Below are 230,686 nucleotides of genomic sequence, written 5' to 3'. Positions count from 1 at the left end.
GGATCTTTACCCGGTGACAAATCATCGGTTTGATCGCTTTGTTAAGGCCGGGGGGTACGGGAAGAAGGATTTTTGGGATGATAAGGGCTGGCAGTGGCGGGAAACGAAACATATCGACCAGCCACAATACTGGGAGGATAAAGCGTATAATGATCCTGAACAGCCCGTGGTCGGGGTCTCCTGGTACGAGGCAGATGCCTATGCCCGGTGGATGACAAAATTCAGGGACGACGGGTACACCTGTAAGCTTCCAGATGAAGTTGAGTGGGAGCGGGCGGCCAGGGGGGATGGGGGCAATGTCTACCCTTGGGGCAATACCTTTGATCCAGACAAGTGCAACAGCGCCGAATCAAACATCGGGAAACCCAGCAGGGTGAGTGTCTATCCCAACGGGGTCAGCCCCTATGGCTGTTATGACATGGCTGGGAACGTCTGGGAGTGGACATCTTCTTTTTATGATAACAAAGAGAACCGCTTTTTCTTGCGCGGCGGGTCCTTCGACGGTGGCAGTGATTACTGTCGGTGTGCCGCCCGTAGCAACTACTACGACCCGGGCAACAGGAGCTTCTTTATCGGGTTTCGTTGCGTCAGGATTAAACGTTGAATTTTTACCCTTTTACCCTTTGGGAAGACATAGATGCAACGCTTTGTAGAGATGGGTGGATGACATAAAGGAGCGGAAAATGGAGAAAGGCTGTGTGCGGCAATTCAAGGTGTTTATCGCCTCCCCGTCGGACCTGGGCCAGGAACGGGAAGCGGTCCGGGCGGCTTGTGATGCCCTGAATAAACGTGTGCTGGTAAAAGAAAAGCAGGTGATGCTGGCGGCCGTGGGCTGGGAGGATGCAGTGCCCTCGGCAGGTCGGCCCCAGGAGACCATCAACCGCCTCCAGAAAGAATGCGACCTGTTTGTCTGCCTGCTCCACAAAAAATACGGGACCCCCACTGGCGCCTCGGGTTCCGGGACTGAAGAGGAGTTTTTGAACGCCTATGGGACCTGGAAGTCTTTGAAGTGCCCGAAGATTCTTTTCTATTTCAAGGAGGTGCGGATTTCCTCTGCAAAAGAGTTACAAGACCCCGGCCTTATCAAGGTGATGGACTTGAAAGAGAAAATCAAGGCAGACGAACTGTTGCTTTATGGAGAGTTTGACTCCTTGGACCGCTTTAAGACCCTCATTCGTGAAGATTTGGAGAAAGTGATTGCCGATCTTACCCGGCCCGAAGCACCTAACGTGGGCGCAACCCCAGGGCCGGAACGGGAAAGCGTTGCAGCAGTGGTTCCTGAAATCTATCGGTGCTGGCTGAACGAAAAGACCCAATGCATGGACATTGATTGCCTGAGCAAGGGAACAGAAGTGATTCGGGTGAATCTGCCCGAGATATTCCAGCCCCTTTTTTCACAGGACCCGGATGAAAAAGCCCCACCAGGGAATAGCAAAAATAAGGGGACAGCGCGTTCTGACCCATCCCAAAACAGTCCCGTGGAGATAGAGGTCCTGGCGGCTCGGGGAGAAACCCTTCTGGTGTCGGGCCAGGCAGGCTCGGGTAAGACCACCCTGGCCCGGCACATGGCAAGGTCCATTGTGAACGATGAGAGCCCTTACTTTCCCAAGGGACTTTTGCCGGTTCTCCTCTATTTCAAGGATTTCAAGGCGTTTGATGGCGCCAGGGGCCTGCCCAATGGGGACAGGGCCCGGCAGTTGCTGGACTGGTACTGCCGCAGCATTTTTTCTTCGTTTCTGACCTTTGAAACCATTGAGGCCTTTTGCCAAAAGGGCCGGGCCGTCTTTATCTTGGATGGCCTGGATGAGGCGGAAAAAGGGCTCCGGGAATTTATCGTTTCCTGTTTTGCCGATTTCAGGTTGGCATATAAAGGGGTCCGGATGGTTTTGCTGGGACGTCCCCATGGCGTGGGAGGGGTGGTGGCCGAACGCTTTGGGCAACGGAGGGCCTGGGTGGAAGACCTGACCCAGGTCCAGGTAGAGGCCTTTATTTCAAACTGGTTCGCCCATATCTACGATGACAGCCGTTATATCGGGCTGGAAACGGCTGACCGGATGAAAGGAGAGATCCGGGCCAGGGAGGGGATCGATGCCCTCAAGACCAACCCCCTGATGCTCACGGCCATGTGTATCCTCTACAATGACCTCAAGGTGCTGCCGGACCAGCGGGCAGACCTCTACGATCGATTTGTGGACCGGCTCTTTTCCAAATTCGGGGAGGAAAAGGTCCGGGTTAACCGTTTCATGATGGATCTGGCCCATTCCATGTTTAAGGAAGAGGACCGCTCCATTGACCATCATGAGGCCCTGGCCCTCATGAAAAACCATTTTTCCCTTGGAAAACTGGATGCCTCCTATGGTGCCCTGTTTGACAGGATCGAACCGGCCACGGGCCTGCTCCACCGGGAGAATGGCCGGTATAAATTTATCCACCTGACCTTCCAGGAATTTTTGACGGCCACCTATCTCCTGGACCATGTTGAGGATTCCTATTTCGACGCCATAGAACCCCATGTGGAAGATGAACGCTTTAATGAGGTCATTCCCCTTTTTATCGGGTTTTTGAGCATGAAAAGTTCCGGGGCGGCCAATAAGATTATTGAAAAGATCTTTAAACAGGCGCCACAGCCTGGGGGGGCCGGAAACCATCTTGTGGCAGCCCAGTCCCTCATGGATATCCACAGGGACAACCGCAAACCTGCAACCTGCAGCCTTGCCATTGACCGGATGCAGACCCTTGTCCGCTCAGGGGAAGCGCCCGGGGTGCGTTTCAGGGCCGGAAAATTCATGGGGCACCTGGGTTATGATGAGGGCTATCAGGCGTTTGTTCCCATTGATGGAGGGGTCTATTCTCTTGAGGGCCTGGGAAAAACCGAGATGCCAGCGTTTGAAATATCAAAATTTCCGGTGACCAATGCCTGGTTTAACCAGTTCATGGCTGGTGGCGGCTACGAAAATCGCAAGTTTTGGAGCAAGCAGGGGAGTATCTGGCTGGAAACTGCCAAGGTCAAAGAACCGAGATTATGGCGGGAAAGAAAATACAATTGCCCCAATGGGCCGGTGGTAGGGGTGAACTGGTATGAGGCCTCTGCCTTTTGTGCCTGGTTAGACGTTAAGGAGCCAGGCTTTTCACACTCTCTTCCAACAGAAGCCCAGTGGCAGGCGGCGGCCGCTGGTAAGGAAAAACGGGAATATCCCTGGGGCAAGGAGATCGAGCCCCAAATCTGTAACTATAATGAAACTGGCCTGGGAGGGCCCTCGCCTGTGGGTGTTTTTCTGGACGGCAAGACGCCGGAAGGGGTGCATGACCTGGGGGGCAACGTTTGGGAATGGACAAGGACCGGGTATCACCAGAAGGAAATTTTTGCGGATTTCCCCTATGATCCGGAAATTGAGAAATTGTTTGAAAATAGTGATATTGAGAAATATTTTAAATTGCTGAAGGATGAAAAAAAAGACTCCCTGTCTTGCGCGGCGGGTCCTTCGTCGATTTCGGTGGTGGTTGTCGGTGCGCCGCCCGCAGCTACGGCAGCCTCGGCCCGGGCACCAGGTTCAGCGATATCGGGTTTCGTTGCGCCAGGATTAAACTTTGAATTTTTACCCTTATACCCTTTGATGCGAAAAAGGAACTGTGATGAGAGGTCCCATAAAGGATGTCCATGGGCTGACAATTCTCTAGGACCTGCTGCTTTGGATCATACCCCTGTTGGGGAAATATCACCGCTCCCAGAAGTTTTTGCTGGCGGACCGGATCGAGTCTGAATTGCTGGATATTTTGGACCTTTTAACACGTTGAAAAGCAGGTACACTGCCATGGTCTGGACGATCTGAACCGGTGCAGGCGGCCGTTGGTTTGTCCTTGACTTCATTTTGACTATTGTGTAATTTTAGTCGATCGAATTAATTTAGTCGATTGTATAAATCGCCGTTTGCTTATAAAGGAGATCAAATGGCAACCTATTCTGCCGGGGAAAAGACCCGGGAACTGCTGGTCTCTGCCGCAGGAGAACTTGCCGCAATGCACGGATTTTCCAATGTGTCAACCCGGGCCATTGCGCAACGTTCCGGCCAGAACATCGGCTGCATCCATTACCATTTTAAATCTAAACTCGGGCTTTTTGAGGCGGTCTTCCGGGCTGCGACCAGGGAGATGAGGGAGTCTCCCTGCTCAAAAACCCTTGCCCCGTTTGAGAAGGATCTGGACCAGCCAGAGGTTCAATCCCGGGCGATCCGGGCCATTGTCAAACGGGCCATAGAGATAACCTTTAATCCAGATAAGCCCTGGTGGCATATCCGGGTGCTTTACCAGGTGATCCACAACCGGGACAGGATGATGAATCAGGTCTCCGACGAGGTCTTAGTGCCGGACCTTACCTGCCTTGGGCGGTTTTTTAAGCAGATTAAGCCGGAGCTTGACGATGATGCTGTTTTTCTCCACACCATGCTCATCAATGCGCCCATCATCTTCCATGCCCATAATATTGACAGTGTGCTCAGTTTTCTTAAGAAAAAAAAGTACAGCAAACGCTATTTAAAACAGATGGAGGACATGATCGTAGGCCAGACCCAAATGTTGCTGGGCTTGCCCATGGTCACCCTTGAGTCCTGCTCCCCTTGCCCACGGGCAGATCATTAAACAAGGAAAACAACAAATGAAACCCAGACGATTGATTGTGTTAACCGTGACGGTTCTCATTGTTTCGAGCTTTTTCATTGGGGCACACTGCCTTGCCCTGAACGCTGAAACAGTCCCGGATGCGTCAGATGCTGCTGATACCCGCGGCGTTGTCATAGAAAAGGTCGGCATTACTAATATCAACGCGGAAAAAAAATATCCTGGAACAGTCAAGGCTTCCAAAACCGCAAAGCTTGCCTTCAGGGTGGCAGGTCCCCTGATCCGGGTGAACATTAAACCCGGGGATGCCGTTAAACGAGGCCAGGTCCTCATGCAGATTGATCCCCAGGATTATGAGGACAGAATCAGGGTGCTTGAGGCCCAGAAGGCGGGGGTGGTCGCCCAGCTGGATACGGCAAACCTTGATTTTGCAAGGATCGAAACCCTTTTCAACAAAAAGGTGATTCCCGAGGTGGATCACGACCATGCTAAAAACAGTGTACGCACTCTTACCTCGTCCGTGACGGCCATTGATGCCCAGCTTTTGATTGCCCGGCATCAGCTGGCCTATACCTCACTTCGGGCACCCTATGACGCCATTATAACGGCCCAGTTGATTGAAAATAATGAGATGGTACAGCCGGGAAGGGTGGTTCTGGGCCTCCATGCCATTGATACCCTGGAAATTGAAATTAAAGTGCCGGAAAATGAGATCATCAGTCGAGGGCTCAGGAGGGGCTCAGAGGCCCTTGCCTCCTTTCCGGCCAGACCTGATAAGCGCTTTCAGGTGGTTCTATCAGAATGGAATACCGATGCCGATCCCGTTACCCGAACCTATGCCATGGTCTTTACCCTGCCGGCGCCCAAGGATTTCATGGTGCTGCCGGGCATGACGGCCGAGGTGATCTGGTCAACACCCCAGAACGAAGATTCCAGTATCACGATCCCGGCAAAGGCACTTGTCACTGACAGCAGTGGTGATTCCTCCGTGTGGGTTTTTGACGCAGCATCGTCCACGGCCCGGAAAACGAAAGTTGAGGTCGGCAGTTTAAACGGCGCTTCGCGCATCATTATCAAACAGGGTCTTGCCATTGGAGACCAGATTGTTGTCAAAGGTGTTGATTTTATACGTTCAGACATGACACTCAAAGACATTTCCATGGAAGGAAACCACGAATGAACCCGGCCCGATTTGCTCTTAACAGACGAACATTCCTGGCAATCTTGACCCTGCTTCTGATCGGGGGAGGTCTCCTGGCCTTTGAACATCTGGGACGACTTGAAGATCCCACCTTTACCATTAAAACAGCCCTTGTGATTACCCCCTATCCCGGTGCTACACCCCTGGAGGTGGAAGAGGAGATTACGGAGAAGGTTGAGGAGGCCATCAAATCCATGGGCCAGGTCAAGGAAATCTATTCGACCTCCCAGGAGGGCATCTCCTTTGTGTATGTGGAGATGAAGGATGCGTTCAACAAACGAGAGTTGCCCCAGATCTGGGATGAACTCAGAAGAAAGGTGGCTGATATCCAGGCGACCCTTCCCCCTGGAGCAGGGCCGTCCCAGGTTAACGATGATTTCGGTGATGTTTACGGGGTTTTCTTTGCCTTGACCGGTGATAATTACACCCTGGCCCAGCTAAAGGACCAGGCTGAATATCTTAAGAAAGAGCTGCTCCTGTGCAAGGATGTGGCAAAAATAGATTTCTGGGGAATCCAGCAGCAGGTCCTTTATATCGAGTTCGAGCCCAGTAAACTTGCCGGGCTGGGTATTTCTCCTGATTTGATCTACCAGACCCTTCACCTCCAGAACGTTGTGGAATCAAGCGGTAAGGTGGATGTCAATACCGAATACATGCGTATCTCCCCCACGGGCGAGTTCAAGAGTGAAACCATGATTGCTGATCTTTTGATCGGTGGGGCCGGTTCAATGGTCAGGCTTGGAGACATCGCCACAATCACGAGGGGATACTGGGAACCGCCCAGGAACATGATGCGATACAACGGTCGTCCCTGCATCGGCATTGGCGTTTCCACCGTGGATGGCGGCAATGTCATCACCATGGGAGATTCGGTGAGGGAAAAACTCCATGAACTTGAGGCCCGGCAGCCGCCGGGTATGGCCCTTAATACCATTTATTACCAGAGCCGTGTGGTGACTGAATCGGTGAACGCCTTTCTTATAAACCTGGCAGAGGCGGTGGTCATTGTGGTGGTGCTGCTCATGATTTTCATGGGATGGCAGAGCGGCATGCTCATCGGTATCATCCTTTTGCTGACCATCCTTGGAACTTTCATGGGCATGCTGCTCATGGGGATCGATCTTCAGAAAATTTCCCTTGGTGCCCTGATCCTTGCCCTGGGCATGCTGGTTGACAACGCAATCGTGGTGACGGACGGCATCCTTGTGCGGGTCACCCGGGGGGAAAGCCGGGAGAGTGCTGCCGTCCAGGTGGTCAGGGAAAACCAGTGGCCCCTGTTGGGAGCCACCTTTGTGGCCATCCTGGCATTTGCCGCCATTGGGTATGCCCCGGGAAATGTGGGTGAATTCTGCAGGTCCCTGTTCCAGGTCATGGCCCTTTCTCTGTTGCTCAGCTGGCTTTTTGCCGTAACCATTACTCCGCTTTTCTGCGTGTGGTTTCTCAAGACCCCGGAATCACAGGCGATGAAAGATCCCTATGGCTCAAGGATTTTTCGCATCTACCGGCGCATGCTCCATCTGGCCCTCAGGTGGCGCTATCTGACACTGGTGGTTGTCAGCCTGCTGATGTTGCTGTCGATCATCGGGTTTGGTTCCATCCCTTCTGCTTTTTTTCCTGACTCCACCCAGCGTTATTTTTACGTAAACTTCTGGAAGTCCCAGGGAACCCATATCAACCATACGGCCGACGATCTGGCAAAGATTGAACAATTTGTTCGGCAGATGGATGGGGTGAAAAATATCACCACCTTTGCAGGAGAAGGGGCCCTCAGGTTTCTTCTCTCCTATGATTACCAGATTCCCAATCCAAGTTACGGCCAGCTGCTGGTGGAGGTTGACGATTATCTCCAGATTAACGGGCTTGTCAAACAGGTCAACGCTTATCTTGCGGCAAATTTTCCCGATGCCGAGCCCTATGCACGAAAGATAGTTTCCGGGCCACCCGTCACCTTTCAGGTGGAGGCAAGATTTAGGGGACCTGATATCAAGGTTCTACAGGATCTTGCCGACCAGGCCGGAAAGATCATGGAGCAGACCCCGAACACCCGGGACGTAAGAACCGACTGGCGCCAGCAGGTACGGGTGATAAGACCTGAATTCTCCCAGAGTCAGGCCCGCAGGTCAGGAGTCACAAGGAGTGAGTTTTCCAGTGCGTTGAAGTGGCAGTTCACAGGCGTTGTGGCCGGGCTCTACAGGGAGGGGGACGAACTGATTCCCATCATTACCCGGCCGCCGGAAAAACAACGCAATTCAGTGGGCGACCTTGACAATGTCCAGATTTACAGCCATGCGAACCGTTTGTTTATTCCCATTAATCAAGTCATCACCGGGGTGAAAACCGTCTGGGAATGGCCCCTGATAGGTCACCGGGATCAGCAGCGGGCCGTGACGGTTCAGTGTAACCCCGCCAGGGGTCTTGCCGCTCCCCTTCGCCTTGCCATGGCCCAGAAGATTGAAGCCCTTGATCTTCCTCCGGGTTACAGCCTTGAGTGGGCCGGCGAGTTTGAAGCCTCAAACGATGCAAGGGAACCTTTGGGCAAAATATTTCCCCTTTGCGTGCTCGGGATGTTTGTCATTGTGGTCGGTCTGTTCAACTCCGTTCGAACGCCCCTGGTCATCTTTCTGACCGTGCCCCTTTCCATCATGGGGATTGCCGCCGGGCTTTTGATCATGGATCTGCCCTTTGGCTTCATGGCCATCCTGGGCTTTCTGGGGCTCAGCGGCATGCTGATCAAGAATGCCATTGTACTGATCGAACAGGTGGAAATTTTTTTGAAAGAGGATTACCCCCCCTACAAGGCTATTCTGGATAGCTCTGTCAGCCGCATGCGGCCCGTGATCATGGCTTCTGGAACCACCATTCTGGGCATGCTGCCCCTGGTCTTTGATCCCATGTTCGCGACCATGGCCGTCACCATCATGGGTGGTCTTTTTGTGGCAACTTTTTTAACCCTGATTGTTGTTCCGCTGCTCTATTGTCTATTTTACCGGATTAAGTCAGAGAAGCGGTATCTATGAGGAATCCAGCTATGAAATTTGTGATATTTATCTGTCTTTCAGTGGTTTGTGCCTGGACCACGGTATTTGCCAAAGCGGATCTGCCGGATATTCCCCAGGGCTCTTTAACCCTGGACCAGGCATTTAAAACAGCCCTAGCCAGGAATCCTGACATCCTTGAGGCAAAGGCGAGGATTGAATCTGCCCGGGCTGTGGTTAAACAGGCCCGGTCTGCCTATCTTCCCACAGTCTCTTTAACGGGTAATGTCAAGGCCATTGATGCGACCATTCAACCGGACTGGATGCCCACATACCGACTGAACGAGTCCTACAACGAAACCGGGGTCGGTCTTGGGCTGACCTGGCTGATTTTTGATGGGTTTGCCCGAGAGGCCAACGCCCTTGCGGCAAATTACGGTGTTGAACAGCGAAAACAGATGCTGGCCGAAACCCGGCGATTGCTGCTTAAGGCCGTTGCAACGGCCTTTTACCAGGCCCAGCTTGCCGTTGAAGGCATGGTGGTTGCAAGGGAGAACCAGCAGTTCAACCAGGTATTGGAACGGGACTCCAGGATTCGATGGGAGGTGGGAACCGTTCCCGAGGCTGAAATGCTCAACTTCTCAGTAAAGGCCCTCCAGGCAGAGAGTGATTTTCTGACGGCACAGCGGGATTTCAAGATCGTTAAAACGGTACTGGCCCAGCTCATGGGCCTGCCAGGGGCTCTACTGCCCCCAAATCTTTATCCCGTTCGGATATCCAAGGGGCAAAGACATCCCCCAGACAGCTTTGACGCTGATTATCAATTTGCCCTGGAGCATCGGCCGGATTTAAAGGCTCTGGATCAGGGGGCCTTGGCCCTGGACCAGCGCCTCAGGGCACAGAAGGGCGCAAATTCACCCACCATTGCCCTTGTTTCCGGGGCGGATTATCTCTTCCAGGATGATATCACCGTCATAGACCAGGAGGAGCATGACACCTATGTGGGCATTGTCGCCTCCTGGGATCTGTATACCGGTGGCCGGACAAGTGGGAAAATTGAGGCGGTAAACGCTCAAATACGCGCCCTTGATCACCAGCGCCAGGGCCTGCTGTTGTCCATATCCTCGGCAATCCACCAGAGCCGGGATCGGGCAGACACGGCCTTTGAAACCTATGAGCGCCAGAACAAAACCCTTGAATTAACCCGGCGGATAAGGGATCATGTGGAGACAGCCTACCGGGCCGGAACCCTTCCCCTGACCCGGCTCAACCAGGCCCAGACAGACCTTGTCCGAGCCTCAGGCGCCGTGGCCTTCACCTGGATTGATTATCAGATTGCCCTTGTCAACCTGATGGCTGAAACCGGCAGGCTCGACAACCTGGAATAATAGGCTAAAAAGGAGAGCCATGAAATACATCGGTGCCCATGTAAGTGCTGCGGGCGGTGTGGAAAATGCCCCGAAAAATGCAGGTCTCATCGGAGCAACCGCCTTTGCATTGTTCACCAAAAACCAGCGCCAGTGGAAGGCAAAAACCCTGACCGAAAAAAGTATTCTGGGATTTAAAGAGGCCTGCAGGACCCTTGGCTATGGTCCGGGCCAGATCCTTGCCCATGACAGCTACCTGATCAACCTGGGGCATCCGGACAGGGAGAGTCTGGAAAAATCAAGGGCCGCCTTTGTGGACGAGATGGAACGGTGCCAGCAGCTGGGCATTTCCCTGCTCAACTTCCATCCCGGAAGCCACCTGGGGCGGATTGACATTGACCCATGCCTTGCCACCATTGCCGCATCCATCAACCTTGCCCTTGAACAGACCCAGGATGTCACTGCTGTCATTGAAAACACGGCAGGCCAGGGAACCAATCTTGGATTTGATTTCTCCCAGATACGAACTATCATAGACCAGGTTGAGGACAAGACCCGGGTCGGGGTGTGCCTTGATACCTGCCACAGTTTTTCCGCAGGGTATGATCTCAAAAGCGAACATGGATTTCACCAGACCTTTGAGACCTTTGACCGGGTGATTGGATTTGATTATCTTAAGGGAATGCACCTCAACGATTCAACAAAAGCCATGGGGTCACGGGTGGACCGCCATGCGAGCCTGGGCCAGGGAACCCTTGGCATGGCACCCTTTGAACGAATCATGAAAGACACCCGGTTTGACAATATTCCCCTGATCCTTGAAACCCCTGACCCCTCCCTGTGGGCGAGCGAAATTCAGCAACTCAGGGCTTTTTTGTAACCCTGCACGATTAACCTTGTAACCCCCTTGGAAAAAAGGACAAAACAATCCATGACCGAAACCATCGATTTAGCCTCTCCCTTTAAACTGCCCTGCGGTGCAGTCATCCCCAACCGTTTCTTGAAATCGGCCATGAGCGAACAGCTTGGCACACGACACCACGATCCTGTACCCGGTCTTGCCCGGGTTTATGAACGCTGGGCCAAAGGTGGTGTTGGCCTGAACATGTCCGGTAATATCATGATTGACCGGACCGCCCTTGGCGAACCGAAAAATGTGGTGCTGGACGATCAAAGTGACCTTGCTGCCTTTCGTAACTGGACACGGGCGGCCACAACCTGCGGTTCACATTTCTGGGCACAGTTGAATCATCCAGGTAAACAGATTCCTTCGTTTCTGGCCAAAGAACCTGTGGCACCTTCGGCTGTTCCCCTGGGACGAGGGCTTGAAAAGGCGTTCAACACCCCCCGGGCACTTGAAGAATCTGAAATCCTGGAAATTATCCAGCGGTTTGCCGCTGCAGCTGCCCTGGCAAAGGAGGCTGGTTTTACCGGGGTTCAGATCCACGGGGCCCACGGCTACCTTGTCAGCCAGTTTCTTTCCCCCCGCCATAACCAGCGGGAGGATCAATGGGGCGGCTGCCTTGAAAACCGTATGCGATTTGTTCTGGAGATCTACAGGGCCATACGTGAACGGGTGGGGGCTGCCTTCCCCGTGGGCATTAAATTGAACTCTGCCGATTTTATGAAAGACGGTTTTTCTGAAACTGACTCCATGGCCGTGGTGGATCAGCTCGCCCAGGCCGGTATGGATTTGATCGAAATTTCAGGAGGCACCTATGAGAATCCTTCCATGATGGGGTCTTTAAAAAACCAGGTCAAGGAGAGTACCCGAAATCGGGAAGCGTATTTCATGGACTATGCGGAAAAGGTGCGCAGGGTGGCCACAGCTCCCCTGGCCGTTACTGGTGGTTTCAGAAGTGCCCGGGGGATGCAGGCAGCCCTTGATTCCGGAGCCACAGATTTTGTGGGCCTTGCCCGGCCCCTTGTCCTCGTGCCTGATTTGCCCCAGAGAGTCCTGGCTGACCCAGATTATACTCTTGATCTTGCTTCCCCGACCACCGGCATTAAAAATCTGGACAAAAGTCTGGGAATCGGCCTTGTCTGGTTTGAGCAGCAGATCCATCGCATGGCCCGGGGAAAGGATCCCAAAAAAAATCTTTCAGCCTGGAGAACCGTGTGGATGCAGTTGGCCGGCATGGGGGCGACTTCGTTTAAACGACGTCGGGCCTGAGAGTCCAGGGAGAAAAAGGATGAATGACAAAACAGAGCTTGTAAGGCGCCTTGATCAGGTCAACGGCAAGGGGTACAAGGCCTATCAAATCTTAAAGGGCAATTACCGGTTTGACGGATTTGAACTGTTCATCGATCATGTTCAGACAGACCCCTATGCCACCCCGAGCAGGATGCGGGTTCGGGTTGACCGGTCCGCAACAGGTTTTGGTCCTGGCCTGACATCAAACAAAAGCCGGAATATTGCCCTTTGTGACTTTCTGACCCGCAGTTTTTCTGACCATTGCCGGGACAAGGCAACCCAGGAACGGGGGACGGGAAAGAGCGGTCTGATCACCATTGATCGACCCGGGCAGGAGATCCTTGAGCATTCAGCCATGGTGGTGACCCCGGAGTATGTTGAGGCAAGGTTTTTCATGGGCCTTCCGGCGTCTGACCGCAGGATCGCCTCAAAGGATGCAACGGTCATGTTTATCCGTGTGCTGCCCGACATCGTTGCCGGTTCGCTTTTCATGGACAGAGCAGATTCCGGCAGGGTGCACCGGCATATTGAAGCGGTAGAGGATGCTGATTTTCTGAGGTCCAGGCTTGACGCCCTGGGACTTGTCGCTTTTGTGGCAAACGGTTCGCTGTTACCCCGGGCCAGTGGCATCGACGATGCTCCTTTGAAAAATGGGTCCATTGTTCCGTTTATCTCTCCTGAAGCTTTTGAGGTGAGGGTGGATTTTCCCAACCAGAAAGGGATCGTGGGCCTTGGCATTCCCAAGGGGGTGACCTTGATCGTGGGGGGTGGGTTCCACGGAAAATCCACCCTGTTAAAGGCCCTGGCCGCAGGCGTTTACAATCATGTCCCAGGAGATGGCCGGGAGCGGGTGGTGACCGGGGCAGGTGCCGTGAAGATCCGGGCCGCAGAGGGCAGAAATATCGAGAAAACCGATATCTCAGCATTTATCAACCACCTGCCGCAAGGAAAATCAACCACGATTTTTTCCACGGCCAATGCCAGCGGCAGTACCTCCCAGGCTGCGGCCATCTGCGAAGCCCTGGAGGCAGGGGCCTCAGCATTGCTCCTTGACGAGGACACCTGTGCGACAAATTTCATGGTCCGGGATATGTTGATGCAGCACCTTGTGGCAAAAGAGAACGAGCCCATCACCCCTTTTATCGACAGGGTCGAAGCCCTTTACCGGGAGAGGGGCGTGTCCACGGTGCTTGTGACGGGCGGTTCAGGTGACTACCTTGGCGTTGCCGACCATGTCATTCAGATGAAGGATTTCACCTGCCTGGATGTCACGGCCCGGGCCAGGGGCATTTTTGAACGCCACAGGTCAAAGAGAAAAAATGAGGCCCGGGGTAAACTGCCCGACCCAGGGGCGAGGATCCCCCTGAATACGAGCATCAATCCCCGGACAGCAGCGGGAAGAAAACGGATAAAGAGCCGGGGCCGGCGGGCCATACTTCTGGGTGATGACCTGGTCGATATGGGGGACGTGGAGCAGATCGTTCATCCTTCCCAGACCCGGGCCCTGGCCTGGGCCCTTGTCCATGCAGGGAGGTACATGGACGCAAATATGAGCCTCAAGCAGGTGATAACGGCAGTTGACGAAGCCCTTGAACACGAAGGGCTGGACATGCTCATGCCCTTTGTGGCAGGTGATCTTGCAAGGTTTAGATCCCTTGAACTCGCCGCTGCCATCAACCGCATGAGAACACTCAGCATTAAACACGAATTATTTGAAAGGTTGACCTAATCCATGACTTCAGACATTAAGCAGATCATCATACCCAGGGACAAGGCGGTATTCTGGATGGACAAAAACGGGGTGTGGCACAACGAACACGGTCGGTTTGAACATCCAAAGCTGATCGCCTACTTTAACGCCTCCATCCGCAAAGACGACATGGGTTACCATGTGTACCAGCTCACGGACGAGTTTGAGGAAAAGGTCTATTTCCGCCATGAAGACACGGCGCTTTTTGTGGTTGACATCAATGTCTCAAAGGGGAGCCTGGTTCTGAACAACGGGACAAAAATGACCCTCTGCCCGGAGCAGCTCTACACGGCAAACGATGCACTTTACCTTGAAACCGGAGAGCACACCATTAAATTTACAGACCGGGCCCTTGTAAAATTGTCAAAGTTCATGGACGAACGGGAGGGGCAGCTTTCCTTGACCCTGAACGACAAAACCTGGCCCATTGTTGAAAAGCCATGTTCCCAGGGTGAAAAGTGTGATTCATAGCAGGCTCTCCCATTCCCCCCACAAGGCGGACCCCGATTTCTCCTGCGGTGGACAGGGTCAAAAACAGGCCGGCATGGGCAATGCCCATGGTTTTGCTGAATCCGTCCAGAAAGAAGAAAACCAACGCATGGCCGCAGTACATGCAGAACATGGCTGACAGCAGGATCAGCACCCTGGCATCGGTGAGGTTCTGTATGATTTCCGCCCGGGTCAGGGCCTGGGTCTGGGCAATTCCTCCTTTTCCTGCATTTTCTCCGGGAACCAGGGGCAGCAAAAAAAAGACCAGGGCGGTGAACCCTGCAAATCCCAGAAGCACCCCGGGCAAGCCCTTGGCGAGCCCGGTGAGGACAGGCAGCAGGGGCGGGACCAAGGTATTGGGAATGAGGATCACAATGGAAAGGATACCAAAAAACCGGGCCGAGCCTTTGGGGGGCACATGGGCCATCATCAGGGCGGTCAGGGCCGAGCCCATGACTACAAAGGCCAGGCCGTGAAAGATCCGGACCCCCATCAGTCCCCAAAGTCCCTGGGTCGTGCTGTAGCCGGCCAGGGCCAGGATCACCATGACCGCGCCCAGGATCAAAAAACTCCGGGCATTGCCCGGCTGGAAAAAGGGGCTGACCAGGGGACGGACCACCAGGGAGACCGCGGCAAAGATCCCGATGATGGTGCCGAACCAGGCCGGATCAATGGGGCAGGTTTCCAGGTAGGCATAAAATTCAAAAAAGACCGAGATATTGGCATAGGTCAGGAAGGTGATGGCCAGCAGCACCACAAAGGGCCAGGTCCACAGTCGATCCGGCTTGGCATTGTCCATCAACTCGCTCCCTGGACAGCCTGGTCCATCCTCATCAACAGTCTGCCGGCCACATCCCGCCGATAGGCTTTAGTGGCCCGGACATCTGAGATAGGTGAAACCGCAACCCTTGCCAGCTCTGCAGCCATTTCCAATACTTCTGGCTCCAGGGGGCTGCCACATAAAAAGGCCTCGGTTTTCCGGCTTTGAACAATGCAGGGCCGGTCTATGGTGAATCTTTCAACACCCTTGACCTTGGTGAATGCGTCGGGTCTTAGTGTTGAAATTCCGATTTCAGGTGGTGGCTTTATATTCATTTTTAATCTTTATCGTAAGTTGCATCATGGAATTCATAGACAACAAATATGGTCATGGATTATGGATTATCCAGTTTAATTGTCAAGGAATTAATCGCCCGGAGAAAGGCCACCAGGGCGGGATCTTATCCTTTATCCGGTGGAAAAATTTTGTTTATGACCTGGGAAAAAATATGGCAGAAAGCTTCCATTACCGGTGCCTGGACCAGGGAGATGCGGATCCAGTTGGGGAAACGGAACCCTGTGTTTGCTGGGAGAATAGGGGGCAAAAGCCCAGCCGCTGAACAGTCCCAGGGCAGGGATACAGGCATCCCTGACCAGAAAAGAGTCTGGATTCGGATTAATGGAGAGTTGCCCTTTTCCCGCCAGAAAATTTCCTGGTTCCGGTTCAACAGACGGATATGCTAAATCCTGTCGCAGGGTCAGCCGGATGGTTCTCCCCTCCAGACGGATGGAAAACTGGTCTGTCATACGGGAGGCCAGTTTTAAGCTGTCTTCTTCGTTGCCTTAATGGGCACATATTTCAATATGCTCCATTAAAGCGCCTTGAATACGACTTAAAATCCTACGCCATGTTTTGGAAAATTTTATTCCGAGCATGGGCCTTATCCATGTCAGATGGATCTGTATGGGGAATTTATTCATATTTACAACAGGATTTTTCAATAATGACCTTCGCTTTTTTTCAGCTACCCACAAGTGGCATGATTGTCAGATTAAAACTATCAAGAAATAAGATTCGGTTTGAATCAAAAGAGTCATGAAATTTCGTGTCTTTTGATTATTCCCAGGACGTTGGTTCTTGTGGTTACTCAATTCATTGTTTTATAACCGGCACGGCCGGAGCGAGGTATGGCTCCGGCCTCAACGAATTTTGAAACACCTTCATTGACAATGCTTTGGCGAGTGTTTTATATAAAAATCAAACCAAATTTTAATCCATGTAATTTTAAGAGAGATATAACGTATTAAATATGAAAAACAGCAAAACGACAAAACAGCAGATTGATGATGTTTCAGACCCGGCAGTTCAGAGCTTGGGGGAAGAAATTGCAAACAGTATTACACATGGAATCGGCGCAGCATTGAGTATTGCAGCTCTTGCTATTTTGCTTGTTTCTGCTTCTGGGAATGGTGATACGTTGAGAGTCGTCAGCTATAGTGTATACGGAAGCTCCCTGATTATTCTGTATTTATCATCCACCTTGTATCATAGCTTTTCCCATGGACGAATAAAACAATTCTTCAAAGTAATGGATCACTCTTCAATTTATTTACTAATCGCTGGATCATATACCCCTATCGTTTTAGTTTCAATTCCTGGGGCGTGGGGATGGACTGTCTTCGGAATTGTCTGGGCAATGGCTGTGGCTGGTATTATTACAAAGATCTTCCTAACAGGGAAATACGATAAAATTTCTGTTTTATTTTATATTGCCATGGGTTGGCTCATTGTCATTGCTATAAAACCAATGTTGCAAACAGTCCCGTTGAAATTACTTGTCTGGCTTCTTATTGGCGGGTTGTCATACACCCTCGGGATTATATTTTATGCATGGGAAAAAATGCCATATAATCATGCGGTTTGGCATCTTTTTGTTCTGGGAGGGAGTATCACACATTTTTTCGGGATACTTTTTTATTTGACGGAAGAATAAAAAGTTCTCATTTATCTTTTTTTGTTTTTGGCTCTTTGCCATTTCATGTGGGTAGCGTCCCTTCATCCTGAAGGAAAACTCGCCCATACCCAGCTCCCAGAGCCGGAGTGATGCGTCGCGCTCCCGTCGCCGTCGCTGAATATCGAATAGCATATAAGCCAGTATTGTCAAGGCTGCGAGCTTGCGAGCACCTGAAGGATTTAGACTTTATAAGCCATTAGAATAATAACTCGAACCTAAACGTGCAACTCACATTCCGCACCATAGAGTATAAATCTCCACCATTTTTTTGGGGTATTGATTATCCGCCGGGAGTTGTGAATATTTGAGACTTCAGGCCCAACGCCTTTAAATATTCTAATTGCTTCGTGGATAAGGGTCTGTTCAGTCGTCTGTGATTCCCGATTTTTAAAATCATCAGATACTGAAAACTTATCATCAGCATAAACGAGGTGGGTTTGAAAGTTCTTCTTTTATTCCAGCCGGGAAGATCCTTGTTCTCTTTTTTCGCATATCGTCTCATGTTATATTCGATAAGACGCCAGATCAAAAGAGACAGGAGAAGAACAAGGGCCAGCACCTCTATACGTTCAGCTTTTTTTAGAAAAATCGAATTCACGATCGGTGTGTTCTTTATGAAACCAAAGTTTTGCTCGATCCCATATTGATCTTTGTACGTCCGGAGGATATCGTAGGAACTGTATCCTTTCTGGCCGTCCCTGTCCACATTGCACAACAGGACAAAACATCCAGTTTCTTTTTTGAGATTTTCCACAGCTTCGGTCTCGGCCAATTCACAAGAGATACTGTACATCATTTTGTCCAATGCCCGGGAGCCGTCTTTTTTGGGCCGTCCCCGTTTATATTTCGGGATTTCAACAACCTGGGTGACGGGTTTATAAAAAACATGTTTTGCTTCGCTCATCTCTATAGCCGCTTTCTCAGCATCCGCATGGCAGAAGAACTCCTGCTTTGACAAGATTTTGATTCTTTTCGAAAGTTCTGTATGCTCATTCTTCAGCTCTCGATCAATTCGATTTTGCCGTCTTTTATCGTGGGCGCTTGAATGAACCACAACCGCCCTGTATGATCGACCATACAAGATCGCTTCCGATTCACATGCTTTATACACAGCGGCCGGTCGGTTTTGGGTTTCCGTGGTATCAGACAATTTCCCAAGATCAGTCCAATTGTCCTCAACGATGCTTTTTTGGATCAGGCGGGAACACTCCTTGTAGGTTGCAGGCAGACGGCTGATAAACCTAATTTCATCTCCGATCTTTTCCATGTTTTTTCGGGTAACCATTGCAGAATCAGCAATGTAAATAAATCCTTCTTTCTTGATTCCATTTTCCGCCATGTATTTTGATATGGATGAAAGCACCTCATTGTTGATGGTTTTGTCTGATGCATTTCCATCTTCAGTTTGACCAAATACCGGAATGGTGCGATCAACACAGAGCATTTTAACCAAGAACTGCTTCAAATCAGGCCTGTGGTCCTTGCTGTGGCCGTAGGTGATCGTCATGGTTTTACTGTTATCGGCATCTTTGGAATACAAAGGGTAGTCCCCCTGGACAGTTACCGAGGTTGTATCAAAACTTACATGGCTACGGTCTATGTTGAAATAATCTAAGGCTCGTAGGGAAATCTCTGAGAAAACCTTCATTGCACCGTATTCGTATATCCTGTCCAATACACGTCCAACGGTATAATCAGAAAATTTTCGGGGGTCTGTCTTTTTTCCCAAAAGAAGCTCGGTGTCCTGATTTTTAAAAAATGTATTCAGTCTGTACAAGGGGCTTCTTCCGGTTAAGGTATCGAGTACCATTCCAAGAATAACTGTCCCGGCATCAATCCCCATTTCAGTGGGGACCAGGGTGTTTATTATATCAATTATCCCTATTTTACGGGCATATGAAGAAATGATTGGAAGATGTTGAACGGTAAACCCATCTATTTCTGGTAATTCTTTCATGCATTGCCTCAATGTATTGTTTTTCATTTTGGCAAATTATAATAAAACAAATTAGAAAAATCTAGGGTAAATTACATTCAGTAAATAAAAATTATTTATCTTAGGGCGATTTGAATAACTTACTTTTATCATGTAGAAAAACAGTCATCAAAAAATAGTCCTTTTTTTCTGTTGGGGGTGTCGAATGTGAGGTGCAAGCTGCAAAAAGCCCCTTGTCCGCACGTGTCATTTTGAGCCAGATGCCAATTGTTAGGCATGAAAATTAATGGGTGCAGCTCTTTTAAAGTCATAATTTAAATTGTCCAGGAAAAGGAAAGCTGGAAATATCCATCCGGCTGTCTGGGAGTTCAACCGATGGAGTGGACTTTAAACAACATTTTTTATATTTTTTACCGCTGCCGCAGGGGCAGGGATCGTTTCTGCCAGTCTTCAGCGCTTTGACGGGCTGTGGCGGCAAGTAATTTTTCCTGCGGTTGTTTAAATAGATTTTTTTCAATTTTTCATGGCGTGTTCTCAGCTGTTTGTAAAAGTCTGGGTGCTGTTGCTCAATGGCAAATCGAATCTCTTCCAGGGGTATGGGAGGAGGAAAATCTTCCATCCCGGTCCACTGCTTTTTTGCATACGTCAACCGAAATGAACACCAGGGATCAGCTGCCATTGCATCTTCCCCGACCGGTACAAGATCAAGGTTTGCGTCGGTGCATTTACATTTGGGCAACAGGCAGAACTGGTCCACAATAAGGTAGCTCTCTCCCCTTACATTGACCAGGATCTGGTCACCAAAAGGCAAAACACCGTTGTAAGCATACATCAACCCATCCCGTTCGACTTCCTCGTATTCAAAATAGCCCTCTATTTCATTGATATTCGCCGTTTCGGTGATCTTGTTTTTATAGGCAAAATGCTTCATTTCCAAAAATTGAAAATCGTCATCTCCCAACTGGGACAAAAGCAGGTCTCCAAAAGCCTTTTCCTCAGGCAGCAACTTTTTTGGGGGTGATGTGTACGTCTTTCTCCCGTTCAGATCGATTCCCACCCTGCGGCAAGGGATAGGCAGAGACCCATTGTCCTGACCCGGTAGGGGTGTCAGGTCAATGTCAATGGTCCGGCATGTGCAGGCCGGGTTTATACAAGCGGAAAAAGTGCATTCATAGTTTTGTTCACAGCCGTCTTTTACAAAGGAAAGAGATACTTTACCCGTATTTTCGTTCATAAAGAATAACATGTCTTGTCCTTTTTACCTGTTTTTTTTACTTTCACGAACATGACAACCCTATGATATCATATTCATCTGTGGAACGAGTGGTTTGGTAACAGTTTTATCTTGAACTCCTTCAGTGAGATCTGACTTTCCCATTGGGGCAACTTTTTTGTAGGGCCTTCAATCCCTATGAGAGGAGGATCACGGTCCGCTAACCCATTAATTTTTGTCCATAGTGTTGTATCACCCCAAAAGTGCGGTGGTATATCAGCAGTAGAAACTGACTGGAAAATTTTATCCGGTGTTTCACAACCGTTTTGAATTGCTTCGAGGGCAAGGCTTTCCAGTCTTCCCAAGCCAGTTATTGAATCCGGCTGTTCCTGTAGCCACCGTGTTACTGCGGCTGGGGTCCAAGGCAAAGGCGGGTTGACCATTTGTGATAATTTGGTGAGTAGAGCAGTGTCCTGGGTTGCGAATGCTTTATCAACAATGGCTGCAAACCTGAATTGTTCGTTTGCGATAGGTTGTCGTTTATTATAGAGGGATGCAAATTGCTCAGGTTGTAGTTGCCCCAGTCCATGAAATGGTTCTATTCCGGGAAATGAGTTGATACAAAGAAGTTCTGCTTTCTGAATTCCTTTGAGAGCTAAGCATGCAAGAAGATGGGAAAGCATGGACTGATCAAAAAGGCACGCATCAAACCACAACATTATTTTGCCATGGGATCCTGCTTCCGCTAATTTTTGATATTGATTATGCAGGGTCTTTAATATGTAATCCCTGTCCAGACCACCTGCAGTGAACTCCTCCAGAAACAGTGAACGGGCTTTTAAAATATTTTCACTCGGCCAACCTGGCTGCCGAGGTCCATCATAAAGAATGTCATGCCAGACGAAGATTTCACCCGGTAGACCAGCTTTTGCCAAATTTTCACCAGCGATGTCTCCGCTAGTAATGTGAAAGACCTTGCTCATCTATTGTTTATCTCCTGCCAGACGGGGAACTCAGTCGATCGGGGTCAGACTTGCCCGCGTCCACTGCAGTGCCCTGTTGTGCGCCTATAGCCGCCAAAGCTTCCCGAAATAAGAACGCTTTGTCAGTCCTGAATTGGAATTCAATTACACCCTGCCATCCATCGCGAAAGTTAGAAGACTCGAAGGAAATACACAGCTTCTGTTTTGTTGGGGTATCGACATACAGGCTCACTATCTTGGGGTCTTTAACAGAAATGTTGATCTGACGTTTCCCGTAGGTATAGCAGACCACCCTCGTCTTTGTGACCGCAAGGCATCCCGAAAACCCCTCGGTCCGATGACAATATCGCTTTCCAGGTCCATTAACGTGCTTTGCTACGAACCATCCTCCAATACCTTCATCAATAGCAACCACTCCCTCCCGATCAAGCACTGGCCGCAGTTTTTCAGGAACAGAACCAATTCCAAATAGTCGATATAGGATTGTCTTTTTCATTATGTTTTCATTGTCTCCCTACGGCGGGCATCAATGGCGCGGGCGGTAACCCGCGTCTGTCTGGATGCCTTTGGTCTGCTGCAACTGTGTCTGTACCGTTAAAGAGACCAGGTTCAACGTCACACATGGCAAGTTCTGAGTTCCGTGAGCCAGTATAAAAACGCGATGCCTCCAAACATGCCGCCCAGCCACGTGACTCCTGGCCATCCGCCAAACTCGAACACATAGCCCGATGACGCGGACCCGATGACACCCCCGAAGAAAAAACAGGTCATGTACGCTGTTGTGATTCGGCTTCGCGCCTCGCTGTTTAGTGTGTAAATGACGCTCTGGTTCAGGATGTGCGAGCCTTGCTGACCAATATCAAGCAGCACGACACCGACGATGATGGCGGTAAGGTGTGTACTGTAGACACCCATGATCACGAACGCGATCACAACCAGGGCCAGCAAGATCCCGGTGGCAGGCTGTGTGCCGCCACGATCATGGATTTGGCCTGCAAAGCTTGCGCTCAGGGCGCCGGCAGCTCCGATCAGTCCAAACAGACCGATAACTGAGTCGCTGTAGCCATAGGGTGGTCGAGCGAGGAGAAAGGCGAGTGAGGTCCAGAATACGCTGAACGCCGCAAAACCGCAGGTCCCGTAGACAATGCGTCGTCTGAGCAGCGGCTCCTCACGGAACAAAATAAATACCGAGCGAATCAGGGCTGGATAGCACAGACGAGTTTCGCCCCGGCTCTGTGGCAGCATCCGCCACAACACGGCAGATTGAACGAGCATGCAGGCGGTCGCCAGCCAGAAGACCGCGCGCCAGCCATAGGCGTCAGCAATGAATCCCGAAACCGTCCGAGCCAGCAGAATACCCAGCAGCAGGCCTGCCATGACTCGACCTATGACGGCACCGCGCTGCTCGTCCGCGGCGAGAGCTGCGGCAAAAGGTACCAGGACTTGTGCAACCACCGCAGTAAAGCCGATTACCAGGCATGCAAACAGGAACGATCCAATTCCTGGCGAGATGGCGGCTCCCGCCAGTGCCACTGCTGTTACCGAAGAGACGATCGTGATCAGTCGTCGTCGTTCGAGCAGGTCACCAAGGGGTACGATCAGCGTGAGGCCGATGACATAACCCAACTGCGTCATCGTGACAATGAGGCCGGTTGTGCCTTCGGAGGTGCCAAATCCCTGGGCCAGCGTGTGCAGCAGCGGTTGCGCGTAATAGAGATTAGCCACAGCCACCCCACAAGCGACAGCCATGACATAAACCAGTAAATTACCCGTTTTTAACGGGGGTATTTTCGGAAAAGATTGATCTTCACTGTCATGTTTTTGAATCGTCAATTTGGTTTAGTCTCCATGCGCAAAAATCATAAAAATAACATATGGTCGGGCGATTGTCCATCCCCACTCTCGCCCCAATCCACAATCTAAAAAAAGGAAAACCCCGTTGCGCTTGATGGTTCAAGCAGGTAGAGTCTTGGTGCCAACAAAAAACTATCATCAACGGGGTGGAACAAGTTATGATACAAGGCGTGCTCCCATTCATGTATGAACAAGAAAAAACTCAGACCGGCATGACCTCATTGGCTGGCCTGTCTGTCTATCTCGACTTGGCCAAAGTAATCGGGTTGTCCAAATCCATTCAAAAACATCTGAAAGTAAGAGAGAACTCCCAAGTCTGTCTGTTCCCATGGAAAACCGCAATAAATTGTGGCTCTGAAGTATCTCAAAATACAACGGCTTGTCTTCTGAAATAGTATGAGCCCATTGCTGTTGTCAGTGAGTCAGTGCTTTTGAAATGGTATGAAGAAGGTCAGAATTATCATGAACAAAAGATTGCAGGGTGGCGGTGCCGGTTGAAGTAAAAAGCCAGGTAAAGGCACCGCAATTCACCAGAACCGTTATCCAGAAGATGAAACGAAAGGGTTGCTTCCGGGATTTGTGGCGTAGTTTTTGTTGGGCCATGAGAGCACCGGGCCATCCGCCAATGAGTGATAGAAGGTGCAGCGTATTTTCCGAGGTTCGCCAGGCCCCTTTTCGGGCAGCTGATTTGTCCAACGCATATACGATGAAGGTGACCAGGCTGGCGCCCAGGTAAAGAGCCAGGACCAGGATGGGGATTTTGGCTGTAAAAACAGAGAAACAAACAACGCCAAGAAAGCATACGGCACCAATGACTGAAAGCCCTCTTTCCTTCTTTTTGATCTCCAGAGCGCAGTCATTATCGGGAAGAATGACTTTTACAGCGCATGGTCTCCCTTGTTTGTCAACGGACAAAGAATAGGTAATGGACTGATTGATCTCTGGTCTTAGATTATGGGGGCTGCAGGATTTAATATGGAAAAAAAGTTGCTTGCCACCAGCATTGGGTGTAATAAATCCAAAGCCCTTCCCATCGTTCCAGAATGTAATGGTTCCTCTTCTTAACATGATCTCTAACAGTTCTTAAGTAAAAATGTTAGTACTTTGGTGGTGTGGTCGTATACCGTCGCCCTTGAGTTGCGGATGACGGGGATGCTGTTTAATCGAGGGTTATACGCCTTTATCATCAATTATTGACTCTATATATTCTTTCAGAGCCACCGCATTGTTCAGTTTCTCTTCTTTCGAACTATAAAGAAACATATTCTTTACCATGGGGCTTTCCTAATCTTTCGCAGATCCCAACCCCTAAAGCATATATAATGTCAGATGCCAAATGTTCAGAAATGGTTTTATCGTATAGTATTTTCGATTCAGCGGGAAAATCCTCGTCACCGAGCCAATACAATACTGCCACTGGAATTCGGGGTGCAATCCAAAAACTATAGGCTGCATCTGCCATGTTAATTGGTTTGCCATTTAGTTGCTCACATCTTTTTTTGAATTCATCAATATTATTGCTAAATCGGATTGATATTAAATTTGTCGGGATTTCATGAGGTCCACGGAAGAATGCAGTACCACCCGGAATATCTTTCTCTGATATCCACTCGTTGGATATTTCAATTTCTTTTGATTTAAGAAGATAATGGATAATAAACAGATAAAAATAATCATGAAGCCCTTGAGTGTTATTACCCATACAGTCGATTTTTGATTGATTCGGACATATTCTGTATTCGTCACCCCATACAGACAATTTGTAAAGCTCGTTTATATCATCATATTTGCATGATGCCCGCCTGCAAACCTCCTTCGGATCTCGTTCGGATAAATCCTGAAAATGAATTTTGTCTATTAAATCTGTCATTTTTTCTCCATGGAATTTATCATAAGGGCTAACGTCCCGCTAAACGGCGAGCGATAGCGAGTCCGGTGAAGGCAGTGTTTTTTTGCAGTTGGAACGAATTTGAGCGGTTTTTTATGCCAGCCATAACGCCGCTAAGCAGCCGTACAGTTTACCCAAGTCCGGCAAGATGTACCTGTAGGCTGCTTCTTATTCAGAGTTGATAATCACCAGATCTTTCTGGCTGATAAATTATCTCCGTAATTCTGACTTTAAGATTTCCTCCTCCAGGTTTTGGCCACTCAATTTTATCGCCGATAGAAAGTCCAAGTAAAGCGCTCCCAACCGGGGCCAGAATCGAAATGGTTATTTCAGGTTTACTTTTCATTCTTTCCTCACCAGTTACACATAGGATATCTTTATTCAATATTAAAGAGCATCTGCTTGCGGCGGATAACTCGGGGAGTCTGACGTTTGGGTAACGGGCAGCAAGGGTTTCCAATAAAGTTGATTAAAAGCACATCTTTCAAAAGGTTTTTCAACTTTTAAAAAAAGGAGCCCTTTGCTGTTTGGTTTACCCGCCTGTTCAAGCGCTTTTACAACAAACCGATTCACGATATCACTGAAGAACAGCTACGTCAATACTGGCTTAGCTGCCAGAATGAGTTCGGCTGGAGCGCCGCAATACTGCGTATCAGATACTCTGGCATTCAGCATCTTTTTACCAAAACTCTGGTCCTATCCTGGAACATTTTTAACGACATTAGGGGCTCGGAAACTTTAAAAGATACCAATAGGGCGCTGGATTTTTGCTTGTCTTCAAGGCGCATCAATTGGAGCATATTGGAATATGTGCCAATTGATGCAACGAAGAAGACGAGTAAAAAGACAAGCCATATGGTATATTTTATTTTTTCCGAGTCCCTTAACTGTTTCATGATTTTGACGAGTATGAGTTAACACCAAATTACTTTGATACTTTTTTCCCAAATCTCCAGATGATATTTACTGCTCCACCCAAGTAATCTGTATTATTCTCAGGCCACTTCGCTGATCCACCATCAAAAGAATTCCAACCACTTCCGTCCCAATGCATCCTCCCGCCATAAATCAGGATACCGAAGGATAAAGCATCGGTGTAAGAGTACTCTGCGCCACATTTCAGCTCTAAGGTATATCCCTCTTTATCTGAAGCCTCAAAACCTGGTAGACTACTATTAGTAACCTCAACATCAATTGGAACAAAGTATTCTATCTGGTAATTCCATCTCCATCGAGGCGTGAAATTGCCGCTACCTCTGACACCAAGCAAGAAGCTCCACGACCTAACCGTTTCTCTTGAAGTACCAGTAAGAGTGGCGCCAGATAAAAGAAAGTCCATTCTCTCTTGCTTGCTTTCTGACCAACGCAAGCCACCATAAGGACTAAGAAAGAAGGTTGAGGGATAGCCTATGTAACCATCTATCCGCATCCATCCATATTCTAAGGAGTTAGTTTGTAACGTTGTACCTGAAGATGTCCACGCTTCCTCATCTTCTTCTCGTAACACCGGAATGATAGCCTTTATTCCACCAAATACAGATTCCCATCGTTTTAACCCTTCGATTCCTATTATTACATTACTTACCTTAGCATTAGAGTCTGAATCTCTATCTGGTTCATGTTCTTCATAGTCAAGCTGTTCCCAGCCCATGCCGATCGAAAGGTGGCTTTCTAACCCTTTGTCATCCTCGGCAAGTGCGAACGATTGGATAGATATGACAATTGCGGTGCTAAGAAAAAAATAGAAAAAAATTATTGAGTTTCTTAGCATGAGAATAGTCTCCTTTTGACGCCAGGTTAAAATGAAATATCTGATCAAATCATGCCAAATGATTCTGATCAAATCATTCAGGTCATTAAGATAGGATTGAAAACACTTACATTGTTCTGTGAAGAAGGGGAAATAGTATTCTAAGCCATTTCCCCTTCTGTTTTCGATTCTTTAGATCTTGCTTGTAGCCACAGGTTAAATGTCAGACCAATTCAAGTCCCCAGAATTCCAGTCATATGTACCATCACCATTTGTATCTGCCTCAATCTGATAGGTCGTTGAAGTAAGTACTGTTAGCCGAGCCATCGTACTACCGCCAGCAATGCCCGTCTCGCCTGTCACAACGATGACCCCACCGGATGGATAGTCATCATAGTAATAGATGCGGAGTGGCGTAGTGGTGCTGATAGATACATAGCCATAATCCGGATCGAAATATGTACCAGAGACTTCAACATCTTCATAGCTCGCCTCTTCGGTTAAAGTCATGGTGTAGTCCTTAACCTTGTATACTTTTTCCGTGTTATTATCCTGTAACAACATTGTCATAGTTATGGTAGGAGGAGAGACAATGTTATCAAATGAAATGTTGCCATTAAGAGTCATAGAATCATTGTCCATGGTACAAGTAACGTTATCAAAAGAAAAGTCGAATTCTATTAACTCTTCGGTGTTAACATCAAGTTGCCCAGAGATATCCATATCACCAGAGATGGTAACTCCATCTTCACAATAGTTGTTAAAGTTGATACTGCCAGAGAAATCTCCAGTTTGATCATCACCACTAATGGTAATAGAAGCACTGCCTCCGCAATCGCCATAAATCGTATCGCTCTCAGTGTCAACGGCACCAACGAATGTGCCAGCCGATATAGACATCAAGTCCACTTGGCGAAGTGAACCTTCTAAAACCTGTGATACCTTCAACATACGCGAATAACCAACAGGTCCACTCTCCCCAGCCTGAATGGCACCCAGGCTGCCAATTGCAGCACCTACCTGCCCACCTTGGTATGCTCCAGTGACGAGATCTTCGGCATTATTTTCATCAATTGTAGCTTGGGTTGTAAGTCCCGTATAAGAAATACCAGCCGTACTTCCGTCACCTCCGCCGCCGCCACCTCCACATGCCGGTAAAGATACTGCCAACAAAATCGCTAATACCAGATGTTTCATTCTTAAATTTTTCATAACACTTTCCTCCTTTCCCTTGAGAGACTTGCAAAAACACATGAAATGCACATTGCATACGCAGCCCGATATAAGAGTGACGTTTCCAAGTTTCCAGCAGGTTGTGTTAAAAAATCGCGCTGCAAGTCTGATAAAAACTGTTTGTCTATTTGTTTTTTAGTATCGGGCAGATTCATTTTTATTGTTTTATCAAGGTCGGTTAATCGCTGGGCATTAGAAAAAGAAAGCTTGCCCTCTCTGGCCAGGACGGCATAAATAACGCGAGTAGCTTCCTGTCGTTTCGATTTTGGGTCGTCGCTTATGATAGGTTCGGCAATAATGGTCTTGGTTCGTTGTTCCACCCTTGGCGGATTAGCGGTTTTCTGGGCCACTGCGACAGATAACGGTACTTGCGCAGAGACAATTTTCATTCCATGCGGATGGTCGTCAGACAGAACCGGGTTGTCTTTGCATGCCTGCTTCCAATATGTCATGGTGGCGTAGTGATTTACAGTTGCGGCAATAAATGCCCGTGAAAGAGCCCCGAACAGGTCAGACAGGGATAATGCCTGTGGCGGGGCGTCAGATTCTGGGCGCTTTGGTTTAGTGGTAGCCATAGGTTACAACGGCCTGTCGCACATCATAGGTGTTTGTCTTGTTGGCGAATAGACTAAGCTTCTTGTCCTTTGAAGGAGAGCCGACTTGCTCGATGAATGCAGCAATAGATAAGGCAGATGTGCGCTGTGCTTCAATCGCCGTATTGAACAGAGCACTGATCAAGAAGGATAGGGGAAGCTTTTTGAGTTCTTGTATCTCTTGTTTCATGACGTAAACCCCACTAATTGATAAAGTGAAGTAACGACCGCAGTATCGCGGTTGCTGCGTCTCAATTAATTATACGGTTCTGTGTATCGTGTGAATTTGAATGATGTCAGACCAGGTGAGATCAATAATCTGACGAAAATTATCAATCTCTCAAATGATTGTCAATATTTTTTCAAAAATAAACTTTAGAGAAGAATAAGCCTAATCCGATTCGAGTATTTCTCCGGCGGTGCAAATCGGTCAAAAGTGTGACAAGCCCTGGCGGGAAAAATATCTATTCCAGGGAAATTGAAATTGAAACACATCCCCATGTCTGTTCCTTGGCAGTCATAAGCGTTCCATGGCTTTAATGAACCGATTTTGACCAAAGTTTAAAAAAACTTGACAATCAAATCCAATATATAATACTTGTTGTATACAAGATGTTTTTGTCTGTTCCAGATTGTGTTCTTTGAAAATGAGAAAGATTAAATGCCGCTCCTCCCGGGAGCAGGCATCTTTTTTACTGATAATTTATTGACTTTTCGACTTCGTTTTTACTTATCTTTCCCAAACAATTAAATCCAAAAAAGCAATTCTCAGAGACTGTCTTTTCCTCAATGGAGACTTAAGGGACTCAGAAATAAATAATTCCTCAATCTTGCTTGTCTTTCAGCTCGTCTTCTGCGTTGCATCAAAGGGCACATATTTCAATATGCTCCCTTTGATACGCCTTGAATACGAGCTGAAACCCTGCACCATATTTGTGGAATTATTTACATCTGAGCCCCTAAGGCTCCTGATCAGAAGAAAAATCCCCCTATGGCTTATCTTTTAGGACGTATTCTTCGTTGGGCCACTGGGCTCATATTTTAATGCTCCCAGTAACGTGCCTTGAATACGACTTAAAATCCTAAACCATATTTTGGAAGATTTTAATCTGACCATGGGCTGAGGATGGCCTAATAGGGTTGTTTGATCAGCTTTTGGCGTTTGCCTGGTGGGGGTGCTGCCATCTCCTGATTTCAATTTGATACCCAAACAGGCAAAAGACAGAAGAGATCTTCAGGTGGAAGAATAAAATGGACAAATTAACCTTAAAAGAAAAAGTGTACAAAATCCTTAGAAATGACATTTTAACCGGGCAGATTTCCGGCGGAACCCACATAACCGAATCCATGATTTCCAAACGCCTTGATGTCAGCAGGACGCCTGTAAGGGAGGCGTTGCAGCGGCTCACCCAGGAAAAACTGGTGGTACCCCTGCCACGGGCGGGATATATGATCGAGGATATGTCCGATGATGATATCCAGGACCTTTTTTCGGCCCGCTTTGATATTGAGGTGCTTGCCGTTAAAAAAGCAGTGCAATATATCACCGTTGATGAACTCAGGAGCATGGAGGAGAATATTGAAAAGACAAGGACCCATATCCTGTCTGGCGAACTCCAGCGAGTGACGGAGCTGGATCTTGAATTCCATGGCATTATTTATAAGGCGTCTCGAAGTAAAACATTTTACAGGATATGCAAAAACCTGGGGGATCTCACAATGAAGTACCGCCATGGGTTGAACCTTGTGAAAGACCTGTGGGAAGAGGCCATTGAAAACCACACAGCGATTTATCTGGCAATTTGTGCAAAGGATGAAGAACGAGCAATCCGGGCCATTACCCGTCATGGGGAGCAGGCCAAGTACCAGTTGCTGGACATTATGAAAAAAGTGAGGTCAGATTCGTTTTTTAAGGATGAAATATAGGACACAAAGGCTGATCGGGCAATTTTGTTATCTTTTATTACGCAAGGGGTATTACGCAAGGGGAATTTATGATGAAAAAATGTATTGTTCTGCTGTTTACTGTGCTGTTTTTATCCATGGGGCAAACCTGCCTTGCCAATGGGGTGGCCGAGGGAATTCATGTTGGCAATGCCGGGTCGTTTACGGGTGATGCTGCAGCACCCTGTATGGAAATTTATAATTCATCCCAGCTTGCCGTGGATGAATGGAATGCCAGGGGGGGAATCCAGGGAGTTCAAATTGAGCATATCATGGGCGATGATGCCCTTGACCCGGCCCAGGGAATTCATGTGGCCAGAAAATTCACCTCTGATCCGTTAATGTATGGTGTGGTCGGGCCTCCGGTCAGCCATATTGCCCAGGCCTCATTGAAGATATACGGCCAGAACGACCTTGCCTGTATCACCACTGCGGCTTCAAAGCCAGAATTGACGGAATCGGGGTATAAACATTTTTTCAGGGTCAATGCCCGAAACGATGCCCATGGGTTAAATTGTGCGCTTTTTATCAAAAGAAATCTCAAGGCCAGGAAGATCGCCATTTTAAATGAAAAAGTTGCCTATTGTGAAAACCTGGCAAAACAGACCATCAAGAGTCTTAATGGTTTAGGCATTACCGAAATTATGAACGATACCATCGTGGCCGGCGCCAAGGATTATTCCGCTGTTCTCACAAAGGTAAAGGCCTATAAACCGGATGTCCTTTTTTTCATTGCCACAGCAGCCCCGGATCAAGCCATTGGTGTCCGCCAGGCAAAGGAGCTCGGAATAGACGCCATCTTCTTTGGAACAGAGGGCGCAAGGGATAAAAAGGATTTTATTGAGGCATCAGAAGGCGCGGCCCAGGGCGCCTATGTGTATCATTTCAGTCCTGATATCTATTCCATCGATGAAGCAGGGGAATACGTGAAAAAATATGAAGCAAAATACGGTAAGCTGAGCGGATTTGGTCCCCCGGCCTATGAAGCCATGAACATCCTTTTGACGGCCATTGATCTGGCAGCAAAGGACGGAAAGATAGATCGTGAGGAAGTCATTTTCCAGCTTGCTGCCATCAAGGCCTACAAGGGCATACTGGGATTTCCCATCAGCTTTGATGAAAAAGGCGATCTTCTGGGCAGTGCTACTTATTTTTTTAAGGTGAATGGCGCGGATTTTGAGCAGGTTGCCGTGCTGACCGGCAAATAGATGTATACTTTGAAATAAAGGGGTCAAATTCACAACAGGTACTTTGGGTTAAAGTACCTGTTTTGAATAAATACAAATGGAAGATATTTTCAGTCAGCTCGCCCAGCAGGCAATAAACGGTATTACCATCGGCGGTGTTTACGCATTGATTGCCATTGGTTATTCCATGGTTTACGGCGTTCTTTCCATGCTCAACTTTGCCCATGGGGAATTGTATATGATCGGTGGTTTTACCGGGTGGTGGGTGCTGGAATTGTTTTCAGTCGCCCATGTACCGGTTATGAATGCCGCCCTGTTAATCTCCCTGATGATTCTTCTGGCAATGGGGGTGTCGGCCCTGCTCGGACTTGTCATTGAGCGGGTCGCCTACCGGCCGCTTCGCAACGCGCCCCGGATGAACCTGCTGTTGAGCTCCCTCGGGGTTTCCATTTTTATCCAGAATTTCATTCTCTATTTCCAGGGTGCCAAGGTAAAGGTCTTTCACATCTCCCAATTGATACCTGAAGGCCTGAGAACCTTCCACATCGGCGGGGTTGTCATCTCTTTCATGCGGATTTTTGTCATGCTGGCCTGCTTTCTCCTGATGGTTCTATTAACCTTGATCATCAAACGAACCAATGTGGGAAAATCCATCCGTGCAACGGCCCAGGATATTGAAGCGGCTGCCTTCATGGGCATTGATACGGATAAAATTATTGTCATTGTCTTCTTGATCGGATCTGCCCTGGGCGGTGCCGCAGGTGTGCTTGTCAGCCTTTTGTTCACCCAGGTGGATTATTATGTGGGGTTTCAGGCCGGGTTAAAGGGGTTCACGGCGGCAGTCCTTGGTGGGATCGGGAGCATCCCCGGGGCCATGGTCGGCGGCCTTTTCCTGGGGCTTTGTGAAGCCATGGCCGTCACTTTTTTTCCGTCTGCCTATAAAGATGTTGTGGCATTCCTAATTCTGATAGCTGTACTTATTTTCAGACCCCAGGGACTGATGGGAGAAAAAATACGTGAAAAGGTTTAAGTCCTGGATCAAGACGGGACCCAATACCGTCACCATTATTTTCTTTGTCCTGGCCCTGGCTGTCATTCCTGTCATATTGCCCAACACATACTGGCAGAGCATCTTTTCCATGACCGGGATTTATGTGATGCTGGCACTGGGTTTGAACATTGTTGCCGGGTTTACCGGCCTGCTGGATCTTTCCTATGTCGCTTTTTTCGGGATCGGTGGTTACACCTTTGCCTTTTTGTGTTCGGATCATTTTGGCATTCATCTGCCTTTTCTCCTGGCCATACCTGTCTGCGCCATAACCGCCATGGTAGCGGGTTTTTTACTGGGACTTACCAGCATCCGCCTTAAAGGGGACTACCTTGCCATTGTGACGCTGGCCTTTGCCCAGATTTTTAAACTGCTCCTGTTGAACCTTGATGCCCCGGTGAATATTACAGGGGGGGTCAATGGCCTGTATGCTTTTGACATGATCTCGGTGTTTTCCATCAAGGTCACCACGCCTGAGCACTATTCAACATTGATCTGGACCTGCGCACTTCTTGTGTTTGTGGTGTCGGTCAGGCTGAAATCGTCCAGGATCGGAAGGGGATGGAACGCCATAAGAGAAGATGAACTGGCCGCCAATACCATCGGTATCAACACCACCAGAATGAAACTCTACTCATTTGCATCGGGTGCCTTGATCGCCGGCTTTTCAGGTGCGCTCTTTGCTTCTTTTCAAGATTCCGTGTTTCCCAACAGTTTTGGGTTCCAGCAACTGGTCATTGTTTATTGCATGGTCATCATTGGCGGACTTGGAAACGTTTATGGGGTCATTGCCGGTGCCGTCATCCTGAGTATTCTTCCTGAAATTTTAAGGGAATACGGCGGATTAAGAATGATGATTTACGGACTTGTTCTGGTCGGGATCATGGCCATTAGACCCCAGGGACTGTTCGCCAGCATTCCAGGATTTATCCGGAAACAAAAACGGCCGGATAAGGATGAAACAGGGGCGCTGCGGGCATCCACAGACCTCTATTATGCTCAAAAAAAAGAGGGGGCAGTACAGAACAAATTTATCAAACAACCCATGCCCCTGCTTAAAATCCAAAATCTGACCCTTCATTTTGGAGGATTAAGGGCCATTGATGGCCTTGATTTTAACCTGTATAAAAACGAGATACTCAGCATCATCGGCCCGAACGGGGCCGGTAAAAGTACCCTGTTTAACGTTATTTCAGGTATTTATAAAAGCGACCAGGGCCGAATAATTTACAAGGCACAGGATATTTCAACCCTGAAACCCCATATGGTTGCAAAGGCAGGGATCGCAAGAACCTTTCAGAATCTGAGACTTTTTAACGACCTCTCGGTCATTGAGAATATAAAAGTGAGCCGATTCTGCAGAACAAAGGCATTTTTTCCTGCTGTGATACTTAACTTGAAATCAAACCAGAGGGAAGAAAAAGAGACGGGGGAAAAGGTTCGAACAATTCTGGATATGTTCGGGAAACGGCTGACGGGGTACCGGTACAATCAGAAAGTGTCCCAACTCTCCTATGCCAACCGGCGGCGGGTTGAAATTGCAAGGGCAATGGCCACGGATCCGGAAATTTTGCTCCTTGATGAACCCTCTGCCGGCATGAATCCCCAGGAGACCGAAGAGATCACCGGGTTCATCAAAACCCTGCGGGATCAATTCGGGTATACCATCCTTGTGATTGAACATAAACTAAATTTAGTCAAGGCGGTTTCAGACAGGGTCATTGTCATGGACTATGGGAAGAAAATCTGTGAAGGGTCCTATGAAGATATTTCCAGGAACCCTTTGGTGATTGAGGCCTACCTGGGAAAAAAGGGCAAACGTGAAAAAAAAAATAATTCTTGAACTTAAAAATGTAAATGCCTGCTATGGTAAAATACAGGTGCTTTACAATATTAATATGACGATCCGGCAAGGGGAACTCATCTGTCTTCTAGGGGGCAATGCCTCGGGAAAATCCACAACCCTCAAGACCATTCTCGGCATTGTTCACCCAACCCAAGGCACTGTGTCGCTCAAGGGTGAAAATATCAATAAAAAGCCGACCAATTATATTATCCGCAACGGGGTATCCATTGTTCCGGAAAACCGGAGAATTTTTCCCGGGATGACGGTCCGGGAAAATCTGGAAATCGGTGCCATGCACAGGAAAGACACCGACCAGGTGAAACTGGATATGGCCGCCATGCTGGATCTTTTCCCCCGGCTGGGCGAGAGAATAAACCTGCTGGGAATGATGCTTTCCGGAGGCGAGCAACAGATGCTTGCCATGGCAAGGGCACTTTTATCCGATCCGGATATCCTTTTAATGGATGAGCCCTCCATGGGGCTTTCTCCTGCCCTTGTGGACCAGCAGTTTGAAATCATCGAAAATATCAATAAAAAGGGGACCACCATCCTCATGGTTGAGCAGAATGCAAACATGGCACTTTCCATTGCAGACCGGGGATATGTACTTCAAACCGGTGAGATTGTTCTGGATGACAGGGCTGAAAATCTTTTAAATGATCCAAGTATGCAGCGCGCATATCTGGGTGGTGAATTCTAGGGTGAAACCATGGTTAAATTAAAGGTCAGTGTTGAAAGAATCGACGGATATTGCAACCAGCCAATGCTTGTGGGAGATCATTTCTTTGTGGATGGTGGCAAGATAAAAATTCCCGACGGCAAGCACATCTGCATGTGGGCGCTTCAAAGCATGATGCCAATTTTCCCCCTGATGCAGCGTGACAGTTCTGGGGAGGGAGACTGGACCTCAAGGGCGTCCGGTCAGGTTTTTGTCTGCCCTGATCCAAAGGGTAGGGTGCATTACAGAATTGAAAGGATAAAAGACTGATGTTGTTAATCGATCCCGCCAAATGTTCCGGATGCAGAAGATGTGAAACCCATTGTTCTTTTTTTCATTCCGGTCGAACAGGGCACCTGGGTGCCAGAATAAAAGTTGAAAAGATTGAAATACTGGGGTTTGATTTTCCCGTGGTCTGCCACCAGTGCAAGGAACACTATTGCACAAAATGTCCCCAGAAGGCCATCTCCATAACAGAAAGGGGCAGTATCGAAGTCTCACCGACCCTCTGTAATCTTTGTGGTGCATGTGAACAATTATGTCCCATCGGCGCCATTGAAATCTACAATGAGATTCCCCACGTGTGTGACCTTTGCGGGGGGAACCCCAGGTGCGTTGAAGCCTGTAAGATGGATGCCATTACCTATGATCCCCAGATTAAACAGACCCTCTCCCTTGAAGGGTTTAAAAAGAAAACCAAAAAAATGACCCCTGCTGAAAAAAGATATGAATATGCCATGCAAAGCAGCCAGACCCTCAGGGACGACTGGTTAAAAAACAGGAGCAAATAATGCTGCACGGTTATGGAGGACATATATTACGGGTGGATCTTACGTCGGGTAAGATCCTGCGTGAAAAAACGGATCCTGGATACATGCTTGAAACCATTGGCGGCCGGGGCTTGAATTCCCGCAGGCTCTATGACGAGCTTGAAAGGGACATTGACCCGCTTTCAGAAGAGAACCTGCTGTTGATCGGGGTTGGACCGATCACGGGGTCTCTTTTTTCGACTTCCGCCTATATGACCATTTCCGGAAAATCCCCCATGACGGGAATTCTGGGAGATTCTGCGGCCGGTGGATTTTTCGGGCCTGAGATCAAATATGCCGGATATGACCAGCTGATTTTCACGGGCAAGGCTGCCACCCTCAGCTATGTTTATATCCATGATGACCATGTTGAGATCCGGGATGCCAGCCCCATGAAGGGCCAGGACATCTTTCAGACCACGGCCATGATCCGAAAAGAACTCAAGGATAACAACGTCCAGATCGCCGCCATTGGCCCTGCCGGTGAAAATCTTGTCAGATATTCTATCGTGGCCTGTAATAATTCCAGGGTTTGCGGAAGAACCGGCATGGGATGCCTGTTCGGTTCCAAAAATATCAAGGCGATTGTGGTCAAGGGAACGGGCATGGTTTCCCTGGCAGATCCTTTGAAATTCATGGAGCTGTGCAGGATTATCGACAAGAGAATTGAAACCCATCCCGAGTTCCAGGAACGCCATGAACTGGGTTCAACCCTTTTGATGAAGGCATTGAACGGGCTGGGAATATTGCCTGTAAATCATTTTCAAAAGGGGGTGGCACCCTATGTGGACCAGATCAGCGGACAGGCCCTGGCCAAACGATACAAGGTAAAGAACAAGGGCTGTTTTAACTGCAACATCAACTGCTCCAGGTACTACATGACCCGGGAGGTGGAGAGCGAGGGTCCTGAATATGAAACGCTCTGCAGTTTTTCTTCGCGCATCGGAAGCGATAACCTTGAATTTGCCCTTAAAATGAATCAGTACCTGAACCGCATGGGACTTGATTCCCTGAGTACGGGTGAAACCATTGGGTGGGCCATGGAGTGCGTTGAAAAAGGCATTTTTGACAAAAATGATTTTGATGGCCTGGACTTCACCTGGGGCAATATCAACACCGTTGAAAAGATACTGGATCTCATCATCCACCAGCAGGGAATTGGGGTTGATTTTGCAATGGGCACCCGCTACCTTGCCGACAAGATGGGACGGGGTTCACAAAAATATGCCCTCCATGTGAAAGGACTTGATGTTATCTGTGGTGATCCCCGGGGTATCAAGGCCTTTGGACTCACCTATGCCATTGCATCAAGGGGGGCTGACCATTTAAGGGCCGAACCCTTTTTTGAGTTGACCAACCGGTTTGACGAAGCAGAAAAAAGATTTGGAACCCGGGATGCTGCGGATCGACTTTCAAATAATGGCAAAGCTGCCCTGGTTGAATTCACCGAGCGGCAGGCGCTTTTGACCGATTGCCTGACCATGTGCAAGAATGTGGGCTTGAGCATGGATGTGCTCGATTTTGAACTTGCGGCAGATCTTTTAAGGGCTGGAACGGGCCTTAAATTTACCCAGGAGAATGTCAACAAAGCGTTGAGAACAACCATCACCAACGACAGGCTAATGAATATTGATTTTGGTATTACGGCCAAGGACGATACCCTGCCCCATCGATTCACCCATGAACCTTTGTCCGAGGGGGCGTCTAAAAACCAGGTCGTTCCAATCCATGACATGGTACGAGATTATTATAAGCTCAAAGGCTGGGATAAAAAGGGAGTACCGATAAAAAAATGATGGACACCGTCCCAGGGGGACATAATACCTATGGCCATGTGGTCGGAATTTTAATGAACGATTCAACCATTCCGAGAATCCCTGGTGATCCAGGCCATGCCGAAACCTTTGCCTTTCCTGTCATCTATGAAGTGCTCAAGGGATTTCCCTTTGAAGATCTTATCTCCTGCAAAAAAGATCACATGGATATCCTGATCGATAAGGCAAGGAAACTTGAAGCAAAGGGTGTCAGCCTCATTGCTACAGACTGCGGGCTTTTTGGCCCGTTTCATGCCGATTTAAAAAAGCACCTGAAGGTTTCATTTGTCGGATCTGCCCTTGATCTGGTACCCCTGCTGCAGCGGTTTCTACCGGCAAACCAGCGGGTGGGAGTCATTACCGGCCATACGGGAATGTTAAAACCTGGGCACCTTACAGCCGCTGGCATTGATCCCGCTTCGGTCTGCCTGGCCGGGATGGAAAACAGTTCAGAGTTCAATCGAGTGGTGATTGAAAAAACGCCATCCCTGAATATCGAAAAGATGCGTCAAGGTGTTGTGGATGCCGCCTTGGGTTTGTCCGGCAATAATATAGGGGCCATTGTCCTGGAATGCACCAACCTCATCTCGTTCCGGGCCGATATCCAGCAGGCATTGAGGATACCGGTTTTCGACCTTGTGACATTAATTGAAACATTTGTTTCCGGTTTTGGCGTCCGGAAATTTCACTCCCGATTCATAAGATAAAGGGACTATCCCCCATAGGGACGCCTTTCCGGTGGGTTTTATTGCCGGGGTGCTGCTGGGATGGATCCCATGATTTTGAATTCTTGCCGATTAAACATAACATTGCTAAAGTGGAATACACGATTGTCTGTATTTCCTTTTGTCTTGAAAAAACCCTTGGGAAGAGGGGGCCCGCAGCACCCATCATGGGGAAATCTTTAAGCCCGGCCTGGAATATGTGGTTGCGGCGGTTCAAGGGACAATGGGAAAGTAAGAAAAATCTTTTCTAAATATGTGCGCTGTGATGCAACGCAGTAAACGAGTTAAAATATAAGCAAGACGGAGGAATTATTTATTTCTGAGTCCCATACCCGGGGCAGCACTGTATCATTTACAGATTGGGATGAAAAATTGGGCAGGGTGCAGAGCAGGGGGGCTGCAGGATTTAATATGAAAAAAAAGTTGCTTGCCACCAGCATTGGGTGTAATAAATTCAAACCCCCTCCCATCGTTCCATAATGTATTGGTTCCTCTTCTTAACATGATCGCTAACCGTTCTTAAGTAAAATGTTAGTATCTTGGTGGTGTGGCCGTATACCGTCGCCCTTGAGTTGCGGATGACGGAGGGAGGCCGTCTAACCGAGGGTTATACGCCTTTATTCTAAATTATTGACTCTATATATTCCTTCAGAGCCACCGCGTTGTTCAGTTTCTCTTCTTTCGAACTATAAAGAAACGTCACGATGCCCACACGAACCTCCTCCAAAACATCCCTAACTTGGCTGTGTTTAGCTCGTAATTCTTCAGCATAGCGGCTTTTAAATTCGGTCCACTTGTTCGGATCATGTCCATACCAGCGCCGCAACTCTGTGGAAGGAGCGATCTCCTTTACCCAGACGTCTACCTTCGCTTTCTCCTTCGAAAGCCCACGCGCCCACAATCGGTCAACCAGAATTCGGCGTCCGTCCGCCTCATCTGGTTTTTCGTACACGCGCTTAATACGGATTGTGGTTTGCTTACTGTTCATTGATCAGCCGTAACGTTTGGGTAACGGGCAGCAAGGGTTTCCAAAAAAGTCGATTGAAAACACATCATTTCTTTCCATGCTATCGATTATATAGATAACGTGATTTTCTACAGATCCGGTTATTAAAACAATAAACAAATAAAATTATTCCACTTATGGTATTTTAAGTTTTATTTTTCTCCTTGATTGCGATAGAATCAACTTAAATATGGAAAGTCAATTGAAATTTCATCCCAATCCAAAATTAAAATTAATCGCTCAGGTTCGTGAGTTTTTGCGATACCATCACTACGCATATCGGACTGAACAGACCTATTGTCAATGGATATTGTGGTATATCCGATTTTTCGTGGTAACACCCATCCACGCGATCTCAAGGCCCACCGTGTGGAGCGCTTTTTGTCAGATTTGGTGGTTAGATGTGAAGCGTCTGCATCCATCCAGAGCCAGGCAATGAATGCCATCAATATCAGAAGGCTCCAGGAACTCATGGGGCATGCGGACGTCAAAACCACGGCGCAATACATCCATGTGATGGACGAAGACATCCCCCGCATCACAAGCCCCCTTGAAGGTTTAGATCTGTAAAGTAGTTTTTTAGAGGGGTGCATATGAAGGATGCCAAACAATATATAGAAAATCAACAGAAACCAGCCTGTCAGAAACGTGTTGAAAAATCTAATACGCTAACTGGCCGAAAACGAACTCCCTTGAGCCACCTCTCCAAGGGCTCGGGATTGAGCTCCGCCCTTTTTAAAAACAGGCATTTCATAGTGTGGGGGGCTTTATCCCTGGCCGTTTTTGCCACTCTTTTCATGGTGCGTCTGGGCCTGTTCCAGGGCGGAGCCACTGGGGAGGCTGGTCTGGGTGGTGGTGTGCCGGCAATCGTTGCCGGGGAAACCTATATGGCCATTTTTCAGAATGGGCGGCACATCGGCTTTTCCCACCGAATCCTGGATGAGACGGACAATGGATACCGAATCCATGAACAGACCGCCATGAAGGTCAACACCATGGGCATGGTCCAGGATGTTGACCTTCGCATGGACGGTGAGGCAGCGTCTGATTTGTCCCTTCGATCTTTTGACTTTGAAGTCATGTCCGGCAGGTTTCAATTCAAGGTGACAGGAACCGTGGACGACCTGGTCCTTGGGGTGACGACCATGGTCGGTACCCAGCCCCCTTCTCCCCGGGTTGAGATACGGCTGACCCGAAAACCCTACCTCAGCGCTCTCATTGCCCCTGCCATGGCAGGGATTGGCCGTTTAGATGGGATCGACGGTTCCGACAAGATTGATAGTTCCGATAAAATTGATGTTTCAACGGCCAGGGTCTTTTCCGTGTTCGACCCGGTTACCATGGGCGAAATGGCGGTAGAGGTCAGGGTGGTGGGAGAAGAGACAATGACGGTGATGGGTCGGGAAACGGCTGTCAGAAAGCTTGCCATCCAGGCCAAGGGCATGACCCAGTACGCCTTTGTAGATGCCACGGGCCGAGTGGTAAAAGAAGAGGGGCTTCTTGGCATCACCCTTGTTGCCGCCACACGGGCTGAGGCCATTGAAGGGGTTGTTCCAGGCGATGACCTCACCCTTGTTGCTTCGGTTAAACCTGTCTGGAACATTGAAAATCAGGGGGATGTTCCGGTTAATGATAAGCGTGTCCCATCCCGGAACGACCGCCTGAAAACCCTTTCAAGACTGACTGTTGTAATTTCCGGTATTGATCTTCAGGCCTTTGATCTTGACGGGGGGCGCCAGTCCCTGGACAACAACCGGCTCACCATCACACGGGAGCGGCCTGAACCCGGAAAATCAGGGGAAGTGTCTGCCTTGATTGTCGATCCTGAACCCTTTAATCCTGAACCCTTTCTTGCTGCTGACCCCTTGATTCAATCGGATCATCCTGATATTGTCACCCTTGCCCGCCAGATTGCCGGCAACCAGGACGATTCCATTGGAAAAATCCGTGCCGTTTTAACCTGGATGGGCAAACATATTGAAAAGCGGCCGGTGGTGTCACTGCCCAACGCCCTTTCAACCCTGAATGCCCGCATGGGCGACTGCAACGAGCATGCGGTTTTGTTTGCCGCCCTCTGCCGCAGTCTTGGCATTCCAACACGCATCGAGGCGGGCCTGGTTTTTTTGAACAACAGGTTCTACTACCATGCCTGGAATGGCGTGTTCCTGGACAATTGGACAAGCGTTGATGCTCTTTTTAACCAGTTCCCCGCCGATGCCACCCATATCAGACTGAGCATGGGCAAGGGTGGGGAAGGGTTTGACCTCATGGGCGTTATCGGCAGGATTAAAATTGAAATTGTGGGGGCCAAACCATGATCGAACTGGACCGGGTGACCAAAAAATACAACAGACTTGTTGCCGTGGATCAATTGAGTCTTTCCCTTTACCCGGGAGAAATCTTCGGTTTTATCGGACCCAACGGTGCCGGCAAGACCACCACCATCCAGATGATTGCCGGATTGACGGAACCAACCTCTGGGAATGTTACGGTGTGCGGCATTGACATGAAAAAACATCCCCAGCTTGCAAAACAGAAGATTGGATTCATCCCTGACAGGCCCTATCTCTACGAGAGGCTCACGGCCATGGAGTTCCTGAAATTCACGGCTGATCTGTTTGCCATGGACCCCGTGGGGTTTGAAAAAAAGGCACTGGCCCTTTTGGAGATGTTTTCCCTTGGGCGCTGGGCAGACGAGATGATTGAAGCCTTTTCCCACGGCATGAAGCAGCGGCTGATCATGGCGGCGGCCCTGATCCATGACCCTGAACTCCTTGTGGTGGATGAACCCATGGTGGGCCTTGATCCCTTGGCCATCAACCTGGTCAAGGGGCTTTTACGACAATTTGCCGCCGACAATAAAACCGTTTTCATGTCCACCCACACCCTGTCCATTGCAGGCGAACTCTGCGACAGGGTGGGCGTTATCAACAAGGGACGGCTTTTGGCCCTTGGAACGGTGGAGGAATTAAAGACCCTGACCCAATCCGACCATGCCGATCTGGAGGAGCTGTTCATGATCCTGACGGAAAATGGAGGGGGCAGGGAAGCAAACCCTTCCGGGGAAAAAAATCATGGAAACATCTGATCTTGTACCCGGTGGCAGGTCACCCGAAAATGCGATATTGACCCTGATGCGGCCACGGATTTTATCGTTTAAAAACAGCATGCGCCAGGGCCGGGGACTTAAAAACCGGTTGAGTCGGCTTTTTCTCTGGTCCATGGGGATCATATTCTGGCTCGCCATCTTCTGGGTCTCCCACCGGGTCCTGGTCTATTTTTCCAGCATTGAAGAGCTTGGCAGGATACTTGCCTTTAAACTCATGGCTCTTGTCTTTGTCACCTTTTTTTCCTTGTTGATTTTTTCAGGTATCCTTGTGGTCCTGTCAAAACTCTATCTGTCAAAGGACCTGCTCCTTGTGCTTGCCATGCCGGTTCCCGGGTACAAGATCTTTGCGGCAAGGTGGCTTGAGTGCCTGGTGGACAGCTCCTGGATGGTGATCGTCTTTGCCGTTCCCCTGTTTGCCGCCTATGGCATGATCTTTGACGGTTTATGGTTCTATTATCTGACCCTTGGAATGGTGCTTGTTCTGTTGTCCACAGGGGCGTGCACCATCAGTGCCATTGCCATGATGGCGGCTGTTGTGGTGCTTCCGGCAAACAGGATCCGGACGATTTTTGTGTTTGTGGGGCTTGCGCTCTTTATCGGGCTCTACGTGGGGGTGAGGGTGATTCGGCCAGAACGGCTGGTGGATCCCGAAGTGTTTACCTCCACCCTTGTTTATCTCCAGGCCATGCAGACCGCTCCGCTGCCGTTTCTGCCAAGCACCTGGGCCTATGATGCCCTGGTGGCGGCCCTGACAGGCCAGCGTCTTGCAGCTTTATTCCACCTGGGGCTTTTGGCAAGTTTTTCTGCAGTCATGGGCGTTGTCATGCTCCTTGTTGCGGATCTTATCTATTTTAAGGGGGTGTCCCGGGCCCAGAGCGCACCTGCCCGGTTGTTTCGACAACGGCGGCTCAAATTTTTCGGGCTGGGGTTTCTTTCCCTGCCCGTTGCTGCCCTTGTGTTTAAGGAGATTAAGAGTTTTTTCCGGGATCAGACCCAGTGGTCCCAGCTTTTTCTGATCTTTGCCCTGATCGGGATCTACGTGTACAACTTCAAGGTGCTGCCCCTTGAACGGTCACCCATGGGGACCGTGTTTCTGGGCAATGCGCTTGCCTTCTTAAACATGGGGCTTGCCCTGTTTGTCCTGACGGCCATTGCAGGCCGGTTTGTCTTTCCCTGTGTGAGCATGGAGGGGGAGGCGTTCTGGATCATCCGAACCAGCCCTGTCACCCTGGGGCAGTTTTTGTGGGTCAAGCATGTAATTTACCTTGTGCCGCTCTTTGTGCTTACCCTGGTGCTCATTGTTGCCACCAACCTTCTTCTCCGGGTGGACGTTTTCATGATGGTCCTCTCCCTTGTCAACGTCTGCCTCATGGTGCCGGGGGTGGTCAGCCTTGGCGTGGGCTGCGGGGCGATCTTTGCCGATTTTAAATCGGAGAACCCGGCCCAGACCCTTTCCAGCCAGGGCGGGCTTTTGTTCATGGTGTTTTCAGTTCTTTTTATCGGGGCTGTGATCATGATCGAGGCAGGCCCTGTGTACGCTATTTTCAAGGCTGGATTCCATGGAAGACCCCTGGGCACTGGCACCATTGTCTGGAGTATTGTTTCGTTTGTTCTGGCAGGGGGGCTGTGTGCAACCGCCGTGGTGCTGCCCATGCGCCTTGGTAAAAAACATCTTGAACAAAGGCTTTGCGCATGACGACGCCCCAACCGTTGAAGAAAAATATATCTCCCTTTGCCATTCCAGACGTCCGGCGCTTTATTGCCTTCCGGGTGCTGTTCAACTCACGGTTTTACTACCCCGTGTTTACCATCCTTTTCCTTGATTTCGGGCTGACCGTGGCCCAGTTTTCCATTCTAAATGCCGTGTGGGCTGCCACCATTGTTTTGCTGGAGGTGCCATCCGGAGCCCTTGCCGACGTGATCGGGCGAAAACGCCTGCTGGTATTTGCCTCGGCTGTGATGGTGGTTGAGGTGGGTATCATCAGCTTTATCCCGCTCCTGTCCCCCCGGGTGACCTTTATCGTTTTCCTGGTCAACCGCATTCTGAGCGGGTTTGCTGAGGCCGCAGCCAGCGGGGCCGATGAGGCCCTTGCCTATGATGCATTAACGGCCCGGGGCAATCCCCAGGAGTGGGGCAGGGTCCTGGATTACATGACCCGGTTCAAGGCCGTGGGATTTATCGTTGCCATGACCCTGGGGGCCGCGGTTTATGACCCCCGCCTTGTTCAACGACTCTGTGATTTTGCGGGGTTCGATCTGGTCGTCTCCCAGTCCGTCACCATGCGGTTTCCCCTTTATCTCACCTTTGTACTGGCGCTGGGTTGCCTTTGGGTGACCCTGGGCATGACCAATGATTCTGTTACTGACCAGACCCGGGAAACGCCGGATAATAACCCGGGGAGCAAGGATGTTTCTGCCACGGGTATCCAGTCGCTGGTGCAGGCCTTCAGGATTACCCTGGAAGGGGGAAGATGGATCATTGGAACCTGGTTTGTGCTCTGGGTGATGCTCTTTGGCATGCTCTTTGACGGTGTGATCCGCATGACCACCACCCTGTCCAGCCAGTATTACCGCCTGGTGAATATTCCTGAATCGCTCTTTGGTATTCTCGGTTCAACCGTTGCCATACTCGGGATCTTTATCCCGCGGCTGGCCTTAAAGATAGCCGAAACCCGTCCGCCAAGGGACGCCCTTGCCCTGACGGCCTTTCTGGCCCTTGTGGGGCTCTGGACCATGAATTTTTTCTGGTCCTACCTGGGCATCATCCCGGCCCTTATCACATCCAGCGCCATGTATTTTAACGGATTTTTTATAAGTTACTACCTGAACCGGGAGACCGCTTCAAAAAACAGAGCCACGGTCCTGAGTTTTAAGGGATTGATTTACAATGTTTCCTACGGAGTGTTGGGGGTGGCGTATGCCCTGGTTCTAAAGACCCATCGCGCGGCCCTTGAATCTGTTTCCATGGGGGTGGTGGATTCTGTTGCCATGGAAAACCAGGTATTCGTGGACGTGTTTGTCTGTTTTCCCCTGGTGTTCATGGCTGGGTTGACGGTCATGGTTCTTTTCTCTTTTCTGACTTTTAAAAAGAAATCTTCTTAAAACCGGCACGGCCGGGGCGAGGGATGGCATCCGGCCACAACGAATATTGAAACGCCGCCAATGGGAATGCTTCGGAACGAGTTTCTTATAAACGATCCCCTTATCAATCCCTTTCTTTCACGACGATTTCTTGACATAAATCATACCAAGTAGTATGTTTTTTTGAAATTATACGGGCCATGGAATTGTTGGTGGAAATAAAGGTAAACCGCCCATGAAAAAAATAGAGTTAAAGAAAAAGTTAAAGCTAAACAGCATCGTTAAAGCCGCACAAGCGTTGTTTCAATCCAATGGCTTCATCGGCACCAGTATGGATAAAATTGCCGATAAGGCCGGTGTCACCAAACAAACGGTATACCGGTATTTCGATTCGAAGGAGGCACTTTTCAAGGCGGCTCTGGATCTGCATCGCCTGGAAGCGACAAGCCCTGATTTCCTGGAGGCACTGAACCTGGAAGATCCAGAAAAGGCTTTGGAAGCCTTTGCAACTGGATTCATCGAAAGACATTTGTCCAAAGAGCATCTGGCAAACATCCGCTTGCTGGTATCCGAGGGCCCCATGGTGCCTGAAATAACACGTGTCTTTTATGCCATGGGTCCCCGGCGGATGAGAACCCGCCTTTCACAATTTTTAAAGGACAGATTTAACATAGAAGACGCCGAATACGAGATTGGCGTTTTTCTCGACATTCTTCTTTCCCTGCGCATGCCTGTACTTACCGGCCTGCATGCGCCTCCGTCCCGGGAAAGTCTCCGGCGGCATGCTGCCAAAGCCGTCAAGGTTCTCATGAAATTGCTCGATTTATAACGGTTGCAGACTGTCCCTGGTCTCCCACGGCCAGGGTTGGGTCCACATTAAATATGGAAATTTTGTCCTTAAGTTTATTCAAAAATTTCATACAAAATAAAGGGAGGTAACCATGATAACCCAAGAACAACCACTGAAATGTGAGGAATGTGGCGCAGTCATTCCTGAAAACGATGAAAGACAATTCAAAGGGCAGGTGATCTGCGAGGATTGCTACATGACCGTACTTTCTCCGTTGAAGGTATGTGATCCATGGGCTGCATACTGTGCCAAGTCCTTTTCTGAAAAACCTGGTTCCCAGCCGGATTTAACCCCGGTGCAGACACGGATCCTGCAGGTTTTAAAAGAAACAGGTGGCCTTGAACGCCAGGAACTTGCGGAACGGCTTAAGCTTTCCGAGGAGGATTTGAAACGAGATTTTGCAACACTCCGCCACATGGAAAAAGTAAGGGCTGAAAAGAGGGACGGATGTATAATACTCAGCCTATCGTAAACACTTTGAACAGGATCGATATGAATTTATTTCCATTGCAGAACCAAACGGTCTGGAAAGACCTGTGGCAGAAAGAGTTAAAGAATGATCCGGAAACAAAGAAAAGCCAGGATCATATTAAAAAATGGGACCAGCGTGCCCCGAGCTTTGACAAAAGAACCGTCAGCCCGGAGGCTGTTTTACGAAAAGAGCGCATCCTTTCCATGCTGGAAGACGCAGGTGCGCTTCAGGCCGGAAACCGCATCCTTGATATCGGGTCAGGACCGGGCAACTGGGCCATTCCCATGGTGGAAATGGGGGCGGAAGTGGTAGCTGTTGAACCTTCCGGCGGCATGGTGAAAATACTAAAGGAAAAAATGGCTGCCAAGGGCATTCATTCCGATCAACTCCGCATTGATCAGAGAGCATGGCAGGATGTGGATGTGGAAAAAGAGGGACTGTCCGGCCAGTTTGATCTGGTTTTTGCTTCCATGAGTCCGGGGGTTCGGGATCCGGAAACATTGAACAAGGCCATGAAGGCCTCCCGTAAATTCTGCTATTTAAGCACCTTTTCAGGTGGGGGGTGGCGGAGTTGTTACAATAATCTGTGGCAGAGCATTACCGGACAGGTGCTTGAATCATCCTCGTGGGATTTTATCTATCCCTTCAGCTATGTTTACGCCCTGGGGTACCGCCCCCAGATCGATTTCAATGTCTGGACCCATGACCGGGATGAAACCATTGATGAAGCAGTCGAAAACATCAGCTTTTTTGTCCAGGGGGCTGTGGATGTCACTCCGGAAATCCGAGAAAAGTTGAAGGCCCATGTCACGAGCCAGGCCGTGGATGGCATTTTCCATCAGAAACAGACCATTTGCCAGGGGGTAATGTTGTGGCAGATCGCCTAACCTTTGACCATGGCTGGTCCATCTGAAACAATCGCCTGGATTTTTGGCATTAAGGTTGGCTTTCAATGGTGAATAGGGGATGGACACCAGGGGTGTCTGTCCCTTGCGGTCCTTATCCATTCCCTTTAAGCGCTTCAGCCACAAAGGTTTCATACGCTTTTTTTTCCTCCAGAGTCACCTCTTCCAGAACCAGGGCCCTTCCCGGGCAGGTGGCCACGCATGGCGGATCCGTGCCTGCCAGGGTCTGGCCGGCACAGAGATCGCACTTTTGCATCACCTGATCCTCACCGAACTGGGGTACGCCAAAAGGACATGCTTCGGCGCAGGCCCCGCATCCAATGCAGAGGGTCGTATCCACCCGTACCCGGCCGTCCGCCGTCTGTTTTGAAATGGCCTCCACCGGGCAGACCTCTGCACAGGCCGGATCGCTGCAGTGCAGGCAGGAGAGGGAAAGGCCATGGCTTTTTACCCCGGGATAGCTGCCTTCCCATAGATTGATCACCCTGCGGTATTGGACACCATAGGGCAGACCACGCCACATTTTGCAGGCGGTTTCACACCCGTGGCACTGGATGCACCTTTCAGGATAAAATTTGATCATGTATTCCCGTGTCAAATCGTTCATTTCGGCCTCCTGCATTTTTCCACCTCAACCAGCGTCTGACTGGTCATGGCTGTCACCATGGGATCATAGGCTTTTTCAGGGTCTACACTGTACATGATATTGACGTTGGCGCCACCATCGGTCAGCGGATAATCTGCCATTTTAAGTTCCTGGCATCCCTGCCACCAGCCGTGGAGAAGCATCACCGTATCCGGACGGATGCCCGGGTACAATTGTGCCCTGACCCTGAGCCATCCGTGGGGCGAGGTGACTTTGATCCAGTCCCCGTCCTTGATGCCTCTGGTACCGGCAGTGTCCGGGTGGATGTGCAGCATAGGGTCTGGTTCGAGTTCGCGCAGGAAGGGAACGTTCCGCTGCCAGGATGCACTGAAGTTTTTGGATGTATGATAATCGGAAAGAATCAGCGGATAGGTCCGGGTAAGATCCGGCGTGGCCGTAATGCTTTCCGGCGGTTCCCGCCATTCGGGCATGGGCGGATAGCCGGCCTGCTCAAAGGTGGTGTTGTAGAGGGCCACCTTGCCCTGGGGTAAAAAGGGACCCTTATCCAGCCGGGTGCTGGGACGCTTGAATACCCGGTCGAATTTTTCGTATTCATGCCTGGCAGGAGAAAACGTCAGGCCGACTGGGTGTTGGCGCAGTCCTGCCATATCCACACCCAGGGGTGCCAGTTGCTCATCCATGCATGCCATGATGTCCCCCTGCCAGAAGTCGTCACCATAGTCCATGGCCTTTCCCAGATCCAGGAAAAATTCGAACATGGATTTGTACGGCCCCAAAGGGTTGATGACCCGATTGGTGGACATGAGCCAGCTAGGGCCATATTGAAAGGGATGGTCGGTTTCATATCCGGTGGCCACGGGCATAACAATGTCGGCCCAGGGAATTTCCGGGGTCCGGGCCACATCCAGCACCACAAAAAAATCGAGTCGTTCAAGTGCTGCCAGAACGTTACGGGTTCCCCGGGTGCTGGCCAGGGGCTGGGTCCCCGGAGCAATGATGCCCCGGACCGGGTAGGGGTTTTGGGTCAGGACACTTTCCCATATCCGGTAGTAGGCCGAAGTCGGACCCTCCAGAAAGGGCTGGAAATATTTGGGGAACTCCGGGGCAACCAACTTGTCCACAAGCTCTCCGGTAAACCTGTGCTTGAGGGTAATATCCCCTGGCGCCTTGGGGGGTGGCAGTTTCAACAGGTTGGTTCCGGGCCGGTCAAGGTGTCCTGTGACGGCCATGAGCATGGCGATGGCCCGGACGGCATCGCTGGCCGAAGGGGCGTGTTCCAGGCCGTTGCCCACATCGATGGCGGCCCTGGGACAGGTGGCATAGGCCCTGGCGACTTCTTCGATCTGGGCTGCGGGTACGCCCGTGATGATTTGCGCCCATTCAGGGGAATATTGCCGGACCTGCGCCTTTAAAGGCTCAAAGCCGTAGCACCAACGGGCAACAAAATCATGGTCGATCAGGTCCTCTTTGATCACCACATGCAGCATGGCCAGGGCCAGGGCCGCATCTGTGCCCGGCCTCACTGGCACCCAGGTATCGGCCATGCCTGCATCCGGTTCCACGGATGGCTTGATGGCAATGATGCGCGTCCCCCGTTGGGTGGCCTCCAGAAAAGCCCTTGCCGCAGAGGACACCGGGCCAGAGTAGATGGGCTGGCGCCCCCAGTAGATAATTAGGTCGCTGTTGGCGGTGTCCGGCAGGGGCCAGTCCGCCACCGTGTACATGAAGGCAAAGGCGCGTTGTAGCACGCAGATGCCGCTGTGCCCATAGTTGGGTGTTCCGTGAATGTAGATTCCTAAGCATTAATCTCTTAAAAATCCCAAGATTTGCTACAAAGAACTTTTTCATCAATAGGAAAGCCGGAAGGGGTTTCCTTCCGGCTTTTATCATGTAGACAGCAGTCTACCGCACTGAGCTATCCCTGGCGCTGGAGTCCCCTCACAGGCGCTTCCGTTTCACTCAGATTCGTTGAACCAGTCCGAGTTGTAAAGAATCTCGGCCGTTACGTTTTTCTCATTATGGTAATATGCTTCTTCCAGAGCGACGGTGGCGGTATTCATTACCCCTCTGCGATTTCCCCTGGTATAAGCGGCGATTAAATCAATAGCATCCTCCGTAAATAAATCTTCTGGAGCCTCAGCATTTTTCAGACGGCTGAGGATAAACAGCCGTGTTTCGTACTCATTCATTGTGTTGATCTTCATGATACCGGTAAGGCGGGACCGGATGGGAAGCATGACGTATAGTTCAAGCTGCCTGGCGAGATTTTCATCTCCCACCAAAACAAGCGATGCAGCGACTGTCTGTTTGGCTGTTCTGAACAAAAGTGAACACAAATCCCATAAGGAATCAGGTTCAACCCGTTGTGCATCATCAATGATCAAGACAGGATGGCGTGGATTTGTGCTGCCGGATAATGCTTCAATATGCTGCTGTATCCTTGTGATCAATGGTGTTCCCCGGCCTTTAATATCAACGCCCAGGGCCTGTGCAAGAACCTTTGTGAGGCCGTTTCTTGGATGGCCGGCATAGGGCAGCAGAACAGGCAAATAAACATTCTTGTCAAGATCTGATATTAATCCATGAATGAGGGTTGTCTTGCCGGAACCGGAAGGGCCATATAAAGCAGTGCTCTTTCCATGGTGAAGCAAGCGCCTGATGGTTTCCGATTTTCGCTTGTCATCATCAGACATCCACAGTTGACGTTGAATATAGGTATCTGCAAAGGGATGTCGTTTCCATCCAAAAAAATCGCCCATGGGCAAAGGTGTTGTGACGTCCATTGTTTTTGATAGCATGGCTACCTCCTTATTCTATTGGCATTTGAGATCGGGTCAACCGGTTTGGCCGGTTTCAGTTCAGGCCCGTACCAGACCATATCAAGGTTCCATGGCATGAACCACACGTCTACTCGCTGCCCGGGTAAAGCGTCGATAACCTCATAAATCCGCCTTTTAAGGCGGATGGTATTGTTCAGGTACACCTTGCAACGGCGTTTCATTCTGAACAGCGGCTCTATTTCTACTGTTTCCGGAAGCGCCTTGCAGGCACTTTGATGGCTGAGTCTTTTTTGGAGTGGAGATATGCCAAGAGAGCTGTGGATTCGCTTATGGTATGACGCCACCCATTCTCTAAATGCTTTGTTCAGGCCGTCAAGGGTTTTGGCCGGGGCTTTTTTCCCGTCAAGGAACTGATCCCGGACCGATCTAAAAAAACGTTCAACTTTACCTCGGCCCCTTGGTTTTCCAGGGGGAGTATGGATTAGGTGTATACCAAGATTGGCACAGACGAATTTAAGGTGCTTGCTGGCGTAGCAGGCCCCGTTATCCGTATAGAATCTGATAGGTTTACCATGGGTGCGGACTGAGGCCATAAGTTCAGCCATCATGACTTCAGTACTTTCAGCGGTAAAAAAACCGGCATGAACGATATACCGGGTGGCATCATCTATGATTGCATGCAGATACGTCTTACGTTTTTTGCCTTTCTCACGGATTTTAGGGCCATGTAGGAAATCTGCCATCCAAAGTTGACCAAAGAACGAATATGCAAAAGGCCGTGCAGGTACATGGGCTGCCAGATGGGGATCCCGCTTTAGATTAGCCGTTTGCGCAAACCGGTATAGGGTTGAACGGGCTGGAGATTTTTTATCCCACAGATTTTCCTGAACCAGTTGGTCCAGCATACGAGAAAGGGTCCATCTTGGATGTTCTTCTCTCAGCTTAAACAGCCGGTCTACAATTGTTTGGGGAATCGTTCCATGGGTCCCGATATCTTTCCTGGGGGAATTGTTCAGTGCCGGAAGCCCTCCATTACGGTAACGATAAAACCATTTTTTTAAAGTATCGGGAGAGTAGGACACAAAATGCCCGTCCAGCTTTCGATATTGTACAGATGAAAGCCGGATTAATGCTTCTTCAAGGGTTTCTTCATCTCCATTTCGGTGGAGAAGTCTGCTGATAATGCCGTATCTCCATACAGCAAGTTCAGCAAGATCAGGTGTCGCCATGGCCACCTCCTTAATTAAGGGTTAATCATGTGGCCATATCAACATAAACGACTGTAATTAAAAAATGTATGTTTTGTGTTGACGGCTATTTTACCCACCTGTCAGGGTAAAAACTTTGGGAAAAATCCCTGGTGAAATCCGGCCAGAAGCCAAGCGGATTCGTTCCCCAGTTCGTAATTGTTTTTTCTCGAACAAACCATGCCATAAATTTACGGCAAAAAAGCTTAAGCCGTTTTGCAATGCCTCTTTCAACACCCAGTTTCCTGGCAATCTCAGCCTGGGGCATACCTTTTTTAACCATGGCATGGCAGGATAACAGGGTCCCATACACATGGCGGATCACAGGCAAAACAAATTCCGGCAGGATCGAAAAACTTTGCCACGGGCATTCTGGGGTTTTGCACAGATACCGTTGGACTCTGATTTCAACATTATTTACGGGATGATTTCTGGGATATGTTCCATTGCGAACCACTAAAGTTCCAGAGCAATGGCAACAGCAAACTTGATTATTTTTCTTGGCAGATGCGTCATTTCTTACTATTATGTTTTCCATAAGCAGGGGGGTGGGGTTGTGGGTTTATATTATTTTGGCGAATTTTATTTATACCACAATCCCCCCCTCTTATCCCCCCCAAAAAGGGGGGGAGGAGGATCACAAGGCATGGGCGGATCCTGCTGTCTACCCCCTTCCTGTCATCAGACAAAAAACAGTCTCATTTTGAAGGACACTCATTTACTCATAATTTGTAAATGTATGTGGGATTTTTGGGTATTATAGGGGGATTGAAAAGGAAGAATCTACACCGTGAACAACGGCAAACCGTTGCAGGTATTCGCTGTAGGAGCGTTTGGCCGGGGAAAGGATGGCCAGGGACTCGGGACCGTATTCTCGCTTCTGGTGCAGCAGAACCTCGGCAATATGGGCGATGGCCTCATCCCAGCTGATTTTTTCAAATTTGCCCTCTCCTTTTTTGCCGATACGCCGCAGGGGATGGGTCAGGCGGTCCTGGGAATAGACCCACTGGGGTGCCGTATGGGCCTTGGCACAAAGAGCGCCCCTGTTGTTTGGGCATTCGTCCATGCCGGCCACACGGAGGAATTTTCCGTTTTTGCTGAAGGCGTAGATACCGCATCCACCACCCGGCCCGCCGGGACCGCACATGCCGCACACCGTGGGGACAACTTTTTCTCCCCTGGCTCTTGCCACTTCAATGGCCTGTTCGTAATTCATGGATCAAATTTCCCTTTATTTATGCTGTTGAACCCGGGGCGTTTTTACCATCTGCGCAAACAGCAGTGAAATAAGCGCCAATACTGCTGAAGCAAAAAACGGGATGCGCCAGTTGATGGTCCATAAAAAACCGCCCACTACCGGCAGGATAACAGCGGTCAGGTGGTTGATGGTAAAACCAACCGACATGGACGGAGCAATATCTTTTGGATCGGCCTGTTTCCTGAAAAAGGAATTGATGGCAATCACGAAACTGAAAAACAAGTTGTCTGCCAAGTACATCCCTGTGGCAAAATACTGGTTTTCGACAAGTGCGTAGCCCATGAACACCAGGAACAGTCCTGTATATTCAACGGTCAGCATGGTTCGTTCACCATAACGATTAATGGCCCTTCCAACGACAGGGCTTAAAAAATAGGTGATGATATTGTTCACCACAAACAGAGTGGAAATGTAGGCGACTGAAAAATGGTATTTTTGTACCAGAAGAAAAACCGAGAACACCATAAAAATTTGCCGCCGCGCACCGCTTAGCAGGTTAAGCACATAAAAGAGCCAGTATTTTTTCCTCAAAATCAGTTTTTTGTGTTGCACCGGAAGGGCTTTGTCCACCGGTTTTCTTGTATAAGAATAAAGGCCGATCAGGATGACAACAGACCCGATAATAAAGAATATCGTTTGTATGGACAGATAGTCGGAAATGACCCATATAAAAATTCCAACGGTAACATTTGACAATGCTGTATAGCTTTTCAGCCTTGCCAGAACGATGGGAACCCTTTCGCCGGCAAAATATTGCAGGGTAAGGGACTGGTTACAGGTTTCAAAATAATGATACCCCGTGGACAGAATCAGGGTCGTTACCAGCAACCCGCCAAAGGATGGGAACAATCCTGCCATCATGTCGCCAAGGCCCAGCAAAAGAACTGCCAATGCTGCAAAGCGGTGTTCGGCAATAATCAGCAGGATAAACACGGCAAAGAAGGTCAGAAAACCTGGGATTTCCTTTACCGACTGAATGGCACCGACCTGAATGGAATTAAGCCCAATGGTGTCAACGGCAAAATTATTAAATAAAGTTTGCCATCCCTGGAAGCCAAATGCCGATGCCATGACCAGCATTACCAGGTATAAATACATTGGGTTTTCTTTGTAACTTTTAAATTGATTCATACTTTACACGTATTTCCTCTTTTGTTCTTAAACAAAAATCACTACCACCATTGAGATTGAACAACAAATTATGGTTAATCGCTTCGATCTATTCCATCTAATTGTTATGCTGTAAAGTATGACAATACTCGGTATTGTTTGTTTGTCAAGAAAATCATACTTATCGGTATTGTTTTTTTGTGAAAAATGAGAAAAGACCAACCACACCTCGCTGGATCAACTGAAGGAAGGCTGTTCGGTATTCTTTGCAACGTTTAGGTGCAAAACGTATTGAAATCACATTGGGTTTCATTTTCAACACTGACTGACGGAATATAATCCGCCAGGAGCCTTGACGAAACCCCCCCTTCCGACTATTAATCGGTGATCAAATTTTTTTTAATTTCTAAAGAGTGAAATGTGAGTTATACGTTTTTTTAAATTCCGGGGGGAAACATGCCAGGTTGCATCAAACCAGATTTAACGCTTCTTTTTTTGAGCACCACTGCAAGGTTTATGTCCCGGAGTTGTCTCAACTGGCAAACACGTTCTAAAACCCTGGGGGAGATTTAGACTGTCAATGGAATTCAAACGCCAGCGCTTTACCCCCCGGATGGTTACAGATCTCAGGCATAGAGCCTTTGTGGGGATCGGTTTTTATATTATTACCCTGGTTGTGGTGCTGACGACCAGCGGGTATTACCTCAGATATCCCCAGTTTTCAAGTCAGTTTTTTCTGCTGATTTCAGGGATCTGTTTTTTTCGGTTTGTTCACCACCTGATTGATCGATGGATCCCCTTAACGTTATACCGGGTCAGCCTTGCGTTTTTCCTTGGAAGTATTTGCCTGACGGGGTTGATCTGGGGAATTGGGTTTTCAAAAATTATTCTACAGGAAGGCGAGCAGAACTTTCATATCCTCATGGTGATCTGTACCATCGGGCTATGTTCGGGCGGAGTCGTTGCCTACGTGCCCTCCTTTTGGCTCGCAGTGGCGTTTGACATCGCAATCCTCGGGCCGGGCATTGTGGCCATGGCCGTGGGGCAAATTTATTCCTCGTTGATGATCCTGCTCGTTCTTTATCTTGTTTATATGATCTTCATGGCCCTTCGCGGAAACAGGGAATACTGGAATGCCCTTGAAAATGAGTTTCTTTTAGAAGAAAAGACCCGGGCGATTGAGCTACTCGGACAAAGGGATGGATTGACCGGGCTCTACAATCGCAGATATTTTGATGATGCCTTTGAATATGAGTGGAACCGTGCCATCCGGAACAGGACCGCCATCTCCATAGTGATGTGTGATATTGATTATTTTAAACGGGTAAACGATGCCTTTGGCCACCTTGCCGGGGACGCGTATCTGCGACTTACGGCAGATGTGCTCAAGCAGGTGGTTCGTCGGGAAACCGATATTGTGGCCCGGTATGGGGGCGAAGAGTTTATTTTTCTTATACCCGATGATTCCCTGGAAAATACCGTTGGTCTGGCTGAAAGAATCAGACAGATGATGGAAAATACAGCCCTCACCTTTGACGGGCAGATCATCAGGGCAACGGTCAGCCTGGGGGTTGCCCGGTTGAGCCCCAGGCCTTTTGAGAAAAAGGAGACTATTGTTTCAAATGCAGACAATGCCATGTACCAGGCAAAGAGCAGGGGCCGAAACCGGGTTGTTGCCCATGGGACCGTGCCTGATGTGAATAATGAACCCGGGGCGAATAATTCGTTTGTAAAGCCCCCTGTTCCAGGGATTAAAGCGGGTTCCCTCCGGGGAAAAGGGCCTGTTCAACTTTGATCGTCCGTTTGATCACTCTTTGTTCGACCATGATTTTTTCGGTCTGTTTCCAGCCCATGACATCAATGGCTCCGATTTTTTTGGGGGGGACTGGAACAACCAGGGTTCGGGTTGCATCCAGCTGCTTGATGCGAAGATCTTCGGGCGTATCCCGGTTGTACTTCTGGAGCACGGTCAGGGCCTTATCCCTGTTCTCCGGCAAAAGTGACGCTTCCCAGCCCGCCATAAGTGACCTGGCAAAAGCCTGAACCATTTCAGGATTGTCCGTCAGGGTCCTGGCTGAGGTGACCACCGAGTTCGCCACAAATGTGATGCCCTGGTCAGCCGGGTTGAAAAATTTCACGGCTTCCCCGCCTTTGGCAAGTTTATCGGCAAGGGTTATTCCCTGGGCATTGATGTAGCAGGGCCAGGCATCCACCAGATCCTGGTAAAAGGGGTTGTAGTCGTATCGGACACTGTAAAGGGTAACATCCTTTTCCTTGAGGCCGGCCCGGGAGAGCAGTGCACGCATGATGGTCTCGTCGTTGCCACCATAGGTAATACCCAGGGTCCGGCCCTTGAGGTCAAGGGGAGTGTTGATGGCCGGTTTCACGGCCCGGTAGATCCACTGGAGGGGGTTGACCTGGAAGAGCTGGGCAATGACAACCACAGGCGCCCCCTTTTCCCTGGCCCGGATGACCTGGTCAGCCGAAGCAACTCCAAAGGTGGCATGGCCAAGCTCAAGTTCCCGGATGGCATCCCGTTCCGGCCCTCCTGCCTTGACGTTGACATCCAGTCCTGCCCGTTTAAAAAAACCGTGGTCCAGGGCATAAAGGTCCCCGACCACGCTGGTGTTAAACAACCATTTGAGACGGTAGTTGAGGGTTTCGCCGATTGCAGTGCCTGAGAAACAACACAGAACCCCAACAATGGTTAAGAATGTGAGGATAAACCGATTATACGTCTTCATGGACCACTCCTTTGGTTAAAAACCAGGTAGAAGAGATGCGTTTACCTGCACTCTCAAGGATCTCCTGGTAGATGGATAAAAAAAGTCCGATGAGAAACAGGGCTGCAAGTATCCGGGCCAGATCACTCTGGTAGAGGGCAATGCGGATGCTGTGTCCGATTCCCTGGTTGGCTGCGATGAATTCTGCGACAATGGTGCCGGCCATGGCCAGGGTGGAGCTCCCGGCAATGACAGTGGTGAGCTTGCCCATGTTTTCAAAGGCCCGGATCTTTACCTCCAGCTGCCATCGCATGCGACCGGTGGCAATGTAAAAGTGCTCAATATCAACCACGGGTTCTGCCATGATGCCAATGACTGACAGCAGCAGCGGAAAATAGCAGATCATGGCCGCAATGAGGAGCCTTGATGTGAAACCGTCCCCAAGAAGGATAAAGATGATCGGAGCCACCGCCACAATGGGGTAGGCCTGGATATTGTAGGCTGCAGCCTTGATAAGGGTGCCGGCCCAGGTGCTTCTGCGGGCTGTGATTCCTACAAAAAAAGCCATGAAGATGGAAATGGCCTGGCCGATGATGGCGACCATCAATGTGTTAAGGGTGTCAAAAAAGTATTCCCGGAAAATGCCCCTGCCCGTTGTCAGGATCTCGACTGGACCCGGGATGACATAGTCGGACAGGTTGAGGGTGTATTTCACCCCCAGGAGGAATAAAAGGCCCAGGGCAAAGATGAGGAAAAATTGAACAATTCGTCTACCCAGCATTCATGATCTCCAGTAGAACCCTGTCCAGATCTGCCTTTTCACAAGGGTGATCCAGGCGGGTGTCAAGTCCGGTAAAGGTTATGGCCTGGGGGGATTTGCCCTTACCCCGGAACAGAAAAATTCTGTCGCAGAAGCGTGCCACCTCAATGAGGTTGTGGGAGATATAGAGAAAGTAGCGGTCGCAAAACAGGGCCTTGATCTTGAGCAGAATGGTCTCCTTGGATCGTTCGTCCACGTTGGCAAGGCTTTCGTCCATGATCATGAGGTCAAAGTCCTGGAGGAGATAGCGAAGCAGGTTGATCCTGTTCTGCTGGCCAAGGGAGAGCTGGGAAAAGGTCTGGCCCATGATGGGCCCAAGACCAAAGGTTTCCACCAGTTCGTGCCTCAGTCCATCCCTTCCGGGCGGGGTCATGCCGACAAGATGCCTTTCCACTGACGACCAGCCGGGCAGGCGCTCCTGGTTGTAAGTGTAGAGAACGGTTTTGATTTTTCCCGGATCAAGATTGCCGCCAAACCCGTGGATGTCTCCTGAGATCACCCGGGCAAGGGAGGTCTTGCCCACCCCGGAGGGTCCGAACAGAGAGTGGAATCCGGGTCGGTCAAGGCAGAATGAAAGATTCTGGAAGACCCAATCATCAGAGCCGGGATAGCGGTATTCAAGTTGTCGGCATGTCAGTCCCAAAGATAATATCCTCGGTTCATGGTTTCCCTGGAGTTGTTTGGCTACAGTGGCTGGTTTCCAGGTGGTTGTACCGGATTTCCTGTCACCTGCTTATTAACACAGGAGGGGAAAACTTTCCAAGGGTAAAACATGCTAGTTCAAATCCTTTGTCTGATAGTTGTTGATCATTGCATGACCCTGGTCAAAGGCCGTGAGGTTGAGTTTGACCTTGTCCGGCGTAAATTTTGACTTAAGCGTCTGTTCAAACACCTGCCTGTCAAGGGGAAGTTCCCCGGTTGCGGCAAGGGCGCCGGCCATGATGATGTTGGCAAATATGGGGTCTCCGATTTCTGTTGCCATCTGTGTGGCGTCAAAGAACCAGGCCCGTTCCGAAACAAGGTTGATGGCTCGTTTCATCTCTGCCAGGGTGGGATAGGAGAGGCGTCCAGAGATGACCCCTATGGGGTGGGTGGGCCTTGTGTTGCAGATCACACCGGTACTCGGGTTCCCATAGCTTTCAAGTACCCGGAGGGTCTCCATGGGTTCCAGGGAGACCACCATGTGGGCCTGGTGAATTGGAATCTGGGGGGAGAGGGTGGCTGTTGAACTGATGCGCACATGGCTCATCACCGACCCGCCCCGCTGGGAGGCTCCGAAGGTCTCTCCGATGGTGATCTTAAATCCTTTGGCGGCAAGCATGTTCCCGATCATGCGTGAGGAGATGACATTTCCCTGGCCTCCCACGCCGGTGATGATGAGATTGTAGGGATCATGGTTGAGGGATATCATTGAATCTCCTTTTTCTGGATGGCGTTCTGGGGGCAGATGGCAGCGCAGACACCGCAGCCCGCGCAGAGTACGCTGTTGATGGCCGCCCGGTTGTTCTCAGCGTCCCAGATCAGCCCAGGGCAGCTGAAGACCCGGGTGCAGATGCGGTTACAGCCGCAGCGTTCTCCTATGCAGAGGGCCGGATCCACGGTCACCTCAAATGCCCTGGTATGGCGTTTCTGGGGGCTCAGTGCGCAGGCCTGTCTCAGGATCAGCACGTTCACCCCGGTGTCGTCTTTGATAAATTCAAGCAGTTGTTGCTGGGTGGCTTTCAGGTCAAAGGGATCACAGACCCGGGTGGTTGCTCCCATGGCCCGGCATATGCCTTCAATGTCCATGGGTGGGGCTGGTTTTCCACAGGTGTCAACGGGCAGTCCCGGATGGGGCTGGAACCCGGTCATGGCCGTGCCGCTGTTGTCTAAAATGATCAGGGTGAAGCAGGCGCTGTTGTGGATGGCGTTGACCAGGGGGGGCATGGCAGAGTGGAAAAAGGTGGAATCCCCGCATACGGCCACCACGGGTTGTTTCATGCCGAATTGACGAAGCTTTCCAAACCCGCTTGCAAGTCCTGACCCCGATCCCATGGAGTGGAGGGTTTTGAGGGTGAAAAAGCCGCCCGGCAGCATGCCCATGGAGTAGCATCCGATATCTCCACAGGTAAACCCCTGGCGGGAATCAAGACTGAGCACGGTGTTGATGGAAAAGAACGAGGCCCGGTGGGGGCACCCGGGACAGAACGAAATCTCCCTGGGCGGTATGGAGATTTCCGGCATGGCCAGTCGGGAATTTTTGTCATGGGAGGCCGGTAGTGGCAGATCAAGGATGGTGCAGAGGGCCTGTGTGACGAACTCCGGATTCATCTCCCCTGTCAAGGGAATGTGACGACTGTATTTCCCGTAAAAGGTGATTGCTGAAAGATCAAGGTCGGACCCGGCGGCAAGCACCTTGACCGCCTCTTCAATAAAGGGTTGCACTTCTTCGACAAAAAGGATTTGTTTTGTCTTTGCCAGCCGCTCTGTCACACACTTTTCCGGAAGGGGCCAGGTGGTGCCGATTTTGAAGATGCCGACCCTGGTGCCGATATCAAGAAGGTTTACCACCTCCCTGCTGTAGAGATCGCAGATGGAGGTGGTGATGATGAGCAGTTCCGGAGATTCGGGTCCCACGTAAGTGTTGTAGGGCGAGGTTTCAAAGTGTTCGGCAGCCAGTTCGAGTTTGCGCTGCTGGGCGCGGTGCTTGAACGCGACCGGAGGGGTCATGATCGGTCCTTCCATGGGGTCGAGCATGTCTCCGTCAAATCGGAAAAAAGCCTCTCGTTTCGGGTTCGGAAGGTCTCCTAAAGTGACGTTGCCGCTGGCATGGGATAGCCGGGTTACGGTGCGGACCATGACAAGCATGTTAAGGCTTTCCGAAAGTTCAAAGGCCCAGCGGGTCATATCTTTGGCCTCCTGGAAGTTTCCAGGTTCAAGCATGGGGATCTCCATGAGCTTTGCATAGAGTCGGCTTTCTCCCTCGTTGATGCTCGACAGTGCTCCCGGGTCGTCGGCCACAAGCAGGACCATGCCGCCTCTGACGCCGGACAGGGCAAGATGCATGAGAAAATCAGCAGCAACGTTTACGCCGGGCTGTTTCATCACGGCAAGGGAGCGCAGTCCCGCAAACGAAGCTGCTGCAGCAACCTCCAGGGCTACTTTTTCGTTGACGGACCATTCAGTGTAGATGTCGGTGGATATTTTGGCCAGGGTCTCGATGATTTCGGACGACGGGGTTCCGGGATAGCCTGCGGCAACACTGATGCCTGCCTCCAGGGCCCCCCTGACAATGGCTTCGTTGCCCATCATGAGATGGGTCTCACCTGGGTTGTCCCGGGTCAGTAATGACATGATTTCTCCTTATTTAGTGATTGACCGAAAACCCGTGTTTGGGCGAAAAATTGCCCAGATGCAAGGCGCAAAAGATTCTGAAACCGGAACGTACTATAGTACGTGAGGATTGCAGAATCTTGCAGCAACGCCGCAGATGGGTGAATTTTCGTTCAAACACTATTTAAATCCCGTGATGGTCTGTTTAGCTTCTATTTCAAGGGGTTCCTGGAACCCAGGGGCAAGCATGCCTAATCGTTCCTGGGCGGCAAGGGCACGTTTGCGCTTGTTTGCCGCAGCCAGGGTCAGATTGTCAATGTTTGTTTTGGACAGGGGTCTTATCTCCAGAAATCCTGTTTCAATGGCCTTGTCCACCAGTGCCTGTCCCCGTTCACTCCTGACAATGAGGGTGTTCCAGGCAGGGTCTTCCTCAAAGGCCCCCACGGAGAGGTCGCAGAACAGGGCAGTCATGTCCGGGCAGACGGCACATCCGGGTAATACCCGTTTGCGGATCTCGGCCAGGGGCAGGGTTTTGACCTCTTTTTCCAGGGTCAAAAGTACATTTTCAGCCGGGGGAGGGGGGATTTCCATGGACTGGACCGAGGCAGGGTCGATGCCCTGCTGAAGGAGATAGTCCAAAAACCCTTCGGTTTCCAGGGCCCAGGTGCAGAACAGGCCAATGGTCATTCCAGTGACGTCTTTGAAATCCGGTAAATCCAGGGGGTTGGTTCTCAAGGTTGAAAGGCCGGTCATCTGACAGGGGGTGCCGACAATGCCCAGATTCTGGTAACCTTTGCCTGTGGCCCGGTTCAGGCAGGCCACTGTGGGGGCGGCAATGTATTTGGATGCAGTGCAATCCAGGACCTCCAGGGCTGTTGTTACCAACCTCGGACGGGGCCGGAGACCGTCGCTTCCTGTCAGGACGGCAGCGTCGATGACCCCCTGTTCCAGGGCGGACATGACCAGGGCTGAGGTGGTTCCCCCGTTCTGGAAATGGCCCTGGGGGACCTTGTTGCCCCGCCGGGCCATGTGTATTTCCCGATAATGTCCCAGGGGCGTGTCCGGCCATGGTGTTTTAAAAAGATATTCTGAAAGCAGGGCTTCATCAATGCCTGTTTTGGGGCAGGCCGCATAGCATCGTCCGGTTTGCCTGTCACAGGAAAAGACCCGGGAGATTTTTCCTTCATGGGCTTTGACATAGGGGCACAGGTCGGCGCAAGCCCCGCAAAGGGTGCACAGGTTCTGGTCAATAATTCGGTGGGACAATTCAGTTGGTCCTAATGGCTGCATCAACCTGCCTCCTGGTCTTTTTTTTGTTAACAACAGTGACCCCTTTTGAAACGTTTTGTTGAGACCTGTCAACCCTTTTTTAAAAATAGCCTGAAAAATTTGGTGCCATATTCATGCAACCATCGTTGAAGGAGGGAGCGTTCTCCATCACCTGGGAATCTGATCCGTTGCCTAGGGTAAAACGGTCGGTTCTAATCCAGGATCGACAGTTCTTTTACCTTTTTTCAGGGGCGGGCATTCCTGGAAAATTCTGGCGGGGCAGGACTGGCAGACCGGGGTTTCAAGTTCTGAAACAATCCGGGCAATGGCTGTCAGTTTTGAATCAAAGATATTTGCCTCGCCAATATCGCGGGTAAAATCACCAAGGTCCATAAAATGTCGGATTTTCTGGCTCAGGCTGCACAGGAAGAGTCGTTTTCCCAGGGACCGGCGCCGTTGGGCCTCCTGGACCAGCATCATTGCTCCTGAAACATCGATGTAGCTGATCCTTGAGCCTACAATCAGAAGGTGTCTGGGGCTATCTGCGTCAATCTCTTCAAAAATCTGGGCAATATGATTGGCTGCACCGAAGAACAAGGAGCCGTCGATGAGGATGATTTTCAACTGGGGGCATTCAGGCAGATCCCCATTGTGAATGGGTGTCATTCGCCGTTGGGGGGTTTGGGGATCAGGAACCAGGGTGTGAACAAAGGGATGTGACATGCGGGTGAGATAGATGGCAAGGGATAGAAGCACACCTGCATAGATGGCAAATTCAATTTCAAATACAAGGGTTGCGCAAAAGGTGGTGGCAAGAACAAAGGATTCTGACCGACTGCTCTTTAAAATTTCCCGGATGTGGCGCAGATCAATGAGCTTGAATGCCACAATGAGAATAATGCCGCCCATGGCGGACAGGGGAAGCCAGGCTGTTAATGGTGCCACCAGCAAAATAATGGCACCAAGAACGAGTGCTGAAAAAATGCTTGAAAGGGGGGTCTGGGCACCGGCTTCATAATTGACCCCCGACCGGGTAAACGACCCGGAACTTGCATATCCTGAAAAAAAACTGCCCACAATATTTGATAGCCCCTGACCGATGAACTCCTGGCTTCCGTCAATGTGCTGTTTTGAATTAACGGCAATTGATCGTGCAATGGACGAGGCTTCGATGAGTCCGATAAGGGCCAGGGCCAGGGCGCCGGGGGCAAGCATTCGTAGTGTGTCAAGGGTGAAATCGGGTGTTGAAAGGGGTGGCAGGCTTCCTGAAAGTGCCCCGAGAAGTCTTACCCCATGGGCCTGCCCATTGATGGCCACGGCAAATACGCTGCCGATGATCATGGCCATGAGCAGTCCGGGCCAGCGGGGACGCCATGCTTTTAAAATAACCCCGCAGATCAGGGTGACAATGGCCACGGCAAGTTCAGACCAATTGCTATGGCTGGACGATTTTATGAGGATGGCACAGGTTGTAAAAAATGAAGATCCATTGGGAACAACGATCCCCATGGCATATTTGAGCTGGCCTGCGGCAATGAGGAAGGCGGCACCGGCTGTGAATCCGACAATCACAGAGTGGGATACGAAATTGAGAACCGTGCCAAGCTTTGCAAGGCCAAAGACGAGCTGGAAAACGCCGGCAAGAAAGGTCAATGTCAGCACCAGCTGGATATAGGCCATTGAACCGGGTTCCACCAAAGGGCTCAGGGTGGAAAAGATAATGATGGAAAGCGCCGTGGTCGGGCCGCTGATTAAATGTCTGGAAGAGCCAAAAAGGGCTGCGATGATCGGTGGAACCAGGGCCGTGTACAGGCCGTATTCCGAAGGCAGCCCTGCGATCATTGCAAATGAGACCCCCTGGGGAAGAACGATGAAGGCATTGGTCAGCCCGGCCGATAAATCCGCCTTTAATGAATGGGCGTTGATAAGGGTGATCCATTGCAGAAACGGGAACAACCGAATCATCCCAGGGGCTTTTCGAATCAAAGGATGTGAAGGGGAGGTAAGTTTCATGTCAATATCTATACCAGGTTGCTGTTTAATAGCGGATACATTAAATTAGAAGTAATCCATAATTTTATAAAAAAGGCAATCTTTTCAAAAATTGAAATTTTAAAATTTTAAAAAAAATTTACAAATGCCTTGGTTGCGTATATGAATCAGAAAAACCTGGGTTTAAAACGCTTGAACCAAGGCAGGAAAATATTAAACCTAAAAGTTGCATTCCTGGTTTTTGTTTTTGAACTAATATATGGAGGTTATTGATTTGAGATATCCAAGCAAGACAAGGGGAATGAAAGCCCTGTTTACGGGTCTTGTCTTTTTTTTTGCAATGGCAGCACCCTGTTTTTCTGAATCTGTTTGCAGCCATGTGGACCTTGACTGGATTTCAAGCCATATTTCCCTGCCCAATGACGCAAGGATACTTCAGATGACGGAGCGAGGGGAGTTGTGTGAGGTTGTTCTTGCCATTAACGGGGGGCTTGCGCCGATCTATGCGGGCAAAGATTTTATACTGGCCGGTCGGCTTTTCAAAAATGGCATATCCCTTACCCGGGAAACCCTGAATGCCATGTCCGATGTGGCTGAAAAAGAACGGGAAAAACTTGCTGTAAAAAAGGCTCTGGAAAAGGAGAACCGAGCAACCTTTTTTAAAAAAAATATCAAGGCCCTGGATGAACTTGTGGCGCTGTCCTATAACCCGGGGCAGGCCCGGGATTTTTTCTATGTGGTCACTGATCCCAATTGTTCCCATTGCAAGGATCTTCTGCCCAAGCTTGAATTGGCGGCCCAGGAGTCGGGCATGGGAATCAAGGTGATCATTTATCCCCTTCTCGGGGATTCAAGCCTGGATCTGGCTGTGCAGGCCATCTGTAATAATTATTCCTATGAAGCGTATCTCAACATTAAAAGGGTTGAACCGATTCCTTCCTGCGAACGGGCTGAGAATCTGGTGATGAAGACAATGGATTTTTTTCGGTCAGCCAATCTTTTCTTTGTTCCCCTGGTGGTGGCAGGAGACGGTTCATGGGTGGCAGAGTCCAGTCACAACACCGTGGTCAGAGCCTTCCTGGGGCTTGAACCACTTGGGGAAGAAACCGGTCCCCATGCCACCTGCAACCCCGACCTGGAATAATAATTGAGAATAGCATTCCCCTGATTTGATGTTTGCCTGTGTGTTTAAAAGTTCTGGTTCTTGCCTTGACAGAAAACCTTTTTTTCCTATATGGATATAGTCTGGTGTTATTAATCATCAATTAAAACCGTGGGGCCGCAGAGCCCTGGACGGGAAAGGATAATAAATGCTGAAAGTAGGAGAAAAGGGGGCCATCCCCCAGAGAGACAAGGAAACTTACGCCATTGCACCCCACATTCCCTGTGGCGTGGTGACGCCGGATTTGCTCAGAAAGATCGCTGATGTTGCCGAAAAATACAAGGTCCATGCGCTGAAAATTACCGGTGCTGCCAGGATTGCAATCGTGGGGCTGAAAGAAGAGGATATTGACCAAGCCTGGGAGGATCTGGGCATGTCCCATGGTGCTGCCGTCGGGATGTGCGTGAGAAGCATCCGGGCCTGCCCGGGAAATACCTTTTGCAAGCTTGGCCTGCAGGACGCCCTCAGGGTCGCAACCATCCTTGACGAGCGCTATCACGGGGTCAACCTTAAGGGAAAGTTCAAGATGGCCGTTTCAGGCTGTCGTTTAAGCTGTGCTGAATCATGGGTCAGGGATGTAGGACTCATTGGGGACAAAAAAGGCTGGAAGCTTGTCATTGGCGGAAATGTGGGGCCGGTTCCCAGAATCGCAAAGGAGCTTGCCGTTGATCTTACCGACGACGGGGTGCTTGAAGCCGTGGACAAGGTGGTTGTCTATTACAATGAGAATGCAAAGACGGGCGAGCGCCTTGGCAAGATGGTTGAGCGCGTGGGACTGGAGCCGTTCAAGGCGGTCATTGCCTGATTGAATTTTTTTGGGCAGCAGGTTCCCGGTATAGGAAAGAATCCGGGAACCGGTCTGCTATTTTTCCGAGGTCTGTTTTTTGGGGTTGAGCGGTCGAACGGCCAGCACCGGGCAGGGCGACTGGCGGATGATCCGATCAGTGGTTGACCCCACCATGAGTTTTTCCCATAGGGTGTGCCCCCGGATGCCCAGTACGATCATGTCGATCTTTTTTTCCTGGGCATAGGAGATGAGTTCCTTGTAGGGCTCTCCATCCAGAAGGATTGTCTTGGGCGTGCACCAGTTTCGACTCTCTTCCGGAACCATGAAGTATAGCTGCCTTTCAAGATTCCCCCTCAGTTTGTCGAATTTTTCCCGTTTTTCGTCCAAGGATCTTTTCTGCATTTCAAAATAATCACTGGATCGCCATTTGACATAGTCTGCCGGTGCCACATCAATATAATCAGACGCTTTTAAATGAAGGTGCTCTGTGGGTTTGACCACATGGGCCAGGTAGAGTTCTGCCTGGAATTCCTGGGCAAGACTCAGTCCATAATCAAAGGCAAGTTTGGAATCCTGGGAAAAATCGCAGCCCACCAGAATTCTTTTGAGCTCAATTCCATGGGGAGCCGGGGAAGCTATATCAAATTTTCGTGTGTTGAGCACAAGCAGGGGGCAGTGAATCGTTTTAATCAGTTTTTCTGTGACCGACCCGAGCATGAACCGCTTTATCCCTGAGTTTCCGTGGGTGGCGGTGATGACCATGTCCACCTTGTGTTCCAGGGCAAGATCCCGGATCTTGTCTGCCGGGTTTCCCTTGGTGACAAGGATTTCATGGGGTGTTTCTGTCTCTTTTACGAAGGCTTTAAGCCGGTTAAAAGCCTTTTCCATGTGTTTTGCTTGAAGGGCTTCAACATCAATGGCAATTTCACTGCTCTTGAGGAGAGGCTCTACCTCAACGGCCACATGGATCAGAAAGAGTTTTGCATGAAATTCTTTGGAAAGTGCAATGCTGTAGGAGAGAATGGTGTCTGTGAAGTCAGAAAAATCAACAGCACACATGATCCTTTGGGGATGTATTCTCATGGTATCCTCCTTACCAGATCCTGCCTGGTGTGTTTAGGTGATGACCTTGAAAAAACTGAAAATTTCGCTTCTGGATTAGAAACGATACTCAATTGTAAAATCGGGACGCAGTTGTGTCAAGTAAATATGATGGCCAGACTTTGACCATTACAGCAAGTGGTCTGTTTGGACAGCAGACCCGGGGGGAGGGAGGGAAGGTGTGACATCCAGACCCGTCCGTTGGATTTCTACTGTTAACCTTGAAGCCAATTTTGCCTGAGTCTGTCTTTTGGGGTTGGATTCCCTGTCCGTCTCATTTGATGATCTTGTCTGGATCTACAGCGTTTTTTTTGTCTTTGTCTGCCACCTGGCAGGCATTTTTCATTCATGTGGAGATTCCCATTTTGGGCAAAATATACGCCTGGAGCAGCACATAAACGCCGATAAACAAAATAATCCAAAGTCCCTCTTTCATATGAGTCCTCCATTCTTTTAATGTTTATGGTCAAAGACATGGGTGGGTTAGAACTGTCTTTCCATTTATTTCTTAATCACTCAACTCTTTCGGGATACGAGTAGATAATAAGCATATATTTCTTTGGGGTCAAATACCTGTGGCCGTTTAAAGGGTGAAATTGTCTTGACAACTTGACATTTATTTGATTTAAGCGGTGTTAATTCTTCTTTTTATGGAGCGTTTTTATGCTGAACCATCAATCCCCAGTCCCCCTTTATCACCAATTGGCCGAAATACTGACTGCTGCCATTGAATCGGGTGAATTTGCCCCTGGAACCAAGATTATACCTGAAATCACCCTTGCTGCAACCCATGGCATCGGAAGGCCCACGGTGCGCCAGGCCATTGATGTTTTGGTGAAAAAAGGGCTTGTACAACGAAAAAGGGGCTCCGGTACCTTTGTTGTTGAGCCCCAGCGACAGGTGAATCTTTTTTCCCTGGCAGGAACTTCTTCGGCGTTCCAGCAACTGGGTATTGCAGCTGAAAAGCGGATCATCAATCCAATATCTCTTGCAGAGGTAATTGATGGCCCTGAAAATCCCTTTCAGGGTAAAGAGGCCTATCAATTCTCAAGGCTTACCCTGGCAGAGCAGGCCCCGGTTTTGATCGAGGATTTTTTTTTGCACAAGACTCTTTTTTCCGGCATTGAAACCATGGTGATCACAGGCACCTCCCTTGCCCGACTGGTGGCGGATCGTTTCTATCTTAAACCTGTAAACGGACGTCAGACTTTTAAAATTGTAACCCTGGATCTTTCCCAGGCAAAACTTCTGGGCCTGGGTGGCAAGGACCCTGTCCTTGAAGTAAGGCGATCCATTCATTTTCCCGGTGTTGAAAACGGTGTCTATTCAAAGATTTTATGCCGTACCGATAAATTTTCATTTTCCCAGACCCTAGGAGGGCATTCCAATGATTAACAGGGGATATTACGGAACCTTTGGCGGAGCTTTTGTACCTGAGATTCTGGTTGCAACCTTTGATGAACTGGAACGAGAGTTCAGAAAAATAAAGGCTGATCCAGCCTTCTGGAACGAGTACCGTGACCTCATGGGTTCCTACTCGTGCCGGCCCACCCCGCTGACCTATGCTGAAAATCTCACAAAGCATTTTAAAGGTGCAAAAATTTACATCAAGCGTGAGGACCTCAACCATACCGGTGCCCACAAGGCCAACAATGTCATGGGCCAGGGGCTTCTGGTCAAACGCATGGGCAAGACCCGGGTGATTGCGGAGACCGGGGCGGGCCAGCACGGGGTGGCAACGGCCACCATGGCCGCGAAGTTCGGGTTTGACTGCACGGTGTACATGGGGGAGGTGGATGTCAAACGCCAGCGACCCAATGTCTTTTGGATGGAACAGATGGGGGCCACGGTTGTGCCCGTGACCCAGGGCTCACGGATTTTAAAGGATGCCATCAACGAGGCGTTCCGGGACTGGGTGACGAATATGGATACCACCCATTACGTGCTCGGAACGGCCTGCGGACCCCATCCCTTTCCCGAAATGGTCAGCTGGTTCCAGTCCATCATTGGAAAAGAGGCAAGACGGCAAATTCTGGAACGGGAAGAACGGCTTCCCACCCGGGTCTATGCCTGTGTGGGGGGGGGGTCAAATGCCATGGGGCTCTTTGCCGGATTCACTGATGGGGATGTTGAATGTGTCGGGGTGGAGGCGGCAGGACGCGGGATCGCCTCTGGACAGCATGCTTCAAGGCTGTGCAGCAATGATGCAAGCGTCGGCGTTGCCCAGGGGTACAAGACCTATTTTCTCCAGAACAGTGACGGCCAGATGAACGAAACCCACTCCATTGCGGCCGGCCTTGACTATGTGGGGGTTTCTCCGATTCTTGCCAGCATGCACGAAAAAGGAGAGGCAAGGTTTGAGGCTGTGACCGACACAGAGGTGATCGAAGCGTTAAAGCTCACCATGAAAAGTGAAGGTATCATCCCGGCCCTGGAGTCGGCCCACGCCTTTGCCCAGGCATTCAAGGAGGCGCCGGCCATGTCAACGAACGATATCATTATCATCAACCAGTCGGGTAGGGGAGACAAGGATATTTTTACCATTGCCGACGCTATTGGTGATCCATCCTGGAGAAAATTTATCATGGAAAAGGCAGGTGAATACAATGCTTGAAGCCTATATTCGAGAACGGCGCAGACAAAAGGAGATCCTGTTGATGACCCACATTGTCATGGGGTATCCTGATTTTGAAACATCCATGGCTATTGTCGAGCAGATGGTCGAGGCAGGCGTCGACCTTATGGAACTCCAGATTCCCTTTTCAGAACCCATGGCCGACGGGCCTGTTATTCTTGGTGCCAATCAGGCAGCCCTTTCAGGGGGTGCGCGGGTTGAGCGCTGTTTTGAGTTTGCAAGGCAGGCTGCAGCAAAATTTGACATTCCGTTTTTGTTCATGACCTATTACAATATTTTATTTAAGTACGGGGTTACGCCTTTTGTGAATAAAATGGCAGACATAAACATCAAGGGAGCCATTGTCCCGGATCTTCCCCCGGAAGAGGGGCAGGCGTATCTCAAGGCAATGGAGGAACAGAACCTTTCACCTATCCATATCTTTTCGCCCAGGACATCAAATGAGCGAATGGATTTTTTGGCATCCCAGACCCGCGGGTTTGTATACTGCGTGGCAAGAAAGGGTGTGACCGGTAAAGAGACCCGGTTTACCGAAGAGATTGCGGGCTACCTTGACCGGTGCAGACAAGCCACAACCCTTCCTTTGGCCGTTGGATTCGGGGTAAAGGATGAAGCGGATATAGCCTTTCTCAAGGGTAAGGCTGACATTGCTGTTGTGGGTTCAGAAATGATCCGGGTGGTGGAAAATCAGGGCGTTGAAGGGGTTGGCAGGTTTATCCAAAGCCTGGCTTAAAGGCAAGGCGTTTCTCTTTTCAACACTGGAAATTATGAGCAGCATCTGGTATCGTATTTGCTTTATTTAATTCCTGTATGGAGTATAGTGCATTTATGAAATCCATTTGTGTTTTTCTCGGGTCCAATGACGGTGCAGATCCGCTCTATGGGCATGCGGCCCGGGACATGGGCCGTGAGCTTGCCCGTCGGGGAATCACCTGCGTCTACGGCGGCTCCAATACCGGGTTGATGAGAGAACTGGCCGAGGGGGTACTGTCGGCTGGAGGCCGGGTGGTGGGAGTCACAGTACAGACCCTCAAGGAAAAGGAAAAATTTCATTCTGGTTTGACAAGGCTCCATGTGGTGAACACCATGCAGGAGCGCAAGCGCCTCTTGATAAGGCTTTCAGACGCCTTTATCGCCTTGCCCGGGGGAATCGGTACCCTGGAGGAGCTGTTTGAAGTACTCTCCCTCAACGCTCTGGAATTGAACATAAAACCATGTGCCCTTCTAAACATCAATCACTATTGGGACAGGCTTACCGGCTTTCTGAACCATGCCATGGATCAGGGATTCATGAAAGCCACTGTGAAGAATCTGCTGATCCAGGCAGATACGCCGGCTGGTGTGCTGGATCTTCTCTGTGTCACTTCCAAAGACAGCCCCTGTCCACCGGTGTCCCAAAAAGTGTCACAACCTGCAGGAACCTGTTCCTGCCGCCTTTGCAACCTTGAAGATACAACGGAAGCGTCGACTGCCCATTCAACACCCCCTTTTTTTATGAACGGTCGCCCGGAAGAGGAGATCAGAAAACTCCTCCGGGCCGTGGAAGAAAGTCCCTCCTCTGTGGTAATTACAGACGCCTTCGGCGCCATTGAATATGTCAATACCAAGTTCTGTGAAGTCACTGGATATACCGTATCCGAGGTTTTAGGGCAGAACCCCCGGGTTCTCAATTCCGATATACAGTCTAAAGCTTTTTACCGGGAGATGTGGGAGACCCTGTCCCAGGGACAGGAGTGGCGGGGAGAATTCTGCAATAAGAAGAAAGATGGTACCCTGTACTGGGAACATGCTTCCATTTCACCCCTGTGTGACGCCAGGGGTAATATTACCCATTATGTGGCGGTCAAGGAAGATGTCACTGAAACCAAGCGGATACTGCAGGAACTGGAAAAAGCCCGGGAAGCTGCGGAGGTGTCCAATATTGCCAAAAGCGACTTTCTGACCAGCATGTCCCATGAGCTGCGCACTCCCCTGAACGCCATCATTGGTTTTTCAGAGGTGCTGCAGGACCGCTTTTTCGGTCCTCTGACCGACAAACAGAGTGAATACCTCGACGACATTCTTGGCGCTGGCCAGCATCTTTTGTCCCTGATTAACGATATTCTGGACCTGTCCAAGGTGGAGGCCGGCAAGATGATGCTGGAGATCAAATCGGTCAAGGTGTCGGATGCCATTGAAACCGGTCTGGTCATGCTCAAGGAAAAAATAGCCTGTCACGGCATCACGGTGAAAACCGATTTTAAGGAGACGTGTCACAAACTTACCCTGGCCGCAGATGAGCGAAAGCTCAAACAGATTATCTTTAACATTCTTTCCAATGCCGTTAAATTCACCCCGGACGGTGGCACTATCACCATCGAAATGATGGTACTGGATCCAGATCCCATCCCAGGCACAGACATCCTTCCGGATTGGATGCAGAAGGCCACCGGGCAGGTGGGAAAACAACCGCATCTGATCATCAGCATTGCAGATACCGGTATCGGCATTTCTTCCGAAGACCTGCCCCATATTTTTGAAGAGTTTTATCAGACCCTGGCGGGCATCCGGGCCAGCACTCCCGGTACTGGCCTGGGGCTGCCCCTGAGCAAAAGAATGGCGGAACTTCATGGCGGCACCATCATGGCCCACAGTGAAGGACCAGACAAGGGCAGTCGCTTTACCCTTCTGATGCCACTTATGACCGTTTCAGGTAAAACCCCTGTCGCCTTGTCTTTGTGTGGTGCCCAAGAGCAATGGGAACGGCTCTCTCCAGATAATGGATTGCTGATACACCTCCAGCGGACCCATTCCCTGTCCAGTCGCCATAACCGAAGTTATAGTATTTGCCGGGCCTGGCCCAGGCAGGATATCCATCATCCTGACTTTCATGACCTGCGCAGGGCGCTGCAAAAGACCATCCGCAGTCACGATTTCGCGGAATTTAATCTCAAGGACAGTATTGTCTTTGTCCTCCAGGAAACTGATACCTCTGGTGGCACTCGGTTTTGTGAGCGCATTACCCGGATCATGAATACCTTTTCCACCCAACAGTCCCTTCCCCTGCGGGTTGCCGGTTTTGCCGACAAGGACACCGCCACTCTGGACGATTTGCTGGAACAGGTGCTGCTTTTACAGGAATCACCCGAAGTTATACCGGAGCCGTGATGATGTCCGGCGGTCACCACTCCCCACATCAAGGATTATTAGATACATGAACGATAAATTAATCTTGATCATTGAAGATAATGAAAAAAGCACCAAACTGGTAAAGGATCTGCTTCAGTACAAAGGATACCGCACAGTGGAAGCGGTCAACGGCCTTGACGGCATTGAATCTGCCTTAAAATACAGGCCCCAGCTGATTCTCATGGATATTCAGATGCCGGTGATGGATGGCCTGGAAGCCACCCGGAAGCTTAAAGAAATGCCGGAAACCCGTTCCATTCCGGTGGTAGCCCTCACATCATGGGCCATGAAGGGAGATGAAAAAGCCATCCTGGAAGCCGGGTGTGACGATTATATGAGCAAACCCATTAACACACGGAGCTTCATTGAACTGGTGGATCGTTTCTTTAATGCCTCTTAAAATGACCATGCCCCATATGGAACAGACCATCCGGTTCAAGGAGATACGGGGATTCTTCCTGATCTATTTCAGTCTCTGCCTTCTTCTTGCCCTTGTGCTCTTTCTTCCCCAGTACCTGGCCCAGCGCCGGTCATTTTTTCTTCAGATGGAAACCATCCAGAGGGAAGAGGTGGGCATCCACAAGGCCGTCATGGCAGATATGTTCAGTTCCATTACTTCGGATCTCATGGTGCTGGCCCACCAGCAGAGCCTGGACCGGTTCATTGAAAAGGGTGATTCCGTGGATTTGCAGCCCTTTGGCAGCCTGGCCCTGTCCATGGCCCGGCATAAGATGGCATATGATCAGATTCGATTCATCGACCACCGGGGAATGGAACGAATACGCATCCAGAGCACAGGGGATGCAGCCTTCCAGGTTCCTTTGGAGAACCTGCAGAACAAGGCCCACCGCTATTATGTGGAAGAGACCCGGAAGCTGCCCCTGGATTGTGTTTACATATCTCCCCTGGACCTGAACGTGGAAAATCATATTGTTGAACGCCCCTTTAATCCCATGCTCCGCATTGCTACCCCCCTTTACAATACCGCCGGTCAATACCGGGGACTGGTCATCCTCAATTACAAGGGGAAATATTTTCTTGAACGTATGCGGCACACCACCCCAAGGAGGGTCATTCCCATCAATCCCCACTTGATTAACCGGAAAGGATACTGGCTTCTCAGTGATCAGCCGGAAATGGAATGGGGCTTCATGGTCAAAGAACGATCAAATTTTACCTTTCAAAATCGTTTCCCCCAGGCATGGGAGAAAGCCATCGCCCATGGGGAAAGCGGGCAGGTGATGACCCAGAAGGGCCTTTTTTCCTTTACCACCTTTTATCCGGTGCGGGAATGCAGTACTTTCTTGAAACAAGGCAGTCCTGATTTCAAGGCAACATTTATGGAAGGCCCGGACCCATTGACATGGAAGATTATTTACCATACCCCCCGGGCGAATATTCAGGCAGGTTTGCGCTCCCAGAATTTTCGTCTTGTGTTCATGTTGATTCTGTTCATTGGGGTCGGCACCCTGGTGTCCTGGGTCGCTGCCCGGCATGTGGTGATACGCAGAAAAGACAGAAGACTCCACAAACGTTTTTTCATCCTCAAGGACGGCCTTCTCCAGTCCACCCGTCTTCACTCCGGCAGTCTGGATCTGGAAAAAATGCTCACCCAGGTCCTGGAATCGACCAAGGATCTCATCAAGGCCAGATATGCCGCCATTGGCCTGACCGGGGATGGTGAAGAAATCATCGAGTTTTTTTCCGTGGGGTTTTCCCTTGATACCCGCCAGGCCATCCCCCGATGTCCTCCACGTTTCGGACTGATCCGGGCATTGCTCCAGGAAAAGAAAAGCATCCTGGTCAAAGACATGACCCGGGATCCTCGTTTTCAAGGCTTTCCCCATACCCACCCCCCCATGAACTCTTTTCTTGGCACTCCCATTTTTTATAAAAATAGGCTGTTAGGCGCCATTTATCTCAGCAACAGCGAGTATCCCAAAGGGTTTACCTCCCAGGATCTTCAACTCATGGAGGTGTTTGCCGCCCATATTGCCGTGGAAATCAACACCATGCAGCTGTATCGGCAAATTAAGCAGGCCAATGAGGTGCTGGAAGAACGGGTGATAACACGGACCCAGAGCCTTTCCCAGGCCAATGACCAGCTGAAACAGGAAATCTTGCACCGGGAAAAGGTGGACAAGGCTCTGTATAAATCCGAAGCCCGGTTCCGCAGCACCTTTCAACAGGCGGCCGTTGGCATCGCCCATGTGTCCCCTGAAGGAAAGTTCATCCGAATCAATGAACGGCTTTGCCAAATCTGGGGCTATGGGCTCAGGGAGTTGATTCAGAAGAACTTCCAGGAGATCACCCATTCAGAAGACCTGAATGCAGATCTGGACCTGGTTCAGCAGGTGATTGACGGTAAAATTTCCCGGTACTCCATGGAAAAACGCTACATCAGCAAAAACGGTTATCCTGTTTGGTGCAATCTCACCGTATCCCTGTTGCGTAACTCCGACGGCACCCCCCGCTATTTCATCTCTGTGGTGGAGGATATTTCCCAGCGTAAAAAAGCTGAAGAACGGCTGCTTAGCGCAAAAATTGAAGCAGAAAAAGCCAACATTGCCAAAAGTAATTTTCTTGCCAGCATGGGCCATGAGTTGCGTACTCCCCTGAACGCAGTCATCGGATTTTCCGAGGTCTTGTTGGATCAGTTTTTCGGTCCCTTGAACCCGCAACAGGCAGAATACGTGAATGACATCCTTCATTCAGGACGGCATCTGTTGACCCTGATCAACGACATTCTGGATCTTTCCAAGGTGGAGGCAGGCTGGATGCGGTTTTTACCCGTCCCCACCCCCCTTGATTCGGTGATGGGCGAATCCCTGAAAACCATCGGGCCGATGATCAAAGAAAAACAGATTCGGCTGATCCGGGATCTGCCAAAAGAATTCAGTAAAATTCATCTTCATTCCGATCCCGTCAAACTCAAGCAGATCTTTAACCATCTGCTTTCCAACGCCGCAAAATTTACCCCCAAGGGTGGCACCATCACCATCACCGGTAAAATTGTATCGGATGTCTGTCTCCCATCCAACATGGCCTTAAAGGATACCCCACTGCCGGATTCCTTGCGGACCTGCACCCAGCCGGGTGTACCTGGAGTTGAAATCTGCATCCGGGATACGGGCACCGGCCTGACTTCCGGGCATTCGGATAAAATTTTTGAAAGCTTTTTCCAGGTGGAAGGAGGCATTTCTGATAAATCTCCTGGCACCGGCCTGGGCCTTTCCCTTGCCAGGCGGTTTGTGGAGATGCACAAAGGACGGATATGGGTGCATAGTGACGGTTTGGGAAAGGGAAGCTGTTTTTACTTTACTATTCCCCTGGCCCTGGATGAGGAGAGCCTGCATCCCGAAGAACAACTTTCAAAGACACAAAAGGAAAGTAAACAATGATGGATATCCCAGGTTCTCCCACCATACTGGTGGTTGATGATGAGCCCCGCAACCTGCGTCTCATGGAAGCCCTGCTCATTCCCATGGGTTACCGGGTCCAGCTTGTGGAAAACGGTGAAGCGGCTCTGGAACTGCTGGAGAAAATCTCACCGGACGTGATTTTACTGGATGTGATGATGCCCGGCATGGACGGTTATGAGGTGGCCCGGCAGGTGAAATCCCGGGAAAAAACCAGATCTGTTCCCATTGTCATGGTCACGGCACTGAGGGAGGTGACGGACCGGGTGAAAGCCCTGGAAGCCGGAGCTGATGACTTTTTGACCAAGCCCGTGGATAAAACCGAACTGACGGCCCGGGTCCGTTCCCTGGTAAAAGTCAAAGCTTACCACGATCACATGACGAACTACCAGAAGGAGCTGGAAGCCGCGGTGGAACGTCGGACCCGGGATCTTAAAATGGCCATGTCTCGATTGGAAGTGGCTGCTCTGGATACGGTGTATCGCCTCTCCATGGCCGCTGAATACAAGGACGAGGACACCGGGGCCCACATCAAACGCATGAGCAACTATTCAGCGGCCGTGGCCCGTCGCCTGGGGGTTGGAGAGAACACCTGCACCCGTATCCTCCATGCCGCCCCCATGCACGATGTGGGCAAAATCGGCATTCCAGACCGGATTCTGCTCAAACCGGGGAAGCTCACCCCGGAGGAGTGGGTGATCATGAAACAGCACACCACCATGGGTGGCCGCATCCTGGAAGGGGCGAACAGTCCCCATCTGCGTCTGGCTGAAATTATTGCCCTGACCCACCATGAAAAATGGGACGGCAGCGGTTATCCCCGTGGACTTTCCGGCAGGAAAATCCCCCTGGTGGGGCAGATCGTGGCTATTTCCGATGTGTTCGATGCCTTGACCTCCCGTCGACCCTATAAGGATCCATTCTCGTATGAAAAATCCTTTGCCATCATCCGTGAGGGACGGGGGACTCACTTTGCTCCCCATGTGGTGGACGCTTTTTTTGCCGTGGAAAAGCAAATTCGGGAAATTAAGGAAAAGTACCAGGATGAAGACCCCAGCGCCTTTGTGGCCTTGGCCGGACTATGATTTGGGATGTGACCCAGGCATTCATGTGGAAGAATATCTTCAGACTCAAAACAGTCCCGTGATTTTTTAAGTCTGTTTCCAGGCCGGCTTTCCCAATCCGCCGTGCCGGTTTTGGTTTGACAATTTTTACAAAAACTGATCTTGAATAGATGAAAGTTACGTTAATCTGAAATTTTATTTTAAGGGAAGGGAGGTGGTGTTGGGACCGTTTGAGTTGATCAGACCCTATTTTATTGAACGAAGGGCTTACCTTGCAGCGGGGTTGTTTTCACTGCTTGTTGTGGATCTACTCCAGCTCTTTATCCCAAGAATTGTCAAGCGTGCCATTGACGGTATTGCTTCCTCCTCCCTGGATGCCGGGGCTCTTTTGCGCTATGGGGGGTACATCCTTCTGGCTGCCATTTTTATAGGTGTTTTCAGGTTCAGCTGGCGCTACTGCATCATGGGGACGGCCCGGCGGGTGGAAGAGGGGATCAGGGAACGATTGTTTAACCACGTTATCACCATGCCGGCGCCCTTTTTTGACAGGGTAAGTGCCGGTGATATCATGGCCCATGCAACCAACGATATTACCAATATAAGGATGGCCCTTGGCATGGGCCTTGTGGGGATGACCGACACCGTTGTCCTGGGCCTGACCGCGGTTGTCTTCATGGGATACATCAACCTTGAGTTGACTGTTCTGGCCCTTTTCCCCATGCCCTTTATCGCCATTTTTACAAAGATTTTAAGCAAACGCCTTTTTTTGGCCTACATGGCTGTTCAAGAGTCCTTTTCCCGGCTCATGGAGGCCTCCAGGGAGCGGTTTGCCGGAATACGTGTCATCAAGGCATTTAACCGGGAGGATGCAGAGACCCTCAGTCTTACCCAGGAATCCCAAGCCCATGTGGACGCAAACATGCACCTTGTTCGCCTCAGGGGACTGATTTTTCCCATGGTCACCCTGTTGACGAGCATCAGCCTTGCCGTTGTTGTGGGACTGGGCGGTCGAAAGGTTATTCAAGGAACGATTTCTCCGGGTGATTTTGTGGCCTTTATTGCCTATCTGGGCCTTCTGACCTGGCCGGTCATGGCTTTGGGATGGGTGACGAATATGATCCAGAGGGGCAAGGTTTCCATTGACAGGATTAATACTATTCTGAATACCTCCGTCGCCATGGGAAACATGGACAATGCACTGACCCCTCAAAAAATTACAGGAAACATCCAGATCCAGAACCTGGTATTTCACCACGGATCCGGCAAAGATCGAACCCGGATCCTGGACAATGTCAGCGTGACCGCAGGCCCCGGTGGCATCCTTGGCATTGCAGGGCCGCCCGGAGCAGGGAAAACAACCCTGGTGGGTCTTATTCCAAGAATCTATGACCCGGATTCAGGACGCATTTTGATTGATGGCATGGATGTCAGAAATATCGATATCCATTGTCTGAGGCGTTTTATTTCGTTCATGCCCCAGGAACCGTTTCTTTTCTCCGGTACCATTCTTGAGAACCTTAAACTTGCAGATGCACTGGCCGGGCAGGATCAGATCAATGGGGTCATTGAAATGGCGGGTTTGACCAAAACCATTGAATCGTTTCCAAAGGGGATCAACACCATGATCGGTGAGAAAGGGGTGATGCTTTCCGGGGGCCAGAAGCAGCGGATCGCCCTTGCCCGGGCGCTTCTCAAACGGGCCCCCATCCTGATCCTGGATGATCCTGTGAGCCAGGTAGACATCAGGACTGCCGCAGGCATCATCGACACCATTGAGGCGTTGTCCACCTCCATTACCGTGATCATTGTCTCCCACAGGTTTCAGGCCTTTCGCAGGGCAGACAACATCATCGTCCTTGATAAGGGCAGGATTGTTGAGTCCGGTAACCATGAACAGCTTGTGGCCCAGGGCGGATACTATGCCAGGGCCCAGGTCATGCAGTCAGGGGGTGAATCATGAAGGCAAGGGTTGATAAGAGACCCGGCAAAGGCCGGGACCTGCGCCTGATAAGGCAGTTCATTCCCTATATTGCAAAAAATGGCCGAATGATCCTTTTTTCCATTGGTCTGATGCTCGTTCTCTCCCTGCTGGACCTGGCCGTTCCCTATATTACTAAAATGGCAGTGGATCTCTATATCGTTCCGGAACAAGGGTCTTCGGCCGTTGTGGGCATTCGCTTAAAGGGCGTGGTTATGGCCGGGGTGGTGCTTGTGCTGATCGCCCTTGCACGGTTTGCGGGTAGTTTTTTTCAGATTCTGGTGATGGAGCTTTCCGGCCAGAGAACCATGCACGATCTTCGTATTGAGGTGTACCGGCACATCCAGAAACTTCCCATGTCATTTTTTACGGAAAACACCGTCGGCCGCCTGTCAACCCGGGTGACCAATGATATTCAAAACATGCAGGAGATGTTCACCACCATCATTACCTTTGTGATGAGTGATATGTTTACCCTGGTGGGGGTGCTTGTTATCCTCGTGTATATGGATTTCAGGCTCGCCGTCGCCGTCATGGTTATTCTGCCCGTTGTGGTCTGGACCACCATGGTTTTTTCCGGCAGATCAAGGGAGGTGTTCAGGCTCATGCGGGCAAAGATCTCCGGGATCAACGCCATGTTTTCTGAATCCTGCGGCGGTATCCGGGTGATCCAGCTCTTCACGGGCGAAGAGCGTTCCCAGAAGATGTTTAAGAATCTCAACCACGAGAACTACATGGCCGGCATGGCGCAGATAAAGCTCTATGGCCTGTTCATGCCCGTTGTGGATCTGTTTGGTTCACTGACCCTTGCAATTGTCATTTTTTACGGTGGTGGGCGCGTGGTGTCCGATGGGATGAGTCTTGGTACCCTTGTGGCCTTTATCTCCTATACCCGGATGTTTTTTCGTCCGGTCAGGGACATTGCTGAAAAGCATAACATTCTTCAGAATGCCCTGGCTTCTGGGGAGCGCATCGTTCACATTCTGGACCGGGCTGAGGAAGAGCAGACCGGAAGTCTGGAGCTCGATGGCATTCATACGGTAGAGTTTAAAGATGTTTCGTTTGCCTATGAGCCGGATCAGCCCGTGCTTGAAAGCGTGAGTTTTTCAGTTAAAAGCGGTGAGTCCCTCGCAATCCTGGGGCCAACGGGTTCGGGTAAGACTTCTCTGACCCATCTGCTTGTCAAGCTCTATCCCAGAACCCAAGGGGAAATCCTTATCAACGACCGAAAGATAGACACTTATCTGACATCATCCCTCAGGGGAAAAATTGCCCTGATCAGCCAGGATCCCTATCTCTTTTCTGGAACCATCAGGGAGAACATCATTCCCATTGGGCGATCCGTGGAACCAGGAGAATTTGAGGAAATCCTGGAACTCTCCCATTTGGACTCTGTTGTGGCGAACCTTCCCAACGGAGCTGACACCCGGGTTGGCCAGGGCGGAACCCTGCTATCCAGCGGGGAGCGCCAGCTTGTCTCCATTGCCAGGGCCTTTGCCCTGTGGCCAGATTTGATCATTTTTGACGAAGCTGCCTCCCATGTGGATACGGATTCTGAAGAAAAAATCAGGCTGGCAACGGCCCGACTCAAGGAGAACCGTATTTCCATCACCATTGCCCATCGCTTAAGGTCAGCCGTTACAGCTGACAAGATCATTGTACTCAGGCAGGGACGGATCACCGAGATGGGCGACCATGAATCATTGATGAAAAACAGGGGGTTTTACCATCGCCTCCACAGCATGGAGCAGATGGGGTGAATTCAGGGCTCAATCTTGTGAGACCCCAAAAGATTAATTCTTTAGTTCTAAAAACGCTGTCTTGACCGGTCAAGCTAATTGACACACCCCCTCGGCGACGTTTTTGCCTTCAATCAGTCTTTCCTGTTAAGCCTATGACCTTAACAAAGAAACATACGCAGGGGGCTTTATTCCATTAGTTCACGGCCATGTCGTACGTGCGCAACACGTTTGATAGAGTTGCGAAAACAGCCCGTAAAACCTGTGAACTTACCGTTTGGTAAAGGTCCATTTGATAATTTGTACCATATGTTAACGTAGCATCAATCGGAGAAATAAAAATGGACATTCTGCGAGGTATTGATGGTTTTACACGGTCTTTAACCCTTATTGGTGTTGAAATTATTTTACTTGTTCTGTGGTTTATTCTTGCAGCCACAATCGTCCGTTTCATTTTTATCCGCATGGGTTCGATCTCCGTACTAAAAAAATATCTTGGTTTATCCGAAAGCGTAAAGAACAGAATTAAGGCAATGGTAATTTTTTTATGCATTTTCACCTGCCTGACTGTCTTGGGCTATAATGGATTTCTTCTGTACAAACAAATTGATGTCTACCAGCACACACTCTCGCTCTACCAGCATATTCTATCTCTTTTGGCAAAAATCCCCGTCGGGTTCTGGTCTCAACTGCTTATACGTATTGGTAAAGCCATTGGTCTTGCCATCCTAGCTCATTATGCCATCAAACAGCTGTTGAAATTACTGTCCAAAGCCGAAGATATGGCTAAATCCTATGAGCATTTGAAGTCAAATGATGCCAGTATTGCCGGTTTTTTTTACAAAGCTTCGCCAGTTATTAAAAAACAGCATCTGGTTTTTGGTTATTCTTTATGCGGCTCATTCCTTGTTTTTACCCCCGACGGTTAACAATGCACTTTTTGTTACCTTTAAAATTTATCTGATAATTGCAATCGGGTTTCTGGTGGTTAGGGCGGCCACCGCCACAGTCGACAGCCTTGAGGCCTTGAGTAAGAAATATTGGTATCGTGAAAGCTATCTGGACTGGTACAACCGCTTTAGTGAACTGATGCCCCTTTTACGAAGATGCCTGGAATATATCATCTATGCCTGGGCGGCTTCACTGGTTATGCTGCAGGTGAATTTTATTGCGCAATTCGCCTCTTTTGGTCCTTCTTTTGTTCAAATAATCGGGATTTTTTTTATTGCCCGTATGGTGGTTGAGGTCGTCAATCTTCTGGTTGACAAATACATGCTGCCAACTGATGAAATTGCAGGAAGCCCTAACAAACAGCAACAGACCTTAGTGCCGATTATTAAAACACTTTTGCAGTATGGCATCTATTTTATTGCATTTGTGCTCATGCTGCGAGCTGTTGACATTAATCCTCTGCCCCTTCTGGCTGGCGCCGGAGTCCTGGGTATAGTTGTCGGGCTGGGTGCTCAATCTCTTATCAACGATCTCGTCTCCGGTTTCTTCATCCTTTTTGAGGGTCTTTTCCTGGTAGACGACTATATTGAAACTGCATCGGCTCGCGGAATCGTTGAAGCTATTCACATTCGAACTACCATGGTCAGAGATCCCAACGGACAGCTCCATATACTCAGAAACGGCCAGATCAATTCGGTGGTGAATTATTCGAAGGATTATACCTATGCTGTTGTTGAGGTTGGTGTAGCCTATGATTCGGATCTGGACCATGTTTTCCGGGTTTTGAGTGATACGGGCCTTCAACTTAAAGAAAAGAATCTGAATGTTCTTGAACCGTTAGAAGTCAAAGGTATTAAAGAATTTGGTGAATCGGAGTTGTTGATCAGAACCCTCACCAAGGTCCGCCCAAGCTGCCATTTACGGGTGGCATTTGAGTTGCGCGAAATGATCAAAAAAACCTTTGACCAGGAAGGCATAGAAATTCCTTTCCCGAGAAGAGTGATACTTTCCCAAAATGGCATAAATAATCAATCGGAAACGACATCACCACGGATACACGATCCAAAGGCAGGGACGTTACTGCGAAGTCAATGTCTTCTCCCCCGTTGCATGGTTGAAGGATTCAAATATATCATCTTTTGGATCGTAGTTTCAATTGATCCAGCTAATTTTGCCAACCCCCGAAAGTTGAGTTGATAATGGCAAAAAGATAGATCAAATCAATCAAGCTCAGGAATATATATACCATCGCCACCACAGTATGGAGCAGATGGAGTGATTTTAATGCTTACAAAAAAGTTGTAATGGGGATACCCTAATTTAAGGCGCTGGGCTGATTTTCCTTGATCGCTTCAAGGGATTGCATGAGATCCTGGGCAAGGTAGTGCATGGCGTGGTAGAAACTGTACACTTGGACAGGCTTGTGAAGGTCAAACCGAGTGGTTACTCCTTTTGACCGCAACGCATGAAGTTTTTTTTCTGTACGTTCAAGGGCATCGGCCAGGCCCTGAATCCCTAAGTCTGGACTGTTTTCAACCATTGCCGTTAATGCGACTTGACTTGCCTGGGCAAGCCCCCTGAGCTCGTCTTTCATGAGGATGTCAAAACCGGATTCCGTAGTTGCGTTAAGGTTTCGAACCATGGTTTTCAGGTGCTCAATAACCGTATCCATGGATGCGACAATGGTTTTCAGGTTTTTGCCGAATTTTTTATGATAAATCAGGGCTTCGTGGTGCCTGATATTCTCAAACAGCTCGTGGTTTTTCCACACCTTGCTGCCCAAAGGGGCCAGCAGTTCCTTGTCAACGGGTTCTTGGCCGTTGAGAAAGGCGGCAACCAGGATATCGTATTTTTCACAGCACTCCAGGGTTTGTTGTCTGAGGTTTTCCCTGAGGACATCCACCAGTCGAACAGGAAAGACAAGCACGGAGACCAAAAAGGCGCAGAATAGGCCAATGGTGATTTCAATAATTCTGAACAAGGCGAAGCTCACCTGGTTGGGGGCTGAAATCCCGGTCATGATGATGATGACGGCAGTGATGGCTGCCATTCTGTAGCGTGTATTGTAGTGGGTCATGAAACTCAGGATGCCCACGGGTACCATGACGGCCGGGAAATGGTACAGCGGAGTGTCCGGGAAAATCAGAATGGAGGCAATGCCCAGAACAGCACCGATGATGGTTCCAGAGAATCGGTACAGGCACATCTGGATGGAATCCGCCACATAAACCTGCATGACAATGACCGTGGTGATCACGGCCCAGTATCCAAAGTCAAGGTGGTAAAACGTCGTTATGCCCAGGCAGAGGCCCGCAGCAAGGGCTGTCTTGATCCCGTGGATCCAGTGGATCATGGGAATGGCACACCGGGTTTTCGCAAAGCTCATTTTCTTTTTCTATTACCTGTGAGAATGTTTTTCTGACCTTCTTTTGCCAGGGGATTACGTTCAACAAACAGCGGCTTTCCAGAAAAGGGGTCTGTCCCTGTGTAATACATCAGGGTTGAAAAAGTGGAGGGGGTGGGGGTGAAAATCTGGGTCTGTTCCGGTCTTATTTTAAGGATTGTCGAGCAGAATTGCTTGAGTTTTTTCATGTCTTCCATGGTGGATCCGGGGTGGGCAGCAATGAGGTAGTAGGTCAGAAACTGCTGTTTTCCGTTTTCCTTTGACAGCCTGTCAAATTGTGCTTTGAACTCTATCAATGCCGCTGAATCCGGTTTTCCCATGAGCTCAAGGATTTTTGTTTCCGTGTGCTCCGGGGCAATTTTCATCTGGCCAGACACATGGTGGGCCACAACGGTTTTTAAAAAGGTCATGCCATGGCTTTTGTCGGCAAATATCAGGTCCTGGCGGATGCCTGAAGCGATGAAGACCTTTTTTACGCCTGGGACGGTGCGAATTTGCCTTAGCAGTTCGATCTGGCTGCTGTGATCGGGTTTAAGGCTCTGGCACACCTTGGGAAAAAGGCAGCGTTTGTCCGGGCAGGCACCCTTGTCGTATTTTTTTTTGCACTCAAATCCGTACATGTTGGCCGTGGGTCCCCCGATGTCAGTGATGATGCCTCTGAACCTGGGGTGGCGGGTCAAGGCCCTGGCCTCGTTGATGATGGATTCCCTGCTTCGCCACCTCACCGTTCTTCCCTCATGCACGGCAATGGCGCAGAAGTTGCATTCTCCATAGCATCCCCTGTGGGTGGGTATGGAGAACCGGATGGTGTCAAGGGCCTTCACCTTTCCAGCCTGAGTGTAAAAGGGGTGGGCCTCCCGCTCAAACTCAAGGTTGTAAATCTCGTCCATCTCCGGGGTGGAAGGAAAGGGCTGGGGGGGATTCTGAATCAGGAACCGATCCCCGTGCTGCTGGCCCAGGCCCTTTGCCGTGACCGGATCATTGTTGGCATAAAACAGGCGAAAGCCATTGGAGAACTCTTGTTTGTCTGCTGCGCTTTTTTCAAACGAGGGAAGTTCGATATAACCATTGGTAATGGTTTTTGAAATGTAGCATAGTCCCCTGATCTTTGTGACATCCCGGCCCTGGTCCAGTGCCCGGGCAAGTTCGACCACTGTGGCTTCGGCCATACCGTAGGCAAGGATGTCGGCCTTGGCATCAAAGAGGATGGATCGGCGAATTTTGTTGGACCAGAAGTCAAAGTGGGCAATTCGTCTCAGGCTTGCCTCTATGCCGCCGATGACAATGGGGCAGGTGCCCTTGAAATAGCGGCGGATGAGGTTGGTGTAAGCGATTACGGCCCTGTCCGGTCGACGGTTGTTCATTCCGCCTGGGGTATAGTCGTCGCTTTTTCGCCATTTTTTTGTGGCCGTATAATTGGCCACCATGGAGTCCACTGACCCCGAGGTGACGCCCCAGAAGAGTCTTGGTTCCCCAAGCCGTTTGATGTCTGCATCATTGGTGATGTCCGGCTGGGCAATGACCCCGACCCTGAATCCCTTTTCAACCAGAAGTTTTCCCAACAGGGCAACACCTGTATAGGGTGAGTCGATGTAGGTGTCGCCGGAGACAAAAATAACATCCAGACATTCCCACCCAAGGGTTTGCATTTCTTTGTGTGTGGTTGGCAGAAACATGGCTAATTGACTCCGGACTCCATGGTTTCCCTGATATATTTAAACAGGAGACGGTATGATTTTGGCTGTTTTTTTGCGGTAATTTCCGAGGTTGCATTCCTGATAAGCTGTCGCAGTCTCTGGCGGTCGACCTGGGGATGGCTGTCCACAAAGGCTTCCAAGTGAGAGGCATCCCCGGTCATGAGATCATCCCGGATCTTTTCCATGGTTTTGAATTTTGAAATGGCAACGCTTCGGGCCAAGGAGAGTCGGTCAATGGCCATAACAATGGTTTCAGGATCAATGGTTCGCATGATGGAACCGATATATTGAAGCTGCCTGCGCATGGCCCCATGGCGGGTGATGGTCTTTGCAAATATCACCTCTTTTCTCAGGGTCTCGGGGATATCCATTGTCCTGATCTGTTCAAGGGAGAGAGCGATGAGTTGCTCCCCGAGTCGCTGAAGGGCTTCCACCTCGAGTTTGGCCTTGGTTCGGCTTTGTCGCTCGTTGTCCTGGTTCTGTATGCTCCGCTCTTTTCTGTCCCGGCCCATCTGTCTATACCGTCCTTTAAGGTCGATGTTTTGTTAAAACGCTCAACACTACAGGAGAAACAAAGAAAATACAAGCCGCATTCCCTTATCATTTTAAATGATCCAGGTGATTTCCTCTATTTCGCCGTGGAATTGTGTAAAATTTTTGTTTAGTCGGTCTTTTAAGTTGACTGGAATCCCAACCATGGGTATGACTGCTACCATGAAACGTTTTTTGATCCATTCTGGACCTTTTCTGGTGGTCATCCTGCTTTTTTTCATGGGCCTTGCCGCCGGATGCACAAGTGTTACGGGAAATCTTGCCGCAAGCCTCGCTGATGCCATTGGCCGGAATAACGACCTTGAGACAATCAGGGAAGGAGGGCCGGCCTATCTCATCATGGTGGATGCCTTTGTCCTGGATGATCCGTCAAACCCGAAACTCCTTGCATCGGCGGCAAAGCTGTATTCAACCTATTCCGATGTTTTTGTGCCGGACGGGGAAAGGGCCCTTCGCCTTACGGACAAGTCCCTTGACTATGGGTTAAGGGCCGCCTGCGAAAAAGACAGAACGCTTTGCGGTCTTGACCTGATGGATTTTAAAATCTTTGAAACCACAATTAATGCTGCGAACCTTTCCGATATCGATATCCTTTATACCCTTGGTGTCTCCTGGGCCGGGTGGATACGAGCCAGGAGCGGCAGTATGAAAGCCCTCGCCCAGATTCCAAAGATCGAGAAGCTCATGGAGCGGGTGGTCTTTCTTGACGAAGGGTATCAGGATGGTGCGGCCCATCTTTACCTTGGCTCCCTTGCCATGGTCCTGCCCCCGGTCCTTGGTGGAAGACCCGAGGTCAGCCGGGCCCATTTTGAACGGGGCGTTTTACTGGCCGGAACAAAAAACCTCATGGCCCGGGTGCTCTATGCTAAAAACTATGCAAGGCCCATGTTTGACAGAAAGCTCCACGACCGGTTGCTCAATGGGGTGCTGTCCCAGCCCGTTGAACCAGGTGGGGACACCCTGGTGAATGCCCTTGCCAGGCAGGAGGCAGAAAAACTGTTAGCGTCTGGTCAGGATTATTTCTGATATTCCCCAAGGATTCTTGTTGAAAATGGAGAAAGCCCAACTATGATTTATAGAACAGCCCTTGTGATCGTATTGTTCCTCACCCTCCTTGGTGCTATCCCTGCCCATGCCACGGTGTTTAAAATCGCAACCCTTGCGCCGGAAGGATCCTTTGAGGTGGTGCAGATGCAGGCAGCCGCCGCAGAGATCGCCACAGCCACCCAGGGACGGGTGGGGTTTAAATTTTTTCCCGGCGGAGTCATGGGCAACGACCAGGGGGTACTGAGAAAGATTCGCATCAACCAACTCCAGGGGGGGGCGGTTTCCTCAGGGAGCCTGTCGACCTACTACCCGGACAGCCAGGTGTACAGTCTTCCCTGTGTGTTCCGATCGTTTGAGGAGGTCGATTATGTGAGGAAACAGATGGATGACATCCTTATCAAGGGATATGACGAAGCCGGGTTTGTCGTGTTCGGCCTTGCCGAAGGCGGATTTGCCCGTATCATGTCCAACACACCCATTACAACGGTTGCCGATCTTCAGCAGCGAAAGGTGTGGATACCTGAAAACGATGCCGCAGCCCTTGAGGCGGTCAAGGCTTTTGACGTCAGCCCCATCACCCTTTCCCTGGCCGATGTCAGGACAGGACTCCAAACCGGGCTTCTGGATACCGTTGCCATTCCGCCCTCCTATGCCATTCTCCTGCATTGGCACACCCAGGTGCATTTTGTTACTGATATTCCCCTGATCTATACCAATGGTCTGCTTGCCATTGAAAAACGGGCCTTTTCAAAGCTTGAGCCGGGTGACAGGGAGATCGTCAGGTCTGGGATGGTCGAGGCCTTTGCCCGGATCGACCGCCACAACCGCGAACAGAATATTGAAGCCACAGAGGTTTTAAAGGAGATGGGACTTACCTTTGTGGTTCCCGATGCTGTTTCCCTTGATACCTGGCTTAAGCGATCCCAGGGTGTGCCCCAGCGACTGGTCGATAAGGGGGTCCTTTCCCGGCAAATTGTAGACACCCTTAACCGTCACCTTTCGGCGTTCCGGACAAAATAGGACCATGGGCGTTTCCCGTATCATAAAGGTGCTGCATTGGTTGGAGGATATGTTGCTCGTTCTCCTTGTGTTTACCATGATGCTCATGGCTGTTCTCCAGATCGTTCTTCGAAACACCACGGGATCCGGCATTGTATGGGGAGACACTCTTGTGAGAATTCTCGTTCTCTGGACCGGGCTTGTGGGTGCCATGGTCGCCACAAGGCAGAACAATCATATCAATATGGATGTTGTGACCCGTTATCTTTCAGCGGGTGGGGCCAGGGTCGTAAATGCTATCACCCTGATGTTTGCCTCCCTGGTCTGTTTTGTAACGGCCTGGTACAGCCTTGCTTTTGTGCGCATGGAGTATGCGTTCTCCACGCCTGCTTTTGCCAATGTCCCCACTTGGGCCTGCCAGACGATTATTCCCGTGGCATTTCTGATCATGGCGCTTCGCTGCCTGGGGCTTGGCATCCGTTCGTTTACCTTTGATCCGAAATCCCCGTTGTGACGAACCTGATCCCCATTGCCATAATAACCCTGCTTGCCGTTTTTGGGGCCCCTCTTTTTGCGGTGATCCTGGCTGCTGCCTGTGCAGGATTTTATTTTACCGGCATCGATCTTTCAGCCATTGCCATTGAGCTTTACAGGCTCACCGACACCCCTGTCATGTCTGCTTTGCCCCTTTTCACCGTTGCAGGCTATCTCTTGGGGGAGAGCAACACCTCAAAACGGCTGGTACGGCTGTCCAGCGCCTTTCTCGGGTGGATGCCCGGCGGCCTTGCCGTTGTGAGCTTTGTCACCTGTGCCCTTTTTACTGCCTTTACGGGCGCTTCCGGAGTGACCATCGTGGCCGTGGGTGCGCTGTTGCTGCCGGCCTTGACCCGGGCCCGATACAGTGAGAAATTCAGCCTGGGCCTTGTCACCACCTCGGGCAGCCTCGGGCTTTTGCTGCCGCCGTCCCTGCCCCTGATTCTCTATGGCATTGTTGCCCAGCAGATGGGATCAAACGTTGAGATCGAGGACCTTTTTCTGGCGGGCATCCTTCCTGCCCTTTTGATGATCGTCCTGCTTTCCCTATGGAGCGTCTGGGCAACCCGGGACAGGGTGGTTCCCCTGCAGTCGTTTTCCTGGAAAGAGGCCCTCGCTGCCATCAAGGCCGCTGCCTGGGAGATCCCCCTGCCCATCTTCCTTGTTGCCGGCATTTACGGCGGGTTCTTTGCCGTTTCAGAGGCGGCGGCCGTTGTGGCCCTTTATGTGATCATTGTCGAGGTTTTTGTCTACAGGGAGATTCCCATTGCCCGGCTGCCCGGTATCCTCAAGGATGCCATGGTCATGGTGGGTGGAATACTCCTGATTCTCGGGGTCAGCCTTGCCTTTACCAATTTTCTGGTGGATGCAGGGGTGCCCACTGGCCTGTTTACCCTTATCCAGGGCCACATTGCAGGTAAATTTACCTTCCTGATTCTTCTGAACCTCATCCTGCTTGCCCTTGGTGCCATTCTTGACATCTTTTCCGCCATCGTGATCATGGTGCCGCTGCTCTTGCCCATTGCCGAAAGCTATGGTATTAACCCGGTCCACCTTGGCATCATTTTTCTTGCCAATATGCAGATCGGTTACTTTACGCCACCGGTGGGCATGAACCTGTTCATCGCCTCGTACCGGTTTGAAAAACCTGTGACTGAGATTTATGCCTCGGCCCTGCCGTTCATGTTTGTCATGATTCTGGCATTGTTGATTATCACCTATGTTCCGGCATTGAGCCTTCTCTTTCTTTCCTAGGAAACCTGTTATGCACAAGCAAAAAAAAGAGGTTGTTGCAGGGGTAAGCGGTATCAGAGAGGTGTTTAACTACATCCGTCGTTACAGGCAAAAGACCTTTGTACTTAAGATTGAGGACAGCCTGCTCGATTCTACCCTGTTTCCCCTGCTCATGAAGGATATCATCCAGCTCCACGACGTTGGCATCAACATTGTCATTGTCCCTGGCATCCGTCATACCATTGAGCAGAAGCTTGATCAGGCAGGCATTCGGACCCGGTTTGTGGACGGGGTCCGCATCACCCCTGTATCGGCCCTTCCCCTGGTGAAGCTTGCCGCAATGGAGGTTGCTGAAACCATTATTTCCCAACTTGGCGCAGGTGGGGCCAACGGCATCATGGGCACCTGGATCCGGGCACGCTCACTTGGCGTGAGCCAGGGGATAGATTTTGAGTTTACCGGTCGTATTGAAAAGATCCGGTCGGACATTGTAGTGAAGCTCATGGAAGAAAATTTTATTCCTGTGCTGTACAATGTCGGTTTTAATTCCACGGGTAAGAGCTACAACGTCAACTCCAATGAAATAACCTGTTGCCTGTGCCGGGACCTGGACGTGATCAAACTTTTTTTCATCGGACAGGATGAGGGCATTCGTGTTGAGAATCTAACCTTTCCAGGCGAAATAGTACCCAATGCAAACGGTATTTTTTCCAACCTGGATTTATCCCAGGTGGATTATATCCTTGAACACAATACAGACCAGTTGACCTACCACTACCGGGAATACCTGGAAAATGCCCTTGAGGTCACCCGGCCCCAGAACGGAGTGAATCGGGTCCACATTATTTCCGGCACCCGGGAGGGGTCGTTGCTCACCGAGGTGTTCTCAAGCACGGGGCTTGGCACCATGGTTTACCGCAACGATTATGCCTATATTCGGATGGCCACCCCCGAGGATGTTCCGGAAATCCTGCTGCTCATGGAAGACTACGTGAAACAGGGGAACCTGGTGCTGCGCTCTGAATCTGAAATCAATGACAGGATCAACGATTACTATATATACGAGGTGGATCGGGCCATTTACGGCTGCGGTGCCCTTTATCCCCAGGATAACAATCAGGGGGAGATTGGCGCCATTGCTGTTAACCCTTCGTACAAGTGCAAGGGGGTCGGCAAAAAGATCATGCGTTACCTCATTGGGCTTGGACAAAAACGCGGGATGAACCGGCTGTTCCTGTTAACGACCCAGACTTCAGACTGGTTCTATGGGTTTGGCTTCTATCCGGGAACCCCGTCATCCCTTCCCCTGGGTCGAAAGGTCAGATACAACAACGAGAGAAATTCCCGGGTGCTGCTGCTTGATCTTGTGTCTCGTTCACAGGACACAACTCCAGGGTAAATCCTTCCATCTGGTAGAGAATCAGGCCGTCCACCCGGGGATCTGGGGACACCTTACTTTGGGGATCTGGGAGGATCTGGAGGATCTGGGGACACCTTACTTGGAGGATCTGGGGACACCTTACTTAATTTTTGGAGGATCTGGGGACACCTTACGAGGATCTGGGGACACCTTACTTAATTCTATAGGGGATCTGGGGACACCTTACTTAATTCTATAAAAAATATAGTGGTTGCCGTGCAAAAAAAAGAGAATTATATCTATTCTTTCTTCGGCCCAGGTTTTTGCGGCTTGAGTTTTCGATCCAAAAGTAATTCCATTTTTATTACAAAGGAATCCTCTCCTAAAGGTCGTCCTGTTCGTTCATGTTTTTGAAATAATTCTATTTGCGATTTTTCCACATCCAAACTCAAAAAAACTTCCCAGGGTGTTTTCACAATTTCAAGCAATGGCTTAGTCATTACAAGAATATCATCTTTGCCTTTCATATGTGCGCCAGCACTACTCCACCGCCAATTTTCAGGCTTTTCTACCAAACCGGCCCGGACCGGATTCAACTCCACATATTTCGTGCATGCCAATAAATATCTCTCCTCCATAATAAAAGAAGAAAATCTTCCTTGCCATAAATGGCCACGCCACTTTTCGCGAAAATTAATCCGTCGGGTGTAGCGCCTGTGGGCTTCACCAACGGCTTTGTTCAAGCCATCCTTTGTTGCTGGAACCATTATCAAATGGACGTGATTAGGCATGAGACAGTAAGCCCAGGTTTGTACCTCAAACTTGGCACACCACTCAGACATCACCGTCAGATAATTTTGGTAATCTTCATTGTTGAAAAATGTTTGCTGGCGCCTGTTTCCCCTTTGTATTACATGGTGGGGAATTCCCGGCGCGATAGCTCTCGCCATTCGTGCCATGATAAGACATCCTGATTTTAAAAATTTGAAAGATAGGATTTGTCCAGAGTCGATATATTTAAATATAATACCACAAAATTTCCGAAAAAAAAATAAACATTCGGACATCTCGGAGGCAGCATATTTAATAAACATTCCGGGGGACATTCCGGGAACACCATACTTATCTAAAACAAAAAGAACTGAGCCTGAACCGGTTCAATCCTTTTTTTTTATGGGACCAAAATACTCAATAACTCAAATGGATAACGTTCTGGCACTTACGCATAATTAAGTAAGGTGTTTCCAGATCTATACCCAGATCTATATAATTAAGTAAGGTGTCCCCAGATCTACAGATCTACTAATTAAGTAAGGTGTCCCCAGATCTACCAGATCTAATACAGATCTATATAATTAAGTAAGGTGTCCCCAGATCTAACCAGATCTACCCAGATCTACACCCAGATCTCCCCCAGATCTCCAGATCTCCAGATCTTCCTGCTTGGAAGACTACGTGAAACAGGGGAACCTGGTGCTGCGCTCTGAATCTGAGATCAATGACAGGATCAACGATTACTATATCTACGAGGTGGATCGGGCCATTTACGGCTGCGGTGCCCTTTATCCCCAGGATAACAACCAGGGGGAGATTGGCGCCATTGCTGTTAACCCCTCGTACAAGTGCAAGGGGGTCGGCAAAAAGATCATGCGTTACCTCATTGGGCTTGGACAAAAACGCGGGATGAACCGGTTGTTCCTGTTAACGACCCAGACTTCAGACTGGTTCTATGGGTTTGGCTTCTATCCGGGAACCCCGTCATCCCTTCCCCCGGGTCGAAAGGTCAGATATAACAACGAGAGGAATTCCCGGGTGCTGCTGCTTGATCTTGTGTCCCGTTCACAGGACACAACTCCAGGGTAAATCCTTCCATCTGGTAGATGATCAGGCCGTCCACCCGGAGGATACCATCGGCCGTCACCGTAGGGTTTTCTCCGTCTGTGACCGACCGGATGTGGGCTTCGACGCTGATGCGACGGTTGTCCGGGGTGATCTGCCCCCGGTAGGTCCATTTGTGATCCTGGCCCGTTGGAATCATTTCATGGGTTTCCGAGGAAAAGTTCCACCGCTCTTTTGCATAGGCTGCCATGATTTGTAAAAAGGATTCAATGCCCAGGGAACCCGGGCAGACCGGGTCCTGGTAAAAATGGGCCTTGAAGAACCATTCATCGGGATCCACCTCTTTGGTTGCCCGGACATACCCGTTGCCGAAAAGACCACCGTCCAGGGTGAGAACATCAATTCTGTCGATCATCCTCAGGGCCTTTGAGGGCAGTCCCGTGGGGATAGAAGCATTGTCGTCTCCGGGTGTCAGGGGAGCGTCATCGGTAAAATCAATGCAGACCGCATTTCTGAGTTCCGATTTCGACGGCGCTCGGTCAAGGGGGGTTGTCTTGATTCCGGTCTGGTTGGACAGGGACTCTTTTGTGAAAAAACCAAAGCTGGTCGTACCCGTGTACAGGGGTGCTCCGTTGTTGAGTACCTCCATGTCAAACTCCTGAATAATCAGGCCGCCGGCCTCGGAAACGTTGGTCATTCGGGACCGCATGGTCAGGGTTCCCATATCCTGGGTGACGGGGCGTACAAGGGTTGCCTGTCCGCCAAGATTCCTGAAGTAGAGGCGCTTGTCGCTTTTAAGGGCCGAACCGATATAGGCGGCAAGCCATCCACAGGGCTGGAGGGCAATTTCCAGAAGGATGCTGAAGGGAAGGGCATGGCTTCTTGCAGCCTTGAAATACCAGGCGTCCGGGGGCAGGTCAAACTCAGCCTTGATCCATCCGCCCGGGGTCATTTCCCACTGGATGGCGTCGGTTGAGACAACCCTGTCCATGAAGAAATAGGGGGGCCTTGGAAGGCGTGCGATTTCCCGTTCATTGTCAAATATCGCATAGGGTTCGCCAAAGGCCATGGACGGCTTGCCCTCTGCAAAGGCAAGTATCTGCTCCCGGGAGAAGCGCACCGGTTGTTTTTTTTTTTCGGGTTTGAATTTTGCCATGAGTGACGGATCCATAACCGCCTCAAACCCGGTAATATCTGCTATTACCCTGCCTGTGTCGTCAACAAAGGTGAAGTCGCCTTTAATGGCGTGGGTTGTCTGTTCTTTGACGCAAAGGGTGATGGTGACATCGCCTGTTGAATCGGCAAAGGGTCCATAGACCCTGAGACTTGCAAAACGGGACGGCAGGCAGGCATTGCCGGTCTGCCCGTGGCTCCAGATGATGGCGGCCTGGAAGGCTGAATCAAGCAGCAGGGGATCCATGGTCCAGGTGGCCGCATGGGGCTGTTTTATCCAGATAGCGGGTGCTTGTGCCCGTGATGCTGAAATCTTAATCCCGTTGGTGCCCGTTGCCAGGATGGCCTTGATTCCCCTGAGTCGATCCTGGTGAAAGAGAATGGTGTCGTAGGCCTCTTCAACACAAAGCGTGGAGGGGGCAAGTCCCATGGGATCTGCGGGGGGGGCAGCCGGCCCCTGGGGAAGGGTATCTGCCAGCAGGGTCACCCCCCTGGCGTGGAGGCCGGCCTCCGAGCAAAGCTCTGTTTCAACCCTGAAAAGATCGTTGTCCGGCATGCACCTGCCCGTGTTGATGGTTATCCGGGTTGTGGCGTTGCCCGGCTTTATCCCCTTGAGCACCCCCATGTCATCAATACCGGCAAAGATCAGGCCGGGATTGGCGTGGCGGGCACCATGGGCATACCACTCGACCATCAGGGCAAAGGGAACAACGGGTTGGCCTGCGATGCGATGGTTATTGAGGATGGGAAACAGCGACGTGCTGACCTCGGTTTCATAGGCCCTGGTGAGGGGCTTTCCGGGTTTGTGTTCAGGCGGTACTGGTGCGGGTAAATGGCCGCCAATGACAACCTCTACCGGTCCGCTGGATACCATCTCCTGGACAAGTTTTGCTGCCCCGGCTTTCAGGGGGATGAGATTCATGCCCTGTTTTTGAAATTTTTGCCGTAAAAGCGGGGTGACCATTCCTCCCGCCCAGGGGCCCCAGTTCATGGAGAGTACCTTACACGTCTGAAAGCGCCGTGCCAGGTCCTGGGCCGTTTTGTTGAGTACCTCGTTGGCCATGGCATAGTCCACCTGGCCGGGGTTGCCCGTGCGGGCCGCAATGGATGAGAATAAAACCAGGTGGGTGAGACGGTGGGGATCAACGGCCGCCAAAAGATTCTTAAGCCCCTGAACCTTGGTGTCAAAAACCTTAGAGAACTGCTGCTCTTCCTTGTCAAGGATGAAGCGGTCTTCAAGAACACCTGCACCATGGACAAGGCCGGTGACAGCTCCAAATTGCTTCTCAATCTTTTTCAGACACTGGGCGACCTGGGGGGCATCCAGGATATCCACCGACAGGTAAGAGACCCTGGCATGGGTTGCCCTGATTCGCTTAAGGGTGTTGGTGATTTCCCGGTTGGAGACGATTTTTCGGTAACGGGTGTCAAGGTCCCGGGGGGAAGGGCGTTTGCCTGTGAATTCATTTTCAAGCAAGGCCCGTTTGATATCTGCCTCTTCTTCAAGGCTGGTTAACCATAGAGGTTCATCCCAGGGCTCCGGGGATCTTCCCAGCAGAACAATGGTTGGCTGGTGACGGTCGGCCAGGGCCAGGGCGCATTCGGCCGTCACCCCCCTGGCTCCTCCTGAAATGACAAAAACGTCGTCCGGGTTGATTGTGGCTGTTCCGGGTGCCACTTCGGCTGTAACAAGTTCCGGGATGTTGCAAAGGTTGTCTCGGATGCCCATTTCCACAGGACCATGGATCATGGTCAGACTTGAAATGGCATCCATGGCGGTGTTGTCTGGTACAGGTTCAGGGGCAAGGTCAAGGCTTCGACACAAGACCTCCGGCCATTCAAGGGCGGCTGTTTTGGCAAGGCCTGCAAGGCCGCCCTGGAGGGGATCGGTAATGGGACCATCGTCAAATCCAAAACCGCCGCCAAGGAACGACACCGTGGTGAAAAAAGCCGCCTGTTTCCTGGCCGATGCCAAGAGGTCCGGGCCGCTCTTCTTTGCCAGGAGAAAGGCTGACTTGAGGAAGTCCTGGCCAGCATGGTCCGAGTCGTAGACAATTACAAGGCCTGCCATGGCGGGCAGATCGCTGTTCAATCCCAGGGCCATGGAGATGATTTTAGACTTGATGCCTGCCCGTTTAAAGGATTTGGCCAGGGCTGTTGAAAAATCAGTCGCCCTGCCTGCGATGTACACGGTTTTATCGGCACCGATGTTGAGCTTTGAGCCATTGTGGAACCTTACCTGGTCCATGGGCAGCTGTTTGAGTTTGACGGTCTGGCGCATCAGTCCGGTATGGCTGCTATTCACACTACTGCTGCTGACCTTATTGTTGTTGGCCTGGTTTTTACCGGTGATACGGGTACCGGTATTAACAGGATCTGCAACTATGGTGGTGGTTTGATGATTTTCGACCGGCCTGGCTGACTGGAGCGTTTTGTTGTTGGCATTCACAGGTGCTGTTGCCGGGGGGGCGTTGCCGTCGATGTGGGCGGCAATGTCGGCAAGGGTTCTCAACTCTGCCATCTTTTCCGAAGAAAAAGTGGCGGCATGGGGCAGTTCTTTTTCAAGTCTTGATAGAATTTCAACCCGTTTGATGGAATCAATGCCAAGATCTGACTCCAGGTCCATTTCAGGCTCGAGCATTTCCCCTGGAAAGCCCGTGAGTTCACCGATCACCTTTACAAGGGCGGCCATGACCGACGTGTCCTGTGATGGGCTGTTCTCAATGGTCGGAACGGCTTCCGGGCCGGTATTGTCCGATGGGTCCACTGCCATGGCTGCAAGAATATCTCCAAGGGTCTTTAACGTACCCATGTCTTCAGGGGAGATCTGGAAGGTATGGGGTAGCTCTTTTTCCAGTTCGCTTACGATCTCCACCCGTTTGATGGAATCAATCCCAAGGTCTGATTCAATGTCCATGTCAAGGGAGAGCATTTCCTGGGGAAATCCGGTAAGGCGGCTCACCGTTGCCATGATGGCCTCGGTGGCCTGGCTTGTTCCCGTGGTTGCCTGTGTTGCCGGGGCAGTTGCAGGCGTGTCGGGTAATGATACGGGTTGAGTCTTGGCTGGGTGACCCCCTGTTAAAGGCCTGGGGTCAGTTTCTGGTGCCAATTCATGGTTTAAATGCCGGGGTGCACTTTCAGCCACCGGTTCATGGACCACCGGCCTGGGGGCGTATGAAGGGCCTGCCTGGACAGCAGGTTTGACGGGCATGGGGGCTGCTGGTGCAATCGGGTTGTCGGATCTGGTTTCGCTGAACAGGCGTGTCTGTTCCATCATTTTCTGGAGGGTCTGGCTGGCAATGGCCTGGGTCTCGAGGAACTTTTCATGGGTCCGGGCTGTCTGGGACTGGAGGGCCTCCATGGATTCAAGCCCTCGAAGGATAAGTTCCATGGCACCGACGGGTCGGGTCGGGTTTGCCGAAATCGGGTTTTGGGGAGGTTGAACGGGGTGGATTGAAGACGGCATGGCAGCTCCTCTGGGCGTTTCTCCAGGGGCCGAAGCGGTCCCTGGGGTTTCATCTGTTTGGGCGGGTGTTAACCGGTCGTTTTTGTCGACCATCGGCACCGTTGTCATGGGTTCTGACGGGGGCAGGTTGCATCCTGGCTTGGGCCGGATGTTGGCCCCGGTAAGGGTTATTCGCATAATTTTTTTCCTGGGTTCTTCCGTATCATCTTCCCAGGCGGTGAGTTTCACGGGAAGACCCTTTGCGCCAAGTTCGCACACCACCCGGGCAAGGTCTTCCACGCCGGATCGCCTTCCGTTAGAGCTGTCAAGGGCCATGGCTGTAAACGATTTACCCTTGAGTATGGATTGAGTAAGGCCCGTCAGTACGCTCTTGGGGCCGACCTCGACAAAGGTGGTGGCGTTGTCGGTAAACATGGCTTCAATGCTGTCGACAAAGTTGACAGGGTTAAGGAGCTGATTGCCGAGGAGGGCGGTTGCCTTTTTGGCATCTTTTGGGTAGGGATTAGCTGTGGTGTTGGAAAAAACGGTTGTTGTTGATGGGGTCAGGCTGAATCCGCTGAGGCGATCTTTGAACGGCCGGGCGGCATTTTCCACAAGAGGGCTGTGAAAGGCCGCTGCCACAGGGATTTCAACGGCCCTGATTTTCTTTTCCCTGCAACGCTTAAGTGCCCTTTTGATTTCGTCGGTGCGTCCCGAAAGAACTCCCTGGTCGTGGCTGTTGCGGTTGGCAAGGACAAGGTCTAAATTCTCCTCGTTGATAAATGCCTCGATTTCAGGCAGGGTGGCCTTGATGGCCAGCATACTTCCCCGCTCTCCCTGCTCTCCTGGAGATTGAGCCATGTAACGTCCCCTTGCGCAGGCAAGGGTGAAAAGTGTGGCCTTGTCCATCCATCCGGCGCAGTAAAGGGCCGGCAGTTCGCCAAAGCTGTGACCGCAGGTGAGATCCGGAAGGATGTTGAATCGACCCAGAACGGCGGCCATGGCAAGGCTTACCCCGCCAAGGGCGGGCTGTGCCACATCTGTCGTTCTTAGCATCTCTTCGCTGGTCTTCTTGTCCTGGCGGTGGAGGGGAGGGGGGAAGATGTAGTCGCACAGGGGCTCTTTTTTTTCACCCCACTCGGCGGTAAAGTGATCACCGGCATCGGCAAGGGCCTTGAGTCCTTCGGGAAAGGCTGAGATAAGATCCTTGCCCATTCCCGTGTACTGGCTGCCCTGGCCGGGAAATAAAAAGGCCAGTCTCCCCTTGTTCTGTCCCGACCCGAAATAGATGTTCTCTTTTGCCCAGGCGTTATCCTGTTCGGTCTGGATCAGGTCAATGGCCCTTTGGACTGTTTCGGCGGCGTTATCGTTTCGGGTGATGAGGATCAAAAGCCTTGCATTGTCGCTGTTTGAGAATGCGCCTCTTGTCTTGAACGCAAGCCATGCCGTTGCCTGTGACCGTTCGGCCTCATCCCCCTGGGCTGACCGGGCAAGGTCTTTGCTGAATTCAAGGAGCTGGGGGGTGAGCCCTTCCCGGGTTGGGGCTGAGAAAGCTGCTATCTGAACCGTTCCGTCCCAGGAAACCCGGGATTTATCAGGTTCATTTTCCTCCAGAACCGCATGGAAGTTGCTGCCCCCGAATCCAAAGGCGCTTACCCCGGATCTTCTCGGCGTACCCTGTTGGGAAACCCATGGTTTTGCAACGGCGTTAAGGTAAAACGGGGTGTCGTTGATTTCAAGCTCGGGATCGGGTTCCTCGGCCTTGAGGGTCGGTGGCAGGACCTTGTGGTAGAGGCAGAGCGCTGATTTGATGATGCCAGCGGCCCCGGCTGCGGCCTTTGAGTGACCGATCATGGATTTTACCGACCCCACGGCACAGCTGGTGGTCTTGTTGGTCTCCCTTGCAAAGGCTTTAAGGGCTGTGAATTCGATCTTGTCACCCACCCGGGTACCGGTTCCGTGGGCTTCGATGAGGCCGACCGTGGCCGGGTCCACCCCGGAGATATCGTAGGCCGCATGGAGAGCCCTGAGCTGACCTGCGGCGTTCGGGGCATAGATGCCGCCGGACTTGCCGTCGCTTGAGGTGCCCATACCCCGGATGACCGCATAGATCCGGTCCTTGTCCCTTCGGGCATCGTCAAGGCGCTTGAGGACAATCATGCCGACACCCTCTCCGAGCACGGTTCCGTCGGCATCCTTGGAAAAGGGTTTGGCGTCCCCGGAATGGGAGAGAACCCCGGTCTTTGCAAAGCACATGTTCATGAAAATGTCGTTCAGGGCATCCACGCCGCCGGTGATGGACATGTCGCATCGTCCGGAGATAAGCTCGAGCATGGCCGTGTTCATGGCCGAGAGCGAGCTTGCACAGGCGGCATCCACCACAGAGTTGGTGCCACCCAGGTCCAGGCGGTTGGCGATTCTGCCTGCGACCACGTTACCAAGAAGGCCGGGAAACGAGTTCTCCTGCCACTCGGCATACTGTCCTGAGATTCTCTCCACGACTTCGGCGGCTTTCTGGTCAGGAATACCAGAGTCTTTTAAGGCCCTTTTCCAGATGGGGTGGCCAAGTCTTGCCCCAAGGGGGATAACAAGCTCCTGGGTGCCGGTAACTCCGAGGATAACGTTGGTCCGAAGTCGGTCAAAGGACCCTGGTGTGCCATAGCCTGCGTCTCCAAGGGCCATTTCAGCCACAATTAATGCCAGAAGCTGAGCCGTGTCGGTTGCATCAAGGTTATTGGGGGGAAGCCCGAACCGTGCCGGGTCAAATGCGACCTCAGGTAGGAACCCTCCCCTGGAACAGTAGGTGCGATCCTTTGAAGCGGGGTCTTCGTCAAAATAATCGTTCAAAGACCAGTGGCTTGCTTGAGGAACCTCTGTGATTGCATCCTCCCCGTTGAGCAGCAGACGCCAGTATTCCTTGAGTCCGTTGGCCTTTGGGAAAATACATCCCATCCCTATTATTGCCACAGCGTTCTTGTTTTGCAATTTATCCCCCGAATGACGTTTTAAATGAATAAAATTAGTCACACCCTACTATAGGGTTATTTTTTTTTACAGACAGGGGAATGGGTTTGACAAAAGTTTTACATGGAGATCATTTCCAGGAGCTGTTCCCGGGGTATGGGGGTGAATTTTTCGATTTTTGAATCAAGACTTGCTCCCTGATTTCTGAGCCAGCCAGCCCGGGTCAAAACGGCCGCTCCCACAAGCAGGTTCAGGGCCACGTCAACCACCCTGCGATTCTCAGGCGGCTCAAGAAAGCTTCCCTTTACCCACTGGTTAAAGGCGCCCATGGCTGGTCCACACCAGATTTGAAAGTCCATCAGCCGGTTCATCTCACCCGTGGTGGCCCAGCGCGATGACTGGCCAAGATAGGATCTGAACACCAGGGACATCTTATGCTTTGGGTCATTTTCGGCCCGTACCACCTCTTTGATGTTTCTGGTGAGAAAAAAGGTTCGGGTTTGTTGCCAGGTTTCCTCAAAGCTTGCCAGGAGAAATTTGGTTTCGATTTCCCTTTGCTGGGCCAGGGGAATAGCCTCGAAGGCGTCGTATGTCTTGTAGAGCCTGTAGAGCTTTTCCGCCCGGAGAGGAAACATGGTACCCCGCTTTAACACCTGAACCCTGGCTCCCAGTTCAAACATGTCGGCAGCAGGCGCCATGGCCACATCTGCCTGTTCGGTCCGGGCAAGGAGTTGTTTGACGCCATCCGAGGTGGCAGCCTCGATGCAGGACTGGTTGATGGATCCGGAGAGTACATAGGCGGCCCCCATGTGAAAGGCAGCAGCTGTTGCTGCAGGGGTGGCAATCCCCCCTGCAAGTCCCACGCAAAGGGGGGAATCATAGGTGAAGCCTTCGTTGAACTCGTCCCTGAGGGCGAGCATGATCGGCAGCAGGGCAAGGGCCGGGCGGTTATCCGTGTGGCCCCCTGAGTCGGCTTCGGCCGTCAAATCCTGGGCCATGGGAATCGACTGGGAGAGCTTGGCTTCCTGGTCTGTGATAAGACCCCTGTTCAGAAGATCGGCCACAAGTTTTTCCGGGGGCGGTGAGAAGAACTGCCTTGCCACCTCGATTCTTGACACCTTTGCAATCACAAGGTTGGGGGTGACGATGGTTCCGTTTTCGTCCCGGTGGATGCCCTTGATTCGATAGTAGGCAAGGGCCGGAGTGATGCGCATGAAGGCTGCGGCAGAGACGCGTGTGACGCCGAGCCTGAGGTAGAGGTTGACAACGGACATTTCAAGTTCAGGGTCTCCTGGAGAGTGAATCAGGTTCGAGCCAAAGGGGCGGTCGCCGATTCGCTGTTTCAATGCCACCAAGGCTGCCTCCACCTGCTCGACACTGAGACCGCCTGCACCAAAAAAACCGATCATCCCGTTTTCGGCCATGGCAGCCACCATCTCAACCGAGGTGATGCCGTTGGCCATGGCGCCTGCGACATAGGGATACCGGATTCCATGCCTTGCCTTGAAGCCTGCGTCTCCCAGATTTTCCAGGGGCAGGGCAGGGGCATAGGCCCGGAGGGGATAGGGGGTTGTCTCGTCTTTCAGGTCCCTTCCCACAAGGGCCGAACCGGTGTTTGCTGCGGCCGTTTCCTGCTCCAGATCCACCAGATAGACGGGGTGTGAAAGCCTCATCAGGCTCTGTTTGATGCTGTCAACGCCCTTTTCGGGCAGGGTGTTCGCCGGTTGCCAGAACCCCTGGTGCATGTTTTTTTTTATTGTCATTTAGTCCCTGTTCCTTTTTATCTCACCTGGTAAAAATGATGCACCCTACCATGAAAGGGGGACTGGAATCAATTTCCCTTATCCCCTGGGATGGTATTTTTTATGCATGTCAACCAGGTACTGCCTTGACACATGGGTGTAAATCTGGGTAGAGGCAATGTCTGCGTGGCCAAGCATGGTCTGGACGCTTCTCAGGTCTGCACCACCCTCGAGCAGGTGGGTGGCAAATGAGTGGCGCAGGGTGTGGGGGGAAACCTTTATTGAGATGCCCGCCCCAAGTGCATATTTTTTCAAAAGCTTCCAGAATCCCTGGCGGGTCATGGGGTTACCAGCCCTTGCAACAAAGAGATAACGGCTTGCATTCTTTTTGAGCATCCAGGGTCGTCCCCATTCCAGCCATTCCATGGTGCGCTGCCTGGCATGGGATCCAAAGGGGACGATTCTTTCCCTTGAACCCTTGCCAAAGAGTCTGACAAAACAGGCCACAAGATCCACCTGTTCCGTTTTTAGACCGACAAGCTCTGAAACCCTCAGCCCAGCACCATAGAGGATCTCAAGCATGGCTGCATTGCGAAGGCCCCTGTGGGTGGTTCGGTCCGGCATTTCCAGGAGGGCCGTGACCTGATCCTGGGAAAGGAACCGGGGCAGACGGGTTCCTGCCTTGGGAATGTCAATCAGTCTCAACGGGTTTGACCGGGTCAGGTTTTCCAGAGCCAAAAAGCGATAAAACCCGCGTACGGCAATGAGGTGTCTGGCCCGTGACCGCGGTGAGAGGCCTTTTGCCTCCAGGTGGACAAGCCAGGCAAGGATCACCACGGTGTCAACCTGGTCAAGGGCTGAAATCTGGTTGGTTTCAAGGAAATCAGCAAAGGTTGCAAGATCCATGGCATAGGATGTCAGGCTGTTCTGGGCAAGCCCCCGTTCAAGGGTCAGGTGTGCCATGTATCGGTCAATCAGACGGTCCATTTATAGCCTGAAATCCCTGTAGTCCATGGTATTCAATACCTCTGCACCGGTGTCGGTTACAACCACCATATTTTCCAGACGGATCCCCCCCCACTGGGGGAGATAGATGCCTGGCTCCACGGTTATAACCATGCCGGGTTCAAGGATCGCGGAACTCAGTCTTGATACCCTGGGTTCTTCGTGGATGGCAAGCCCTACTCCATGGCCCAGGCTGTGACCAAAGGTGCCATTGTATGCAGTGGCGTCTATGTAGTCCCGGGCGACTTTATCTATATCGCTTGCCGCAACATGGGGGGCGATGGCGGTTATGGCCCGTTCCTGGGCCTGGAACAGGATGTCGTAAATTTCCTTAAACCGGGTGTCTGGTTCTCCAATCACCAGGGTTCGAGTGGTGTCGCTGCAATACCCGTCAAGTTTGGCCCCAAAATCAAAGAGCAGGGGTTCCCCTTCTTTAAACTGCCGGTCACTTGGAATTGCATGGGCAAGGGCGCTGTTGGGTCCGGATGCTGCGATCACGGGAAAAGAAAGGCCGTCAGCCCCCATTTCCCGCATGGTTTTTTCAAGGAGCCAGGCCGCCTCCCTTTCGGTCATGCCCGTATGGATATGGGTTCGGAATTTGAGAAAGGCCTTTTCAGCCAGGGTCAGGGCTGCCCTGATTCTCATGAGCTCTTCGGGGTCCTTGCGGGTTCTAAAAGAGCTGAGCAGGTCGTCTGCCTGGGTGAATTCAATGTCAAGATCCTGATCTTTTTTGATTTCTTCACAGAACTTCTGATGCAGCCTGTAGGTCAGTCTTGACTCTTCAATGCCGACCCGATGGGCATTGACGGATTTTAACAGCCCTGGTAGTTCCTTGGTCAGGCTCTCCTTGCAGCAGTGTATGGTGAACTGGCTGGCTTCATCCCTGGCCTGGGTGTCATACCGTGAATCCGTTGCAAGGATAAGATCGTTCTGGGTAATGATGAGTAGTCCCGCTGTTTCATCGTAGCTTCCATCCTCTCCGGTGTAGCCGCTCAAATAGCGTCTGTTTTCATCAGACAGAACCACAATTGTGTCAAAAAGAGCAGCAAAGTCTTGCCTGAGGCGGTGGATTCGTTGTGTGATCATATGTTCTTTCAATGGGTCTCCTAATTGTATTTTGAGTTTGTTTTTTTGCCGGACACGGGCAAACACTCGCGTCTGCTGTAACGGTTATAAGCGTTTTTCCGATATGCATCTGAAACCGATGGTATTGGATGTGAAATTGGGCCGGAACAGGGAACGGGAGGTGACGGTCAGGTTCGGCTTTGCTGTCCATCCGCCGCCCTTTGCAATGTTGAAGGTCACAGGTTCCCCCGTACCTGTTTCCATGGTCTCCTGGTCCGTCACCCATTCCATGGCATTTCCGAGGAGGTCGGCTATCGTGAATTCATTGGCATAGGCGTCACAGCTGTCAACGGGGATGGTGTCTGCCACTGAGTTTTGTTCGATGTTGCAGGCATTGGTCGTCCACTGGTTACCCCAGGGGTAGCGCAACCCCAAGTCCGTTCCGGCTGCGGCCTCCCATTCAGCCTCAGAGGGGAGACGACGACCTATCCAGGCGGCAAATGCCGCGGCATCATCAAGACTCACCTGGACCACGGGATGGTTGCGCTTGCCGTGGAGGGAACTTTCCGGGCCGTGGGGCTGGTACCAGTATGCCCCTCGGGTGATGACGCTGCCTGTATTTTTTTTCCACAGGGCCGACCCCTTGCCTGTTTTGAATCTTCCCTGGAACACAATACCGGTGCCTTTTTTTTCAGCCGTTGTGACATAACCCGTATGTTCGACAAAAACCTCAAACAGGGCGTTGGTCACTGGATATCTTGCAATAAAGGCTTCGGGCATTTCAATCCGCCGGCACTCCTGGCCCGTGGGGGAATTGGCGTCGGCGCCTAGGGTATAGACTCCTGCAGGGATTGTGGCATAGGCGTTGTATTTTTTATCCCGCTCTGCAAGGGCATTGTCAAACTGTTCTGCCAGAATCTTGTTTTGTTTGAACGCTTCCAGGGCTTCAATTTCCTGTTCATCCAGCTGCTGGATTTCTTCGTCCTGGTCAAGCTCAATGGTTTCCAGGTCATCCTCAACAGTCTGGATCTCCTGGTCCTGGTCAAGCTCGATGGTTTCCAGGTCATCCTCAACGGCCTGGATCTCCTGGTCCTGGTCAAGTTCGATGGTTTCCAGGTCATCCTCAACGGCCTGGATCTCCTGGTCCTGGTCAAGTTCAATGGTTTCCAGGTCATCCTCAACGGCCTGGATCTCCTGGTCCGGGTCAAGTTCGACGGTTTCCAGGTCATCCTCAACGGCCTGGATCTCCTGGTCCGGGTCAAGTTCGACGGTTTCCAGGTCATCCTCAACGGTCTGGATCTCCTGGTCCGGGTCAAGCTCGACGGTTTCCAGGTCATCCTCAACGGTCTGGAACTCCTGGTCCGGGTCAAGTTCGACGGTTTCCAGGTCATCCTCAACGGTCTGGATCTCCTGGTCCGGGTCAAGCTCGACGGTTTCCAGGTCATCCTCAACGGCCTGGAACTCCTGGTCCGGGTCAAGTTCGACGGTTTCCAGGTCATCCTCAACGGTCTGGATCTCCTGGTCCTGGTCAAGTTCGACGGTTTCCAGGTCATCCTCAACGGTCTGGATCTCCTGGTCCGGGTCAAGCTCGATGGTTTCCAGGTCATCCTCAACGGTCTGGATCTCCTGATCCTGGTCAAGTTCGACGGTTTCCAGGTCATCCTCAACGGTCTGGATCTCCTGGTCCGGGTCAAGCTCGACGGTTTCCAGGTCATCCTCAACGGTCTGGAACTCCTGGTCCGGGTCAAGTTCGACGGTTTCCAGGTCATCCTCAACGGTCTGGATCTCCTGGTCCGGGTCAAGCTCGACGGTTTCCAGGTCATCCTCAACGGCCTGGAACTCCTGGTCCGGGTCAAGTTCGACGGTTTCCAGGTCATCCTCAACGGTCTGGATCTCCTGGTCCTGGTCAAGTTCGACGGTTTCCAGGTCATCCTCAACGGTCTGGATCTCCTGGTCCGGGTCAAGCTCGATGGTTTCCAGGTCATCCTCAACGGTCTGGATCTCCTGATCCTGGTCAAGCTCGATGGTTTCCAGGTCATCCTCAACGGTCTGGAGCTCCTGGTCCTGGTCAAGTTCGACGGTTTCCAGGTCATCCTCAACCGTTTCAAAGGAATCAAATCCCTGGGCTATTTTTTCGAGCATTTTTTTTATCGTTTCGATGATATCGGGGAGAGGCGTGTCATCCCCGGTTTCTTTCTCCATATCGGCCAGAAATGTTGTGATGGTCTTTAAAATATCCACAACCTGGTTAAGGTCCATGTCCCTTGTTTTAACTGCACTGGAGAATGAGTTGAGCAGATCGTTTTTGGCCTCATCTGTCATGTCAAATACGTTGTCGGGGGTAAGCGTAATTTTTTCCGGGTTTTGATTCTCGGGTGAAAGGCTTTTCAGATCGCTGTTTATGGATGACTTGATGCTTGAAAAATTTCTGTGTTTTTTCTGTATGCGATTGATGTCATTACCCGTTTCCCAGACGTCCGGGATCAAATCGTCCATGGCAATGGCAGTAAGATCAGATAGCGACGCCTCATCGGTGTATCTGTTGCGTATGGCGGAGATAACACGAAACTTTATGGAGTTTCTGTTGTAATTTAAGCTGTTTATCGCAGTGTCAATTCCAGAAAATGATATGGACCCGGTTCCCAAAGAGGCAGCCTCCTGATGAATGGTTGTTGTCGGGGCTTATTATGGATGAAAACAGCCTTGCTTTCAACCGGGTATTTTCCTGCAACCGGGTATTTCTCTGTTTTTTTTATTCTTTTGTGGGATTGAAAAAAATAACGGTTGTGGTAATGTGTCTAGCCATGGGTACAATCATTACAATAGCCGGTCAAAGGGGTAGAAATGGCAGAAGTGTTACAGCTGTTAATCTGTCTGCCTCCCTGGCCCTTCTTGAAAAAAAAACGTTGCTTGTGGATTGTGATCCCCAGGCCTGTTCAACCCGGATGGCAGGGGTTGATTTGTCTTTGATGACCTGTGATTTGAGTTCTGTTCTGGTCGGAAAGGTCAGCCTTCAAGAGGCTGTCTTAAAAACCCAGCTGCGGTTCATGGATGTTATTCCTTCAAGCCTGTCTCTTTTCCACGCAGCAACCCGGCTTTCCAGGAACGTCGGCAATGAAAGAATCCTGAGGATATTCCTCAGGGAGTTAAGGGATGAATACGATTACATTATCATTGATCCCCCCGCCTCCTACAGCTTCTTAACGGTAATGGCCATGGCGGCAGCTGACTGGCTTGTCCTGCCGTTTCACTGTACACCTGAGGCCATTGGAGATCTTCGATTGCTTCTCCAGATGGTGAACCATGTCAAGGATAATTTTCAGCAGCACCTGAAGATCGCAGGTGTCTTTTTTACCCAATGTTGTTCAAGGGGAGAAATTGACCACTTCCTGGAAGAAAAGGATCTAAAGGGTGTTGAAAAAATCGTTTATAACAGCTTTGTTCCACAGGATAATGCCGTTGAAATAGCTGCTCAACGTGGTAAGCCGGTTGCACTCCATGATATTGAAAGTCCAGGTGCAGAGGCCTATCTTGATGTTGCAAACGAATTGATTTCATTCTTTAACTGACGGGATGACAGCGATGAAGATAACCAATCCAGAGACCATCAAAGCCAGCGAGCGAGAATTCATTGATAATATTAATGCAGAGCTTGACTGGGAAGCCATTGAGGCCCTGCTGCTTGAAAAGCATAATTTTACCCTTGAAGAGGATGTGGACTATAAAAAGGGCGACCTTGTTGTGTTCAACGACCAGATAGCCTATAAGTTTGATTTTCACATTAAGGTCCCCCTTTCGGTCGTATTCGGACGGGACGGCAGCTGTCTTGATATCTCTACCGCAGGGTTTACTGATAAATCGCCAGAACCTGTGGCCCCGGTGGAAAACGCCATGTTGCACAACGACAGCACTGGGGGCAACCATGCTTCAGGCATGGCTTCGACCATTGCCGATCTGATTTCAGATATTAACCAGGAAGACAAATGATGGGTGAGCAATCCTCCCCTGGAAATGGACATGATCCCCCTTTGGTAAGAAAGACCCTTGACGAGGTCCTTGCAAAGGAAATCACATCGTTGCTGGACATTGATTCCACAACGGCCCTGGAGGCTTATAACCTGACTACCCTTGCCTGTATTGTCGTTGCCGTTGACAGGGAAAGGGAGATTGTTGATTTTTCCGATTCCCCGCCCGAACGTTACACCCGTCCTTCTTTTATTGCAGACCTTTTCGAGATGGGCATTAATTCCAAGGACGAACTTGACCATGACCTGACCGCTGTAATTGACATGGGCTACCTGAGCATCAACACGGCCGGGACTCTCCAGGCAGAAGCCTCTGCCTGTACCATGGTCAGTCTTTTAAACACCATGTTTCCGGGAATGCAGGGCATGAACCTTGTTGCCTTTGTCATGCAGATGAACGATGAGGTGGTGTCAGGTCGAAAATCCCTTGAGATGGCAAAACAGAGCCTTTCCCAGACCTTGAAATCCAGGGGGCTTGCCATAAATAGGGAAAAGGCCGAGGCCGCAGTTCGGTCCGTCCAGACTCCTGGTGGTGGAATCAATAAATCTTCAGTTTTGCCGGCCTCACCTGTCAACAGGGCGGTTTCCAGCCAACTTAAGGAAAATGCGTCAAAACGGATCGCAAGCCTCAGGAGCAGGCGGTTGTCGTCCAAACCGGCAGTTTATTCCAGTATCGGTCATGATTCTGAGCGGTCAACAGTCAAGGATGTTTTTGACAAGGAACCTTCAGAGGCAGCCATTGCGGCAGAACAGGAACGGCAAAGGGCAGAACAAACGACCCGGGAATTTGCTGAAATTCAAACCCGGCTCAGGGAAGCTGAAGAACGTTCCCGGCAACTGGAGGCCCGGGAAAAGGATTTGAAACAGGCTGAAGATGCGGCCCGGGACGTGGAACAACGGATACAAAAACGTGTGGCGGATGAGGCCGCTGCCATGGCGGAAAAGGAAGCTGAGCTCCAGGCCAGGGCAGACGAGATCAAGGCTGCCGAACAACGGATACGCCTTGAAAAAGAGGCCATGGAAAAGGCTGTTCTTGACAGGCAACGTGATGGGGCACAAAAACCAGAATCGGAACCAGAACCGGAACCGGACCTGGTAGATGAGGCGGACCTTGCCTCCCGAATAGCAGCCTTTGAGGCCGAGCTTGCCATGCCCTGTCCCATTTGCCTTGATGGAAAGATTGTGTCTGAGACAACGTCCAAGAATAAGACATATTATACCTGCTCCAACCGAGCGTGTCGGTTTGTGAGCTGGGAGAAACCCTACCATTTTGAATGTCCATTGTGTAAAAACCCTTTTTTGACTGAATTTACAACCCCTTCAGGGGACAAGGGCCTCAAATGTCCGAGGGCCAGCTGCACCTATTCCCAGAACAACCTTCTGGATCCCAGACAGAACCAGGCGGCCGAGGCCAGGCCAGTAAAGAAAAAAAAGAAACTTGTGAGGAGGGTAAAGAGGAGATTGTGAGTGAAACTCGAATTTGCCGATAAACGGCTTGACGCCATTGGCGCAAAAATTGAAAACAATACCCGCCTTTCAAAAGAAGACGGGCTTGTTCTTTTTGAAACCCTGGATTTAAACGGTGTGGGTATGCTTGCCGGCAGGGTCCGGCAACAGCGCCACGGTAATGTTGCCTTCTATGTTTACAACCAGCACTTGAACTATACCAACGTGTGCAAGAACCGATGCCGGTTCTGTGCATATGCCGTGGATCGGGAGGATCAAGGGGCCTATACCTGGTCCATGGACGAGATAGAACAACGGATCAATGATCGCATTGCAGAGCCGGTGAATGAACTGCACATTGTGGGCGGGCTGAATCCGGCCCTTGATTTTGACTATTTCATCAATCTGTTGAAAACGGTCAAGCGTTTGAGGCCACTTGCAAAGATCAAGGCGTTTACCTGTGTGGAAATAGATTACCTTTCTGGCCTTTCTGGTCTTTCAATTGACGATACTGTTGGAGCGCTCAAGGCGGCGGGGCTTGACATGATGCCCGGCGGTGGTGCCGAGGTGATGAGCGACCGGGTAAGGGATGAGCTGTTTCCCAAGAAGATTGATTCAAAACGGTGGTTGGAAATCATGGAGGCGGTCCATAAAAACGGCCTCACCTCCAACGCCACAATGCTCTATGGCCATATTGAAACCATGGAAGAGCGGGTGGATCACCTCCTTGCCCTGAGGGCGCTTCAGGACAGAACCCATGGGTTCTCGGCCTACATTCCCCTGGCCTTTCACTCGAAAAATACAAAGCTTTCCCATCTGCCGTCGACAACCGCCGTGGATGACCTGAAGAGCATTGCCGTTGCAAGGCTTTTGCTCGACAATTTTGACCATATCAAGGCCTACTGGGTCATGATCGGTGAAAAACTCGCCCAGGTGGCCCTCTCCTATGGCGCCGACGATCTGGACGGCACCATTATTGAAGAGCGAATTACCCACACGGCCGGTGCCCGCTCGGCCAAGGGACTTTCAAGGGAAGAGATGGAAAGAATGATTCGTTCCGCAGGTTTTGTCCCGGTTGAAAGGGATTCGTTCTACAGACCTGTCAATGAAGGACCCACAATTCCATGATAACCCGGGAACAAAGTAGAGACAAAAATATGGACCATAGCATGGACACGTATCACACCACTTGCGTTGACCAGAACATCGATCAGATTGTTGAAAAAATAATTGCCGGACAGAGAATTTCCCGGGAAGAAGGGCTCAAGCTTTTTTATGACGCCGAACTTTTAACCCTGGCAAGACTTGCGGAAAATCGACGTTTTGAGCGCCATCCAGACAGGATTGTTACCTTTGTTGTGGACCGCAACATCAATTACACCAACATCTGTGTATCTGGTTGTCGTTTCTGCGCCTTTTACAAGACCCTGGAAAGTGGACAGGGGTATGTGATCACACGAGATTCCCTCAAGGCCAAGATTGCCGAGACCATTGCGCTCGGGGGCACCCAGATTCTTCTCCAGGGTGGCATGAACCCGGAACTTTCCCTTGATTATTATACGGACCTTTTGACTTTTATCAAGGACCGTTTTGACATCCATGTCCATGGCTTTTCACCGCCCGAGATCTCTTTTATTGCTGAAAAGTCGGGCCTTTCAATTGCCGAAACCATAACCCGGTTGAGAAAGGCAGGACTGGACTCGATCCCTGGTGGCGGGGCCGAAATCCTCTGTGATGAGGTAAGAAAAAAGGTTTCTCCCAACAAGTGTCTCACCGACACCTGGCTCGAGGTGATGCGGGTGGCCCACGGCCAGGGCATGCGTTCCAGTGCCACCATGATGTTCGGCCACCTTGAGTCCCCCTGCCACATTGTTGAGCACCTGTCGCGCATCAGGGAGCTCCAGGATGAGACCGGTGGATTTACCGCTTTTATTCCCTGGACTTTCCAGCCGGGCAACACAAAAATCCAGGTTCCCAAAACGGGGTCGGTGCCTTACCTGCGGGTCCTTGCCCTTAGCCGGATATTTCTGGACAACATTGATAACATCCAGGCGTCCTGGGTTACCCAGGGCGATAAAATTGCCCAGACAGCTCTTTTTTACGGTGCCAATGACATGGGGAGCACAATGATAGAGGAGAATGTGGTGGCTGCCGCCGGCGTGGATTTCATGCTCCCGGAATCCGAGATAAAACGGCTGATCACAACGGCCGGGTTTGAGCCAAGGCAGCGGGACTGTTATTACAACCTCCTATGATGTTGCCCAATAAAACCCCTGGATTTAAAGGGTGTGAAATTATCCAGTCCCCCGGGAATCCCTGTGTCCACCGGGCCGCCTGGGTGGTTGTCACTCCCTGGAAGATCATAGCAAATGGCTATGTCCGTGTGGAAAACGGCAGGATTGTCGAGGTGGGGAGCAACTATTCCGGCACAGACGGGGTTGACCATGGCTCTGGCGTTCTCATGCCGGGCCTTGTCAATGTTCATACCCACCTTGAACTATCGGCCCTTCGGGGGCGGTTGCCCTTTGACAAGGGATTTAAGGGCTGGGTGGCAGATCTGCTTGTGGTCCGCAGCAAACTGGGTTTTCCGGCCTTAAGGGCTGCAGCCCGGCAGGGGATCGCCCAGATGCTGGCCACGGGCACCTTGGGTGTCGGTGAAATTTCCACCCTGGGTATCACCCGTGATCTAGTGGCGAGTTCCAGGCTTTCAGGTGTGTGGTTCCAGGAACTGCTCGGTTCAGATGATCCAGCCCCTGTTTTTGAGCTTGGGCCTTTTACCGATCAAAGACTTGGTTTCTCCGTTGCTGGCCATGCGCCCCATACCGCTTCTCCCCAACTTCTGGCAGGACTTAAGCGAGCGTCTGTCTTGCAGAACCTTCCCTTTTCCATCCATGTGGCTGAATCCAGTGACGAGTCGCAGTTCATCCGGACAGCAGGGGGGGAGTGGGCTGATTTTCTGACTGAACGGGGCATTGACTTTTCGACCTGGCCCCTTCCGGCAAGGAGCCCTGTGGTCTACCTTGACCGACTTGATCTCCTTGATTCAAAGACCCTGGCGGTTCACCTGCTGGATGTCGACAACCACGACCTTGATCTCCTGGTTGAACGGGGGGTGAAAACAGCCGTCTGTCCCAGGAGTAACTTGAACCTTCACCACCGACTTCCCTGCATCCGGCAGCTGCTTGACCACGGGCTGAGGCCGGCCCTTGGCACGGACAGCCTTGCCAGCTGTGATTCTCTGAGCATGGCCGATGAGATGGCTTTTGCGGCTCAAAATTATTTTGATGTGTCTGCCGCTGAAATCCTTGCCATGGCCACCTGTTACGGGGCAAGGGCCTTGGGTCTGGACAGTGATTTTGGCACTCTTGAACCGGGTCGATTGGCAAAGTTTCTCTTTGTTCCGGCTGAGGCAGATACACCTGAACATCTATTGGAAATCATAATACGCAATGAATAAAGATACCCTTTCCATGGGGCGGATCGATTACATCAACGCTTCTCCTGTATACTATGGCCTGGATCACGGCCTGCTGCCAGCCTGGATCACCATGACTGACGGCCCGCCTGCCGTACTCAACCGCATGATCCGCAGGGGTGATCTTGCCATAAGCCCCATTTCAGCAGGCTTTTATGGATGTCACCACAGGGATCTTCTGGTGCTGCCGGATCTGTCCATATCCTGTAACGGACCGGTTCTTTCGGTCATTTTGATGAGCAACTCTCCCATTGAAAAGCTTCACAATAAAAAGGTTGTCCTTACCGAGGATTCAGCCACCTCAGCCCTTCTTGTCCGGCTGATTTTTGCTGAACACAAGGTTACCCCGGTCTTTGTGACCGGGAAAATGAGGCACCCCGAAGATATCCCCGTTGATGCTGAAGCTGTGCTTGTCATCGGCGATGCAGCCCTGACCCAGCCCTGGGATGATTTTTTTGACCTTCGCATGGATCTTGGGAAACTGTGGTACCAATCGACCGGGATGCCCTTTGTGTTTGCCGTGTGGGTGGTGAGGCGGGACTTTGCCGCACAGCACCCTGAACGGGTGGCCCTGGCCCTGGATCTGTTTCTTCAGTCAAGGCATCAGGGGTATGAGAATATCGGGGCCGTCATTGACAGGGGCGTTGCCAGGCTCAACCTTGACCGCTGCCTGATTGAGCGGTATTATCAGGTGCTGCTCTGTGACCTTGACTCGCCCAAGATTCATGCCCTTGAGCTGTTTTTTCAACGCCTCTATATGCACGGACTTTTTAACGAACAGGTAAAGGTTGAGCTGTTTCAGCCCTGATGGGCATATAACCTTAAAGGTATAAAGTAAAAAACGACTGACCATATAACCGGCACGGCCGGAGCGCGATATGGCTCCGGCCTCAACAAATTTTGAAACACCTTCATTGACAATGCTTTGGCGAGTGTTTCATATAAACCGGCACGGCCGGAACGAGGGATGGCATCCGGCCACAACAAATATGGAAACTCCGCCAATGTTAATGCTTTGGTGGGTGTTTCATATAAAAAATAATACGGCTTTGTATCATTTTATTTTAACTGGCTGTCTTTGCTGCCGCGGCGGTTGATTCCCGTGGAAACGGCCTGTTGGGCTTCAAGTTCTGCCTGGCAGGCCACACACAGGTAAACCCCTGGAATCGCCTGGCGCCGGGCTTGGGGAATTTCTTCTTCGCAGATTCGGCAATGGGTGAGGCTCTCCCCTTTGGGTAGCCGACTCCTGGCCAGGCTCACCGCATCATCGATCCCTGCATCAATTTGTTCCTGTACCGCACCGTCTTTTGCCCACCCTACTGCCATGTGTCAACTCCTTCTTTTATAGGACTCCCCACCGTGGCATCCTCCAGGGGGGGGACAATGTTCGTTGTGGCCCACCATTTATGGAGGAAAGGCCAGTGGAACCAGGGAGAAAATCAGATGAATATTTGAAAAAAACCTTGATATAAAATAATTCCTCGTGGATAAAGTAGTACTTTATGTTTGGGATGGGGCGGTTCAGGATGGTTAGTCAGTGCCCTTTCATGATTCTCGCCATCCCAAGAAATCCCTTGGTTTTACCAGGAAATCAAGGCAAATTTGAATATACAGGTGCGCCAATCCCTTGAACTCCATGCTGAATTCTTGCACAATCAAAAACAGATATGATACTTTAAAGGACCTGACCCCAGACCACGGGAGACCCATATGAAAATGCCAATTAAACCCATTAAACCCCAAAAAATATCCGACCAGGCCTTTGATCAGATCAGGGAACTGATTTACAGGGGTGAACTCAAGCCGGGAGAGAGGATGATGGCCGAGCGCGAGCTTGCCCGGGCCATGCAGGTGAGCCGCAGCACCATCAGGGATGCCATTCAGCGACTTGTCACCATGGGCCTTGTGGTTCACAAGCAGGGCCAGGGGACTTTTGTAAAGGTGGTTGACCCTAAGGAAGAGATCAACATTTCCAAAATGATGCAGATCCAGGACGCCACCATTGATGATCTCCTTGAAGTCCGGCTGGGGCTTGAGTGTAATGCTGCAGCCTTTGCGGCAAAACGGGCAGATGCGGATGATATCAAGGCCATGGACCACGCCATGGTGGAGATGAAAAGAGAAATTGCCTCGGGTTGTCTCGGCACCGCGGCCGACACATCTTTTCACATGGCCATTGCCTATGCCGCTAAAAATTCCCTCCAGATCCTCATCATGCGCAATTTCTATGATTATTTTTTCCATGGCATTCGAACAAATCTTGAACATCTGTACAGGGGCAAAGAAAACGTAGAGACCATCCTCAAACAGCACCTTGCCATCATTAACGCCATCAAGGCCAGAAATTGTGATCAGGTCCACATGGCCATGAAAGCGCATATGGATTTCGTGGTTCAATTTTCCAAGTAGATTGATGTATGCCCTTGAAATTTACAAAGCCATCTCCATGCGCAAAAGGGGCCACCACTGGCCTTTAAATTTATGAAATTTTTTTTCACTGGCCGTTATCTTAAACCCCAGGGAAAGGTAGCATTTGATGGCTTGAATATTTTGTTCAAACACGGACAGTTTTATTTTTTTTGCTCCAAACTGGCTTTGGGCATGGTCAATTGCCATTTGAAGCAGTTCTTTTTCGACCCTGCTGCCCCGGGCCGCCTGATTTGCTATCAAAACCCGGCATAATCGGTAAACTTCGTCCGATTCCCTGATAAGCTCAACAAATCCAACTTGCTTACCTTTGGATTCAACCAGAAATGGAGTCACATTTTTGGACTGCACATGGTGTTTAATTTGTTCGGTTGTCAGGGGCCACTCGTACAATGCGCCGCTCCACTGAAGATTGCTCACTTCGTCTGGAATCCAGCCCACTAAAAGGGTATAATCATCCGGTGTAAATGGAATTAGCTTCATCTTAACTCCTATGTTTTAAACCGGTATAGCCCCTGGTTTTAAAAAAGTAAAGCGTTAAGAGTCTATTTGCAGCTCGCATTCCATATCTGATTTTAAGATAATTAACCGGAATAGGTCGTATTGTTTCAGCCTGGATGGGCAAACAAAGGCTTGCTGGCCGGTGTTATCAACCCGGCGCGTTCACCCTTTTCAAAGAATGCTTCAATGGCAGCCTCTCCCTCTTTACCCAGACAGGATGAAAATGTGTTCACATAGAGGCTGATGTGCTGGTTGATCACCTGATCGTCAAGCTCCTGGGCGTGCTCCCGGATGTATTGGCGGCCAGCCTGGGGGTTCTTTCCAGCAAGGTCAATGCTCTGGCGGATCAGGCCTTCCACCCTTGCAGCAATTTCAGGTCCAAGGTCTCGCTTGATGGCAATGCATCCCAGGGGAATGGGCAGTCCGGTCTGCGTCTCCCACCATTGTCCAAGGTCTGCCAGGCAATCAAGCCCAAGGGTCTGGAAGACAAACCTGCCCTCGTGGATGATCACACCTATATCGTTCTCTCCCCTGACGATTGAGGGCATGATGGCCTCAAAGGGCATGGCCACCAGTTCTGCTGTTATTCCCGGAAATTGATTTTCAAGAAAGAACCGGAATAACAGACAGGCCGTGGTGCCGAATCCGGGTACGGCAACCCTGAGCCGGGTGTCGGGCTTAATCTTTGTACCGGGTTTTGCCACCACAAGGGGGCCGCATCCCCGGCCCAGGGCTGCACCTGTCCTGAGAAGGGCATAGTCGTTCCTGAGGTTGCCAAGGGCTGCAAACGACAGTTTTGTTACGTCAAAACGTCCTGCTCCGGCCTTTTGGTTCAAGGTCTCCACATCGGCCAGGGTGATGGTGAAATCAAGTGTCTGATCTACAATGCGTTTTGCCGCAATGGCATGGAAAATATAGGTGTCGTTGGGACAGCTTGAATAGGCAAGGGAGAGTGTCTTTGTTCGGTGCAAGGGGCAACTCCTGGATTTTTGTCCAATGATTCTGAGAAAAGTTAAGGCGTTTTAACAAGTTTTCTCCGGGGTGTCAAACAGCCTTGGTCTGTTCACGATTTATGACCTTTAGAAAATCTATCCCAGGGCAGGGATTCGGTATTCGCAGCTTTGCTCTACTTTACGAAAGACCAGAAACCCTGGGGGAACTCTATTTGACCGGATCTGCTGGTTGCCGGGCATTTGAGGTAGGCGACTGCGACTACAGCCCCATGCCCGGCGTCTTCCATATCCAGCCAACTACCGTTTGCAATTTTTAGGTTTTATCCAATGTTTTAAAAACATCTGCGGCGCTCATCAAGGGTTCAAGTTTCCATGTGGTTCGTTTAATCCGGCAGAATGGAAGCATGAGGCGGTTTATTTCCATGAGAGCCTCATCTGCTTTTCCAGGTTGTGCATATATGATGTTATAGCCTTTAAAGCAGCCGTTCCCATCGGAGCATGAGAAAGCATGCCATTTTTTCAGGCAGTCTGGAAGGGGATGGGAAGCCATTTCAATACTGCATTTCTTCCAATCTTCGGTTTTGTTTCCCGGCATCGTAAACGTACCCATAAAGATCATTTTTTTGCCTCCGTTGTTAGAAATTGCGTTAGGGGTCAAATCTTGTATGGAATTTGTCTGAATTTGAGGATCGGGCTCTTGGGAAGCGAAAATCGGGCTCTTTGTTATTATGATATCAACGCCATTTCGGGAGGGGATTCTGCCTGGTCTTTTTGTCTGACCCAGAATATATATAGGATGGGCCGTTCCCCTTTGTCAACCAAAGTTAAAAAAATATTTCGATATCAATCCGTTTGACTTGTGGGTGGTCTTCCTATTGAGTCTTGACTTAAAACCGGTATTTTTATATTAACATTCATTACCAACGGCCGTGTGAATGGTCGATTTCTTGATTCAGTATGATTTTTTATAAAAACGAACTCCACAGGAAAAATTATGGGAAAGAATGTTGTAGATAAAATTGATGATTTGATCCCCATCAACACGGTGCTTGTGAGCGTCTCGGACAAGCAGGGACTTGAACTGTTAATCCCGGCCCTGGTTGCAGCCAATCCAAAAGTCCGGATACTCTCCACAGGGGGGACCTTTTCCAGGATCCAGGAGATCCTCGGGCAGAAAGCCGAGGGCCGGCTTACCCAGGTGGCCGATTATACCGGTCAGCCTGAAACCCAGGGGGGGCTTGTAAAAACCCTTGACTTCAGGATCTATCTCGGGCTTCTTACGGAAACTTACAATGATGCCCACCAGGCGGATTTAAAACGGACCTCATCCATGGCTATTGACATGGTTGTGGCCAACCTCTATCCGTTCAAGCAGACCATTGCAACGGCCGGGGTTACCTGTGAGAACGCCCGGGGCAACATTGATATCGGCGGACCCACCATGATCCGGGCCTCAGCCAAAAATTTTATCCGGGTGGCGTCCGTGGTTGATCCTGAATCCTATGGCGGTATCATAGAGCGCCTTGGGGCAAACAACGGCTGCCTTTCCCTTGGGGACCGGTTCGAGCTTGCAAAGAAAGCCTTTAAACACACGGCCGAGTATGACGCCACCATTTCAGGCTATCTGGATACCCTGACCATGGATGCGGTCAAGGCCTGCTACCCAAAAGGAGCGTAACCCATGGTTGAAGATTTAAAAAAAATGTACAAAACAGTAATGGACGATCATTTTACCCCGACCATGGAGATCAGCTTTGTGGATAAGGGTAAACGCCAGACCCTGGTCTATGAAAAAGTGGCCTGGACCATTGACGGCGTTCAAAAGGGGTTGAGGTACGGTGAAAACCCCGGTCAGGAGGCGGCCCTTTACCGCCTTGCTAACGGCAACCTTGTTCTGGGCGATGTTGAGACCATAAAGCCGGGCCGTTACCTGGTGTCTGACCTTGAGCTTCTCCAGTCAGGCAAGCATCCCGGTAAGACCAACCTTACGGATGCGGACAATGCCCTGAACATTTTGCGCTATTTTTCAGACATGCCCTGTGCCGTTATTGTAAAGCACAACAATCCCTGTGGCGTTGCCCGGGCTGCGACACTGGAACAGGCTTATTCAAAGGCGTATATGGCAGACAGGGTTGCAGCCTTTGGTGGGTGCATCGCCCTTAACCGGCCCGTTGACAAGATTACGGCTGAGGCCATTGCCAACCAGTATGCCGAGGTGGTGGTGGCGCCGGACTTTGAGGAAGGCGTGCTTGAGATCCTTGGCCAGAGAAAAAATCTTCGCCTCATCCGCATCAATGCCATGGACAAACTCAAAACCTATATCGGCCAGCGGGTTCTTGATTTCAAGAGCCTCATGGACGGCGGGCTTGTGGCCCAGTGGTCGTTTGCGCCCACCTCCCTCACCAAAGAGGCTCTGACCCTTGCCTCCACGGTTTACAAGGATAAAACCTACACGGTAAACCGTAAACCCACGGATAAAGAGTACAGCGACATGCTCTTTGGCTGGCTTGTGGAATCCGGGGTTACCTCAAATTCCGTGATTTACGTCAAGGACAATGTTACCGTGGGTATTGGAACCGGTGAACAAGACAGGGTGGGTGTTGCCGAGATAGCCGTTGACAAGGCCTACCGGAAGCTCATGGACCGCTACAGCTTTGAGCGGCATCAAACGCCGTTCAATACTCTGAAAGATGCGGACAAGCGGGCCGAGATAGAAGCCGCGGTCAAGGCGGTCAAGGGCGGGCTGATCGGGTCCACCATGGTGAGCGACGCTTTCTTCCCGTTCAGGGATGGAATTGATGTGGGGCTTGAACAGGGAATCAAGAGCGTAATCCAGCCCGGCGGTTCCCAAAATGACTATGAGTCCATTGAGGCGTGCAACGAGAACGATGCCACCATGGTCTACACTGGACAGAGAAGTTTCAAGCATTAAAACCAAAGGGGGGCGTTGAAGAAACGTCCCCTAATGACCGAATTTAAACGAATAGAGACAGCTGATCCCTTCTGGCATCTGCGTGCTGGATGGTGACGTTGATCAGGTCCCCTGGCTTGAGGTTGAGACCGGATGAGGAAATTCTCCATTCAAGCATGTAATCCTTGAGCATCACCATGTAAAAGTCCCTTCGCGCATCCAGAACAATCGCCTCACAGGTTGACCCCTTCATGGTTTCAAGATATCTGAGCAGCCAGTACCTGCGTCGCTGGAACTGGATTTTTCCCGTGTTGGTGACAGGCTCCTTGACAACCTGGAGAATGGCGTCAAGCGCTTCCTTTGTGTATGCGGGTTCATACCCCAGGGTGCTCCGGATCTGTCGCTGGGTGAGAAGGTCGTAGTACCGTCGGATGGGGGAGGTGGCCGTGACATAGGCTTTCACACCAAGTCCTGAGTGGTTCTCGGGTTTGGTGCCAATGATGGCTCGGCTCAGCTGTTTTCGCTGCATGCAGTTGGGAAACAACGAGGTTTCGATGCCTTGGAAAAGCCGTTTCTTCGGGTCGGGCTGGGATCTGAATACGGCGGGAACTTTGCGGGTTGACAGAAAATCGGCCATGAGGGTGTTGGCAAGGATCATCATTTCAGATATCAGCATGCGTGCAGGGTTTTCCCGGTCAACCCGGGAGATCCCGATTTCGCCGTTGTCTTCGATCCAGATGTTTACCTCCGGCAGGGTGATCTGGACACCGCCCGCCTTGAGCCGTTTTTCCCTGAGCACGGTGGCGGCCTTGTACAGGGTCGTGATGGGCTCATCCTCACCGTTGAGCATGTTGGCTTCGCTGTAGGTCATCTGTTTGTGGACCTTGATGACGCTTGTAACGATCTGGTAGTCGGTGATCTCAAAAAAACGGTTCAGGTGGACAAGGGTTGAAATGCCCGGCCGGATCTCACCCTCTTTGAGGCTGCACAGGTTTTCCGAAAGACTCGGCGGAAGCATGGAGATCTTGTCGTCGGGCATGTAGATGGAACTGCCCCTTGTCCTGGCATCCAGGTCAATGGGATCGTCGTCCTTGATGAAAAAAGCCACATCAATGATGTGGATACCGATGATGTAGCCGTCATCCTTTTTTTCAAGGCTGATGGCGTCGTCATAGTCCAGGGTAGACTGACCGTCAATGGTGATGATGGGAAGGTTGGTCAGATCGCATCTTAACGGGTCGGCTGTGGGATCAAGGGTTGCGTCGATGATGGTTTGTGTCTTGGTCATCACCGAGTCAGGAAAATTTGTGGGAATATCCAGGCGGATGAGGTCGGTGTTCTCGTCTTTGTTCCAGATGCCCGTTCGTACGAGGGCCGAAAAGATCTGATCCGTTGAATCCGCCCCTGCCTTTGCCAGGATGGCCCTGGCCGTGTGGGCGTCTTTACTTTCTTTCTCAAAGACATAATATGCCTTGAGAATATCAAGAATGCCGGGATCAATCTCCTGGTTGTTGACCGTCTGATTGTTGAGAACCTGTTTTAGCCATGTTCCGCCTTGTTCAATCAGCCGTTCCAGGGCTTCGGCCTCCCGAAGTTGCCTGAGTGAACTTTCAACCTGCTGTTCGGTAAAGGGCGTAAATCCGTCCTTGCCAAACTTGAAATAGAGCCTGTCGTTGAAAAAGGCCCTTACCACGGCAGACCTGTGGTCGCTGGTTAAAGGCGGATCAAAGCAGAAACTGGTCATGGTGGCAACGTCTATCTCTTCTTGCTCATCATGGAGAAGTTCCCACATCTCTTTGACCTGGATGGTTGCGGCAAGATCCTCCCTTGCCAGTGCCGTGCGCTTGAGCGCTTTGATGGTAAAATCCCTGGTGCCTGCCATATCAAGGGGCTCTTCAGACACATGGGTCAGCCGGCTTGCTGAAAGGTTTACCTCACGGTTATTTTCGGTGAGCAGGCGCAACCTGTTTTGTTTGATCTGTAACACAACTGCGCAAATCATCCGTTGCTGGTCTATGTATTCTACAATGCTTCCTATATTCATAGCAGAGTACATTATCAGTATGAATGTTTAAAGTCAATCAGGAGGGGCTATCTGCTTGAAAAAAGGGACGTTGTCGGGTAAAATGTCCCCTGTCAGATAAAAGTAGATAAAACAAGGGGGCGGGCTCTGGTGTGAATGGGAAAGGCAGTTTAAAATCCTGAATGGGGCTGACGTTGTTTGCGTGAAACAGTTCTGAACCCTTGGACAGAAATAGATTCTGCCCTATTTATTGTTGAATGGCACGGGGGTGTTCCCTTGTGGCAGTGGCATCTCTTTTTTAATTGTGCTATAGAAGAAAGCTTAATTTAATGTTCTGGCTTGTCTTACCCCTAACATAAAAGAGTTGGTCGTGTGAAAAAGTTTAAATACAGTATCGATGAAGATCTCCTGATCATCAAAACGGAATGTGGTGAATACAAGTTTAAAATAGATGATGAAATGGGATTGGCCAATGCGCAACGTATTGCAGACCTGATGGTCAATGAAATGGAAAAAGTTGAAAAAAAATTCCTGGGTGGCAGAGAAACGGTAAGTCCATATGCAGCGCTGCTCATGTCCAAGTTGAATCTATCCGATAGGTATGTTCAACTTGAGAACAGATATAATGCCCTTGTGAAAGAACATGAACAGACAAAGGCGCTTTATCTGGACCAGCGCAAGTCGGGTGAAACCTACAAGCAGATACTGGAAAAGAAAAAAATATCCCTCAGGGATGTTATTTCAGAGGATTTAAAGCGGATTACTGAAAGTCTTTCATTTTCCCGGAAAATAGAAGATATGGCAGAAACGTTACCAGATCCGGCGCCCGCACAAGAAGACTTTCAGCAACAGCCGTCCATGGAAAAACAATCCGAGCAAAGCCTAACCCAGGCAATGGACCCAGAGCCAGCGTTGGTGGAAATCCCGGTGGAACAGTCAGAGCCCGGGCCATTGGAAAAAACAAAAATTGAAACAACGCCAGCCACATTGGAAGAACCGGTCTTGGCGCCAGGGTCAGAGCCGTTGGAAGAACCAGTCACAGGGCCTGAACCTGAACCCAAACCCGAACCTGAACCCGAATCTTTGATCGAATCCGCAATAGTCTTGTCCCAAGAGCCCTCCTATCAGTTGCGGATTAATACACCGGGAAGAAATTTTAAAAGTGCCATGGCGTCCGTCACCACCAGCAGTGATGAATTTCAGCTGCCTTGTCTGGATTTTCTTAAAACCTCTGATGTGGAGATAGAGGTTGACCATGAGGCCATACGAAGGGATGCAGAACTGTTAGAACAGAAACTTGGTTATTTTGGAATCAAGGGTGAGGTAATGGAAGTGTCGCCCGGGCCTGTGATCACCACCTTTGAATACAAGCCTGCTCCGGGAATCAAGATCAGTAAGATCGTAAACCTGGCAGATGATCTGGCCCTTGCCCTGAGTGCCCTGAGTATTCGCATTGTTGCCCCAATTCCCGGCAAGGATGTTATCGGGGTTGAAATACCCAATGCAAAAATGAGTATTGTTCCCTTTATTGACATTGTTGGCTCAGATGAGTTTAAAAACAATGATTCTAAAATCCCCATCTGCCTGGGTAAGGATATTGTTGGCAATCCAGTTGTTGTGGGACTTGAAAAAATGCCCCATCTTCTGATCGCAGGGGCCACGGGCACAGGTAAAAGTGTTGGGCTCAACGCCATGATCACAAGTATTCTCTATAAATCATCACCCGATGAAGTTAAGTTTATCATGATTGATCCCAAGCGCATTGAACTTTCTTTGTTCAATGATATTCCCCACCTGATAACGCCTGTTATCACTGATATGAAAAAGGCAAACACGGCTCTGCAGTGGGTGGTAAGGGAAATGGAGTTTAGGTATGAGATGCTTGCCAAACTCCAGGTGAGAAATATTGAGCAGTACAATCAGAAAATAAAGACAGCAGATTTGTCTGAATATGATGACGATGATACCTTTGAGGTGTTTTCATATATTGTCATCATTATTGATGAGCTTGCAGACCTGATGATGACCGCAAGCAAGGACATTGAATTCTCATTGACCCGTATTGCCCAGATGGCTAGGGCTGCCGGCATTCATCTGATCCTTGCCACCCAGCGTCCTTCGGTTGATGTGCTGACCGGGATCATAAAGGCCAATTTTCCCACACGGATATCGTTTCAGGTCTCGTCTAAAACCGATTCCAGAACCATCATTGACGCCAATGGCGCTGAAACCCTTCTGGGCAGGGGGGATATGCTTTTTGTTCCCCCTGGTACTGCACGTCTCAGCAGGGTCCATGGGACCTACCTTTCGGAAGAAGAGCTTGTTACCATAACCAATTTTTTAAAAGCCCAGGGTAAACCCCGGTATGTAATGGACGTGGTCACAGAACGGGAAGAAGATTCGGCCATGGATACCGTTAACATGGGTGATGATGATTATGATGAAAAATACCAGGCTGCCCTGGAGTATGTTTTTACCACAAGGCAGGCATCCATTTCAAGCGTTCAAAGGGCCCTCAGAGTCGGTTATAACAGGGCGGCAAGAATCATCGATCTCATGGAGAAAAAAGGGATTGTCGGCCAATCAGACGGGGTGAAACCTCGTCAGGTTCTGATCGATCGCCTGGATTTATAGTTATTCCATGTCAGGGAAAAACAGACAAAATAAGAAGTCAGGATCGGCACGCAAATTGAAAAAGCAGTTGAACCGGAACGGTATTCCTGTTTTTGACAGGGGGGAAGACCTTTTTTTTATGTTCAAGGAGATGTCCGAAGCAGGGTTGCCCGCAACGGATCAGTCCTGTGAACAAATCCCGGACACAGTTTCAGCCGTCGAGCCGGAACCTGGGTCAAGGCAGAAATCAAACCCCAACGACCGGAATGGACTGCCCATCCTTTCCCGATCAACCAGTCTTTCAAGGCTGTTTGCAACCAAGGCCCAAAAGATCGAAGATGATGAGGATTTTCCCAGCCTTCTTGAACGTTCCCTTAGGGGTAAAAACGGTGCCGCCCTTTTAAGGGATAAAAGGGAAAAAGATTTTCCTGAGCCAGTCCCGCTGAAAAAACAGCTTAAACGCTATCCCCCACCCGAAGAAGAGCTGGATCTGCATGGGGATCCGGCCATCCGTGCCGTTGTCCGTTCGGAGTCCTTTGTCCGGACAGCCTGGCGGGCAGGGGAGTTCACCGTCAGCATTGTCGTGGGCAAGGGACTCCATTCTGAGTTTGGGGCAGTGCTTCCCGATGTGGTTGAAGACCTTCTGGTGAGATTGAAAAAAGAGGGGATCGTTCTCTGGTTTGAGTGGGACAGAAAATTTAAAAGCCGGAGCGGTGCTGTTATTGTCTATCTGAAACAACGCTGAGCCGTTAGGTGCCCACCCCATACAGGCGGCTGTCTGGTCGGCCGTTGCATTTTCCCTAGGAGCGGCAGTTTGGGATTAACTGCCATGAATGGCAAGCTCTTTGGAATTGCGACATGAATCAACTCAGTCGAGCATGTACCTTTGGTGAAGAAAATGTCAGCTATCTTCCAAGCTGGTAGCGGCGGACGGCCTTGTTGTGCTCCTGGATGGTTTTTGAAAACTTGTGGGTGGTATCTTTTTTGGATACAAAGTAGAGAAAGTCGGTTTTAGCAGGAAAAAGTGCTGCCCCAAGGGAGAATTTCCCAGGATTTGCAATGGGTCCTGCTGGAAGTCCCTTGATTTTGTAGGTGTTGTAGGGTGTGATTGTCTGCAGGTCTTTTCTTGTGATATTTCCATTGAAATCAGGAATTCCATAGATCACTGTGGGATCGGAATCAAGGCGCATTCCTCTTTTTAAGCGGTTGTGGAATACCGATGCGATAATGGGCCGCTCGCTGCTGTTACCGGTCTCTTTTTCAATGATCGAGGCAAGGGTGACAATTTCATGGGCGGAAAATCCCAGGTCCAGGGTCCTCTGCTTCCATTGGGGGGTATAGACAACATTGAATCGTTGGACCATCTGCTGGATGATCTTTTTCTGGGGGGTGTCTTTTCTAAAAAAATAGGTTTCAGGGAAAAGGTAACCTTCAAGGGTGGCTGCCCTGACCTTGAGTTGTTCGGCAAACCCGGGGTCCCTTGCAAGGTCCAGGAAATCTTTTCGGGTGCCGAACCCTGCCCGTTCAACAAGTTTGGCGGTTTCTTCAAGATTCAGCCCCTCGGGAATGGTGATGTGGTGAAGCATGACCTGGCCTTTTACCAGAATGGTCAGGATCTGTTCCGGGGTCATGGAGGCGGAGAGTCCGTACTCACCAGCCTGAATCTTGGTGGCCATTTTTCTGTGGCGGACCAGCAGCCTGAAGAGGATATCCTGGGTAATGATTTTTTTGTGGGCCAGCAGTCGGGATATTCCCTTGAGGCTTTTGCCGGGTTTGATGATAATGATCTGTTGTTTGCCTGATTGGTCAGCAGGTGTGTGAACAAAGCGGTTCATCTGCCATAGCCCCAGGGATGTAAGGGCTGACAGGATCAAAAGCAGGGTGCCCAGGGCAATGGCTATTCGTTTCAGCCAGGTTTTTTTTGTGGTGTTGTTGTTTGCCATGGGGCGGTTTACCCTTTTTTTGTATCCGTTGTCAAAGACAATCACAGGGTGACAACCCATTGACATGGTCTTTGTGCATGGTTAAGTATAGTATAATTATTAATATGACGATCGGGAACATCCGGCAAAAAAAAAGGCTTAAAAATGAAACAAGATCAATATTCAGGTTTTGAACAGGGGCCGATCCGGCCGCCAAGTGAATCCCAAAGTCTTTTGATTCGACTGACCCGGAACTGTCCGTGGAACCGGTGTACCTTCTGTGCCGTTTACAAGGGCAGAAAATTTTCCCTCAGGTCCGTTGAAAATATCATCCAGGACATCGATCTTGTCAGTGGCCATGTTACGGCCATTGTCAAGGAGGTGGAAAAAACCGGCAGGGTGGACATGCCCAGGATCAAACGCATGTTTGACCGCCTTGAATCAAATGACCGTACCGCCTTTAGTGCGGCCTGGAACTGGTATGCTTCGGGTATGGAATCTATTTTTCTCCAGGACGCCAACTCCCTGATCATGAAACCTGACGACCTTGTGACCGTTCTTACCCACATCAAGACCTGTTTTCCCACGGTCCAACGGATTACCTCCTATGCCCGCTCCCACACCCTTGCCCGGATCAAGCCCCATGATCTGGAACAAATCGCCCGGGCAGGGCTTGGCAGAATTCATATCGGACTTGAATCCGGCTCTGACAAGGTGCTTGCCATGGTGAAAAAAGGAGCAGACAAGGCAACCCACATCAAGGCAGGGCTAAGGGTGCGAAATGCAGGGATGGAATTGTCGGAATATGTGATGCCCGGTCTTGGCGGCGCTGCACTTTCTGAAGAGCATGCAAGGGAGAGTGCCGATGCCCTGAATCAGATCAACCCAGACTTCATACGTCTCAGAACCCTGGCCCTTCCGTCGAAAAGCCCCCTTGCCGAAATCCATAGCCAAGGCGGATTTGAGCGATGCACAGACCTGATGATTGCCCGGGAATTGAGACTCTTTCTTGACTGCCTTGAGGGTATCACCTCCACGGTCAAAAGCGATCATATCCTCAATCTCATTGAGACGGTGGAGGGCAGACTTCCCCGGGACAAAGCTGCCATGATAGCCGCGGTTGACAGTTTTCTTAACATGGATGCCCAGGACCGGGTCCTTTACCAGGTGGGACGGCGTACGGGCATGTTCAGGGAGCCAAAGGATATGCAGGATCCAAGCCTTTTGTCAAGGGTCAGGCAGACCTGTGAGCTCCACGGGATCACCCAGGAGAATGTGGACGAAATGATCGATGGGATGATGAAACGTTTTGTCTGATGTTACTGCCATTTACGTCCATGTTCCCTTTTGTGTCAGAAAATGCGCCTACTGTGATTTCTATTCCATTGACGACCTTTCCCTTAAACGCGCTTTTGTGAAAGCCCTTTTAAGTGAGATTGCCATGTGCAAGGATCGGCGTGCCATTGTTGATACTATTTATTTTGGCGGCGGCACTCCATCCCTTTTGTTGCCTGGCCAGATTCAGGAGATCCTCACTGCCATTGGTGAAAATTTTACGGTATCCAAAGGGTGTGAAACCACCCTGGAGGTCAACCCTGGAACGGTCAACGCAGATTATTTTGGCAAGATTCAGGACTCCGGGATCAATCGCCTGAACATCGGTGTTCAATCCTTTGACGATGAACGGCTTGATTTCATGGGCCGAATCCACTCGGCAGCCGTTGCCCGGCAGGCATTGCAACAGGCCAGAGATACCGGGTTTGACAACCTGGGGCTGGATCTGATCTATGGTCTTCCAGGTGATACCGAAGGGGCTTGGGTCAAGGACCTTGACAGTGCCCTTGTCTTTCAACCAGAGCACCTATCCTGCTACATGCTCACCTATGAGCCGGGCACTCCCATGCACCGCCTTGTTGAACAGGGCGCCATCACTCCCCTGGACGATGGTTCGGTGGCAGGGCTGTTTAAACTGACCTCCACCTTTCTTGAAGGGCATGGGTATCTCCACTACGAGATTTCCAACTTTGCCGCGGGTGTGTCATTTCAATCACGACACAATCAAAAGTACTGGAACCACGCGCCCTATCTGGGGTTTGGACCTTCGGCCCATTCGTTTGAAAACGGGACAAGGTTCTGGAACCACGCGGATGTTTGCCGCTATACCTCAGATCTTGGTGCCGGACGGCTTCCGGTTGCAGAAACGGAAACCCTGGCAAACGATCAGATATTGATGGAAATGATCATGCTGGGACTCAGGACTTCCATGGGTGTTGATTTGACAAAGTTTGACTGCATTTCAAACCAGGGGTTCCTGAAGATGTTCGATGCGGTTGTCACAGATTGCGAGGCCAAGGCCTGGGGCAGGGTTGTCAATCAGAGGTTTTTCCTCACCCTGGACGGTCGGCTTTTCCTTGACACGATTGTTTCCGCCTTTGTCGACATCATCCTCGGGCAGTGATGGATAGGGTTGCCCTCCTGGTTTTGCTGTTGGTGATCCAGGGGTATGGGAAACGTTGACCAAGGTATTGCAATCAGAGACGCGTATTCTTTTTTGTGGACGAGGGCAGATAACCTGCTTCGGCCGTGCCGGTTATTCACAAAAAACAACGGAATTTTCAAGGGGTTCCCGATCGGTTCTGGTGGCGTTGACCTGGGCGGTGTCGTCCTTGTAGCCAAAGGACATGCCAAAGAGGATGCCCTGTTGTTCCGGGATGTTTAAAAAGTTCCTCACAGGATCAGGAAACTGACCCAGGGCACCCTGGAAACAGCTTGAAATGCCGTGTTCTTCCATGATCAGGGCAAGTGTCTGGGCATAGATGCCCATATCAACGGCCCCCATGATGTTAAGATAGCGCTCCATGGTTAAAAACAGGGCATGGGGGGCGTCAAAAAAGGTCCAGTTGCGCAGCATGGCAAGCATCCTGGCCTGTTTGTCCTTGCGGTCAATTCCCATTGACGAATAAAGGGCGTTTGCCGATCCAAACTGGCGATCCCGGTGGATGCCCCTGTATTTGACCCGCCAGTCAAAATCGGGATTTGGCTCCATGCCGGTCATCACCGCCTTGACCAACCTGTCCTTGAGTTCGTCTTTTTTTGCTCCTGAAACAACATAAACCTGCCAGGGCTGGACATTGCAGTTGGAGGGGGCTAACTGGGCCGTGGTAAATATGTTGACCAGGGTTTCCCGGGGTACGGGTCGGTCCAGAAAACTGCGAACTGAACCCCTTTGTTTCAATAGGGCACTCATTGTCATGGTGGATCAATCCTTGTATTTAAAATCATTTAAACCATCAGTTTTTTTTCCTGAGTTGCCTTGTGTCACCAACGCGGATGGTCAGGTTGATCGAGTCAAAATATTCGATCAAAGGAATCACATATTTTCTGGATATATTTGTCATATCCTTGAATTCAGGGGTGGTTATTTCTCCCTTTTCCTTGAGAACCGTCACAAGGGCCGTTTCAAGCTTCTCAATCTCCCGGGCGTCAAAGTAGAGGTCGTCCTTGGTCTTGACAAGGATTTTCTCGTCGATGAGCATGTGGAGGACATCCGTGGCATTTTTCTGGTCCACGTCCAGGTCTGTGCAGATGGTTCTGAAAAAGGGCGGGGTAAGCCCGGCATTTTGGTAGATGGCGGCAATTTTCTGTTTGACCTCTTCCTGGTCGATTTCAAGGGCCACCTCATGGGTGGCAAGCCTGACCGTATTCTGCTCCTGTTCAACCTTGCCGTCCTTGGCAAGCCTCGCAATTACAAGGGGAAACAGTTTTGAATCCTTGTCCCTCAGCGCCCTGAATTTAGATTTGAGCTCCTGCTTGGGCATTCCTTCTTTCAGGGGGTTGTTCCGGTGGTATTCGGCAAGTTTTTCTTCCATCTGGGCCGCAAGCAGGTCGAACATCTTGCCATGCACAAAGATGCGCCGGTCCTTGTCGGCCAGGACAACGGTTCGATTGGCAAGCATTTTCTGAAGCACTGTGTCGAGCTTTTTATCTGAAATATGGGTCATCAGCCTCAGGTCGGAAAAGGGAGCTCCCTGGAATCCGCTTTCTTCTATGAAGAACGAGAGGGTCTCCTCATCGCTGCTTGAGATCAGGCGGGATAGTCCCTGGATGATTTTTTCGTCAAAGAGTTTGTGTTTTTTGGGCATGGGGTTTAAGACCTGACCCCCACCAAGGGTCTTGATGGGTGAGTAGCTTCTGAGGACAAATCGGTCCCCCTTGAGACAGCATACTGGGGATTCCAGGCGGATCTGGACACAGGCTGTATCTCCCGGTTGCAGTTCTTCCCTGTCCAGGAGCACCAGGTTGCCGAGAATTTCGCTGGTTCCGGAATGGAAGCGTATGCGGGTTCTTGCCTTGGCCGGTTTCGGGTTGGTCGCAAGGTAGATAAGTTCTGCATCCACCATGTGGCTGGGGTGCAGGGTGTCCGGGGTCGACAGAACATCCCCCCGGTTGATCGCCTCCTTGTCCAGCCCCTGGAAATTGATGGCCGTCCGGGTGCCTGCTGCAACCGTGTCAACGCTTTGTCCGTGGACCTGGATGCCCCGCACCTTGGAGGTGATCCGTGACGGGAAAATCATGATGTTTTCTCCGGTATCGATTTTGCCCGACGCAAGGGTGCCGGTAATGACCGTGCCAAAGCCTTTCATGGAGAAAACCCGGTCCACTGGCAGGCGGAATATCGGCGAAAAGGGCCGTTCCGGAATTTGATGACAGATGCGGTCAAGGGTGGTGCGGAACAGATCAAGGCCCTGGCCCGTGGTCGACGAGACCGGAACAATGGGGGCATCCTCGAGAAAGGTTCCCCGGGTGAACTCCTGGATATCCTCAATGGCAAGTTCCATGAGCTCTTCGTCCACCAGATCTATCTTGGTAAGGGCAATGAACCCGTATTTAATGCCCATGAGGGTACAGATTTCCATGTGCTCCCGGGTCTGGGGCATGACGGCCTCGTCTGCGGCAATTGCCATGGCCACAAGATCGATGCCGCTGGCCCCTGCCACCATGTTTTTTATGAACCGTTCATGGCCCGGAACATCCACGATGCCGACAATCTCGCCGTTGGGCAGGGTGATGGAGGCAAATCCCAGCTCAATGGTGATACCTCGCTCCTTTTCCTCTTTAAGGCGATCGGTTTCAATGCCGGTTAACGCCCGGATCAGGCTGGTTTTTCCATGGTCAATGTGGCCTGCGGTGCCTAGTATGATCTGGTTCAAGGTCAGGGCTCCTGTTTACTTTTTGGGTTTGCGTTTTTTGATCATTTCCATAAGATAAGCAGCACCTACCAGTCCGATGCCCGTGAGGGCACCTGCAAAGATGCTCCAGTCAGGCCTGAAGATTCTGGCAATTAAAACTCCAAACACAAGCCCGAGTATTAGTCTTACAATAAATATGTAGAAATTGTTCATGTTTGTTTTGCATCCTTATTAAGGGGTGATAGGGGGAAATCATAGTCAAACTTTGGTCAATGGTCAATATCAAATTCCCCGTGGGCCAGGGTACCCTTTATGAACCGCCTCGGGTTTCCAGCGTTGGCATGAAATTAAACGAGGAATCTTGTGGAATCAGGGCCACCCCTTATAAACCGGGTTAAGTTCCCGGTTAGTCATCCCACTTTGATGAGAACGGCGCCTGCAACAATGAGGCAGGCACTGATGGTTCTTCCCACGGTCAGGACCTCCCGGAACACAAGGTAGCCAATGGCAAGGCTGAAAATGGTGCTGATCTGGCGCAGGGCCGATGCGTAGCTGGCGTAGGCCTCCTGAAGTCCCATTCGAAACGAGACAAAGGAGAGCAGCATCACCAGACCACCCCCCAGGAGGGTCAAAGGAGCGGCTGCGAACGCTCGGATGACAAGGCCCATCTGCCGCTGGAAGATCATTCGCAGGAGGTGGAATATGAGCATGAACACGGAAAGGTTCATGGTGTACACGGCAACGTTGCCGTGGGTTACGCCGATTTTGTCGGCAATGGCGCCGAACGAGTAAAAAAAAGCGGCGCCAAGGGCTGTTAGTACACCAGCCCGATTGCCTGCCAGTGTTGTTGAGTCCATGGAGAAAACGGTGAACTGCCGGGTCTGGAGGGTCACTGCGCCATAGATGATCAGGAAGATGCCAAGGGCTCCGCCGGCAGAGATCCGTTCGCCAAGGAACAGATGGCTCCACAGAACAATATAAACCGGCCCGGTAACGGTCAATGGGTAGACCAGACTCAGCTCCCCCTTTTCATAGGACAATGCTACAAAATACTGGTAGAGGAAAAAGAAGAAGCCAGCGCTGAGGGCGCTTAAGAGCGGTGCCGGGGCAAGGATCACTTCCATGGGATAATGCCACAATACATAGGGGGCAAGGCCGGACACGGTTACCACCATCATGAGGAGGACGGCGCTTGGTTTGTCATGGCTTTTTTTGAGCGTTGAGTTCCACAGCACGTGGAACAGGGCGCTTGCAATGATAAAGAGGAATCCTTTGAAAGTCATGGAATTGTTATGGTGGTTTTTGCCGGGTTTGGCAATGATTTTTATGGGAGTTTAAAAAAATAGGTTGCAATCTGTATTTTTAACTGCTATAAGTTAGGGGTTTGTTTGTGGTGGGTGTAGCTCAGTTGGCAGAGCGCTAGGTTGTGGTCCTGGAAGTCGAGGGTTCGAGCCCCTTCACTCACCCCATTTACAAATAGATTCAATATGCGCCCGTAGCTCAGCTGGATAGAGCGTCGGACTTCGAATCCGCAGGCCGCAGGTTCGAATCCTGCCGGGCGCACCATGGATCTGAAAAACATAATACGGCATGTTCTAATTCCAGAACTGCCTGTTTCGCACTTAGGGGAAAAATAATTTGTCGAACAAACACGCATGTGTGACAACTACCTCAAGTTTGGAACAATTAAACTTAATTTCATAGGAGATTGTCACATGGCTAACGGAACAGTAAAATGGTTTAACGATTCAAAGGGTTTTGGTTTTATTGAGCAGGAGAATGGAGAGGATCTTTTCGTTCATCACTCAAGCATCAACGCCACTGGTTTCAAGTCCCTTAATGAAGGCGACAAGGTAACATTTGACGTAGAACAAGGCCAGAAAGGACCGGCTGCGGGTAATGTTACCGTAGTTTAGTAAAAAGTATACCGCATTAAAATCATGATCCCCTTTGGGGTGAATGGTTTTAAGTGAATATATGTAAGGAAAGCCCCTTTGATTGATTTCATTGGGGCTTTTTTGCGTTTATAGTATTTTTGTCATGCTTTGGGGCCGGGGCCGACCCTGGGCAGATAGTCCTTAAAGGCCGTGCCATAGATTCCCCAGATAGTGATAAACAATGCGGCAATAATTGGACCGATGATGATGCCCAGAAGTCCGAACATGGTGATCCCGCCGAGGGTGCCGAACAGGACGAAAAGGTCGTGCATCTTTGTATCCTTACCCACCAGTCTGGGCCGCAACACATTGTCAAGATTTCCCGCCACAACTCCGCAGAGTACAGCCAGTATGATCACGCCGGTAAATTTTCCCATGAGTACAAGGATAATCAGGGCCGGTCCCCACACCAGGGCTGTTCCAACGGCCGGTATGATGGATGTGACGGCCATGATGCTTCCCCAGAATACAGGTCCCTTGATTCCGGCCAGGGCAAAGGCAAGGCCGCAGATGAATCCCTGCACGATGCCGATGATAATGGTTCCCTTGATGGTGGCCCGGGTAACTGAGGTGAAACGCAGCAGCAGTGCCCGTTCATCACTGTCCTTGAGGGGCAGAAAATAGAGGATGCGATCGAGGAGTACATTGCCCATTGTGAGGAAATAGAACATCACATAGAGCATGATGATGGATCCGAAAAGGGCATTCATGGTCATCTTGGTGGCAGAGGAGAGGGAGTTGATCAAAAAAGAGGAAATGTTGCCCACAAGTTCCCCTGCTTTCTGGATGATTACGTCCCGGTAGGGCAGGATCTGTTCGTAATAGGGGATTTTTTCCAGGTAATGGGTAAAGGTTGTTGGCTCATTGATGAACGACTGCACCCAGGGTGTGACTGATTGACCCACATTGATGGCCTGGGTTACCACCACCCCCACGAGCATGGAGAGAGGGACGATAATCAGCAGAACAACGCCTGCGATCACGATCACAGAGGCCAGGTTTTCCCTTCCCCTGAGGTGCCGGGTCAGCCACTGGTGGACAGGACTTGCCATGGCCGAAAACAGACTTGCCATGAACATGGGCATGAGGAACTCATGGATCATGTTCAGAAACAGGGCCGATATCAGAAAAACCATGGTCAACAGTACGGTTTTCTGCACAATATCTTTTGTCGTCATCCTTTGGGACCTCCGTTAAACTATGTCAGGATAAAAAATGCAGCCACAGGGTAAAAGTGATTGCCGACAGCATAGTGCAGGCGCTGATGGCGGCAACGGCAAACTCGGCATTCCCGTTCATCTCCCGTGCCATGACATAGGCAAGGGTTGCTGTGGGCGAGCAGAGCAGGATAAAAACAGGGCGAAATTCGTTCTGGGGAATTTCAAAGAACTGAAACAGGACAAGTCCCAGCCCGGGCATGAGGATCAGTTTGAACAAGCTCGCTCCAAGGACGCTGGACAGGTTTGTCCGGATCAATTTGAACGAAAGGGAAGCGCCAATGAGCAAAAGGGCCAGGGGCAGTGCCATGCCGCTCAGAATATCCAGAGTTCGTTCCACGATCAGGGGGATGGGGATTTTAAATATGGAAAAAACAATACCCGATACCGCCGAAAGAATAACCGGATGGCCGATGATCCGCTGGGCGTTGGTCATAAGGATGTTGTCCCGCTGGTTTCTGTCCGTTCCATGGAACTCCAGTACAAACACGGCCAGAATATTCTGGAAAATCATGATAAAGCCTGCAAATATGCCTGCTGCGGCAAGACCTGAATCGCCAAGGGAATAAAAGACAACGGCCAGCCCGACATATTCAAGGTTTCCATGGAAGGTCGTCTGGATAAAAGTTCCTTTGGTCCTTGTGGGGATTTTTAAGGCATTTGCCATGGCCCAGGACAAGGCAGATATCATGAAAATGGTAAAAAGGGTGACCGCGAGGATGACGGGATTAAACGCCTCGTAAAACGAGGCCTTTGCCACGGCTCCAAAGATCATGGCGGGAATGGCGATATAGTAGACCAGTTGATTGGCCGGACCAATAAACCCGTCTGGAATGAATCGTTTTTTTCTGCCTGCCCATCCCAGAAAAATGACGAAAAAAATGGGCAGGATAGTTGAGATAATCTGCATGTAGTGCTCTTCTCCCGGTAACTTGACTTCCTGATCGGACCTTACATGTAATGGGGAATCGGGTCAATAATAAGATCCTGTGGTCCCGGGCCGCCCCATGTAAAAGAGATTGTGGGTTTGGATGAAATCCTGTATGGAAGGTCTATGAAAAATCAACCGATGGATTTGAAAAAAAATCCCATGTACCTCTATCTCATGGTGCTTGTCATCGCCTCAACAGGCGGGCTCCATGTGTGGCGGACCCTTTTTGATAATTTTGCCGTGAATGTGATCCATCTGGATGGTGAGCATGTGGGCGTGCTGCAGTCTGTGAGGGAGATTCCGGGTTTTCTTTCGCTTCTGGTGGTCTATGTGCTCCTGATCTTCAAGGAACACAGACTGTCGGCTCTTTCTGTTATCATCATGGGCGTTGGCGTGGCGGCAACGGGTATCTATCCGAGTTTCTACGGCCTGATGTTAACCACACTTGTGATGAGTTTCGGGTTTCATTATTTTGAAACCACCAACCAGTCCATGACTCTGCAATACTTTGATACCCTCACGGCGCCCCTTGTGTTTGGGCGCTTAAGAAGTCTTGCCGCTGTGAGCAACATCGTTGCCGGCACCTTTGTCTTTGTCCTGGCGCCGCTTCTTTCCTATGCCCAGATTTACCTGGTGTGCGGAGCCGTAATCATCGGCGCAGGCTGCTGGGCCTTGACCAGAAATCCCACGGACAAGGAACTGACGGTGCAGCGCAAGGATATGGTTTTTAAACGAAAATACTGGCTTTTTTACGCCTTAACCTTTATGGCCGGGGCCCGGCGACAGATTTTCATAGCCTTTGCCGTGTTTCTCCTGGTCAAGAAATTTCAGTTCTCTATCCAGGAAATCGCTGTGCTTTTCTTTGTCAACAATGTGGTCAACTATTTTTTAAGCCCTTTCATTGGGCGATGCATTGTCCGGTTCGGGGAGCGGCGGGTTCTTTCACTGGAGTATTTCAGCCTTATCCTTGTCTTTCTGGCCTATGCTGTGGTGGATTCCAAGTGGGTGGTGGCGATTCTCTATATCTTTGATCACATTTTCTTTAATTTTGCCATTGCCATCCGGACTTTTTTCCAGAAGATTTCAGATCCTGAGGATATTGCTCCGAGCATGGCTGTGGGGTTCACCATCAATCACATCGCCGCCGTGGTACTGCCAGTCATCGGCGGCATGCTCTGGATCGTGGATTACAGGATTCCTTTTATCGGCGGTGCGGCCATGAGTTTTGTTTCCCTGGTCCTTGTCCAGCAGATCACCAGTCAGCTCAAACAGCATTCCTGACCAGGGGCATTATCCTGACTCCCAGTATGAAAAAGACCCCGGACCAGTCCCTGACCTGGGTCAGGGTGTATCGGGTGAAGGTGGGATCTCTGGCCCGGCACGATGTTTTACCTGATAGTAAATGACGACGTTTTTCTTGGCAGGCTCCATCAGTTTGAGGTTTGACTGACCCAGATCAAAACCAGTTGACAGGTTGCCTGAGGCGGTGATGCCTTCAAGTGGGATGGGTTGAGTGAACAGGGTTGATATCTCCTTTAATCCAAGGCTTGCACCGGTCACCATAACGGTTTCCGGAACGGCCCTTGTGGATTCAAGAATGAGTCCTTCCTTGAGTTTTCCTGTCCAGTCGGGTTGAACAACCAGGCTTTTATTCTCAAGGATATCCACGGTGACCTCGACCTGTGAAGGTTCCACCTGTTTTAACTGGATACCAGGGGGGAGAAGGATATTGCTTTTTTCGATGGTTATCACATTGGGCCCTGGAACAGCTTTTGAGATGTCGACTTTAACCTTGATCTGATCCAGACCCATGGACTGAATCAGGGGCCTTGCGCCACTGACCAGGAGTTTTACGCTGTTGAATGAAGATGTGTTGATCTCCATTTTCGGTTGAAGGTTTGTGAACTCAATGGGTACCTCCCGGTTTGCCAGGATTTCAACGCCCCTGGAGAAACTGAGCCAGACTCCGGTAACACTGAAAAGGCAAATCACGGCGGCGATGGTCAGTTCCATTGTTCGACGTCTTACCCCTGTATGGGAGGGTTCTGTACCCAGGTCACCGTTCAACAATGTCTCTAGAACATGGCTGTCATTGATGTCGTAGATTCGGTTTTCTTTGAGCAGGGATATTTTTCTTGTCTCTTCAGACACCACGATGACCCTGGCATCACTCTGTTCTGCAAGTCCCATGGCAGCCCGGTGGCGGGTTCCAAAATAAGAGGGCAGGTCCTGACGTTTGGACAGGGGTAAAATTACTCCCACATCGGTTACCTGGTTTCCCTGGATGATGACGGCACCGTCATGGACCGGGTTGTCATGCCAGAAAATGCTTACCAGCATCTCCCGGGAGAGTTTTCCCTGCCATGAAATTCCTCCCTGGACACAGCTCTCAAGTCCCTGTTTCATAGGCAGAACAATCAGGGCACCGAGTTTTCTCCGGGACAGTTCATATACACTTTCAACAATAATGGACACGGGAGTTTGAAACTGATGCCGGGGAATTCCCCAGAAGAAAGACTTAAAGCTTTTGGTCTGGAGAACACTTGAAATTTCATTTCTGAACACAATGATAATTACAAAGGCGCCAATGGTGATGATCCCCTGTATGGCCCAGCTTGTAATGATCAGTCCCATGGCAAGTGCGGTTTGCTGCACAAACCAAAGAAGGCTGATAACGATGAGCACCCTGATGACGTTGGTGCCGCGGAACAGGACATAGAGACGGAACAGGACGTAACTGTTGAATAAAATATCAAAAAGATCCTGCCAGCGCAGCCCGGAGATGATGTTGGTAATAGTGTCCATGGTAGTTAGTCTGAGATACTGAAACGAAGGGTTTTAAGTATAAGTCCGTCTGCATTCTCGATGTCGACCCGCCAGGGTCCTTTGTCAAGGTTTCTGAGTTGCATGCTGGAGAACGAAGACCATTTTGGAGGCTTCAGGGTGAGTTTGGCCAGTGATACCAGGTGGTCTCTTTTGTACCACTTGTGAAAAATATCCATTGTTTCCGGCACGGGATCAAAGGTGGTAAAACAGATGATTTTTTCCTGGGCAATGGAAAAGACCACGGCAGGATAGACGGGAAGATAATTCTCAATCTCTTCACACATGACTGCATGGACAAGTTTCAATGTGTTTTTTTCAGTGTCGGCAAGACCGACTCTGGTACACGACAAAAGTAGTATTGCCCCACAGATGAAATGAATGGCAAATCGTTTGATCTGCGGGACGTTAAAGTGGGAATGCAGTATTTTTGATGGATCAAAGTCGGTCATGGCTGTAATGGGTCTCTGGTTTGTCAACTATTTAGTGTTTGAACGAAAACTCACCCATCTGCCGCGTTGCTGCATAAATCTGAAATCCTCATGTACTCCAGTACACTCCGGTTTCAGCTTTGCTTGCGCCTTGCATATGGGCAAGTTTTTATCCAAACACAGGTTTTCATTCAAACACTATTTAGTGGTTGAATCAAAAAAGCCGCCGGCTATTTTACAAAGCGCAGCGGCTGACTGGTTTTAACAGCGGATTAATTATAATTTTTCTCCTAATACCTTGCCATGGTCCTGGCAGACTTTTATTTCCCCATTGCCTGCGATCATGGTCGTGGCGAGCTTCAAGGGCTCCAGTTCGGTCATCTTCATTTTTCTCCTTTTGTGTGTTGGTTCTATTTTTGAAAAAAGGAAGACTTATGAGAATAGACTTAGGACATAAATAGAGAGGAATCAGGTTTTTGTCAAGAAAAATAGAGCTATTCGGTGGAATGCTTAATTATAGATTCCCCTTGCACCGATGGAAAGCTAAGTATATAAAAATACTATAGCCTGAGTGTTTTAATCAGGCTTTTATCTATTTCAATCGTCGTATTTGCTTTATTCCATAACTATTAGATAGAGGAGGATTTATGGGGGAAGAACTAAAGGCTGGATGTGCCCGACCAACGGGTGGTCCGGTGGGAGAAACGGTTCCTGAAAAAAAATCTGAAATTGAAACTGAAAAAAAGGAGGTCTCATCCATGATAAAGGTTGGCAGAAAAGCACCTGACTTTACAGCACCCGGATATCAAAATGGTAAATTCACTAATGTCAAATTGTCAGATCACCTTGGCAAATGGGTTGTTCTCTGTTTTTATCCTGGTGACTTTACCTTTGTATGAGCCACAGAAATTTCAGCAGTTGCTGAAAAATATTCTGAGTTCAAGGATCTTGGCGTAGAGGTGTTGTCCATGAGTATTGACAGCATATTTGTACACAAGATGTGGAATGACCATGAATTGTCCAAAATGGTTGAAGGCGGGGTTCCCTTTCCCATGCTGTCCGATGCCGGTGGGAAGGTTGGAACGGTCTATGGGGTTTATGATGAGGATGCAGGTGTTGAAGCCCGGGGCCGGTTTCTTATTGATCCTGATGGCATTGTCCAGGGGTTTGAAGTGTTGACCCCGCCTGTGGGAAGAAATGTCAGCGAGACCTTCCGGCAGATTCAGGCTTTTCAGCTTGTCAGGGCCTCCAAGGGAACCGAGGCGACCCCGTCCGGCTGGCGCCCGGGCAAGGCTGTTCTCAAGCCCGGACCTGACTTGGTCGGTAATGTCTGGAAAGAGTGGAAAACTGAAATGGCCTTTGATTAAATGAAAACTGTCCAGGGGTCGGTGACGGCCCCTGGATATCGTTAACTGGCTATTTTTTTTTCGCAACCCCTTTACATGGATGGAACTGACCTGTTATTATAATAACCATCGTATCCCCAGAGTCTTTGGCCATGTCTTTAGTGATGTATTTTACAAGTATGTTTGGCGGGCAACCTGCTGTTCTTTGTTTCAATGATCAACAAGGGCAATTCAAAAAAGAAGCCATCAATAATATCATGGGGTCGGAGAGCGTTTTTCCCCTCCCCCAAAGGAGATGCAAATGGAAAACAGTGTATACAAAATCATCGAAGTCGTAGGGATGTCTGAGAAATCCTGGGAAGACGCTGCAAAAGCTGCCATCGCAACCGTGGACAACTCCGTAAGGGACATTCGTGTTGCCGAGGTCATCATGATGGACATGCGCCTGGAGGCCAACAGAATTGTGGCCTATCGCACGAAATTAAAGGTTTCTTTTAAACTTGAGAATTAGAAATTAAGCTGTTGAACAGGGTGCGGCAATAGCCCTTGTTTCTGTGCCCTGTTTTCTCAAACAAAAAAGAGCCACTGAAACAAATTATGTTCCAATGGCTCTTATATATTGGTGCCGAAGGGGAGACTTGAACTCCCACGGGTCGCCCCACACGCCCCTCAAGCGTGCGTGTCTACCTATTCCACCACTTCGGCATTGTTCGTTGAATTATCTGCTGGAAGGCTCAATTTTCGAGGACGCCCAACGTTTGATTCGAGGGGTTTATAACTCTAAAACGTGGGGTGTGTCAACAAAAAAATGGAAGGGGCTGAAGATTAATTTCCATGACCGGTGTTTTTGTCGGACTGTTTGAATGACCCTTTGCACCCTGTCATGGGGAGTCTGTTTGAGCATCAATGGGTATTGTCTGTATGTTTTGGGTTTATTAACCACCGGAAAAAAGAGGACAGGCAGCCCAGGCCCGGAGGTCTGAGCTGCCTTAAATCAGGGTGCGCAATCTGGAGGATTAACGACGGTACTGGGCGGATCTGTTTTGCCCGGCCGGCCTTTTGTTGCGGAACTCGGCGGGCTTGGCTGGAGTCTCCTGTACCTGGAAAAAGCCGTCCATGGTTTTTACCGGGATGTTGTGTTTGAGAAGTCTCTGGATCTCTTTGAGCTGTTTCTGCTCGTCACTGCAAACAAGGGAAAGGGCGATGCCGGTGGCGCCGGCTCTACCTGTCCGTCCAATTCTGTGGACATAATCCTCTGGTACGTTGGGAAGATCGTAGTTGACCACATGGGGAAGCATGTCAATATCAAGTCCCCTTGCTGCAATGTCAGTCGCCACAAGGGCTTTGATGCTTCCATTCTTGAAGTCGGCAAGGGCCCGGGTCCGGGTGGACTGGCTCTTGTTGCCATGTATGGCGGCAGCCTTGATTCCATCTGTGATAAGCTGTTTTGTTAACCGGTTTGCACCGTGTTTTGTGCGGGTGAATACCAGTACCTTGGTCCAGTTTTCATTCCTGATCAAGGTGGAGAGCAGTTCTCGTTTCTTTGTCTTTTGAACCGGATAAACTGCTTGGGTAACTCCGTCTGCAGCCTTGTTGGATGCCGAAACTTCAATGATCTTGGGGTTGTTGAGAAGGCCGTCGGCAAATCGTTTTATTTCGGTCGAATAGGTTGCGGAAAAGAGCAGGTTCTGTCTTTTCCCGGGCAGAAGTTTTAACACCTTTTTAATGTCGTGGATAAATCCCATGTCCAGCATCCGGTCGGCTTCGTCCAGGACAAGAATTTCCACCTTGGATAGATCCAGGGTCCTTCGTCCGGCATGGTCAAGGAGTCTGCCAGGTGTTGCAACAAGGATGTCGACGCCTTTTTTGAGTTTGTCTATCTGGGGCTGAATGCCGACACCACCGAAAACAACGGTGGACCGAAGATGGAGAGATCGGCCAAGGCTTTCAAAGCTGGCCTGGACCTGGGCTGCAAGTTCCCGAGTTGGTGCAAGTACCAGGCACCGCGGGGTGTATGTGCGTTTGCTGGTTTTGCTGAGCATCTCAAGGATGGGAAGAGCAAAGGCTGCGGTTTTTCCCGTGCCTGTCTGGGCTCCTGCAAGCACGTCTTCTCCCCTTAGGACAACGGGGATGGCTTGGTCCTGGATGGGTGTGGGTTCTTTGTAGCCTTCGGCCGCAACGGCACGTAACAGTTCAGCCCTGAGGCCAAAAATTTCAAATGACATATTATATATATTCCTGAATTCGCCCACCCATTACATCGTAATAGGCCAGTCTAGGCAAGGTAAGTTTTGTTGCATGAATTGGGGCTGGGGTGACACAACCGCGATACAGCAGGCACCGACCGGAAGGTGCAGGTGGTTAACTAAAAAAAGAATAATAACACATTATAAAAATAAATAATAGGAAAATAATTTTAAATTTTAAATATGACAGGGAGGTTGTCGCGATGGCTGAAGGCATCGTAAAATGGTTTAATGACTCAAAGGGCTTTGGTTTTATTGAGCAGGAAAACGGTCCGGATGTATATGTCCATCATACGGGTATAAATTCAACGAGTTTCAAACCCCTGAGCCAGGGAGACCGGGTTTCGTTTGAGATTGAAAATGGACAGAAAGGGACTGTTGCAGTTAATGTAACCGTTCTGTAGATAACAGGCTGATGTCTTTTGACACTCCGCCCCCCCCTGCCGGAGGGCGTGCCTTTTCTATTTTCTGCCCCTTGGGTCGTTGTTGTGGTTTTTAAATCCTGAAATAATCCAGTACGCTGCCCATCCTGCTGCAACAGGAATGATTCCTGCCAAAATAAAGCCGACGAAATTGTGTGCCCAGGGTTTGAGTATCAGTGCTGCGACTAGGGGCGTGATGATGGAAAGAATAATGCTGAGGCGCATTCGGCCTGACAAATGAATTTTTTTGCGTTTTTTTGTGTCTTTGACTCGTCCCCCGGACATAATCCTTGGGATGAATATGATTCCAATGATGATCAGCAGCAGTGTGAGAATTTCCTGTATACCAGCCAACAAACAACTCCTTTTCTTGTTTATGCATTAAACCTTAAACCATCAGGGGTAAGGGACTCAGAAATAAATAATTCCTCAATCTTGCTTGTCTTTCAGCTCGTCTTCTGCGTTGCATCAAAGGGCACATATTTCAATATGCTCCCTTTGATACGCCTTGAATACGAGCTGAAATCCTGCACCATATTTGTGGAATTATTTACATCTGAGCCCCTAAAGCGCTTTTACCTTGTTTCTGTCGATGTTGCCGTTTGCATCCCTGGGCAGGGAATCAACAAAAACGACCTGTCTGGGCTTTTTGTATCTTGCAATCCTTTCGCCCACAAATTCAATCAGGTCTTGTGCCGTGACTGCCGTGCTCGTGTTTAACACGCAGACAGCCTTGATGCCCTCCCCGAATTTCGGGTCAGGAACACCTATGACACAATTTTCTTTTATTCCCGGATGGGTCTGTATTACGGCTTCTACCTCGGCCGGGTAAACGTTTTCTCCCCCTGGCTTTATGAGTTCTTTTTCCGGTTTTCTGCCCTTAAACCAGAGAAAGCCCTCTGGATCGATCTGTCCCAGGTCGCCTGTGTGGTGCCAGCCGTTCTTAAATGTGGCGCAATCCAGTTTGCCCTTGTTCCAGAATCCCTGGAAAACAAGCGGTCCCCGGACACCGATCTCTCCCAGGGTGTCTGGAGGGGATTCTTTATCATTTTCATCGAGAATTGCAAGCCTTGATATCATTGCCTCCCTTCCGGCTGATCCCGGACGATCTTCGCTGTCTGACAGGGTGACAAAGCCCGATGTCTCACATTGACCATAGAGAACCCAGAAGCGGGAGCCGCTTATCCGGGTGAAGGCCTGGATGTTTTCAGGTGAATCAATTCCCGTGATGTTTTTCAGGGAGGAAACATCCACTGGTGAATCAATGAGCCGTTGGGTCAGGGTTGTCAAAATGGGGGGGAAACTTGCCATGAGGGTGATTCGTTCGCTTTCAATCAGGGCCAGGGCCTCTTCCGGGTTAAATTTTTCCATGACCACGTTGCTTCCTCCCATCTGCAATGTGGTAAAGGCAAGGTTTATTCCCGTGATGTGGAAGAGCGGCAGCATGTTCAGGTATCTGTCTGTCTGGGTGATGCCCATGGTAAGAGCGGTCTGGAGATTGCTTGTGATGATGTTGTCGTGGGACAAAACTGCGCCCCTTGGTGCCCCTGCCACTGCTGCCGTATAGAGCAGACAAAAGGGATCGTTTTTTCCGGCAGTGCTTTGGGGGGTAAAGGAGGGACCTTTGGGGCTTAAAAGTTCCTGAAAGGGTTGAAAAGATGCAGGGGTTTCATTGTCAAAGCAGATCTGTCTACCCTTGAACATACACCTGCCTGCGTGGATTTTGTCTGCAAACAGGATTTGTGCGTTTGAATCGTCCAGGATATAGTCGATCTCTTTGTCTGACAGGCGCCAGTTTATGGGTACCACAATGGCGCCCAGGGCTGCGGCACTGCCATAGACGGTGAGGTAGTCATTTCTGTTCATGGAAAGGATGGCGATGGTGTCGCCCTTTGAGATGCCAACGGCTGAAAGTCCCCAGGCAAGGGTGTTGACCCTGGAGAGAAGGGCTTTGTGGGTCAGGGTGTCGTGTTTGTCCTTTGCAGCGGTTTGGTCTGGAAAAAGGCGTGCATTCCTTTTGAAGATGTCATGGATGCCGTAGATGCCACAGGTCTGATGGGACATGTCCATTTTTTTTCTCCTGCATAGAGTAATAACATGGGAATATGTCTGTTTTTTGTGAAATCTGTATCAGGTGTGAAATTTAATATCAAGGAAGGTTTTTGGTTTGGAGCGGGAAACGGGATTTGAACCCGCGACTTCGACCTTGGCAAGGTCGCACTCTACCACTGAGTTATTCCCGCCCAAACGACTCGACTCTTCTACATGGACGGGGATTCAATGTCAAGGAAAAATTTGTGGAGATGGATATTTTTTTTAGGTATAGCCTGTCTGGGCTTTTTTAAAAAAAAGTTTTGAAACCCGGCCCTTTTTGTGGTTGAGTGTATCCGTGAGTTTAATTCATGAAATCAATCCATAAAAAAGGATGCAACTGTGGGGCATACAGACCATGAACGTGTTCTTGTCACAGGGGGGGGCGGTTTCCTTGGCAGGGCCATTGTGCGGCAGTTGAAGATGGCAGGTGATGTTGTGACCAGCTTCTCCAGGCAGTCTTACCGCGAACTTGATGACCTTGGTGTTCGCCAGATCCAGGGAGACCTTGCTGACCCCCAGGCCCTAAAACAGGCCTTTACAGGCGTTGATACCGTGTTCCATGTGGCTGCAAAACCCGGCATATGGGGGGATTTTGACGACTATTTCAGGGTCAATGTCACAGGAACCGAGAATGTGATCCAGGCCTGCGTTAGAAACAGGGTGAAACGGCTTGTTTACACAAGCTCCCCGAGTGTTGTATTTGACGGAAATCACATGGAAGGTGTGGACGAGAGTGTGGACTATCCAGGCCGGTTTCATGCGCCCTATCCTGAAACCAAGGCCATTGCTGAACAGCTTGTGCGAAGGGCTGATGGGGTTCTCACCATTGCTTTAAGGCCCCACCTCATCTGGGGGCCGGGGGACAACCACCTCTTTCCAGGGATCATCCGGCGTGCCGGGCGGCTGAGGAGAATAGGCGACGGAACCAACAGGGTTGACACCATCTATGTGGATAATGCGGCCCGTGCCCATATTCTTGCCCGGGATGCCCTGAAGAGAAACCCAACCCTTTCTGGAAATGTTTACTTTATCAGTCAGGACGAACCTGTTCTTTTGTGGGAGATGGTTGATACCTTTCTTGATGTGGCAGGATTTGGCCCGGTCAAGAAAACGATTTCCCCGGGCACAGCCTTTTTTATTGGCCGTAGTCTTGAGTTCTTTTACCGATTGTTTGCCGTGAAGCAGGAGCCACCCATGACCGGATTTGCCGCAAAGGAGCTTGCCACCTCCCACTGGTTTGACATATCAAGGGCAAAACAGGATCTTGGTTATCTGCCGCTCATATCAACAGAGGAGGGGCTTTCCCGCCTCAGGCAATGGGTCAGTTCGGGTGAAGAAAAATGAAAAGGCTCTCTGTTCGGATAAAAAAGAAGCTGACTGACCCTGCGCAATTGAGAAAAGAGCTCAAGGCGTTTGCTACAAGGGTCTTTCTCACTGTTGTTGCCGCAGTTAAGGGGTTTCAAAAGGACAACTGCATGCTCAGGGCATCGGCCCTTACTTTCTACACCCTTCTTTCCATTGTTCCTGTCATGGCCATGGCCTTTGGTATTGCCAAAGGCTTCGGGTTTGAAACGATGCTGAGAAAGGAAATCCTGTTACGGCTTGCCGGCCATGAGGAAGCGGCCCAGCGGATCATTGACTTTTCAGGAACGCTCCTGGCCGAGACAAAGGGCGGGGTTATGGCGGCCGTTGGAGTGATTTTTCTGGCCTGGGCCGTGGTCAAGATGCTCGGTCACATGGAGGATGCCTTCAATACCATCTGGTGGATCAAGAAAGGCCGCACCCTGGTGCGAAAGTTCAGTGATTATCTGGGGCTTCTTTTTGTCGCCCCGCTGTTGTTGATTCTTTCCGGAAGTACAACCGTATTTATTCTCACTCGTTTGAAGGTCTTTTTTGAAGCTACCGGAGGGGTGGTTTTTGTGGAACCCTTTGTCTTTTTCTTTGTCAAGCTCCTCCCTTTTTTTACGATATGGATTCTCTTTTTTTTCCTCTATATGTTCATGCCCAATAAAAAGGTAGATATCAGGGCTGCCGTCATGGGCGCTTTGATTGCAGGCGGTGTATACCAGATGGGGCAGATGATCTATTTTCGTTTCCAGGTGGGCGTGTCCCACTACAATGCCATTTATGGTAGTTTTGCAGCACTTCCCCTGTTTCTTATCTGGCTCCAGGCCAGCTGGGTTCTCCTTCTTCTGGGAGCAGAAATTGCCTTTGTATGGGAGGGCCGAAGGTCCTTGAATGAAAAGGAGGGGGCCTATGAACAGATGAGCATGCGAACCCGAAAAATCCTCTGTTTAGGGATAGTCCTTGTCTGTGTTCAGCGTTTTTCCAGGGGATTGAAAGCGCCCTCGGACAGTGAGATTGCACAAGAGCTTGAAATTGCACTGGGGGTGGTCAGGATGCTGCTGGACGATCTTGTTGAATGTAATATTCTGGCCGAGATCACGACCCCATCTGGAGACAGGTTTCAGCCTGCCATGGATCTGGAATTCATGACCGTGATGACGGTGATTAATGCATTGGAGGTCCATGGGGAGACCGAGGTTGAAATTCCTGGAACCATGGAGTTTGAGGCACTCACCCATGCCGTGGATCTTCTTAGCGGGGCGGTTTCAAATGCTCATGGAGATCGCCGACTCAAGGATATTTAAAAGTCGGTGGTGATCTCAAAAAATTCTTTGATCTGTTCTTCTTTTTTGATCAGCATTTCGACAATAAGTCTGAGGGTATTCTCATTGAGACCTGTCTTCTTGGCGGCATTGACCACTGCCACTGGTACCGGGTTGCCGCTGTGGCCGATGTGGGCCTTGTGGCACAGATACTCGGCCATGTTGACGATAAGGGCGTGGTGACGGTAAGCCACCGGGGAAGCTTCGGGGTTGTGGTGGAACCTGCAGGGATAGAGGATGTTGTCAGGAAATTGCCACCGCCGCATGAGAAGTCCGGCAAGAATGGCATGATCCATGCCGAAAACAGAAGGTTCAACCCGGTAGAGTGTATCCTGCCTCTCCATGGCCAACTCCCTCACCATTTTATATTCGTCCTTGAAGAAGAGGGAAAAGATAACCTTGCCCATGTCGTGGAGAAGCCCGGGTATGAAGATTTTTTTGGCAATGGCCGTGTTGGTGCGGGTTGCAATGTCCTTGGCTGCCGTGGCTGTTCCAATGGAGTGTATCCACAGGGCCTTCATGTCCAGGGTCAGGCCCGTGGTTTTATCTGCAAATGTCGACAATAGTTTCATTCCAAGGGTAATGCCGATGACCTCATCAAAACCGATGACCGAGATGGATCTCTTTATGGAATCCACCGTTGTTCTCTGTCCATAGTAGACGGAATTGGCAAGTTTCAGCAGTTGATGGGTGATTCCCGGATCATGGGAGATGATCGCTGCAAGCTCTTCGGTGGACGTCTTTGGATTGGACGCAGCCCTGAGGATCTGGGTTATGATTACCGGAAGGGCGGGCAGGTTGGTATCCCCCCGTTTTATTAAGGCGAGGATCTTTTTTTGGACGACTGATGGTGAATCACTCTTCATAGTGGTTTAAATGAACTTTTTCCAATTCAAGGCTTGCAGCCGGGTGGGGGGGCTTTTCTTCGGCAGGATAACCGATGGCAAGAATAGACGCTACCTTAAGGTTTTCCGGGATCGACAGCAGTTCCCGGACGTATTCATCTGAACTGGTGGTCTTGTCATGCTCCCTTCGACGGATTTGTATCCAGCAGCTGCCAAGCCCCAGGGCCTGGGCCCCCAACTGGATGAGGATGGCAGCAATTGAGCAGTCTTCAACCCAGACGTCGCTTGTTTCAGCATCTCCGAGTACCACAATTCCCAGGGGAGCCTCTCTTAAAAAGGCGGCCCCATGGGGTTTGGCACACGACAGTTGGGCAAGCATGGCAGGGTCGTCAACGACCACGAACCGCCAGGGATTGAATCCCCTGGAAGAGGGAGATCTCAAGGCTGTTTCAATGAGTCGGTCAATTTTCATACGTTCAACGGGATCAGATTTGAACCTTCGTATGCTTCGTCTTCGTTCAACAAGATCAAAGAACATGTTTTTCCTTCTTGTTTTTAGTGGAAACGGGTGATGTTTATGTCGCCGCGGGCATTGAGTTCATCTATTTTTTGTCGTAGAAACCGTTTGAAGGTCTCCCGTGTGACAGGCCAGAGCAGCAGCAGTCCGGAGATGTCGGTCAGAAGTCCGGGGGTGATAAGGAGGATGCCTGCAACAAAAATGATCAGGGCATCCAGAAGGTCTTCGGCCGGCATGGTGCCCTGTTCAAGGCTCGTTCTTACCTTGAACATGGTGTTCATTCCCTCCATCCGGGCAAGCCATGCGCCAAAAAAGCCCGTGGCAATGACCAGCAGGACGGTGTTAAAGCTTCCAAGTACACTGCCGATTTTGATGAGCAGATAGATTTCCACAACAGGGATGAGGGTAAAGCAAAGAAATAGTTTTAAAAGCATATTAATAAACTCCCTAAGTATTTTTTCCTTTTGACAAGGTTAGAATGAAACGTCCGTTGTCAAGAAAATTTCCCTGCCGTAATGTACAGGTTTCGGCAGTTTGTTTCAAGAAGTTTAGAAACCAGGGGCGCACCGGGAATAAAATCCGGTGCGCCGTTTAATCTGGAATTGGGGCAGGGGTTAAATCAGGGGGGGATGAACGGCAATGATCATTCCGTAGCCGCCCTGGATGTTTAATGTACGGTTTTTGCCTTTTGCTGCAAGTACCAGTTGTGCCTCGTAGGACCTGGGACCTGATCCGCATAGAATACAGAGCTCTTCGTCGGTGGGTATTTCGTCAGTCCTTTGCCTGAGCTCGTCCTGGGGAATGTTGATCCAGCGATCGCCGTATTTTTCCACAAAGGGATCGGCCTGGACCTTGCTTCTGACATCAAGCACCCGGGTCTCTTTTGCTTCAAATTTTTTAATAAATTCAATGGCATCAATGGGGTTGTGGGTGCCTTCCAAAATGTTATCAAGGGAGTTTGCCACGTTGTTGATGATATCCATTGCCGAGGCATAGGGTGGAGAGTAACCCGCTTCGAGTGTACATATGTCAGATACATCCGCCCGGTACTGGAAAAGGGGTGCTATGGCATCCACCCTGGACTTGACGGCATCCCCCTGGGGACCTGCTGCCTCAACGCCAAGGACCCTTCGGGTTCGCCTGTCTGCAATGAGTTCCATGTACATGAATTCGGAATCCGGATAAAAATGGGCCCTGTCTGACTGGGCAACGGTGGAATATGCCGGATCAAATCCTGCAGCCTTTGCCTGATCAAAGGTAAGGCCCGCCGTTGCAAACGCCATTTCGAACACCTTTATGCAAAAGGTTCCCACTGTGCCCTTGAATTGTTCACACCGGCCGTTGATGTTTGATGCGATGATCCTGCCCTGGCGGTTGGCAAGGCTTCCCAGGGGCATGAGGAGGGTCTGGCCGTTGACAAGGTTCATTACCTCGATACAGTCTCCTCCTGCATAGATGTCTGGATCTGTGGTCCGCATGCATTGGTCCACAATAATTCCCCGGTTTTTTCCTATGGCAAGACCGGCATTTGCGGCAAGTTCAGAGTTTGGCCGAATACCAGTGGCGAGGATCACAAGCTGGCAGGGAAGGGTGCCTGCGGTGGTTTCAACAGATTCCACACCGGTTTCTTCTGTGCCGTTGATCCTGAGAACCCGCTCACCAATGAGCATTTTCACACCGTGGTCTGTGAGCTGTTTTTGGGCAATTGTGGCTATGTTGCGACCAAGGGCCTGGGGTAGAACCCGTTCTGCCATTTCAACGATGGTTGTATCAACGGCCCAGAGGTCTGTCAGGGCTTCAGCCATCTCGATCCCAATGGCTCCGGCACCAATAACAACTGCGTTCTCAACCTCTCCCTTTGAGATCATATCCTTGATGGCTTTTGCCTGGTGCAGGTTTGATACGGGAAAAACCTGGGGAAGGGTGACACCCGGGAAGGGTGGTTGAACCGGGGTGGCACCGGTTGCGATCACAAGCTTGTCATAGGGAAGGTCTTCATCCCTGTTTTCGTCCAGGTGGCGGATGGTGAGGGATTTTTTCTTCCGGTCGATGGAAATGGCCTCGGCCCGGGTGATTACGTTTATTCCTTTGACCATTTCAAAAAATGCCTTGTCCCTGATGGCATGGGCAATGGTGGAATAGAGGCCTTCAAGGTCTGCCACGTCTCCGCCCACATAATAGGGGATTCCGCATCCACCATAGGAGATGAGGTTGTCCCGGTCTATCAGGGTTATGGTTGCATCAGGATCAATGCGTCTTAATCTGCATGCGACCTTGGGTCCCAGGGCCACAGCTCCGATGATGATTACACGTTTGGACATTCGTTCTCCTTAAGGTTGCTCTGGTTTAATAATGGTGCCGCATGACAGAACGAAGGGTTCGTTTCAGTCATTTTTTTCTCCACTGGTTGATACCTTCCTGAGTTGAATTTTGAACCAGGAATTGCCTGGGCCTATTTCATTCATCTCTTTTATTTCAATGATCTCCCAGGAATTTCTGGGAAGGATCTTTTTGACCTGGGCCAGGGTCTCGGGGTTGCTCCACAGCACCTCAAGTACCTGCTGTTGTTCCATGTGCCGAAAGGCATTGCTCACCTTGAGCAGGGTAAACGGTGAGATCCCTTTTCTAAGGTCCAGAAGTCTGTCTGCGACGTTTTTTCTATCTGGTTCACTTAACATGGTATAGTCAGAACAGCAATTTAAATGCCATCATGGATAAAAAAGATGTCGAAGACCCCCAGTTCTTTTTATGACACTCCTTCCTGCGCCCTGTTCGGTTAAAAAAAATATGGTCCCCATGGTTCTGGCCAATGATTTACATGGGGAGACGATTGATTAAAGGGGATGAATGTGTTAACAAGGTGAACGGTAAACGTTTAAAAAATGAACACAAGGTGTAAAATGTCTGAACACGAACTGAATCGATATTGGAAAACAGTGGTGGAAACCCTCCAGGACGGCATCATGATCGTTGATACCGCTGGAATCATTGTATTTGTCAACACGGCCTTTGAAAGAATCACAGGTTACCTCCAGGATGAGATAATCGGGCAGCCGTGCACCATTTTGAATTGCAGCCTGTGCAAAGTTTCCCGCCAGTGTGATGATTGTAACTGGTGTGTGTTGTTCCGGGAGGGGTGGATGAACAACACACAGTGTACCATTGTCCACAAGAACGGCACTCCCAGGCCCATACTTAAAAATGCTTCGATTCTTACCGGGGAGGATGACCGGGTCCTTGGGGCTGTGGAAACCCTGACGGATATATCAGCCATTGTTGAAAAAGATGCCAAGATCGAAGGCTTTCGCAAGGCCCTGGAATCCATGGAAAGTTTCCAGGGGATCATTGGAAGCTCGTCGGCCATGCAGCAGGTGTTTGATCTGGTTGCCAATGCGGCTCAGTCCGATGCCCCTGTGATCATCTATGGAGAGAGTGGCACGGGTAAGGAAATGGTGGCAAGGGCCATACACGAGATCAGCGACCGTGGAAAAGAACCTTATATAAAGGTCAACTGTGCAGCCCTCAACGAATCCATTCTTGAGAGTGAGCTGTTCGGCCATGTCAAGGGGGCCTTTACCGGAGCTGTGTACGATCGGGAGGGAAAGTTTGAGGCAGCGGGAAACGGGGATATTTTTCTGGATGAGATCGGAGATCTTTCCCTGTCCACCCAGGTGAAACTTCTCCGGGTCCTTGAGGAAAAGGTGGTGGAACGGGTGGGGGAGAACCGATCCATTGATATTGGTGCACGGATTATTACGGCCACCAACAGGGATCTTCGTTCCCTTGTGGCCCAGGGCAGGTTCAGGGAGGATTTTTACTACAGGATCAACGTCATTCCCATCTGGATACCGCCCCTCAGGGAACGTATCGGGGATATCCCTTTGCTTGCCGAGGCTTTTTTCCGCCGGATCAGACTCAAGAGTGGAAAAGAGTTTATCCAGGGGATTTCAAGCCAGGCCTTTGAACTTTTAACCCGTTATCCCTGGCCGGGAAATGTCAGGGAGCTCAAGAGTGCCTTTGAATTCGCCTTTGTCACCTGCCGGGAACCCATGATAAAACCGGCCCATCTTCCCATGAATATCACAACCCATGAAAATTTTTCCGGCAGCAGTCCTGCTGCGGAACCGTCCATGGGGGAGGATTTGGATTCCATCAAACGGACGCGGCTCGTCAAGGCCCTGGACCAGGCCATGGGCAACAAAACCCGGGCAGCGAAGATCCTGGGGCTTTCAAGGACCAGTGTGTGGAATCAGATGAAACGTTATGGTATATGATTTTTTATACCAGGTGGAATCATTGATGGGCAATTTTTTGCCCAAACATGGGTTTTCGGTCAGCCACTAATTATGAATTTAAACTGACGCCCCTTGTTGACTACCATAATTAGAATTGTTGTGGTTGCAAATTCATCGTTGATCAGGGGCGGACAAGTGTATATACTTACAGCTTTGCAGGTTGCGATCAACCCCATAACACAAGGGATGCCCATGGCCGTGCGTGATGTACAGATTGAAAGGGAGCCTGTTGAGCTCTATAAAATCTTGAAATTTGAAAACCTGGTCATGAGCGGTGGTGAGGCAAAACATGTCATTACCCAGGGTATGGTGACCCTCAACGGTCAGGTTGAGACCCGGAAGCGAAAGAAAATTTTTGCCGGGGATGTTATTCTATTTGGACAAGAAGTCCTGAAAATTACCCTATAGGAGTCATTGCGGATGGATAATCAGGGCCGAAAAGAAAAAATCCTGGCCCATGCAGCAGCCCTTGGCACAAGCGGTGCCAAAATTATTGACCCTGGCCAGGTGCCGGTGGACAATAAATTTGTCGGGTTTTGCAAACACTGCCCGGGGTATGGCAGCTCCATGAGCTGTCCCCCAAATGTCAAGGGCCCGGACTGGTTTCGGGAGTACCTGAAAACCTTTGACCAGGTGCTGGTATTCAAGTTCGATGTGCCAACCCCGGTACTGCTCTCGGACGATCGCCACCAGGTGACCCGGTTGATCCATGAAACCGCTGCCGGAATCGAAGTCTTTGCCACGGCCAACGGCTATGCCAGGGCCCATGGGTTTGCAGGTGGGTCCTGCAAGCAGGTGTTCTGCGGTCAATATCTTGAGTGCCGGGTGCTTTCGGGTGATGGGCTGTGTCGTAACCCTGATCTGGCGCGCCAATCCATGTCCGGCATGGGGGTTGATTTTATGAAACTCACCAGGATCCTTGGCTGGAAAATGGAGACGATCACACGCGCAACTGATTCTGAAAAGATTTCCATGGGGATGATGGTGGGAATGGTTCTTCTGGAGGAAGATCGGGGAGAGCCCCTCCATGGATAAAAAAAAAGGCCATGGATATCTTGGTCTGAAAACCCCCTTACCGGGATTGAACGATCCTGAAGGACATTGGGTCCCTGCAACCATGGACCGGGTGATTGACAGCCATGTCCATCTTTTTCCCCGGAAGATATTTGCTGCCGTGTGGAAATGGTTTGGCGTGCATGGATGGCCCGTGCGTTATCAATTGGGTTCGTCCGAGCTTTTGAATTTCCTTTTTGACCGGGGCATCACCCATGTGGTGGCCTTTCAATACGCACACAAACCGGGAATTTCAGACTGGCTCAACAATTATATGATCGAAAAGGTGGCTGAGTTTAAAGGTCGTGTCACCGGTCTTGCAACGGTATTTCCCGGAGAGGACGGGGCTGTTGAAATTTTGAATTCAGCATTTGACAGGGGGTTGAAGGGGGTGAAACTCCACGTCCATGTTCAGTGCTTTGACCCTGTTTCCAGGATTATGGAACCCATTTACGCCCTTTGTTCGGCAAAGAAAAAACCTTTGGTGATCCATGCGGGAAGGGAGCCCAAAAGTCCTGCATACGCCTGTGATCCCCATGGGCTGTGCTCGGCAGACAGGATCAAGCAGGTAATAACCAGATATCCGGATTTAAGGTTGTGCGTTCCCCATTTTGGCATGGACGAGTATGAACCCTACTGCCGGATGATCCACGACCATGATAATCTATGGGTGGACACAGCCATGGCCATTACCGATTACCTGCCCGCTGATACCTGCCTGGAACTTTTGGCCCAGCGGTCGGACCGGATACTCTATGGATCTGATTTCCCCAACATTCCCTATGCCTGGGACCGGGAGCTTAAATGTGTTGAGAGCTCGGCCATTTCCAGTAAAGCCATTCAACAAATTCTCTGGAAAAATGCTGCCGAGCTCTTTGACATACCGGACTAGGCCCGGATAATGAAACCATCATTTATGCTGCTTTGATTTCAATCTGTCTTGGTTTTGATGCTTCTGATTTGGGTAGATGCAGCCGCAACACACCATCCTTAAGCTCTGCATTGACCTTGTCTACATCAATGGTCTGGGGGACTGAAAAACTTCTGGTATACTCGGCATCGCCAAATTCAACCCAGTTAACAGCGCCCTTATTTTCCATTTTTCTGAGGCCTGACAGGTGCAACTTGCCATTGTCAATGTTGATGGTGATCTTGTCTTTTTCCACGCCGGGCATGTCCACATGGAGCAGGATCTCATTGTCGTTTTCATAGATATCCACCAGGGGAACGACCTTTGGGGGAATGCGTTTTACGTCCGGAGTTGCTGATTCTTTTTTTGTGATTTCTTTTGACTCGTTCATTTTAAACCTCCATTCGTTTGGGTGTCGGTGTTTATCCGATTGTAATTTGTCTTGGTTTTGCAGCTACAGTCTTGGGCAGTCTTAGAAATAGAATTCCGTTTTTCATGAGGGCCTCGGCCTTTTCAGAGTCAACTTCCGCAGGTAATGTAAAGCTTCTTGAAAAATTGTTGATCCCCCGTTCCGTCCTCAAGGGGGTATAGCCTTCTGGCACGTCTGATTTTGCCGTTCCATTGATTTCAAGATAATTGCCCTGGATCTTGACGCTGATATCCTCCTTGGAAAAAGCGGGTATCTCGGCTACGATGTCAAGGTTTTCTCCCGTGTCATAGAGGTTGGTTTTGGGGAAATAATCCACGGTCCCCCAAACCGGATTATCCTCGTATGGTCTGCCATAGCCACTAAACAATCTGTCTAATTTTCCTTGAAGAAGATCCATGGTTCCGAACATCCTGTCGATATCCTTCCAGTTTGTGAACATCTTGATTCCTCCTTTTATTCCAGTGGATGGTTGCTGGGCTGTTTGCCCTGTTCTGTTTCTTGAATACAATAATATGTATAAAAAAAATCATGTCAATAAAAACACCATTACTTTTATCTTTAAAAGTCGTTTTATTACTTTATATGTTTATTCTATCTTTAGTAATTAGACCTTTTGGCAACATCTTGCCCACTTTCTAAGGGTTCACTCAAAAACAAATTACCAATTTTGGGGGTCAAGTCGCCTGCCCTGCAAGGCGTGAAAATGCAGGCATATCAGGAATACGCCGAATTTTCACAACGCGTCAGGGCTGGATGAATTGGCCTCCAAAATGTAAAGTTATTTTTGAGTGGGCCCTAAGTTGAACCAAAGTGCAATAATGCAGGCCTATCCCATATAAACAGTCAATTCCCAAGGTTGAATCTCTTAATGTTCAGCCATTGGACACTGACTGCCCCCCCCCATGTTTACTTTAATGATTAGAAATGCAGTAAATTCAGTCAATGTCTTGACTTAACAACACGGGTTGTCTAAAAGAGATATGCTTAGACAGATGTTTTCATTAAAAAAACACCTGTCAAAAAAATGGCAGTATAGCCGAGGGTTTGGGCAGATATTTTCCACGGGAGGATCAAGCTATATTTCATATCTAACTCAAATGGTTGTAATTAAAGGAGGTTTTTAGTTTATATATGCGTTGGCATCAAAGTTGCTAAGACAGGTCGTGGCATTTGATTTGACATGACTTGTAAACATTGGAAAAGGAAACTAAAATGTTGATGCAACTGAGAACCCCCCGGCTAAGGAAACCGATTAAAGCAACTTTGGAAAACGGTACTGGTATCATCGAGAACATTTCAACATCCGGTGGATTTTTGAAAACAGACTGTGAACTCCCGCAAGACCGATTCCATATGAAGTTAAAAGTAATGGGATGTAAAATAATAAAGATCAATTGTGAACCGAAATGGAACAATGCATCGGGTGTCGGGTTCAAAATTTTAAATATTGAACATTCAAAGCAGGCCCTTTTCAATACCTATCTGGAAAACCAGTTCCAGTCATTGGAAGAATATGGGGATAGCCGGGTTTTTACAACCGAGATTCAGGTGACCCTCAAGGATACCAATGTGTTTGGAAACGTTTATTTCAGCAATTATATTGAATACCAGGGGGTCATCAGGGAAAAGTTTTTATTGACCACGGTTCCGGATCTCCATGAGCTGCTTGCCCAGAGCCGGATTCGTCTGGTTACCGTGGATACCTACAACCGGTTTGTCAACAATGCGTATTTTGGTGATACCCTGCTGATGGAGCTTACGGCATCGGAGATAAACGGCGCCACCTGTAAATTGAATATTTCTTTTAAAAATAAAGACACGGGTCAGCTGGTCGGTCAGGGGTATCAACGATTCTGTGTGGTCAGTGCTGGAGGAAAAGTGATAAGAATACCAGAAGTTCTGTTAAATCCCCTGGATTTTTTCCAGGAGGTTGAAGATTAACTGCAAATGCAATATTTAAGCGCAGTCCTCCCTTTATTTTCAGCGATTTTGTTCTTGTGCCTGGGAATCTGCGTTTATTTTCTGTCCAAAGGAAAATTGAGGGGGGTCTTTTTAAGGTTCTGCTATATCATTTTTCACTGGCAGTTTTCATGGTTCATTCTTTTTTCGCTTCCCAACAGCAGTTATTCAGACCTGATTTGCAGAATAGGGTATTCGGGCATTATCTTTTTGCCCATTACTTTTTATGAGACAGTTGTCTGTTATCTGAGCCTGCCCAGAAAATACCTGGCCTGGTTTTATTCTCTGGCGTTTGGATTCTTTGTCTGCCTGTGGACAACGGATCTTTTTATCAAAGGTCCGTATCTCCAGGGGTTTGGGTATTACCCCGAGGCAGGCCCCCTCCATGTTGTATACCTGGCCATGGTTTGCTTTCTTATGGTTCAGATTCTTTTCTTCCTGTACCGGGTGTTCAAAAAAGAGACTGATTTCCTTCGGAAAACCCAGGTTAAATTCTTTTTTATTTCAAGTATTGTTTTCTGTTTTTCCGCAGTTGATTATCTTTTAAATTACCCGATGATAGCCCAAGAACTTAACAATCAAATGTACCCGTTCGGGGTGTTCTTTATCTCCTGGAGTATGCTGATATTTGTGTTATCCCATTTTATTACCCTGAACTTGACCCTTGAAAAACGTGTGGCCATAAAAACCGCTCAATTAAAAGAGTCCATCACTGCACTGGAAGAATCTGCCCGGGTTAAGAAAGATTTTATTGCCAATATCACCCATGAGTTGAGGACGCCTTTGACCCTGATCCGCGGGTGGGCCGATTTGGTTCTTGATGGGAAAATGGGAAGCGATTCTGAAAAGTTGATGGAAACCATGGATAAGATTGGTCTGCAAACCCTTATTTTGACAAAAAAAATAAATGAACTGCTTAAGATATCCAGGTTAGATGCCGGCATGGTCAAGCTTGTTTTAACAAAAACCGATATTGGTGCCTGCATCTTTCAAGCGGTATTGAGTTTTAAAGGGCTTGTCGAGCAGAGTGGGATTCATTTGACCTATACAGGGGATGCAAGTGTCGGCGAGGTGTTTATCGATCAGGAAAAGCTCAAGGATATTTTAAACAACCTGATCCGCAACGCCTATAAATTTACAGAAAAAGGTGAAATTCTTGTCTCCTTGCTGAAAAAAAGTGACCGGCTGGTCATTACCGTTAAAGACACTGGCATTGGCATGTCCAGTGCTGTTCTTAAATCTATTTTTAGAAGATTTCACCAGGGAGACAGTTCGACCACAAGAAAATATGAAGGCACCGGCCTTGGGCTGGCCATTGTCAAAGACTCTGTTGAAATGATGAACGGTACCATATCCGTGGAAAGTATGGTCGGTCAGGGCACTGTTTTCACCGTCGACCTGCCCATGGATCTTGAAAATAGTGAACCAGAATCGGTCCTTGACAGACGGGGAACAGATCGCCGGGCCCGGCATGCCGGATACAGCTATGATGATCGAAGACAAAAAGACCGGCGGGTGACGGATCTGGCCAGGATAGACAGCGAAGACCTCGCCAGAATCAGCGTATCAGACAAGAACCCTTTCAGCCAGAACCGTGTCAAAAAAATAGAACCAGAAGATTCCAAGGGGGTTATTCTTATTGCCGAGGACAATGTCGGGATTCAAGAGCTTTTAGCCATTGCATTGGAACGGTATACCCTGTTCATTTCGTCCAACGGCCAGGCAGCTTGGCAGGCAATCGACGGGATCAAGCCCGATCTGGTGATTTCAGATATCATGATGCCGGGCATGGACGGGTTCTCCCTGCTTGAAAGAATCAGAACCAACGGGAAAACCTCGACAATCCCGGTGATTGTCATCACATCCCTGACCGAACAGGACGACAGGATAAAATCCCTTCAACTGGGGGCAGACGATTATCTGACCAAACCCTTCCATCATCTGGAACTCCAGGCAAGGGTGAAAAATGTACTCAGCCTTCATAAACTGGAACGGGAGAAAACGCGTTCCGAGCAGCTGCAAACGTTTCTGATGGTTCTTGCCTCTGCCATTGAATCCAAAGACAAATACACCGGCGGTCACGTGGAGCGGGTTGCCGGTTATGCAAGGGATCTTGCCCGGAAGGCAAAACTGCCTGAGTTCCTGGTAAATGAGATTTTCATGGGCAGCATTGTCCATGATGTGGGCAAAATAGGGATCAAGGACGAGGTGCTTAACAAATCCGGCCGGTTGACACCCGAGGAATTCGAACATATCAAGACCCACCCGGAAATTGGAAAAAATCTGCTGTCACAGCTTGAAATTGCGCCGGTGGCGGTCAATATTGCCTACTCCCATCAGGAAAAATGGAACGGCAAAGGCTATCCCTGCGGCCTGAGCCGGCAGGAGATTCCCATTGAGGCCAGAATTTCCACCATTGCCGATTTCTGGGATGCCATCACCTCAGATCGCCCCTATCGAGAGGCCATGCCCCTTGAAAAAGCCATTGCCATCATGCACCAGGAGCGGGGCAAATCCTTTGATCCTGAACTGTTTGACCTGTTCATGGATGAACAGGACAAATTGTACCTGAGGTATATCGGCCAGGACAAAATCAAATCGCTTGCCTGATCAGGCCCTGGGCCCCAATCTTAACGTCCCAATCTTAACGTCCCAATGTTGTTTTTTCTTTCCACTCTATTAATTTATTTCTCAACCCTGTTCCATGAATATTAGCACCGGGTAAATTTTGCTGCATATCCGTATGTTGCTGCCATGGGCCCTGGTGCCGTGGTAAAAAAATATTGATTCAGGATTTTTCCTGGTGTAAGGTTGCGCCTGCTGATTAATGCGTATTATTATTTTAATGGTGTTTTTTAAAATAATGTAACTCCTTGCAAAAGGAGGAGGGTATGACAGATAAAAAAATGGAAAATTCAACCTTTGCCACCATGGATCTAAGGGGAAAACAGTCGGTTCGAGCCACCTTTAAACTTTCTGCCAGGGCCATAGATTCCTTGAGTCTTGTTGCCGTTCACCTGGGCATCAAGCAAAAATCGTTGTTTGATCATCTGATCGAGGATGCAGCTGCCCTTGGTGATCTTGCAGCTAAGATTCGGCTCCGGCAGTTTCAAAAGATCGACAGGGTTCAAAAGACCTATGTGCTGAGCCGCCGAACCCTGGAGGTGCTCGAGATGATCTCCAAATCCCACGATACCCCAAGGGATGCACTTGTTGAGTATTCCATAAAACGCCTGGAATCGGTGATATCTGTGGAAAAAAAACGACATGAACAGCGGAAGCAGCTGTTTGAAAAGGTGACCGCCCACTGGGAGGAGGGCTCAAAAATCCTCCATGAGGCAAGGGAAATCCTGGGAGAGGATGACCCCTTTTGTCGTAATGTGGAACGGGCCGTGACAGCCTGCTTAAGGACAAAAAAAGACCTTTCCGTGTTCATGGAAAAGAGCAGATTGATTGAAGAGTATTGAATCCCAGGGGACAGCTTTCCCTGGACAACCATAATAATCCATAGGTTTTATAGCCGTAAATTAAGGAGGCAGTCGTGATACAGGTCGAGAATCTGACCAAGTACTACAATGATTTTTGCGCCGTGGACAACCTCAGTCTTACCATCAATCCGGGGGAGATTCTGGGCCTTTTAGGACCCAATGGTGCCGGAAAAACAACCACTCTAAGAATGCTGACCGGTTTTTTTAAACCAAGCTCAGGAACCATCAAGGTAAAGGACCTTTCCATTCCCGAGGACACCCTCAAGATCAAGCAGATCATGGGATATTTGCCTGAATCGGCCCCCCTTTATCACAACATGCTAGTGTTTGACTACCTTGACTATGTGGCGGCAGTCAAAGGAATACCCCGGGCACGGCGAGTTGCACGGCTCAAAGAATTATCAGAGCTTTGCGGTCTGGCCGATATCATGCACAAGACCATTGACGAACTTTCCAAGGGCTTGAAACAGCGGGTTGGCCTTGCCCATGCCCTGATGACCGATCCTGAAATACTGGTGCTTGATGAGCCCACCTCTGGTCTTGATCCCAACCAGATTGCTGAAATCCGGGAGATCATCCGGAGAATCGGAAAGGAAAAGACCATTATTTTTTCCACCCATATCCTGAGTGAGGCTGAAGCCACCTGTGATAGAATCGTTATTGTGAACCGGGGCAGGATCGTTGCTGACGACACCACCCAGAATCTGAAGAACGGTGATGGCAGCGGATCAAGCATTTTCCTTTCCCTGTCCAATGCGGATTCTGAAAAGGCCATGGCCCTGATCCAGGGTGTCAAAGGGGTCCATCAGGTCGAGGCGAAAAAAGCTGAAGCCCGGGGTGATTGCCGATTTGAAATTCACTGTAAAGTCATCCCCGCTAAAGGCAGCACTGAAATCGATGATTATGATGCGGGCAAAGCCCTTTACCTTGCCCTTCGAGAAACCGACTGGATCATCACAGAGCTGACCCATAAATCCCGCTCCCTGGAAACCATCTTCCAGGAACTGACAAGGGGGAATTAAATCATGATGAAGATTACACAAATTGCAGCCAGGGAGTTCAAGGATTACTTTATCTCCCCCATCGCCTATATCGTGATAGCACTCTTTCTGGTGCTTACCGGCTGGTTCTTTTTTTCAACTTTTTTTATTTTTGACCGGGCCGACCTCCGGGGCTTTTTTTCCCTTCTCCCCACCATCTTTGCCTTTGTGATACCGGCCATCACCATGCGGCTTTTTTCTGAAGAGATGAATGTGGGCTCCTATGAAACCCTATTGACCATGCCGGTTTCCTTCAGTGACATTGCCCTTGGGAAGTTCCTGGCAGCCCTTGGTTTTACCGCTGCCATGCTTGCCCCGACCCTTGCATATCCGCTGTTCATCTCTTTTGTGGGCCAAGTTGATCCAGGACCCGTGATTGGTGGGTATATTGGAGCACTGCTTCTTTCCGGTGCCTATTGTTCCCTTGGCATCTTTGCCTCTTGCCTTACGCGGAATCAGATCGTGGCCTTTATCCTGGGGGCTGCCATGTGCTTTACCTTGACGGTGATTGACAAAATGCTCTTTTTTGTTCCCAATGCCCTTGCCGGGGTGGTGGGATATCTTGGGGCTGATGTGCATTTCCAGAGCATTGCCAAGGGTGTGGTTGATTCACGGGATCTGGTCTACTTTTTGAGCGTCATGGTCCTGGGGCTTTGGGGAACCTATCTTGTGATGCAGGAAAAGAATTAAGGAGTAAGATATCAGAATGAAGAATCAGAAACAGATATATTTTAAATTCATGATCTATGTGATTGTGATTGTTCTTGTCAATCTGGTCAGCACCACCCTTTTCTTCAGGGCTGACCTGACCCGGGACAGGGTTTATTCTTTGTCCACGGCGAGTCGTACCGTGGTCTCCACCCTGTCTGAACCCCTGACCATCAAGATCTTTTTTTCAAAGAATCTGCCGGTGCCCTACAACAACACCGAGCGATACCTCCACGATCTCATGGAGGAATATGCAAGCCATGGGGGCAAGTTTTTCAATTACACATTTAATGATGTTACCCCCCAGGAGGCGGGCCTTACCGATGAGGCGGACCGCAACCGCAGGTTGGCCGAGGATTACGGTATCTCACCGGTTCAGATTCGAATCATAGAAAATGATGAGGTAAAGTTCCAGCAGGCTTACATGGGCCTTGTGATCATCCATGGGGACATGATCGAGAAGGTTCCTGCCATCACTGCCACGGATGGCCTTGAATACAAACTTACCACGGCCATCCAGAAACTCAACAACAAGGTGAGTACCCTTCTGAGCCTCAAGGAGAAGGTACGGTTGAGAATGTACTTAAGTTCGTCGCTGTTTGCCGTTGCGCCGTTCATGGGCCTTGACAGCCTTTCCTCCCTTCCTGAACAGATTACAAAAGTAGTTCAAGAACTCAACACCAAAAACCTTGGTGTCATGGATTTCAAGTACGTTGATCCCACCAAGGAAAACAACCTTGATGACATTGCCAAACGTTACAATCTCATGACCCTCAAATGGCCGGACCTTGAATCAAAAAATGTTCATGCCGGTACGGGTGGTGCAGGCCTTATCATGGAGTACGGGGAAAAACGGGCCGAGATTCCTTTGATTTCAAGTGTTAATCTGCCCATTATTGGTACCACCTATCAAATGACGGATCCGACCATGCTCGCGGATCTTCTTTCAGACACCATGGAGCAGATGATTGGAATCAACCAGGCCATTGGCTATCTTGGAGATCATGGTACGCTTCCTCTTTCCATGCCCGGCATGGGCATGATGGGGCAGCAGCAGCAGACGACCATGAATGCCTTTAACAATCTTGTTTCCCAACGGTATACCATCAAGGAGATCTCCCTTGCGGACGAGGAGATTCCAGAAGGGCTCAACACCCTGATTATTGCAAGGCCCACGGAGGAATTTACCGATTTTGAGCTGTTCCAAATCGATCAGGCCCTGATGAAGGGAACCAACCTTGCCATTTTTCCGGAGGCTTTTAACGAGACCATGCCCGGGCAATCTGCCGGGTTCATGGGGGGAGGACCCGTTTATGTGCCCATTGATACAGGGCTTTCAAGGCTTCTTGAGCACTATGGGGTCAAGCTGTCCTCCTCCTATGTCATGGACGAGGCGTGCTACAAGCAGATGCTGCCCCAAAATCGTGGAGGAGGAGAGCAGAATATCTATTTCGCGCCAATGATAGACGGGGCAAATATCGACAACACGCCCGACTATATGAACAATATCAAGGGGCTTGTGACCATGAAAATTTCTCCCCTGACCGTTGACGCTGAAAAATTGAAAAAATCCGGCATCAAGGCCACAACGCTTTTCTCTTCATCGGACAAGGCGTGGGAGATGAAGAACAATATCAACCTGAACCCCATGTTCATCTCCCCTCCCAAAGACGGGGAAAAACGCTCATTTGATCTTGCCTGTATGCTCGAAGGTGATTTTTCAAGCTATTTTGCCGGACAAGAGATTCCCCAGAAGACGTTGCCGGAAAATGAGGTGGCTGAAGGGGACCTGATGGACAGTGGTTCAGACAAGGCCCAGGCCAATGATGCTGACCAGGGTGTTAAAACGTCCCCGGATCTGTCTAAAATCCAGGCCTCAAACACCCTGGTGGAAGGCCGAAAGGCCGGCAAGATATTTGTCATGGCCTGTTCGTCCATGCTCGAGGACAACATGCTTGACAGCGAGGGGCGGAGCACAAATGCCACCTTTGTGCTCAACGTTATTGACCACCTTAACGGCCAGGATGACATTGCCGTCATGCGCAGCAAAAACCAGACCCTTAACCCCCTTGACCCGACATTGCCTGTCATGAGAAACGTTATCAAGACCGTCAATATTGCCGGCCTGCCCATCCTGGTCATTTTATTCGGGTTTAGCGTCTGGATGAGGCGCAGGTCAAGAAAACAACGGATTAAAAATCTTTTTTCAACAGATCAAAAGGAGTCATAAACAAAATGAAGAAAGAGTTACTCATCCTCGGGGTGGTCATTGTCAGCCTTGTGGCATACCTCGTGTTTCATTCTGAACAAAAGAGTAATTACACCCTTCCCGATCTTTCCCGGGTGGCTGTGGAAGAGGTCTCCACCCTTGCCGTTGAAAAGAATGGTAAAACCATCAACCTTTACAGGGCCAACGGGCAGTGGACGGTTTCGGACAAACACTATCCGGCTGACACTGACACCGTGAAAAAACTTCTGGATGTGGTTGAAAATCTCAGTGTGTCGGCCCTGGTCTCCCAGAGCCGGGATCTTAGGCGCTACGATCTCACTCCAGAACAAGGCATTAAGGTTACGGCCAAAAAAGGGGATGCTGTTGTGCGCAGCTTTGAAATAGGAAAGACGGCGCCCACCAACCGTCATACCTTTGTCACCCTTGCCGGCCATGAAGGGGTTTACCATGCCCTGGGTGATTTCAGACGTGATTATGACCGGGATGTGGAGGGCTTCAGGTCCAAAAGGGTATTCGGGTTTGACCGGGAATCCCTTGTCAGCCTTGTGGTTGAAAAGGGAGATGTCAAACGGACCATTCTTGCAGGGCAACCCGATGGCAAGGACAAAGATCAAGACCAGGATCAGGCCACCTGGAAGGCCGAGGATGGCAACGCCGTGGATGCCGGCAAGGTTGACGCCCTGGTGGCCGATCTGACGCATCTTGATTGCGCCTCCTACATGGATGGGCAGACGGGCACGCCGGATGACGGCGGGACATCCCTTCTCAAGATTCAGGTGACCACGGGTTCAGGAGATGGGGCCAAGAACGTTGATCTGGTGCTCCATGGAAAAACTGAAAATGGTGACTATCGGGCCGCCTCGTCCCAGACGCCCTATTCATTTATCCTTAATGCCTATCAGGGGGATGATCTTGTCTCCTGGGTAGATGCTGTGCTTGGCATTAAGCATGAGGGGAAAAAAACCGAGGACAAGTAACCTGGGAAAAAAGGAGCCGTCTGGCGAGTGGATGCGATTTTAAAGGCCGTTTATCAACCCTACAAGTGGTTGTTTGTATTTCCCCTTATGTCGCTATCGACCTTTTTTCACGGGGTTCTCTGCATGGTTGTGGTGCTTTTTTTCGGGGCTGATGCAGGTAATCTGGTTGCCGTGTCATGGTCTCGGCTTGCCTGTATCGTGGTTCCCATCCGGGTTAAAATTATGGGCAGGCATAATTATAGCCGGGACAAAAGCTATGTGGTGGTGGCAAACCACCAGAGCATGGTCGACATCCCGGTGATCCATGGGTGGCTTGGCCTCAGGATCAAGTGGGTCATGAAAAAGGAGCTTAAAAAGATACCGGTGTTTGGACCGGCCTGCCAGAGTCTGGGCTGTATCTATGTTGACCGGGCCGACAGCGGGGCGGCACTTAAATCCATGGATGAGGCAAAAAACAGGCTCTTTTTCCGGGGAAAAATCACCGGCGGGGCTGCGGTTCTTTTTTTCCCGGAAGGGACAAGGAGCCGGGACGGAAGGCTCCTTGCCTTTAAAAAAGGGGCCTTTCGATTTGCCATGGATGCAGGTCTTCCCATTCTTCCCATTACCATCAGAAACTCCAGGCAGATTCTGCCGTCAGACTCCCTGAACCTGTCACCCGGGGAGGTGGAAATCGTTGTTCATCCAGCCGTGGACCTTTCGTGCTGCACAGTTGAAGTCCTTGATGAAACGGTCTCCCAGGTAAGATGTACCATTGAACATGCCCTGTAGGTCGTTGGATCTGGTTGCTTCTGGTTTGTTTGTCCCTTTATTTTGTGTTCCTGAAAAAATGATTGACTTTCGTTGGGGGTTTAAATAAGCCATAGCTTATTTACAACCCAATTTTTAAGGAGTAATAGATGAAATCCATGAACAGATTTTTGAAGTCCCTGGCCCTTGTCACCGTTCTGCTTATGTCCGCATCCCTTTGTTTTGCAGCACCCAAAGGCAAGGTGATCGTTTTTCATGCAGGCAGTCTCACCGTTCCCTTTGACAAGATTGAAAAGGATTTTGAAGCGCTTCACCCTGACATTGATATCCTCAGGGAAGCCGGGGGAAGCACCAAAATGGCGAGAATGATCTCTGAGGTTGGAAAAAAGGCCGACATCATGGCCTCTGCCGACTACAAGGTGATAGACAACACCCTTGTTCCCGATTTTGCAGACTGGAATGTCCGATTTGCATCCAACCAGCTCGTTCTCTGCTATACACCGACCAGTCGTTTCAGCGACACCATTACCAGTGATAACTGGTATGATATCCTTTTAAAAGAGGACGTTGTCTGGGGCCATTCCGATCCAAACCTGGACCCCTGCGGTTATCGAAGCCTCATGGTGTTAAAACTTGCTGAAAAATTCTACAGCATTGATGGGCTTTACGATAAGCTCATTGCCAACCGGCCCCTGAAGAACGTACGTCCCAAATCAGTGGAGCTTGTCAACCTTTTAAAGACAGGCAATATGGACTATGCCTGGGAGTATCGGTCAGTTGCTGTTCAGCATGGGCTTAAATACATCACCCTTGACGATCACATTAACCTTGGCAACTACAAGTATGACGCCTTTTACCGCCAGGCAACGGTTGAGGTCACCGGGAAAAAACCGGGCACTTTTACCACAAAGACCGGTCAGTCTTGCACCTACGGCATTACCATGATCAAGAACAGCCCCAATCCAGAGGCTGCAGAACTGTTCCTGTCCTATCTGCTGTCTGCCGATGGTGGCCTAAAGACCCTTGAATCCATGGGACAGCCTCCTTTCATTCCCTGCCGTGTGCCTTCACAAGAGATGAAGGAGGCACTGCCCGGAACCCTTGTTCCCCTTGTGGAAATCAAAGAGTAAATTAAAAAAATAGATCAAAGAACAGGGGGATTGCGCAATCGTCGGGCTGACCTTGAAATTAAAAAAAACAAATCTTTTCTGGGGGGGGGCGGTCTTTCTGAGCCTTCCCCTGGTGTTTCTGGTCACCTTTCCCCTGGGCAAGATGCTTCTCATGCCAGAAGTGTCAGATCTTTTGTCAACAATACAGGAAAGGGTGGTGCTCGAGGCCCTGGGCCGTTCGATCTTTACGGCCCTGGGGGCAACTGCCGTTGCCATTGTCTTTGGTACCCCCCTGGCCTATATCATGGCAAGAAAGACGTTTTTTGGAAAAAAGCTTGTTGAGGGACTCATTGATCTTCCCATCATGATCCCCCATCCGGTCATCGGCATTGCAATCCTGAGCCTTTTTGGCAGAAACTCCCTATGGGGGCGGCTGCTTGCCGGCATCAACATTGAAATCATGGGGTCCCTCACCGGGATTGTGGTGGTCCTTGTTTTTGTGGGGGCTCCTTTTTACATCAACACGGTCAAAGCTGGGTTTGAAGCCGTTCCCCTGCGCCTTGAAAAGGCATCCCAGAGCCTTGGTGCAAGCATGGGTGCCACTTTTTTCAGGGTTACTTTTCCCATGGTGTGGCGAAATATGGTCCTTGGGGCAGTCATGTGCACGGCCCGGGCCATCAGCGAGTTCGGAGCCGTCATTATTGTGGCCTATCATCCCATGACGGCCCCGGTTCTGATTTATGAGCGTTTCACCGCCTTTGGCTTGAAATATTCCCAATGTGTGGCCTTCTGGCTGATTATTATCTCCCTGGTCCTTTTTGTCATGATGCGTTTTTTTTCAAGGGAACGACGGATTCAATGATACGGGTCAGCGATCTTTCCATACGTCTTACCGGGTTCAGCCTGGAATCGGTCAATCTGGAAGTTAAAGAGCGGGATTTCTTTGCCCTGATCGGCCCTACAGGATCGGGCAAATCCCTGCTGCTTGAAGCCATTATGGGGCTGATGCCCATTGATAGTGGCGGGGTTTTTCTGGAAGAACAGGAAATAACAAAAACCCCTCCGGAACACCGGGGCCTTGGCATCGTGTACCAGGATTACGCCCTTTTCCCCCACCTTGATGTACAAAAAAATATCCGTTATGGGGTTCGCTACCATGACATCTCCAAGGTTGAGGCAAACGCCCGGTTTGAATCACTTGTGGAAACCATGAATCTGTCCCATCTGTTGAACCGCCACCCCCTGACCTTGAGCGGCGGGGAAAAGCAGCGGGTTGCCCTTTGCCGGGCCCTGATTCTCAACCCCAGGGTGTTGCTCCTTGACGAACCCCTTTCCGCCCTTGATCCCGTGCTCCAGGACGACATCAAAAATCTTTTGAAATCCCTGCACAAGACCCTTGGCACCACCTTTGTAATGGTTTCCCATGATTTTTCGGACGTTCTTTTTCTTGCCAACAGGGGGGCCATCATTCACAGGGGGAAAATAGAACAGACCGGCACCATCCAGGAGTTGTTTGAGCGACCTGGATCTCCGTTTGCTGCCCGGTTTGTGGGGATGAAGAATGTGTTCCCCATTACAGGGTGCAATGATTCCAGGGTCAGCCTCAAAGGGCTTGAGATTTTCCTTGACCGTCCTGCCTTGGGCCGGGATTACCTTGCCGTGCGACCTGAAGAGATTCTCTGCCTGGATGGGGATCCGGGTGGCGGTGTAAACCGGTTTTCCGGCAGGGTTCAGAGACTGGTCAACCGCGGATTTTATTTTGATGTTTTTATCCAGGTCAACGGGGTTGAGTTCATGGCCCAGTGGACCCGCAGGCAGGTCCTGGAAAAAAAGCTCAAAATCGGGGATATCACCTGGATCTTCATACCTGAAGCAAGGGTGCACACCTTTTAAGGTCCGGTGACATTTGGTTTGATTTTTTTGATGTTCATTAGTATGCTTACCAGAATCCTAACCAGAAATTTAAAACAAGCATGTTATTCGATTTTATCAAATGAATAAAATTTTATTATTTTTTTTTGGAACGACCGTCCTGGTGGCTCTTTGGGTTGTTCCAGCCCTTGCTGCACCCGTAACCGTTGGGGGCGACCACAACTTCCCGCCGTTTGAATACCTCAATGACAAAGGGGTTCCCGAGGGGTTTAATATTGATATCATCATGGCTGTTTCCAGGGCCATGGATATGGGAATCAAGATTGAGTTAGGCCCCTGGAATCAGGTCCGAACAGCCCTTGAAAGGGGTGAAACTGAGGTTCTGGCAGGGATGTACCGAACTCCCCAAAGGGCTGAAAAGGTTGATTTCGCGGTACCCCATTATATCTCCACCTACAGTGTGTTTGTCAGGAACGGCTCACCCATTAAAGGGATTGATCAATGCCGGGGAAAAAGGATTGGTCTACAAAAGGGAGATCTTTACCACGATATTGCCGTTGAACGTCAGATGTCAACCCGCCTTGTCCTTGAAGATGATTTACAGGATGTTATTGAAAACCTTGCACAGGGTCGTGTCGATTGTGCCGTTATTTCAAGGGCCCAGGGGATGCAGATTGCAAAAAATATGGGTATTCAAAACATTCGACCCCTTTCCGACCCCATATTACAGGGTAGATACTGTATTGCCGTTGCCCAGGGAAACGCCAACCTTCTGGCCATGATCAACGAAGGGCTGTTCATCATAAAAACTTCGGGTGAATTTGATGCAATTTATGAAAAATGGTTTGGTGCGCTAAAGGCAGAACCACTGACCTTTGCCACTGTCTTGCGCAAAGGCATCTGGGTCATTCTTCCTCTTCTTGGGCTGGTGGCGGCAGGGTTTGTGTGGTCGCTGATGCTTTTGCGACAGATTAAGGGAAAAACAGCACGACTGTCCGATGAGCTGGCGGAACGAACCCTTGCCGAGCAGCGGCTGAAAAAAAGTGAAGAGGAGATCAAGAGCATTTTCCGGGCAGTCCCCACGGGTATCGGGGTTGTGTGCGATAGGAAGATTATTCAGGCAAATGAGCAATTAGCCCGGGTGACTGGTTTCTCAAGGGATGAGCTTATAGGCCAGAGTGCAAGGCTACTTTATCCCAATGAAGCACGCTATGACCATGTGGGCCTGGAAAAATATCAGCAGATAGACCAGGTGGGGATCGGAACCGTTGAAACCCAGTGGCAGAGAAAGGATGGTCGGCTTATTGACGTGCTGCTCAGTTCCACCCCCATTGATCTTGAGGATCTTTCCAGGGGAGTTACCTTTGCAGCCCTTGATATTACCGATCTTAAGGCCAAGGAGTCCCAACTTCTGGAGAGTGAAAAAAAATACCAGGCCATCATGGGGTCCATGAAAGAACCGGTATATATTACCTCTGAAGATTATTTGATTGAATATATGAACCCCACCATGATCCAGAGAACGGGGTATGATGCCACAGGGGAAGACTGTTTTACGGCAATCCATGGCTTCAGTGAACGATGTCCCTGGTGTGAGTTTGACACGATTAAAAACGGCAGCACCCAGGAGATGGACATTGTCAGTTTTAAAGACAATCATTCGTTCCATGTGTCGGCCACCCCCATTGCCCATGCCAATGGAACGGTTTCCATGCTCAATGTGCTCAGGGATACCACCCGGATGAAACAGATAGAGGCACAGCTCCAGCAGGCCCAGAAGCTGGAGGCCGTGGGCGTTCTTGCCGGTGGTATTGCCCATGATTTCAACAATATTCTGTCGGGGATTTTCGGGTATTCCAAGCTTGCGGAACGGCATATTGACAACCCCACAAAGGCAAAGAGCCATATTCGGCAGATCATAAAAGGCTCACAACGGGCGGCTGAACTGATCCAGCAGATCCTTGCCTTCAGCCGAAAAACAGAGCCTAAAATGCAGGTACTTATCCTTTCCACCGTGGTAAAGGAGATTCTTGATCTGATCCGGTCTTCCATCCCCTCGTCCATTGTAATTTGCGAAAAGATCGTCTGTGAGAAACCCATCCTGGGCGATCCGGTAAGAATCCACCAGGCCCTCATGAATCTTTGCACAAACGCCTTCCAGGCGATGGTTTCCACCGGGGTGCTGACCGTTGAGGTGGACATGATGGACGTTTTTCATTCGGCTAATGGGCCGATTCCAAATATGGTGCCGGGCCAATATCTGACCGTCAAGGTGATGGACACGGGCAACGGCATGGACCCGAAGACCTTAAATAAAATATTTGATCCCTATTTTACCACCAAAAAGCCCGGAGAGGGCACAGGTCTTGGTCTGGCCCTGGTCTACGGGGTTGTTGAAGAGCATGGCGGGTATGTTACTGTTGACAGCGGACCTGGTCAGGGATCTGCTTTTCAGCTTTTTTTCCCCGTTGTAGATGAACGGGCAGGGAACCAGATAGAGGTGCCGAATCTCCAGGAGGTTCCTCCAGGGGGAAGGGAACACATCATGGTGGTGGACGACGAGGAGAGCATTCTTTTGTCGACCCAGGAGCTTTTAAAAGATTACGGGTATGAAATCACAGCCTTTGAAAACAGTGCTGACGCCTATGCTGAATTTGAAAAAGATCCGTTGAAATTTGACCTTGTCATCACAGACATGACAATGCCCCAGCTGTCGGGTGTTGAGTTGTCAACAAAAATGCTGAATCTTAGAAGTGAGCTTCCCATTATCCTGTGTACAGGGTATTGTGGAACCTATGATGAAAAAAAAGCCCTGGCCCTGGGTGTTAAAAAGTACGTTCAAAAACCCATAGATAGTCGAACCCTGCTGGGTTTGATTCGTGAACTTATCCATGGGAACTGACCCTGGTTCCCTGACGGAGACACCATGCGTTTGATCATTTTATCCGATATCCACGCAAATCTGGAGGCGTTTACCGAGGTGCTTGCCTGGGTTGACCGCTCATTCCAGGGTCGGGAAGTGCCCGACCGGATCATTTCCCTTGGCGACAACATCGGCTATGGTCCGGATCCCAACGGAGTGATGGAAATAATCTGTGAGCGAAATATTCTATCGGTTCTGGGCAATCACGAGATGGCAGTTCTCAACCCTGCTTTTCTTGCCTGCTTTAATCCTGTTGCAAAAAAGGCTGCGGACCACACCCGGTCCCATCTTCTACCCGCCTTTAAACAGGTCTTTGGAGGATGGTCCCAGAGTCTGGTTGTTGAAAACCTGCTTTTTGTACACGGGTCGCCTCCGGAGTCGCCGTTTGTTTACCTTTTTCAGCTTTCAGACGTTATTCTCCAGAGGAAAATGGAAGCCATGGATCAGTGGGTCTGTTTTACCGGTCATACCCATGACCTGGAATTGATTGTCCTTGACAATGGAAACCTGACCCACCAGGAACTCGGCCAGGGGGAAATTTTTCTGGACAGGCAAAAAAAATACATTGTAAACGCCGGCAGTGTGGGGCAGCCAAGGGATGGAAATCCCTCTGCCAAAATAGTGGTGTTTGACATGGAAACCGGGCGGCTTGAGGTCGTGTTTGTACCATACGACTGCCACACCACAGCCATGAAAATCCGTAGGACCTCCATTCCGGACGTGTACGCGGATAAACTATTGAAACGGTTTTAAATCATATGAAATATATTGGAAAATTCAAGGTTGCAGGGCTGCTTGGCAAGGGTGGAATGGGCAAGGTGTTCAAGGTCGAATACCCGGTCACGGGCAAGATCGGGGCGTTAAAACTTCTGGAACCGGTGCCGCTTTTGACAACCCTCATGGGTGAAAAGGGTGTGGAGGATCTCTTTGTGGCTGAAGCCGTGACCCTTGCCTCGCTTCGCCATCCCCATGTGGTTGAGATCCTTGACTTTGACCGCTTTGAGGGCAAGCCCTTTTACACCATGGGTTTTTATTCGAACAACCTTGGAGCCCTCATGGGAGAGTCCTATGAAACCGAACGGCCTTCACGGGTCATCAAGATTGAACGGTCCGTGGGATACATTCTGCAGATTCTCGACGGTCTTGCCTGCCTCCATGACCGATCGGTGATCCATCGGGATATTAAACCCTTTAACATTCTTCTGGATGATCTTGACAATGTAAAAATTTGTGATTTCGGCCTTTCCAAGCTGAGGAACGAAACATTCCATGGCCATGCAAGCCTCAAGGTGGGATCCCCCTACTATGCTTCACCAGAACAGGAAAAGGACCCGGACGGAGTGGATGAAACCGCTGATCTTTATTCCGTGGGGGTGATGCTGTTCCGGATGCTCACCGGGAAATTGCCTGAAAAGAAGAGCAGAGCCAGTGAGCTTAATTCCGATCTTGACCCGACATGGGACGATTTTTTTGACCGGGCCATGGCCTTTTTGCCGGGCCATCGATTCCCAGATGCTGATTCCATGGCCGAAGATCTCAAGGGGCTCTGCCTTGCCTGGATTGAAAAAAAAGAAAAGTTCTGTTCGGTGTCCATGGACTGGCTCAACGAAACCGAGCCTTTTCAAAGACAGATCAAGGTTCGTCACCTTCCTGAAAAAATCCCCAGAGCAAGGGCCCAGAAAGCTTTTGATCTGGACAGCCTCATGCGTCCAAGGCAAATTCTGCCCAAGCATTTTAAAGCCCTTGGGTCTGACCTGGTCAAGGACCCTGAAACCGGACTTGTCTGGCAGAGTTCCGGTACCCGGTTCCCGGTCAACTGGAAAGAGGGCTGTGCCTATGTCCAACGATTGAACCGGGAACGATACCAGGGATTTGATAACTGGCGAATGCCCACGGCAGCAGAACTACTCACCATCATAAGTCCGTTGCCCAAGGGAACCGGGCTCTGCCTTGAACCGGTATTTGATCTTCGCCAGCACTGGCTGTGGAGTGCCGACCGGGCCACCTTCACCTCAGCATGGTATGCAAGCCTGGAGCTTGGGTTCATCGACAGCAGCGATCTTTCAAGCTATTACCATGTCAAGGCCGTGTGCACGCCACCCGGCCTATAACCTTTTTTTTATACATGAAACAGTTGCTGAGGCACTACCATCAGAGGCGTTTCATCGTTCGTTGTGGCTGGGAACCATACCTCGTTCCGGCCGTGCCGGTTTTATATGAAACACTCACCAAAGCATTGTCAATGATGGCGTTTCAAAATTCGTTGAGGCCAGAGCCATACCTCGCTCTGGCCGTGCCGGTTATATGAAACTCTTCTCGGGCCGGCAGACGGGAACGGGTATAACCCTCCGCTCATTCTCGCAGCCCGTCCTGGGCTGCTCCGAGGGAAACGGCAGCTCCTTCAGCGTCCATGCTGACCGCTGCCGTTTAATCCGCTGCGGGCAATACCCGTTCCCGCCCGCCTATGCTGTCGAGTTTCTATCTTCGTTGTGTCCGGCAGGACATGTGGGTTTATATGAAACACCCACCAAAGCATTACAAACAGAGGCGTTTCAAAATTCGTTGAGGCCGGAGCCATAACTCGCTCCGGCCGTGCCGGTTATAAGAAAATGCAGCCTCAAATTGTCGACAGCAGAGCCCCCGGCGGGCGATGGGACCAGCCCATTGGGACCCAAAGGCGATGAGCCCTTTTGCCCTGCCGGGCGTTAAGAAGCGCAGGCTGTTTGAGGACTTTAGCCCGCAGTTCCTGCGCTTTAGACCGGCAGGGCAAAAGGGCCGCCGACGGTCCCGGGCCGGTCCCATCGCCCGCCGGGGGCGGCATAATACCATTTTTATTATTCGTTGTGTCGGCCAGGACATGTGGAAACTCGTTACGAAGCATTGCCATTAGTGGAGTTTCAATCGCTTTAGTCTGGAGGGGCAAAAATCCCCCCGACGGTTACCTTTCCGATCAGGGAAACCAAAGAGGGCGGAATGGTACTATCGCCTGCCCAGTATCATCGTGTTTCATGTTTCGTTAAGATCGAAAGCACTGTTTTGCTCTGGCCTTGCAGGTTATTTTGAACGCTTTTTTTTCTTGCCTTTGAGCCATTGCTCGTGGTCTGCAATCAGGTCCCGGACGTCTTCAAACGACTGTTCAGGTTCGACCACCATGGCGTAGTCGTTCTTTGTGACATGGACCACCTCGACCTTTTTATTAATAAAGGTCTGGATTTCGTCCAGTCGTTCTCTTTCATTCCTGCTGCAATAGGAGATGGCACTTCCCTTTTTCACCCCCCGGCCTGTCCGTCCAACCCGGTGGACATAGTTTTCAGCCTGGTCTGGAAGGTCATAGTTGATGACAAAGTCCACGTTGGGGATGTCGATTCCCCTGGCGCTCACATCCGTTGCGATGAGGATACTGATTTCGTTATTCTTGAACCGCTGCATGACCAGGGACCTGAGTGTCTGGTCCTTTTCTCCGTGGATGGTGGATGTCTCTATTCCCACCCGTTCCATGGCTTTTGCCACACGTTCGGCCCGGACCCTTGTTCTGACAAACACAATGATTTTGGCGCTGGGGTTTTCCTTGATGAAGTTTTCAAGAAAGAACCGTTTGTCGTCCATCTCCACAAACATCACAAAGTGAGAAACATTTTTTGAAACCGGGTCGTCCGGGGAGATCTGAATACGGATGGCTGTGGTCTTGACCTGGGAAAAGGCAAGTTTTTTGATCTTCTGGTTGATGGTAGCCGAAAAGAACAGGGTCTGGTGACGTTTGACCAGTTTTTGTTTTACATGGTGGATGTCGGTGATAAATCCAAGGTCAAGCATGTGATCTGCCTCGTCCAGCACCAGGGTGTTGACGTTGTCAAGGTTGATGTGGCCCTGGCTGATGAGGTCGAACATCCTTCCCGGGGTTGCAATGAGGATGTCGATGCCGTCCTGGAGGCGTTTGATCTGGCGATCCTGTTCGACCCCGCCGTAAAGGGCAAAGGTTTTGACCTTGGTGTGGCGGGAAAGGGTGTCAAACACCCCGCCGATCTGTTCGGCAAGCTCACGTGTGGGAACCATGACAAGGCATCGGATGCCCCGGGTTCTTTTGCTGGTTTTGTACGAGTGTATCCGGTCGATGACTGGAATGGCAAAGGCCGCGGTCTTTCCTGTTCCAGTCTGGGCAATGGCCAGTACATCTTCACCCTTGAGGATCGAAGGGATCGCCTTGAACTGGATGTCCGTGGGTCGTACAAATCCAAGGGCAGCAAGATTTTTTTTGAGATCTTCAGAAATGTGGTATTTTTCAAATTTCATCTATTGTTGGATATCCTTTTAAATTAAGCTCTTTAAATACCGTTTTATCCGTTAAAACGCAATCTTAATCTTGTTTTTTGTTGCCCAATCCCTTGGGGGGGTGCTATGAATTTTATTCTAACCTATCCATTTTATCAGGGGGGACGACCATGTTGAGCAAAGGCGCACTTTCGGGGATAAAAGTTCTGGATCTTTCACGACTGCTTCCAGGGCCCTATTGTTCCATGATCCTTGCCGATCATGGTGCCCAAGTTATTTCCGTTGAGGACAAACGGTTCAAGGCGGACGGTCTTTTTTTCAACATCGTCAACCGCAACAAGCGGCACATGTGCCTGGATCTTAAATCAGACAGGGGGCTTGAGATTTTTTTTCGCCTGGCAAAGGGGGCGGACGTGATTCTTGAAGGGTTCCGACCCGGGGTGGTTGAACGTCTGGGGGTCGATTATGCCAGGGTTCAAGAGCAGAATCCCAAAATCATTTACTGCTCCATCACAGGATATGGCCAGACAGGTCCCATGCGGGACCGGGTCGGGCATGATGTCAATTACCTTGCCAACTCAGGTGTGCTTGACCTCATGGGACAAAGGGATGCACCCCCCTCCATTCCCGGGGTGCAGTTCGCAGATATCGCAGGGGGAGCCATGAACGCTGCCATGGGCATACTCATGGCCCTTGTGGAACGGTCCACCACGGGCAAAGGCCAGTATATTGACATCTCCATGACCGACGGCATGGTGGGGTTTCTGACCCTTCCCCTTTATTTTTCCGGGGTGACGGGCCGGGTGCCCGTTCGATCAGATGGCACCTTTTCCCACCGGTACGCCTGCTACAACACCTACGGAACGGCGGACGATCGATATCTCACCATAGGTGCCGTGGAACACAGGTTCTGGAAGCGTTTGTGCCATCGTTTGAACCTGCCTGAATTTGCAGACCTCCAGTACGACGACGACCGGCGCGAAGAAATTATCGACGCCCTTGCTGCTATATTTAAACAGCAGACCATTGATCACTGGGACAATACCCTTGCAGACCTTGACGTCTGCTACGCCAGGATTAAAACTCTGGCAGAGGTTATGGAAGATCCAATGCTCAAAGAGCGGGGAATGGTCGTGGGAGACGATAAAAATGACGGGACAGGGACAAAGACATTTGGTATTCCCATTAAATTGAGCCGCACCCCCGGCAGTGTCAGGACCCCGCCGGATAAATTTGGGGCAAAAGGTCGTGAAATCCTGGGCGAATTGGGTTATACCTTGGAGGAGATTGATGCATTTGAAGCGGAGAATATTATCTGAATCCGTTTAAGCGGCATGGTCGAACACGGTCTCTGCCCGTGCCACGACGAATGATACACGTCCCTGGATGCAATGTTTTGGCGGGCGTTTTAAGTGAACACAGCGGTTTTTGTCTTGCATTGGAAACCGGGGGAATCGGGTCAAAAAATGCCTTGTGAACGGTGTTTTGGGTTGACTTTGTTTGTCCGTTAGATCATCAATAGATAAAAAAATTTACGTACAATGGAACAGGAGGAGAGATGAAGATATTAAAAATTGATCACCTGGGAGTTGCGGTAAAGAGTATTGAGGATGGTAAAAATTTCTGGTCGGACGTACTTGGGATGAGTTTTGCCGGCAGTGAAACCGTTGACGCACAAAAAGTAACCACGGCGTTTTTCCCCGTTGGAGAAAGTGAGGTCGAACTTCTCGAATCAACCTCCGACGACGGTCCAGTGGCGCGTTATATTGAAAAAAAAGGCGAAGGTATCCAGCATGTGGCATTCAGGGTGGAAAATATCGAAGAGGCCCTTGCTGAACTCAAAGCCAAGGGAATTCGCCTGATTGACGAGACGCCGCGATTGGGCGCAGGCGGAGCAAAGATAGCCTTTCTCCATCCCAAGGCCACTTCAGGAGTGCTTGTGGAGCTCTGCCAGAGGGATTAGACTTTAGACTCGACAAACGGTTTACCATAATCTAAGGAGTTTTTAATGTCACAGACGCCCGATCTAAACGCCTGGAAAGCATTGGCAACTAAAGAATTAAGAGGAAAACCCCTGGAGTCACTTTCTGTTCCCACAACCGAAGGAATTGAGGTTAAACCCCTCTATACTGCCCAAGATCTTAAACGGGTCGAGTTCATGGATAACCTGCCTGGGTTTGAGCCCTTTGTCCGGGGACCCAAGGCCACCATGTATGCAGGAAGGCCCTGGACCATCCGTCAGTATGCGGGGTTTTCAACGGCCAAAGAGTCCAACGCCTTTTATCGCAAAAATCTCGCCGCCGGCCAGAAAGGTCTTTCAGTGGCCTTTGACCTTGCCACCCACAGGGGATATGATTCCGATCATCCCAGGGTGACGGGGGATGTGGGTAAGGCCGGGGTTGCCGTGGATTCAGTTGAGGACATGAAGATTCTCTTTGACCAGATTCCCCTGGACAAGATGTCCGTTTCCATGACCATGAACGGGGCCGTGCTGCCCATCCTTGCCGGTTATATTGTGGCGGCCGAGGAGCAGGGGGTTGCCTCTGAACAGCTCATGGGAACCATCCAGAACGATATCCTCAAGGAGTACCTCACCCGTAACACCTATATCTATCCTCCGACCCCGTCCATGCGGATCATCTCGGACATCATTGCCTATTGCTCTGAAAACATGCCAAAGTTTAACACGGTGAGCATCAGCGGTTACCACATGATGGAGGCCGGCGCCGACAGTGTCCTTCAGACGGCTTTTACCCTGGCCGATGGTCTTGAATATACCCGGGCCGCCATCAACGCAGGTCTTGACATTGACGCTTTTGCCCCCAGGCTTTCTTTTTTCTTTGGCATCGGCATGAATTTTTTTATGGATATTGCCATGCTTCGGGCCGCAAGATTTCTCTGGGCTGAGATCATGGACCAGTTCAACCCCAAAAATCCAAAATCCAAGATGCTCAGAACCCACTGCCAGACTTCGGGGTGGAGTTTGACCCAGCAGGATCCCTACAACAATATCATCCGGACCACCCTTGAGTGCATGTCCGCCGTGCTTGGCGGCACCCAGAGCCTTCATACCAACAGCTTTGATGAGGCCGTGGGCCTGCCCACCGAGACCTCTGCCCGAATTGCCAGAAACACCCAGATCATTGTCCAGGAAGAAACCAAGGTAACAAGTGTGGTGGATCCCCTTGGCGGTTCCTACTATGTGGAGTCCTTGACCCAGAATATCATCGACGAGGTCAGAAAGATACTCAAGGAGATCGACGGGCTTGGCGGCATGGCAAAGGCCATTGAGACGGGTATGCCCAAGATGCGCATCGAAGAGGTGGCAGCGAGGCGCCAGGCCAGGATCGACCAGGGCAAGGATGTCATTGTGGGGGTGAACAAGTATCAGCTTGACGAGGAAGCCCCCCTGGAAGTGCTTGAGGTCTCAGACGAGGTTCGCATGGAGCAGATTCAGCGGCTGGAAAAGATAAAGGCAGAGCGGGACAGCGGCAAGGTCCAAACCGCCCTTGAAGCCTTGACCCGGATGGCCCGGGAGGGTGGAAACCTTCTGGCTGCAACCATTGAGGCGGTCAGGGCCAGGGCCACGGTTGGTGAAGTGTCCGATGCCCTTGAAAAGGAGTTTGGCCGCTTTGTGGCAACCACCCAGTGTATTTCCGGTGTCTATGCCTCCGAGTGTGGAGATTCTGAAATTCTGGCATCCCTTAGAAAGAGAACCCAGGATTTTGAGAAAAAAACAGGTCGTCGGCCACGGATTCTTGTGACCAAAATGGGTCAGGACGGCCATGACCGCGGCGTCAAGGTGATTGCCACGGCCTATGCTGATTTCGGCTTTGATGTGGATATCAGCCCCATGTTCCAGACCCCTGAAGAGGCGGCCCGTATGGCCGTTGAAAATGATGTCCATGTGGTGGGTGTTTCAAGCCTTGCTGCCGGGCACAAGACCCTGGTGCCAGCCCTTATTGCAGCCCTTGAGAAAGAAGGGGCAGGTGATATCAAGGTGGTTGTGGGGGGCATCATTCCGCCGGGAGACTATGACGCATTAAAAAAAGCTGGAGCCGTGGAAATATTTGGCCCTGGAACCGTGGTGACCGATTCGGCCAACCGGACCCTCAATGTCATTGGTGGGTGAGCCGGCCCATGGGTGAGGTAAAGGAACTTGATCCGCAATATCTTGCAAACGGTGTGCTCAAGGGAGAAAGAAGGGGCATAGCCAAGGCCATTACCCTGGTGGAAAGCTCCCTTGAAGCCCACAGACGGCTTGCCGCCCGAATGATGGAGAAGCTTTTGCCCCATACGGGCAAAGCGGTGCGCCTTGGCATCACCGGTGTTCCAGGGGTGGGTAAATCCACCTTTGTGGAGAACCTTGGCCTTTTTCTGGTTGAAAAGGGGCTCCGGGTGGCGGTTCTGGCCGTGGATCCCTCAAGCAGCCGCAGCGGCGGCAGCATCCTCGGGGACAAGACCCGCATGGAACAGCTTGCGGCCCACCCGTCCACATTTATCCGGCCTTCTCCTTCGGGACGCACCCTGGGAGGGGTTGCTGCAAAGACCAGGGAGACCCTTCTGGTGTGCGAGGCAGCAGGTTTTGACGTGGTGCTTGTGGAGACCGTGGGGGTGGGGCAGTCTGAAACCAGCGTTGCCACAATGGTCGATTTTTTCCTGGCCCTCATGATCACAGGAGCAGGAGACGAGCTCCAGGGCATCAAAAAGGGCGTGCTTGAGGTGGCAGATGCCATTGCCATCAACAAGTGCGACGGCGACAATGTGGAAAGGGCTGAAAAGGCTAGGCTTGAATTTGAGATTGCCATGCACATTGTAACGCCGGAATCGCCTTCCTGGCGGCCTCCGGTGCTCACCTGCAGTTCAATCCTTAAAAATGGAACCCAGCAGGTCTGGGAGACGGTGCTTGAGCACCGACGGATCATGACCCAGACCGGGGAGTTTTCCCTTCGAAGGCGTCGCCAGGCACTGTCCTGGATGTGGACCCTCATCGATGAAGGACTCAAGGCAAGATTCCATCAGAACAGCACAATTGCAGGAAAGATTCCTGAAATATCAGCAAAGGTGGAACAGGAGTTGATATCGCCTTCGGCTGCAGCCGAGGCGTTGTTGTCGTTTTTATAAACACAAGCAGATTTAAAGGACTGATTATGAAAATACATGAATACCAGGCAAAGGCGTTGTTTCGAACCTTTGGTGTTCCGGTTCCGGACGGGGGGGTGGCCTTTTCCGTTGAAGAGGCCGTGGATGTTGCCAGGGGCCTTGGCGGCTATCCTGTGGTGGTCAAGGCCCAGATCCATGCCGGGGGCCGGGGAAAGGGCGGGGGTGTTAAACTTGCCGCATCCGAGGAAGAGGCAAGGCGTTTTGCCGGTGAAATCCTTGGTATGACCCTTGTTACCCACCAGACCGGTCCCCAGGGCCGTGAGGTGAAAAAATTGCTGGTCGAAGCCGGCCAGAAGATTGCAAAGGAACTCTACCTGAGCATTCTTGTGGACCGTGCCACGGCAGGTATTGTGATCATGGCAAGCCAGGAAGGCGGCATGGATATCGAAACTGTCGCCGCCAAAACCCCTGAAAAGATTATCAAGGTGAGGGTTGATCCCCTCACCGGAATCCAGGGGTATTATCTCCGCCAGGTGGGATTTGGTCTTGGGCTTCCCAAGGCGGCACTCAAGGAATTTTCAGCCCTGTTGAAAAATCTTTACACCCTGTTTGTTAAAAACGACTGTTCACTCCTGGAGATCAATCCACTGATCCTTACCTCGGACGACAGGGTCATGGCCCTGGATGCCAAGGTGGACATTGATTCCAATGCCCTGTTCCGCCATAAGGATCTGGTTGAACTGAGGGATCTTGACGAGGAAGATCCCCTGGAAGTTGAGGCCTCAAAGTTCAATCTCAACTACATCAACCTTGACGGTAACGTGGGCAACATCGTTAACGGTGCCGGTCTTGCCATGGCCACCATGGACATCATCAAGAACGCAGGGGCTGAACCTGCCAACTTCATGGATGTGGGGGGCGGCGCCACGGCTGAAATGGTGGAAAATGCATTCAGCATCATTCTCCGGGACAAAAAGGTGAAGGCGGTTCTCATCAATATTTTTGGCGGGATTCTGCGCTGCGACGTTTTTGCCGAGGGCATTGTCACTGCGGCAAAAAAGAGCGGCATTACCATTCCGGTGGTTGTTCGCATGGAGGGGACCAATGTGGAACGGGGCAAGGAGATTCTTGCCCAGTCCGGGCTCAACCTGATCAATGCCGTAAACTTGAAGGACGCAGCCGAAAAGGTTGCAGCCGCCATATAACCGGCACGGCCGGAGCGAGTTAACGAAGTCAGAAGCTCCGCCAATTGTGGCACGCTGGTGGAAGTTTTCTATAATGATGGAGGAAGAAGGTCGTGAGTATATTTGTAGATAAAGAGACAAGGCTCGTTGTCCAGGGAATCACCGGCAAGGAGGGCCAGTTCCACACAAGGCAGTGCATCGAATATGGCACCAAGGTGGTTGCCGGGGTAACTCCGGGTAAGGGTGGACAGCAAATGGACAAGGTCCCGGTGTTCAACACCGTGGCCGAGGCGGTCGAGCAGACAGGGGCCAACGCCAGCATGATCTTTGTGCCCCCGCCCTTTTGTGCCGACGCCATCATGGAGGCCGCAGACAGCGGGGTTGACCTTATTGTGGCCATCACAGAGGGTATTCCCGTGATGGACATGGTCAGGGTAAAGAATTTTCTGGTTACAAAGACCTGCCGTCTCATCGGGCCAAACTGCCCTGGCATCATCACCCCTGGAGAGTGTAAAATCGGTATCATGCCGGGCAAGATTCATATGCCCGGCGGACCCGCAGGGGTCATTTCCCGGTCCGGGACCCTGACCTATGAGGTGGTGGATCAGCTGACAAAGCTTGGTATCGGCCAGACTACATGCATCGGCATTGGTGGTGATCCCATTAATGGCACCAATTTCATTGATGTGCTCCAGGCCTTTGAGAATGATCCCGATACCCGGGGCATTGTCATGGTCGGAGAGATCGGCGGTAATGCCGAAGAAGAGGCTGCCGCCTTTATCAAGGCCCATGTGACAAAGCCTGTTGTTGGCTTCATCGCAGGGCTTACGGCCCCCCCGGGCCGACGAATGGGCCATGCCGGTGCCATCATCAGTGGTGGCAGTGGCACGGGCCAGGCCAAGATTGAAGCCATGGAAAAGAACGGCATACATGTGTGCAAGAATCTTGGGATCCTTGGCGAGGTATGTAAATCGGTTTTTTGAGTTGCGGGGCGTGGATTCACACCCCATCGCTTTTGAATAATCTTTAACGTCTGGTGGCAGAGATTCCCTTTAACCAGGGCCAACCTGCCATCAAGGAGGATAGATGGAAAACTTGATTGTCAATGATCGAATTAAAAAGAGCCGAATCCCGGCAAGGCTTGACCTTGCCCAGAGCGGTACGGGCCTTGTGCTCGGGCTTTTCATGTGGGTTCACATGCTCCTGGTGGCGAGTATTCTGCTGGGAAAAGGCTCTTTTAACTTTGTGGCGAAAACCATGGAACTGTCGTTTTTGTCCAGCACAGGGCATGGGTATCCGTCGGCTGTTTTTATTGCCGTATTCTGTGTGTTCACCCTGTTTATCATCCATGCGGCCCTTGGGGTGAGAAAGTTTCCCATCACCTGGAAACAGCATACCATCATTCGTTCCCAGATGGGCATGATGAACCATGGCGACACCAACCTGTGGTACTGGCAGGTAGTTACCGGTTTTATCATGTTTTTTCTTGGCTCAGTACATCTGTTTATCATGCTGACCCATCCCGGCCAGATTGACCCCTACCTGTCGTCCGACAGGGTATTTTCTTCGTTCATGTGGCCCCTCTACCTTGTGCTGCTGGTCTGCGTTGAACTCCACGGCACCATCGGACTTTATCGACTCTGCATGAAGTGGGGTTGGTTTGGGGGAAAAGATCCGGTTCAGTCCCGAAAAAAACTTCAGCTATTCAAAAAACAGGCTACAATCTTTTTCCTTTCCATTGGTGGACTTGCCCTTGTGGTCTTCTTCATCATTGGGTGGAGCCACAGCGACCGTGTGGGAGAGCCCTACACAAAGAATAGCCATGGCACAGTCAAGGTCGAGGCAGCAGCCCCGGCAGAAGTACAGGCTCCGGCCCAACCCGCCCATGTTGAGGCTGTGGAAGAAGCTGTGGAAGAAGCTGTGGAAGCGGTTGCGGCCCCCGAGGCTGGGCACGAAGCTGAACCGGCAGCCCCTGGTGCAGAGAACGCTAACGATCACACGACACCAACCAAGGAGTAATAGATGAAAGTCATATATACGGATTCACTGGTCATTGGTGGCGGTCTTGCGGGATTGAGAGTCGCCATCGCATCCACGCAGCGGGGGTATGATACCATTGTACTTTCGCTTATGCCTGCAAAGCGATCCCATTCGGCTGCGGCCCAGGGCGGCATGCAGGCAAGTCTTGGCGCCAGTATCAAGGGTGAGGGGGACAACGAAGAGGTCCATTTTGAAGACACGGTCAAGGGCAGCGACTGGGGATGTGACCAGGATGTGGCAAGGATGTTCGTGAACACGGCTCCCAAGGCCATCCGCCAGCTCACGGCCTGGGGGGTTCCCTGGAGCCGGGTGAAAAAAGGCGATCGCCAGGTGGTGATCAACGGTAAAAAGGTTACCATCACTGAAAAGAAGGACTGCCACGGGCTCATCACCTCAAGGGATTTCGGCGGAACGAAAAAATGGCGCACCTGTTTTACCAGTGACGGCACCGGCCACACCATGCTCTACGCCATGGACAACAAGGCCATTGAACTTGGTATCCAGGTCCATGAACGAAAAGAGGCCATTGCCCTTATCCACGAGGACGGTGTCTGTTCCGGCGCAGTTGTCAGGGATCTTGTCACGGGTGAGCTCATCGCCTATGTGGCCAAGGCCACCACGATTGCCACCGGTGGTTACGGCCGTCTCTACGCAGTGACGACCAATGCCGTCATCTCTGAGGGAATCGGTTCCGCCATTGCCCTTGAAACCGGGATTGCCACCCTTGGTAACATGGAGGCGGTCCAGTTCCATCCCACGGCCATTGTTCCCGTGGGTATTCTTACCACCGAGGGTTGCCGCGGCGACGGCGGGCTGTTGCTGGACAAGGACGGTTACAGGTTTATGCCTGACTACGAGCCCGATAAAAAAGAGCTTGCCTCAAGGGACGTTGTCTCCAGGCGCATGACCGAGCACATGAGAAAGGGCAAGGGCGTTTCTTCAAGATATGGGGATCACCTCTGGCTTGATATCACTCTGCTTGGGGAAAAACATATCAACAAGAACCTTCGGGAGGTCAAGGAGATCTGCGAGTACTTCCTTGGTATTGATCCTGTCAAGGATTTCATTCCTGTCCGGCCCACCCAGCATTATTCCATGGGTGGAATCAGAACCAAGCCCACGGGCGAAAGTCCCACCCTTAAGGGCCTTTTTTCAGCGGGCGAGGGTGCCTGCTGGGATATGCACGGCTTTAACCGGCTTGGGGGCAACTCGGTTGCCGAGACCGTTGTGGCCGGCATGATCGTGGGTGAGTTTGTGGCAGACCATTGTGCCAAAACCACCCTCAACATCAACACAAAACTCATTGAAAAATTTGTAAAACGTGAAGAGCGCAAGCTTGTCAAACTCCTTAACCGGGACACCGGAGAAAACCCCTTTAAGCTCAAGAAAGAGATGCAGGAAATCATGATGGACAAGGTGGGAATCTTCAGGAATCAGGCAGATCTTGAAAAGGCCGTGGAGGAGCTGAAAGTCCTCAACCAGCGGGCAAAGAATATCGCCATCAGAAACCGCATCTCCTCGTCCAACCCTGAACTTGTGGAGGCCATCCGGGTGCCCAAGATGATAAAGCTTGCCCAGTGCGTGGCCTATGGTGCCATGCTCAGAACCGAAAGCCGGGGCGCCCATGCCAGGGAAGACTTCCCTGAAAGAAACGACCGGGACTGGCTCAAGAGAACCATTACGTCCTGGCCTTCAGAGGACATGGATCTGCCTGAAGTTTCCTACGAAGCCCTGGACATCATGAAAATGGAGATGCCTCCGGGCTCCAGGGGCTATGGGGTCGACAACACCATCCATCACCCGGACACGGAAAAAAGGGTTGCCCAGATCAATGAGATAAAAAAGGCCAATCCAGACGCAGATCGCTTTGAGATTCAGGAACTCCTCAATCCCATTGACATACCGGAAAAATTCAAAGGAAAGAACGAGCGCATAGGGAGGGGATTTAAATAATGAGTGACCAGGAAAGAACCTTAAAATTTCACATTTTACGATACAACCCCCAGCTCAAGGGGGATACACCTGAGATGAAGACCTACGAGGTTGTGGAGGCCCCGGGCATGACCATCTTCATCGCCCTTAACGATATCCGGGAGAACCAGGATCCCTCCCTTCAGTTTGATTTCATCTGCCGGGCAGGCATCTGCGGAAGCTGTGGCATGGTCATCAACGGTGCACCCGACCTTGCCTGTCGAACCTTGACCTCCAAGTTCCCTGACGGCGAGATCACTCTGCTGCCCCTGCCCGGTTTTGAGCTCATCGGCGATCTTTCTGTGAACACCGGAAAATTCATGCGCCAGATGAGTGAGCGGGTGGAAAGCTGGATCCATGACAAGTGCGCGGAAAATGTGGACCTCTGCAAACTTGAAGAGCGCATGGATCCTGACACTGCTGATGAAATCTACGAGCTTGAGCGGTGCGTGGAGTGCGGCTGCTGTATTTCAGCCTGTGCCACCAAACGGATGCGGGACGGTTTCCTTGGAGCCGTTGGTTTCATGCGCCTTGCCCGATATTCCCTTGACCCCCGGGACAAGCGGTCTGACACAGATTTCTACGAGATCATCGGTGACGACGACGGGGTGTTTGGCTGCATGACCCTTCTGGGTTGCCAGGATTATTGCCCCAAGGACCTTCCCCACCAGACCCAGATCGCCTATCTGAGGCGCAAGATGGCCATGGTCAAGTGATAAGGAGAGAACATGACTCAATTTAATTATACGCCCATGTTTCCCCTGGGCAAGGATGATACAGCGTACAAGCTTGTATCCAAAGACCATGTCAAGGTGGAAAGCTTCAACGGCAAGGATGTTCTTGTGGTCGATCCCGCAGCCCTTGAGCTTGTTGCTCAAAAAGCGTTCAAGGATGTGGCCCATCTCTACCGGGCAAGCCATCTGGAAAAACTCAAGGGGATCATTGATGATCCTGAAAGCAGCGACAATGATCGCTACATTGCCCTTGAACTGTTGAAAAATGCCGTGATCGCAGCCGATATGGTTTATCCCATGTGCCAGGACACGGGCACGGCCATTGTCATGGGCAAAAAAGGGCAGGGGGTCTGGACCGGATTCGACGATGAAGAGGCCCTTTCCAAAGGGGTGTTCACGGCCTATACCGAGAACTATCTCCGGTATTCCCAGAATGCGCCCATCACCATGTACGATGAGAAAAACACCCGGTGCAATCTGCCGGCCCAGATCGATCTCTACGCGGTCCAGGGTGACGAGTATCGATTCTTGTTCATGGCCAAGGGCGGTGGATCTGCCAACAAGACCTTTCTCTTTCAGATGACCAAGGCCGTACTCAACTCCGAGGAGATTCTGCTTGATTTCATGACCGAAAAGATGAAGAGCCTTGGCACGGCAGCCTGTCCACCCTATTACCTTGCCTTTGTCATCGGCGGCACCTCTGCCGAAGCCAATCTCAAGACGGTGAAGCTTGCATCTGCCCGTTATCTGGATACCCTGCCCACCGAGGGTGATGATACAGGCCATGCCTTCAGGGATGTTGAGATCGAGAAAAAAGTGCTGGCCCGGGCCCAGAAGCTTGGCCTTGGGGCCCAGTTCGGCGGCAAGCATTTTGCCATTGATGTGAGGGTGGTCCGCCTTCCCCGCCATGGGGCATCGTGTCCTGTGGGCATCGGAGTGAGCTGTTCGGCCGACCGCCAGATCAAGGCAAAGATTAACCGGGACGGTATTTTCCTTGAACGTCTTGAAGCCAATCCAGCCCAGTATCTGCCGGTCAAAGAGCCTGAAATGGCCGAAGCGGTCCGGGTGGATCTCAATCGTCCCATGGACGAGATCCGTGCCCAGCTGAGTAAATACCCCGTTGCCACAAGGCTGGTTCTGTCGGGCAAGATCATCGTGGCAAGGGACATTGCCCATTCAAAGTTCCAGGAGCGACTGGACCGGGGAGAGGGCTTACCCGATTACACCAAAAACCATATCATCTACTATGCAGGACCTGCCAAGACCCCCGACGGTCAGGCATCGGGTTCCTTTGGACCCACAACAGCCGGAAGAATGGATCCCTATGTCCCCGTGTTCCAGGCCCAGGGTGGTTCCATGATCATGCTGGCCAAGGGCAACCGTTCCCAGCAGGTGACAGATGCCTGCAAAAAATTTGGCGGATTTTATCTGGGTTCGCCGGGTGGTCCTGCTGCAAGGCTCGGACGTGATTTCATCAAAAAGGTCGAGCTTGTGGAGTATGAGGAGCTCGGCATGGAGGCGGTTTTCATGATGACTGTGGAGGATTTTCCTGCCTTTATCATCGTTGATGACAAGGGTAACGATTTCTACAGCGACCTTTTATAATCCCTCTTTTTTCCATTGACCGGGACAGGTCCCTCTGGGTTCTGTCCCGGTTCTTTCAAGAGTTCTTATTTTACTGGAACCTCCCCTCAAAACTTTAATTTTGTCCGTGTGCAGAAAGGTTAGGTAATCTTTTTAAAAAAATCAAATTACCATTTCCAAGGCACAACGTGCCGCCCCTAGGATGGCTGCACGGTCATTAAGGATGACTTGCACGGATATTTTTTCAAGAAGGTCCTTAAAACGTCCTTTGCCTGTAAAGGCATTCATGAAGACGTCATCAGCCAATGCGGGCAAAATTTTAGGGGGAATGCCTCCGCCTAAATAGACGCCACCGGTGGCCAGAACGGTGAGGGCGAGGTTTCCGGCGATCGATCCTAGGATGGAGGTGAACATGCCCAGGACCTTCACGCAGAGAGGGTCTTTTTTTTGTATGGCGGCCTCTGTAATTGCGCGGGCCGGATCCATTCTCTCCATGTCCCGGGCCAGCCAGCCAGGGGCCGGATCTTTTCCTGTTTCTTTCAGATACGAGAAGATGTTCAAAATGCCCATCCCTGATACAATTCTCTCGATGCTTACATGGCCGTAATGCTCGAACATGTGCCTCCACAGGAGCGCCTGGGCCTTGTCAGTGGGGGCAAAATCAACATGCCCGCCTTCGGAAGCAATAGGAGTATATTTTCCGTCATACCAAACAAGGACCGAGGTTCCAAGACCCGTGCCCGGTGCAACCAGGGCAATGTTACCCCCTTTTCGGGGCATGGCGGTGTTTAAAGGGTGGAGTTCACGGCTATGTAAGAGGGGTATGCTCAAGGCGGTTGCGGCAAGATCGTTGATAAGTCGTACCTTCCACCCGAAACGCCGTTTTATACCTTGTTCTGAAACATTCCAGGGCAGGTTGGTGGTCTTGCACCGGCCATCCATGACAGGGCCGGCAATGGCAAAGCAGGCCTCGGATATGGATGCCGGGTGTTTTTCAAAAAACTGTTCGACGATACTTTCCAGGTTGAGCTCATCCCGGCTCGAATATGATTCTATAACCTGAGCAACCGGTCTGATTCTTCCATTGGAATAGAGGGCAAGGTTTGTCTTGGTCCCTCCGATATCGCCGGCTAAAATCAATCTATCGCTGTTCATGCTTTTCATCGGTTGCCTTTCCCCGTAACCATTCTTCATAACTGTCACGACTTTTGTGATGTCTATATCAATCACCTGCCTGACAACGGGTTCTACCTTTACCTCTTTATAGTATCCTTGACAAAAAACGCCTTTTTATCCTTTGAAGACGAGTTTACATATTGTAAAAATAACGGACAGTCCCCGCGGCAGTTTAAGAAAAAACACTCCGGCATCATTTTGATTTTTTATATGAAACACTCGCCAAAGCATTGTCAATGAAGGTGTTTCAAAATTCGTTGATGCCGGAGCCATACCTCGCTCCGGCCGTGCCGGTTATAGTCAATTCAAGTGGTTGACCATACCTGTAATAACATGGATAAGAGTTACTGCAAGGTAAAAAAACAAAAATAGTGACAGATACTGCTGCGGGAATATTTGACAAAAAAATAGATTTTGGCATGTGTTTTGCTGATGTTTTGAACATAGGTTAGCAAAATATCCATGTTTCGTTGATATTTATTTTCAATATGGTGATCATTTTGTTTTTTAATTTGAAGGGGCGCAGAGTAATGAAATCAAGGTATAGTTTTTAGCAAAAAAATAATTTTTTAACTTCTAACAGGGCCTTGCAGTGAAAATAAAAAGGAGAGTGAGATGTTGCGTAAAATGAAAATTTTGAGTGTTCTGATGATCGTTACAATGGTTGCAATGCTTATTCCAATTGCGGTGTGTGCCGATATCCCGGGTGACGATGAAGGCAATCTGTATTCCTACCGATTGGCCAAGGTTATCCAGGTGCCCGGAAGACAGGGAATAACAACGGATGGCACTTATTACTACGTCAGTGACAGCAGGGCTCTTTACAAGTGCGATAAAAATGGGAATGTGGCCCTGGAAAATAAAAAACCGTTTAAAACATTTCCCAAAGATGCCGTGTGCAATCACATAGGAGATATAGACTACTATAATGGTGAGCTGTATATCGGTGCTGAAGAGTTTAAGGATGGGAGAGGTTTCAACATCCAGATTGCCATATTCGATGCTGAAACCCTGGAGTATAAGCGTTCTATCCCGTTTGATGAGGCATCCGGCCAGATTGAAGTCTGTGCCATAACCGTAGATCCGTTGCGCAAGGTGGCCTGGATGGCGGATTGGTGCAATGGCCGGTATCTTTACCAGTATGACCTGACCACTGGTACTTATATCGGCAAGATGCACCTGCAACCGGTACCCCAGTATCAGCAGGGAATTTATTATTACAACTATAATCTGCTAATCACGGCAGATGACGGGGATGCCAACTACTGGGAACCTGACCATATGTACCGGGTGAACGCAGATCCCGCGGCAACCTGCGGATTAGTTCAGTTGGAGAAGGTGTTCAGTGAGTTCACCCGTACCGGAGAAATTGAAGGCTTGTGCGTTGATCCTACTACGGAGCAACTCCTGGTCCTGTTTAACAGGGGAACCAAGGTCGTGGAGGGTATGCCCGTCGGTTTTTATACCGGTTATACGAAAGAGGTACATGAGGTATACATTTATGATATAGTGAAACCTTGAAAACCCTTTTTCCTCCATTAACCGGGACAGGGCCCTTGGTCCTGTCCCGATTCTTCTGGGTGAAAGTCATCTATTTGTTTGTCTGGTTTGACAAGAAAAATTTGTAAATCCTGATGATCTTAAGGCGGATCACTGGTGCTGAGTATGAGTCTTGAGATAGTCCTGAATACCGAAAGCTGCTTTCCTGCCTTCAGCAATGGCCGTAACAACCAGGTCTGAACCCCGGACTGCATCTCCTCCTGCAAAGACTCGTTCATGACTGGTCTGGAAGGGAAACCGACCCAGTTCAGGTGCTTTGATTAAATCTCTTGCTGTCAGATTAATCTTATTTTCTTTCAGCCACTGGGGCGGGCTGGGTGCAAAACCAAATGCCATGATCACAGCATCGGTCTGGAGAATGGTTTCTGATCCCGTAACGATTTCAGGCCGCCTTCTGCCCTGTTCATCCGGTTCGCCCAATCGGGTTGACACAAGGTTTATCCCCGTGACCTGACCTTTTTTTCCAACAACGATCCCCATGGGCTGAACATTAAAAGCAAACCTCACCCCTTCATCCTTTGCATTGGCCACTTCTTTGGCAGATCCAGGCATATTCTTCTGGTCTCTTCTATAGGCGCAGACCACTTCAGACGCATCCTGACGGATAGCTGTTCTCAGGCAGTCCATGGCCGTATCACCCCCGCCCAGCACCACCACTTTTTTACCGCTTAAATCAACATAGGGATAATGTTTACGTTTGATTCTCATGAGATAATCGGTGTTGGCAATTAAATAGGGCAGGGCATCATACACTCCGGGTGCCTGTTCATTTTTAAGCCCTGCACGGATATTTCCATAGGTGCCTGTAGCAACAAACACAGCATCATAATCATCCAGCAGGGTTTCAAAGGCAATATCTTCTCCGATACGAACACCCAGCTGAAATTCAATCCCCATGCGGGTGAAAATTTTATGACGAATTTCCATGACCCGTTTTTCAAGTTTAAAAGCGGGAATTCCAAAGGTTAACAGTCCACCAATTTCAGGGTGACGGTCATACACAACCGGATGGATGCCATTGCGAATGAGAACATCAGCGCAGGCAAGCCCTGCCGGACCTGCCCCGATTACAGCCACCCTGTGACCTGTGTCAGTCACCCGGGAAAGATCCGGGCACCACCCCATCTCAAAGGCTGTATCCACAATATACTTTTCGATACTGCCGATGGTCACCGCCCCAAATCCGGTGTTTAACGTACAGGCCCCCTCGCAGAGCCGGTCCTGGGGGCAAACCCTGCCACAGATTTCCGGCAGGCTGTTGGTCTGATGGCAAAGCTCTGCCGCTTCGATAATTTTACCTTCGTTTGCCAGCTGGAGCCAGTCTGGAATATAATTGTGCAAAGGGCATTTCCACTCGCAATAGGGATTCCCACAGTTTAGACAACGGTCGGACTGCATCTGCACCTGGGACTTTTGAAACGCATCATAAATCTCCACAAACTGATGCTTGCGCAGCCCGATGTTTTTTTTCTTTGGATCCACCCGATCCACTTCAATAAATTGATAAATATTCTGGGTCATCGGATAAACTCCTATTGAATCACGGCCAGGGTCTCCCTGGGAGATGTCCCCCGATGACCCAGCAATGTTGAAATATCAGTTGTTTTGGGTTTCACCAGCTTAAACATGGTGGCATAGTCCTCAAAACCGGACAAAATCCTTTCTGCATGGTGGCTGCCGGTTTCATCATAATGATCACTGATAACCCCTCTTAAATGTTCCTGGAGTACAGGCTGATCTTCAAGGGAAACCAAATCTGTCAGCTCTTTATTGGTCCGTTGGAATACCCGGTTGTTCGCATCCAGCACATAGGCAAACCCGCCGGTCATGCCTGCTGCAAAATTTACCCCGATGGGGCCAAGAATGGTAACCATTCCACCGGTCATATACTCGCATCCATTATCACCAATGCCCTCCACAACTGCCTTTGCCCCTGAATTTCTCACGGCAAATCGCTCTCCGGCCATGCCTGCCACATACAACCGGCCTCCGGTTGCCCCGTACAAACAGGTATTGCCAACAATCACAGCCTCATGGGATTTATAGGATACGCCCAGGGGCGGTCGGACAACCAGCTTGCCGCCTGCCATACCTTTGCCCACATAATCATTGGCGTCACCCGATAATATCATATCCAGGCCACCACAATTCCAGGCCCCGAAACTCTGACCGGCACTGCCATTAAAATAAAGGGTAACGGGATGATTTTCCATACCGGTATTTCCATGGTGTCGGGCGATCAGTCCTGAAAGCGTTGCGCCCACGGATCGATCTGAATTCTGGATATGAAAACGCCCGTCTCCGCCTGTTTTATCTTTTACTGCGTCTTTAAATTTATCTCGTATTTTAATGTTTAACCGGCCGGGGTCATTGGGTGTGTTTTTTTCTTTAAAATACAAGGCGCATCCCGGCTGGGGGGTTGGACGATATAAAACATTTGACAAGTCCAGTTTCTTCTGACGGGGGGTGATCCCTTCTATTTCTTCAATCAGGTCTGTTCTGCCAATTAAATCCACCAGATGGGCAATACCCAGTTCCGCTAAAAGCTGTCGGGTTTCGTGAACCAGAAAGGTAAAATATCGAATTACCTGGTCAGGCAACCCCTTGAAATGGCATTTTCTAAGGGTCTCATCCTGGGTCGCCACGCCTGTAGCACAATTGTTTAAATGACAGGTTCGTAAAAATTTGCAACCCAGGGAAATCAACGGGCCGGTACCAAACCCAAAACTTTCCGCGCCAAGAATAGTGGCTTTGATAATATCCAGACCCGTCTTTAACCCGCCATCCACCTGGAGGCGAACCTTATGCCGCAGCCCGTTTTCCACCAATGCCTGCTGGGTTTCTGCGAGCCCCAGTTCCCAGGGGCTTCCGGCATATTTTACACTGGTCAAAGGACTTGCGCCGGTACCGCCGTCATACCCTGATATGGTTATCATATCCGCATATGCCTTGACCACGCCTGTGGCAATGGTACCCACGCCGGGCTCTGAAACCAGTTTCACACTGATCCGCGCCGTGGGATTAACCTGCTTGAGATCAAAGATCAACTGGGCCAGATCTTCAATTGAGTAGATGTCATGGTGGGGTGGCGGCGATATCAGGGTCACTCCCGGTGTGGCATACCGAAGGGCAGCGATCTGGACCGTCACCTTATGGCCGGGCAACTGCCCGCCTTCTCCGGGTTTGGCACCCTGGGCCATCTTTATCTGAAGCACTTCAGCGTTGACCAGGTACGACGGCGTTACCCCAAACCGGCCCGACGCCACCTGTTTGATCTTTGAGACTCGTTCTGTATGAAATCGCAAGGGATCTTCCCCGCCTTCCCCTGAGTTGGAATAACCGCCCAGCCGGTTCATGGCAATGGCAAGGGCCTCATGGGCTTCCTGGCTCAAGGCTCCGATGGACATGGCAGCGGTATCAAACCGTTTAAAAAAATGATGTTCCGGCTCCACTTCGTTGATGGAAATGGCTTTCTGGTCTTGTTTGATTTTAAATAAATCACGAAGGTGGGCCACGGGCCGGGAGTTTACATGTTCAGCATATCTCCCATAGGCCGCAGCATCATTGGAAACAACAGCCTGTTGAAGGGACTGAACCACATCTGGATTATAGGCATGATATTCATGTCCATGGATATACTTGAACAGTCCTCCCCGTGATACCGGCAGGTCCGGGCGTTCCCAGGCAAAGGCAGACAGTGCCTGCTGATCTGACTGAAAATCATGAAAATCTGCGCCCTGGATCCGACTGGCAATGCCTTTAAAGCACAAGTTTACAACATTATCAGCCAAACCAACGGCTTCAAACAGCTGGGAGCATCGGTAGGATGCAATGGTGGAAATTCCCATTTTGGATAAAATCTTGAGCAATCCCTTGTTTATCCCCTTTTGATAGTTTAGCACCGCCTGTCCAAAGGATACATTCAATGAATCATTTTTTTCAAGATGGGCCAGCGTTTCATAGGATAGATAAGGGAAAACAGCGGTGGCGCCCACACCTAAAAGAACGGCAAAATGATGGGGGTCACGTACACTGGCCGTTTCAACGATAATATTGGCATCACACCTGAAATTATTTTCCACAAGTGTATGCTGAACCGCGCCAACCGCCATTGCAGCAGGAATGGGGATTCGTGTTTTTGATACATTTCGATCGGATAAAATTAAAAGAACGGTCTTGTCTTTGACCTGTTCAAGGGCCTTTGCACAAAGATTCTTTACTGCCTGTTCCAAGCCGACAGATGGATCATAATTCAGATCAATCAGAGCATGTTTATAGTAGGTTTGATCCAGGCATAGGAGTTGGGCCAGGTCAGAGTGAACCAGTACGGGTGATTGAAAGGAAACCCGCCAGGCATGCCCCAGGGTTTCGTTGAATACATTTCTTTCCCTGCCAATACAGGTGGCCAGACTCATCACATGGCGTTCACGCAAAGGATCAATGGGGGGATTGGTTACCTGGGCAAACATCTGACGAAAATAATCAAACAGGCTTCTATGCTGGGTGGACAATACCGCCATGGGTGCATCATCACCCATGGACGTCACTGCCTCCTGGCCAGAATTACCCAGCACCCTTATGACCGTCTGGATTTCTTCATTTGAACATCCAAAGATTTTATGATACAGGCGCAGGGTGTCTTCATCAAAGGATTGCTCTGCGGCCATGGCCAGATTGTCCTTTGTGGCAGCTTTCAAAAAATGGCAGCATTGACCCATCCATTCTTTATACGGGTGCCGGGACTTAAGTTCCTGATCAATGTCCCAGGATGTCCATCGTTTTCCTGACAAGGTGTCGATCACCAGAAGTTCTCCCGGGCTGACACGTCCTTTCTCAAGGACTTCATCTGGTTCATAATCCCAGATCCCCACTTCCGATGCCAGGGTGATCCATTGATTTTTTGTCACAACATACCGGGCCGGCCGTAATCCGTTCCGATCCAGTCCACAGGCAGTGAATCGTCCATCACTCATGACAATACCTGCAGGTCCGTCCCAGGGTTCCATGTGCATGGAGTTAAAATCGTAAAATGCCCGGAGATCCTCATCCATGTCTGGATGATTCTGCCATGCCGGTGGAATTAAAAGCCTGAATGCGCGAAACAAATCCATTCCACCGGCAAGGAACAGTTCTAGCATATTGTCTAAGGCCGAAGAATCCGACCCGGTTTCATTCACAAAAGGGGCCGCTTCAGCCATATCTGTGAGCAAGGGAGAATTCAGTTTATAGGCCCGTGCCCTGGCCCATTGTCGATTCCCGGTAATGGTATTGAGTTCGCCGTTGTGGGCAAGATATCGAAAGGGTTGAGCCAGGCACCATCTGGGAACTGTGTTGGTTGAAAAGCGCTGGTGGAAAAGACAGATGGCTGATTCCATTCTCAAATCAGCAAGATCAGTAAAAAACAATTCCAGATCCTTTGGCCGGCACAGCCCCTTGTATACCACCACCCGATTTGAAAAACTGGCGATATAGAATTCTTCATCATGGGCCATCTGTTTTTCAATCCGCCTGCGGACCATATACAATCGACGTTCCAGATCCATGGACCCCCAGCCAAACGGGGCATTTATAATCACCTGATATATGGACGGAAGCGTTTTTTTCGCCAAATCCCCCAGCACCTCAGGGTTAATCGGCAATTTTCTCCATCCGGCAACAATTAAGGTTTCTTTGGCCAATTCTTTTTCAACCACATCCCTGGCCTGCTGTTGTTTTTCAGGGTCTGGGTTTAAAAAGAGCATCCCCACACCGTATCGATTGCCCAGGCGCCACCCGTTCTCCTGAGCGATTGCCTGAAAAAACAGATCTGGCTTTTGCAGGAGAAGGCCGCATCCATCACCGGTTTTTCCATCTGCGCCAATCGCACCCCGATGGGCCATGCGGGCAAGGGAAGAAATCGCTGTCCTGACTAATTTATGACTGGTTTTGCCTTGAAGATGTGCGATCAGACCAAATCCACAATTGTCTTTATCCATCCTGGGTTGATATAGAGCCATGGTTTATCTCCGTTATCAGTGGGGTGTTTTTTTAAAAAGCCCCAATATTGTATGAACAACCAATATACATCAGTTAAGATTGAATTCATAAGAAAAAAAATCATTGAAAATACAGTATGAAAATCTTATTTCTAATTAACTATTACTGATAGACGTCTTGCCGCATATTTATCAAAACAAGGTACACACATAGGAGAAAATCATGCACATCCAATTGCCCTGGGGAGATGACACCCTTGACCTTAATGTCCCCGACACCTGGGATCTGGTCTGGCCTGATTCTGCAGCTGAAAATATTCATCCCGGTACTGGGATGGATGAATCCCTTTTGGTTGAACACGCCCTGGACCGGCCCATGGGCATGCCACCCCTTGAAACCATGGATTTGAAGAAAAAAAAGATCCTCATCATTGTGGATGACAACACCCGGCCAACTCCGGTTCATCGTTTCTTTGACCGTATCCTGGACCGGCTTGAACGTGCCGGGGCTGATTTTGACCGCATCACCCTGATGCCGGGCCTTGGTATCCATACAGCCATGACCCGAACCGAGATGGAAGAAAAGGTGGGCAAGGCATCCCTTGCACGCATTGCCTGGAAAAATCATGATGCCTTTGATGAAAAGGCAAATCATTTTTTTGGCACCACTTCAAGGGGTACGCCCGTGGAACTCAACCAGGCTGTTTTTGAGTCTGATCTCATCATTGCCATCGGTCTTGTTGAACCCCACCTCTGGGCAGGCTTTGGTGGCGGGTTCAAAAATATCCTTCCAGGGGTTGCCTCGGCCAACTGCATCGGAGTTCACCATGCGCTGATATCACGGCCCCCCTATCTTGTGAACCGGGTGGGCATGGCCCCGGAAGATAATTCATTTCGTCTTGATCTGGAAGAAGCCTGCACATTGATCGCGGCGCCTGTTTTTTGCGTCAATGTCTGTCTTGACCGTTCAGCTAACATTGTCGCCGCTTTTTCAGGGGATGGCGTTAAGGTCCATAGAAAAGGGGTGGCATTTAATCACGGCCTTTCAGGGCGTCGTCTTTCAAGTGCTGTGGACGGCATCATCGTGAACTCTTTTCCCATGGATTTTAACTTTAAACAGAGCATGAAGGGGGTGGCAAATTCGCTGCCGGCCCTCAAGCCCGGAGGGGTTGTCATGGGATTTCTCAAGGCTGACAAGGGGCTGGACGATATCGTCCTTCCCCAACGATCACTTCCCCGATGGCTTCTTAAACAGATTCTCAAAATCCTTGGACCCTCAAGAACCCTGTGGTTTCTTGAAACCATGAGGCCGGGTATTGATGTGGAGGAGAAGTTTCTTCTCTATTACTCCATGCATTTGATTCGTCAGTATGAGCTTTTGTTCCATGTGCCGACCCTGGATGACCATGAGGTGAAGCAGCTTGGCATGTTCAAACAGTTTTACCATCCCCAGGCCCTTGTTGACCGGGCCGCAAGGATGATGAAAAAAGAGAGTAGGGTGGCTGTTTTTCCTGAGGCTGGAGCCACCTTCCCCATACTCGGTCCATAGATAAGGCCATATTTTTTCGACTGCAGTGCCAGGGAAACGAAACGGGCCGTCATGTATTAATTTTTGGAGGTTCATTCCATGGAAAGATCCTTTTTTTTTAAATGTTTCATTGCCTGCGCCATGGCTTTGTTTTTGACGCTTTTTCTCCGGGTGCCGGTTCTTACAGCTGAAACACCCGGCATGATGCTGGCAACGGTTTATGATGGCCATGACGATGTAAGGCAGTTCTGGGTGAGTGAAAAGCTTGATGGGGTTCGTGCCCGGTGGGATGGCAGGCGGTTGATCTCCCGGGGGGATAATTTTTTTGCAGCGCCCCTGTGGTTCGTTGAAAATTTTCCGGAAGTCCCCATGGATGGTGAGCTATGGATCGGCCGGGGTCAGTATGAGGCGGTGGTTTCGGTCGTTACCAGGCAGACGCCCCACGATGGCTGGAAAGCTGTCAAGTTCATGGTGTTTGATCTGCCGGCCCATGGTGGCACGTTTACCGAGCGGGTTAAAGCCATGGAAGGTCTGGCCTTGACACCCTATTGCAAGCCCATAGCGCAGTTTCGTGTACCATCGAACAAGGCCTTGATGGAAAAGCTCGAATCCCTTGTGAGTCAAGGCGGTGAAGGATTGATGCTCCACCGGCAAACGGCAGTCTATCAAAACGGGCCTAGTGATGATTTGTTCAAGTTGAAACTTTTTGACGACGCCGAAGCCGTGGTGATCGGGTATAAACCCGGCAAAGGAAAGAATGTGGGCCTGATGGGTGCTGTTAAAGTTCGCATGGCTGACGGCAAAGAATTTTACATCGGCAGTGGATTTACCCAGGAACAAAGGAAAAACCCGCCACCAGTAGGAAGCCTTGTCACCTATCGGTACCAGGGTTTCACCACCACGGGTATCCCTCGTTTTGCCGTATTTGTCAGGCTGTGGAAGGACTAATACTTTGGTAAATTGGCTTTGCTGGGAATGTGCGGGGGCAGATTTTACGTCTGCCCCCGTTGTGCCTATTCTGTGTCAGAAGATTTGGAAAGGGTTGCAAGGGCTTCCTTGATGGAACTGAGTTCCGATTCAAGCATTTCGGCCCTGAGCCTCAAGGTTTCCATGGTCCCGGTTTGAACGTTACCTGGCTGTCCGGCACCCATGTAGGCTGGGCCATAGCCTCTGCCTCCAAAGGGTCCCATACCCATTCCCATACCTCTGCCCTGGCCAGCGCCCCTTCCTCTTCTGAATCCCATTCCCATTCCCCTGTATGAAGGGGTCCCCAAATTGGATGAATCTGCCATGGGGCCATTTGCACAAACGCCCATGCGTCTTCCTGTCATAGGTCCCTGGTTATTGGGTCCTTGTTGATTAAATCCTGGCATGCTATACCTCCTTGATTGATGGTTGGTTTGTCTTGGGTCAGCGGTTTCCCCGCCGGCAGCTTCCGTCGCCTTTGCCCAGGCCTTGGCCCTGTCCTCTGCCTCGGCCTGTTCCCTGGCCTCTGCCTTGGCCTCTGCCCTGGCCCTGTCCTCTGCCCTGGCCTTGTCCTCTGCCTTGGCTTATAGTCTGGTCTTTATCCCAGCCCGGGTCCTTGTCCTGACCGGCATTTTTTGTGTTGTTTTGTCTCTGTTCCATGATCTCCTCCTTTTGTTCCATTTTGTTACTACCGCCTCTTCTTCGTCTTCTGTGGGGGCCCTGCATCTCATAGCAGCCGCCGGTGACCCGGAGCCGTTTGCCTGTCACAAGGGCCTGGGAGAGGGTGAATCGTGCCTGTTTTAATATTCGTCCAAAGGTCTGTCTTGAGACATTCATCTGTTCTGCAGCCTGGGACTGGTCAAACCCCAGATAATCGCTGAGCCGTATGGCCTCAAACTCCTCCATGGGGAGAATCGTGTCTCCTGTATGGTCCATTCCATCCGGGGTAAACCCCTGAACGTCCGGGTGGGATTCGATGAATCTAGGTCGTTTGGGTCTTGGCATCCTGGCTTCTCTGGGCTCCTTTGTGTAAAGTTTAATTGGTCATTTGACTATAATGGTAATCGTGGTATGATCGGTTGTCAAGGATAATAATGGTCAAATGACCAAAAAAATAATTATCATCAAAAGGTATTGCATGAAGACTTACAATGACTGTATCCCCTGCCTTGTACGACAGGCCCTTGGTGCGGCAAGGTTTGTGACCGCTGATGAAAAAATTCATCAAACTGTGCTTAAAAAAAGCCTGGCAGCCATGGCCGTCATGGACATGAACCAGTCTCCGCCCATGATGGCCCGCTGTATCCAGACGGTCATCGCCGAGGTGACCGGCAACAAAGACCCTTATAAAGAAATCAAGAAGCAATGTAATGCATTTTGCCTTGATCAGCTGGATGGGTTAAGGGCCATGGTTGAAAGGTCAGAGGCGCCCCTTGAAACGGCGATCAGGCTCTCCATTGCCGGAAATATCATAGATTTTGGTGCCTTTTCAGCGATTGACACCGAGACGATTTTTGACACCATTGATTATGCCATGGCAAACAAGGTAACAGGCGACATGGACAATCTCCTTGACCGTCTGGTATCGGCCAATGCCATCCTCTGGATTGCCGACAATGCCGGTGAAATTGTGTTTGACCGTCTGGTGCTCGAAAAGATGGATATGGGTCGGGTGGTTTTTGTGGTTCGGGGAGGGCCGGCTTTGAACGACGCTACACTTGAAGATGCAGTTGAAACCGGGATAACAGACATTGTCACGACAATTGGTTCCGGGGGTGTCATTCCAGGGACCGTGCTTGATATGTGTTCCCCCGTTTTTTTGCAGGCCTTTGACCGGGCTGATCTCATTATTGCCAAAGGCCAGGGCAATTATGAGACACTGCCCCATGACGATGACCGGATTTTCTTTCTGTTCAAAGCCAAATGCCCGGTGGTGGCAGAATCGGCCGGGGTGAATCTAAACGACATGGTGGTCCGGAAAGGGTTGTCTGACCGTTAGCAGTTGCCTTGTCAGGGACTGCCCTTTAGGCAAGAACAATTTCGTCAAGGTTGGCAGGGGAGATGGTCCGTTCGCCTGCTTCGATCTCGTGGATCATTGTTTCTATCTGGCTGTTCACCGGTGTCTTTATGTTGTTCGTTTGTCCGTTTGAGGTGATGTAGCCGGTTAAAAAGTCGATCTCGGTTTTTTGTTTACGTTCAAAGGATTGAAGGGTTGAGGATTTAAGCCGTTTGAATTTGAGCCCCATTATCCTGAGGAAAACGGTGCGTTTCAAGTTGGCCAAAAAACCTTTTTTTTCAAGGAAATCATAATAATTGAGTCGTCCCCCATAGGTTTCCACGGTGATGCCCATGGCAGACGCAACTGCCATGGCCTCTGCCATGATGCTGAAGAATATCCGACGTACCTTTGCGCGTTTGATCATCTCTCCCAGGTAGAGGCCGGCATGGAAACAAGGAGATCTCCCCGGATCCCGGTGATATGGATGCCCCTTGAGCGGATCAATGCTGCCTGCTCCGGGTTCCGGCACCCACCACAATTATTCTTTTTGATTTCAGGTCTGGTTGCATACGGTTTATCGCTCCCTGGGTTAAGCCTGCAATTTTTAGGTTTCATATAACCCACATGTCCTAGCGGACACAACGAAATATGAAACACGATGATACCGGGCAGGCGATAGTACCATTCCGCCCTCTTTGGTTACCCTGACCGGAACGGTAAACGTCGGGGGAATTTCTGCCCTTCCAGACTAAAGCGCAGGAACTGCGGGCTAAAGTCCTCAAACAGCCTGCGCTTCTTAACGCCTGGAAGGGCAAAAATCCTAACCCCTTTGGTTTACAATGTTCCAGTCAGGGAAACCAAAGAGGGCTCTAAAGTCGAGACTTTCACAATGATGTTTCGACAAGAGTTTCTTATAAACCCACATGTCCTGGCGGACACAACGAAGCATGAAACTCGACAGTAGTAGGCCGGTGGGAACGGGTGTTGCCCTGAACGGGTTAAATGGCAACGGTGGACACGAGGTCCAAGGAGTTGCCATTTCCCTCGGAGCAGGCCATGGACGGCCTGCGAGAATGAGTGAAGGGCAACACCCGTTTCCGCCGGCCGGTCGAAGCGAGTTTCATATAAAAGCGGATTATCGCCAGGGTGTCAACAATCGAGACGAATAAAGGCCTGTAGATCCATTTTACCCGTTGATAGCGATGAAGTGGTGTGGTATTTGATAGCCTCACAGGAGAATTGATCTTTCAATGGGGCAGGAGACAATGGCATGATCGAATATTCATCCAGGCGTTTTGAATTCATGAGATGGCTGATTTTTATTGTCTTTATGCTCTCCTATATTCTTGTCTACTTTCATCGTATGTCACCGGGCATCATTTCCCATGAACTCATGGGGGCCTTTGATGCCGATGGTGTGGCCCTGGGCTCCCTTGCGGCAATTTATTTTGGGGTGTATGCGGTGATGCAGATCCCTTCAGGGGTGCTTGCCGATACCCTTGGCCCCCGGACGGCAATAATCCTTGGCAACACCCTTGCCGGAACAGGGTCTATACTGTTTGGTCTTGCCCCTTCTTTTCCCGTTGCCATGTTTGCCAGGCTCCTTGTGGGACTTGGGGTCTCTGTGGTTTTTGTGAGTATCATGAAAAACAACGCCATGTGGTTCAGCGAGAGACGATACGGGTTCATGAGCGGCCTGACGCTGTTTGTGGGAAACATGGGTTCTATTCTTGCGGCAGGCCCCCTTGCGGCAATCCTTGAGATCTTTCTGTGGCGAACGGTTTTTATCTTCCTGGGAATTGTCTCCCTCAGCCTTGCCGGTGCCGGCATCCTCTTTGTCCGGAATCAACCTGAAGATCTTGGATTCCCTTCCATCCGGGAGATGGAGGGAAAGCCCTGGGTTCCGAAAACAAAACAGCACTGGATCAGGGACCTGGTGGGGGTCGTGGTCGTGCCCAAGCTGTGGGCTGGATTCTGGGTTCAGTTTGGCATGATCGGCGGGCTTTACGCTTTCATGGGGCTCTGGGCAATTCCCTATTTAAGGGACATGTACAGTTTTGACCGGCCATGGGCCGCCCGGTATCTTACCCTGATGCTGGCTGCCTTTGCCCTGGGATCGTTGTTCCTGGGCTGGCTTTCCGATCGCATGGGACGGCGTAAACCCATCCTTGTGTGCGGCAGCCTGGTTTACGTTCTTGTCTGGGTTGTGATGGTGGCGTTCCCATGGTCTGGCGGGGCAATGATTTATGTTTATTTCTTTTTACTTGGGTTCTCAGGATCGGCACTTGTGCTGACCTTTGCCTGTGCCAAGGAGATCATCAATCCCCATCTTTCTGGCATGGCCGTCAGCGTTGTAAATACCGGGGCTTTTCTTGGCACAAGCCTGATTCAGCCGTTGTTCGGATTTGTACTTGACATGGGGTGGGATGGAAAGATGATCAACAACGCAAGGATTTATTCTCCGCCGGACTACCAGAATGCCTTGTTCATGATGCTTTTTTTCGGCATTATAGGGGTTATGGGTTCCCTTTGCATTCAAGAAACCTATTGTATGAATATCTCGGACGGCCAGGTACCCGTGTTAAATAAAAAAGATTGCCTGCACAATAACGGGCAAGGGAATGCGAGCAGATAATGACCATTGTGGATGAACTAAAACAGATACAGAGACAAATCAATGCATTGAACAACCGTGCGGCACAATTGCTTGATCAGTTGACAGACCCGTCTGCACATTCCCTTCCCGCCCCATCCCTGGCAGTGCCTGGATCTGATGTTGAAGGGGAGGATGTCTCTGCGCAGGAAAGCCCAGGGGACAATGGAGTGAGCATCTCCAGCGATTTCCCCATTTTCATCTATACCGATGGGGCCTGTTCTGGAAATCCCGGCCCGGCAGGTTCCGGGGTGGTGGTGATTCAGAATGACATCATTGTCCATGAAATTTCAGAGAGCCTGGGGCCTGCCACAAATAACATTGCCGAACTTACAGCCATAAAACTCGGCATTGAATTTGTCAAAGACCATCATGAAACGCCCGTTACACTTTATACCGATTCAAGATATGCCATTGGCATTCTCACCATGAACTGGAAGGCCAAGGCCAATGTAGAACTGGTCGAATCCATCAGAAAGCTCATGAAACCGTTTAAGCGGTTAAAGGTCGTCCATGTAAAGGGGCACAGTGGGCATCCTGGAAACGAACGGGCGGATCTTCTTGCTGTGCGTGGCAGCATGGCTTGATGATGGTGATCTGTTGATTTTTCTTGAGTTTTATGGGGCAAATGCATATGGTCTGTCAGGCGCTTTCCCAGGGCCTTTTGTAGCAGCAGCTCGATTAAGGAAGTCGTTATGAAAAAACGTGTTACTTTGTTGTCAACTCTGTTCGTTTTATCCTTTGCAGCAGTCCCTGCCTTTTCCGGTCATGGTTCTGCACCTAATTCCGGGGACGGCATCAGCGACGGAAGCGGGATGGATTCCCCGAACGGTCCCAGAAACAAATAGCATATAGGAGGTTTTTTGGCCTTATTTTCAAAGGGAAGCCCTGTGAGGAATCTGGCTATTCTGGCGGGGGGGGATGTCTTGGTTGCGTTTATCTCCCTGATACCCTCTATTCTGTCAACATTTCCAGGCAAAGTTCCGTTACTCTGGCATTATTGTTTTTTTCCGGTGGTTCTTTTTAGTTCATTTCTGTGCGAGGTATACACCACTGATAAGCTGATCTTTAAAATAAAACTGATTCGCTCAGCCCTTGGGGCAGCCCTTTCATTTGCGGTCCTTTTGTTGCTTTTCAGCAGTCTCAGGGGAATTTATGTTGAGCTTTTCCTGTCACTGCTGTTTTTTTTAATTCTTCAGAACAGCTGGCAGATCCTTTATCAGAAATCAACGAATTCTCTTTTCTTTGCCGAAAACATCCTGGTGCTTGGTACCGGTGCCATGGCTGAAAAGGTTGAAAAGCTGATTGCATCATCAAAGGGTCGACGCACCCTTGCCGGGTATGTTAAAACAGCCAGTGATCCGGTGACCGTGCCCACCACGTCCATCGTGGGGACCATTGATGACATTGTTGAACTGTCAAAACGCTATAACGCCCATGCCATTGTGATCGCCCTGACGGAAAGGAGGGGGAATCTTATCATCGAGAAGCTTGTCACCTGCAAGCTGATGGGAGTCAGGATCATGGATTATCCTTCCTTTTTTGAAGTCACCACTGGAAAAATTCCGGTTGAGGAGATCAATCCAAGCTGGCTTATCCAGAGTAGTGGTTTTCTCATTACCCCGTTTATCCGGCTCATGAAGCGAATCGTTGATGTGTTGTTTGCATCAACCCTTCTGCTTTTCACCCTGCCCCTGTTACCTGTCATCGCATGCGGTATTAAGCTTACCTCTAAAGGCCCTGTCTTTTATTTGCAGAAACGGGTGGGTGTCAACGGAACGCCTTTCACCATTTTTAAGTTCAGGTCCATGGCTGACAATGCAGAAAAAGATACCGGTGCATCCTGGGCGCGGCAGAATGATCCCAGAGTAACGCCCATTGGAGCCTTCATGCGAAAGACACGAATTGACGAACTCCCCCAGCTTGTTAATGTGCTGAAAGGAGATATGAGCTTTATCGGGCCAAGGCCTGAGCGGCCTGAATTTGTTGAGGAAATTAGCCGGGTGACCCCATATTACCTTGAAAGGCATGCGGTTAAACCCGGGATTACCGGGTGGGCCCAGGTGATGTATCCCTATGGTTCATCCCTGGGGGATTCCGTTGAGAAACTGCGTTACGACCTTTACTATATCAATAATCTTTCCTTTTTTCTGGAAATCTTAATTGTTCTTGAGACCATCAAAGTGGTTTTGTTTAGAAGGGGCGGCAGGTGAAATCATGAAAAATATAACAGAGATCAATCAAAGCCGAAGGCTCTTCATCGAACTTGGTACGCCGTTGCTGCTTGAGCCCTGTGACCCTGAACGTTCAGTCTCAAGCCAGATGGCCGGGATGCATGTGGGAAAATATTTGATCGTTCATTTGTCGGAGATCAACTGGAAAAAGAGTCACCTTAAACGGGGCGACATCCTTCGGGTCAAGTATGTGTGTTCAGATGATGTTTTTTGTTTTGACACCCGGATTCTCACCATGATTGAAGAACCTGACCTTCTCATGTTTCTGGATTATCCAGATGAGGTTGAAAGCTGTAATATTCGTTCCCGGCCAAGAATAGAATGTTACCTTCCCGTTGAGGTGGTCCTTGAAGATGGTGTCTCCACCAGAAAAGGGGTGGTGCTCAATATTAATGAAAGGGGGTGTCTGTGTCTTGTCAATGGTCTTGGTTTCCATGAGATCAGCCGAAACAGCCGGATATCCTTGAGATTCTCCTATGCCCGCTTTGACACCCTTTTTACCATAGCTGTGGTTAAAAGCCTGGGGCGGGACGATGATAAACTCAGGCTGGGGCTCATGTTTGAAGAACTTGATACCTATTCCAGGACTGTCTTATCCACCCTGGTGCCGGCATTGAAAGAATAGAACTTGTTTTTATCTGATTAGGGGTCTAAATCAGGTCATCATCCCTGTGTACATTGTCTGGAGAAAATGCCGGCAAACAAATTGCCATGTATTCTGCGCCTTCAGGACCAGGCGTGCTATACCGTATCCATTCACCAGCTGTTGCAAGAACGGCTTCTCCTTCATGGATATCTGTTGTCCCTTGTTTGGTTTGAATTCTCAGCATTCCTTATGCTTTTTGGGGAAATATTGGGGCCTTTGAACCCGCTGGCTGTCTTGCCATTAATTCCTGTTCAACGACACGACGGGCTTTGGAAGTGTCTGCTGATCGGATAAGCGGATACAGACGCCTGCAGTCATCCATGCTGAGCCCTCTGGAAATACGAATACAGTTTGTTTCATCTGTTAAATGGAAAAAATTTGTTGGATCCCCATGGAATTCTTGTTTTTGAATGATTTTGGAGTAGATAATTGAACGGGCTGCCATCAATGATTCCCATTTTTCAAGGGACAGACAGGGATGGAAAATATGTGCCAGGGTCAACAGGTCTCCCGGACTATAGGAATGATGATGGGAATTCAGGCCTTTTAATGCAAAACGGTCAAGAAATACCGGCTGAACCTTGAATGAACCTGACAGTTGTCTCCAGAGTAGTTGCCAAAGCTGATAGTGGATCATGCCGGCCTCCACAAAGATGTGGTTATACTTGCCTGACTGCCGGATAATTTCTTGGGCTCGCAGGGAATCGCGCAGCCGGAAACGGGCCGCATCTGCCTGGGCGAATTGACGGATGGCCTTAACGGTATTTTCAAAAGAACCGGTCATTGATGTTTTATAAAAATTTAAAAGCGCAGCAGTTGCATTTCGCTCAGTTATATAAACAAAATATTGAACGGATCTTTTTTCCAGGTCTTCGGGGCGGTTGCCCAGTGCAAGAAAATCATGGATGGACAAAAGTGCTTCAACAAAAGGTTCAACCTGGATCAATCGTTTTCCCTTTGCGTGAAGTTTTATCTCAAGATGACACATGGTACGGCTGAATTCCGGATATTCCATATCCAACGGCATCAGGTATTCCTCCACCCCAAGGGTTCTGTCCAGCATTTTTTCAAACCCGGGGGATGGAGGTTCTTCCAGAAAAATGACCTCGTGGCGATCCATGATCCCTTCGGTGATTGGAATTATCTCCGGCCGGTGGATTGAAAAACCTACATTCATACGTTTCATTGTTTACGAATCCTAATTCAGGTTATATTATAAATTTAACAAATTCGAGTATAGTACATTGTATGTGAAAGACAAATCGTTTTTCACGATCAAAGTATAGCGGGTCTGTTTCGCAATTAAAAAATGCTATACTTATATTTTGAGCATGATAGAAATATGGGTGAAGAATGGAAAATGGCTAACGGGATTTTACCGCCGGTCTTTTTTGGCCCGTTCAATTCATCCTATAGGTAAAGATAAATATAATGTATGTGGATAGAAAAAGAGAGACCGACCTGGCACTGGTTGTGGACGATGATCCATTCATGAGGATGGTGATTGTTGCTGCTTTGAAAAAAATAGGGCTTGACGTCATTGATACAGACAATGGTTCAGATGGAATCACACTCTTTAACTCTGAAAGACCGGATATCATTATGATGGATGTGGTGATGCCGGGTATGGATGGATTTGAAGCATGCGAACGTATCCGCAAATCTCCTGGGGGGGATCTTGTTCAGATCCTGATGGTGACGGGTCTGGAAGATGTAGAATCAGCCAAAAAGGCTTTTAAAATTGGTGCAGACGGATTTATTACCAAGCCCTTTAATTTGCCGATTCTCTCACAACAGGTACAGTACACCCTGAGGGCGGGCAGGGCATTCAGGGAACTCAATATCAGCCGCAGTCGACTTGCTAAAACCCAGGAACTTGCCATGATCGGTAACTGGCAGTTTGATTTTAAAACCAATCAATTTTCATGCTCGCCCGAAGCTTGTCACCTGATGTGCCTTGAGGGCGAAGCTGCTGATATGACGTTGGATGGATTTTTCAATTCAATTAACGATCAGGATAGAAAACGGGTAAAAGAGGCGGTTGAGTGTTCTATTCAATCAATAAAACCGTTGAGTCAGCATTGTCTTATTCATTGCCCGGATGAAAGTCACAAGTATATCCTGAACAAGTCAGAGCCCCTTTTTGATGAACACAACAACCCGGCTTTGATGCTTGGTGTTGTTCAGGATATTACCCAATTAAAAGAAGCAGAGTACCGGCTGATAACGCTTTCCCAGGCGGTTGAACAAAGCGGAAGCACCATTTTGATCACCGATTTGAATGGTGTGATCGAATTTGTGAATCCGGCCTTTACCCATGTCACGGGTTACACACCTGAAGAGGCTGTGGGAAAGTCCACAAGTATTTTAAAATCAGGTATGCATCCGCCGGAATTTTATAAAAATCTCTGGGATACGATTATCAGTGGGGACACCTGGAAAGGTCAAATAATAAATAGGAAAAAAGATGGGGAGTTATACTGGGAATCTGCCACCATATCACCAGTAATGGGCAAAGATGGTAACATTACCCATTACTCAGCCGTCAAGGAGGATATTACCAGTCGGAAAAAAGCGGAAAAGCTGTTGAAAGAAACCCAGAAACGGCTTGAGACGGCCAATCAGAAACTCCAGACCCTTGTTACCTCAGACGGGTTGACAATGATCGCAAACCGCCGAAAGTTTGACGAATATCTTGATCAGGAGTGGCAAAGGTGTAAACGGGCAAAAGTGTGGTTGTCCCTTCTTATGTGCGATATTGATTATTTTAAGCATTATAACGATACTTACGGCCATCAGGCCGGTGACGACTGTCTTAGAAAAATTGCACAAGCCATGGAGAAAACGGTTGTCCGACCCATGGACTTGGTGGCACGGTATGGTGGCGAGGAGTTTGCCGTGATTCTGTCCGATACTGGTTTAAATGGTGCATGTCATGTTGCACGACGCATCCAGGAGGATGTAAAAAATTTGAACATTGCCCATTCTGAGTCTTCCGTGAGTACCCATGTCACGCTCAGCATCGGGATTACTTGCTTAATCCCGGATGACGAGGATCTTTCCATGGATTTACTGATTAAAACGGCGGACGAGGCCCTTTATAAGGCCAAGCGAAAGGGGCGTAATCGCATGGAACTGAAGGTCCTTACTGGGAATCACTGAATCAAACCATTAAAATCAATGTCTCCTTTTTATTTGTGAATCGCCCAGCGAAATCTTGCAAATAGAGGGGTTGTCTGAACTTTGTAATCCACGTTGCCCCTGCTTTTTGACCCTTTTTTAACATAGAAATCCATTGTTTCTTGAATTTTTATTGTGAATTATATCTTGACATTATTGTTTCCATTGGATCTATAACCATAGTCATCTTGGATATGCAAAAATGAAACAACTATCAGGAGAATTCATCATTAATTATCCTGATATAAGGAGGGTTAGAAATGAAGTTCATTGCAGATTCTTTAAGTATGGTTGTTGTTCTTATTTTCGTTACAGTCGGTTTTATACCCCAAGCAGGGGCGACAGATCTTTGGAAAACATTACCTGTACCAATATCTGCGCCAAAAGCCAAGGCAACCGGTTATGCCAATGTAAATGGTGCTGAAATTTATTTCACTATTCATGGTTCAGGAGAGCCTTTAATTTTGCTGCATGGGGGGCTGGGAAATACGGAATGCTGGGGTGGTCAAATATCAGCTTTTTCGGCCAAATATAAAGTAATCAATATTGCCAGCCGTGGCCATGGACGCAGTACCAGAGATAATCAAGCTTACAGCTATCACCTGATGGCTTCCGATGTACTCGCTGTTATGGACATTCTGTCTCTCAAAAAAGCGTCAATCGTTGGATGGAGTGACGGGGGGATTATTGGGCTTGATATTGCCATCAACAATCCTGATCGGCTGATTAAATTGTTTGCATTTGGTGCCAACTTTAACCCGTCAGGAGTGAAGTCATCAGTTGAAACAGATACCACCTTTGGGGCTTATGTCGAAAGGGCGGCAGTAGATTATGCCCGGTTATCAAAAACGCCGAAACAATTTGACGAGTTTGTCGCACAGATATCTGAAATGTGGGCAAAATTACCAAACTTTTCCCCGGAACAACTGAAATCAATTCGTGTTCCCGTTGCAATAGTGGACGGAGAGTATGATGAAGCTATTGACTATGAACATACAAAGCAGATGGCAGCCCTGATTCCTGGATCAACACTTATCATACTGTCTAATCTTAGTCATTTTGCCATGTGGCAGGATACAGAAACATTCAACACCACAGTTCTGAAGTATCTCGGCATGAAATAACAAACAATAGGCGTAAGCCTAAATAGTGGCTGACCGAAAACCCGTGTTTGGACGAAAAATTGCCCATATGCAAGGCGCAAAAAATTTATGCTTTTTCCTATCCAGAGACAATGAGGTTATCCATAAATGGGAGGCCTCATTCAATCTATTAAAACGATTACCGGTTGGGCCGATATCTCCTTCTTTTGAGATTTTTCCAGGGTGAGCCCAATTTTGGCCATGACTTTCACCCCTTTTGTGTAACAACTTTGTGTAAGCAGGGAAAACAGGCCGTAAAAGCAAAAGACCCCTGGAATATTGAATCATTCCAGGAGTCTTGATTTCATGGTAGCGATGCAGGGAATCGAACCCCGGACACCACGGATATGAGCCGTGTGCTCTAACCATCTGAGCTACATCGCCGTAAAAACCCAGACTATATAGCACCTAAAAATATAGGCTGTCAACATATAAATTATTTTTATTTGGCTACCCTTTCAAATCCATCCACATTTACCGTGAAATTTTCTAAATTTTCAGGCAGATCTGAGAAGACAACCATGAACGGTATTGACCGCCCCGGTTGGATGTTGACATTGGATAGATTATTTCCCGTCTCCCTTGCAAGAAGAGTATTGATTTGGTTCATATCAACGCTTTTCAGCAGTTCTTCATCAATAAGATTGCCGCAGAAAACGGTTTTGTTCTTTGCCGGTACCTTGTCCTTGGTAATGAGAACGCCTTTAATTTTGATGTGACTGCAGATTTCCTTTGAGGTATTTGTCACGCTTCCTGTGATCACAAACAGAGTGCCGGCGGTTGTGTTTGTCACAAATCGGCCGTTTACGCTTTTTTTGTCAGGCGCAAGATTGATGGGCACGGGGACTTGTGGTGCAGGCTTGAGAAAATCACTTAAAAAGGGAACGTTGATGGCTGAAACGTAGGGGATTTTAATTCCATAAAAAATAGAGGCGCTGTAGGCCGCAAGGGCAAGGATTGCCAGTAATAAAACGGCGATAACGGGCTTGCCTACTTTAACGGGTTTCTTAAATTCCTCCTGAATGCCGAAATCCAGAGGAGGGGCTTCAATTGCCGTCTCGGTCAATTTTTCCCGGCTCGTTAGAAGGGAGTCTTTTTCCCTTTCTTGTGAATCGGGATCAGGGGGGTATTCTTCTCCGATAAGGAGTTCATCGTCAAGGGTGTCATCCGTATCAGGGGTGTCCAAAAAAATGCCGTCAGCAAGTTGTTCAGGGCTTTCAATTTCAAGATTATCCTCTACTGCTTCCAACACCTCGTCAAACTCAGACAGGTTGATATCTTCTTCACGCTCGTTTTGTTGCTTTTGGGGTTCGTCAAGCGCCGGTTCAATGGATTCCATTCCCAGGTCAAGCTCAAGTTCTGGCTCTTCCTGAGTCTCATCCATTTCAAGGTCAAGCTCAAGTGCCGGTTCTGGAGAGGCCATTTCAAGGTCAAGTTCCAGGTCAAAGTCTAAATCCGAATCTGAATCCCCGGTGTGATCCTCAGAAGGTGAGTCCAAAGGGGAGAGGTCTAAATCGCCATAGTCTTCCAGTTCCAGTTCAAACTCATCATCAAAATCCATGTCCCCATCAAGGGAAAGTGCATCGGAATCATTATCCATTTCAAGGTCGTTATTTGGATTTGACGGTTCTAATTCTTCATCCTGATTCTGGTTTTGATCAAGTTCAAGTTCAAGGTCGTTGTCCAGAAAAAAGTCGTCGTTATCATCCATGGGACCACCGAGGTCAAATGATTCCTCTGCCAGGGGGTCCTCAGAATCCATGGTGTCGTTCAGATCATCATCCAGGGTCAAATCGTCTGGATCAACTGAAAAACCAAGGTCCAGTTCGTTGTCCAGGGTAAAATCATCAAGTTCAGTCGCTGTGGCGCGCTCTGAATTATCTTTATCTTGTGGTGTGTCCTGTGGCGGTGCATCTTTGATGGGAATCTGTGTCAAGGAGGGGAAAACCGTAAACACGTGTCTGCACTTGCAACATCGCACCTTTGAGCCCTCTTCCTTGAGGAGGGATTCATCAAGATTGAATCGGGTTGAGCACTCTTCACAGGTGATAACCATGGTTTTCCCCTTGTTTGCTATAGTTTTAAATCAAATATGGCTGGCAGGTTCCTGTAACGTTCATTGTAGTCGAGACCATATCCGACAATGAACCCCTTATCAAGTAAAAAGCAGGCATAATCCACAGCAATATCAGTCTTTCTTCGTTCATGCTTGTCGATCAGGGAACAGATTTTTATGGATGCCGGGTTTAAGGACTTTAGATAGTCCTTGATTGCCAAAAGAGTGCTGCCTGTGTCAACAATATCCTCAACCAAAAGAACATCCTTTCCCCCAAGATCTAAATCGGGTTTTTTGGTGAATGTTATTTTTCCTGTTGAGGATGTCCCTGAATAACTGGAAACACCGATGAGATCAATCTCATGGTCAATGGTAATTTCTCTGGTCAGGTCGGATAGAAAAATAAAAGACCCTTTCAGGATTCCGGCAAGTACGAGGTTTTTATCCTTATAGTCCTGGGATATCTTTCGTCCCGTTTCTCTTACCTTGGTTTTTATCTCCTCCTGGGAGATCATCGGGATAAGCTGTGTCATAGAATGATTTATAATCCAGATTGAGCCAATTTTTCAACCAATTTCTTTTGTTCTTCGTTGAGTCTCTTTGGCATATGGACCTGGATTACAACAAAGAGGTCTCCAGTACCCGAGTCGTTGATCTGGGGGATACCCTGGCCGGCAAGACGCATTTTAGCCTTGTGTTTTGTTCCTTTTGGAATGTTAAGACTGATACTTTTGCCCACGGGGGTTTTGATTTCGATCTTTGTTCCAAGTATGGCCTGGGTGAGACGTATCTCTTTTGTCGTATAGATGTCGTTTCCCTCAATGGTAAAGCCCAGGGTGTTTAAAGGTTTTGACTTGATAAAGAGATCTCCGGAAGGGCCGCCATGGGGACTCTCTTCGCCCTTACCCGCAACCCGTATTCTTTTGCCCATGGTCATTCCCTTGGGAATCTTGACGTTGAGGGTCTCCATGGTGGTGCCGCGGTTGATGCTGATGGTCTTGCTCGTGCCGTTGATGATCTCTTCAAGGTTAAGGGCAAGTTCATATTCAAGGTCTCTTCCCTTTATCTGTCTGGCCCTTTGCTGGCCGCCCATGCCCTGGCCAAAGGGGTTACCGCCGCCCGTGGAAAAGCCTCCGCTGAACCTGCGATGGCCGCCGCCAAAGCCGAATTCCTTGAGAATATCACCAATGTCAAAGTTTCTGAAGATATCCTCCTGGGAGTAGCGTTGCTGAAAATCTGCAGACCCATAGGTATCGTACTGGTTGCGCTTGTCCTTGTCACTTAATACGGCGTATGCCTCGCTGATTTCATTGAATTTTGCTTCAAAATCCTTGTTCCCATTGGCCTTGTCCGGGTGGTATTTAAGGGCAAGTTTTCTGTAGGCTTTTTTGATTTCAGCTTCCGTGGCTGTTTTGCTGACCCCTAGAATTTTGTAGTAGTCGGTTTCTGGCATTATCGTGGTGTTCCTTCTTTTAAATGGCTATCCTAAATCATTGATGGTTTAAAAAATAATTAGGATACCATCAAAGTCAAGTTGAAGATCTTCGGCCAAGGGCCGTTATGGCAATCAAAATTACCGAAAGGGCCGCAGGAGTCATGCCGTCTATGCGAGATGCCTGGCCAAGGGAGAGGGGTTTTACGCTGGTAAGTTTTTCCCTGAGCTCGTTGGAAAGCCCGTGGATGGCTTTAAATTCAATGTCCTTGGGAATTTTAATTCTTTCCATATCTTTGAATTTTTTAATCTCGTTGAGCTGGCGTGCAATATATCCTTCGTACTTTGTTTCTATCTCCACCTGCTTTTTTATTCTTGACGGTATGGTCGAAGGGGAGGGCGCAAATACATCAACGGCCGAGTAATCGATGCCGGCTCGCTTGAGAAGTTGGTCAAGTTTAAGGCCAGTTGTAATGGGCGTGGACCCTGCACGGTTGAGCCAGGCGTTTGTTTCCGGGGTGGGTTTGACAACATGGCTCTGTATTCTTGCCATCTCTTTTTTAGTACCACGGCTGATTTCCCGGGCAGCAGCAAGGGCTTGTCCATCGACAAGTCCCAGTTCATGTCCTTTCTCAGCAAGCCTCAGGTCGGCATTGTCCTCCCTTAAGAGGAGCCTGTATTCCGCCCTTGAGGTGAACATTCGATAGGGCTCTTTGGTTCCCCTGGTGACAAGGTCGTCGATCATTACTCCCATATACGCCTCTGAGCGGTCCAGCAGAAAGGGTTCCTGTTCCTTTACCATGCAGGCGGCATTTATTCCCGCCCACAATCCCTGGGCCGCAGCCTCTTCATAGCCTGAAGTGCCGTTGATCTGGCCTGCGAAAAAAAGGCCGTTGATTCGTTTGGTTTCAAGGGTGGGGTTTAGCTCCTGGGGATTGATATAGTCGTACTCAATGGCATAGGCAGGCCGCATGATCTCAGCCTGTTCAAGTCCCTTGACCGAACGTACCACTTCAAGCTGAATTTCGACAGGAAGACTGTTCCCAAGGCCGGATGCGTAAATTTCCTGGGAGTCTGTCCCTTCATGCTCAAGAATGATCTGGTGCTGGTCCCGGTCGGGAAACTTGACGATCTTATCTTCAAACGAGGGGCAGTACCGGGCAGATTTTCCAATGATGCTGCCGCCGTAGAGGGCTGAGTGTTTGAGGTTCTGGCGCACAAGGTCATGGGTGTGGGTGTTGGTGTGGCCTATGAAGCTTGGCAGCATACCCCCTTTGACCGTTGTAGTGGAAAATGAAAAGGGTGTGGGGTCAGGATCGGAATCCTGGCGGCTGAATTCTGAGAAATCAATGGTTGACAGGGCAAGCCTCGGGGGAGTGCCCGTCTTCATCCGTTCAAGAAGAAACCCTTCTCGTTCAAGGGACGCGGCAAGCCCGATGGATGAGAACTCCCCGGCCCTTCCTGCATGGATTTTTGTGGTCCCAATATGGACCATCCCCTTGAGAAAGGTGCCTGTGGCAAGAACCACGGCAGACCCATGATAACCGAACCCGGTCTCTTCCCTGATGCCGATGACCCGATGGTTCTCAATGACAAGCTGGTCAACCATCATCTGTTTGAAGTCCAGGTTCAAGGTCGTTTCAACGATTTTTTTCATCGTTGCCTGGTAGAGTCGTTTATCGTTCTGGGTACGAGTGGAGTGTACGGCCGGACCTTTTCGGGTGTTGAGTGTTCTGTACTGGATGGCTGAAGCGTCTGAAACTTTGGCCATTTTTCCGCCCAGGGCATCGATTTCCTTAACAAGTTGTCCCTTGGCCATGCCCCCGATGGAGGGACTGCACGGCATGGCAGCTATCTTGTCAAGATCAATGGCCGCAAGCAGGGTTCGGCACCCCATATTGGCAGCAGCTATGGCTGCTTCACAGCCGGCATGCCCTGCGCCAACAACAATGACGTCATAATTTTTAGTGTAAAATTTCATGGAAATGTACTATATATCCGGTTTGAGTCCGGGTCAAGACAAGATCTGTTCTTTCCCTTTACTGGAACTGTTGCAGGGGCTCTACACAAGGCTTTGGCATTTATGGGAACGTTAAATATGATGATTAAACGACGCTATTCAGACTACAACACCTACCTTAGGTCGCTTTTCGGACAAAGGGTTCAAAAAATTACCGTTGATACGGGGCTGGGTTGTCCCAATCGGGACGGCACCATTGCCAGGGGGGGGTGCATCTACTGTAACGCCAAAGGTTCTGGTTCCGGGCTTTTCAGCCAGGGATTATCCATTAGCCAGCAGATCGAAAATGGCAGAAAAGCCATGATCCGGCGCTACAAGGCCAGCCTTTTTTTGGTTTATTTTCAGTCCTATACCAATACCTATACCAGCTGCGCCAACATGAAGAAAATGTACGACCAGGCGCTCAGTGTGCCGGGTATGGTGGGTATGGCCATTGGGACTCGGCCCGACTGTGTTGATCCGGAAAAGCTTGATTTAATTGCCTCTTATACCAAGGATTACCTGGTGTGGGTGGAGTATGGGCTTCAGTCTATCCACAATTCAACCCTTGAACGGATCAACCGGGGGCATGATTTTGCCTGCTTTGAAAGGGCCGTAACCATGACCCGGGAAAGGGGGGTCAAGGTATGCGCCCACGTGATTCTCGGGCTTCCCGGAGAGGACCGGTCCATGATGCTTGAAACGGCAAGGGCGCTTGGGCGGCTTAAAATTGACGGTGTCAAGATTCATCTTCTCTACGTGGTCAAGGGCACAGCGCTTGAAACCATGTGGACGAGGAGGGAATACCAATGTCTGGAGCAGCAGGAGTATGTTGAAACCGTTTGTGATTTTATCGAGCTTCTGCCCGAGTCTGTCATCATCCAGCGGATTACCGGAGATCCCCATCCTGAAGAGCTCGCAGCTCCGGCCTGGGCCATGGAGAGAAACGAAACATTCAAGATGATTCAGGATACCTTTGAGATCAGGGGTTCCTATCAGGGAAAGCGGTTTGACGAAAAATCCTGAAACGTTCCGTCGGGTTTCCGCACAACAATAAGGCACTCAACATTGTCGAGGCCGTTGACAATGGCCAGGCTTTTTTCCGGAGCCATGACCATCAGGGCTGTTGCAAGTCCATCGGCAAAGGTACAATTGTCTGCAACAACAGAGGCACTTACCACACCCGTATCAACAGGATAACCCGTGGTGGGGTTAATGATGTGGGAGTAGCTTCGATTGTCGATCGTGACGAAATTTCGATAATCTCCGCTCGTGGCAAGGGCCTTGTCCCTGAGTTTGATCGTCCGGTACAGAGTGCTCTGGGTTGAGCCAGGTTCCGGTCTTGAAATCCCCACGGTCCAGGCCATGTTCCCAGGCTTGGTTCCCCGGGTAACCACTTCTCCTCCGATTTCAACGATAAAACGGCTGAACCCTGACCCTTGAAGCATCAAGGCAACAGCATCAACCCCAAACCCCTTGGCAATGGATCCAAGGTCAAGGGTGACAGAGTCGCTCTTTTTTGACAGAATTTTCCCCTGGATGTCGATGCGGTTGAATCCTGTTTGACTGAGCAGGGCTTTGACCCGTTCAGGATCAGGCATTTTTGTGATGGCAGCTTTTGTTCCAAACCCCCACAGATCCACAAGGGGTTTCAATGTTCCATCCCAGGCCCCGTTTGTAAGCAGGTAAAGTCGGCTGCCCTGTTCCAAAACCTGGGCAAAATCAGGGGAAACGGTAAATGGTGTGTGGGCCGATGTGGCGTTGAACCGGGAGATCTCGCTTGTGGGCAAAAACATGGACATGCTTTGATTCACCATGGCAAGCCTTGCATCGATGCGTTGTTTTAATTGCACCTCATCAATGATCGAATCTGCCATCACCGTTATGGCGTAGGTGGTTCCCATGGTTTTTCCCATGAGGGTGTGCTTTTTAAGTGCTTCCGCCTGGGTCAGGGTGTCCTGAACAAGCAGAAACAGGGTTGCAATCAAAACAGAATAGAAAAGAATTTTTTTTGAATATTTCATAGTGACTTTTGGCAGGAAATTAAACGGGATCAGGCAAGCCTGATCCCGTTGATAGACGTTTACCAGGAGTTCATCATATCAATGCCCATGAACTTTACCACTTCGTCCTGGAACTGTTTTGAACGGAATCCAACGACCTGGAGCATGTAGCGCATCAGCTTGTAACCGATAACGGTGTCTGCCTCCATGAGATTGGTTAGGGCTGTGCTGCTGATTTTTATGATTGAGCATTTCCTGGAGGTGCAAAAGGCGGAAAGGCGCATTTTATAAGGCGGGATAAAACAGGACCAACCAAATACCTGGGACTCTGGAATCACATAGTCGTGGGAACTGACGGTGTTTTCGTCCGTGGGCCGTTTGGCTGTTGGCATCTCAAATCTCAGGTCCACCTTGCCCTGGGTGACGATATACATGTGGCGGGCAGGTTCGCCTTCGGCAAACAGCCGTTCATCCCTCTGGAACTCTTCTTCAGAGCAAAGCTCTTGAATTTTTACCAGTTCCTCATCTGTGAGGCTCTTAAAAATTTCCAGACTTTCGAGTGTCTCAAGGGTAGTCATGATGTTACCTCCTTTTGAAAACAGCTGTTATGCAGATTTAATGTCCGGGTCGTAACAGAGCCTGCAGCAGTTGAGGCAGCGGTTCGCCTCTCTGATGGCCTCATCTTCAGGAAGAACAAGGTCGACCTCCACAAAGGAATCCATTCTCCGGTCAACGCTGAGTTCCGGCATTTTGGCACGTTTTTTCGGGGTAATTCCCTTGACTGTGGTAAATATTGATTCCTTGATTCGCCGGTGCTGTAGTGAGTCAACAACCGGTACCACAGGTTTTCCCTTGAGAAAAAGGTCAATGGACCTTGCAGCCCTTCTGCCGCCGCCAATTGCGTCCACCACAAGGGAGGGGCCGGTTGCTGCATCACCTGCCGTGAACACATAGGGGATTGTGGTCTGGAGGGTCTCAGGGTTATTTTCAATGGTGTTCCACCGGGTGAGCTCAAGCTCTGCCATTCTCGGATGGGGATCCTGCTTAAAGCTTGCCTCAGGGGACTGGCCAATGGCCGTGACAATGGTATCTACTTGAAGGCGGGTTTCTGAGCCTTCAATGGGTTCTGGCCGTCTACGACCGGAGGCGTCGGGTTCCCCAAGTTTCATTTGAAGATATTCAAGGTGGGTCACGTGGCCGTCATCGTTTCCAATGACCTTTGTGGGGGCTGCAAGAAAGACAAATTCAACCCCTTCCTCTTCAGATGCCACGATTTCCACCTCATTGGCCGGCATTTCTTTCCGGGTTCTGCGGTAAACCATGTAGACTTTTTCAAGGCCGAGTCTGAGCATTGTCCGGGCACAGTCGACTGCGGTATTTCCGCCGCCAATAACCGCTGCAGTGCGGCCAAGTTCCAGTGTCTCGCCGCCGGCGCGTCTGGAGAGCATGTTGATGCCGGTATAACATCCTTTAAGCTCTTCGCCAGGGATGCCAAGTTCATAATCCTTCCAGGCACCAACACCGAGAAATACGGCATTGTAGCCGGCCGCCATGAGTGATCCAAGGCCGAAGTCCACACCGAACTTAACATGGTTGTAACTCTTGATGCCAAGGTTGAGTATCCCTTCGATTTCCCAGTCAAGTACTTTGTCTGGAAGCCGGTACTCGGGAATTCCGTAGCGGATCATGCCGCCAAGTTTTGGCATGCTCTCAATGATTGATACCTCGTGGCCGATTCGCCTGAGAAAGTAGGCACAGCTCAGGCCCGAGGGTCCAGAACCAATGACCGCCACTTTCTTACCCGTATCTGGTGCACATTTAATGGGAATCCTGGAACCGGAAAACATCTCATAGTCGGCAACAAATCGCTTGAGCTGGTTGATGGAGACAGGCTCATCTTCGATTCCCCTGCGGCATTCAGATTCGCAGGGATGGGGGCATACCCGGCCGCAGGACAGAAGCAGTGGGTTCCTGAGTCGGATGGTCCGGACGGCACCAAGATAGTCGTTGTTTCTGATCTGGGCGATGTAACGGGGAATGTTGATTTCGGCGGGGCAGGTCTGGGCGCAGGGAGCCAGGGGGTCATTCTTCTGGTTAAACTTTAGAAGCTTTTCAGACAGGCTCTTGACCTCAATGATGTCCTTGGGACATGCCTTCTGGCAGGCGCCGCAGCCCACACACTTGTCGTCGTCCACAATCGGATGGCCCTTGGGGCCCATGCTAAGGGCGCCGAATTTGCATGCTTTGATACAATCACCAAGGCCGATGCATCCGACGTGGCAGTCACGCTTGCCGCCAAATATAACAGCCATGGCCTTGCAGGAGTTGACTCCCATATAGTGGTACTTGTTAGTTGCTCTATCCCCGCCTTCACACAGGTTGTAAGACAACTGGGATTCAGCAGTTCCAGGATCAAGCCCCATGACTGCAGCCACCTTTAAAACGGCCTCAGGGCCTGAGATGACGCAGACACTGGGTGCGGCCCTGCCAATAACAACTGCTTCAGCAGCCGCACTGCATCCTGCATATCCGCAACCGCCGCAGTTGGCGCCGGCAAGGTTTTCTTCGACCAGGGCAATTCTTGGGTCTTCGTACACGTAAAATATTTTGGAGGCAAAGCTGAGGACGATGCCGCAGACACTGCCAAGGGCCAACATGAACAATAGCGCTTCCGTCATAATAACCTCACATCAGGATTTTTAAAATCATACCATCAACTGTGTTGCATTAAATTAAATTAAATTAAATTAAATCTAAACCATTCCTTTGAACGCATAGAACGAGAGAGCTATCATTCCAGCCGTCACAAGACCCAGGGAGGTGTCCTGGAGGGGCTGGGGGACCCTGGCAATGTTGATCCTTTCCCGAAGTCCTGCAAACAGCACCAGGGCAAGGCCAAATCCCACAGCATAGCTGAACGAAGCCACAGCCGCCTGGAGAAATGAATAATCTTCTTTGATATTGATCAGACAGACACCCATGACCGCACAGTTGGTAGTGATCAGCGGCAGAAAGATGCCAAGGCCGGCATACAGGGCTGGGATGCTTTTTTTGAGAAACATCTCGACAAACTGCACAAGCGAGGCAATGACAAGGATGAACGACAGGGTCCGCAAATATTCGATGTTCAAGGGTTTCAACAGGTAGTTATTGGTAACCCAGGTAATCAAGCCGGCCAGAACCAGTACAAAAACAACGGCCATGCCCATGCCCGTTGCGGTTTCCATTTTCTTTGATGTCCCAAGGAACGGACAGTTTCCCAGGTACTGGGCAAGGAGAATGTTGTTTACAAATATGCAGCTGATGGCAAGAACAAAGTAGTCAGTCATTACAAATCTCCTTATTTTTTACCAATGAGGTTCATGATGCACAGCATTAACCCCAGGCAGACAAAGGCTCCGGGTGCTTGAACCATAAAGGTAAACGGCTGAAAATCGGGCCCAAAAACTGGATGCCCAAGGATAGTGCCGGCCCCAAGGCTTTCACGAACAAGACCCAGAGCGCCCAGGGAGAGGGTAAATCCCACGCCCATGCCCAGGCCGTCGGCAATGGCCAGATGGGGCGCATTCTTGCCGGCAAAGGCCTCGGCCCTGCCCAGCACGATGCAGTTTACAACGATGAGGGGAATGAAAATACCGAGTTTTAGAAAAAGTTCATAGGTAAATGCCTGCATCAAAAGTTCCACAATGGTTACAAAGGTGGCGATAATGACGATGTAACAGGCGATCCTCACCTTGGCCGGAATAATGGTCCTTAAAAGGCTGACCAGAAAGTTTGAACAGATGAGTACAAATGTGGTTGCAAGCCCCATTCCGATTCCGTTTTCAACGCTTTGAGTTACCGCAAGAACAGGGCAGAGGCCCAGAACGAGCCTGAACGGTGGGAGTTCAGCCCAGAGCCCCTTAGTGAATTCTTTTGCCATGGATTGAGCCATAACTTATGTCTCCTAATTGGCCAGATTCGCAATCTGGGAGTTGATCTCAGGTTTCAGTTTTGCATAGAGTTCCTGGGCCTTGGTTGCGGCAAGGCAGACACCCTTGGAGGTGATCGTTGCTCCAGACATGGCATCAATTTCTCCACCGTCACTTTTAACGGCAAATCCCTTGTCAAGCGCCTTGCCGTCGAACTGGCTCACATAGGAGGGGTTATCCTTGGCTCTAGAGCCCACGCCCGGGGTTTCGCTGTGGGTGGTTACCCGAACTCCGAGGAGGGTATCTGATTTGATATCAATACCCACCATGAGGCCGATGTTACCCTCAAATCCCTTGCCCTTGGTTTCAAAGGCAATGGCTTCGGGTGTTCCATCTTTTTTACCGACAAAGAATGTTATCTCTTCGCCGTCGCTGGTCAGTTTAAAGCGATCCTGCAGGGGGTCGTTGGACACATCACTGAGAATGGCCTTTACAGCCGGTGCTTTCTGAAACTTGAGTACCTGATTTTCAATCTTATCCTGTGTGCTGTTTCTGACCGTTGCAAGTAAACCGCCTGAGAAGGCACTTAAAACCGTCAAAACAACAACCATGCTTATCATTTCACGCATTTTTCACAACCTTTCCCAAAGCTTTTGGTCTGATTCTGTCGATGAGTGGGTTTATTAGGTTAATCAAAAGAATCGCAAAAACAGTGCCATCCGGGTAGGACCCGATGTTTCTGATAAGGATTGTCATGACGCCACCCATGATGCCGTAGATGATCATGGGTATAAGGTTCACAGGCGAGGATGAGTTTTCCGTTGCAAGGAAAAAAGCAGCAAAAAGGGTATAGCCTGTGAAGAGGTGGAAAAGGGGAGGGGCATAAAGATCTGAATTGGCAAGGTTGAAGATCAGGGCCGTTAAAAAGATGCCGGCGATATAGGCAAGACTGATCTCCCATCGGATATATCCCCTGAGGATGAGGTAGACACCGCCAAGAATAATCCCGATGCCGAAGATGGTTCCGATTGCCCCCACCTGGTTACCCATGACAAGGTCTTTTAAGGGAAAAAGACCGACCGCTGCAACGCCCTGGTGTTTTAGTGCCCCTAAAGGAGCAAGGGCCTTGAATGTGAATTCATAGTTTAAGAGGGCTGCGTCGAAATCAAAGAATCCCTTCCAGGCAACCAGCAGCACGGCAATGCCGATAACCGCTGGGTTAAAGGGGTTTGCACCGATGCCGCCGTAAATCTGTTTGCCGACCACAACAGCGAAAAAGGTTCCCGTCAGCACCATCCACCAGGGTGTGGTGGCCGGAAGCATCATCCCGACGAACAGGCCGATGACCGCGGCATCCAGGTCCGCAATGGTGATGGCCCGCTTGGAGATGAAATTAAAGGCAAGCTCCCAGAGCATGGCGGTTGAAGTGGCCAGGGCCAGAACCCCCAGGGCTGGAGCGCCAAATGTGAGAACGCCGAATATAGCGGCCGGCAGGGCCGCCAGGATAATGTTCACGTTCATGGTTGCGATGGTGTCACCATCATGCCAGAAAGGAGCGTGGGATACGGTGTATTTGTTCTGCTTATGCATGGGTCTCCTCCGTTTCCAGTTTTAGCAGCTCGTGCTTTCCAAGTCGAATGTATTGAAACAGGGGTATTCTTGAGGTGCAGACATAGCTGCACATACCACATTCAATGCATGATTTAAGATCAAAGTTGTCGGCAGCCTCCTCATACATGCTTGCCTCCAGGTATCGAACCAGGAGGTTGACCGGAATGTTTGCCGGGCATACCCTGATACATTTTCCGCAGTTGATGCACGGATAGTCCGAGACATGGGGAATTTCACCGCAATCCTGGACAATAATTGTGTCTGTGTCAGGCTGAACTGGATGGTAGAGGGTATAGGCGGCAACTCCCTGCATGGGACCGCCGATGATAATTCGATCACGATCGTTGCAAACGATGTTAAACTGTTTGAAAATTCTATGAATCGGGGTGCCAATGACCGCCTTGACCCTGTGTCTTATACCATCCTTGCCAATGACGGTAAGGACTTTTTCGTAAACCGGTTCTTTCAGGGCATAGGCTCGTGCCATGGAAACGACGGCTTCAACGCCCATGAATACCACCCCCTGCTCGTGGCAGGACATTCCCGGCACCGGTATTACGCCCAAAAGTTCTTTCATGATGATTTTTGGAAGGGCTTTTGTGTACTGGGATGAAATCAGTAATGTTCTGGTTCCATCAAAAAGAAGCGACGCCTTGTTCTCTTCGGGAATTGTGATGGCAATGTCTTCAATGCCGGTCATCTGTCTGATAAGAGCGATTCCCTGCAGGATATCATCTTTGGCTGTTGTCAGCAGGTATTGCCGGGTTGTAGAGGCAAGGTCAGAGTCTGTCCCTTCAATTACCAGGGTTTTAATTTTGTGGTCTGTGTCAAGCAGCCGAGCAAGGGGAGGGGCGCCGGGCAGGTGTCTGAGGAATTTGTCGGCAGTCGCAAGTTCGGGTGTCTCTGCGACCTTGGCGAATTCGTCGGTTTTAAGGCTCCTGCCATCCCTTTCAAGGATCAGGTAGGTGGCCACAGCACCAAAGTCACCCGTGTACGAGGCAATGGCGGTTATGGTGCCCGAGTCAGGGGCGACGGCGTACTCAGCACTTTCCACATAAAGAAAGAGCCTTTCCCCCTGTTTGACCGTATCTCCTTTTTTGATCTTTGTTTCCCGTGTGCTGTCTAAAGGCTCGTGGATCAGCAGAACAAGTCTTTTGGGAATGGGAATTGATTCGGGTTCCTTGGGATCGGGTTCGATCCGATCACACAAGAGCTTGGGGCCAGTTAATCCGATAAATGATCTCTTTGTCATGACAAACCTTTATCTGGTAAATTAAATAGATGCAAAGGGTCAATACACAGGGGTGACTCCGGTGTTCAGACTATATTGCATGGCATGAGTTGCACTCTACTGGGCCTGTTCCTGCATCTTCATGGCACCCCTTACATTGGGTGTGGAAGGCGTCTGTCCTGCCCGGCATATCTTCATCGCCGGTTGCTTCATGGCATTCGCTGCAGTTGTAGACCTCGTCGTCCTCAATGTTGTGGTGACAATCCACGCATGAAAGGTCATAGTCGGCAATGTGTGTTCCATGGCCAAACAGAACCTTTCCAGCTGCATTGTGAAACATGAGTCTGACGGGTTCTTCCGGTGCTGGTGGTGGGAAAGAGGCATAACAGATGATCCCAGTGATAAGGAGTATGCCTGCCAGGAGTAGAGCGATTTTTAGGTCTTTCTTCGAGGTCATGATTGCTTTGCCCTCAGTTTAGTGGATCGTTAGCAATTGGTGAACGAAAAAATGCAAAAAAAAACTTGAAAGTTTTCTATCCCAGAACCTTTCAAGTTTCAAGTAAAAACTGTAATTTTTTAATGAATGCTCGTTACTGAGGGGTTTCAATCGTTCGTGTTCGATCGATTCTAACAAGGAAGGGTTTGAACTCGCGGTTTTTAGAAACTCGGTCGCCGGTCTTTCGTATGATTACAAAGGCCAGGGCAAAAGAGAAAATACCTGCAAGGACCGAGGTCATGGAAGGATCCATTTCAAATCGGGGGGCAAGGGTCTCGCCGGTTGCTGCGCCTGCAATCAGGAGGATGATGGGGAAGACGTAGAGCATGAAGCTCATTTTAAGCAGGGGGGCTGTTTTAAATCCGATCACAACCCGATCTCCTTTTTTTGCATTTATGGTATTGTTTACCTGGACGATCATTCCCATGCTTGTGTCCTGTGACTCGCAGGAGTCGCATGCGTCGCATGACTCACAGGATTTGGATCTTACCGTCTCAACCCATGCCGTTGTTGCGCTGATGCTCGTGACAAGACCTTCTTTTGTAACCATGTTTGAATTTCCAATGTTGCTAAAAAAGATTAAAGATTAAGACATGGAAATATGGGGCTGTTCTATACATATACGTTTATGCCCATGTCCCTTCGTTTCTGTTTGTATTCCTGCTCAAGTCTTTGGCGTTCCTGATTGTATTCAGCTTCGACTTTCTGTTCTTCGCTGTTGCGTTCCTGTTCTAATCTGTCTTTTTTTGTATCGTATTCCTGTTCCAGGGACCGGCTTGAGGCGTTGAGA

The 230,686-nt window shown here is 50.0% G+C and carries 197 protein-coding genes, 5 tRNA genes and 3 pseudogenes (2 of these 205 cut by a window edge); 114 read left to right on the top strand and 91 right to left on the bottom strand.

The window, feature by feature from the left end:
* From HRM2_RS25455 to HRM2_RS26135, 10 genes are all read left to right on the top strand, one after another.
* A protein-coding gene (locus tag HRM2_RS25455; protein ID WP_015905245.1) for an SUMF1/EgtB/PvdO family nonheme iron enzyme crosses the window boundary here: on the top strand, positions 1–604 show its end. Its footprint begins 1,394 nt before the window's first position; 604 of the gene's 1,998 nt are visible here — the last part of the coding sequence; the start codon falls outside the window, past its left edge; its stop codon occupies positions 602–604.
* Between the two features lie 79 nt (positions 605–683).
* Positions 684–3,761, top strand: a complete 3,078-nt coding sequence (locus HRM2_RS16825) for an SUMF1/EgtB/PvdO family nonheme iron enzyme (protein ID WP_015905244.1) — start codon at positions 684–686, stop codon at positions 3,759–3,761.
* A 187-nt stretch (positions 3,762–3,948) separates the two neighbouring features.
* Positions 3,949–4,635, top strand: a complete 687-nt coding sequence (locus HRM2_RS16820) for a TetR/AcrR family transcriptional regulator (protein ID WP_015905243.1) — start codon at positions 3,949–3,951, stop codon at positions 4,633–4,635.
* Between the two features lie 16 nt (positions 4,636–4,651).
* A complete protein-coding gene (locus tag HRM2_RS16815) occupies positions 4,652–5,794 on the top strand; it encodes an efflux RND transporter periplasmic adaptor subunit (RefSeq protein WP_015905242.1) in 1,143 nt (380 codons plus the stop codon).
* Complete coding sequence (locus tag HRM2_RS16810) at positions 5,791–8,832, top strand: efflux RND transporter permease subunit (RefSeq protein WP_015905241.1); 3,042 nt, start codon at positions 5,791–5,793, stop codon at positions 8,830–8,832. Before HRM2_RS16815 ends, HRM2_RS16810 begins: the two co-directional genes overlap by 4 nt.
* A gap of 11 nt (positions 8,833–8,843) precedes the next feature.
* Positions 8,844–10,178: a TolC family protein gene (locus tag HRM2_RS16805; protein WP_015905240.1), complete on the top strand. Its 1,335-nt coding sequence runs from the start codon at positions 8,844–8,846 to the stop codon at positions 10,176–10,178.
* A gap of 19 nt (positions 10,179–10,197) precedes the next feature.
* A complete protein-coding gene (gene nfo / locus HRM2_RS16800) occupies positions 10,198–11,037 on the top strand; it encodes a deoxyribonuclease IV (RefSeq protein WP_015905239.1) in 840 nt (279 codons plus the stop codon).
* A gap of 27 nt (positions 11,038–11,064) precedes the next feature.
* Positions 11,065–12,330 (top strand): NADH:flavin oxidoreductase/NADH oxidase family protein, encoded by a 1,266-nt coding sequence (locus HRM2_RS16795; RefSeq protein ID WP_232364060.1) that lies wholly within the window; start codon positions 11,065–11,067, stop codon positions 12,328–12,330.
* Positions 12,331–12,349: 19 nt separating this feature from the next.
* Entirely contained in the window at positions 12,350–14,080 is a 1,731-nt protein-coding gene (locus HRM2_RS16790; protein WP_015905237.1) for an ABC-ATPase domain-containing protein, read from the top strand.
* A 3-nt stretch (positions 14,081–14,083) separates the two neighbouring features.
* Positions 14,084–14,572, top strand: coding sequence for an iron-sulfur cluster assembly accessory protein (locus tag HRM2_RS26135; protein WP_015905236.1), 489 nt, complete (start codon positions 14,084–14,086; stop codon positions 14,570–14,572).
* On the opposite strand, the gene HRM2_RS16780 is transcribed toward HRM2_RS26135, so the two are convergent.
* The 3 genes from HRM2_RS16780 to HRM2_RS27745 form a co-directional block, all read right to left on the bottom strand.
* Complete coding sequence (locus tag HRM2_RS16780; RefSeq protein WP_015905235.1) at positions 14,472–15,389, bottom strand: MFS transporter; 918 nt, start codon at positions 15,387–15,389, stop codon at positions 14,472–14,474. The two genes, HRM2_RS26135 and HRM2_RS16780, sit on opposite strands and share 101 nt — an antisense overlap.
* On the bottom strand, positions 15,389–15,685 hold the full coding sequence (locus tag HRM2_RS16775) for an FAD binding domain-containing protein (protein WP_015905234.1): 297 nt from the start codon (positions 15,683–15,685) through the stop codon (positions 15,389–15,391). The genes HRM2_RS16780 and HRM2_RS16775 overlap by 1 nt, the downstream gene beginning before the upstream one ends.
* Before the next feature lie 132 nt (positions 15,686–15,817).
* Positions 15,818–16,156 carry a hypothetical protein gene (locus HRM2_RS27745; RefSeq protein ID WP_232364059.1) on the bottom strand — a complete coding sequence of 113 codons (339 nt, stop codon included), beginning with the start codon at positions 16,154–16,156 and terminating at the stop codon, positions 15,818–15,820.
* A gap of 503 nt (positions 16,157–16,659) precedes the next feature.
* On the opposite strand from HRM2_RS27745, the gene trhA reads away from it, so the two are divergent.
* Complete coding sequence (trhA, locus tag HRM2_RS16765; protein ID WP_015905231.1) at positions 16,660–17,343, top strand: PAQR family membrane homeostasis protein TrhA; 684 nt, start codon at positions 16,660–16,662, stop codon at positions 17,341–17,343.
* 301 nt (positions 17,344–17,644) lie between these two features.
* Here the strand turns inward: trhA and HRM2_RS16760 are convergent, their stop codons facing one another.
* The 5 genes from HRM2_RS16760 to HRM2_RS16740 all read right to left on the bottom strand — a co-directional run bounded on the left by HRM2_RS16760 (position 17,645) and on the right by HRM2_RS16740 (position 23,329).
* Positions 17,645–19,321 carry an IS1634 family transposase gene (locus HRM2_RS16760; protein WP_015903619.1) on the bottom strand — a complete coding sequence of 559 codons (1,677 nt, stop codon included), beginning with the start codon at positions 19,319–19,321 and terminating at the stop codon, positions 17,645–17,647.
* Positions 19,322–19,607: 286 nt separating this feature from the next.
* Positions 19,608–20,534, bottom strand: a complete 927-nt coding sequence (locus HRM2_RS27740; RefSeq protein WP_232364058.1) for an SEC-C metal-binding domain-containing protein — start codon at positions 20,532–20,534, stop codon at positions 19,608–19,610.
* Positions 20,535–20,608: 74 nt separating this feature from the next.
* Positions 20,609–21,496 (bottom strand): DUF1835 domain-containing protein, encoded by an 888-nt coding sequence (locus HRM2_RS16750; protein WP_015905229.1) that lies wholly within the window; start codon positions 21,494–21,496, stop codon positions 20,609–20,611.
* Positions 21,497–21,503: 7 nt separating this feature from the next.
* Positions 21,504–21,992 (bottom strand): hypothetical protein, encoded by a 489-nt coding sequence (locus HRM2_RS16745; protein ID WP_015905228.1) that lies wholly within the window; start codon positions 21,990–21,992, stop codon positions 21,504–21,506.
* Positions 21,993–22,111: 119 nt separating this feature from the next.
* Complete coding sequence (locus HRM2_RS16740; protein ID WP_015905227.1) at positions 22,112–23,329, bottom strand: MFS transporter; 1,218 nt, start codon at positions 23,327–23,329, stop codon at positions 22,112–22,114.
* Between the two features lie 179 nt (positions 23,330–23,508).
* Here HRM2_RS16740 and HRM2_RS16735 point away from each other — a divergent pair.
* Positions 23,509–23,664: pseudogene (locus HRM2_RS16735) on the top strand (IS1380 family transposase); the annotation flags it as partial.
* A 100-nt stretch (positions 23,665–23,764) separates the two neighbouring features.
* On the opposite strand, the gene HRM2_RS16730 reads toward HRM2_RS16735, so the two are convergent.
* The 7 genes from HRM2_RS16730 to HRM2_RS16700 all read right to left on the bottom strand — a co-directional run bounded on the left by HRM2_RS16730 (position 23,765) and on the right by HRM2_RS16700 (position 29,004).
* The gene (locus HRM2_RS16730; protein WP_015905226.1) at positions 23,765–24,418 is read right to left on the bottom strand and encodes a DUF1294 domain-containing protein; all 654 of its coding nucleotides are present in this window, start codon (positions 24,416–24,418) and stop codon (positions 23,765–23,767) included.
* Between the two features lie 181 nt (positions 24,419–24,599).
* Positions 24,600–25,220 (bottom strand): DUF3786 domain-containing protein, encoded by a 621-nt coding sequence (locus HRM2_RS16725; RefSeq protein WP_015905225.1) that lies wholly within the window; start codon positions 25,218–25,220, stop codon positions 24,600–24,602.
* Between the two features lie 190 nt (positions 25,221–25,410).
* Positions 25,411–25,584, bottom strand: a complete 174-nt coding sequence (locus tag HRM2_RS26665) for a GreA/GreB family elongation factor (protein WP_202944664.1) — start codon at positions 25,582–25,584, stop codon at positions 25,411–25,413.
* 579 nt (positions 25,585–26,163) lie between these two features.
* A complete protein-coding gene (locus HRM2_RS16715; protein WP_015905223.1) occupies positions 26,164–27,009 on the bottom strand; it encodes a hypothetical protein in 846 nt (281 codons plus the stop codon).
* Between the two features lie 195 nt (positions 27,010–27,204).
* A complete protein-coding gene (locus tag HRM2_RS16710; protein ID WP_015905222.1) occupies positions 27,205–28,200 on the bottom strand; it encodes a hypothetical protein in 996 nt (331 codons plus the stop codon).
* Positions 28,197–28,796, bottom strand: coding sequence for a hypothetical protein (locus HRM2_RS16705; RefSeq protein ID WP_015905221.1), 600 nt, complete (start codon positions 28,794–28,796; stop codon positions 28,197–28,199). Before HRM2_RS16705 ends, HRM2_RS16710 begins: the two co-directional genes overlap by 4 nt.
* Positions 28,783–29,004, bottom strand: coding sequence for a DUF2589 domain-containing protein (locus HRM2_RS16700; protein ID WP_015905220.1), 222 nt, complete (start codon positions 29,002–29,004; stop codon positions 28,783–28,785). The genes HRM2_RS16705 and HRM2_RS16700 overlap by 14 nt, the downstream gene beginning before the upstream one ends.
* Positions 29,005–30,065: 1,061 nt before the next feature.
* On the opposite strand from HRM2_RS16700, the gene HRM2_RS16695 reads away from it, so the two are divergent.
* The 9 genes from HRM2_RS16695 to HRM2_RS16655 all read left to right on the top strand — a co-directional run bounded on the left by HRM2_RS16695 (position 30,066) and on the right by HRM2_RS16655 (position 38,887).
* A complete protein-coding gene (locus HRM2_RS16695; RefSeq protein WP_015905219.1) occupies positions 30,066–30,740 on the top strand; it encodes a GntR family transcriptional regulator in 675 nt (224 codons plus the stop codon).
* A gap of 68 nt (positions 30,741–30,808) precedes the next feature.
* Positions 30,809–31,966, top strand: coding sequence for a branched-chain amino acid ABC transporter substrate-binding protein (locus HRM2_RS16690; RefSeq protein ID WP_015905218.1), 1,158 nt, complete (start codon positions 30,809–30,811; stop codon positions 31,964–31,966).
* Positions 31,967–32,042: 76 nt separating this feature from the next.
* Positions 32,043–32,975, top strand: a complete 933-nt coding sequence (locus HRM2_RS16685; RefSeq protein ID WP_015905217.1) for a branched-chain amino acid ABC transporter permease — start codon at positions 32,043–32,045, stop codon at positions 32,973–32,975.
* Positions 32,962–34,836 carry a branched-chain amino acid ABC transporter ATP-binding protein/permease gene (locus tag HRM2_RS16680; RefSeq protein ID WP_015905216.1) on the top strand — a complete coding sequence of 625 codons (1,875 nt, stop codon included), beginning with the start codon at positions 32,962–32,964 and terminating at the stop codon, positions 34,834–34,836. The genes HRM2_RS16685 and HRM2_RS16680 overlap by 14 nt, the downstream gene beginning before the upstream one ends.
* Positions 34,814–35,539, top strand: a complete 726-nt coding sequence (locus HRM2_RS16675; RefSeq protein ID WP_041274070.1) for an ABC transporter ATP-binding protein — start codon at positions 34,814–34,816, stop codon at positions 35,537–35,539. Before HRM2_RS16680 ends, HRM2_RS16675 begins: the two co-directional genes overlap by 23 nt.
* Positions 35,540–35,548: 9 nt before the next feature.
* Positions 35,549–35,827, top strand: coding sequence for a TIGR04076 family protein (locus tag HRM2_RS16670; RefSeq protein ID WP_015905214.1), 279 nt, complete (start codon positions 35,549–35,551; stop codon positions 35,825–35,827).
* Positions 35,827–36,348, top strand: a complete 522-nt coding sequence (locus HRM2_RS16665) for a 4Fe-4S dicluster domain-containing protein (protein ID WP_015905213.1) — start codon at positions 35,827–35,829, stop codon at positions 36,346–36,348. Before HRM2_RS16670 ends, HRM2_RS16665 begins: the two co-directional genes overlap by 1 nt.
* Positions 36,348–38,162 carry an aldehyde ferredoxin oxidoreductase family protein gene (locus HRM2_RS16660; RefSeq protein ID WP_015905212.1) on the top strand — a complete coding sequence of 605 codons (1,815 nt, stop codon included), beginning with the start codon at positions 36,348–36,350 and terminating at the stop codon, positions 38,160–38,162. Before HRM2_RS16665 ends, HRM2_RS16660 begins: the two co-directional genes overlap by 1 nt.
* Positions 38,159–38,887, top strand: a complete 729-nt coding sequence (locus HRM2_RS16655) for an aspartate/glutamate racemase family protein (RefSeq protein WP_015905211.1) — start codon at positions 38,159–38,161, stop codon at positions 38,885–38,887. The genes HRM2_RS16660 and HRM2_RS16655 overlap by 4 nt, the downstream gene beginning before the upstream one ends.
* A 640-nt stretch (positions 38,888–39,527) precedes the next feature.
* Here the strand turns inward: HRM2_RS16655 and HRM2_RS16645 are convergent.
* Positions 39,528–39,893, bottom strand: a complete 366-nt coding sequence (locus HRM2_RS16645; RefSeq protein ID WP_015905209.1) for a DUF488 domain-containing protein — start codon at positions 39,891–39,893, stop codon at positions 39,528–39,530.
* A 208-nt stretch (positions 39,894–40,101) separates the two neighbouring features.
* On the opposite strand from HRM2_RS16645, the pseudogene HRM2_RS28375 reads away from it, so the two are divergent.
* The 9 genes and pseudogenes from HRM2_RS28375 to HRM2_RS16605 all read left to right on the top strand — a co-directional run.
* Positions 40,102–40,203, top strand: a pseudogene (locus tag HRM2_RS28375) (hypothetical protein); the annotation flags it as partial.
* An 11-nt stretch (positions 40,204–40,214) separates the two neighbouring features.
* Positions 40,215–40,481: a tyrosine-type recombinase/integrase gene (locus tag HRM2_RS27395; RefSeq protein ID WP_015905208.1), complete on the top strand. Its 267-nt coding sequence runs from the start codon at positions 40,215–40,217 to the stop codon at positions 40,479–40,481.
* A 185-nt stretch (positions 40,482–40,666) separates the two neighbouring features.
* Complete coding sequence (locus tag HRM2_RS16635) at positions 40,667–42,229, top strand: transglutaminase-like domain-containing protein (RefSeq protein ID WP_187149270.1); 1,563 nt, start codon at positions 40,667–40,669, stop codon at positions 42,227–42,229.
* Positions 42,226–42,999 carry an ABC transporter ATP-binding protein gene (locus HRM2_RS16630; RefSeq protein ID WP_015905206.1) on the top strand — a complete coding sequence of 258 codons (774 nt, stop codon included), beginning with the start codon at positions 42,226–42,228 and terminating at the stop codon, positions 42,997–42,999. The genes HRM2_RS16635 and HRM2_RS16630 overlap by 4 nt, the downstream gene beginning before the upstream one ends.
* Complete coding sequence (locus HRM2_RS16625; RefSeq protein WP_015905205.1) at positions 42,986–44,716, top strand: putative ABC transporter permease subunit; 1,731 nt, start codon at positions 42,986–42,988, stop codon at positions 44,714–44,716. The genes HRM2_RS16630 and HRM2_RS16625 overlap by 14 nt, the downstream gene beginning before the upstream one ends.
* The gene (locus HRM2_RS16620; protein ID WP_015905204.1) at positions 44,713–46,122 is read left to right on the top strand and encodes an MFS transporter; all 1,410 of its coding nucleotides are present in this window, start codon (positions 44,713–44,715) and stop codon (positions 46,120–46,122) included. The genes HRM2_RS16625 and HRM2_RS16620 overlap by 4 nt, the downstream gene beginning before the upstream one ends.
* Positions 46,123–46,336: 214 nt before the next feature.
* The gene (locus HRM2_RS16615) at positions 46,337–46,930 is read left to right on the top strand and encodes a TetR/AcrR family transcriptional regulator (protein WP_015905203.1); all 594 of its coding nucleotides are present in this window, start codon (positions 46,337–46,339) and stop codon (positions 46,928–46,930) included.
* Between the two features lie 112 nt (positions 46,931–47,042).
* Positions 47,043–47,423 (top strand): HTH domain-containing protein, encoded by a 381-nt coding sequence (locus HRM2_RS16610; protein ID WP_015905202.1) that lies wholly within the window; start codon positions 47,043–47,045, stop codon positions 47,421–47,423.
* A gap of 20 nt (positions 47,424–47,443) precedes the next feature.
* The gene (locus HRM2_RS16605; RefSeq protein ID WP_015905201.1) at positions 47,444–48,310 is read left to right on the top strand and encodes a class I SAM-dependent methyltransferase; all 867 of its coding nucleotides are present in this window, start codon (positions 47,444–47,446) and stop codon (positions 48,308–48,310) included.
* A gap of 112 nt (positions 48,311–48,422) precedes the next feature.
* Here the strand turns inward: HRM2_RS16605 and HRM2_RS16600 are convergent, their stop codons facing one another.
* The 7 genes from HRM2_RS16600 to HRM2_RS16570 all read right to left on the bottom strand — a co-directional run bounded on the left by HRM2_RS16600 (position 48,423) and on the right by HRM2_RS16570 (position 55,351).
* Complete coding sequence (locus HRM2_RS16600) at positions 48,423–48,935, bottom strand: 4Fe-4S dicluster domain-containing protein (RefSeq protein WP_148214654.1); 513 nt, start codon at positions 48,933–48,935, stop codon at positions 48,423–48,425.
* A complete protein-coding gene (locus HRM2_RS16595; RefSeq protein ID WP_202944662.1) occupies positions 48,932–50,683 on the bottom strand; it encodes a molybdopterin-containing oxidoreductase family protein in 1,752 nt (583 codons plus the stop codon). The genes HRM2_RS16600 and HRM2_RS16595 overlap by 4 nt, the downstream gene beginning before the upstream one ends.
* A 207-nt stretch (positions 50,684–50,890) precedes the next feature.
* Positions 50,891–51,733, bottom strand: coding sequence for an ExeA family protein (locus tag HRM2_RS16590; RefSeq protein WP_015905198.1), 843 nt, complete (start codon positions 51,731–51,733; stop codon positions 50,891–50,893).
* A gap of 2 nt (positions 51,734–51,735) precedes the next feature.
* Positions 51,736–52,944, bottom strand: coding sequence for an IS481 family transposase (locus HRM2_RS16585; protein WP_015905197.1), 1,209 nt, complete (start codon positions 52,942–52,944; stop codon positions 51,736–51,738).
* Positions 52,945–53,029: 85 nt separating this feature from the next.
* Entirely contained in the window at positions 53,030–53,500 is a 471-nt protein-coding gene (locus tag HRM2_RS27735; protein ID WP_015905196.1) for a hypothetical protein, read from the bottom strand.
* 219 nt (positions 53,501–53,719) lie between these two features.
* On the bottom strand, positions 53,720–54,178 hold the full coding sequence (locus tag HRM2_RS16575) for a molybdopterin-dependent oxidoreductase (protein WP_015905195.1): 459 nt from the start codon (positions 54,176–54,178) through the stop codon (positions 53,720–53,722).
* 15 nt (positions 54,179–54,193) lie between these two features.
* Positions 54,194–55,351 carry an MFS transporter gene (locus HRM2_RS16570; protein WP_015905194.1) on the bottom strand — a complete coding sequence of 386 codons (1,158 nt, stop codon included), beginning with the start codon at positions 55,349–55,351 and terminating at the stop codon, positions 54,194–54,196.
* A 559-nt stretch (positions 55,352–55,910) separates the two neighbouring features.
* Here HRM2_RS16570 and HRM2_RS25445 point away from each other — a divergent pair.
* Positions 55,911–57,125, top strand: coding sequence for a GGDEF domain-containing protein (locus HRM2_RS25445; RefSeq protein ID WP_015905193.1), 1,215 nt, complete (start codon positions 55,911–55,913; stop codon positions 57,123–57,125).
* On the opposite strand, the gene HRM2_RS16560 is transcribed toward HRM2_RS25445, so the two are convergent.
* The 7 genes from HRM2_RS16560 to HRM2_RS16530 all read right to left on the bottom strand — a co-directional run bounded on the left by HRM2_RS16560 (position 57,082) and on the right by HRM2_RS16530 (position 65,467).
* Positions 57,082–58,074, bottom strand: a complete 993-nt coding sequence (locus HRM2_RS16560; protein ID WP_015905192.1) for an ABC transporter substrate-binding protein — start codon at positions 58,072–58,074, stop codon at positions 57,082–57,084. The two genes, HRM2_RS25445 and HRM2_RS16560, sit on opposite strands and share 44 nt — an antisense overlap.
* Positions 58,061–58,834, bottom strand: coding sequence for an ABC transporter permease (locus tag HRM2_RS16555; protein ID WP_015905191.1), 774 nt, complete (start codon positions 58,832–58,834; stop codon positions 58,061–58,063). Before HRM2_RS16555 ends, HRM2_RS16560 begins: the two co-directional genes overlap by 14 nt.
* Positions 58,824–59,516 (bottom strand): ATP-binding cassette domain-containing protein, encoded by a 693-nt coding sequence (locus HRM2_RS16550; protein ID WP_015905190.1) that lies wholly within the window; start codon positions 59,514–59,516, stop codon positions 58,824–58,826. The genes HRM2_RS16555 and HRM2_RS16550 overlap by 11 nt, the downstream gene beginning before the upstream one ends.
* A gap of 132 nt (positions 59,517–59,648) precedes the next feature.
* Positions 59,649–60,284 carry an indolepyruvate oxidoreductase subunit beta gene (locus tag HRM2_RS16545; RefSeq protein ID WP_015905189.1) on the bottom strand — a complete coding sequence of 212 codons (636 nt, stop codon included), beginning with the start codon at positions 60,282–60,284 and terminating at the stop codon, positions 59,649–59,651.
* The gene (locus HRM2_RS16540) at positions 60,281–62,206 is read right to left on the bottom strand and encodes a thiamine pyrophosphate-dependent enzyme (RefSeq protein WP_015905188.1); all 1,926 of its coding nucleotides are present in this window, start codon (positions 62,204–62,206) and stop codon (positions 60,281–60,283) included. The genes HRM2_RS16545 and HRM2_RS16540 overlap by 4 nt, the downstream gene beginning before the upstream one ends.
* A 159-nt stretch (positions 62,207–62,365) precedes the next feature.
* On the bottom strand, positions 62,366–63,475 hold the full coding sequence (locus tag HRM2_RS16535) for a Coenzyme F420 hydrogenase/dehydrogenase, beta subunit C-terminal domain (RefSeq protein ID WP_015905187.1): 1,110 nt from the start codon (positions 63,473–63,475) through the stop codon (positions 62,366–62,368).
* A 171-nt stretch (positions 63,476–63,646) separates the two neighbouring features.
* Entirely contained in the window at positions 63,647–65,467 is a 1,821-nt protein-coding gene (locus tag HRM2_RS16530; protein ID WP_202944661.1) for a SulP family inorganic anion transporter, read from the bottom strand.
* Positions 65,468–65,705: 238 nt separating this feature from the next.
* Here HRM2_RS16530 and HRM2_RS16525 point away from each other — a divergent pair, with 238 nt between their 5' ends.
* Positions 65,706–66,590, top strand: coding sequence for a thioredoxin domain-containing protein (locus HRM2_RS16525; protein WP_232364056.1), 885 nt, complete (start codon positions 65,706–65,708; stop codon positions 66,588–66,590).
* 166 nt (positions 66,591–66,756) lie between these two features.
* A complete protein-coding gene (locus tag HRM2_RS16520; protein ID WP_015905184.1) occupies positions 66,757–67,413 on the top strand; it encodes a nitrite/sulfite reductase domain-containing protein in 657 nt (218 codons plus the stop codon).
* A 57-nt stretch (positions 67,414–67,470) separates the two neighbouring features.
* Here the strand turns inward: HRM2_RS16520 and HRM2_RS16515 are convergent, their stop codons facing one another.
* Positions 67,471–68,478 (bottom strand): universal stress protein, encoded by a 1,008-nt coding sequence (locus tag HRM2_RS16515; RefSeq protein ID WP_015905183.1) that lies wholly within the window; start codon positions 68,476–68,478, stop codon positions 67,471–67,473.
* Between the two features lie 681 nt (positions 68,479–69,159).
* Between HRM2_RS16515 and HRM2_RS16510 the strand changes: the two genes are divergently transcribed.
* From HRM2_RS16510 to HRM2_RS16465, 11 genes are all read left to right on the top strand, one after another.
* Positions 69,160–69,891 (top strand): GntR family transcriptional regulator, encoded by a 732-nt coding sequence (locus tag HRM2_RS16510; protein ID WP_015905182.1) that lies wholly within the window; start codon positions 69,160–69,162, stop codon positions 69,889–69,891.
* Entirely contained in the window at positions 69,884–71,110 is a 1,227-nt protein-coding gene (gene trpB, locus HRM2_RS16505) for a tryptophan synthase subunit beta (RefSeq protein ID WP_015905181.1), read from the top strand. Before HRM2_RS16510 ends, trpB begins: the two co-directional genes overlap by 8 nt.
* Positions 71,103–71,864 carry a tryptophan synthase subunit alpha gene (gene trpA / locus HRM2_RS16500; RefSeq protein WP_015905180.1) on the top strand — a complete coding sequence of 254 codons (762 nt, stop codon included), beginning with the start codon at positions 71,103–71,105 and terminating at the stop codon, positions 71,862–71,864. The genes trpB and trpA overlap by 8 nt, the downstream gene beginning before the upstream one ends.
* 95 nt (positions 71,865–71,959) lie before the next feature.
* Complete coding sequence (locus tag HRM2_RS25440; protein ID WP_015905179.1) at positions 71,960–74,278, top strand: TIGR00730 family Rossman fold protein; 2,319 nt, start codon at positions 71,960–71,962, stop codon at positions 74,276–74,278.
* A 46-nt stretch (positions 74,279–74,324) separates the two neighbouring features.
* Positions 74,325–74,699 carry a response regulator gene (locus HRM2_RS16490; RefSeq protein ID WP_015905178.1) on the top strand — a complete coding sequence of 125 codons (375 nt, stop codon included), beginning with the start codon at positions 74,325–74,327 and terminating at the stop codon, positions 74,697–74,699.
* Positions 74,700–74,706: 7 nt separating this feature from the next.
* Positions 74,707–77,700 (top strand): GAF domain-containing sensor histidine kinase, encoded by a 2,994-nt coding sequence (locus tag HRM2_RS25435; protein WP_232364055.1) that lies wholly within the window; start codon positions 74,707–74,709, stop codon positions 77,698–77,700.
* Positions 77,697–78,803, top strand: a complete 1,107-nt coding sequence (locus HRM2_RS16480) for a response regulator (protein ID WP_015905176.1) — start codon at positions 77,697–77,699, stop codon at positions 78,801–78,803. The genes HRM2_RS25435 and HRM2_RS16480 overlap by 4 nt, the downstream gene beginning before the upstream one ends.
* A gap of 196 nt (positions 78,804–78,999) precedes the next feature.
* Positions 79,000–80,742, top strand: coding sequence for an ABC transporter ATP-binding protein (locus tag HRM2_RS16475; protein WP_408605320.1), 1,743 nt, complete (start codon positions 79,000–79,002; stop codon positions 80,740–80,742).
* A complete protein-coding gene (locus HRM2_RS16470) occupies positions 80,739–82,520 on the top strand; it encodes an ABC transporter ATP-binding protein (RefSeq protein WP_015905174.1) in 1,782 nt (593 codons plus the stop codon). The genes HRM2_RS16475 and HRM2_RS16470 overlap by 4 nt, the downstream gene beginning before the upstream one ends.
* Positions 82,521–82,840: 320 nt before the next feature.
* Positions 82,841–83,428 carry a hypothetical protein gene (locus tag HRM2_RS27145; protein ID WP_015905173.1) on the top strand — a complete coding sequence of 196 codons (588 nt, stop codon included), beginning with the start codon at positions 82,841–82,843 and terminating at the stop codon, positions 83,426–83,428.
* Positions 83,313–84,647: a mechanosensitive ion channel family protein gene (locus HRM2_RS16465; protein ID WP_015905172.1), complete on the top strand. Its 1,335-nt coding sequence runs from the start codon at positions 83,313–83,315 to the stop codon at positions 84,645–84,647. Before HRM2_RS27145 ends, HRM2_RS16465 begins: the two co-directional genes overlap by 116 nt.
* A 118-nt stretch (positions 84,648–84,765) precedes the next feature.
* Here HRM2_RS16465 and HRM2_RS16460 read toward each other — a convergent pair whose 3' ends face one another.
* Genes HRM2_RS16460 through yjgA form a run of 3 tightly spaced genes read right to left on the bottom strand, consistent with a single transcriptional unit; the run spans position 84,766 to position 88,063 of the window.
* Entirely contained in the window at positions 84,766–85,836 is a 1,071-nt protein-coding gene (locus tag HRM2_RS16460; RefSeq protein ID WP_015905171.1) for an FUSC family protein, read from the bottom strand.
* A complete protein-coding gene (locus HRM2_RS16455) occupies positions 85,833–87,530 on the bottom strand; it encodes a YgiQ family radical SAM protein (RefSeq protein ID WP_015905170.1) in 1,698 nt (565 codons plus the stop codon). The genes HRM2_RS16460 and HRM2_RS16455 overlap by 4 nt, the downstream gene beginning before the upstream one ends.
* A gap of 2 nt (positions 87,531–87,532) precedes the next feature.
* Complete coding sequence (yjgA, locus tag HRM2_RS16450) at positions 87,533–88,063, bottom strand: ribosome biogenesis factor YjgA (protein WP_015905169.1); 531 nt, start codon at positions 88,061–88,063, stop codon at positions 87,533–87,535.
* A gap of 202 nt (positions 88,064–88,265) precedes the next feature.
* On the opposite strand from yjgA, the gene HRM2_RS16445 reads away from it, so the two are divergent.
* The 5 genes from HRM2_RS16445 to argA are packed head-to-tail and all read left to right on the top strand — an operon-like array spanning position 88,266 to position 93,315.
* Positions 88,266–89,129, top strand: coding sequence for a TRAP transporter TatT component family protein (locus HRM2_RS16445; RefSeq protein ID WP_015905168.1), 864 nt, complete (start codon positions 88,266–88,268; stop codon positions 89,127–89,129).
* Positions 89,130–89,171: 42 nt separating this feature from the next.
* Positions 89,172–90,170: a TRAP transporter substrate-binding protein gene (locus HRM2_RS16440; protein WP_015905167.1), complete on the top strand. Its 999-nt coding sequence runs from the start codon at positions 89,172–89,174 to the stop codon at positions 90,168–90,170.
* Positions 90,171–90,219: 49 nt separating this feature from the next.
* Positions 90,220–90,663, top strand: a complete 444-nt coding sequence (locus HRM2_RS16435) for a TRAP transporter small permease (protein WP_187149268.1) — start codon at positions 90,220–90,222, stop codon at positions 90,661–90,663.
* A complete protein-coding gene (locus HRM2_RS16430; protein WP_015905165.1) occupies positions 90,660–91,937 on the top strand; it encodes a TRAP transporter large permease in 1,278 nt (425 codons plus the stop codon). Before HRM2_RS16435 ends, HRM2_RS16430 begins: the two co-directional genes overlap by 4 nt.
* A 10-nt stretch (positions 91,938–91,947) precedes the next feature.
* A complete protein-coding gene (gene argA / locus HRM2_RS16425) occupies positions 91,948–93,315 on the top strand; it encodes an amino-acid N-acetyltransferase (RefSeq protein ID WP_015905164.1) in 1,368 nt (455 codons plus the stop codon).
* Positions 93,316–93,575: 260 nt separating this feature from the next.
* Here the strand turns inward: argA and HRM2_RS16420 are convergent, their stop codons facing one another.
* The gene (locus tag HRM2_RS16420) at positions 93,576–94,235 is read right to left on the bottom strand and encodes a transposase (RefSeq protein ID WP_015905163.1); all 660 of its coding nucleotides are present in this window, start codon (positions 94,233–94,235) and stop codon (positions 93,576–93,578) included.
* Between the two features lie 496 nt (positions 94,236–94,731).
* Here HRM2_RS16420 and HRM2_RS16415 point away from each other — a divergent pair, with 496 nt between their 5' ends.
* Positions 94,732–95,139: a GNAT family N-acetyltransferase gene (locus tag HRM2_RS16415; RefSeq protein ID WP_041273328.1), complete on the top strand. Its 408-nt coding sequence runs from the start codon at positions 94,732–94,734 to the stop codon at positions 95,137–95,139.
* Here HRM2_RS16415 and HRM2_RS25425 read toward each other — a convergent pair.
* From HRM2_RS25425 to HRM2_RS25420, 5 genes are all read right to left on the bottom strand, one after another.
* Positions 95,060–102,718: a type I polyketide synthase gene (locus tag HRM2_RS25425; protein ID WP_015905161.1), complete on the bottom strand. Its 7,659-nt coding sequence runs from the start codon at positions 102,716–102,718 to the stop codon at positions 95,060–95,062. The two genes, HRM2_RS16415 and HRM2_RS25425, sit on opposite strands and share 80 nt — an antisense overlap.
* A 98-nt stretch (positions 102,719–102,816) precedes the next feature.
* Positions 102,817–104,460: a PfaD family polyunsaturated fatty acid/polyketide biosynthesis protein gene (locus HRM2_RS16405; RefSeq protein ID WP_015905160.1), complete on the bottom strand. Its 1,644-nt coding sequence runs from the start codon at positions 104,458–104,460 to the stop codon at positions 102,817–102,819.
* Between the two features lie 78 nt (positions 104,461–104,538).
* Complete coding sequence (gene xerD, locus HRM2_RS16400; protein WP_015905159.1) at positions 104,539–105,426, bottom strand: site-specific tyrosine recombinase XerD; 888 nt, start codon at positions 105,424–105,426, stop codon at positions 104,539–104,541.
* On the bottom strand, positions 105,427–106,542 hold the full coding sequence (locus tag HRM2_RS16395; RefSeq protein WP_015905158.1) for an aminopeptidase P family protein: 1,116 nt from the start codon (positions 106,540–106,542) through the stop codon (positions 105,427–105,429).
* Between the two features lie 72 nt (positions 106,543–106,614).
* The gene (locus HRM2_RS25420) at positions 106,615–109,155 is read right to left on the bottom strand and encodes an SUMF1/EgtB/PvdO family nonheme iron enzyme (protein WP_015905157.1); all 2,541 of its coding nucleotides are present in this window, start codon (positions 109,153–109,155) and stop codon (positions 106,615–106,617) included.
* A gap of 158 nt (positions 109,156–109,313) precedes the next feature.
* Between HRM2_RS25420 and HRM2_RS16380 the strand changes: the two genes are divergently transcribed.
* From HRM2_RS16380 to HRM2_RS16350, 7 genes are read left to right on the top strand one after another with little or no spacing between them, the layout of a single operon-like run.
* Entirely contained in the window at positions 109,314–110,078 is a 765-nt protein-coding gene (locus HRM2_RS16380) for a ParA family protein (RefSeq protein ID WP_232364054.1), read from the top strand.
* A 13-nt stretch (positions 110,079–110,091) separates the two neighbouring features.
* Entirely contained in the window at positions 110,092–110,496 is a 405-nt protein-coding gene (locus HRM2_RS16375) for a hypothetical protein (RefSeq protein WP_015905155.1), read from the top strand.
* Positions 110,493–112,001 (top strand): GumC domain-containing protein, encoded by a 1,509-nt coding sequence (locus tag HRM2_RS16370; protein WP_015905154.1) that lies wholly within the window; start codon positions 110,493–110,495, stop codon positions 111,999–112,001. The genes HRM2_RS16375 and HRM2_RS16370 overlap by 4 nt, the downstream gene beginning before the upstream one ends.
* Positions 112,002–113,108 carry an aminofutalosine synthase MqnE gene (gene mqnE, locus HRM2_RS16365; RefSeq protein WP_041273327.1) on the top strand — a complete coding sequence of 369 codons (1,107 nt, stop codon included), beginning with the start codon at positions 112,002–112,004 and terminating at the stop codon, positions 113,106–113,108.
* A 41-nt stretch (positions 113,109–113,149) separates the two neighbouring features.
* Positions 113,150–114,235, top strand: a complete 1,086-nt coding sequence (gene mqnC, locus HRM2_RS16360; protein WP_049770543.1) for a cyclic dehypoxanthinyl futalosine synthase — start codon at positions 113,150–113,152, stop codon at positions 114,233–114,235.
* Complete coding sequence (locus HRM2_RS16355) at positions 114,232–115,437, top strand: amidohydrolase family protein (protein ID WP_015905151.1); 1,206 nt, start codon at positions 114,232–114,234, stop codon at positions 115,435–115,437. Before mqnC ends, HRM2_RS16355 begins: the two co-directional genes overlap by 4 nt.
* On the top strand, positions 115,430–116,263 hold the full coding sequence (locus HRM2_RS16350) for a menaquinone biosynthetic enzyme MqnA/MqnD family protein (RefSeq protein ID WP_015905150.1): 834 nt from the start codon (positions 115,430–115,432) through the stop codon (positions 116,261–116,263). Before HRM2_RS16355 ends, HRM2_RS16350 begins: the two co-directional genes overlap by 8 nt.
* A gap of 251 nt (positions 116,264–116,514) precedes the next feature.
* Here HRM2_RS16350 and HRM2_RS16345 read toward each other — a convergent pair whose 3' ends face one another.
* Entirely contained in the window at positions 116,515–116,781 is a 267-nt protein-coding gene (locus HRM2_RS16345; RefSeq protein ID WP_015905149.1) for a DksA/TraR family C4-type zinc finger protein, read from the bottom strand.
* Between the two features lie 384 nt (positions 116,782–117,165).
* Between HRM2_RS16345 and HRM2_RS16340 the strand changes: the two genes are divergently transcribed.
* Positions 117,166–117,864, top strand: coding sequence for a FadR/GntR family transcriptional regulator (locus HRM2_RS16340; protein ID WP_015905148.1), 699 nt, complete (start codon positions 117,166–117,168; stop codon positions 117,862–117,864).
* Between the two features lie 21 nt (positions 117,865–117,885).
* Here the strand turns inward: HRM2_RS16340 and HRM2_RS16335 are convergent, their stop codons facing one another.
* The 3 genes from HRM2_RS16335 to HRM2_RS16325 form a co-directional block, all read right to left on the bottom strand.
* Complete coding sequence (locus HRM2_RS16335) at positions 117,886–118,365, bottom strand: GNAT family N-acetyltransferase (RefSeq protein ID WP_015905147.1); 480 nt, start codon at positions 118,363–118,365, stop codon at positions 117,886–117,888.
* A 125-nt stretch (positions 118,366–118,490) separates the two neighbouring features.
* The gene (locus HRM2_RS16330; protein WP_015905146.1) at positions 118,491–119,354 is read right to left on the bottom strand and encodes a 1,4-dihydroxy-6-naphthoate synthase; all 864 of its coding nucleotides are present in this window, start codon (positions 119,352–119,354) and stop codon (positions 118,491–118,493) included.
* Between the two features lie 295 nt (positions 119,355–119,649).
* Positions 119,650–119,946: a hypothetical protein gene (locus HRM2_RS16325; RefSeq protein ID WP_148214651.1), complete on the bottom strand. Its 297-nt coding sequence runs from the start codon at positions 119,944–119,946 to the stop codon at positions 119,650–119,652.
* Between the two features lie 384 nt (positions 119,947–120,330).
* Between HRM2_RS16325 and HRM2_RS16320 the strand changes: the two genes are divergently transcribed.
* Entirely contained in the window at positions 120,331–121,014 is a 684-nt protein-coding gene (locus tag HRM2_RS16320; protein ID WP_015905143.1) for a PurH2, read from the top strand.
* 3 nt (positions 121,015–121,017) lie between these two features.
* Positions 121,018–122,268, top strand: a complete 1,251-nt coding sequence (locus tag HRM2_RS16315) for a PurH1 (RefSeq protein WP_015905142.1) — start codon at positions 121,018–121,020, stop codon at positions 122,266–122,268.
* Positions 122,269–122,311: 43 nt separating this feature from the next.
* Here HRM2_RS16315 and HRM2_RS16310 read toward each other — a convergent pair whose 3' ends face one another.
* On the bottom strand, positions 122,312–124,291 hold the full coding sequence (locus HRM2_RS16310) for a ribonuclease catalytic domain-containing protein (RefSeq protein WP_041273326.1): 1,980 nt from the start codon (positions 124,289–124,291) through the stop codon (positions 122,312–122,314).
* Between the two features lie 351 nt (positions 124,292–124,642).
* Between HRM2_RS16310 and HRM2_RS16305 the strand changes: the two genes are divergently transcribed.
* Positions 124,643–126,904, top strand: coding sequence for a DNA translocase FtsK (locus HRM2_RS16305; RefSeq protein WP_015905140.1), 2,262 nt, complete (start codon positions 124,643–124,645; stop codon positions 126,902–126,904).
* Between the two features lie 55 nt (positions 126,905–126,959).
* Positions 126,960–127,628 (top strand): Smr/MutS family protein, encoded by a 669-nt coding sequence (locus HRM2_RS25415; RefSeq protein ID WP_187149267.1) that lies wholly within the window; start codon positions 126,960–126,962, stop codon positions 127,626–127,628.
* Positions 127,629–127,788: 160 nt separating this feature from the next.
* Here the strand turns inward: HRM2_RS25415 and mltG are convergent, their stop codons facing one another.
* Complete coding sequence (gene mltG, locus HRM2_RS16295) at positions 127,789–128,892, bottom strand: endolytic transglycosylase MltG (protein ID WP_015905138.1); 1,104 nt, start codon at positions 128,890–128,892, stop codon at positions 127,789–127,791.
* A gap of 78 nt (positions 128,893–128,970) precedes the next feature.
* On the opposite strand from mltG, the gene HRM2_RS16290 reads away from it, so the two are divergent.
* Together HRM2_RS16290 and hemW are read left to right on the top strand one after the other, a co-directional pair.
* Positions 128,971–130,122, top strand: a complete 1,152-nt coding sequence (locus tag HRM2_RS16290) for a radical SAM protein (RefSeq protein ID WP_015905137.1) — start codon at positions 128,971–128,973, stop codon at positions 130,120–130,122.
* Complete coding sequence (gene hemW / locus HRM2_RS16285; protein WP_015905136.1) at positions 130,115–131,263, top strand: radical SAM family heme chaperone HemW; 1,149 nt, start codon at positions 130,115–130,117, stop codon at positions 131,261–131,263. Before HRM2_RS16290 ends, hemW begins: the two co-directional genes overlap by 8 nt.
* A gap of 132 nt (positions 131,264–131,395) precedes the next feature.
* On the opposite strand, the gene HRM2_RS16280 is transcribed toward hemW, so the two are convergent.
* The 4 genes from HRM2_RS16280 to HRM2_RS16270 all read right to left on the bottom strand — a co-directional run bounded on the left by HRM2_RS16280 (position 131,396) and on the right by HRM2_RS16270 (position 135,277).
* Positions 131,396–132,058, bottom strand: a complete 663-nt coding sequence (locus HRM2_RS16280; RefSeq protein ID WP_015905135.1) for a nitroreductase — start codon at positions 132,056–132,058, stop codon at positions 131,396–131,398.
* A gap of 37 nt (positions 132,059–132,095) precedes the next feature.
* Entirely contained in the window at positions 132,096–134,015 is a 1,920-nt protein-coding gene (gene selB, locus HRM2_RS16275) for a selenocysteine-specific translation elongation factor (RefSeq protein WP_015905134.1), read from the bottom strand.
* 15 nt (positions 134,016–134,030) lie between these two features.
* Positions 134,031–134,207, bottom strand: coding sequence for a hypothetical protein (locus HRM2_RS27140; protein ID WP_015905133.1), 177 nt, complete (start codon positions 134,205–134,207; stop codon positions 134,031–134,033).
* Between the two features lie 197 nt (positions 134,208–134,404).
* On the bottom strand, positions 134,405–135,277 hold the full coding sequence (locus tag HRM2_RS16270) for a DMT family transporter (RefSeq protein ID WP_015905132.1): 873 nt from the start codon (positions 135,275–135,277) through the stop codon (positions 134,405–134,407).
* Positions 135,278–135,387: 110 nt separating this feature from the next.
* Between HRM2_RS16270 and HRM2_RS16265 the strand changes: the two genes are divergently transcribed.
* The 3 genes from HRM2_RS16265 (at position 135,388) to HRM2_RS16255 (ending at position 135,910) form a co-directional block, all read left to right on the top strand.
* Positions 135,388–135,463, top strand: a tRNA-His gene (locus tag HRM2_RS16265).
* Positions 135,464–135,483: 20 nt separating this feature from the next.
* Positions 135,484–135,560 (top strand) — tRNA-Arg (locus HRM2_RS16260).
* A gap of 149 nt (positions 135,561–135,709) precedes the next feature.
* A complete protein-coding gene (locus tag HRM2_RS16255; RefSeq protein WP_041273325.1) occupies positions 135,710–135,910 on the top strand; it encodes a cold-shock protein in 201 nt (66 codons plus the stop codon).
* Between the two features lie 122 nt (positions 135,911–136,032).
* Here the strand turns inward: HRM2_RS16255 and HRM2_RS16250 are convergent, their stop codons facing one another.
* On the bottom strand, positions 136,033–137,109 hold the full coding sequence (locus tag HRM2_RS16250; protein ID WP_015905130.1) for an AI-2E family transporter: 1,077 nt from the start codon (positions 137,107–137,109) through the stop codon (positions 136,033–136,035).
* A 25-nt stretch (positions 137,110–137,134) separates the two neighbouring features.
* Positions 137,135–138,058 (bottom strand): AEC family transporter, encoded by a 924-nt coding sequence (locus HRM2_RS16245; protein WP_015905129.1) that lies wholly within the window; start codon positions 138,056–138,058, stop codon positions 137,135–137,137.
* A gap of 144 nt (positions 138,059–138,202) precedes the next feature.
* On the opposite strand from HRM2_RS16245, the gene HRM2_RS16240 reads away from it, so the two are divergent.
* Entirely contained in the window at positions 138,203–139,360 is a 1,158-nt protein-coding gene (locus tag HRM2_RS16240) for an MFS transporter (RefSeq protein ID WP_015905128.1), read from the top strand.
* A 60-nt stretch (positions 139,361–139,420) separates the two neighbouring features.
* Here HRM2_RS16240 and HRM2_RS16235 read toward each other — a convergent pair whose 3' ends face one another.
* Positions 139,421–140,884, bottom strand: a complete 1,464-nt coding sequence (locus HRM2_RS16235) for a diadenylate cyclase (RefSeq protein WP_015905127.1) — start codon at positions 140,882–140,884, stop codon at positions 139,421–139,423.
* Positions 140,885–140,889: 5 nt separating this feature from the next.
* Positions 140,890–141,381, bottom strand: a complete 492-nt coding sequence (locus tag HRM2_RS27390) for a DUF2914 domain-containing protein (protein ID WP_232364053.1) — start codon at positions 141,379–141,381, stop codon at positions 140,890–140,892.
* Between the two features lie 599 nt (positions 141,382–141,980).
* Here HRM2_RS27390 and prxU point away from each other — a divergent pair.
* Together prxU and HRM2_RS16215 are read left to right on the top strand one after the other, a co-directional pair.
* Positions 141,981–142,700, top strand: a complete 720-nt coding sequence (gene prxU / locus HRM2_RS26110; protein WP_015905124.1) for a thioredoxin-dependent peroxiredoxin — start codon at positions 141,981–141,983, stop codon at positions 142,698–142,700.
* A gap of 280 nt (positions 142,701–142,980) precedes the next feature.
* Positions 142,981–143,190, top strand: coding sequence for a dodecin family protein (locus HRM2_RS16215; protein WP_015905123.1), 210 nt, complete (start codon positions 142,981–142,983; stop codon positions 143,188–143,190).
* A gap of 109 nt (positions 143,191–143,299) precedes the next feature.
* Here HRM2_RS16215 and HRM2_RS16210 read toward each other — a convergent pair.
* Together HRM2_RS16210 and HRM2_RS16205 are read right to left on the bottom strand one after the other, a co-directional pair.
* Positions 143,300–143,384, bottom strand: a tRNA-Leu gene (locus HRM2_RS16210).
* A 311-nt stretch (positions 143,385–143,695) separates the two neighbouring features.
* Positions 143,696–144,904 carry a DEAD/DEAH box helicase gene (locus HRM2_RS16205; RefSeq protein ID WP_015905122.1) on the bottom strand — a complete coding sequence of 403 codons (1,209 nt, stop codon included), beginning with the start codon at positions 144,902–144,904 and terminating at the stop codon, positions 143,696–143,698.
* A 224-nt stretch (positions 144,905–145,128) separates the two neighbouring features.
* On the opposite strand from HRM2_RS16205, the gene HRM2_RS16200 reads away from it, so the two are divergent.
* Positions 145,129–145,329, top strand: a complete 201-nt coding sequence (locus HRM2_RS16200) for a cold-shock protein (protein ID WP_015905121.1) — start codon at positions 145,129–145,131, stop codon at positions 145,327–145,329.
* Positions 145,330–145,386: 57 nt separating this feature from the next.
* On the opposite strand, the gene HRM2_RS27135 is transcribed toward HRM2_RS16200, so the two are convergent.
* From HRM2_RS27135 to HRM2_RS16185, 3 genes are all read right to left on the bottom strand, one after another.
* A complete protein-coding gene (locus tag HRM2_RS27135) occupies positions 145,387–145,701 on the bottom strand; it encodes a hypothetical protein (protein ID WP_015905120.1) in 315 nt (104 codons plus the stop codon).
* Positions 145,702–145,911: 210 nt separating this feature from the next.
* Positions 145,912–147,417, bottom strand: a complete 1,506-nt coding sequence (locus HRM2_RS16190) for an AMP-binding protein (RefSeq protein WP_015905119.1) — start codon at positions 147,415–147,417, stop codon at positions 145,912–145,914.
* Positions 147,418–147,515: 98 nt separating this feature from the next.
* A tRNA-Gly gene (locus tag HRM2_RS16185) sits at positions 147,516–147,590 on the bottom strand.
* A gap of 190 nt (positions 147,591–147,780) precedes the next feature.
* Between HRM2_RS16185 and HRM2_RS16180 the strand changes: the two genes are divergently transcribed.
* Both HRM2_RS16180 and HRM2_RS16175 read left to right on the top strand, forming a co-directional pair.
* On the top strand, positions 147,781–148,785 hold the full coding sequence (locus tag HRM2_RS16180; protein ID WP_015905118.1) for an NAD-dependent epimerase/dehydratase family protein: 1,005 nt from the start codon (positions 147,781–147,783) through the stop codon (positions 148,783–148,785).
* Entirely contained in the window at positions 148,782–150,092 is a 1,311-nt protein-coding gene (locus tag HRM2_RS16175; protein WP_015905117.1) for a YihY/virulence factor BrkB family protein, read from the top strand. Before HRM2_RS16180 ends, HRM2_RS16175 begins: the two co-directional genes overlap by 4 nt.
* On the opposite strand, the gene HRM2_RS16170 is transcribed toward HRM2_RS16175, so the two are convergent.
* The 5 genes from HRM2_RS16170 to HRM2_RS16150 all read right to left on the bottom strand — a co-directional run bounded on the left by HRM2_RS16170 (position 150,089) and on the right by HRM2_RS16150 (position 154,150).
* Complete coding sequence (locus HRM2_RS16170) at positions 150,089–150,976, bottom strand: HDOD domain-containing protein (protein WP_015905116.1); 888 nt, start codon at positions 150,974–150,976, stop codon at positions 150,089–150,091. The two genes, HRM2_RS16175 and HRM2_RS16170, sit on opposite strands and share 4 nt — an antisense overlap.
* Positions 150,966–151,493 carry a nitroreductase family protein gene (locus HRM2_RS16165; RefSeq protein WP_015905115.1) on the bottom strand — a complete coding sequence of 176 codons (528 nt, stop codon included), beginning with the start codon at positions 151,491–151,493 and terminating at the stop codon, positions 150,966–150,968. The genes HRM2_RS16170 and HRM2_RS16165 overlap by 11 nt, the downstream gene beginning before the upstream one ends.
* A 17-nt stretch (positions 151,494–151,510) precedes the next feature.
* Positions 151,511–151,906, bottom strand: a complete 396-nt coding sequence (locus HRM2_RS16160; RefSeq protein WP_015905114.1) for an FxsA family protein — start codon at positions 151,904–151,906, stop codon at positions 151,511–151,513.
* A gap of 180 nt (positions 151,907–152,086) precedes the next feature.
* Positions 152,087–153,793: an FAD-dependent oxidoreductase gene (locus HRM2_RS16155; RefSeq protein ID WP_015905113.1), complete on the bottom strand. Its 1,707-nt coding sequence runs from the start codon at positions 153,791–153,793 to the stop codon at positions 152,087–152,089.
* A gap of 63 nt (positions 153,794–153,856) precedes the next feature.
* Positions 153,857–154,150, bottom strand: coding sequence for a sulfurtransferase TusA family protein (locus HRM2_RS16150; protein ID WP_015905112.1), 294 nt, complete (start codon positions 154,148–154,150; stop codon positions 153,857–153,859).
* A gap of 222 nt (positions 154,151–154,372) precedes the next feature.
* Between HRM2_RS16150 and HRM2_RS16145 the strand changes: the two genes are divergently transcribed.
* From HRM2_RS16145 to HRM2_RS16130, 4 genes are all read left to right on the top strand, one after another.
* Positions 154,373–155,746 (top strand): sigma-54 interaction domain-containing protein, encoded by a 1,374-nt coding sequence (locus HRM2_RS16145; RefSeq protein WP_015905111.1) that lies wholly within the window; start codon positions 154,373–154,375, stop codon positions 155,744–155,746.
* A 156-nt stretch (positions 155,747–155,902) separates the two neighbouring features.
* Positions 155,903–156,175, top strand: coding sequence for an RNA-binding S4 domain-containing protein (locus HRM2_RS16140; protein ID WP_232364052.1), 273 nt, complete (start codon positions 155,903–155,905; stop codon positions 156,173–156,175).
* Positions 156,176–156,187: 12 nt separating this feature from the next.
* Positions 156,188–156,802: a DUF2284 domain-containing protein gene (locus HRM2_RS16135; RefSeq protein WP_015905109.1), complete on the top strand. Its 615-nt coding sequence runs from the start codon at positions 156,188–156,190 to the stop codon at positions 156,800–156,802.
* Positions 156,795–157,712, top strand: coding sequence for an amidohydrolase family protein (locus tag HRM2_RS16130; protein ID WP_015905108.1), 918 nt, complete (start codon positions 156,795–156,797; stop codon positions 157,710–157,712). The genes HRM2_RS16135 and HRM2_RS16130 overlap by 8 nt, the downstream gene beginning before the upstream one ends.
* A 22-nt stretch (positions 157,713–157,734) precedes the next feature.
* On the opposite strand, the gene HRM2_RS16125 is transcribed toward HRM2_RS16130, so the two are convergent.
* Positions 157,735–158,121 carry an Hsp20/alpha crystallin family protein gene (locus tag HRM2_RS16125; RefSeq protein ID WP_015905107.1) on the bottom strand — a complete coding sequence of 129 codons (387 nt, stop codon included), beginning with the start codon at positions 158,119–158,121 and terminating at the stop codon, positions 157,735–157,737.
* Positions 158,122–158,152: 31 nt separating this feature from the next.
* On the bottom strand, positions 158,153–158,599 hold the full coding sequence (locus HRM2_RS16120) for an Hsp20/alpha crystallin family protein (protein ID WP_015905106.1): 447 nt from the start codon (positions 158,597–158,599) through the stop codon (positions 158,153–158,155).
* Between the two features lie 914 nt (positions 158,600–159,513).
* On the opposite strand from HRM2_RS16120, the gene HRM2_RS16115 reads away from it, so the two are divergent.
* The 14 genes and pseudogenes from HRM2_RS16115 (at position 159,514) to HRM2_RS16050 (ending at position 177,324) form a co-directional block, all read left to right on the top strand.
* Positions 159,514–160,101, top strand: a complete 588-nt coding sequence (locus HRM2_RS16115) for an acyl-CoA thioesterase (protein WP_232364051.1) — start codon at positions 159,514–159,516, stop codon at positions 160,099–160,101.
* A 228-nt stretch (positions 160,102–160,329) separates the two neighbouring features.
* Positions 160,330–162,729, top strand: a complete 2,400-nt coding sequence (locus HRM2_RS25410) for an ATP-binding response regulator (RefSeq protein WP_232364050.1) — start codon at positions 160,330–160,332, stop codon at positions 162,727–162,729.
* Between the two features lie 281 nt (positions 162,730–163,010).
* A complete protein-coding gene (locus HRM2_RS16105) occupies positions 163,011–163,586 on the top strand; it encodes a hypothetical protein (RefSeq protein ID WP_015905103.1) in 576 nt (191 codons plus the stop codon).
* A gap of 119 nt (positions 163,587–163,705) precedes the next feature.
* A pseudogene (locus tag HRM2_RS16100) lies at positions 163,706–164,629 on the top strand (ABC transporter ATP-binding protein); the annotation flags it as partial.
* Between the two features lie 3 nt (positions 164,630–164,632).
* Positions 164,633–165,337, top strand: coding sequence for an ABC transporter permease subunit (locus tag HRM2_RS16095; protein ID WP_015905101.1), 705 nt, complete (start codon positions 164,633–164,635; stop codon positions 165,335–165,337).
* A gap of 16 nt (positions 165,338–165,353) precedes the next feature.
* Positions 165,354–167,585, top strand: a complete 2,232-nt coding sequence (locus HRM2_RS16090; RefSeq protein ID WP_015905100.1) for a Gldg family protein — start codon at positions 165,354–165,356, stop codon at positions 167,583–167,585.
* A gap of 5 nt (positions 167,586–167,590) precedes the next feature.
* A complete protein-coding gene (locus tag HRM2_RS16085; protein ID WP_015905099.1) occupies positions 167,591–168,562 on the top strand; it encodes a DUF4340 domain-containing protein in 972 nt (323 codons plus the stop codon).
* Positions 168,563–168,589: 27 nt separating this feature from the next.
* The gene (locus HRM2_RS16080; RefSeq protein WP_015905098.1) at positions 168,590–169,330 is read left to right on the top strand and encodes a lysophospholipid acyltransferase family protein; all 741 of its coding nucleotides are present in this window, start codon (positions 168,590–168,592) and stop codon (positions 169,328–169,330) included.
* 128 nt (positions 169,331–169,458) lie between these two features.
* Positions 169,459–170,439 (top strand): tungstate ABC transporter substrate-binding protein WtpA, encoded by a 981-nt coding sequence (gene wtpA, locus HRM2_RS16075; protein ID WP_015905097.1) that lies wholly within the window; start codon positions 169,459–169,461, stop codon positions 170,437–170,439.
* 52 nt (positions 170,440–170,491) lie between these two features.
* On the top strand, positions 170,492–171,280 hold the full coding sequence (locus HRM2_RS16070; protein WP_015905096.1) for an ABC transporter permease: 789 nt from the start codon (positions 170,492–170,494) through the stop codon (positions 171,278–171,280).
* Complete coding sequence (locus HRM2_RS16065; RefSeq protein WP_015905095.1) at positions 171,277–172,311, top strand: ABC transporter ATP-binding protein; 1,035 nt, start codon at positions 171,277–171,279, stop codon at positions 172,309–172,311. The genes HRM2_RS16070 and HRM2_RS16065 overlap by 4 nt, the downstream gene beginning before the upstream one ends.
* A gap of 100 nt (positions 172,312–172,411) precedes the next feature.
* Positions 172,412–175,192 (top strand): transporter substrate-binding domain-containing protein, encoded by a 2,781-nt coding sequence (locus HRM2_RS25405; RefSeq protein ID WP_015905094.1) that lies wholly within the window; start codon positions 172,412–172,414, stop codon positions 175,190–175,192.
* Between the two features lie 24 nt (positions 175,193–175,216).
* Entirely contained in the window at positions 175,217–175,966 is a 750-nt protein-coding gene (locus HRM2_RS16055; RefSeq protein WP_015905093.1) for a metallophosphoesterase family protein, read from the top strand.
* 5 nt (positions 175,967–175,971) lie between these two features.
* Complete coding sequence (locus HRM2_RS16050; protein WP_015905092.1) at positions 175,972–177,324, top strand: protein kinase domain-containing protein; 1,353 nt, start codon at positions 175,972–175,974, stop codon at positions 177,322–177,324.
* A 943-nt stretch (positions 177,325–178,267) separates the two neighbouring features.
* Here the strand turns inward: HRM2_RS16050 and HRM2_RS16040 are convergent.
* Positions 178,268–179,503, bottom strand: a complete 1,236-nt coding sequence (locus HRM2_RS16040) for a DEAD/DEAH box helicase (protein ID WP_015905091.1) — start codon at positions 179,501–179,503, stop codon at positions 178,268–178,270.
* A 149-nt stretch (positions 179,504–179,652) separates the two neighbouring features.
* Between HRM2_RS16040 and HRM2_RS16035 the strand changes: the two genes are divergently transcribed.
* The 10 genes from HRM2_RS16035 to HRM2_RS15990 all read left to right on the top strand — a co-directional run bounded on the left by HRM2_RS16035 (position 179,653) and on the right by HRM2_RS15990 (position 192,119).
* A complete protein-coding gene (locus HRM2_RS16035) occupies positions 179,653–180,801 on the top strand; it encodes a CaiB/BaiF CoA transferase family protein (protein ID WP_015905090.1) in 1,149 nt (382 codons plus the stop codon).
* 239 nt (positions 180,802–181,040) lie between these two features.
* Positions 181,041–181,445, top strand: a complete 405-nt coding sequence (gene mce, locus HRM2_RS16030) for a methylmalonyl-CoA epimerase (RefSeq protein ID WP_015905089.1) — start codon at positions 181,041–181,043, stop codon at positions 181,443–181,445.
* Positions 181,446–181,490: 45 nt separating this feature from the next.
* On the top strand, positions 181,491–183,614 hold the full coding sequence (gene scpA, locus HRM2_RS16025) for a methylmalonyl-CoA mutase (RefSeq protein ID WP_015905088.1): 2,124 nt from the start codon (positions 181,491–181,493) through the stop codon (positions 183,612–183,614).
* Positions 183,615–183,622: 8 nt separating this feature from the next.
* Positions 183,623–184,606 carry a methylmalonyl Co-A mutase-associated GTPase MeaB gene (gene meaB / locus HRM2_RS16020; protein ID WP_015905087.1) on the top strand — a complete coding sequence of 328 codons (984 nt, stop codon included), beginning with the start codon at positions 183,623–183,625 and terminating at the stop codon, positions 184,604–184,606.
* A 26-nt stretch (positions 184,607–184,632) separates the two neighbouring features.
* A complete protein-coding gene (gene sucC, locus HRM2_RS16015) occupies positions 184,633–185,790 on the top strand; it encodes an ADP-forming succinate--CoA ligase subunit beta (RefSeq protein WP_015905086.1) in 1,158 nt (385 codons plus the stop codon).
* A 92-nt stretch (positions 185,791–185,882) separates the two neighbouring features.
* Positions 185,883–186,752: a succinate--CoA ligase subunit alpha gene (sucD, locus tag HRM2_RS16010; RefSeq protein WP_015905085.1), complete on the top strand. Its 870-nt coding sequence runs from the start codon at positions 185,883–185,885 to the stop codon at positions 186,750–186,752.
* A gap of 103 nt (positions 186,753–186,855) precedes the next feature.
* A complete protein-coding gene (locus tag HRM2_RS16005) occupies positions 186,856–187,788 on the top strand; it encodes a fumarate reductase cytochrome b subunit (RefSeq protein ID WP_015905084.1) in 933 nt (310 codons plus the stop codon).
* Between the two features lie 3 nt (positions 187,789–187,791).
* Positions 187,792–189,762, top strand: a complete 1,971-nt coding sequence (locus HRM2_RS16000; protein ID WP_015905083.1) for a fumarate reductase flavoprotein subunit — start codon at positions 187,792–187,794, stop codon at positions 189,760–189,762.
* Positions 189,762–190,496 carry a fumarate reductase iron-sulfur subunit gene (locus tag HRM2_RS15995; protein ID WP_015905082.1) on the top strand — a complete coding sequence of 245 codons (735 nt, stop codon included), beginning with the start codon at positions 189,762–189,764 and terminating at the stop codon, positions 190,494–190,496. Before HRM2_RS16000 ends, HRM2_RS15995 begins: the two co-directional genes overlap by 1 nt.
* A gap of 12 nt (positions 190,497–190,508) precedes the next feature.
* A complete protein-coding gene (locus tag HRM2_RS15990; protein ID WP_015905081.1) occupies positions 190,509–192,119 on the top strand; it encodes a fumarate hydratase in 1,611 nt (536 codons plus the stop codon).
* A 141-nt stretch (positions 192,120–192,260) separates the two neighbouring features.
* On the opposite strand, the gene glk is transcribed toward HRM2_RS15990, so the two are convergent.
* The gene (glk, locus tag HRM2_RS15985; protein WP_015905080.1) at positions 192,261–193,262 is read right to left on the bottom strand and encodes a glucokinase; all 1,002 of its coding nucleotides are present in this window, start codon (positions 193,260–193,262) and stop codon (positions 192,261–192,263) included.
* A 627-nt stretch (positions 193,263–193,889) separates the two neighbouring features.
* On the opposite strand from glk, the gene HRM2_RS15980 reads away from it, so the two are divergent.
* Positions 193,890–194,795: a YncE family protein gene (locus tag HRM2_RS15980; RefSeq protein WP_015905079.1), complete on the top strand. Its 906-nt coding sequence runs from the start codon at positions 193,890–193,892 to the stop codon at positions 194,793–194,795.
* A 129-nt stretch (positions 194,796–194,924) separates the two neighbouring features.
* On the opposite strand, the gene HRM2_RS15975 is transcribed toward HRM2_RS15980, so the two are convergent.
* Complete coding sequence (locus HRM2_RS15975; protein WP_015905078.1) at positions 194,925–196,355, bottom strand: FAD-dependent oxidoreductase; 1,431 nt, start codon at positions 196,353–196,355, stop codon at positions 194,925–194,927.
* A gap of 11 nt (positions 196,356–196,366) precedes the next feature.
* Positions 196,367–200,830, bottom strand: coding sequence for a glutamate synthase large subunit (gltB, locus tag HRM2_RS15970; protein ID WP_015905077.1), 4,464 nt, complete (start codon positions 200,828–200,830; stop codon positions 196,367–196,369).
* A gap of 202 nt (positions 200,831–201,032) precedes the next feature.
* Between gltB and HRM2_RS15965 the strand changes: the two genes are divergently transcribed.
* The gene (locus HRM2_RS15965; RefSeq protein WP_015905076.1) at positions 201,033–202,358 is read left to right on the top strand and encodes a lactate racemase domain-containing protein; all 1,326 of its coding nucleotides are present in this window, start codon (positions 201,033–201,035) and stop codon (positions 202,356–202,358) included.
* 78 nt (positions 202,359–202,436) lie between these two features.
* Positions 202,437–203,285, top strand: a complete 849-nt coding sequence (locus HRM2_RS15960; RefSeq protein ID WP_015905075.1) for a DNA ligase — start codon at positions 202,437–202,439, stop codon at positions 203,283–203,285.
* A 65-nt stretch (positions 203,286–203,350) separates the two neighbouring features.
* Here HRM2_RS15960 and HRM2_RS15955 read toward each other — a convergent pair whose 3' ends face one another.
* Together HRM2_RS15955 and HRM2_RS15950 are read right to left on the bottom strand one after the other, a co-directional pair.
* Positions 203,351–203,710, bottom strand: coding sequence for a DUF5320 domain-containing protein (locus HRM2_RS15955; protein ID WP_041273321.1), 360 nt, complete (start codon positions 203,708–203,710; stop codon positions 203,351–203,353).
* Positions 203,711–203,747: 37 nt separating this feature from the next.
* Positions 203,748–204,308 (bottom strand): DUF134 domain-containing protein, encoded by a 561-nt coding sequence (locus HRM2_RS15950; RefSeq protein WP_015905073.1) that lies wholly within the window; start codon positions 204,306–204,308, stop codon positions 203,748–203,750.
* A 97-nt stretch (positions 204,309–204,405) separates the two neighbouring features.
* On the opposite strand from HRM2_RS15950, the gene HRM2_RS15945 reads away from it, so the two are divergent.
* A complete protein-coding gene (locus HRM2_RS15945; protein ID WP_232364049.1) occupies positions 204,406–205,302 on the top strand; it encodes a damage-control phosphatase ARMT1 family protein in 897 nt (298 codons plus the stop codon).
* Positions 205,303–205,327: 25 nt separating this feature from the next.
* On the opposite strand, the gene HRM2_RS15940 is transcribed toward HRM2_RS15945, so the two are convergent.
* Positions 205,328–205,831 (bottom strand): ketopantoate reductase family protein, encoded by a 504-nt coding sequence (locus HRM2_RS15940; RefSeq protein WP_015905071.1) that lies wholly within the window; start codon positions 205,829–205,831, stop codon positions 205,328–205,330.
* 418 nt (positions 205,832–206,249) lie between these two features.
* Here HRM2_RS15940 and HRM2_RS26650 point away from each other — a divergent pair, with 418 nt between their 5' ends.
* The 6 genes from HRM2_RS26650 (at position 206,250) to HRM2_RS15920 (ending at position 210,814) form a co-directional block, all read left to right on the top strand.
* On the top strand, positions 206,250–206,471 hold the full coding sequence (locus tag HRM2_RS26650) for a hypothetical protein (RefSeq protein ID WP_015905070.1): 222 nt from the start codon (positions 206,250–206,252) through the stop codon (positions 206,469–206,471).
* 101 nt (positions 206,472–206,572) lie between these two features.
* A complete protein-coding gene (locus HRM2_RS15935) occupies positions 206,573–207,937 on the top strand; it encodes an MFS transporter (RefSeq protein ID WP_015905069.1) in 1,365 nt (454 codons plus the stop codon).
* Positions 207,937–208,542: a ribonuclease HI gene (locus HRM2_RS25400; RefSeq protein ID WP_015905068.1), complete on the top strand. Its 606-nt coding sequence runs from the start codon at positions 207,937–207,939 to the stop codon at positions 208,540–208,542. The genes HRM2_RS15935 and HRM2_RS25400 overlap by 1 nt, the downstream gene beginning before the upstream one ends.
* A 108-nt stretch (positions 208,543–208,650) precedes the next feature.
* A complete protein-coding gene (locus tag HRM2_RS27130) occupies positions 208,651–208,803 on the top strand; it encodes a hypothetical protein (RefSeq protein ID WP_187149264.1) in 153 nt (50 codons plus the stop codon).
* A gap of 15 nt (positions 208,804–208,818) precedes the next feature.
* Positions 208,819–210,168 carry a TIGR03013 family XrtA/PEP-CTERM system glycosyltransferase gene (locus tag HRM2_RS15925; RefSeq protein WP_148214649.1) on the top strand — a complete coding sequence of 450 codons (1,350 nt, stop codon included), beginning with the start codon at positions 208,819–208,821 and terminating at the stop codon, positions 210,166–210,168.
* Between the two features lie 4 nt (positions 210,169–210,172).
* Complete coding sequence (locus HRM2_RS15920) at positions 210,173–210,814, top strand: flagellar brake protein (protein ID WP_015905066.1); 642 nt, start codon at positions 210,173–210,175, stop codon at positions 210,812–210,814.
* A 25-nt stretch (positions 210,815–210,839) separates the two neighbouring features.
* Here the strand turns inward: HRM2_RS15920 and HRM2_RS26645 are convergent, their stop codons facing one another.
* Positions 210,840–211,019, bottom strand: a complete 180-nt coding sequence (locus HRM2_RS26645; RefSeq protein WP_015905065.1) for a hypothetical protein — start codon at positions 211,017–211,019, stop codon at positions 210,840–210,842.
* Between the two features lie 3 nt (positions 211,020–211,022).
* Positions 211,023–212,021 (bottom strand): hypothetical protein, encoded by a 999-nt coding sequence (locus HRM2_RS15915; protein ID WP_015905064.1) that lies wholly within the window; start codon positions 212,019–212,021, stop codon positions 211,023–211,025.
* Positions 212,022–212,272: 251 nt separating this feature from the next.
* Here HRM2_RS15915 and HRM2_RS25395 point away from each other — a divergent pair, with 251 nt between their 5' ends.
* On the top strand, positions 212,273–213,997 hold the full coding sequence (locus tag HRM2_RS25395) for a GGDEF domain-containing response regulator (RefSeq protein ID WP_232364048.1): 1,725 nt from the start codon (positions 212,273–212,275) through the stop codon (positions 213,995–213,997).
* Between the two features lie 278 nt (positions 213,998–214,275).
* Positions 214,276–215,139, top strand: coding sequence for an alpha/beta fold hydrolase (locus tag HRM2_RS15900; RefSeq protein ID WP_015905062.1), 864 nt, complete (start codon positions 214,276–214,278; stop codon positions 215,137–215,139).
* A gap of 325 nt (positions 215,140–215,464) precedes the next feature.
* On the opposite strand, the gene HRM2_RS15895 is transcribed toward HRM2_RS15900, so the two are convergent.
* The 5 genes from HRM2_RS15895 to mnmG form a co-directional block, all read right to left on the bottom strand.
* Positions 215,465–215,541, bottom strand: a tRNA-Met gene (locus tag HRM2_RS15895).
* Between the two features lie 58 nt (positions 215,542–215,599).
* A complete protein-coding gene (locus HRM2_RS15890; protein ID WP_015905061.1) occupies positions 215,600–217,213 on the bottom strand; it encodes a zinc-ribbon domain-containing protein in 1,614 nt (537 codons plus the stop codon).
* 17 nt (positions 217,214–217,230) lie between these two features.
* Positions 217,231–217,746 (bottom strand): hypoxanthine phosphoribosyltransferase, encoded by a 516-nt coding sequence (hpt, locus tag HRM2_RS15885; RefSeq protein ID WP_015905060.1) that lies wholly within the window; start codon positions 217,744–217,746, stop codon positions 217,231–217,233.
* A gap of 8 nt (positions 217,747–217,754) precedes the next feature.
* Positions 217,755–218,666, bottom strand: coding sequence for a DnaJ C-terminal domain-containing protein (locus HRM2_RS15880; protein ID WP_015905059.1), 912 nt, complete (start codon positions 218,664–218,666; stop codon positions 217,755–217,757).
* A 76-nt stretch (positions 218,667–218,742) separates the two neighbouring features.
* Complete coding sequence (mnmG, locus tag HRM2_RS15875; protein ID WP_015905058.1) at positions 218,743–220,626, bottom strand: tRNA uridine-5-carboxymethylaminomethyl(34) synthesis enzyme MnmG; 1,884 nt, start codon at positions 220,624–220,626, stop codon at positions 218,743–218,745.
* Positions 220,627–220,743: 117 nt separating this feature from the next.
* On the opposite strand from mnmG, the gene HRM2_RS15870 reads away from it, so the two are divergent.
* Positions 220,744–221,670, top strand: a complete 927-nt coding sequence (locus HRM2_RS15870) for a TIGR01212 family radical SAM protein (protein ID WP_015905057.1) — start codon at positions 220,744–220,746, stop codon at positions 221,668–221,670.
* On the opposite strand, the gene HRM2_RS15865 is transcribed toward HRM2_RS15870, so the two are convergent.
* From HRM2_RS15865 to HRM2_RS15815, 11 genes are all read right to left on the bottom strand, one after another.
* Positions 221,640–222,668: an FAD:protein FMN transferase gene (locus HRM2_RS15865; protein WP_015905056.1), complete on the bottom strand. Its 1,029-nt coding sequence runs from the start codon at positions 222,666–222,668 to the stop codon at positions 221,640–221,642. The genes HRM2_RS15870 and HRM2_RS15865 overlap by 31 nt on opposite strands.
* Positions 222,669–222,727: 59 nt before the next feature.
* Complete coding sequence (locus HRM2_RS25390; RefSeq protein WP_015905055.1) at positions 222,728–223,225, bottom strand: Crp/Fnr family transcriptional regulator; 498 nt, start codon at positions 223,223–223,225, stop codon at positions 222,728–222,730.
* A 27-nt stretch (positions 223,226–223,252) separates the two neighbouring features.
* Positions 223,253–225,325, bottom strand: coding sequence for an RnfABCDGE type electron transport complex subunit B (locus HRM2_RS15855; RefSeq protein WP_015905054.1), 2,073 nt, complete (start codon positions 225,323–225,325; stop codon positions 223,253–223,255).
* Positions 225,326–225,400: 75 nt separating this feature from the next.
* Entirely contained in the window at positions 225,401–225,976 is a 576-nt protein-coding gene (gene rsxA, locus HRM2_RS15850; RefSeq protein WP_015905053.1) for an electron transport complex subunit RsxA, read from the bottom strand.
* An 11-nt stretch (positions 225,977–225,987) separates the two neighbouring features.
* Positions 225,988–226,581, bottom strand: a complete 594-nt coding sequence (rsxE, locus tag HRM2_RS15845; protein ID WP_015905052.1) for an electron transport complex subunit RsxE — start codon at positions 226,579–226,581, stop codon at positions 225,988–225,990.
* Positions 226,582–226,593: 12 nt separating this feature from the next.
* On the bottom strand, positions 226,594–227,187 hold the full coding sequence (gene rnfG, locus HRM2_RS15840; protein ID WP_015905051.1) for an RnfABCDGE type electron transport complex subunit G: 594 nt from the start codon (positions 227,185–227,187) through the stop codon (positions 226,594–226,596).
* Positions 227,180–228,148 carry an RnfABCDGE type electron transport complex subunit D gene (locus tag HRM2_RS15835; protein ID WP_015905050.1) on the bottom strand — a complete coding sequence of 323 codons (969 nt, stop codon included), beginning with the start codon at positions 228,146–228,148 and terminating at the stop codon, positions 227,180–227,182. Before HRM2_RS15835 ends, rnfG begins: the two co-directional genes overlap by 8 nt.
* Positions 228,141–229,421: a 4Fe-4S dicluster domain-containing protein gene (locus tag HRM2_RS15830; RefSeq protein WP_015905049.1), complete on the bottom strand. Its 1,281-nt coding sequence runs from the start codon at positions 229,419–229,421 to the stop codon at positions 228,141–228,143. The genes HRM2_RS15835 and HRM2_RS15830 overlap by 8 nt, the downstream gene beginning before the upstream one ends.
* A 70-nt stretch (positions 229,422–229,491) precedes the next feature.
* The gene (locus tag HRM2_RS26105; protein WP_015905048.1) at positions 229,492–229,857 is read right to left on the bottom strand and encodes a cytochrome c3 family protein; all 366 of its coding nucleotides are present in this window, start codon (positions 229,855–229,857) and stop codon (positions 229,492–229,494) included.
* Positions 229,858–229,990: 133 nt separating this feature from the next.
* A complete protein-coding gene (locus HRM2_RS15820; RefSeq protein ID WP_041273317.1) occupies positions 229,991–230,446 on the bottom strand; it encodes a SoxR reducing system RseC family protein in 456 nt (151 codons plus the stop codon).
* Positions 230,447–230,508: 62 nt separating this feature from the next.
* Positions 230,509–230,686: the 3' portion of a hypothetical protein gene (locus HRM2_RS15815; protein ID WP_015905046.1), read on the bottom strand. It continues 131 nt past the right edge of the window; only the last 178 of its 309 coding nucleotides appear in the window; its start codon lies off the right edge, out of view; it ends in the stop codon at positions 230,509–230,511.

Source organism: Desulforapulum autotrophicum HRM2 (genome assembly GCF_000020365.1).
GTDB classification, from domain to species: Bacteria; Desulfobacterota; Desulfobacteria; order Desulfobacterales; family Desulfobacteraceae; genus Desulforapulum; species Desulforapulum autotrophicum.
Note: the sequence above shows the minus strand (reverse complement) of the source record. Positions and strands in the feature narration are given on the sequence as shown.

Bases quoted from the DNA above. Each gene is read 5' to 3' on its own strand.
- HRM2_RS16345 (WP_015905149.1), bottom strand. From the start codon at position 116,781: ATGGCAGTAGGGTGGGCAAAAGACGGTGCGGTACAGGAACAAATTGAT.
- HRM2_RS16685 (WP_015905217.1), top strand. From the start codon at position 32,043: ATGGAAGATATTTTCAGTCAGCTCGCCCAGCAGGCAATAAACGGTATT.
- HRM2_RS16440 (WP_015905167.1), top strand. From the start codon at position 89,172: ATGATTTATAGAACAGCCCTTGTGATCGTATTGTTCCTCACCCTCCTT.
- HRM2_RS16585 (WP_015905197.1), bottom strand. From the start codon at position 52,944: ATGGCGACACCTGATCTTGCTGAACTTGCTGTATGGAGATACGGCATT.
- trpB (WP_015905181.1), top strand. From the start codon at position 69,884: ATGATTAACAGGGGATATTACGGAACCTTTGGCGGAGCTTTTGTACCT.
- HRM2_RS16125 (WP_015905107.1), bottom strand. From the start codon at position 158,121: ATGAACGAGTCAAAAGAAATCACAAAAAAAGAATCAGCAACTCCGGAC.
- HRM2_RS16525 (WP_232364056.1), top strand. From the start codon at position 65,706: ATGGAGGTTATTGATTTGAGATATCCAAGCAAGACAAGGGGAATGAAA.
- HRM2_RS16000 (WP_015905083.1), top strand. From the start codon at position 187,792: ATGAAAGTCATATATACGGATTCACTGGTCATTGGTGGCGGTCTTGCG.
- HRM2_RS16575 (WP_015905195.1), bottom strand. From the start codon at position 54,178: ATGAATTACGAACAGGCCATTGAAGTGGCAAGAGCCAGGGGAGAAAAA.
- HRM2_RS16190 (WP_015905119.1), bottom strand. From the start codon at position 147,417: ATGGACATGTCCCATCAGACCTGTGGCATCTACGGCATCCATGACATC.
- HRM2_RS16515 (WP_015905183.1), bottom strand. From the start codon at position 68,478: ATGAGAATACATCCCCAAAGGATCATGTGTGCTGTTGATTTTTCTGAC.
- meaB (WP_015905087.1), top strand. From the start codon at position 183,623: ATGGGTGAGGTAAAGGAACTTGATCCGCAATATCTTGCAAACGGTGTG.
- HRM2_RS27740 (WP_232364058.1), bottom strand. From the start codon at position 20,534: ATGAACGAAAATACGGGTAAAGTATCTCTTTCCTTTGTAAAAGACGGC.
- HRM2_RS16465 (WP_015905172.1), top strand. From the start codon at position 83,313: ATGATGCCAGTATTGCCGGTTTTTTTTACAAAGCTTCGCCAGTTATTA.
- HRM2_RS16120 (WP_015905106.1), bottom strand. From the start codon at position 158,599: ATGTTCACAAACTGGAAGGATATCGACAGGATGTTCGGAACCATGGAT.
- HRM2_RS16730 (WP_015905226.1), bottom strand. From the start codon at position 24,418: ATGTTAAGAAGAGGAACCATTACATTCTGGAACGATGGGAAGGGCTTT.
- HRM2_RS16825 (WP_015905244.1), top strand. From the start codon at position 684: ATGGAGAAAGGCTGTGTGCGGCAATTCAAGGTGTTTATCGCCTCCCCG.
- HRM2_RS16405 (WP_015905160.1), bottom strand. From the start codon at position 104,460: ATGACAATAAAAAAAAACATGCACCAGGGGTTCTGGCAACCGGCGAAC.
- HRM2_RS25440 (WP_015905179.1), top strand. From the start codon at position 71,960: ATGAAATCCATTTGTGTTTTTCTCGGGTCCAATGACGGTGCAGATCCG.
- HRM2_RS16510 (WP_015905182.1), top strand. From the start codon at position 69,160: ATGCTGAACCATCAATCCCCAGTCCCCCTTTATCACCAATTGGCCGAA.
- HRM2_RS16670 (WP_015905214.1), top strand. From the start codon at position 35,549: ATGGTTAAATTAAAGGTCAGTGTTGAAAGAATCGACGGATATTGCAAC.
- HRM2_RS16655 (WP_015905211.1), top strand. From the start codon at position 38,159: ATGATGGACACCGTCCCAGGGGGACATAATACCTATGGCCATGTGGTC.
- HRM2_RS16215 (WP_015905123.1), top strand. From the start codon at position 142,981: ATGGAAAACAGTGTATACAAAATCATCGAAGTCGTAGGGATGTCTGAG.
- HRM2_RS16715 (WP_015905223.1), bottom strand. From the start codon at position 27,009: ATGCTAAGAAACTCAATAATTTTTTTCTATTTTTTTCTTAGCACCGCA.
- HRM2_RS15900 (WP_015905062.1), top strand. From the start codon at position 214,276: ATGAAGTTCATTGCAGATTCTTTAAGTATGGTTGTTGTTCTTATTTTC.
- HRM2_RS16240 (WP_015905128.1), top strand. From the start codon at position 138,203: ATGAAAAATCAACCGATGGATTTGAAAAAAAATCCCATGTACCTCTAT.
- HRM2_RS16290 (WP_015905137.1), top strand. From the start codon at position 128,971: ATGAAACAAGATCAATATTCAGGTTTTGAACAGGGGCCGATCCGGCCG.
- rsxA (WP_015905053.1), bottom strand. From the start codon at position 225,976: ATGACTGACTACTTTGTTCTTGCCATCAGCTGCATATTTGTAAACAAC.
- HRM2_RS15915 (WP_015905064.1), bottom strand. From the start codon at position 212,021: ATGAAACGTATGAATGTAGGTTTTTCAATCCACCGGCCGGAGATAATT.
- HRM2_RS26665 (WP_202944664.1), bottom strand. From the start codon at position 25,584: ATGAAAAGTAAACCTGAAATAACCATTTCGATTCTGGCCCCGGTTGGG.
- HRM2_RS16545 (WP_015905189.1), bottom strand. From the start codon at position 60,284: ATGATATCCCTCAACCATGATCCCTACAATCTCATCATCACCGGCGTG.
- HRM2_RS16630 (WP_015905206.1), top strand. From the start codon at position 42,226: ATGATCGAACTGGACCGGGTGACCAAAAAATACAACAGACTTGTTGCC.
- HRM2_RS16205 (WP_015905122.1), bottom strand. From the start codon at position 144,904: ATGTCATTTGAAATTTTTGGCCTCAGGGCTGAACTGTTACGTGCCGTT.
- HRM2_RS16280 (WP_015905135.1), bottom strand. From the start codon at position 132,058: ATGACAATGAGTGCCCTATTGAAACAAAGGGGTTCAGTTCGCAGTTTT.
- gltB (WP_015905077.1), bottom strand. From the start codon at position 200,830: ATGGCTCTATATCAACCCAGGATGGATAAAGACAATTGTGGATTTGGT.
- HRM2_RS16645 (WP_015905209.1), bottom strand. From the start codon at position 39,893: ATGAACAGTAAGCAAACCACAATCCGTATTAAGCGCGTGTACGAAAAA.
- HRM2_RS16380 (WP_232364054.1), top strand. From the start codon at position 109,314: ATGGGTACAATCATTACAATAGCCGGTCAAAGGGGTAGAAATGGCAGA.
- HRM2_RS27735 (WP_015905196.1), bottom strand. From the start codon at position 53,500: ATGGAAAACATAATAGTAAGAAATGACGCATCTGCCAAGAAAAATAAT.
- HRM2_RS25445 (WP_015905193.1), top strand. From the start codon at position 55,911: ATGGAATTCAAACGCCAGCGCTTTACCCCCCGGATGGTTACAGATCTC.
- HRM2_RS27130 (WP_187149264.1), top strand. From the start codon at position 208,651: ATGAAAAAACGTGTTACTTTGTTGTCAACTCTGTTCGTTTTATCCTTT.
- HRM2_RS16560 (WP_015905192.1), bottom strand. From the start codon at position 58,074: ATGAAGACGTATAATCGGTTTATCCTCACATTCTTAACCATTGTTGGG.
- HRM2_RS16170 (WP_015905116.1), bottom strand. From the start codon at position 150,976: ATGAAGAGTGATTCACCATCAGTCGTCCAAAAAAAGATCCTCGCCTTA.
- HRM2_RS16455 (WP_015905170.1), bottom strand. From the start codon at position 87,530: ATGTTTCTGCCAACCACACACAAAGAAATGCAAACCCTTGGGTGGGAA.
- HRM2_RS16350 (WP_015905150.1), top strand. From the start codon at position 115,430: ATGAATAAAGATACCCTTTCCATGGGGCGGATCGATTACATCAACGCT.
- HRM2_RS16420 (WP_015905163.1), bottom strand. From the start codon at position 94,235: ATGGCACGAATGGCGAGAGCTATCGCGCCGGGAATTCCCCACCATGTA.
- HRM2_RS16520 (WP_015905184.1), top strand. From the start codon at position 66,757: ATGCTGAAAGTAGGAGAAAAGGGGGCCATCCCCCAGAGAGACAAGGAA.
- HRM2_RS15990 (WP_015905081.1), top strand. From the start codon at position 190,509: ATGACTCAATTTAATTATACGCCCATGTTTCCCCTGGGCAAGGATGAT.
- HRM2_RS16055 (WP_015905093.1), top strand. From the start codon at position 175,217: ATGCGTTTGATCATTTTATCCGATATCCACGCAAATCTGGAGGCGTTT.
- HRM2_RS16105 (WP_015905103.1), top strand. From the start codon at position 163,011: ATGACAGATAAAAAAATGGAAAATTCAACCTTTGCCACCATGGATCTA.
- HRM2_RS16050 (WP_015905092.1), top strand. From the start codon at position 175,972: ATGAAATATATTGGAAAATTCAAGGTTGCAGGGCTGCTTGGCAAGGGT.
- HRM2_RS16245 (WP_015905129.1), bottom strand. From the start codon at position 138,058: ATGCAGATTATCTCAACTATCCTGCCCATTTTTTTCGTCATTTTTCTG.
- HRM2_RS16470 (WP_015905174.1), top strand. From the start codon at position 80,739: ATGAAGGCAAGGGTTGATAAGAGACCCGGCAAAGGCCGGGACCTGCGC.
- sucC (WP_015905086.1), top strand. From the start codon at position 184,633: ATGAAAATACATGAATACCAGGCAAAGGCGTTGTTTCGAACCTTTGGT.
- trhA (WP_015905231.1), top strand. From the start codon at position 16,660: ATGAAAAACAGCAAAACGACAAAACAGCAGATTGATGATGTTTCAGAC.
- HRM2_RS16750 (WP_015905229.1), bottom strand. From the start codon at position 21,496: ATGAGCAAGGTCTTTCACATTACTAGCGGAGACATCGCTGGTGAAAAT.
- HRM2_RS16145 (WP_015905111.1), top strand. From the start codon at position 154,373: ATGTCTGAACACGAACTGAATCGATATTGGAAAACAGTGGTGGAAACC.
- HRM2_RS16255 (WP_041273325.1), top strand. From the start codon at position 135,710: ATGGCTAACGGAACAGTAAAATGGTTTAACGATTCAAAGGGTTTTGGT.
- HRM2_RS16610 (WP_015905202.1), top strand. From the start codon at position 47,043: ATGATAACCCAAGAACAACCACTGAAATGTGAGGAATGTGGCGCAGTC.
- HRM2_RS16160 (WP_015905114.1), bottom strand. From the start codon at position 151,906: ATGCTTTTAAAACTATTTCTTTGCTTTACCCTCATCCCTGTTGTGGAA.
- HRM2_RS27745 (WP_232364059.1), bottom strand. From the start codon at position 16,156: ATGACAGACCAGTTTTCCATCCGTCTGGAGGGGAGAACCATCCGGCTG.
- HRM2_RS25435 (WP_232364055.1), top strand. From the start codon at position 74,707: ATGCCCCATATGGAACAGACCATCCGGTTCAAGGAGATACGGGGATTC.
- HRM2_RS15890 (WP_015905061.1), bottom strand. From the start codon at position 217,213: ATGGTTATCACCTGTGAAGAGTGCTCAACCCGATTCAATCTTGATGAA.
- trpA (WP_015905180.1), top strand. From the start codon at position 71,103: ATGCTTGAAGCCTATATTCGAGAACGGCGCAGACAAAAGGAGATCCTG.
- HRM2_RS16335 (WP_015905147.1), bottom strand. From the start codon at position 118,365: ATGAAGCTAATTCCATTTACACCGGATGATTATACCCTTTTAGTGGGC.
- scpA (WP_015905088.1), top strand. From the start codon at position 181,491: ATGTCACAGACGCCCGATCTAAACGCCTGGAAAGCATTGGCAACTAAA.
- HRM2_RS15945 (WP_232364049.1), top strand. From the start codon at position 204,406: ATGACCAAAAAAATAATTATCATCAAAAGGTATTGCATGAAGACTTAC.
- HRM2_RS16820 (WP_015905243.1), top strand. From the start codon at position 3,949: ATGGCAACCTATTCTGCCGGGGAAAAGACCCGGGAACTGCTGGTCTCT.
- HRM2_RS16490 (WP_015905178.1), top strand. From the start codon at position 74,325: ATGAACGATAAATTAATCTTGATCATTGAAGATAATGAAAAAAGCACC.
- HRM2_RS15935 (WP_015905069.1), top strand. From the start codon at position 206,573: ATGATCGAATATTCATCCAGGCGTTTTGAATTCATGAGATGGCTGATT.
- HRM2_RS16705 (WP_015905221.1), bottom strand. From the start codon at position 28,796: ATGGCTACCACTAAACCAAAGCGCCCAGAATCTGACGCCCCGCCACAG.
- HRM2_RS16135 (WP_015905109.1), top strand. From the start codon at position 156,188: ATGGATAATCAGGGCCGAAAAGAAAAAATCCTGGCCCATGCAGCAGCC.
- mltG (WP_015905138.1), bottom strand. From the start codon at position 128,892: ATGTCAATGGGTTGTCACCCTGTGATTGTCTTTGACAACGGATACAAA.
- HRM2_RS26135 (WP_015905236.1), top strand. From the start codon at position 14,084: ATGACTTCAGACATTAAGCAGATCATCATACCCAGGGACAAGGCGGTA.
- HRM2_RS16175 (WP_015905117.1), top strand. From the start codon at position 148,782: ATGAAAAGGCTCTCTGTTCGGATAAAAAAGAAGCTGACTGACCCTGCG.
- HRM2_RS16325 (WP_148214651.1), bottom strand. From the start codon at position 119,946: ATGGGTACGTTTACGATGCCGGGAAACAAAACCGAAGATTGGAAGAAA.
- HRM2_RS16095 (WP_015905101.1), top strand. From the start codon at position 164,633: ATGATGAAGATTACACAAATTGCAGCCAGGGAGTTCAAGGATTACTTT.
- HRM2_RS16065 (WP_015905095.1), top strand. From the start codon at position 171,277: ATGATACGGGTCAGCGATCTTTCCATACGTCTTACCGGGTTCAGCCTG.
- HRM2_RS16815 (WP_015905242.1), top strand. From the start codon at position 4,652: ATGAAACCCAGACGATTGATTGTGTTAACCGTGACGGTTCTCATTGTT.
- mnmG (WP_015905058.1), bottom strand. From the start codon at position 220,626: ATGAAATTTTACACTAAAAATTATGACGTCATTGTTGTTGGCGCAGGG.
- HRM2_RS25405 (WP_015905094.1), top strand. From the start codon at position 172,412: ATGAATAAAATTTTATTATTTTTTTTTGGAACGACCGTCCTGGTGGCT.
- HRM2_RS16805 (WP_015905240.1), top strand. From the start codon at position 8,844: ATGAAATTTGTGATATTTATCTGTCTTTCAGTGGTTTGTGCCTGGACC.
- HRM2_RS16745 (WP_015905228.1), bottom strand. From the start codon at position 21,992: ATGAAAAAGACAATCCTATATCGACTATTTGGAATTGGTTCTGTTCCT.
- HRM2_RS16760 (WP_015903619.1), bottom strand. From the start codon at position 19,321: ATGAAAGAATTACCAGAAATAGATGGGTTTACCGTTCAACATCTTCCA.
- HRM2_RS16460 (WP_015905171.1), bottom strand. From the start codon at position 85,836: ATGAGCTTTGCGAAAACCCGGTGTGCCATTCCCATGATCCACTGGATC.
- hpt (WP_015905060.1), bottom strand. From the start codon at position 217,746: ATGACACAGCTTATCCCGATGATCTCCCAGGAGGAGATAAAAACCAAG.
- HRM2_RS16780 (WP_015905235.1), bottom strand. From the start codon at position 15,389: ATGGACAATGCCAAGCCGGATCGACTGTGGACCTGGCCCTTTGTGGTG.
- HRM2_RS25400 (WP_015905068.1), top strand. From the start codon at position 207,937: ATGACCATTGTGGATGAACTAAAACAGATACAGAGACAAATCAATGCA.
- HRM2_RS16600 (WP_148214654.1), bottom strand. From the start codon at position 48,935: ATGAACGATTTGACACGGGAATACATGATCAAATTTTATCCTGAAAGG.
- wtpA (WP_015905097.1), top strand. From the start codon at position 169,459: ATGAAATCCATGAACAGATTTTTGAAGTCCCTGGCCCTTGTCACCGTT.
- HRM2_RS27140 (WP_015905133.1), bottom strand. From the start codon at position 134,207: ATGAACAATTTCTACATATTTATTGTAAGACTAATACTCGGGCTTGTG.
- HRM2_RS15980 (WP_015905079.1), top strand. From the start codon at position 193,890: ATGTTGCGTAAAATGAAAATTTTGAGTGTTCTGATGATCGTTACAATG.
- HRM2_RS16700 (WP_015905220.1), bottom strand. From the start codon at position 29,004: ATGAAACAAGAGATACAAGAACTCAAAAAGCTTCCCCTATCCTTCTTG.
- HRM2_RS16005 (WP_015905084.1), top strand. From the start codon at position 186,856: ATGGAAAACTTGATTGTCAATGATCGAATTAAAAAGAGCCGAATCCCG.
- xerD (WP_015905159.1), bottom strand. From the start codon at position 105,426: ATGGACCGTCTGATTGACCGATACATGGCACACCTGACCCTTGAACGG.
- HRM2_RS16035 (WP_015905090.1), top strand. From the start codon at position 179,653: ATGTTGAGCAAAGGCGCACTTTCGGGGATAAAAGTTCTGGATCTTTCA.
- HRM2_RS16695 (WP_015905219.1), top strand. From the start codon at position 30,066: ATGGACAAATTAACCTTAAAAGAAAAAGTGTACAAAATCCTTAGAAAT.
- HRM2_RS16725 (WP_015905225.1), bottom strand. From the start codon at position 25,220: ATGACAGATTTAATAGACAAAATTCATTTTCAGGATTTATCCGAACGA.
- HRM2_RS16810 (WP_015905241.1), top strand. From the start codon at position 5,791: ATGAACCCGGCCCGATTTGCTCTTAACAGACGAACATTCCTGGCAATC.
- HRM2_RS16660 (WP_015905212.1), top strand. From the start codon at position 36,348: ATGCTGCACGGTTATGGAGGACATATATTACGGGTGGATCTTACGTCG.
- HRM2_RS16165 (WP_015905115.1), bottom strand. From the start codon at position 151,493: ATGTTCTTTGATCTTGTTGAACGAAGACGAAGCATACGAAGGTTCAAA.
- HRM2_RS15820 (WP_041273317.1), bottom strand. From the start codon at position 230,446: ATGGTTACAAAAGAAGGTCTTGTCACGAGCATCAGCGCAACAACGGCA.
- HRM2_RS16340 (WP_015905148.1), top strand. From the start codon at position 117,166: ATGAAAATGCCAATTAAACCCATTAAACCCCAAAAAATATCCGACCAG.
- HRM2_RS16375 (WP_015905155.1), top strand. From the start codon at position 110,092: ATGAAGATAACCAATCCAGAGACCATCAAAGCCAGCGAGCGAGAATTC.
- HRM2_RS16235 (WP_015905127.1), bottom strand. From the start codon at position 140,884: ATGGACACTATTACCAACATCATCTCCGGGCTGCGCTGGCAGGATCTT.
- HRM2_RS26105 (WP_015905048.1), bottom strand. From the start codon at position 229,857: ATGACCTCGAAGAAAGACCTAAAAATCGCTCTACTCCTGGCAGGCATA.
- HRM2_RS16690 (WP_015905218.1), top strand. From the start codon at position 30,809: ATGATGAAAAAATGTATTGTTCTGCTGTTTACTGTGCTGTTTTTATCC.
- HRM2_RS16530 (WP_202944661.1), bottom strand. From the start codon at position 65,467: ATGAAACTTACCTCCCCTTCACATCCTTTGATTCGAAAAGCCCCTGGG.
- mce (WP_015905089.1), top strand. From the start codon at position 181,041: ATGAAGATATTAAAAATTGATCACCTGGGAGTTGCGGTAAAGAGTATT.
- HRM2_RS16570 (WP_015905194.1), bottom strand. From the start codon at position 55,351: ATGAATCAATTTAAAAGTTACAAAGAAAACCCAATGTATTTATACCTG.
- HRM2_RS25390 (WP_015905055.1), bottom strand. From the start codon at position 223,225: ATGACTACCCTTGAGACACTCGAAAGTCTGGAAATTTTTAAGAGCCTC.
- HRM2_RS16150 (WP_015905112.1), bottom strand. From the start codon at position 154,150: ATGTTAAGTGAACCAGATAGAAAAAACGTCGCAGACAGACTTCTGGAC.
- nfo (WP_015905239.1), top strand. From the start codon at position 10,198: ATGAAATACATCGGTGCCCATGTAAGTGCTGCGGGCGGTGTGGAAAAT.
- HRM2_RS15950 (WP_015905073.1), bottom strand. From the start codon at position 204,308: ATGCCAAGACCCAAACGACCTAGATTCATCGAATCCCACCCGGACGTT.
- HRM2_RS16370 (WP_015905154.1), top strand. From the start codon at position 110,493: ATGATGGGTGAGCAATCCTCCCCTGGAAATGGACATGATCCCCCTTTG.
- HRM2_RS15955 (WP_041273321.1), bottom strand. From the start codon at position 203,710: ATGCCAGGATTTAATCAACAAGGACCCAATAACCAGGGACCTATGACA.
- HRM2_RS16435 (WP_187149268.1), top strand. From the start codon at position 90,220: ATGTTGCTCGTTCTCCTTGTGTTTACCATGATGCTCATGGCTGTTCTC.
- HRM2_RS27395 (WP_015905208.1), top strand. From the start codon at position 40,215: ATGGATATTGTGGTATATCCGATTTTTCGTGGTAACACCCATCCACGC.
- HRM2_RS16535 (WP_015905187.1), bottom strand. From the start codon at position 63,475: ATGCAGCCATTAGGACCAACTGAATTGTCCCACCGAATTATTGACCAG.
- HRM2_RS16710 (WP_015905222.1), bottom strand. From the start codon at position 28,200: ATGAAAAATTTAAGAATGAAACATCTGGTATTAGCGATTTTGTTGGCA.
- HRM2_RS16615 (WP_015905203.1), top strand. From the start codon at position 46,337: ATGAAAAAAATAGAGTTAAAGAAAAAGTTAAAGCTAAACAGCATCGTT.
- HRM2_RS15975 (WP_015905078.1), bottom strand. From the start codon at position 196,355: ATGACCCAGAATATTTATCAATTTATTGAAGTGGATCGGGTGGATCCA.
- HRM2_RS15920 (WP_015905066.1), top strand. From the start codon at position 210,173: ATGAAAAATATAACAGAGATCAATCAAAGCCGAAGGCTCTTCATCGAA.
- HRM2_RS16270 (WP_015905132.1), bottom strand. From the start codon at position 135,277: ATGACTTTCAAAGGATTCCTCTTTATCATTGCAAGCGCCCTGTTCCAC.
- HRM2_RS15835 (WP_015905050.1), bottom strand. From the start codon at position 228,148: ATGCATAAGCAGAACAAATACACCGTATCCCACGCTCCTTTCTGGCAT.
- HRM2_RS16605 (WP_015905201.1), top strand. From the start codon at position 47,444: ATGAATTTATTTCCATTGCAGAACCAAACGGTCTGGAAAGACCTGTGG.
- HRM2_RS16320 (WP_015905143.1), top strand. From the start codon at position 120,331: ATGGGAAAGAATGTTGTAGATAAAATTGATGATTTGATCCCCATCAAC.
- HRM2_RS15870 (WP_015905057.1), top strand. From the start codon at position 220,744: ATGATGATTAAACGACGCTATTCAGACTACAACACCTACCTTAGGTCG.
- HRM2_RS16555 (WP_015905191.1), bottom strand. From the start codon at position 58,834: ATGCTGGGTAGACGAATTGTTCAATTTTTCCTCATCTTTGCCCTGGGC.
- HRM2_RS16090 (WP_015905100.1), top strand. From the start codon at position 165,354: ATGAAGAATCAGAAACAGATATATTTTAAATTCATGATCTATGTGATT.
- HRM2_RS16315 (WP_015905142.1), top strand. From the start codon at position 121,018: ATGGTTGAAGATTTAAAAAAAATGTACAAAACAGTAATGGACGATCAT.
- HRM2_RS15880 (WP_015905059.1), bottom strand. From the start codon at position 218,666: ATGCCAGAAACCGACTACTACAAAATTCTAGGGGTCAGCAAAACAGCC.
- mqnC (WP_049770543.1), top strand. From the start codon at position 113,150: ATGGACACGTATCACACCACTTGCGTTGACCAGAACATCGATCAGATT.
- HRM2_RS16625 (WP_015905205.1), top strand. From the start codon at position 42,986: ATGGAAACATCTGATCTTGTACCCGGTGGCAGGTCACCCGAAAATGCG.
- HRM2_RS16665 (WP_015905213.1), top strand. From the start codon at position 35,827: ATGTTGTTAATCGATCCCGCCAAATGTTCCGGATGCAGAAGATGTGAA.
- HRM2_RS27145 (WP_015905173.1), top strand. From the start codon at position 82,841: ATGGACATTCTGCGAGGTATTGATGGTTTTACACGGTCTTTAACCCTT.
- HRM2_RS15995 (WP_015905082.1), top strand. From the start codon at position 189,762: ATGAGTGACCAGGAAAGAACCTTAAAATTTCACATTTTACGATACAAC.
- HRM2_RS15960 (WP_015905075.1), top strand. From the start codon at position 202,437: ATGGAAAGATCCTTTTTTTTTAAATGTTTCATTGCCTGCGCCATGGCT.
- HRM2_RS16790 (WP_015905237.1), top strand. From the start codon at position 12,350: ATGAATGACAAAACAGAGCTTGTAAGGCGCCTTGATCAGGTCAACGGC.
- HRM2_RS15865 (WP_015905056.1), bottom strand. From the start codon at position 222,668: ATGAAATATTCAAAAAAAATTCTTTTCTATTCTGTTTTGATTGCAACC.
- HRM2_RS26645 (WP_015905065.1), bottom strand. From the start codon at position 211,019: ATGCTGAGAATTCAAACCAAACAAGGGACAACAGATATCCATGAAGGA.
- HRM2_RS16040 (WP_015905091.1), bottom strand. From the start codon at position 179,503: ATGAAATTTGAAAAATACCACATTTCTGAAGATCTCAAAAAAAATCTT.
- HRM2_RS16085 (WP_015905099.1), top strand. From the start codon at position 167,591: ATGAAGAAAGAGTTACTCATCCTCGGGGTGGTCATTGTCAGCCTTGTG.
- HRM2_RS15855 (WP_015905054.1), bottom strand. From the start codon at position 225,325: ATGACGGAAGCGCTATTGTTCATGTTGGCCCTTGGCAGTGTCTGCGGC.
- HRM2_RS16445 (WP_015905168.1), top strand. From the start codon at position 88,266: ATGAAACGTTTTTTGATCCATTCTGGACCTTTTCTGGTGGTCATCCTG.
- HRM2_RS16130 (WP_015905108.1), top strand. From the start codon at position 156,795: ATGGATAAAAAAAAAGGCCATGGATATCTTGGTCTGAAAACCCCCTTA.
- HRM2_RS16115 (WP_232364051.1), top strand. From the start codon at position 159,514: ATGAAGTTAAAAGTAATGGGATGTAAAATAATAAAGATCAATTGTGAA.
- HRM2_RS16540 (WP_015905188.1), bottom strand. From the start codon at position 62,206: ATGTCATTACTGACCCGGGACAACCCAGGTGAGACCCATCTCATGATG.
- HRM2_RS16775 (WP_015905234.1), bottom strand. From the start codon at position 15,685: ATGAATATAAAGCCACCACCTGAAATCGGAATTTCAACACTAAGACCC.
- HRM2_RS16480 (WP_015905176.1), top strand. From the start codon at position 77,697: ATGATGGATATCCCAGGTTCTCCCACCATACTGGTGGTTGATGATGAG.
- HRM2_RS15830 (WP_015905049.1), bottom strand. From the start codon at position 229,421: ATGACAAAGAGATCATTTATCGGATTAACTGGCCCCAAGCTCTTGTGT.
- yjgA (WP_015905169.1), bottom strand. From the start codon at position 88,063: ATGGGCCGGGACAGAAAAGAGCGGAGCATACAGAACCAGGACAACGAG.
- HRM2_RS15965 (WP_015905076.1), top strand. From the start codon at position 201,033: ATGCACATCCAATTGCCCTGGGGAGATGACACCCTTGACCTTAATGTC.
- HRM2_RS16310 (WP_041273326.1), bottom strand. From the start codon at position 124,291: ATGAATATAGGAAGCATTGTAGAATACATAGACCAGCAACGGATGATT.
- HRM2_RS16250 (WP_015905130.1), bottom strand. From the start codon at position 137,109: ATGACGACAAAAGATATTGTGCAGAAAACCGTACTGTTGACCATGGTT.
- HRM2_RS16155 (WP_015905113.1), bottom strand. From the start codon at position 153,793: ATGTCCAAACGTGTAATCATCATCGGAGCTGTGGCCCTGGGACCCAAG.
- glk (WP_015905080.1), bottom strand. From the start codon at position 193,262: ATGAAAAGCATGAACAGCGATAGATTGATTTTAGCCGGCGATATCGGA.
- HRM2_RS26650 (WP_015905070.1), top strand. From the start codon at position 206,250: ATGAAACTCGACAGTAGTAGGCCGGTGGGAACGGGTGTTGCCCTGAAC.
- HRM2_RS16355 (WP_015905151.1), top strand. From the start codon at position 114,232: ATGATGTTGCCCAATAAAACCCCTGGATTTAAAGGGTGTGAAATTATC.
- HRM2_RS16200 (WP_015905121.1), top strand. From the start codon at position 145,129: ATGGCTGAAGGCATCGTAAAATGGTTTAATGACTCAAAGGGCTTTGGT.
- HRM2_RS16590 (WP_015905198.1), bottom strand. From the start codon at position 51,733: ATGCTATCAAAAACAATGGACGTCACAACACCTTTGCCCATGGGCGAT.
- argA (WP_015905164.1), top strand. From the start codon at position 91,948: ATGCACAAGCAAAAAAAAGAGGTTGTTGCAGGGGTAAGCGGTATCAGA.
- rnfG (WP_015905051.1), bottom strand. From the start codon at position 227,187: ATGCGTGAAATGATAAGCATGGTTGTTGTTTTGACGGTTTTAAGTGCC.
- HRM2_RS16620 (WP_015905204.1), top strand. From the start codon at position 44,713: ATGACGACGCCCCAACCGTTGAAGAAAAATATATCTCCCTTTGCCATT.
- rsxE (WP_015905052.1), bottom strand. From the start codon at position 226,581: ATGGCTCAATCCATGGCAAAAGAATTCACTAAGGGGCTCTGGGCTGAA.